This is a genomic window from Pseudomonas sp. C9-3 (assembly GCF_032392015.1).
Classification (GTDB): Bacteria; Pseudomonadota; Gammaproteobacteria; order Pseudomonadales; family Pseudomonadaceae; genus Pseudomonas; species Pseudomonas nitroreducens.
The window spans coordinates 972988-1201771 of record NZ_CP135919.1 but is presented as its reverse complement, the minus strand read 5'-3'; the positions used below and the strand labels follow the sequence as shown (position 1 = coordinate 1201771).

The 228784-nt window shown below is 62.9% G+C and carries 198 protein-coding genes and 6 pseudogenes (2 of these 204 running past the window's edge); 90 read left to right on the top strand and 114 right to left on the bottom strand.

Translation table 11 applies throughout. The annotated features are described in order from the left end of the window. The 8 genes and pseudogenes from RS899_RS05350 to RS899_RS05315 all read right to left on the bottom strand — a co-directional run. Positions 1 to 298 carry the 5' end (the start) of an Ig-like domain-containing protein gene (locus tag RS899_RS05350; protein ID WP_315809274.1) on the bottom strand. The gene continues 16817 nt to the left of window position 1, outside the view, so only the first 298 of its 17115 coding nucleotides appear in the window; its start codon is at positions 296 to 298; the stop codon falls past the left edge of the window. A 1124-nt stretch (positions 299 to 1422) separates the two neighbouring features. Beyond that, on the bottom strand, positions 1423 to 2430 hold the full coding sequence (locus tag RS899_RS05345) for a LuxR C-terminal-related transcriptional regulator (protein WP_315809273.1): 1008 nt from the start codon (positions 2428 to 2430) through the stop codon (positions 1423 to 1425). A gap of 261 nt (positions 2431 to 2691) precedes the next feature. Further along, on the bottom strand, positions 2692 to 3153 hold the full coding sequence (locus RS899_RS05340) for a hypothetical protein (protein ID WP_315809272.1): 462 nt from the start codon (positions 3151 to 3153) through the stop codon (positions 2692 to 2694). Positions 3154 to 4081: 928 nt separating this feature from the next. Next, positions 4082 to 4852: a winged helix-turn-helix domain-containing protein gene (locus RS899_RS05335; RefSeq protein ID WP_315809271.1), complete on the bottom strand. Its 771-nt coding sequence runs from the start codon at positions 4850 to 4852 to the stop codon at positions 4082 to 4084. Between the two features lie 378 nt (positions 4853 to 5230). Then, complete coding sequence (locus RS899_RS05330) at positions 5231 to 9994, bottom strand: YadA-like family protein (RefSeq protein ID WP_315809270.1); 4764 nt, start codon at positions 9992 to 9994, stop codon at positions 5231 to 5233. A gap of 61 nt (positions 9995 to 10055) precedes the next feature. After that, positions 10056 to 10928: a hypothetical protein gene (locus tag RS899_RS05325; protein ID WP_315809269.1), complete on the bottom strand. Its 873-nt coding sequence runs from the start codon at positions 10926 to 10928 to the stop codon at positions 10056 to 10058. A gap of 150 nt (positions 10929 to 11078) precedes the next feature. Next, complete coding sequence (locus RS899_RS05320; RefSeq protein ID WP_315809268.1) at positions 11079 to 11339, bottom strand: hypothetical protein; 261 nt, start codon at positions 11337 to 11339, stop codon at positions 11079 to 11081. 370 nt (positions 11340 to 11709) lie between these two features. Next, positions 11710 to 12844 (bottom strand): annotated as a pseudogene (locus RS899_RS05315) (IS3 family transposase). A 254-nt stretch (positions 12845 to 13098) separates the two neighbouring features. Here RS899_RS05315 and RS899_RS05310 point away from each other — a divergent pair. Next, a complete protein-coding gene (locus tag RS899_RS05310; protein WP_315809267.1) occupies positions 13099 to 13722 on the top strand; it encodes a hypothetical protein in 624 nt (207 codons plus the stop codon). 201 nt (positions 13723 to 13923) lie between these two features. Here the strand turns inward: RS899_RS05310 and RS899_RS05305 are convergent, their stop codons facing one another. Continuing rightward, complete coding sequence (locus RS899_RS05305) at positions 13924 to 14235, bottom strand: hypothetical protein (protein ID WP_315809266.1); 312 nt, start codon at positions 14233 to 14235, stop codon at positions 13924 to 13926. Between the two features lie 63 nt (positions 14236 to 14298). Between RS899_RS05305 and RS899_RS05300 the strand changes: the two genes are divergently transcribed. Genes RS899_RS05300 through RS899_RS30760 form a run of 3 tightly spaced genes read left to right on the top strand, consistent with a single transcriptional unit; the run spans position 14299 to position 15454 of the window. Further along, positions 14299 to 14592, top strand: a complete 294-nt coding sequence (locus RS899_RS05300) for a transposase (RefSeq protein ID WP_315809265.1) — start codon at positions 14299 to 14301, stop codon at positions 14590 to 14592. After that, positions 14589 to 15293 carry an IS3 family transposase gene (locus tag RS899_RS05295; protein WP_315809264.1) on the top strand — a complete coding sequence of 235 codons (705 nt, stop codon included), beginning with the start codon at positions 14589 to 14591 and terminating at the stop codon, positions 15291 to 15293. Before RS899_RS05300 ends, RS899_RS05295 begins: the two co-directional genes overlap by 4 nt. An 11-nt stretch (positions 15294 to 15304) precedes the next feature. Then, a complete protein-coding gene (locus tag RS899_RS30760; RefSeq protein WP_409978045.1) occupies positions 15305 to 15454 on the top strand; it encodes an IS3 family transposase in 150 nt (49 codons plus the stop codon). A 151-nt stretch (positions 15455 to 15605) separates the two neighbouring features. On the opposite strand, the gene RS899_RS30755 is transcribed toward RS899_RS30760, so the two are convergent. The 6 genes from RS899_RS30755 to RS899_RS05270 all read right to left on the bottom strand — a co-directional run bounded on the left by RS899_RS30755 (position 15606) and on the right by RS899_RS05270 (position 20382). After that, on the bottom strand, positions 15606 to 15848 hold the full coding sequence (locus RS899_RS30755) for a DUF805 domain-containing protein (protein WP_409978072.1): 243 nt from the start codon (positions 15846 to 15848) through the stop codon (positions 15606 to 15608). A 262-nt stretch (positions 15849 to 16110) separates the two neighbouring features. Next, complete coding sequence (locus RS899_RS05290) at positions 16111 to 16371, bottom strand: hypothetical protein (protein ID WP_315809263.1); 261 nt, start codon at positions 16369 to 16371, stop codon at positions 16111 to 16113. Positions 16372 to 16479: 108 nt separating this feature from the next. Then, positions 16480 to 16923, bottom strand: a complete 444-nt coding sequence (locus RS899_RS05285) for a hypothetical protein (protein WP_315809262.1) — start codon at positions 16921 to 16923, stop codon at positions 16480 to 16482. Positions 16924 to 17329: 406 nt separating this feature from the next. Continuing rightward, a protein-coding gene (locus tag RS899_RS05280) for an IS3 family transposase (protein WP_409978044.1) occupies positions 17330 to 18411 on the bottom strand; the annotation gives its coding sequence in 2 pieces (ribosomal slippage) (positions 17330 to 18213 and positions 18213 to 18411; 1083 coding nt in all). 318 nt (positions 18412 to 18729) lie between these two features. Further along, positions 18730 to 19419, bottom strand: coding sequence for a hypothetical protein (locus RS899_RS05275; RefSeq protein ID WP_315809261.1), 690 nt, complete (start codon positions 19417 to 19419; stop codon positions 18730 to 18732). 615 nt (positions 19420 to 20034) lie between these two features. Then, complete coding sequence (locus tag RS899_RS05270) at positions 20035 to 20382, bottom strand: DUF805 domain-containing protein (protein WP_315809260.1); 348 nt, start codon at positions 20380 to 20382, stop codon at positions 20035 to 20037. A 2472-nt stretch (positions 20383 to 22854) separates the two neighbouring features. On the opposite strand from RS899_RS05270, the pseudogene RS899_RS05265 reads away from it, so the two are divergent. The 4 genes and pseudogenes from RS899_RS05265 to RS899_RS30740 all read left to right on the top strand — a co-directional run. Next, positions 22855 to 23713: pseudogene (locus tag RS899_RS05265) on the top strand (radical SAM protein); the annotation flags it as partial. A gap of 116 nt (positions 23714 to 23829) precedes the next feature. Then, on the top strand, positions 23830 to 24171 hold the full coding sequence (locus tag RS899_RS30750; protein ID WP_409978071.1) for a DUF6216 family protein: 342 nt from the start codon (positions 23830 to 23832) through the stop codon (positions 24169 to 24171). Continuing rightward, positions 24150 to 24509: pseudogene (locus RS899_RS30745) on the top strand (DUF6216 family protein); the annotation flags it as partial. The gene RS899_RS30750 and the pseudogene RS899_RS30745, both read left to right, overlap by 22 nt. Positions 24510 to 24878: 369 nt before the next feature. Further along, complete coding sequence (locus tag RS899_RS30740; protein WP_409978043.1) at positions 24879 to 25469, top strand: DUF6088 family protein; 591 nt, start codon at positions 24879 to 24881, stop codon at positions 25467 to 25469. A gap of 174 nt (positions 25470 to 25643) precedes the next feature. Here the strand turns inward: RS899_RS30740 and RS899_RS05260 are convergent, their stop codons facing one another. Further along, on the bottom strand, positions 25644 to 26015 hold the full coding sequence (locus RS899_RS05260) for a histone-like nucleoid-structuring protein, MvaT/MvaU family (RefSeq protein ID WP_315809259.1): 372 nt from the start codon (positions 26013 to 26015) through the stop codon (positions 25644 to 25646). 444 nt (positions 26016 to 26459) lie between these two features. Then, on the bottom strand, positions 26460 to 27371 hold the full coding sequence (locus RS899_RS05255) for a site-specific integrase (RefSeq protein ID WP_315809258.1): 912 nt from the start codon (positions 27369 to 27371) through the stop codon (positions 26460 to 26462). 172 nt (positions 27372 to 27543) lie between these two features. On the opposite strand from RS899_RS05255, the gene RS899_RS05250 reads away from it, so the two are divergent. Together RS899_RS05250 and RS899_RS05245 are read left to right on the top strand one after the other, a co-directional pair. After that, the gene (locus RS899_RS05250; RefSeq protein WP_315809257.1) at positions 27544 to 28536 is read left to right on the top strand and encodes a DNA-binding protein; all 993 of its coding nucleotides are present in this window, start codon (positions 27544 to 27546) and stop codon (positions 28534 to 28536) included. Between the two features lie 54 nt (positions 28537 to 28590). Continuing rightward, the gene (locus RS899_RS05245) at positions 28591 to 28857 is read left to right on the top strand and encodes a BPSL0761 family protein (RefSeq protein ID WP_315809256.1); all 267 of its coding nucleotides are present in this window, start codon (positions 28591 to 28593) and stop codon (positions 28855 to 28857) included. Here the strand turns inward: RS899_RS05245 and RS899_RS05240 are convergent. Then, on the bottom strand, positions 28854 to 29795 hold the full coding sequence (locus tag RS899_RS05240) for a hypothetical protein (protein WP_315809255.1): 942 nt from the start codon (positions 29793 to 29795) through the stop codon (positions 28854 to 28856). The two genes, RS899_RS05245 and RS899_RS05240, sit on opposite strands and share 4 nt — an antisense overlap. Positions 29796 to 29986: 191 nt before the next feature. Here RS899_RS05240 and RS899_RS05235 point away from each other — a divergent pair, with 191 nt between their 5' ends. The 7 genes from RS899_RS05235 (at position 29987) to RS899_RS05205 (ending at position 38832) form a co-directional block, all read left to right on the top strand. Continuing rightward, the gene (locus tag RS899_RS05235; RefSeq protein ID WP_315809254.1) at positions 29987 to 30325 is read left to right on the top strand and encodes a hypothetical protein; all 339 of its coding nucleotides are present in this window, start codon (positions 29987 to 29989) and stop codon (positions 30323 to 30325) included. Positions 30326 to 30557: 232 nt separating this feature from the next. Continuing rightward, on the top strand, positions 30558 to 31229 hold the full coding sequence (locus tag RS899_RS05230; RefSeq protein ID WP_315809253.1) for a TnsA endonuclease N-terminal domain-containing protein: 672 nt from the start codon (positions 30558 to 30560) through the stop codon (positions 31227 to 31229). Positions 31230 to 32041: 812 nt separating this feature from the next. Next, positions 32042 to 33136: a transposase family protein gene (locus tag RS899_RS05225; RefSeq protein ID WP_315809252.1), complete on the top strand. Its 1095-nt coding sequence runs from the start codon at positions 32042 to 32044 to the stop codon at positions 33134 to 33136. After that, complete coding sequence (locus tag RS899_RS05220) at positions 33126 to 34103, top strand: TniB family NTP-binding protein (RefSeq protein WP_315809251.1); 978 nt, start codon at positions 33126 to 33128, stop codon at positions 34101 to 34103. The genes RS899_RS05225 and RS899_RS05220 overlap by 11 nt, the downstream gene beginning before the upstream one ends. Next, positions 34100 to 36364 carry a hypothetical protein gene (locus tag RS899_RS05215; protein ID WP_315809250.1) on the top strand — a complete coding sequence of 755 codons (2265 nt, stop codon included), beginning with the start codon at positions 34100 to 34102 and terminating at the stop codon, positions 36362 to 36364. The genes RS899_RS05220 and RS899_RS05215 overlap by 4 nt, the downstream gene beginning before the upstream one ends. 238 nt (positions 36365 to 36602) lie before the next feature. Continuing rightward, entirely contained in the window at positions 36603 to 38003 is a 1401-nt protein-coding gene (locus tag RS899_RS05210; RefSeq protein ID WP_315809249.1) for a KAP family P-loop NTPase fold protein, read from the top strand. A gap of 358 nt (positions 38004 to 38361) precedes the next feature. Then, positions 38362 to 38832 (top strand): Bro-N domain-containing protein, encoded by a 471-nt coding sequence (locus tag RS899_RS05205; protein WP_315809248.1) that lies wholly within the window; start codon positions 38362 to 38364, stop codon positions 38830 to 38832. A 1116-nt stretch (positions 38833 to 39948) separates the two neighbouring features. Here RS899_RS05205 and ycaC read toward each other — a convergent pair. Next, positions 39949 to 40578 carry an isochorismate family cysteine hydrolase YcaC gene (ycaC, locus tag RS899_RS05200; protein WP_045214256.1) on the bottom strand — a complete coding sequence of 210 codons (630 nt, stop codon included), beginning with the start codon at positions 40576 to 40578 and terminating at the stop codon, positions 39949 to 39951. Between the two features lie 357 nt (positions 40579 to 40935). On the opposite strand from ycaC, the gene RS899_RS05195 reads away from it, so the two are divergent. Both RS899_RS05195 and RS899_RS05190 read left to right on the top strand, forming a co-directional pair. Then, positions 40936 to 41157, top strand: a complete 222-nt coding sequence (locus RS899_RS05195; protein WP_024763117.1) for a DUF1654 domain-containing protein — start codon at positions 40936 to 40938, stop codon at positions 41155 to 41157. A 369-nt stretch (positions 41158 to 41526) separates the two neighbouring features. After that, entirely contained in the window at positions 41527 to 41877 is a 351-nt protein-coding gene (locus tag RS899_RS05190; protein WP_054909348.1) for a hypothetical protein, read from the top strand. Between the two features lie 142 nt (positions 41878 to 42019). On the opposite strand, the gene RS899_RS05185 is transcribed toward RS899_RS05190, so the two are convergent. Continuing rightward, complete coding sequence (locus RS899_RS05185) at positions 42020 to 42343, bottom strand: hypothetical protein (RefSeq protein ID WP_037014990.1); 324 nt, start codon at positions 42341 to 42343, stop codon at positions 42020 to 42022. A 148-nt stretch (positions 42344 to 42491) separates the two neighbouring features. On the opposite strand from RS899_RS05185, the gene RS899_RS05180 reads away from it, so the two are divergent. From RS899_RS05180 to RS899_RS05165, 4 genes are all read left to right on the top strand, one after another. Beyond that, positions 42492 to 43535 carry a hypothetical protein gene (locus RS899_RS05180; RefSeq protein WP_315809247.1) on the top strand — a complete coding sequence of 348 codons (1044 nt, stop codon included), beginning with the start codon at positions 42492 to 42494 and terminating at the stop codon, positions 43533 to 43535. Positions 43536 to 43612: 77 nt separating this feature from the next. After that, on the top strand, positions 43613 to 44497 hold the full coding sequence (locus RS899_RS05175) for a LysR family transcriptional regulator (protein ID WP_233298026.1): 885 nt from the start codon (positions 43613 to 43615) through the stop codon (positions 44495 to 44497). Positions 44498 to 44674: 177 nt separating this feature from the next. Then, a complete protein-coding gene (locus RS899_RS05170; protein ID WP_024763113.1) occupies positions 44675 to 45511 on the top strand; it encodes a bifunctional allantoicase/(S)-ureidoglycine aminohydrolase in 837 nt (278 codons plus the stop codon). A gap of 183 nt (positions 45512 to 45694) precedes the next feature. Beyond that, positions 45695 to 46216 (top strand): hypothetical protein, encoded by a 522-nt coding sequence (locus tag RS899_RS05165; RefSeq protein ID WP_315809246.1) that lies wholly within the window; start codon positions 45695 to 45697, stop codon positions 46214 to 46216. 4 nt (positions 46217 to 46220) lie between these two features. On the opposite strand, the gene RS899_RS05160 is transcribed toward RS899_RS05165, so the two are convergent. Further along, complete coding sequence (locus tag RS899_RS05160) at positions 46221 to 47069, bottom strand: CAP domain-containing protein (RefSeq protein ID WP_024763111.1); 849 nt, start codon at positions 47067 to 47069, stop codon at positions 46221 to 46223. Between the two features lie 241 nt (positions 47070 to 47310). On the opposite strand from RS899_RS05160, the gene RS899_RS05155 reads away from it, so the two are divergent. Next, complete coding sequence (locus RS899_RS05155) at positions 47311 to 48753, top strand: diguanylate cyclase (protein ID WP_315809245.1); 1443 nt, start codon at positions 47311 to 47313, stop codon at positions 48751 to 48753. A gap of 7 nt (positions 48754 to 48760) precedes the next feature. On the opposite strand, the gene RS899_RS05150 is transcribed toward RS899_RS05155, so the two are convergent. Further along, positions 48761 to 49054: a putative quinol monooxygenase gene (locus tag RS899_RS05150; RefSeq protein WP_024763109.1), complete on the bottom strand. Its 294-nt coding sequence runs from the start codon at positions 49052 to 49054 to the stop codon at positions 48761 to 48763. Positions 49055 to 49223: 169 nt separating this feature from the next. Between RS899_RS05150 and RS899_RS05145 the strand changes: the two genes are divergently transcribed. After that, positions 49224 to 49808 carry an NAD(P)H-dependent oxidoreductase gene (locus RS899_RS05145; protein WP_054909354.1) on the top strand — a complete coding sequence of 195 codons (585 nt, stop codon included), beginning with the start codon at positions 49224 to 49226 and terminating at the stop codon, positions 49806 to 49808. Positions 49809 to 50108: 300 nt separating this feature from the next. Beyond that, positions 50109 to 50390 carry a peptidylprolyl isomerase gene (locus RS899_RS05140; RefSeq protein WP_024763107.1) on the top strand — a complete coding sequence of 94 codons (282 nt, stop codon included), beginning with the start codon at positions 50109 to 50111 and terminating at the stop codon, positions 50388 to 50390. Positions 50391 to 50448: 58 nt separating this feature from the next. Here RS899_RS05140 and RS899_RS05135 read toward each other — a convergent pair whose 3' ends face one another. Further along, positions 50449 to 51075 (bottom strand): LysE family translocator, encoded by a 627-nt coding sequence (locus RS899_RS05135; RefSeq protein WP_054909355.1) that lies wholly within the window; start codon positions 51073 to 51075, stop codon positions 50449 to 50451. A gap of 203 nt (positions 51076 to 51278) precedes the next feature. Further along, complete coding sequence (locus tag RS899_RS05130; protein ID WP_315809244.1) at positions 51279 to 51938, bottom strand: response regulator transcription factor; 660 nt, start codon at positions 51936 to 51938, stop codon at positions 51279 to 51281. A gap of 27 nt (positions 51939 to 51965) precedes the next feature. On the opposite strand from RS899_RS05130, the gene RS899_RS05125 reads away from it, so the two are divergent. The 4 genes and pseudogenes from RS899_RS05125 (at position 51966) to RS899_RS05115 (ending at position 56403) form a co-directional block, all read left to right on the top strand. Then, positions 51966 to 53720, top strand: coding sequence for a hybrid sensor histidine kinase/response regulator (locus RS899_RS05125; protein WP_315809243.1), 1755 nt, complete (start codon positions 51966 to 51968; stop codon positions 53718 to 53720). Positions 53721 to 53799: 79 nt separating this feature from the next. Beyond that, a pseudogene (locus RS899_RS30735) lies at positions 53800 to 54585 on the top strand (PAS domain-containing protein); the annotation flags it as partial. 9 nt (positions 54586 to 54594) lie between these two features. Further along, positions 54595 to 55173: a methyl-accepting chemotaxis protein gene (locus RS899_RS30730; protein WP_409978070.1), complete on the top strand. Its 579-nt coding sequence runs from the start codon at positions 54595 to 54597 to the stop codon at positions 55171 to 55173. Between the two features lie 114 nt (positions 55174 to 55287). Continuing rightward, a complete protein-coding gene (locus RS899_RS05115; protein ID WP_054909358.1) occupies positions 55288 to 56403 on the top strand; it encodes a PilT/PilU family type 4a pilus ATPase in 1116 nt (371 codons plus the stop codon). A 219-nt stretch (positions 56404 to 56622) separates the two neighbouring features. On the opposite strand, the gene RS899_RS05110 is transcribed toward RS899_RS05115, so the two are convergent. After that, positions 56623 to 57855, bottom strand: coding sequence for an SGNH/GDSL hydrolase family protein (locus RS899_RS05110; RefSeq protein WP_315809241.1), 1233 nt, complete (start codon positions 57853 to 57855; stop codon positions 56623 to 56625). A 106-nt stretch (positions 57856 to 57961) separates the two neighbouring features. Here RS899_RS05110 and RS899_RS05105 point away from each other — a divergent pair, with 106 nt between their 5' ends. Both RS899_RS05105 and RS899_RS05100 read left to right on the top strand, forming a co-directional pair. Then, a complete protein-coding gene (locus tag RS899_RS05105) occupies positions 57962 to 58870 on the top strand; it encodes a LysR family transcriptional regulator (RefSeq protein ID WP_315809240.1) in 909 nt (302 codons plus the stop codon). 111 nt (positions 58871 to 58981) lie between these two features. Then, a complete protein-coding gene (locus RS899_RS05100) occupies positions 58982 to 59533 on the top strand; it encodes a hypothetical protein (RefSeq protein WP_315809239.1) in 552 nt (183 codons plus the stop codon). Here the strand turns inward: RS899_RS05100 and RS899_RS05095 are convergent. Continuing rightward, positions 59530 to 60435, bottom strand: coding sequence for a YihY/virulence factor BrkB family protein (locus RS899_RS05095; protein ID WP_024766407.1), 906 nt, complete (start codon positions 60433 to 60435; stop codon positions 59530 to 59532). The two genes, RS899_RS05100 and RS899_RS05095, sit on opposite strands and share 4 nt — an antisense overlap. 154 nt (positions 60436 to 60589) lie before the next feature. After that, positions 60590 to 61024: a PGDYG domain-containing protein gene (locus RS899_RS05090; RefSeq protein WP_024766408.1), complete on the bottom strand. Its 435-nt coding sequence runs from the start codon at positions 61022 to 61024 to the stop codon at positions 60590 to 60592. A gap of 216 nt (positions 61025 to 61240) precedes the next feature. On the opposite strand from RS899_RS05090, the gene RS899_RS05085 reads away from it, so the two are divergent. The 3 genes from RS899_RS05085 to RS899_RS05075 all read left to right on the top strand — a co-directional run bounded on the left by RS899_RS05085 (position 61241) and on the right by RS899_RS05075 (position 62090). Further along, positions 61241 to 61678: a hypothetical protein gene (locus RS899_RS05085; protein WP_037014703.1), complete on the top strand. Its 438-nt coding sequence runs from the start codon at positions 61241 to 61243 to the stop codon at positions 61676 to 61678. Positions 61679 to 61699: 21 nt separating this feature from the next. After that, entirely contained in the window at positions 61700 to 61888 is a 189-nt protein-coding gene (locus tag RS899_RS05080; RefSeq protein ID WP_024766409.1) for a hypothetical protein, read from the top strand. 73 nt (positions 61889 to 61961) lie between these two features. Further along, entirely contained in the window at positions 61962 to 62090 is a 129-nt protein-coding gene (locus RS899_RS05075; RefSeq protein ID WP_017516671.1) for a hypothetical protein, read from the top strand. Between the two features lie 109 nt (positions 62091 to 62199). Here the strand turns inward: RS899_RS05075 and RS899_RS05070 are convergent, their stop codons facing one another. From RS899_RS05070 to edd, 11 genes are all read right to left on the bottom strand, one after another. After that, positions 62200 to 63036, bottom strand: a complete 837-nt coding sequence (locus RS899_RS05070; protein ID WP_315809238.1) for a D-hexose-6-phosphate mutarotase — start codon at positions 63034 to 63036, stop codon at positions 62200 to 62202. 454 nt (positions 63037 to 63490) lie between these two features. Further along, entirely contained in the window at positions 63491 to 64852 is a 1362-nt protein-coding gene (locus RS899_RS05065; RefSeq protein ID WP_315809237.1) for a carbohydrate porin, read from the bottom strand. A gap of 71 nt (positions 64853 to 64923) precedes the next feature. After that, positions 64924 to 66084 (bottom strand): ABC transporter ATP-binding protein, encoded by a 1161-nt coding sequence (locus RS899_RS05060; protein WP_315809236.1) that lies wholly within the window; start codon positions 66082 to 66084, stop codon positions 64924 to 64926. A gap of 12 nt (positions 66085 to 66096) precedes the next feature. Continuing rightward, entirely contained in the window at positions 66097 to 66942 is an 846-nt protein-coding gene (locus tag RS899_RS05055; RefSeq protein ID WP_315809235.1) for a carbohydrate ABC transporter permease, read from the bottom strand. Beyond that, positions 66935 to 67861, bottom strand: a complete 927-nt coding sequence (locus RS899_RS05050) for a carbohydrate ABC transporter permease (RefSeq protein WP_169940642.1) — start codon at positions 67859 to 67861, stop codon at positions 66935 to 66937. Before RS899_RS05050 ends, RS899_RS05055 begins: the two co-directional genes overlap by 8 nt. 102 nt (positions 67862 to 67963) lie before the next feature. Then, positions 67964 to 69226 (bottom strand): ABC transporter substrate-binding protein, encoded by a 1263-nt coding sequence (locus RS899_RS05045; RefSeq protein ID WP_315809234.1) that lies wholly within the window; start codon positions 69224 to 69226, stop codon positions 67964 to 67966. Positions 69227 to 69603: 377 nt separating this feature from the next. Continuing rightward, positions 69604 to 69939, bottom strand: a complete 336-nt coding sequence (locus RS899_RS05040) for an endonuclease domain-containing protein (RefSeq protein ID WP_233298040.1) — start codon at positions 69937 to 69939, stop codon at positions 69604 to 69606. A gap of 261 nt (positions 69940 to 70200) precedes the next feature. Then, a complete protein-coding gene (locus tag RS899_RS05035) occupies positions 70201 to 71649 on the bottom strand; it encodes an ATP-binding protein (RefSeq protein ID WP_233298041.1) in 1449 nt (482 codons plus the stop codon). Further along, a complete protein-coding gene (locus RS899_RS05030) occupies positions 71642 to 72376 on the bottom strand; it encodes a response regulator (RefSeq protein WP_054909369.1) in 735 nt (244 codons plus the stop codon). The genes RS899_RS05035 and RS899_RS05030 overlap by 8 nt, the downstream gene beginning before the upstream one ends. Before the next feature lie 43 nt (positions 72377 to 72419). Beyond that, positions 72420 to 73418 carry a glucokinase gene (locus tag RS899_RS05025; protein ID WP_315809233.1) on the bottom strand — a complete coding sequence of 333 codons (999 nt, stop codon included), beginning with the start codon at positions 73416 to 73418 and terminating at the stop codon, positions 72420 to 72422. 122 nt (positions 73419 to 73540) lie between these two features. Continuing rightward, positions 73541 to 75367, bottom strand: coding sequence for a phosphogluconate dehydratase (gene edd / locus RS899_RS05020; protein ID WP_315809232.1), 1827 nt, complete (start codon positions 75365 to 75367; stop codon positions 73541 to 73543). A gap of 128 nt (positions 75368 to 75495) precedes the next feature. Here edd and gap point away from each other — a divergent pair, with 128 nt between their 5' ends. Beyond that, entirely contained in the window at positions 75496 to 76500 is a 1005-nt protein-coding gene (gene gap, locus RS899_RS05015; protein WP_315809231.1) for a type I glyceraldehyde-3-phosphate dehydrogenase, read from the top strand. A gap of 174 nt (positions 76501 to 76674) precedes the next feature. Here the strand turns inward: gap and RS899_RS05010 are convergent, their stop codons facing one another. Then, positions 76675 to 76857: a DUF1289 domain-containing protein gene (locus RS899_RS05010; RefSeq protein ID WP_054909373.1), complete on the bottom strand. Its 183-nt coding sequence runs from the start codon at positions 76855 to 76857 to the stop codon at positions 76675 to 76677. Positions 76858 to 77023: 166 nt separating this feature from the next. On the opposite strand from RS899_RS05010, the gene RS899_RS05005 reads away from it, so the two are divergent. Further along, positions 77024 to 77803, top strand: coding sequence for a hypothetical protein (locus RS899_RS05005; protein ID WP_054909374.1), 780 nt, complete (start codon positions 77024 to 77026; stop codon positions 77801 to 77803). Positions 77804 to 77864: 61 nt separating this feature from the next. Here the strand turns inward: RS899_RS05005 and bglX are convergent, their stop codons facing one another. From bglX to RS899_RS04975, 6 genes are all read right to left on the bottom strand, one after another. Continuing rightward, on the bottom strand, positions 77865 to 80162 hold the full coding sequence (gene bglX / locus RS899_RS05000) for a beta-glucosidase BglX (protein ID WP_256233945.1): 2298 nt from the start codon (positions 80160 to 80162) through the stop codon (positions 77865 to 77867). Between the two features lie 205 nt (positions 80163 to 80367). Further along, positions 80368 to 81408, bottom strand: a complete 1041-nt coding sequence (gene scpB, locus RS899_RS04995; RefSeq protein WP_315809230.1) for an SMC-Scp complex subunit ScpB — start codon at positions 81406 to 81408, stop codon at positions 80368 to 80370. 82 nt (positions 81409 to 81490) lie between these two features. Continuing rightward, complete coding sequence (locus tag RS899_RS04990) at positions 81491 to 82345, bottom strand: segregation and condensation protein A (RefSeq protein WP_233298355.1); 855 nt, start codon at positions 82343 to 82345, stop codon at positions 81491 to 81493. A gap of 380 nt (positions 82346 to 82725) precedes the next feature. Beyond that, a complete protein-coding gene (locus RS899_RS04985; RefSeq protein ID WP_315810401.1) occupies positions 82726 to 83901 on the bottom strand; it encodes a tryptophan--tRNA ligase in 1176 nt (391 codons plus the stop codon). Between the two features lie 100 nt (positions 83902 to 84001). Then, complete coding sequence (locus RS899_RS04980; protein WP_024766423.1) at positions 84002 to 84631, bottom strand: L-threonylcarbamoyladenylate synthase; 630 nt, start codon at positions 84629 to 84631, stop codon at positions 84002 to 84004. Then, complete coding sequence (locus RS899_RS04975) at positions 84628 to 85503, bottom strand: PHP domain-containing protein (RefSeq protein WP_054909377.1); 876 nt, start codon at positions 85501 to 85503, stop codon at positions 84628 to 84630. The genes RS899_RS04980 and RS899_RS04975 overlap by 4 nt, the downstream gene beginning before the upstream one ends. Before the next feature lie 166 nt (positions 85504 to 85669). Here RS899_RS04975 and RS899_RS04970 point away from each other — a divergent pair, with 166 nt between their 5' ends. The 7 genes from RS899_RS04970 (at position 85670) to RS899_RS04940 (ending at position 90388) form a co-directional block, all read left to right on the top strand. Further along, a complete protein-coding gene (locus RS899_RS04970; RefSeq protein WP_315809229.1) occupies positions 85670 to 86263 on the top strand; it encodes a septation protein A in 594 nt (197 codons plus the stop codon). Between the two features lies 1 nt (position 86264). Continuing rightward, positions 86265 to 86564 (top strand): YciI family protein, encoded by a 300-nt coding sequence (locus tag RS899_RS04965; RefSeq protein ID WP_315809228.1) that lies wholly within the window; start codon positions 86265 to 86267, stop codon positions 86562 to 86564. Positions 86565 to 86666: 102 nt separating this feature from the next. Beyond that, positions 86667 to 87137: a translation initiation factor 2 (IF-2, GTPase) gene (locus RS899_RS04960; protein WP_315809227.1), complete on the top strand. Its 471-nt coding sequence runs from the start codon at positions 86667 to 86669 to the stop codon at positions 87135 to 87137. Between the two features lie 13 nt (positions 87138 to 87150). Further along, positions 87151 to 87828, top strand: coding sequence for a response regulator transcription factor (locus tag RS899_RS04955; protein WP_054909380.1), 678 nt, complete (start codon positions 87151 to 87153; stop codon positions 87826 to 87828). A gap of 169 nt (positions 87829 to 87997) precedes the next feature. Then, the gene (locus RS899_RS04950) at positions 87998 to 88453 is read left to right on the top strand and encodes a Spy/CpxP family protein refolding chaperone (RefSeq protein ID WP_024766429.1); all 456 of its coding nucleotides are present in this window, start codon (positions 87998 to 88000) and stop codon (positions 88451 to 88453) included. A 91-nt stretch (positions 88454 to 88544) separates the two neighbouring features. Continuing rightward, positions 88545 to 89882: a sensor histidine kinase gene (locus RS899_RS04945; protein WP_054909400.1), complete on the top strand. Its 1338-nt coding sequence runs from the start codon at positions 88545 to 88547 to the stop codon at positions 89880 to 89882. Positions 89883 to 89908: 26 nt separating this feature from the next. Continuing rightward, on the top strand, positions 89909 to 90388 hold the full coding sequence (locus RS899_RS04940; RefSeq protein ID WP_315809226.1) for a hypothetical protein: 480 nt from the start codon (positions 89909 to 89911) through the stop codon (positions 90386 to 90388). Here RS899_RS04940 and RS899_RS04935 read toward each other — a convergent pair. Further along, positions 90369 to 90929 (bottom strand): NAD(P)H nitroreductase, encoded by a 561-nt coding sequence (locus RS899_RS04935; protein WP_054909382.1) that lies wholly within the window; start codon positions 90927 to 90929, stop codon positions 90369 to 90371. The two genes, RS899_RS04940 and RS899_RS04935, sit on opposite strands and share 20 nt — an antisense overlap. 179 nt (positions 90930 to 91108) lie before the next feature. Here RS899_RS04935 and RS899_RS04930 point away from each other — a divergent pair, with 179 nt between their 5' ends. Beyond that, positions 91109 to 92563, top strand: coding sequence for a TrkH family potassium uptake protein (locus tag RS899_RS04930; protein ID WP_054909383.1), 1455 nt, complete (start codon positions 91109 to 91111; stop codon positions 92561 to 92563). A gap of 206 nt (positions 92564 to 92769) precedes the next feature. Here RS899_RS04930 and RS899_RS04925 read toward each other — a convergent pair whose 3' ends face one another. Next, positions 92770 to 93768: an AraC family transcriptional regulator gene (locus RS899_RS04925; RefSeq protein ID WP_315809225.1), complete on the bottom strand. Its 999-nt coding sequence runs from the start codon at positions 93766 to 93768 to the stop codon at positions 92770 to 92772. A gap of 144 nt (positions 93769 to 93912) precedes the next feature. Here RS899_RS04925 and RS899_RS04920 point away from each other — a divergent pair, with 144 nt between their 5' ends. Next, complete coding sequence (locus RS899_RS04920; protein ID WP_045210136.1) at positions 93913 to 94230, top strand: Mpo1-like protein; 318 nt, start codon at positions 93913 to 93915, stop codon at positions 94228 to 94230. A 22-nt stretch (positions 94231 to 94252) separates the two neighbouring features. On the opposite strand, the gene RS899_RS04915 is transcribed toward RS899_RS04920, so the two are convergent. Then, entirely contained in the window at positions 94253 to 95773 is a 1521-nt protein-coding gene (locus tag RS899_RS04915; protein WP_315809224.1) for a glycosyltransferase family 39 protein, read from the bottom strand. A 57-nt stretch (positions 95774 to 95830) separates the two neighbouring features. Further along, positions 95831 to 100147: a DEAD/DEAH box helicase gene (locus RS899_RS04910; RefSeq protein ID WP_315809223.1), complete on the bottom strand. Its 4317-nt coding sequence runs from the start codon at positions 100145 to 100147 to the stop codon at positions 95831 to 95833. Positions 100148 to 100259: 112 nt separating this feature from the next. Between RS899_RS04910 and RS899_RS04905 the strand changes: the two genes are divergently transcribed. After that, positions 100260 to 100628 (top strand): hypothetical protein, encoded by a 369-nt coding sequence (locus RS899_RS04905; protein ID WP_233298050.1) that lies wholly within the window; start codon positions 100260 to 100262, stop codon positions 100626 to 100628. A gap of 77 nt (positions 100629 to 100705) precedes the next feature. On the opposite strand, the gene cheR is transcribed toward RS899_RS04905, so the two are convergent. Beyond that, positions 100706 to 101527: a protein-glutamate O-methyltransferase CheR gene (gene cheR / locus RS899_RS04900; protein WP_024764333.1), complete on the bottom strand. Its 822-nt coding sequence runs from the start codon at positions 101525 to 101527 to the stop codon at positions 100706 to 100708. A gap of 121 nt (positions 101528 to 101648) precedes the next feature. After that, the gene (locus RS899_RS04895) at positions 101649 to 102587 is read right to left on the bottom strand and encodes a chemotaxis protein CheV (RefSeq protein ID WP_037011045.1); all 939 of its coding nucleotides are present in this window, start codon (positions 102585 to 102587) and stop codon (positions 101649 to 101651) included. A gap of 67 nt (positions 102588 to 102654) precedes the next feature. On the opposite strand from RS899_RS04895, the gene flgA reads away from it, so the two are divergent. From flgA to RS899_RS04875, 4 genes are all read left to right on the top strand, one after another. Beyond that, on the top strand, positions 102655 to 103413 hold the full coding sequence (flgA, locus tag RS899_RS04890; protein ID WP_052239092.1) for a flagellar basal body P-ring formation chaperone FlgA: 759 nt from the start codon (positions 102655 to 102657) through the stop codon (positions 103411 to 103413). A 141-nt stretch (positions 103414 to 103554) separates the two neighbouring features. Further along, the gene (gene flgM, locus RS899_RS04885) at positions 103555 to 103869 is read left to right on the top strand and encodes a flagellar biosynthesis anti-sigma factor FlgM (protein WP_024764336.1); all 315 of its coding nucleotides are present in this window, start codon (positions 103555 to 103557) and stop codon (positions 103867 to 103869) included. Positions 103870 to 103912: 43 nt separating this feature from the next. After that, positions 103913 to 104374: a flagella synthesis protein FlgN gene (locus tag RS899_RS04880; protein ID WP_054909388.1), complete on the top strand. Its 462-nt coding sequence runs from the start codon at positions 103913 to 103915 to the stop codon at positions 104372 to 104374. Between the two features lie 105 nt (positions 104375 to 104479). After that, a complete protein-coding gene (locus RS899_RS04875) occupies positions 104480 to 105229 on the top strand; it encodes a flagellar brake protein (RefSeq protein WP_054909389.1) in 750 nt (249 codons plus the stop codon). Between the two features lie 43 nt (positions 105230 to 105272). Here the strand turns inward: RS899_RS04875 and RS899_RS04870 are convergent, their stop codons facing one another. The 6 genes from RS899_RS04870 to RS899_RS04845 form a co-directional block, all read right to left on the bottom strand. Continuing rightward, entirely contained in the window at positions 105273 to 106613 is a 1341-nt protein-coding gene (locus tag RS899_RS04870; RefSeq protein ID WP_054909390.1) for an MFS transporter, read from the bottom strand. 287 nt (positions 106614 to 106900) lie between these two features. Continuing rightward, a complete protein-coding gene (locus RS899_RS04865; protein ID WP_175405539.1) occupies positions 106901 to 108139 on the bottom strand; it encodes a glutamine synthetase family protein in 1239 nt (412 codons plus the stop codon). 432 nt (positions 108140 to 108571) lie between these two features. After that, positions 108572 to 110185 carry an inorganic phosphate transporter gene (locus RS899_RS04860; RefSeq protein WP_315809222.1) on the bottom strand — a complete coding sequence of 538 codons (1614 nt, stop codon included), beginning with the start codon at positions 110183 to 110185 and terminating at the stop codon, positions 108572 to 108574. A gap of 180 nt (positions 110186 to 110365) precedes the next feature. Beyond that, positions 110366 to 111283: a polyphosphate kinase 2 gene (ppk2, locus tag RS899_RS04855; RefSeq protein ID WP_315809221.1), complete on the bottom strand. Its 918-nt coding sequence runs from the start codon at positions 111281 to 111283 to the stop codon at positions 110366 to 110368. 186 nt (positions 111284 to 111469) lie between these two features. Then, entirely contained in the window at positions 111470 to 113749 is a 2280-nt protein-coding gene (locus RS899_RS04850; protein WP_315809220.1) for an acylase, read from the bottom strand. A gap of 345 nt (positions 113750 to 114094) precedes the next feature. After that, complete coding sequence (locus tag RS899_RS04845) at positions 114095 to 115126, bottom strand: AraC family transcriptional regulator (RefSeq protein ID WP_315809219.1); 1032 nt, start codon at positions 115124 to 115126, stop codon at positions 114095 to 114097. Between the two features lie 123 nt (positions 115127 to 115249). Here RS899_RS04845 and RS899_RS04840 point away from each other — a divergent pair, with 123 nt between their 5' ends. After that, complete coding sequence (locus RS899_RS04840) at positions 115250 to 116143, top strand: TauD/TfdA dioxygenase family protein (RefSeq protein WP_054909395.1); 894 nt, start codon at positions 115250 to 115252, stop codon at positions 116141 to 116143. An 11-nt stretch (positions 116144 to 116154) separates the two neighbouring features. Next, positions 116155 to 116937, top strand: a complete 783-nt coding sequence (locus RS899_RS04835; protein ID WP_315809218.1) for a 2-keto-4-pentenoate hydratase — start codon at positions 116155 to 116157, stop codon at positions 116935 to 116937. A gap of 290 nt (positions 116938 to 117227) precedes the next feature. On the opposite strand, the gene RS899_RS04830 is transcribed toward RS899_RS04835, so the two are convergent. Then, positions 117228 to 118130: a LysR family transcriptional regulator gene (locus tag RS899_RS04830; protein WP_064979649.1), complete on the bottom strand. Its 903-nt coding sequence runs from the start codon at positions 118128 to 118130 to the stop codon at positions 117228 to 117230. A gap of 106 nt (positions 118131 to 118236) precedes the next feature. Here RS899_RS04830 and RS899_RS04825 point away from each other — a divergent pair, with 106 nt between their 5' ends. Beyond that, positions 118237 to 119307 (top strand): AbrB family transcriptional regulator, encoded by a 1071-nt coding sequence (locus RS899_RS04825; RefSeq protein ID WP_024764345.1) that lies wholly within the window; start codon positions 118237 to 118239, stop codon positions 119305 to 119307. Positions 119308 to 119500: 193 nt separating this feature from the next. After that, positions 119501 to 120745 (top strand): flavin monoamine oxidase family protein, encoded by a 1245-nt coding sequence (locus tag RS899_RS04820; protein WP_315809217.1) that lies wholly within the window; start codon positions 119501 to 119503, stop codon positions 120743 to 120745. A gap of 125 nt (positions 120746 to 120870) precedes the next feature. On the opposite strand, the gene RS899_RS04815 is transcribed toward RS899_RS04820, so the two are convergent. Then, positions 120871 to 121425, bottom strand: a complete 555-nt coding sequence (locus tag RS899_RS04815; RefSeq protein WP_315809216.1) for a TetR/AcrR family transcriptional regulator — start codon at positions 121423 to 121425, stop codon at positions 120871 to 120873. 88 nt (positions 121426 to 121513) lie between these two features. Here RS899_RS04815 and RS899_RS04810 point away from each other — a divergent pair, with 88 nt between their 5' ends. Beyond that, positions 121514 to 122710, top strand: a complete 1197-nt coding sequence (locus RS899_RS04810; protein WP_315809215.1) for an MFS transporter — start codon at positions 121514 to 121516, stop codon at positions 122708 to 122710. A gap of 1 nt (position 122711) precedes the next feature. Here the strand turns inward: RS899_RS04810 and RS899_RS04805 are convergent, their stop codons facing one another. After that, on the bottom strand, positions 122712 to 123506 hold the full coding sequence (locus RS899_RS04805) for a LysR family transcriptional regulator (protein ID WP_233298057.1): 795 nt from the start codon (positions 123504 to 123506) through the stop codon (positions 122712 to 122714). Between the two features lie 112 nt (positions 123507 to 123618). Here RS899_RS04805 and RS899_RS04800 point away from each other — a divergent pair, with 112 nt between their 5' ends. Beyond that, positions 123619 to 124344: an SDR family oxidoreductase gene (locus tag RS899_RS04800; protein ID WP_024764350.1), complete on the top strand. Its 726-nt coding sequence runs from the start codon at positions 123619 to 123621 to the stop codon at positions 124342 to 124344. Between the two features lie 169 nt (positions 124345 to 124513). Here RS899_RS04800 and RS899_RS04795 read toward each other — a convergent pair whose 3' ends face one another. Then, complete coding sequence (locus RS899_RS04795) at positions 124514 to 125746, bottom strand: NADH:flavin oxidoreductase/NADH oxidase family protein (protein WP_315809214.1); 1233 nt, start codon at positions 125744 to 125746, stop codon at positions 124514 to 124516. Between the two features lie 92 nt (positions 125747 to 125838). On the opposite strand from RS899_RS04795, the gene RS899_RS04790 reads away from it, so the two are divergent. Continuing rightward, the gene (locus RS899_RS04790) at positions 125839 to 126258 is read left to right on the top strand and encodes a MerR family transcriptional regulator (RefSeq protein WP_233298060.1); all 420 of its coding nucleotides are present in this window, start codon (positions 125839 to 125841) and stop codon (positions 126256 to 126258) included. Positions 126259 to 126467: 209 nt separating this feature from the next. Here the strand turns inward: RS899_RS04790 and glcC are convergent, their stop codons facing one another. After that, positions 126468 to 127238, bottom strand: a complete 771-nt coding sequence (glcC, locus tag RS899_RS04785) for a transcriptional regulator GlcC (RefSeq protein WP_315809213.1) — start codon at positions 127236 to 127238, stop codon at positions 126468 to 126470. Positions 127239 to 127466: 228 nt separating this feature from the next. On the opposite strand from glcC, the gene glcD reads away from it, so the two are divergent. The 5 genes from glcD to RS899_RS04760 all read left to right on the top strand — a co-directional run bounded on the left by glcD (position 127467) and on the right by RS899_RS04760 (position 133599). Next, positions 127467 to 128966: a glycolate oxidase subunit GlcD gene (glcD, locus tag RS899_RS04780; protein ID WP_315809212.1), complete on the top strand. Its 1500-nt coding sequence runs from the start codon at positions 127467 to 127469 to the stop codon at positions 128964 to 128966. Beyond that, entirely contained in the window at positions 128966 to 130006 is a 1041-nt protein-coding gene (glcE, locus tag RS899_RS04775; protein ID WP_315809211.1) for a glycolate oxidase subunit GlcE, read from the top strand. Before glcD ends, glcE begins: the two co-directional genes overlap by 1 nt. Next, a complete protein-coding gene (glcF, locus tag RS899_RS04770) occupies positions 130006 to 131280 on the top strand; it encodes a glycolate oxidase subunit GlcF (RefSeq protein WP_315809210.1) in 1275 nt (424 codons plus the stop codon). The genes glcE and glcF overlap by 1 nt, the downstream gene beginning before the upstream one ends. Then, positions 131259 to 131657, top strand: coding sequence for a heme-binding protein (locus RS899_RS04765; protein WP_024764357.1), 399 nt, complete (start codon positions 131259 to 131261; stop codon positions 131655 to 131657). Before glcF ends, RS899_RS04765 begins: the two co-directional genes overlap by 22 nt. A gap of 253 nt (positions 131658 to 131910) precedes the next feature. Then, positions 131911 to 133599, top strand: coding sequence for a lactate permease LctP family transporter (locus RS899_RS04760; RefSeq protein ID WP_315809209.1), 1689 nt, complete (start codon positions 131911 to 131913; stop codon positions 133597 to 133599). Positions 133600 to 133883: 284 nt separating this feature from the next. On the opposite strand, the gene arfB is transcribed toward RS899_RS04760, so the two are convergent. Next, entirely contained in the window at positions 133884 to 134297 is a 414-nt protein-coding gene (arfB, locus tag RS899_RS04755) for an alternative ribosome rescue aminoacyl-tRNA hydrolase ArfB (protein ID WP_315809208.1), read from the bottom strand. A gap of 369 nt (positions 134298 to 134666) precedes the next feature. Between arfB and RS899_RS04750 the strand changes: the two genes are divergently transcribed. Continuing rightward, positions 134667 to 135461, top strand: a complete 795-nt coding sequence (locus RS899_RS04750; protein ID WP_226046570.1) for a nucleoside-binding protein — start codon at positions 134667 to 134669, stop codon at positions 135459 to 135461. A gap of 170 nt (positions 135462 to 135631) precedes the next feature. Here RS899_RS04750 and RS899_RS04745 read toward each other — a convergent pair whose 3' ends face one another. The 4 genes from RS899_RS04745 to hppD form a co-directional block, all read right to left on the bottom strand. Then, positions 135632 to 136009 carry an MliC family protein gene (locus RS899_RS04745; RefSeq protein WP_024764361.1) on the bottom strand — a complete coding sequence of 126 codons (378 nt, stop codon included), beginning with the start codon at positions 136007 to 136009 and terminating at the stop codon, positions 135632 to 135634. A 105-nt stretch (positions 136010 to 136114) separates the two neighbouring features. Continuing rightward, positions 136115 to 137530 (bottom strand): amino acid permease, encoded by a 1416-nt coding sequence (locus RS899_RS04740; protein WP_315809207.1) that lies wholly within the window; start codon positions 137528 to 137530, stop codon positions 136115 to 136117. 112 nt (positions 137531 to 137642) lie between these two features. Beyond that, positions 137643 to 138284, bottom strand: coding sequence for a maleylacetoacetate isomerase (gene maiA / locus RS899_RS04735; protein WP_315809206.1), 642 nt, complete (start codon positions 138282 to 138284; stop codon positions 137643 to 137645). A 52-nt stretch (positions 138285 to 138336) separates the two neighbouring features. Beyond that, positions 138337 to 139419 carry a 4-hydroxyphenylpyruvate dioxygenase gene (gene hppD / locus RS899_RS04730; protein ID WP_315809205.1) on the bottom strand — a complete coding sequence of 361 codons (1083 nt, stop codon included), beginning with the start codon at positions 139417 to 139419 and terminating at the stop codon, positions 138337 to 138339. A 303-nt stretch (positions 139420 to 139722) separates the two neighbouring features. Between hppD and RS899_RS04725 the strand changes: the two genes are divergently transcribed. The 3 genes from RS899_RS04725 to RS899_RS04715 all read left to right on the top strand — a co-directional run bounded on the left by RS899_RS04725 (position 139723) and on the right by RS899_RS04715 (position 142317). Next, on the top strand, positions 139723 to 140490 hold the full coding sequence (locus tag RS899_RS04725) for a helix-turn-helix transcriptional regulator (RefSeq protein WP_315809204.1): 768 nt from the start codon (positions 139723 to 139725) through the stop codon (positions 140488 to 140490). A 674-nt stretch (positions 140491 to 141164) separates the two neighbouring features. Continuing rightward, entirely contained in the window at positions 141165 to 141326 is a 162-nt protein-coding gene (locus RS899_RS04720) for a DUF1427 family protein (protein WP_081754002.1), read from the top strand. 34 nt (positions 141327 to 141360) lie between these two features. After that, positions 141361 to 142317 (top strand): zinc-binding alcohol dehydrogenase family protein, encoded by a 957-nt coding sequence (locus RS899_RS04715; protein WP_315809203.1) that lies wholly within the window; start codon positions 141361 to 141363, stop codon positions 142315 to 142317. A 205-nt stretch (positions 142318 to 142522) separates the two neighbouring features. Here the strand turns inward: RS899_RS04715 and RS899_RS04710 are convergent, their stop codons facing one another. After that, positions 142523 to 143314, bottom strand: a complete 792-nt coding sequence (locus RS899_RS04710; protein WP_315809202.1) for a TenA family transcriptional regulator — start codon at positions 143312 to 143314, stop codon at positions 142523 to 142525. Between the two features lie 75 nt (positions 143315 to 143389). Then, positions 143390 to 145849: an EAL domain-containing protein gene (locus RS899_RS04705; protein WP_315809201.1), complete on the bottom strand. Its 2460-nt coding sequence runs from the start codon at positions 145847 to 145849 to the stop codon at positions 143390 to 143392. 342 nt (positions 145850 to 146191) lie between these two features. On the opposite strand from RS899_RS04705, the gene RS899_RS04700 reads away from it, so the two are divergent. Both RS899_RS04700 and RS899_RS04695 read left to right on the top strand, forming a co-directional pair. Next, positions 146192 to 147295, top strand: a complete 1104-nt coding sequence (locus tag RS899_RS04700; RefSeq protein ID WP_315809200.1) for a helix-turn-helix transcriptional regulator — start codon at positions 146192 to 146194, stop codon at positions 147293 to 147295. Between the two features lie 128 nt (positions 147296 to 147423). After that, a complete protein-coding gene (locus tag RS899_RS04695) occupies positions 147424 to 148311 on the top strand; it encodes a class I SAM-dependent methyltransferase (RefSeq protein ID WP_233298074.1) in 888 nt (295 codons plus the stop codon). On the opposite strand, the gene RS899_RS04690 is transcribed toward RS899_RS04695, so the two are convergent. From RS899_RS04690 to RS899_RS04670, 5 genes and pseudogenes are all read right to left on the bottom strand, one after another. Then, positions 148312 to 150105 (bottom strand): ABC transporter ATP-binding protein, encoded by a 1794-nt coding sequence (locus tag RS899_RS04690; protein ID WP_315809199.1) that lies wholly within the window; start codon positions 150103 to 150105, stop codon positions 148312 to 148314. Continuing rightward, a complete protein-coding gene (locus RS899_RS04685) occupies positions 150098 to 150733 on the bottom strand; it encodes a DsbA family protein (protein WP_315809198.1) in 636 nt (211 codons plus the stop codon). Before RS899_RS04685 ends, RS899_RS04690 begins: the two co-directional genes overlap by 8 nt. Before the next feature lie 3 nt (positions 150734 to 150736). Beyond that, entirely contained in the window at positions 150737 to 151672 is a 936-nt protein-coding gene (locus RS899_RS04680) for a rhodanese-related sulfurtransferase (RefSeq protein WP_054908230.1), read from the bottom strand. Positions 151673 to 151849: 177 nt separating this feature from the next. Next, the gene (locus tag RS899_RS04675; protein WP_054908229.1) at positions 151850 to 152161 is read right to left on the bottom strand and encodes a BolA family protein; all 312 of its coding nucleotides are present in this window, start codon (positions 152159 to 152161) and stop codon (positions 151850 to 151852) included. Between the two features lie 82 nt (positions 152162 to 152243). Further along, a pseudogene (locus RS899_RS04670) lies at positions 152244 to 152802 on the bottom strand (DUF2059 domain-containing protein). A gap of 121 nt (positions 152803 to 152923) precedes the next feature. Here RS899_RS04670 and RS899_RS04665 point away from each other — a divergent pair. The 4 genes from RS899_RS04665 (at position 152924) to aqpZ (ending at position 156879) form a co-directional block, all read left to right on the top strand. Then, complete coding sequence (locus RS899_RS04665; RefSeq protein WP_233298077.1) at positions 152924 to 153937, top strand: DUF2804 domain-containing protein; 1014 nt, start codon at positions 152924 to 152926, stop codon at positions 153935 to 153937. 106 nt (positions 153938 to 154043) lie between these two features. Further along, on the top strand, positions 154044 to 155438 hold the full coding sequence (locus tag RS899_RS04660; RefSeq protein WP_024764375.1) for a class II fumarate hydratase: 1395 nt from the start codon (positions 154044 to 154046) through the stop codon (positions 155436 to 155438). Then, complete coding sequence (locus RS899_RS04655; RefSeq protein ID WP_054908227.1) at positions 155431 to 156054, top strand: NAD(P)H-dependent oxidoreductase; 624 nt, start codon at positions 155431 to 155433, stop codon at positions 156052 to 156054. The genes RS899_RS04660 and RS899_RS04655 overlap by 8 nt, the downstream gene beginning before the upstream one ends. A 144-nt stretch (positions 156055 to 156198) precedes the next feature. Next, positions 156199 to 156879 (top strand): aquaporin Z, encoded by a 681-nt coding sequence (aqpZ, locus tag RS899_RS04650; protein ID WP_315809197.1) that lies wholly within the window; start codon positions 156199 to 156201, stop codon positions 156877 to 156879. Between the two features lie 259 nt (positions 156880 to 157138). Here aqpZ and RS899_RS04645 read toward each other — a convergent pair whose 3' ends face one another. The 15 genes from RS899_RS04645 to RS899_RS04575 form a co-directional block, all read right to left on the bottom strand. Next, a complete protein-coding gene (locus RS899_RS04645) occupies positions 157139 to 159697 on the bottom strand; it encodes a TonB-dependent receptor (protein ID WP_409978042.1) in 2559 nt (852 codons plus the stop codon). A gap of 242 nt (positions 159698 to 159939) precedes the next feature. Then, on the bottom strand, positions 159940 to 160890 hold the full coding sequence (locus RS899_RS04640; RefSeq protein WP_315809196.1) for a FecR family protein: 951 nt from the start codon (positions 160888 to 160890) through the stop codon (positions 159940 to 159942). Further along, entirely contained in the window at positions 160887 to 161408 is a 522-nt protein-coding gene (locus RS899_RS04635; RefSeq protein ID WP_045212275.1) for a sigma-70 family RNA polymerase sigma factor, read from the bottom strand. The genes RS899_RS04640 and RS899_RS04635 overlap by 4 nt, the downstream gene beginning before the upstream one ends. A 186-nt stretch (positions 161409 to 161594) precedes the next feature. Then, a complete protein-coding gene (locus RS899_RS04630) occupies positions 161595 to 162554 on the bottom strand; it encodes a DMT family transporter (protein WP_045212278.1) in 960 nt (319 codons plus the stop codon). A gap of 93 nt (positions 162555 to 162647) precedes the next feature. After that, positions 162648 to 163067, bottom strand: coding sequence for an MAPEG family protein (locus RS899_RS04625; RefSeq protein WP_315809195.1), 420 nt, complete (start codon positions 163065 to 163067; stop codon positions 162648 to 162650). Positions 163068 to 163328: 261 nt separating this feature from the next. Further along, positions 163329 to 163544, bottom strand: coding sequence for a TOBE domain-containing protein (locus tag RS899_RS04620; RefSeq protein ID WP_017517652.1), 216 nt, complete (start codon positions 163542 to 163544; stop codon positions 163329 to 163331). 44 nt (positions 163545 to 163588) lie between these two features. After that, on the bottom strand, positions 163589 to 164401 hold the full coding sequence (gene ssuB / locus RS899_RS04615) for an aliphatic sulfonates ABC transporter ATP-binding protein (RefSeq protein ID WP_054908222.1): 813 nt from the start codon (positions 164399 to 164401) through the stop codon (positions 163589 to 163591). After that, positions 164398 to 165186 carry an aliphatic sulfonate ABC transporter permease SsuC gene (gene ssuC, locus RS899_RS04610; protein ID WP_054908221.1) on the bottom strand — a complete coding sequence of 263 codons (789 nt, stop codon included), beginning with the start codon at positions 165184 to 165186 and terminating at the stop codon, positions 164398 to 164400. Before ssuC ends, ssuB begins: the two co-directional genes overlap by 4 nt. A 101-nt stretch (positions 165187 to 165287) precedes the next feature. Further along, positions 165288 to 166436, bottom strand: coding sequence for an FMNH2-dependent alkanesulfonate monooxygenase (ssuD, locus tag RS899_RS04605; protein WP_315809194.1), 1149 nt, complete (start codon positions 166434 to 166436; stop codon positions 165288 to 165290). Between the two features lie 178 nt (positions 166437 to 166614). Beyond that, positions 166615 to 167580 (bottom strand): sulfonate ABC transporter substrate-binding protein, encoded by a 966-nt coding sequence (locus RS899_RS04600; protein ID WP_038803409.1) that lies wholly within the window; start codon positions 167578 to 167580, stop codon positions 166615 to 166617. A 135-nt stretch (positions 167581 to 167715) separates the two neighbouring features. Then, positions 167716 to 168309, bottom strand: a complete 594-nt coding sequence (gene ssuE / locus RS899_RS04595; RefSeq protein WP_054908219.1) for an NADPH-dependent FMN reductase — start codon at positions 168307 to 168309, stop codon at positions 167716 to 167718. A gap of 223 nt (positions 168310 to 168532) precedes the next feature. Next, positions 168533 to 169285 (bottom strand): ABC transporter ATP-binding protein, encoded by a 753-nt coding sequence (locus RS899_RS04590; RefSeq protein ID WP_315809193.1) that lies wholly within the window; start codon positions 169283 to 169285, stop codon positions 168533 to 168535. Next, positions 169285 to 170106, bottom strand: a complete 822-nt coding sequence (locus RS899_RS04585) for an ABC transporter permease (RefSeq protein ID WP_233298082.1) — start codon at positions 170104 to 170106, stop codon at positions 169285 to 169287. Before RS899_RS04585 ends, RS899_RS04590 begins: the two co-directional genes overlap by 1 nt. Before the next feature lie 3 nt (positions 170107 to 170109). Next, a complete protein-coding gene (locus RS899_RS04580; RefSeq protein ID WP_315809192.1) occupies positions 170110 to 171126 on the bottom strand; it encodes an aliphatic sulfonate ABC transporter substrate-binding protein in 1017 nt (338 codons plus the stop codon). 285 nt (positions 171127 to 171411) lie between these two features. After that, positions 171412 to 172050 (bottom strand): peroxiredoxin, encoded by a 639-nt coding sequence (locus tag RS899_RS04575; protein ID WP_024764389.1) that lies wholly within the window; start codon positions 172048 to 172050, stop codon positions 171412 to 171414. 294 nt (positions 172051 to 172344) lie between these two features. Here RS899_RS04575 and RS899_RS04570 point away from each other — a divergent pair, with 294 nt between their 5' ends. Continuing rightward, positions 172345 to 172554: a DUF6316 family protein gene (locus RS899_RS04570; RefSeq protein WP_054908216.1), complete on the top strand. Its 210-nt coding sequence runs from the start codon at positions 172345 to 172347 to the stop codon at positions 172552 to 172554. Between the two features lie 86 nt (positions 172555 to 172640). Here the strand turns inward: RS899_RS04570 and RS899_RS04565 are convergent, their stop codons facing one another. Then, positions 172641 to 174203, bottom strand: coding sequence for a sigma-54-dependent transcriptional regulator (locus RS899_RS04565; protein WP_054908215.1), 1563 nt, complete (start codon positions 174201 to 174203; stop codon positions 172641 to 172643). A 271-nt stretch (positions 174204 to 174474) separates the two neighbouring features. Between RS899_RS04565 and phhA the strand changes: the two genes are divergently transcribed. The 3 genes from phhA (at position 174475) to RS899_RS04550 (ending at position 176918) form a co-directional block, all read left to right on the top strand. After that, positions 174475 to 175263: a phenylalanine 4-monooxygenase gene (gene phhA, locus RS899_RS04560; RefSeq protein ID WP_315809191.1), complete on the top strand. Its 789-nt coding sequence runs from the start codon at positions 174475 to 174477 to the stop codon at positions 175261 to 175263. Positions 175264 to 175368: 105 nt separating this feature from the next. Further along, a complete protein-coding gene (locus RS899_RS04555) occupies positions 175369 to 175725 on the top strand; it encodes a 4a-hydroxytetrahydrobiopterin dehydratase (protein ID WP_024764391.1) in 357 nt (118 codons plus the stop codon). Further along, positions 175722 to 176918 carry an amino acid aminotransferase gene (locus tag RS899_RS04550; RefSeq protein WP_315809190.1) on the top strand — a complete coding sequence of 399 codons (1197 nt, stop codon included), beginning with the start codon at positions 175722 to 175724 and terminating at the stop codon, positions 176916 to 176918. The genes RS899_RS04555 and RS899_RS04550 overlap by 4 nt, the downstream gene beginning before the upstream one ends. Positions 176919 to 177093: 175 nt before the next feature. Here the strand turns inward: RS899_RS04550 and RS899_RS04545 are convergent, their stop codons facing one another. The 7 genes from RS899_RS04545 to RS899_RS04515 all read right to left on the bottom strand — a co-directional run bounded on the left by RS899_RS04545 (position 177094) and on the right by RS899_RS04515 (position 194480). Beyond that, positions 177094 to 178116, bottom strand: coding sequence for a transporter (locus RS899_RS04545; protein WP_054908212.1), 1023 nt, complete (start codon positions 178114 to 178116; stop codon positions 177094 to 177096). A 156-nt stretch (positions 178117 to 178272) separates the two neighbouring features. Beyond that, the gene (locus tag RS899_RS04540; RefSeq protein ID WP_315809189.1) at positions 178273 to 179403 is read right to left on the bottom strand and encodes a TIGR03364 family FAD-dependent oxidoreductase; all 1131 of its coding nucleotides are present in this window, start codon (positions 179401 to 179403) and stop codon (positions 178273 to 178275) included. 205 nt (positions 179404 to 179608) lie between these two features. Further along, on the bottom strand, positions 179609 to 180634 hold the full coding sequence (locus RS899_RS04535; RefSeq protein WP_037012373.1) for a putative 2-aminoethylphosphonate ABC transporter substrate-binding protein: 1026 nt from the start codon (positions 180632 to 180634) through the stop codon (positions 179609 to 179611). A gap of 94 nt (positions 180635 to 180728) precedes the next feature. Beyond that, positions 180729 to 182444, bottom strand: a complete 1716-nt coding sequence (locus RS899_RS04530; protein WP_054908210.1) for a putative 2-aminoethylphosphonate ABC transporter permease subunit — start codon at positions 182442 to 182444, stop codon at positions 180729 to 180731. 1 nt (position 182445) lies between these two features. Next, complete coding sequence (locus RS899_RS04525) at positions 182446 to 183501, bottom strand: putative 2-aminoethylphosphonate ABC transporter ATP-binding protein (RefSeq protein ID WP_054908209.1); 1056 nt, start codon at positions 183499 to 183501, stop codon at positions 182446 to 182448. Between the two features lie 316 nt (positions 183502 to 183817). Beyond that, positions 183818 to 185002, bottom strand: coding sequence for a thiolase family protein (locus tag RS899_RS04520; RefSeq protein ID WP_054908208.1), 1185 nt, complete (start codon positions 185000 to 185002; stop codon positions 183818 to 183820). A 175-nt stretch (positions 185003 to 185177) separates the two neighbouring features. Beyond that, positions 185178 to 194480 (bottom strand): retention module-containing protein, encoded by a 9303-nt coding sequence (locus tag RS899_RS04515; protein WP_315809188.1) that lies wholly within the window; start codon positions 194478 to 194480, stop codon positions 185178 to 185180. A 548-nt stretch (positions 194481 to 195028) separates the two neighbouring features. Here RS899_RS04515 and RS899_RS04510 point away from each other — a divergent pair. The 3 genes from RS899_RS04510 to RS899_RS04500 all read left to right on the top strand — a co-directional run bounded on the left by RS899_RS04510 (position 195029) and on the right by RS899_RS04500 (position 200017). Next, complete coding sequence (locus RS899_RS04510) at positions 195029 to 196318, top strand: TolC family outer membrane protein (protein ID WP_371914044.1); 1290 nt, start codon at positions 195029 to 195031, stop codon at positions 196316 to 196318. Positions 196319 to 196496: 178 nt separating this feature from the next. Further along, positions 196497 to 198659: a type I secretion system permease/ATPase gene (locus tag RS899_RS04505; protein ID WP_054908205.1), complete on the top strand. Its 2163-nt coding sequence runs from the start codon at positions 196497 to 196499 to the stop codon at positions 198657 to 198659. Positions 198660 to 198664: 5 nt separating this feature from the next. After that, positions 198665 to 200017 carry an HlyD family type I secretion periplasmic adaptor subunit gene (locus tag RS899_RS04500; RefSeq protein WP_024765253.1) on the top strand — a complete coding sequence of 451 codons (1353 nt, stop codon included), beginning with the start codon at positions 198665 to 198667 and terminating at the stop codon, positions 200015 to 200017. Between the two features lie 203 nt (positions 200018 to 200220). On the opposite strand, the pseudogene soxR reads toward RS899_RS04500, so the two are convergent. Then, a pseudogene (soxR, locus tag RS899_RS04495) lies at positions 200221 to 200684 on the bottom strand (redox-sensitive transcriptional activator SoxR). A 74-nt stretch (positions 200685 to 200758) separates the two neighbouring features. Between soxR and RS899_RS04490 the strand changes: the two are divergent. After that, complete coding sequence (locus RS899_RS04490; RefSeq protein WP_233298090.1) at positions 200759 to 201121, top strand: antibiotic biosynthesis monooxygenase; 363 nt, start codon at positions 200759 to 200761, stop codon at positions 201119 to 201121. Positions 201122 to 201213: 92 nt separating this feature from the next. On the opposite strand, the gene RS899_RS04485 is transcribed toward RS899_RS04490, so the two are convergent. The 4 genes from RS899_RS04485 to RS899_RS04470 all read right to left on the bottom strand — a co-directional run bounded on the left by RS899_RS04485 (position 201214) and on the right by RS899_RS04470 (position 205289). Then, positions 201214 to 201657 (bottom strand): acetyltransferase, encoded by a 444-nt coding sequence (locus RS899_RS04485; RefSeq protein ID WP_170859926.1) that lies wholly within the window; start codon positions 201655 to 201657, stop codon positions 201214 to 201216. A gap of 178 nt (positions 201658 to 201835) precedes the next feature. Beyond that, positions 201836 to 203446, bottom strand: coding sequence for an ABC-F family ATP-binding cassette domain-containing protein (locus RS899_RS04480; protein ID WP_315809187.1), 1611 nt, complete (start codon positions 203444 to 203446; stop codon positions 201836 to 201838). A 356-nt stretch (positions 203447 to 203802) separates the two neighbouring features. Then, positions 203803 to 204396: a tRNA-uridine aminocarboxypropyltransferase gene (locus RS899_RS04475; RefSeq protein WP_315809186.1), complete on the bottom strand. Its 594-nt coding sequence runs from the start codon at positions 204394 to 204396 to the stop codon at positions 203803 to 203805. After that, a complete protein-coding gene (locus tag RS899_RS04470; RefSeq protein ID WP_024765259.1) occupies positions 204393 to 205289 on the bottom strand; it encodes a LysR family transcriptional regulator in 897 nt (298 codons plus the stop codon). The genes RS899_RS04475 and RS899_RS04470 overlap by 4 nt, the downstream gene beginning before the upstream one ends. A 287-nt stretch (positions 205290 to 205576) precedes the next feature. On the opposite strand from RS899_RS04470, the gene speB reads away from it, so the two are divergent. From speB to RS899_RS04440, 6 genes are all read left to right on the top strand, one after another. Continuing rightward, positions 205577 to 206536, top strand: a complete 960-nt coding sequence (gene speB / locus RS899_RS04465) for an agmatinase (protein ID WP_045212323.1) — start codon at positions 205577 to 205579, stop codon at positions 206534 to 206536. A 16-nt stretch (positions 206537 to 206552) separates the two neighbouring features. Next, entirely contained in the window at positions 206553 to 206963 is a 411-nt protein-coding gene (locus tag RS899_RS04460; protein ID WP_054908199.1) for a YybH family protein, read from the top strand. A gap of 25 nt (positions 206964 to 206988) precedes the next feature. Further along, entirely contained in the window at positions 206989 to 208503 is a 1515-nt protein-coding gene (locus tag RS899_RS04455; protein WP_054908198.1) for a purine-cytosine permease family protein, read from the top strand. A gap of 131 nt (positions 208504 to 208634) precedes the next feature. Further along, the gene (locus RS899_RS04450) at positions 208635 to 210014 is read left to right on the top strand and encodes a sodium:solute symporter (protein WP_233298093.1); all 1380 of its coding nucleotides are present in this window, start codon (positions 208635 to 208637) and stop codon (positions 210012 to 210014) included. A 97-nt stretch (positions 210015 to 210111) separates the two neighbouring features. After that, positions 210112 to 211713, top strand: a complete 1602-nt coding sequence (locus tag RS899_RS04445) for a 5-guanidino-2-oxopentanoate decarboxylase (RefSeq protein WP_315809185.1) — start codon at positions 210112 to 210114, stop codon at positions 211711 to 211713. A 331-nt stretch (positions 211714 to 212044) separates the two neighbouring features. Then, positions 212045 to 212770: an MBL fold metallo-hydrolase gene (locus RS899_RS04440; protein ID WP_054908195.1), complete on the top strand. Its 726-nt coding sequence runs from the start codon at positions 212045 to 212047 to the stop codon at positions 212768 to 212770. A gap of 58 nt (positions 212771 to 212828) precedes the next feature. On the opposite strand, the gene RS899_RS04435 is transcribed toward RS899_RS04440, so the two are convergent. The 4 genes from RS899_RS04435 to RS899_RS04420 all read right to left on the bottom strand — a co-directional run bounded on the left by RS899_RS04435 (position 212829) and on the right by RS899_RS04420 (position 216528). Next, positions 212829 to 212963, bottom strand: coding sequence for a PA1414 family protein (locus RS899_RS04435; RefSeq protein ID WP_255302825.1), 135 nt, complete (start codon positions 212961 to 212963; stop codon positions 212829 to 212831). 173 nt (positions 212964 to 213136) lie between these two features. After that, positions 213137 to 214075 (bottom strand): DMT family transporter, encoded by a 939-nt coding sequence (locus tag RS899_RS04430; protein ID WP_054908194.1) that lies wholly within the window; start codon positions 214073 to 214075, stop codon positions 213137 to 213139. 210 nt (positions 214076 to 214285) lie between these two features. Continuing rightward, positions 214286 to 215383, bottom strand: a complete 1098-nt coding sequence (locus tag RS899_RS04425) for an extracellular solute-binding protein (protein WP_038803404.1) — start codon at positions 215381 to 215383, stop codon at positions 214286 to 214288. Between the two features lie 104 nt (positions 215384 to 215487). Further along, entirely contained in the window at positions 215488 to 216528 is a 1041-nt protein-coding gene (locus RS899_RS04420) for a histone deacetylase family protein (RefSeq protein ID WP_054908192.1), read from the bottom strand. A gap of 252 nt (positions 216529 to 216780) precedes the next feature. Between RS899_RS04420 and RS899_RS04415 the strand changes: the two genes are divergently transcribed. Beyond that, positions 216781 to 219198 (top strand): DUF3772 domain-containing protein, encoded by a 2418-nt coding sequence (locus RS899_RS04415; protein ID WP_315809184.1) that lies wholly within the window; start codon positions 216781 to 216783, stop codon positions 219196 to 219198. A gap of 137 nt (positions 219199 to 219335) precedes the next feature. Here the strand turns inward: RS899_RS04415 and RS899_RS04410 are convergent, their stop codons facing one another. From RS899_RS04410 to RS899_RS04400, 4 genes are read right to left on the bottom strand one after another with little or no spacing between them, the layout of a single operon-like run. Further along, positions 219336 to 221018: a hypothetical protein gene (locus RS899_RS04410; protein WP_315809183.1), complete on the bottom strand. Its 1683-nt coding sequence runs from the start codon at positions 221016 to 221018 to the stop codon at positions 219336 to 219338. 46 nt (positions 221019 to 221064) lie between these two features. Then, positions 221065 to 221454, bottom strand: a complete 390-nt coding sequence (locus tag RS899_RS30725) for a GtrA family protein (RefSeq protein WP_409978041.1) — start codon at positions 221452 to 221454, stop codon at positions 221065 to 221067. Beyond that, a complete protein-coding gene (locus RS899_RS04405) occupies positions 221444 to 222388 on the bottom strand; it encodes a glycosyltransferase family 2 protein (protein ID WP_315809182.1) in 945 nt (314 codons plus the stop codon). The genes RS899_RS30725 and RS899_RS04405 overlap by 11 nt, the downstream gene beginning before the upstream one ends. Beyond that, entirely contained in the window at positions 222381 to 223232 is an 852-nt protein-coding gene (locus tag RS899_RS04400) for a class I SAM-dependent methyltransferase (protein ID WP_315809181.1), read from the bottom strand. Before RS899_RS04400 ends, RS899_RS04405 begins: the two co-directional genes overlap by 8 nt. A gap of 756 nt (positions 223233 to 223988) precedes the next feature. On the opposite strand from RS899_RS04400, the gene RS899_RS04395 reads away from it, so the two are divergent. Both RS899_RS04395 and RS899_RS04390 read left to right on the top strand, forming a co-directional pair. Continuing rightward, complete coding sequence (locus RS899_RS04395) at positions 223989 to 225035, top strand: class I SAM-dependent methyltransferase (protein ID WP_315809180.1); 1047 nt, start codon at positions 223989 to 223991, stop codon at positions 225033 to 225035. 133 nt (positions 225036 to 225168) lie between these two features. After that, positions 225169 to 225735, top strand: a complete 567-nt coding sequence (locus RS899_RS04390) for a hypothetical protein (protein WP_315809179.1) — start codon at positions 225169 to 225171, stop codon at positions 225733 to 225735. A gap of 75 nt (positions 225736 to 225810) precedes the next feature. On the opposite strand, the gene RS899_RS04385 is transcribed toward RS899_RS04390, so the two are convergent. The 4 genes from RS899_RS04385 to RS899_RS04370 form a co-directional block, all read right to left on the bottom strand. Then, positions 225811 to 226026, bottom strand: coding sequence for a DUF3079 domain-containing protein (locus tag RS899_RS04385; protein WP_024765270.1), 216 nt, complete (start codon positions 226024 to 226026; stop codon positions 225811 to 225813). Positions 226027 to 226174: 148 nt separating this feature from the next. Further along, positions 226175 to 227194 (bottom strand): AraC family transcriptional regulator, encoded by a 1020-nt coding sequence (locus tag RS899_RS04380; protein WP_054908189.1) that lies wholly within the window; start codon positions 227192 to 227194, stop codon positions 226175 to 226177. 224 nt (positions 227195 to 227418) lie between these two features. Continuing rightward, positions 227419 to 228600, bottom strand: a complete 1182-nt coding sequence (locus RS899_RS04375) for a vWA domain-containing protein (protein ID WP_015476361.1) — start codon at positions 228598 to 228600, stop codon at positions 227419 to 227421. Between the two features lie 144 nt (positions 228601 to 228744). Then, on the bottom strand, positions 228745 to 228784 hold the end of the coding sequence (locus RS899_RS04370) for an AAA family ATPase (protein WP_015476360.1). Its footprint extends 806 nt past the window's final position; the window shows 40 of its 846 coding nt (coding positions 807-846); its start codon lies off the right edge, out of view — the gene reads right to left on this strand; its stop codon occupies positions 228745 to 228747.

Genomic DNA, 228784 nt, shown 5'->3' with positions numbered 1-228784 from the left:
CATATGTCGTTCCACCCACTGCCGCGGCGCCTGCCAGCAGCGGCCACAGCAGAAAGCCGAAGGTATCTTCGGTCTCGCCATTAAGCACAGGGGCGGCGCCCAGCGAATCGCCACCTAGCGCAATGGGAGCCGACTCACCGTCAGCCAGTAGAAGTTTTCCATAAACGCCTTCGCCGTCAGTACGCACATAGGCGTACATCTGACCATCTTCGGCGACACCGTAGAGCTCGCTCTCCATGCCTTCTGCGAAGAAGTCCTGGATCGTCAGGTCGGGCTTGTCGCTACCCTCGAAAGACACCTGCAAATCGTTACCGACTCGATGAACAGTAACGTTCTCGGGTGCAACAGAGCTATTGTCGATTTGCAGCAGGTATTTGGTACCTGCATGCGCCTTGATCTTTCCGCCTTCCTTGACCACAACCTTTTTGGCTGTGTCTGCAGTGACAGCGATGAGACTGATTTTTTCAATTGCCATTAAACCCACCTCAGGAGGGACTCACTTGTTGGGAGGTGGGAGGGTATTTTGTGCACCGCCAGGAGGAGCATCAGAATATTCCGCCGCGCATCCATTGAATTGTCCGATCTACCCTGCGAAACTAGGCAATCTCCGCAGCCATCGCCAATATCAACTGGAGTAATGAGTGCACGCCATCCATCTCGACCTGAAACCCACTAGTGAGAAAAAGCAAAGTCCGGGAGTCGCGTAGCCAAAGCAACACATAAGCTCGGAAACATTGGCGGCATGACCACTGATGCTGTGGGATCCCGCTCAACGAACCAAGTCAAACGGCATCGCACTCAAGTTAGACCGGCAGCACTACACGCACTGCTTCGACAACTGTGCGAATTGCGCACAATGGCGTAGATGCATTGACCTCGCTCCTGGATGGCAGCGCGCAGGTTAAGAATGTTCCGGCAGGGCTGATCGAGCAGCATAACAGCGATTATCAAGCCCCGAACTTCCTATAGCCAATATACGAAATAAATCAGAGAACGGTGCGGCCATCCTGAAGTAGTAGTATCGACTCCGTAAATTTCGCTTTCCTACAAGAGACTTTGTCAACGTCGGATGCGCTTAAAAACGCGTACCCTCCTCATTAGCGCTACTTGTCAAGCAGCCGCGGCAGCGCCGCTTACTTAAAAATCAGCGGCATCGCATCATGCCGGACCACGTGTCGTGTGAATTTCCCCAGGCTCACTGAAGACGAATCATATGCACCTAACGAACGACTCCGGCACTAAATCCAAAAACTAATATGCAGCTACCTTTGCAATCCACATCCCCGCTATTCAGCACTAGGATCCGATGAAATTTACGCGCCGCTACAGCAAAGAGAACCCCTTATCCACTACTACAGAAAAACAACCCCGACAGATACTTCCAGTAGGCGCGCATAATAAATTAGAGAAGCCAGCGACTATTTACAGAATGTAGGGCGCCGTCGAAAAATGAGCCACCTCCTGGGCAAAACAGAGTGTATATTGCAATAACCCCTTCGCTCCAAGAGGAATGGCCCAATGAACCATCTTGAATCCTGAACTCATAGTAAACTCGACAAATGGAGATACCTGCCCCACTCGATTCACCATATCGATACTTTGCAGCAGCAATGGCACCTCATCATCACAAACTAATCCGACCTGACCAATCGTCATACCATATAGCTGTTTAGCACCGAGCCCAACCATCCTGCAGAAACAAGCATTAGCAAAGAGCACCCTTCCATCTCTCGCCAGCGCATAAATAATTAGACTCTCGCTTTCAGAAAAATCCTTCATTAATCTCTGAAGAAGCAACGATTGACCATCTTTCGAAGGGGGGATGATACCCTTGGCTTGTGCGAACTCAAGCAACTCTACCGTCGATGAAGCACCGAGCTTCTTCATTAAATTTATTTTGTGATTGCTAACAGTCTTAAAATTTATGGAAAGCTTTTTTGCTATATCAACATTCGAGTAACCTCCCGCTAAGAGATTCAGAACTGATAATTCTCTCCGGGAGGGAAGTGGAGATGTAGAAATTTCAAGCCTAAATATTTTCCCCAAAACGCTACTTGAGAATAACTTTCCGCCCGCAAGAACCTTATTAACACTACTGCGAATTTCCTGAGAAGGAGCAGTCTTTCTGATCCATCCGTCAGCGCCTCCTTGCGCGTAACGAATCTCCAACGCCTCACAAATATCCGAGACACACACTAAAATCATTACACCACTATTTATTGATTTCACCTCTTTTATAAACTGAATCCCTCGGATGCCTGGCGCAAATATATCAAATATAACCAAGTCAACATTACATTCCGCGACAACCTTTCGACCATCAAATTCATTATCTACACCCGAAACAAAAGTATGCCCGTCAACCACCAGACTTCCTTTTATAAAACTGTGTACCAATGGATTTCTATCAATCAGTAAAATATTTGCCATTACTCTAGAACCAACCTCTCAATAAATCATGACTTTGCGCTCCGTACCGATTTGACTTCTGCCACCACCATTTCCAAACCTGGCTTACTCTACGCTTCGAAATAGCAGCGAGACGCGGGACCTCTTCTAAATATCTTGAATCCCTTGTGCCTTGCAGCATCCATCCATACGACGGTGCATCTACAGACCAATTCTGGCAATTGCGTAAGACCTCCAGCACTCAGAAATTTTAGTTTTATGTGTCAGTTAATTCTGCCACTACTATTTAAACAGTCCAAGGCGAGCGCCTAGATCACTCTCAGCGAGAGCCACACTGACGGAAATTCGGCACGCACTATCCGGCAGCATTGCCGCAGTCGCCTCTTGCTCATTCTTCGAGAGAAAACGCATCATCAAACCTTCATACTCCCAATTATCTATACCGATGATTGTAATTTTTACATGGATACCGCCCTGTTCTTTGAAAAGATGCAGCCGATATTCATGCTGGTGCCGACGGCTCGTCTTGAAATGTCGAAATCTGAGCATATAGCGATCAGCGTACATCAGTAGAAAATCATTCTCGCCATAATAGTTTGGGATATCTATACGCTGTACGCCATCAAAGAAAATGTTGGCAACATCGAGATATTTTGGAAAGCTGGCGTCCATGGCTAACTTAACAAGACTTACCTGCAATGGATCTTGCGCCGTCACCACCACGCTGTTAGCGTTCCAAAACAATAGTGCATCCCGGTTCGCTCGAACAACGCTAAATATGGCACACCCAAGAAGGGCTATCGAGGTTATAAATTTTCTCATATGGGAGCACTGAAAAACCCCAACTCATTACATAATCATTTCACAGGAGAGTGCACATTCCATATATTTATAGCCACGCCAGCCCCATAACACCCAACGAAACGGACCACCTTGGACAATCAAAAAAACATCTCCCTAACATCAATCTTCATAGATGCAATATCTACGGCGCCATTCGGAGCTTAAAGTACTCGACAGCCTTTCCTGGAAATTAAGCAGATTTTACGCAAAAGGGCTTCCCAGCCAACTTATCTCAGCCGTACCAAACGATGTTGTTTTACCGCAACTTTAGCCCACATTGATCGTACTCATGCGAATGACTGGCAAGGTACAGAAGAAAAAAATCATCTCGATCAAGCCGTCACAGTTGGTATCTTAAAGCTACTGATCGCCTCAGCCCTTTCACTCTCGCGATATAGACCATAGCCAACTTAGAGCATCTGGCGCGATAGCTCTAGGCGATAATTATTTTGCCTGTTCTATATTCTAATTCCTAGGCGGTTAGCGCGAAGACATCCGCATTGGCGTCGCCACGGCGATTTCTACCGATAATAACTAGGCAAGACATCCCATATCATTTTTCAGAGTTGTGACTGCAGGTCGCTCAATTGCCGCCTTGATCTCTGACTGAGGCGGCGCGGGGACATTAGAATTAGCGGCTTGACCCGTGGATGGCTTGGAGAAATTGGTCTGCAGCAATATTATGCTCTGGATGAGCTCGTGAGTAACCAGCATCTACATTACAGATTTTTTACTGGAGTATCGCCACTTATAAAACCTTCCAAGCAACACACTAAAAAACCCTGCAAAGAGAAAAAACAATATGATAATTAGCTCTCCCCCCAGAAGATTAATCATTTAAATTCAGGCCAACGCATCTCGTGTACCCCCCGCTCAGATCACCATCACAGACAATGGATTGATGTCCTTCATCACCAGGAGCAATGTAAAGACTGGCATTCTCTCGTGAAACATTTAGAACTTCAAGGGAACGAGAGACAGCCTGCAAAGCTTTATCAAGCCCTTCTTTAGTAACTGCAACGGAATTAGAAATATAAACACTTATCCCATGGATTCTTTGCGGAGGACCAAAATCCATTGTAAAACCCTCCTTTTGCAAGCCCCTCAAACATGAACCCACCCAAAACATTCCAAAACACCAAGCAAACAAAATAAATACAACCCCAAGCTTTGTGAAGCTAGACTTTTCCCGCCAAATAGCTGCCTTATCAGGAAAAAACCCTACATCTTCCGTCGCCCTATAGCCAGAATGCCGTTGATCGATAGCAGGAAGACTTGAATAAACAGTGATCACTACTTCTTTTGACAGCCTATAACCAATTTTCGGCAAAATTTGGATATATTCATACCCAGGGTGTAGCCTATCCATACTTAATCTTAATTGACGAATCGACTGAGCCAGACTACTTTCGGTTACTTCGAGCCCAAAGCACTCCCAAGCCCCACCAATTAAATCATTACTGAGGACAACTTCACCTCCAGCCTCTACCAATTGAGCCAAGCAGCGACTGGAGATCGCATTCAATTGCACTTCCTCTCCGCCTGCAACAGGGAAAAGCTTAAAGCCTTCATCATCAAACACTATTAAATCATTGATCACTCTTATCGACATATGACCTCAGTCCTAGCCCAGCCCACTCAATTCCAAGCATCTCTCATTACAGAATAATCAGCACCGTCAGAACAGACGCCTTTAAAATTACTATTAGTTATGCGACCCACTAAAAAATCATACCGAACCATTCTTGGCGATAGATTGACCATCTTAAAATCAAAAGAAGAGTTACCACAATTCACTACTAAACTCCCAACCTGAGCACTAGAGTCTCGCCGGGACCTATCAATTGCCGAGGCGCCGCGTCCATTCGAATTATATGAGGTTAATTTTAATACACCATAGGCAGGCCAAAACCTCGGTGAACATGAATCGAAATTATGACCCGGTCTCCCGGGCCATAACTAATTTATCGACTCAGTCTCACCACTGGTATCCAACCCCAACAGACAAACCGGTGTTACCGCGCGAGTCCGCACTACCAGCAATTTTGCTGACCCAATGACCGTTGTCGGAAATACGCGACACACCGACTGCCACTGCATTCTGTCCGTTGTAGTAGCCGGTACCAACAGAGGCCATGCTCGCGCCCGGGCTATATGGCTGTGGCAAAGTCGAGGCTGCCATCGCCCCGGCGATGCCGGCGCTCAGGTCATCCTCCATTCTGCCCATGTCATGGCGCAAACCATTAATCTGGGTATCAGTGTAGGCATTCGCGCTCTGAGTAACACTTTTCAGCTGGCTCAGATTGACCGCATCAGTATCCTGGGTGCCCGCCGCCAAATTGGTAATCTGACGCTCAGCTCCACTACTGCCAACCGAGACTGTGTTAGCGCGGTCTGCCACAGAGTTCGCTCCCAGTGCCACTGAATTGTTAGCCTTCGCCGAAGCGTTGGCACCAATGGCGCTGCTGTTATCCGCTGAGGCCACTGCACCAGCGCCGCCAGCGATGGAGTCTTTGCCGCTAGCCTTAGGCTTTCCATGCTGGCTCGAATCGTTCACCTGGAACATTCCGTCCGTACCATTCTGGATTTTGGTGACGTCCTCGCCAACCTTGGTGACGCGGTTTTCAATATTGGTCACGCTATGGCCGACGTTGCTAACGGTGTCATTGAGGCCCTGGACCTTTCTGTCGGTGTAGCTTTTCGACTCGGCCACCGCGCCATCCAGCTGCCGCAGATTGACTGCATCGGTGGCATCCTTGCCATCGGCAACGTTACTGATGGTACGTGTCTCCCCCGTGGCAGCATTGCCTACCGAGATAGTGCCGACCGTATCGTTTTGTGCAGTGGAATACTTGCCGGTGTAGCTCTCGGCACCACGACCACCATCGCTGGCACCCTGACCAAGCGCCACGCTGCCACTGGCGGTAGCTACTGCGCCGTTGCCCAGAGCCACAGCGCCTGCTCCGCTGGCTTGAGCACCGCTGCCCGCGGCCATCGAGTTGGTGCCACTGGAGGTAGCGTTCGCCCCGATAGCGACTGAGTCCGTGCCGCTTGCCTGCGAATCCGGTTGCGTGGAATTGGCGTGGAAATATTTGATACCAGCGCCATTGTTGATGGTAGTGATCTGATCACCCAGGTTGGTCACACGGTTATCCAGGTTGGCGACATTCTGGTTTGTCTCGTTGAGCTGAGACATGTTCACAGCATCACTGTCATCTACACCACGAGCGACGTTGGTGATCTTGGTACCACCAGTCTTGGTCACGCTGTTATAGGTGTTGCCACTCAGTGTGATGTTGTTCTGGTTGATGGTGCCATCCGGGTTTTGGTCATATTTGACCCCCCCCGCTCCGGCTGCAGTCATATTGCTGGCTAGCGACTTCAACTGCGATACGTTCACAGCATCGGTGTCGTCCGCGCCTGCGGCCAGGTTGGTCAGGCGGCGCTCGCTGCCGGCCTTTCCAATGCTGACTTCGCCTACAGCGCTGGTGCCCGCCAGGATTCCCACGCCGGCGTTGTAAGCAGCGTTACCCAGCTTACTGCCGTCGGCCAGGCTGTCCCGGCCAATGGCCACGCTCTGGTCGTGGCTGGCGGTGGCGTTGTAGCCCAGGGCGGTAGCACCGGCCACGGTAGCGTGCGCATCGGCCGCAGCTAGGCCGGTTTCATTGGTGCGGGCGTATTTGATACCTGCGCCGCTGTTGGCGATGTAGGTGTCGGTTTGGTCACCGGCGAAGTTGTTCACCAGGTTACTAACGTTGGTCACGTTCTGGTTGGTCTCGAACAGCTGAGCACCATTCACCGCATCCGTGCTGGTGAACGAGACTTCGCCCTGGTGTACGTTGGTGATGGTAGTGCCGCCCGTTGCGCCGCCGTCGATAGAGACCGGGCCGCCGAGGGTTACGCTGCTGTAGTCGACCGTGCCGTCTGCGTTCGCGCCATATTTGACACTCCCTGCATCTGCAGCCGTCACACTACTGGCTAGAGTTTTCAACTGCGATACGTTCACGGCATCGGTGTCGTTCGCGCCTGCGGCCAGGTTGGTCAAGCGACGTTCGCTGCCGGCGTTGCCGATGCTGACTTCGCCTACAGCGTTGGTGCCCGCAAGGACTCCCGCACCGGCATTGTAAGCGGCGTTACCCAGCTCACTGCCGTCGGCCAGGCTGTCGCGGCCAATGGCTACGCTCTGCTGGTGGCTGGCGGTGGCGTTGTAGCCCAGGGCGGTAGCACCGGCCACGGTAGCGTGCGCATCGGCCGCAGCTAGGCCGGTTTCATTGGTGCGCGCGTATTTGATGCCTGCGCCGTTGTTGGCGATGTAGGTGTCAGTCTGGTCGCCGGCGAAGTTGTTGACCAGGTTGCTGACGCTGCTCACGTTCTGATTGGTATCGAACAGTTGAGCACCATTCACCGCATCCGTACTGGTGGACGACACTTCGCCCTGGTGTACATTGGTGATGGTAGTGCCGCCCGTTGCGCCGCCATCGATGGAGACCGGGCCGTTCAGAGTTACGCTGCTGTAGTCGACCGTGCCGTCTGCGTTCGCGCCATATTTGACGTTACCGGCATCAGCAACACCGAGGCTGTCGATCGCCTGATTGGTAGCATTCAGCTGCGAGCCGTTAATTGCATCAGTGCTGTCACTGGCGACTCGGCCGGCGGCCACGTTGATGATTTGGCGCTCCTGACCAACGGAACCCACGGAGGCCACGCCATTGGCTGCCGAAGCTGGACCGGCGAAGGTGTAGTTAGTGCCATTAAGCGTGATGCCGTCTTCAGTGGTGGCCTCACGGTCGGTGCTGGCGTTGCCCAGTACCACGCTGTTTGCCTGGCTTGTGGTCACACCATTGCCGACCACGAAGCTGTTGTCCTGGGCAATGCGGTTATTGTTGCCCACTGCGCTGGCGCTATAACCGGTGACGGTGTTACTGACGCCTAGCGCGGTCGACTGGTTTCCCGAGACCATGGAGTCAGAACCGATTGCTGTCGCCTCGGTACCTACTGCATTCGCGTAGATGCCCGCAGAAAGAGATCGGTAACCACTCGTCTTTGCCCACGGTCCAATAGCAGTGGAGTAGATACCTTTCGCCGTAGCGCCAAGACCAACAGCGGTATCAGCGTACTGAGTTGCAGAAGTTAGATAGCCAAGAGAAACGGATTTAAAGCCTGACGCCGTCGCCCCGGCACCAAATGCGGAACCGCCTTCGACTGCCGAAGATTGTTGACCAACGGTTGTGGCACCTCCCCCCGCTCCTGAGACATTTGCGCCAGAACCAATAGCAACGTCTCCCCAGCCTTGAGTCAGAGCGTCAGCCCCCAAGACCACGGATTGAAACCCTCGCGCCACGGCCCCAGCCCCAACAGCAGTTGCGTGCTCGCCTGTTGCGAGTGCGCCAACGCCTGCTGCGAGAGCGCCCTCTGCCGTTGCACCATCGTTGTTATAGTTTGAAGCTTGAGTACCGCCATCATTAAGACTGTAGTAGTGGGTAGATTTGTTACCAAGGTCTTGCACTGCCTGGCTGGTAGCAAATAGTTGAGAGCCGTTAATGGCATCAGTGCTATCGGCGCTAACCTTGCCGGCGGCTACGTTGATGATCTGCCGCTCACTGCCTACGCCGCCAACTGACACGACTCCATTGGCCGCCGAGCCCTGCCCCGCGAAGAGATAGGGGATGCCATTCCAAGTGATTCCAGTCTCAGCGGTGGCCGCACGGTCTGTGCTGGCATTACCCAGTACTACACTATTAGCCTGAGTCGTCGTTACTCCATTGCCAATAACGAAGGTGTTATCTTGAAGAACTTTGTTGTTATTGCCCAGCGAGTAGCTATTGTTTCCAGCAACAGTACTCGGATCACCAATAGCACCAGAGTTATTGCCACTCACATAATTTCCGGCACCGATGGAAATTGCATTAGTACCTGCAGCGACTGCGTTATTACCAATGGCAATTGCATTTGCTTGGGAGGCAGTCGCAGTACCAATCGCCACGGCCTGGTCAGCGACCGCATATGAGTCGGTACCAAAGGCGTTCGCATGCTCACCCGTCGCAGTGCTCCCTGCGCCAATGGCGGTGGTGTTCGCTCCAGTGGCCATGGACCCATCGCCGAATGCGGAAGCGCCGTCGCCCTTGGCTGTGGATACGTATCCGACTGCAGTCGTCCAATTCCCTTCAGCTTTGGAAAACCCGCCCAAAGCGGTCGTTTCGGATCCAGTTGCAATGCTCTGAGAGCCGATCGAAATAGCGCCTAAAGAGTTTCCAACCATGCCGGTGGCTTTAGCATTGTTACCAATCGCAATTGAATCAGCAGTTTGACTTCCAGTAGCTATTGCATTTGAGCCCAATGCTACTGCACCAGATTGATTTGCACTTGCGCCAGGTCCTATTGCGACGCTCTGATAGCCATTTGAACTAGCGCTAACCCCTATTGCTACGCTCTGATAGCCACTTGAATTAGCACCATTACCGACTGCCGCTGAACTTGTGCCGGTCGCGCTGGCTGCTGAACCCAGCGCCGTATTCAATGCACTTCCACCATCAGTAGCCGCAGTGCCGCCATTCAGAATTTGTGAGGGGTCGACCGTATAGGCCATCGCCTCACCACCGGAAAGCGACAACAGCATTAACGTGACCGCACTCAACTTATGTCCAGCGCGCCCCCCACCTTTGCGGTGCGAGGTGGCAAGTTCACTTGCCGCAACCCAGGCATTAAGAGTGCTATTCCAAACTAATCTATATACTTTATTCATGGCGAAAGCCTCTGACCGACCGATAAGGTCGGATTACTATGGAAAATTGGTAATTAGGAAATTAACGCGTAGCTAGGGAAATTGATATGAGTGCTTTTTTGATGAGCGGTCGTTCGATGGATGCTCCCGGTTCCGCCAACTCACGCTGGTACAAACGCATAGCAGCGGGGTAGTCGTTTAGGACGTATTGCAAGTAACCACCACAGAAGAACGCTGCTTCACTGCGCGCAGTGCGCTCTTGCAGCGAATCAGTGAAGTGCATGCTTTCGATCGCTGAAAAAACGGCGTCAACGCTGCCCTCACCGGCGTAAAGCTGGCGAATTGCGTTTTGCTGTGGGGAAGCCGGGCGGATACCAGAGGAGGCTTCGGCGAGCAGTTCCCGATGGTAGGCAGAGCCTCCCTTTTGCGCAGCGAGTAGCCAGAGCTCCCATAGCTGGGCATAACCCGCGACGTATGAGTCTTGGCTTATGCTCAGTTGCTTGAAAGCAGTAGCAGCTTGTTTGAATTGACCTACCGCTACCAAATTCACTGCTGAAGGGACTGCTACGCTGCTTGCCAGCGGCCCGAGTTGCAGCCGGTCATACCCTATGCGGGCATGCTCATGCAGACCTTCCGTATCGTCAAGAAGCGCCTTTTCAAAAATAACCGCCGGTGTATTACGATCCGTAATCGCGACTTGCTGCAGCGTCTCCCGGGCTGCGGTAACTTCACCGCGTTGAAGCTTCTGCTGGGCTTGCCATGCTAAGTCCGTCGGGCTGCTATCCGCATGAGCCATGCTGCTTAATGGCAAACATACAATTAGTGAATTGCTGACCGCCTTACACAACATAGAAGCAACAGGTATTATTTCAAATCTGCGACTCAAAAATAAAATAAATCCGTTCTTATATTTCGAAGAACGCTCCCGAAACCATTTAACATCGTATTTTTTCATGAAAAAACACCGACCGCTCAAGGGCCCCAATCTAGTTACAAATAATGAAGATCCAGTGAAAGCACAGAACATCAAGAAATAAATCAAACAACATCATCGCAATTAAACATTAGCCGGCAATTTTTTGCGCTCGTAATCAGTCGATGCAAATTACTGGAGGATGGACTTTCCATTATAAAGATCGACAGCAACAACCATACGGCCCAAGATTTCGCGCAACCTAACAACCAATGTTGGCTTTTCAATAATATCAAGGAGTCCAACTCGCCTTGACCATGCCCATTTGAAAAGCTGATCTTTTTCACTGACTGCATAGCTGCCCAAGAGCACAACTTTATCAAAGCCCCCAGATCGGCTCATATCTTCCAAGAGTCTAAGCTCAGCAACATTGGGTATAAACTCGTCAATCATGAAGAGATCGAAGGCAGTTTGCCTCGCGCAGACCTGTCGAAGCTCATTAGCATTCACACAAAAGGAAACTCGAGAAATGTCGACACAGTTCAGGATCGCGCCGATGTTTAACCGAAGCGTGGAGTTATCGCACAATACAAGCGCCGTAGCTGAACGACCAAACATAATGCAACCCACAAATTGACAACTAGCCATAAGCTTACTAGATGCTAGGTATCAATCTGCATCAGAGTTCTCCTGTAAAAAGGTAGGAATTCACTTACATCCACCTGCAAGGGTTACTAGCAGGTAACATGAGTCTCAGGGAGACTTTGGGTTCTTCCCTGCTACCTCTTTGGACTACCCCCGTTCCAATAGACATTTTCCGACCTCATAACGAGGCGCTTTCAAAGGCCTCGGGACTGACGCCACCCAGATGACTGTGACGGCGGGTTCGGTGTAGAAGACCTCGATATAGTCGAAAACATCGGCCCGAGCCATGTCTCGGGTTTTGTAGATACGTTTGCGGATACGCTCTTTCTTCAAACTACTGAAGAAGGATTCCGCCACGGCATTATCCCAACAATTGCCGCGCCGGCTCATGCTGGGCTCCAGGTTGTTGGCAGCACAGAAGCGCTTCCAGTCATCGCTGCCGTATTGGCTGCCCTGGTCGGAATGAACGATGACGCGTGCCTTGGGTTTACGCCGCCAAAGCGCCATCAGCAAGGCATCTAGAGCTAGCTCGCGGGCCAGGGTCGGCTTCATCGACCAACCAATCACCTTACGCGCATACAGATCCACCACTACTGCCAAGTACAACCAGCCTTGCCAGGTTCGGATGTAGGTAATGTCAGTCACCCAAGCTTTGTTGGGAGCATCGACGGTGAACTCTCGATTGAGATGATTGGGGGCGATGATCGAAGGCCGGCCAGCAATCGGGCGTGGCGCCTTGTAGCCGCGTAGCGCCTTGATCTTGTGGGCGCGCATCAAGCGAGCGACACGATGCTTGCCACAGGTTTCACCGGCCTCGCGCAGGTCACCAAAGACACGTCGCGTACCATAAACACCACGACTGGCCGCGTAGGAGCTGCGGATCAGCTGAAGTAGTCGATGGTTGTCCTGGTCGCGGTCGGAAACAGGCTTGTGCAGCCATTGATAGAACCCGGCCCGAGCAATCCGCAGCACTTTGCACATCGTGGTAATCGCATGCTGATGTCGGTGCTCGTTCATGAAGCGGTACTTCACTCGGGCTCCCTGGCAAAGTACCGCGCGGCTTTTTTTAAAATGTCCCGCTCTTCTTCAAGGCGGCGCATCTGGGCCCGCAGCCGCAGGATTTTGCTCTTGGCTTCCAGCAATTCGCTGGCCTGTTTCTCCGACTTGTCGGGGGTGACAGCCTTTACCCATTTGTAGAGGCTGAGAGTAGAGACGCCGAGGCGTGCGGTGATTTCCGCGACTGAATATCCGCGCTCGATAACCTGCCTGACGGCTTCGGCCTTGAATTCCGGGGTGAATCGTTGGGTGCTCATAGACTTCCTCCTATGCTCAAAGCGTAGGCCGGGAATGTCTATCGTACCGGGGGGTAGTCCACAAATACGCCCAACCTAAATTTTAAATTCACGATCCACAATCTCAAACCCACACCAGACACGACCACAAGATCAGAATTTTCTTACGATTACGAGACCCATCAGTGCGTATAATTTAGAAAACTCCAGAGATATAAACAATGGCTACACTCAGTTAACATCAGCGCCAAACCATCTAATTACAGTCTTACCTCATGACATCCAAAACTCTCAAGCCATCGATTGAAAACCATCTTCTGAAACTAACTACTGCAATTCAACAAGCGGCTCTTGTAGCCATAAATAATGCAGATTCTTCAGCTCAAAACGTCTGCCCTGTACGAGGAGGAGTAACAATTGCTGGAGTTGAGTTCAGAATGCAAACCTTAAACAACCTCATGAACATGCAACTAGTCAATTTAGTACGAACCAAATCGACAAGAGAGTTCAACACATACTTTAAATTGACCGAAAGAGGGAGAAGGCTCGTCCAACTACTACCTAGCAACTTAAAAAAACCCACCAAATCTATTCCTGATGGTTATTTGACTTTAACAGCCGCGCTCAGAGTCGCAGGGGCCACCGAACACTCTGCGAGAAAAATTATTGCCCTTATGAAAAAGCAACATCTGTTGAGAAGACATATTTGCGACGTATACATTCAAAAATACCACTACTCCTTAACACTTGAAGGAAAGAAGTATGGAAAAAATCTACCCAATCATTTGCGCACAAGGTCAAACCCTGTGTTTCATCCTACCAAGATTGAGTCATTATTATCACGTCTAGGTGTAAAATATAAAAATACCAATAACAGTGTGAATTTACGAAGCAGATGAACAGCACGGGAATTATAATTTGACGCTATAGACTGGAGCGAGTTCCAAAACTCAGTCCTATCTATCACCTGAACCCCCTCAACTTTAACCCCTTCGAAAGAACAATGAAAAACGACATGAAATTTATGCTTAAATCAAGCCTATCGAACACACTTTAAGAAACCAGCTCGTTTAATTCGACATAAGAAATTGAACAACCAGTCACCTACCATCTTCATTTGAAAACACGGACACATCCGCCTCATGAAATTTGAAAATCAAAATATCCAGAGGCTGAGAGGGCTGTCTACCACTATCAGCTTTACTATTATCCTTCTCCAACATTGTGTAGGTATATTCACCACTGGCGACGGCATAACTCTCAAACTGACTGAATACTGTTTCAAACTCCTTCGGTGGCTTTGCCTTTGCAGCCAAATCAGGGATGCATAAGCTCCGCCCCTTACTATTGACCGCCATTGGGAAAAACCTTTCTTGCAGCAATCCTATTACCGATATATTAAGCTCTGACATGGTCTGTCCCGGGCTGAGTGGACACTGACTTAAGGTGGATAATGCCCACCGCAAGGAGTGTTCATGACCCAGACCAGACGACGTTTTCCCGAATCCTTCAAACGCGAAGCGGTAGACCAGGTGCTTGCTGGTACTCCGCTTCGTCATGTAGCCGAGGCGCTCGGCATCGCTGAAAGCCTGCTGGGCAAATGGAAGCGCCAGTACGAGCAGCAAGGTGAAGATGCCTTTCCGGGCAACGGCAAGCAGCGTGGTGAGAGCGCGGAGCTGCGTCGCCTACGCCAGCAACTGGCTCAGGTCACCATGGAGCGCGATGTTTTAAAAAAGGCACTCGCCATGTTCTCGCAGCCCACGAAGTGAAGTTCCGCGCCATCGAGGCGTTGGCTGGTCGCTATCCCGTAGCGCCAATGTGCCGGCTGCTGTGGGTATCCCGCAGCAGCTTCTATGCCTGGCAGCAGCGGCCACCTTCGGCGAGAGAGATGGTGAATCGGCGTCTGAGCAAGGAGAACCGCACCATCCACCACGAGGTGAATGGGACCTATGGCCATCGCCGAATCAAAGCCGAGTTGGCGGCTATGGGGCATGCTTGTGGTCGACACCGGGTTGCTCGACTGATGTGCGAAGCCGGTCTGCGCGTTCGCTCGCGCAAGCGCTGGCGGCTGGTTTCCAGCAGTCGTCATGCTCTGCCGATTGCCCCGAACCACCTGGATCGCCAGTTCGCCTCGGATCGCGCCAATCGGCACTGGGTCTCGGACATCACTTACGTGCGGACGGCCCAAGGTTGGCTGTATCTGACAGTCGTGCTCGATCTCTATTTACGCGCCGTCGTCGGTTGGGCGATGCACCACCGCATGCAGCAGGCCTTGGTACACGCCGCGCTGGAGATGGCCATTGCACGCCGACAGCCGAAAGAAGAAGTGCTGCTGCACTCGGATCGTGGCAGCCAATACTGCGCGTACGACTACCAGGCCTTGCTTCGGCGACATCGAATCGTGTCCAGCCATTCACGTCCCGGGAACTGCTGGGACAACGCCGCGATGGAGAGTTTTTCCGTTCGCTGAAGGCTGAGCGGGTGTACCTGACGCGCTATGCCAGATACCACGAGGCGAAAACCGACCTGTTCGACTACATCCGCTTTTACAATCACCGTCGCCGCCACTCGACGCTGGGCTATCTCAGCCCGATGGAGTTTGAGCGGCGCTATGCGAGCAGTAACTCTTAACTACCTGTCCACCAGCTCCGGGACAGACCAAATTGAGCACTTAAACCATCAGTGAAGCACGACAGGGAGATCTTAGTTTGCCACACCACCTCGCCAACGAAGGCCATAGCTCTTTCAAAGCAACAGCCACAGCCGGTTTCATCTCTTAGCGTCAAATTTCTGCGGGATGACCTCGGTAGCAGCCATAGGCATTGACGTTATTCTTGCCTGCCATGGCCAGATAATAAATAACGCATAGAGGACCAACGAGTGGAATAATCCAAAGAAAAGTTAACCACCCAGATTTACCCACATCATGCAGCCTTCGAACTGTAAACCCTAGTGACGGCAGCAGCATAATAAAACTATAAGCAACTGCAAGGACGTGGACTTTTAACAAAAACAGCAATCCCATCAAAATAATGGAGAAAGACATAGTAACGAACACAAATATCCAAAATCTTTTCGCCCCAACCTTCCATTGACATCGAAATATTTAATATTAAGAACCAAGACATACCACTTCATTACCGAAACATACCGTTTCATGAGGCACCCCAGTAGCAAGTTCTATGCATCTACTGACGACCATCCCTGGCCACATATAGCTCCAAATCAATGCACTTTAATTAGAATCTCACACAATGAGCCTCTTACACATTAAAGCGAATTTCAATTTACAGCTGTTTCAAGACCTCGTCATAATATTTACAGGCCGCATCAGGTGTAGGAGCACTTGCAAGCTCCATGGCCTTGGATTGCATCTCAGCGGAGAGCTTTTGCAGTTTTTGTGGGTCTGTTGCTGCAAGCCCCTGAAGTTTATTCTGTATTTCCGCCACCTTATTCATAACATCTGTCGGCGTACAGGCGGCATTCGCCGTCGCACCAAAAGCCGAGAGCGCCGAAGCAAGAGTCACATACAATGCGATTTTTTTCATACCAGAAATCCAAATATTTATATTTTAGACAAGTTAGAGAGGAGACAAATATGCAACACAACGAGGCAGGCGCTTATAGATCAATAGCACCCACATTCATCATCTGGATTAATGAATGCTACGAATATTCCCCTTATTCCCCTTAACGGTAACTGACACTTTCTTGAAGATGAAATAATTCTCCTCACTAACTTCATATCGTGGAGCAACAATCAGATCAGCACCAGACGACTTAACAGCTTTGTAGGCGGCCGCAGATTTGACTGCACCCACCGGATCCAAGCCAAGGCCGCCTAAGCCACCACCGCTTTCACCACCATATGCAACACCGTCAGCAAATTTAGAATCGCCGCCGAACTGCAAGAATCCGAATAGAATATTCACCGAGGACTGACCAGAAATGGTATCACCCACGGCAACATCAGCCTTAAGATCGGCCTTGACTTGACTGTCAATCGGAGCGGAAGGCTGGCTAGAATTATAGCTGGCACATCCGCTAGCGGCTGCGATGATAGCCGCCAGGGAAAGAAGTTTCAGAAACACTTTACTCATAATAGCGAATCCTTATTAAATGATCATTTATGCATGTTTAGCTGGCGCATCAGCCAGTGCGTAGAGAAATTAACTAGAATACGTGATTTTAAGAATAGGAATACCCCCATAACTGTCGTAGGAATATTCTTTAACATCACGCCGACAGGTCTTCCGTCCTACATGCCTATCTCACGAAAGCACAACGCCAGCGGAAAGGTAATTTCCACAGGAATGCGGGCGTCCGCAGGGGCTGAACAACAACTCGCTTAACATCCACCAAAAATTTGTAGAATTGGCCAACCTAACCTGATGCTTAGACCAGCCTAACTAATAAAATTGTTTCAACTTTCTGGGCTCATGAGGTTCCTGATTCTCAATAAATAGCAAGTTGGACTACCCCCATTCCAATAGACATTTCCCGGCCTCATAACGAGGCGCTTTCAAAGGCCTCGGGACTGACACCGCCCAAGTGGCTGTGACGGCGGGTTCGGTTGTAGAAGACCTCGATGTAGTCAAAAACATCGGCCCGAGCCATGTCTCGGGTTTTGTAGATGCGTTTGCGGATACGCTCTTTCTTCAAACTACTGAAGAAGGATTCCGCCACGGCATTATCCCAACAATTGCCGCGCCGGCTCATGCTGGGCTCCAGGTTGTTGGCAACACAGAAGCGCTTCCAGTCGTCACTACCGTATTGACTGCCCTGATCGGAGTGCACAATGACGCGTGCTTTCGGTTTGCGCCGCCAGAGCGCCATCAGCAAGGCATCCAGCGCCAGCTCGCGGGCTAACGTCGGCTTCATCGACCAGCCAACTACCTTGCGTGCGTACAGGTCGACCACCACCGCCAGATACAGCCAGCCCTGCCAAGTGCGAATGTAGGTAATGTCAGTCACCCAAGCTTTGTTGGGAGCATCGACGGTGAACTCTCGATTGAGATGATTGGGGGCAATAATCGAAGGCCGACCGGCAATTGGACGGGGTGCCTTGTAGCCGCGTAAAGCCTTGATCCTGTTGGCGCGCATCAAGCGGGCAACACGGTGCTTGCCGCAGGTTTCACCCGCTTCCCGAAGATCGCCAAAGACACGACGCGCGCCATAAACACCACGACTGGCCGCGTAAGAGCTTCGAATCAACTGGAGCAGTCGGTGATTATCCTGGTCGCGGTCGGAAACGGGCTTGTGCAGCCATTGATAGAACCCGGCCTGAGCAATCCGCAGCACTTTGCACATCGTGGTGATCGCATGCTGATGGCGATGCTCGTTCATGAAGCGGTACTTCACTCGGGCTCCCTGGCAAAGTACCGCGCGGCTTTTTTTAAGATGTCCCGCTCTTCTTCAAGGCGACGCATCTGGGCCCTCAGCCGCAGGATTTCGCTCTTGGCTTCCAACAGTTCGCTGGCCTGCTTCTCCGACTTGTCGGGGGTGACAGCCTTTACCCATTCGCCTTCAAGCCGAAGCCACTGAGCAAGTCGCCAGCCACTTGCTGGGCACCTTGTAGCACCGAACAAGCTGCCAGACTAGCGCGAGGGAGGCGCAAAGACGGATAGCGTAGCAGCAACCCCAACAGGCCTGCCGCTAGAAAGACGATTGTCGCAATCGGTGCAATCCATTCGAATGCAGAAACGCGCATCACCCAATGGTCGGCGCGATCGCTGAGAAAGTCATTCAGTAGAATCCAGCCAAGCCAGCCCCCCGCCACACCGACCATGATTAGCACGAGTCGCAGCAGTAGTCTTTTGCCGTTCAAGAGTGTCCTCGCACGCAAAAACAAGGCAAGGGGTGCTCCATGAGATCCTCAGGCTTTGCAAATGCGTTCATGAGCTCGTTCAGTTCCATTGATCATAAGTTTCGCTAGGCACTCGGCGCTGGCGGCTAGCGCCAGTCCATTGATAATAGATAGCCAGTCCCCCGAATGCCCTAAAAGGCTTGTGGCTGATCAACGTATCGACCGATACCATGTTGTCGCAGAACTGGGCATTTATCCCGCTCAACTCGCCGCTAATAGCCAGCTCTAACTGCTCGGCAGACATCTCCGGGTTGATTAAATGGCCCATGTCATGCAGCTGGAAGTGCGGCACATAGTTATCTTCCGTTGACGAGAAGCCGTGCCACTCCTCTTCACCGCTAAAACCCGAAAACGCCTGCTCACCACTTGGAGAAACCTCATACAATACCGAAAGACCGTCATAGACATTCACCTGAAACGCGTAGGCTCCCAAAGCCTTTGCAACGGCAGTCAAACGCGAACTGTTGGTCGACGGCGCCGACTCCGCCAACAGCTCGAGCGGAGCGGTCTTTACGATCGTCCAACCATCGACTCCAGGGAATACGGCCAGTCCCCAAAGATCATTTTCCAGAGCGATGTCGTATTGCATAGGCTCTACCCTTTGCAGCGAACGCTGAGGCGGGGAGGGAACGCGCTTCATCTTCTCTTTGGCAAAAATCGTATTTAACGTCGCGACAACCTGTTCCACACTAGCCTGATGGATATAGGTAGTGTTCTCCCAATTCGCCATGATCTGTTTTCCTCGCTGCTAGAAAGCTAGAAGTATTATGTTCACCTGCGTACGAATCTCGCGGTAAACCCCTTGGCGACTTGCTATATCGCCACATTCAAAAACCAGTCCGCCGTCACTAGCCCGCTCGTTACACTAATGGTTTGCCCAATGAGGTACTTCACAACTCCCTCCACGCTCAATTCATACTCTATGGCCGTAAAAATGCTACTTCAATGCCTTCATTCTCACCTTCACCCATTCGCTGCGCCATGAACTGACGAACAAGAAGTTCCAAGTACAGGTTGTAATGCTGGGCGCGACCGCCACCGACCTTTGAGACCTTGCCGACACGCCACAGGAAAACCTCCCAGACACTACGGTGAAGGAGGTGGACGATATGATGAATGTAAGTCTGGCCGCGCTAACTGACCGAAGAAAAAATCGGATGGCCGTCTCATTCTGCTATCCCGGCGGAAACTCGATGGCGGCATATGGCGCCATCGAGCCAGAATTCGAGGTACTCCTAGCCACAGGTTGAGAGAGCTTCAGGTGATCCTAACACTACATAATCGCTGAGTCGTGCGTGACTTGACTACTTCGAACGTATGGAGAGTATGGGTACCTTCTCGTGGATTATGCCTTCGGGTTGGCACCATAGTAGTTTGATCTTTCATTGCTGTCCTGGCAGAGCAAGTAGATGAGGTAGAAGTTTACCAGCGGAATGAATGCCAGGAAAAACATCCAGCCGCTCTTGTTAATATCGTGCAGGCGGCGTACGGTTACGCCCAGCCCCGGAAGCATGACAGCCAGTGAATAGAGGTTGGCTAGCGGAATCAACCTCTGGCTAATCAGACTCAGCATCACGCAAAGAGCGATGGTAATCAACACGTTGAACAGAGTGAACATCCAGTACTCTTTACGCCGCGCACGACCGTTGAAATCGAAATAGTGCTGCTTGATACATTTCAAATACCATTCCATAGAAACACCTGGCTGAACTGCGGCCCGCGTTCCGCAACGTGAAGAATTATTGGCTCATGGGCGAGCCTGACGTAATTCGCGGTAATTCCGACGGCGCACATGGTATTGGTAGGAGAGAGGCGGAGATTATAGGATTCCACCTCAGACTGCGTAGGTTTCTACTGATCCTACGACGCATGAACCATCGGAGTCGCGGCGCGGGAAGCGGTATGGCGGAGCGCACACGGTGAGGCCCCGCACACCGCAGCAACTGCCCAGCACATGAGCAAAACGCAGCATTGCCTCTGTCTCGCGTTGGCGTCGAGACATTTCTACTTAACTGTCCGGCAGACGTTTCTGAGCAGACTTGACGCGGATCAGGCACTTATCCAACCATGTCATGCATTGAGGCAAGTTGGGCGTGCTCGCAGCCAAAGACATACATGATCTCCAGCTTCACGCCGTCGGAGCCTTCCCGAATCGACGCGCCGTAGATTTCTTTCAGTAAGTGGGCGTCGTGAAGCTCCACAAGTACTGCTCCTTTGATTGGCTGTGGAGAGGAGAGCACAGCCCAAAAATCCTAAAATGAAGTACGCACCTCTCCTCCACCCAACTCGCGCCTCTGTAAATATCCTGCAATTTTATTCTTAAAACTCATTACCCAGATCACACTTGCGAGAAACAAAAGCAACGAGATGGAACTATAAAAACCCCTTGAGGCTTATCCACCAAACATGCCAAAATCTGAAAATATAAAATTTTCTATTTTAGCAATATCATCTCCACCAGGAATATATAGTCATAGGAACATCCTGAACCCCACTCATAAACCACTCAGCATTGAGCGCTATTTTCTCGGCAACACCCTGATCGAGTTAATAGCATGACACGAAGCGATGTAAATGAACATCAGCCATTAACCTTTACTACCGGAGTACATCTAAGCTTATTAAAAACCTTCTAACACCATGCACGGAGCAGTAGTCGATGAGCAATTATTCTTCGACGGACTCCTCCTACATCATTATGTAAATATTCCTATACAAAAACTCTCACCTTCGAATTCAGTATAAATCGAACCTTCCTTGAAGCCTCTCCTTTCCTTCACATCCGCCCTGTTAGATTTATATCAAACTTAACACACTCCGAACAAAAATGAACTCAAAAAAACACGCGCATTATGTATAATACCTGAAAAAATCGGAGCAGATATTTTGCTGAATGAATTCTTAACAACATTAGCGAAATAAATCACACCCCAACCTACTACTACGAAAAACAATTCGTGAAGTGGAATTTCTCTTGGATCTATCACGGCGAACTGAAATAACTTAAAAAAGCTGACTCCAAAGCCTAGGACTCCCTTGTCTTGTTCATTGACAATAAGCTGGCGGATAGGTTTAATCAAAGAAACCCCAAAAATAGCTACCCAGCGAATGTTAAGACCACGCCGAAGGTTATTACAGGGGTTGCTGACGAATGATCCTACAGATTCTATATTTCAAGAGAAGAGCACAAAGCTTTTTACCTTGAAATAAACGCCAATTAGCCAATCAAAATGATGACGGGCGAAGCTCTTCGCTTCTTGCAAATTATTTGATCAGTCACCTATAACATCAACATAGTTGATCTTAATTAAATTCGACACGGACGACATCTCTAATTACATTTCGCGTGTAGCAAGATACTCTGTAAATTTCGGAGTACATCCTTGGCCAGGTGATTTTTTACGCACTTCATGGAAGCTGTAATAAAAAATATATAACCAGCAAGGGCAAACGTAGTTTTCGCTCCCCGCCCCTGTAGAGCATCCGTTACGCATTTAGATTCTCGGCTCGAAAGTCTTTAAGCTCATATTACTGCAATAGTTGACACCCCCCTCCACCACTGCACAAGATGCAATGTTATCACTCAAAACAATCCGACCACATCACAATGGACTAGTGGGGCAAGGAATTAGAGACCAATGTAGCGAGAGGGAATTGCGCGAGCATCTAGAAATTCTGGGGGGGGGGTAGAGGTGGAGACCGGACATTAAGCCCTGATTAGAAATAACATTAATGTTTCACACAGTAATTTTCAAATTAACCGAGTTTGGCTTCCGCTTTTGATCAGGGCGCTCCATCAGACCAAGGGTGGCCAATTGCTCTAAGGCAAGGCAAAATCTCTGGAATTCAAGGAGGAAAGCTCATGACATGGCAGATCATACTACCGCTCGATAAACGGGCATATTCGCCCAGTGTCATTCAGAGGTAGGCCTACAGTATCGCCAGGGATTTCACAGTCGAGGTTATGACGCAGCAGATGCAAACCACCCTTCTGCTCTCCCCCCACCCAAACTCTGCCACCACCGCGGCACTCTCATTTGAGCAGACGAAGGCTCTGCTGCTCCAACAGTTGAATGATTTTGCCCTGCGGGAACGAATCTAGCAGGAAACTGCTGGCATCAGAGAACTGCTGATCCGAACTGCACTAGCCGGGCGCAGCTATTGAATGGGCCCGATCAACTCGACGGACAGCACCTATCAACTACTGCCCCTCCGCTTCATTAGATTGGAAGGCAAAAGCCCGCGGAGTGTGCTGCTCACCGCAGATACAGGAGAACACCTGTTTATCTCCGAGTTGCAACTGCGTGAGCTGACGCAGAAACGGTTGCAGCAAGGTTCCCATCTGTATAAGGACCTGCTAGCACGTCACTTCATATACGAACCGGGCAAGCACGATCCTCTGCCCGAGATGGCCGCGCAATTTCGGAGTCGCAAGGATTTCCTGTTGCAGGGCCCCGCCCTGCATCTCTTCGTCGTCACCTTGCGCTGCAACCATACTTGCCAGTATTGCCAGGTCTCACGCGCTCCCCTTGCCGGTGATGGCCACGACATATCCGAACAAGACGCACTGGACGCAGTCGAACGGATGTTCGAGTTCACCTCCGCTATTCTCACTGTCGAGTTTCAGGGGGGGCGAGCCGCTGCTCGCCTTCGAACGCATACAGCTAATCATCGAGCGCATCGTCGAGCGGAACGAAGCTGAACAACGCGATATCCGGTTTGTGATCACCAGCACCTTGCATCACCTAACTGAGGAGATCCTGGCTTTTGCGCTCAAGCACTGTATCCAGTTTTCCATCTCATTGGAGGGGCCGGCGGAACTGCATAATGCAAACCGCCCTACACCCACTCGCGACTCCTACGAACGAACCCTCGCGGGCATTCAGCGTGTCCGAGCGACGTTGGGCCATGACGCGGTATCCGCACTCACCACCCTCACCGCCAAGAGCTTGGAGCAGCCGCGGGCAATCATCGACGAGTACGTAAAGCAGGGTTTCTCCAGTGTCTCACTCCGACCGCTTACCCACGGCGCGTTGTTCCATGGAAACACGCCCAAACGTAAAGGATCGACAAGCCGACGATGAATAATCAAGATTTTCAGTTGGTCGCAACCAAGGTAAAAGAGTTTTAGGAGTATGTTATTCCGCTCGCCGTTACGCTATTTTCTTTCGTTTACGTTCGCGCGCGAGCGGGCTCAGCGGTTTTTTTTCATGATCGACTCTGGCGCCTACTCGGCGGTAAGCGAGACTACCAATGCCCAGTCCTGCAAGCCGAAAGTGACAAGTTAAGCGATCATGAGAAATTCACTTACAACACAGGGATCAGTTTCCAAGACCGCTATAAGATAGAGGAAGCGCTTCACTGGATGGCGACACAAAAAATCGGTATTGAGGAGGCGTCAGGGCCAAAGCCTTTTTCGACCCACGAGATCTTTCTTTCCGCAAACCCAAGCTCAACCACTATCGCTATCTTCGAAATTTGAGCATTTGGTTCCCTGTCGCTTTTACCGTCATATTTGCGCTGTTCTCAGTTCCCTACGCGCTGCTCAGCATCAAACAAACCGGAGCCATCATCTGGGCTTCCGCTTCGACTGTGAAGAGCTGGAACGGAAATAGTTGGTAGGTCGCTGTCGCCGACTGCAAAGATGAAGCGATACCAGAGCTGACACTCGGCGCCTACGATGAAAAGATCATCTGCGAGACTCTAAGCAAACCGGAACTCTCGGCCTACCTGGACTCCGCCATTCAGACGCAGAAACCAACCGGCGTGTTGGTCTGGTTGCTGAGCGGTGTTTTTGCATTCTTCATGGCCCAGCTCTAGGTGATCACCAAACTGGCCGACGACCTTCACGAGAGGACGCAAAATCAGCTTCCGAGCCAGATGACCTTATTCTCAGAATAAGCGTCGGGGCCGGGGCCGGGGCCGCCCGCGATTGAAGGTCGCGTGACTCCCCTAGGCTGACTCAAGCGAAGATAAGCTGGCGCGACAACGTACGTGTCCACATACACACCGACGCGCAATTAATGCCGGAGAAGGCCACGACGTCTCCAATGAAATCCCTGCGGCCCTGCCAGCCTTCACAAACTGAAGATATCCAAACGCAGCAGTTGAAAGGGAGCGGGTACTAGCTACGTCAGCGAAAATAACTAGACTGTCTTCCTACAGACGTTCAATGCCGCCTGAAGGAGAATGCCGATGTCCGTCGCCGCCGCAGTGCGCCATAAGATCTCGCGCATCCCAAGAGGTCAGCCCTTTGTCCTGGATCGCGTAGTTGGTACCGACTCACGATCAGCAGTCAGCAAAGCACTGGCGGCCCTGGTTCAAAAAGGCACTCTCAGACGGGTATTACCAGGCGTTTTTGTACGACCGGAATTTAGCCGATTGCTAGGTGAGGCTCCGGCCAATCTGGAGACAGTTGTAAGGGTTGTAGCTCGCGCGCGCGGTGAGACGCTGCAGCTTCATGGCAGTGAGGCAGCCAGACACTTTCGGCTGAGCACTCAAATGCAGGTCGTCGCTACATATTACACTAACGGGCCAACACGGACATTTCAGGCGGGCCTCGCCAAAGTAAGACTGATCCATGCCCGCCCTGAAGTCCTACAACATGCCGGCACTCAGGTCGGTGCAGCAGTTTCGGTGCTCTACTATCTAACCGACGGAGAGACAAGCGAGGCGGTACTCAGGACCATCACATCGCGGCTCGATTCTACGGAATTGGACAGGCTACGATCCTGCAAGTTGCCCAAATGGGTCACAGCGATCCTACGCAAAGATGAGTGATCAAGGTGTGGACAGCGCTATATCCAGACTAGTCCATCCGACGATGCGATTCTAGACACAACGCGGCTTGTGATTAATCAGTCGCGCAAGACATGCAAGCACGTCACGACACCCAAAGCAGCTTGCCATGGAAAGGTGCGCATCGCCCGTCTGAGCGATGCAGCAAACTCCTGATCAAGCATTAAGCCAGGATTCAACAGTCTCATTGCCGTATTCGGCCTTCCATGCTTTGAGCACCTTGTGGTTGCCCCCTTTAGTTTCCACCACCTCACCGGTTTGCGGATTCTTGTAGACCTTGAGAGCACGCTCACGGCGGACAGATTGACCGGGGCGCGGACCACGACGCACAGCGTCCCGCTCCGAGGACGGATCCAGGATGGCAAGGACATCTCGCAGCGACTTGCCATACTGGCTCATCAACCCGCGCAGTTTCTCCTCGAACTCAATCTCTTTTTTCAGGCCGCCGTCATTTTTTAGCGACTCTAGATAGGCCAACTGTTCCGCCAGGGCTCTTTCTGCGGCACGAAACTCGGCAAGTTTTGACAATTTGGCATTCCTCAAAAGGAGATAATTAAAGTAACCATCATAGCTTACCTCGAACGATATAAATTTTCCAAGCGAATTAGATTAATTTATCCGTTCCTATTTTGGGATTAGCTAGGGCATCGCTCTTCCCAATCTCCACAGAGCTTGTTATTTCTGCAGTCTCTTCGGGAGTGCCCCGGCACATGCGAGGCCCCGATCTTGAGCGGGTCGACCAATTACTAATCCGGCACAACGCCTGCAGCACCTTGCACCACTACCATCACCGAATATCGCGACACCTATATGCCATATGACTAACTTGGGAATGTATATTCTCCCCCGAAACAGTAGTCGCCACTCGGCAACCCACTAAACTGGCTTGCGCCGCCAGCTCCACTGTTCACCAGCATCCTAGCTGTGCTTGTTGCCCAGTCATCAGTCGACAATCGATAACACTTGGGGCGTTTACCGCCGCAAGTCGCCAAAAGGCATTTCGGGTTCGATATATTTCAGGGCAGAACGAACATCTCGCCAGCCGACGTATTCCATGAGGGCTTTCTGACTCCACTGCTGAGCGGAAGCCCAGGTGGCAAACCCTCGACGTAGCGAATGGCTGCTGAAACGATCCGATAGCTGCCCGCTGCGCTCCAGGGCGTGGCGCAAAATGCGCGACACGCTGTTGGGGTGCAACCCCATCTCCGACAGATGTCCCCACCGATCCAATGCACGAAAGGCTGGCCCTGCAGATATCTTCGACACAGCCAACCACTCCTCGTAGGCCTGCACTGGACACAAGCGTTTTAGTGCCGGCACCGTGAACACCTGCCCGAGGTTATCGCGGTCGCTCTTGCTCTGAGGGACAAAGACGGTCAGCTTCTGTCCGGGGCTCATCTGGATGTGCTCGACCTTTAGCCGGCACAGTTCGTCACTGCGAAAGGCTCGCCAAAACCCAAGCAAGATCAGTGCACGGTCGCGATAACCTCGCAGCCGGAGCGCCGGATCCTCAGCCTGCGTCTCTACCTCCAAGGTCGACATGCACCTCCCCAGCTCTGTCAGCGCGAGAGGTTCGGCTTGACGCTCGATCCGTGGGTGTTCAGCACGGATGCCGCGGAATACCTCGCGCACCCGCGCGGACTTGGTCGGATCCACATAGCCATGTCGCTCATGCCACTTGGCCAATGCCGCTAGCCGTCCGCGCAAGGTACTGCTCGCCAGTTCCCCGGCGTAGTCGGCCAAGTAGGCGGCCACAGATTCGGCACTCGCCGGCAGGAAACCACCCCAGACCTCCTCAAAGTGCTTCAAGGCCTGACGATAACGGCGCTGCGTACTGTCGCGGGTGCCCACCTGAATGTAGTGCTCCACCCGGCCGGTCGCCATGCTTCACCTCCTGCGTACCAGCATTCCGCCTGATTCGCGGGTTTTGCCGTCTCACGTTAGAGAAATCCCAATTCTCTAACGTCAGTCCGTCAGCTCGAAAAAGACGCTGACGACATTTGTACACCTGTACTTCCATACTCCATGGCACACCACGAAATTATCGGAGACCACCATGGCCCGCGGCGGAATCAATCAAGTGCTGGTGCAGCGCGCTCGCGTTGCCCTCCTCGCCCGTGGCGTCAACCCGTCGATTGATGCGATCAGGGTTGAGCTGGGCAATACCGGCTCGAAGAGCACGATTCATCGCTACCTACGGGAGCTCAATGATCAGCCTAGTCCGCCACTCGCCCCCACGCTGTGCGATGAGCTTCACCACCTGATCCAGCCTTTGGCCGAACGTCTTCGGAATCTGGCCGAACTGTCCGTCACAACGGACAGGGAGGCACTAGCTGAAGAACGTCAAGAACAAGAAAACCAGTGGCGCTATCGCGCCGAGCAGCTCGAACAGCTGCGCGAGACCAATGGCGCGCTAACACAGCGACTGCAGGAACAGGGCGTGCTAGAAGATCAACTCCGGAGCACCCTGCACAGCACCGATAAGGAACGGCTTCGTCTCACCGAAATCGTGCGTGGACTGCAAGAGGTTTTGGCAGAGCGGGCCAGACAGTTGGAGTCGCTGGAGGAGAAACATCGCCACGCACGTGAGGCTCTTGAGCATTACCGCCAGCAACACCTCGCCCAGCGTGATCAGGACCTCCAACGCCAGGATCTGCAGACCCGACAATTGCAGCACGAGCTGCATTCGCTGCGAGACTGTCTGCTCGAAAAGCAGACTGAGCTCGCCACCTTGAACCGGGACAATGAGCGGCTGCTGGTCGAGTTGCGCAACCAGGCACAGCAAGTCTATGAACTGGAGCGGGCGCTCACCGAACGCCAACAGCAACAGGCGCTAACGAAGCAACTGCATCGGTCAGAGCTCGAGCATCTATCGAATGATCTAGCCCTAAGTCTCGAGCAAAATCTAAAGCTGCAAGAACGCTGGAAACGCCACCTGGCCGACTACCGACGCAGTCGCCGCCAAGTCAACGAGCAGAGGCAACAATTAATCACGCTGCAAACCGCCCTGGAGCAGCTCGGCGGGCTATCTATGACAAGCCAACCTTAGTCAGAACACACGAAAGCCAATCGACAGAACTCGAGAGCGCTAGCTCGAGTGCCGATGAGGAGGATGGAAATGACGATGCCACATGAGCGAACCCGGGCAGTAATACAAACACGGGAGTTCCTGGTCGAGCTCTCACGTGACAGTACGCTCCCCGAGCGCATCCGTAACGGCGCCCGCCATTTGTTGCGCCATTACCCTAGCGAGTATGACGTCAGGATGGCTGGCAAGATTGAGGAGAATGCCAAAGAGATGCCCTTCCCTCTTTGGACGGAAATATTCAGTTCCGAGATTGAATATCTCCCTCGAGAAACTAAGGGCTAACTACGTCCATCTGATGGTAGGTCAACCAGACCTGCACCGCGCGGCTGGCGAGGCTTACTGAACTTGACCGATTCCAGACCGCCAAGCGAAAGTCCGGCTTCCTTCAAATAGACGACTTCCCTATTAAGGGCCATGCGCAAAGCAGCCGGCATACGGTCTCCCCTGACATGCTGCGTATGCGCGCACAGGTAGCTCACGTACTTGTCGCTCAACAGCGCCATCCACAGCAGCAGAACGCCTCTGTCATCCATTTGCTTGGCCCATCCGTTAGTAAGTAACCTATCAGCGAGCAATGTTAAGTGGTCAACATAGCGCTGAAACTCCTCGACAGAACTCGGCCAGTCCATTACTCCCTCTCCGTCGATAGTGATCGGCCTGAGGACTCGATCAACTAACAGGTATGCGCCTAAGGCTACGTGACGAAAGGGTGACTGCAAGCAGGCTAGCGCGAAATAAGCTGTAAAATTTCGCGCCAGCCACACACGGTGTATGAAGTACCGTGATGAATGCGTCCGGAGCAGCAGCAACAACACACCCATTCGCTCCCATGACGGCACCCCACAGAGCCTCCTCATATTTTCCGATGAAATACCAGGGAATCGTGCCGAAGGGCCGACCCTTAAAGTTTCGACCACCGCCTCCAGAAAAACGAGATCGCCCTCATGTAGAGCAAGCCATAACGGATTATTCAATACTCTCTGAAGTTTCGGAAAGCGCAATACCAGGATGCTCAAAAGGGAACCTCGTATCGCAGTTCCGTCTAGGTTTCCATAAAATCGATTGTGCGGCCCGCAACCCTTAATGAGTCCTTGATCAAGCGCATATTTAGCCATCCCATGACCTGTATGCGGGCACCCCCAAATATCAGCCAGTTCATGCGCCAGGAGCTTGTTCCTTAGGCGAAAAACTTCCTTTTGAGCAGCCAAAGCAAAGTCCATACCAGCCTCCTCCGCGAACAAATGCGCGGAAAATTCATTGCTAGAAGTGCCGCGCTAGAGCGATATATAGAGAAAACTGATCGCTAAACACTGTGGCAGACTACTCCAGCAGAACCTGATAGTTTAGCTCCTGTACTGGTGCAGTACAGTTAGAACGCAGTGGGTAGAAAAATAGTCTATGAGGCTGCAGCATGAAAACTCAGTCGAAACTTTCAAACATAGCCATGCCGTATTATCTTCCCCCTCTGGCCAACCAAATGGGATCTAAGTTAGGGAAAAACGAAAAATCTCTCAGAAAGGTCGTCCCCCTAATCGCCAAGAGAACTTCCGCCACACAAGAACTCGCACATGCCAGTAGAGCACTCCATTCCCTTTATCGATTCGACCCTCCATTTCCAATAATTATTATTTCCGGCGCAATTACTGCGGCACTTGAAGAATCATTATTTTTTAGGGAAATACATATTTTTATAAAACATAAAAATATAATTTTTATGCACCATCATGGGCCACGCCTGCATTTATCTTAGTGAATGAAAAACTGTCGACCGGCGCAATACGTGTAATTTCTTTTGCGAAATATGTAAAAAGACTGGCCCCCCCTACCAATTACCTACTCTGCCCCTAAGCGGTTAGCCGTTTAACAGCTTTGAATCGGTGCTAACAAAAAAACGTCTGGCTTAAGCCAACTCAAGAAGAGACTCCTATTCACTATTGGGCCGACCAGGCTCCGGCATCATCTATTTACAAGGGTATCAAAATATGAACTTATTAAATCTTCAAGAACCCATAGACTGGAGTCGCATACTTTACGGCTCCGATGTGACCGTATCAACAACTAGAAGGCTTCGATACGGGCGGTACGGAAAACGCATCAATCAATTTCCATCTAGGAAAAATAACCAATCCCTAAAGTGTGAGTCGTTGCTTGAGGCGGAATTTTGTTTGGAATTGGAGCGATCCCCTACCATTGCATCCTATATCGCACAGCCTTGCACACTGTATGTAGAGGAAACTTCAAACTATTACACCCCAGACTTCTTCGCACTCACAGACACCGAAGAAGGAATTTTCTTCGAAATCAAGAGCGAACTCGCAGGTAGAGATGCTGAAAAAATGGCGAAGCTAGCCATTTATGAAGGCGTATTTACACGAAACGACATTAGTTTTGAAATCATCTTCCAGCATGATTTCTTTCACCCTATCAAAAGCACAAACCTAAAATACTTATACTTCCACTGCGAATATCCAGACCAAGGGCAGTTAGAAAAGATTCTAGACCAATTAAAGGCCAGGCCATTATCTGTACGTGACCTCATTGGCCTTGGCATACCCTCTGGGCAGATTGCGTATGCCGTATTCTTCCAAATCGTATACTTCGACATATTCTCACCCTTCACCTTAGACTCGATTTTGCGGGCAGATTCGTCATGACCTCAACCTGCGAAAAAATACTTCCTGGGGAAGTATATTGTTATCACGGAGAAATGTACGAAATTATCGAAGTGCGAGGAGACCGCGTACAACTACGAAGCACAAGCTCCAATAAAAACATACACTTCCAAAGACTGGATAAGCTTCTAAGAGATCAAGAAAGAGGAATATTCTCAAAACAGCGTGAAGCTCCATTATCCGGAGCTCCACATAGAATACTAGAAGGATTAACAGAGGGACAAAGATCCAGACTTGAGAGGAGACTAGTCTATGTCAAGGCTGTTCTCGATAAATTTCATGGTCACTTGCCGCCCTTGAAGACACTAGAGCTCATTCGCCAGGTAGCAGACGCGAATCACGACAAGAAGCCACCGAGTTACAACACTGTCTATAAGTGGCTAAGGAACTATCTCTTATCGAACTCAAACCCTCTTGCATTGGTAGGTGGCCGAGCTCGATTCAGAAAATACCGTATCCATAACCAACCCGAGGAAATCCAAGGGCTGATCCAATATAACATTGACTTACTGTACTTTCGACGTGAGAAATGCTCTAAGTCTGACGTAATTGATGCTATTCAACTAAGCATATAAGATCTCAACGAGAAACGAGCAATTCATCAGCGGGTAAAAGCACCCTCAGCATCTACCCTCTGGCGAATAATCCAAGATCTAGACACATATGAAGTTGAAAACCATCAACTCGGCCACGCAACCGCGGTAAAAAATCAGCATTGGAGCGAAAAAACGACCCATAGATATCGCTTACTAGAGCGAGTAGAAGCAGACACTAATGAGATCCACGTAATCGTAGTGGATTCTTACGGCGAGCCAATCGGGAGGCCATACCTAACTGCAATCATTGATGTGGCCTCTCGCTACATAATTGGCTACGACATTTCATTTAATTTCCCTAGCATCGAAAAAACTACGCGAGCGCTTAAAGCCTCTATTTTATCCTCCGGATTGAGAAACGGCCAAGCGGAGACTTATATCATGGACAACGGGTCAGAGTTCGCGGCCAAGCGGATGGAATATGTTATGGACATAATCGGCTCATCAGTAGTGTGGTGTCCACCGGGCGAACCTAACCAGAAACCTTTTATTGAGCGCTGGTTTGAAACCTTTAACAAGGGACTAGTACATAAGATTCAAGGAACCACATTCTCCAATACACGGCAACGAGGGGATTACAAATCTGACAAGAAGGCAATTTACACACTAGACGAGCTTATAACCAAATTCGAAAAATGGCTCAACATCTACCATACAAAATTCCATAGCAGCATAAGGATGTCACCTGAAGAGTATTGGAACTTGCACGAAAAAGATCAATTGCCACCCAAAAAATACTCTGAAGAAGATATTCATCGCTTATTTTTGAGCCGTACTACCTCTCGTGTTCACTCAGGCAGAGTTAGACACAACAATTTATACTGGACTGGCCCCAGCATACCCTATCTGTCCACCTTGGCAGGAAAAGAGTCTGAGCTTATTTTATATTACGACCATAGCGAGCTTGGTCATGCCTGGGTCTGCCACCCCAATTATCCAGACGACATACATCAAGTCGAGGCGGTAGACCCTGAGTACCAGGTAGGTCTCACAATGGATATGCACAATTTTTTGAAGAAGAAGCTCAGAGATCAAGAGAAGAATTTTGACTCGCGTACTGCCAAAAGGAAAATGACAGAGCTTCTCTATGAGCTGGCACTGACCAAAGGGAAGAGATCCAGAAGGCTAACTGCCATCCTACAGAGAAGCATCAGCAAGAAAGACGCCGCCCCCCAAGCAAACAATCATTACTCGGTTAAAAATCCTGACAGAAAATTACCAGAAAACTTTAAGAGTACCGAGAACAGCTCATCTCCTATGCTCGACGACATCGTGGAGATCGATGATGAATAATAGCCAAACTGCCGAAGATAACACTGCAGCACGTCTGCGGCTTGTCAAGAAATTCGAGAAACACATAGTTTTCTATGAGAGTTTTCGCTGGGCATACTCTTTATTAGAAAACTCCGTCGAATGTACTCAGTTAAGAGAGAAACCGTCTTCGGCATTGCTGATAGGTCCCTCAGGTAGCGGAAAGTCAACTCTCTGCGAGTACTTCAAGAGCTCTTACACCAAGCAATGTAAAATTATAAAACCTGAAGGCATATACAGAACTATTCCTGTTTTTCTCTGTACCTTACCTGCACAGTTGACGCTGAAGTCTTTTGCAAAGACGATTCTAACGGAACTGGGTTGCCCCGCAAAAGAACAGAGGGGGGACTCTGTTGACTTAACTAACCAAGTAATCCTGCTATTTAAAACGTGCCATATTGAAGTGGCTATCTTTGATGAATTTCAACGCATCACCAGGCCAGAAGCAGAAAAGTCAATAAATGTTGTCATTGACTGGCTAAACCACCTACTAAACGAAACTGGCATTCCTATTATCATAGTAGGGACGGATGAGTGCAAAGAGATCATATATAAGAAAGCCATTCTTGCCAGACGTTTCCCCTACTTAGCTCAGCTTTATCACCTCTCATACAGTGAGAGCTCTAGCTCGGAATATCTAGTACTTCTCGGCCGTCTAGATAGCAAGCTCTATGAGCTGGGCAACCTGGAATCTGGACCACATCTGACAGATCCCATCCTTGCAGCAGCGCTTTATATATCCACCAAAGGTAATTTGGAGTATTTGCGAATACTCATAAGCAATGCCTTTCGGTCCAGCATATTACAAAATCGGAGAAATTTGAAAATCAGTGACTTCTTCAGCAGCTATGCATCCATGCATATCCCCGGAAGCTTGATCAAAGGAAAAAACCCATTTGAACTAACTTTAGCTGAGTGTCGAAAAATAATTGAGAGCAACCTAGCATGAAAAAATTATTCTTTACCCCATTCCCCTATCCCGAAGAGAGCCCGACGAGTTTAGTTAAACGAGCAGCTTTACTTAACGGATATCCTAATTGTCAGAAGCTCTTCTACTACGGCATTCCTGGCTACTGCAAAACCAATCATCCACCACTCCTTTCTACGACCCAATGTGCAAAATTCTTGATGGAGCAACATCCAGAGCACTCGGATAAAGTACGATCTGGCTTTTATGCGCCCTCTAACACGAGATTAAGCAGACCCGATTACTTAATTAACGGCATATCCGTTCCAAAAAAATTAATCAATTACACCAGCGAGTCCCTTTGTAGTGAATGCGTCAAAGATGGCTTTGAAAAATACATAAAGGACATCCGCCTATCTCAATTTTGCCCATATCACAACCGGACCTATATAAAAGCGTGTCCCCACTGTCAGAAAAAACTGCACTGGAACAACCACAGCAACACAACTTGCTCATGCAAGAGACAGCTAATATCACCAAATTGCAGCAGTACCGATTCGCAACCTGAACAGTATCTTCTCCGTATTTTTCAAGAAAAATCACAAGAAAAATTTAATATATTTTATGACTCACTCAGATCGTTGAATCACTCCAACGAGAACCCAGACATTTACAACAGACTAATATTTACTTTTTCTGCCAGCATCGCGTGCAATGATCTAGACTCTGCTGCCGAGGCATTACAGGCAATGTTCCCAGAAACAATATTGAGCGATACAAAATTAATGAGGGCAATCTTCTCGACAAAAATCCCAGAGATAACAAAGACACAGATAATTAACAGAATAACGCCCAGCCTTTCGACAGCTCAAGAATCAACTTCAAAGCTGCTGCGGCTATCTCTTCGACAGGCCGCAAAATATCTGCAGCTGTCGCCATACTACTGGCGAACGGTACGGGTCAATCCTGACTTCCCCAAAAGAACATGGCGGGCTGAGAAGTTAAACTTGAGCGAATTAAAGGCACTTCAAAAACTCCAGCCTACGCCGCAAAATAGCATGCCCAAAAATGATACTACATCAAGATCTTGGGTTACCTTAAAGCGTGCCGCCTCCATACTTCAAGTAAACTTGGACACATTACGCGAACTATTGAATGCGGGACTATTGTACAAAAGGAAGAGACCAAACGATCGCAAAGACTATATCCCACTAAACACGATATACAAATTCAATAAGAGCTTTATTTGCCGTCAATGCTTGGCTTGGGGATTACAGGTAAAAACAGCCATGGTACTAAAGGCGATTGACGAACTCGGCATCTTGCCTCTTGCGCTGCCATCAGGAAAAAAATACACCACCGTTATAACGAGAAAAGACGCAAGAGTAGTATCCAGTCTACTATTAAAGGAAACCACACCCGCCTTACTGCCGCCAAACAAAAATCGTAATTACCCTAGAAATATTTCCATCGAGGAAGCTGGTAAAATTTTAGGCATAAGTTTAGTTGCAGTTACACTACTCCGAAATGAGAATTTTATCTGTTGCACTGCTGAAAAATCCAGAAATTCATTGAAACTCGACAGCGTAGAGCGATTCAAGAAACAATACATTTCCGCTTCAGAAATACAAAAGATAATAAAAATCCCACGCACAAAGGTTACCCGAATACTTTCAACTTTCGGGATTGCTCCGGCTATCTGCAGAGAGATGAGCACCCACCGCGCTGTATTTTACGAGAGAAGCGATATATCTTCAGAGCTCATCGAGAATATTTCTAAAAATCGCGAACTACTGAAAACTCTTACTTCATTTAAAAGCAGCATTAATTTTTCAGATGCTTGTACTCTACTCCGGCTATCGAGGACGAGCCTATCGAGGGTTATAAATATTCGTGGCCACTCGCTTTCCTCTAAAAAGAAGATCTCCCCAAATGATCTAGAGGATGTAGAAAAATTCCTTTCAACTTTAACTAACATTCGTGAAATTCAAAAGCTGTACAAAATATCACTACGAGACTTCAACAAGTTATTTTTCAAGAGTGGCTTTGTCCAAGGGATTCGTATCAATGGTGAAACGTTCCTGAACATTACAGATTATCGAAGTGTAAAACACATACTTGATAACTACACCACATGCAGTGGATCAGACAATTTCCTATCCGTTCCGAGCGGATTTACCGCCAACCAGATCAAGATTGGTAAATTATCTTCAATTAAGCCTTTCGCCGAGGCACCTGATTCGCCGCGACTACTCTCTATAGAGAAACTTCGTCAATTCCTCCTGGATATCCACACAGATTAATAACTATTACATTACGCGCATTCGCTCAAGATTGCATCCCCACCTGGATCTTCTGCTTTTTTAATAGAATCTGGAGTATTCTCGTCTTTTTTAAAAAAATTGAAAGAGAATTTATTTTATCTTGAAAAGATATCAGTCTAAGCCATTGAATTGCAAAGAGTGAATTTTATTTATCTGTGAAAAATGAAGGTAGTAGCACCACCGCAAGTCAAGACCATTAGAAACGCTGTAGACCGAAATGGATTTTTGGGGCAGTGATAAAGAAAGACGAAAAGCCCCGCCTTTGTGCGGGGCTTTTTCATTTAGGAGCATAGAAATGCTAATCAAAATTCCAGAGATAAAATCATCAGAAATAGATGGATTCTCACCTGAGATTGACATATTCAAAAGAAAACAACTCGGCGAAGAGCTCTCTAATTTACTTGAGAGCACCGACGAAAACCTTATCATTGGTATTGACGGCCAGTGGGGGGAAGGCAAGAGCATATTTTCAAGAATGCTTTCAGCCCATTTATCAAACACAAAAAGCATCCCAACTATTTATTTTGACGCCTTTGAGAATGACTACCAAAAAGACCCATTCATCGCCATAGCCAGCGAAATTCAAAAGCTAATAGCAGATGCATCCCCTGAACTAAAAAAAGAATTTAAAAAATCTGCGATAAAGGTTTCCAAAGCAATCACTAGAGGCGCTCTTCGTGTAGGGATAAAAACCCTTACTGCCGGAATACTAGATGACAGCATATTGAGTGATCTTGGTACGTCCGATGATGCATCTAGCGAAATATCTGAAGGAATAGATAAAGTTCTCGCTCAAAAATTAGAACAGGTTGAGGCAGATAAAGAATCTCTACTGTCATTCAGAAGTACGCTAGAAAGCCATGTCGTCTCGATAGGGGCCGGGAAACCTGTAGTTTTCATCATTGATGAATTGGACAGGTGCAGACCAGATTTTTGCTTGGAATTGATTGAACAAATAAAGCACCTATTCACCGTTAAAAACCTAAAATTCCTTCTCGTAACAAATAAAACCCAAGTTTGTGCCTCCATTCAAAAAAGATATGGATTAGGAATAAATTCTCACATTTATCTTCAAAAATTTGTCGATTTCTGGATTTCTCTTCCCCGAGTAGAATCCCAGTATGCAAGCCATACAAAAATCTTCCTAAACCACCTAATAAAGAAAACAACAACCCCTGATGAAAAAATAAAGAACCAATTATCGCTCGACATCCTTAACGATATATTCTGCTCCAACAAAACAAGCTATCGGGGCATGCAAAAGACTCTCAGTTATTTTGCTCTAGTCAACAACTCCTCTGACCGCGGATACATAGATCACTATCAAGCCCTACTTGCTATAGCTTGCTATAGCAAAGCTGAAGCACCAGCCATTTCAGAAATGATACTCAACAAGAAGAGCCTCCAAGGAATTAAAGAAATTCTATTTCCAACAGACACCCCAATTAACTTCCGCACACAAGATTTCACTTGCTCAATAATAAAGTACTCAGTATCAGACGAAGAAACTCAACATCAAATGATTAAAGACCAAGAAATCAGATCAGATTTTGGCAGAGTCATATCAGACGATGCTTTTCAATCCATTATCAACAAGCTGAATCTGTACTCAACTTAGGCCTAAATCTGAACTCAGACATTGACCATTTTTGCTTAGCAACTTACTCTCGCCCGGCGCCTAAGAAACGCCTGTCACACAGCGGCCTGACCGCTCCCGAAAGTTAAGCGGCTTTTTCGAGCACGCTGGATTCATTCGTCCTCGAAAAACCTCTGCGACGCCGGGAGTGGGCTAATACAAGACCCGAAAGGGGAATACGTCCGGCCCTCTGTGTGGGGTTTCTTAGCTCCCGGCACCCAGCCCTAAGAAAGCTGGCCACATCACACAGAGGTAATGGATATGCCTTTCACTTCCAATCTTCATCCCGAAGGCGCTTCGCTGTACCCGCCCTCTTCTCCCTCCATCCCGGAGGTGCGCCATGTCTGAAGAGTTCCTGATCCCCACCGAATTCATCCGCCACAAGCGCCTGCTGCGCGCCGTGCTGCTGGAAGACCAGTGCTGGTTCTGCGCCCACGACCTGGGCCGGCTGATCGGCTCGCCCTATCTGGCCGAGCGTGTGGAGCGCAACCTGGACGACGACCAGTTCCGCCGCGCCTGGGTGCGCGATGGCAATGGCGAATATGTCGATGATCTGCTGATCAGCGAATCGGGCACCTATGCCGCGTTGATCCACTACTTCCATCCGGAGAATCGCAGCGTGCGGCAGTGGTTGTCGCAACAGGTGATTCCGACGTTGCGCGACCAGCACCGCACCGACCTGGGCGAACCGCGCCGGGAAATGCTGCGCGGGCCGACGGAGTCGTTGTCGGTGTTGAAGTGGCAAGGCGTGTTGTGGGTGCCGTATCGGCAGTGGCCGGAGTTGAGTGCCCGGCTGGAGGGTGGTGCGTAGGATGGTGTGGAGCGGAGCGATACCCATCGCTCTGCTCGACCCTTCGCTGCGGTGGTCTCACGTGGGAGCGGACTTTGTCCGCGGTGTTCTTGCCTGTGGTCAGGTGTTCAGCGCCGCTTCGGCGTGCGCGTGGGCTTCTTGTTTCGCCCACTCGGGCGACCCACTTTGGCAAACGCCCCAAAGTGGGCAAAGGTCTCGCCCCTCCATCCGGCTTTTCGCTTCGCGAAAAGTACCCTCGGCTCTTCGGAGTTTCAGGGGCCCGCGGCGAAGGGCCGTCCCTGGCCCATCGCCGCTCTCGCGACATCCATGTCGCTCAACCCCTGAAACTCCGATCACCTTCGGCCTCCTGAAAGGGGCACTCGGCGCATGCGGATGTTTCTCTGGAAGACTCACAAAAGGCCAAGGCGAGAGCCGGACTCGGCAACTTTGTAGGAGCGAGCTTGCTCGCGAACCGCACTCTGCCGGCGCTCCGGCAATGGCTGATCGGGCGGCGCTCCGCGAGCTTGCGATGGCCATGCTGTCGGAGCGCGGGCATTGATGGGTATCGCTGCGCTCCACGCCATCCTACGTTCTTGTTACGCCGTGACTTCGAGGTGGATGGAAACTCTGGAGACAAAGGAAATCCGCTTCTACGGAGAACGTATCCGCACAGCTTTGGCTTTGGCTTTGGCTTTGGCTTGATAAGTCTTCCAGAGAAACACCCGCGCACTCCGAACGCCCCGTTCAGGAGGCCTCGTTGAATTGGAGTTTCAGGGGTTGAGCGACATGGATGTCGCGAGAGCGGCGATGGGCCAGGGATGGCCCTTCGCCGCGGGCCCCTGAAACTTCGATTCAACGAGGGTATTTTTCGCCTAAGCGAAAAACCGGATGTCCGGGGCAAGACCTTTGCCTCCTTTGGGGCGTTTGCCAAAGGAGGTCGCCCGAGGGGGCGAAACAAAAAGTCCAAGCGCACGCCGGTGCGACGCAGGAAACCAAGGCGCGAAGCAGACACATCGCGGACGGAGTCCGCTCCTACGAGTAGGCATCGTGCCACAGCAGGTTCGCGAGCAAGCTCGCTCCTACAAAAGAAAAAGCGGAGCCCCATGCGAGGCTCCGCTTTTCGTTGTGCCGGGAGAATTACTTGCCGGCAGTCAGCGCGTTATAGCTGGTCATCAGATTCCGATAATCCGGAATGTGATTCGAGCACAGCGCCGCCAGCCCTTCGATATCGTTACGCCAGTCGCGGTGCAGCTCACAGGCCACGCCGAACCAGGTCATCAGCTGCGCGCCGGCCGCTTCCATCCGGCGCCAGGCGGCGTCGCGGGTCATCTCGTTGAAGGTGCCGGACGCATCCGCCACCACGAACACGTCGAAGCCTTCGGCAAGGGCCGACAGCGCCGGGAACGCCACGCAGACCTCGGTCACTACGCCAGCGATGATCAGCTGCTTCTTGCCGGTGGCCTTCACCGCTTTCACGAAGTCCTCGTTGTCCCAGGCGTTGATCTGGCCAGGGCGGGCAATGTACGGCGCGTCCGGGAACTGCGCTTTCAGCTCGGGAACCAGCGGGCCGTTGGGGCCGGTTTCGAAGCTGGTGGTGAGGATGGTCGGCAGGTTGAAGAACTTCGCCAGGTCGCCCAGCGCCAGCACGTTGTTCTTGAACTTGTCCGGATCGATATCGCGAACCAGCGAGAGCAGACCGGCCTGGTGATCGACCAGCAGTACGGCGGCGTTGTCTTTGTCCAGGCGGTTGTAGGTGGCGTTGGTCATGGTGAAATCCTCGATTTGCTTTCAGTGGGTGCCGGCTTGGCCGGAAAGGGTTTGGACTCGTTTTGCAGTGCGTCACTGCATGGAACAAAGATTAATTTCGACACCCTTGATGCACCAGACGGCAAAAAATGTCTCTAGCGTTCCATTTTCGGAACGATAGCGACAGACCAACCCCCAACTCTACGGCTCCAGGCCTGAACTCCCAGGCAAGTGCCGCCCACCACTCAAGGCACCGTCCCAGAGCCTTCCGGTTTCAAACCATCCAGAAACCCACCTACCGATGGTCACGCAGGCCTTTACAAGAAATACTGTATTTACATACAGTATTTTCCATCCACCCCGACCTGGAGGCCTCCCATGCACGCCGCAACCTACAATCAGCTGTCCGCCCGCGTGAACGCCCTGCTGGCAGACCCGACCACCCTGAAGAACCTCGGCATCACCCTGCGCCGCGAACCCAGCGACGACTCCGCCGCCTGGAGCCAACTGGTCACCGATCTGCGCCAGGCGCCGAACCTCACACTGCTGCCCCTGCAGGACGGCGCGATTCGCCTGGCGTGGCATAGCTGGCTGGATTGAGCCGCCAGCCCGACCCACTGCAAGATTTGTGAATTGCGTAGTAGCCGCATGCCATCTCCCCAGGCAGAATCCCGGGCAACAACCGGGATTTCAGGGACGAAACTCCATGGCACAGCCAATCATGCAGCGGCTTCATGCGCAGGCCGGTTTGCCCGGCGCAGCGAAGCGATGGCCCTGCATCCCCGCCGATCCTCGCCACTCTCCTGAACTCCCCAAACGGCGCCCACTGCCGGCGCTGAACCCTGATCGATGAAGGAAGAACCTCGCCCTTGTGCGGGGCATTTTCGTTGGTGAATCCGACTTTGTTGCACCAGACGCGGCGCTGGATGAACGTCGCCATCCTCACACCTGTAGAACGGAATCTGCCCCATGCACCTGCGTACCACCCTGCTTGCCCTCGGCCTGGCCCTGACCGGCAGCGCCCACGCCCTCGAACTGAATGAAGCGCAATCCCGCTACCAGGGCGCCGTCACCTGCATCGATCGCCTGTTCTATGACGGCGGCTACGATGAAGGCGACGCCCAGCGCATCGCACTGATCAATGAATTCCTCAGCCATAACAAACTCCCTGCCTACGACCAGGCCGCCTACGACCAAGCTCAGCAGAAAGGCACACAGATCGACACCACGGCCTTCATGGCAGGCTACGAACTCTGTAATGAAGTGGACTACGTGACGGCGCTGGGCAAGCGCCACGGGCGGGAGCTGCCGGAGGAGTGACAGCGCCATTCGCCCCGCCACACAAGTCGGCGGGGCGAGCCCCAATCGCTCACGCAAACACCGACCTCTGCCCAGCCCGCATCTGAAGCGGAAAAGTCGTGGGGATAAAGGATGGACCACGAACCTCCCATCCCGGCGAGACCTACGGCGCCCCCATCCGCGCCGTATCGGCGATGGCGTTGCAGGTTTCCGGATTCAGGCAGTAGGTGATGTAGGTCACCTGCTTGTTGCAGCCACGCACACCGATGGTGTACTCGGTGCGCTCCATGGCCCGGCGCACACTGGTGACCTTGCTCGACAGCACGCTGCTGGTCACCGCCTCACAGTTCATCTCGAACTTCGCCCGCGACTCGGTCGCCTTGATCGCGGCCTGCTGGTTGGAGGCGAGGAACTCTTCGTTGCTCATGCAACCGGACAACGCGGCAACCGCAGCCAGCACCGGCAGGGATATCGGTAGACGGTTCATGGTGACGCTCTCCGTGTGGTTCCCCCGGATATGGTCAGCTTCTGGAGTCTAGATCGCGGCAGGAGAATTGGTGGAGGGCCTGATGCCCTACCCACTGACTGGAAACGCGCTTTAGTATTCGCGTTTTGTCGACAGGGATTTTGGCAACATGGACATGCAAGCGACTGATGTTCAGGAAGACGACGCATTCGACCGCTACGTGAACTTGGCTGGAACCTATTTCAGAAGGTATGTCCGCCACTTGATACGCTGGCTCCCTCCTGCAGTTGGCTTTCTGCTTTTCCTGGCGTACTTCGTCAGTAACCATTTCTATCCGAGCTTCGACTTATTCCAGTTTTCTTCGTTGTTGCTCTCTGCGGCTGCGATTGGGTTCATTTTTGTCGGAGCCTTGACGGTGGGCGTTGCAACACCAGGAGTGCTCTTGGTGCATTGGTTTGCCAAGGACAAGCGTTACCAGGGCTTGCTCCGACAGAGAGAGGGTACAGAGCAGCAAAAAGACAAAGATGCACTCTGGTTACTACTTCTATGCTTTGTCTTGCCATGCTCCCTGACCGCCGTTTCTGGCTCGCTGTTAATTCTGTCCGTAGGGGCCAATAGCATTCTTCTGCACTTCCTTCCGCCCACCCTGATTGCCCTTATTTTTGGTGTCGCCCTGCAAGTCTGGTTTGGTTTGCCTAAATGGTCGTTTCTGCATTTCCTTACGGCAGCAATTACGCCTCTGTTGGCTGTAACTGCTTTGGCGTTGGCGGTTCTGGCCTCTACATCCACGTTGAACTTCATTCCCGCGAATTACCAACCGATTGCGATCGTATCGATCATGCTGCTCGTTGGCGTTTTGGTGGGCTTCATCGCACCAACGTCCTTTGCGGGCATCACAGCCACATTGTCCTTCGCCGTTCCCCTCGCTCTAGCATTCGCGTTCTACAGTGGCGCATTGACCAGCATGCCTGAGCGCGTAATGAACTGGCTTGGCCTAGGTAACTACCAGGCCACCGAAATTGCTCTGGACCCCGCTTTCTGCGAACAGCACGCACCAGAGCTACTGAAGCTCGACAAGCTTTGCGCTATGAAGGATGTCCATGTGGTCTGGTCACTAGGAGAGACTTTCGTAATACGCATCCACGGCAGCAGAGAGATTCAGGCGCAAATCCCCACCCGCTACGTAAAAGCTGTCATCAGAACAGTCAATTAGGCTCCCATAGGAGAAATTGCCGCCGCCCCGACGAACTGCTAAAAGTCGGTGTCGACATTTGCAAAACCGATACCGCCATGAGCGACAGTGACAAACCAAATACCCGTCTCTTCGACCTCGATCTGCTGCGCGCCATCGTCACGGTGGCCGATTGCGGCAGTTTCACCACGGCGGCGGCGCGGCTGCATTCGACCCAGTCGACGGTGAGCCAGAAGATTCGCCGGCTGGAAGAGATGGCCGGGCATCGGCTGCTGGAGCGTGGCAACCGCGATGTGCTGCCCACCGATGCCGGCGATACGTTGTTGGGCTATGCGCGGCGGCTGCTAGCGTTGAATGACGAGATGGTCGAGGCGCTGTCCGGGGCGACGGTGGCGCTGACGGTACGCATCGGCGTGCCGGATGACTTCGCCACCGGGCGCACCACCGAGCAGTTGGCGGCCTTCAACCGGGCCTATCCGCAGGTGAAGCTGGAAGTCACCAGCGGGCTGAGCCGCGACCTGTCCGCCAGCTACGACCGCGGCGAGCTGGACCTGGTGCTGCTCAAGCAGCGGCAGAACGCCCGCGAGGCGGTGGCCTGCTGGCCGGAGAAGACGCGCTGGGTGGATAGCGCGAAGAACGCCTGCATCGAACTGGACCCGCTGCCCATCGTGACCTTCCCGCCGCGCGGGGTGTACCGCGACGAGATGATCGCTGCGCTGGAATCCATCGGCCGCCGCTGGCACATCAGCTTCACCAGTTCGAGCCTTTCTGGCATCCAGTCGGCCATCGCCGACGGCATGGGCATCGGCCTGCTGCCGCAGCGCGCGGTGACGGCGGAGCACGCGGTGCTGCCGAAGAATATCGGGCTACCCTCGGTGGACGTGTTCGAGGTGGCGATGCTGCACCGGCCGGCGGTGGACCCGATGGTGAAGGAGCTGGCGCGGGTGCTGTCGCGGGTGTTGGCACAGGATACGAAGGGCTGATCAGCATTCGAAAATCGAATACAGCGAATTCCAACATTTAATTTGTGCATGAACACACCACTGGATATCGTGGTCTCCAGCGACGGCCAGCGCACCGACAAGCGCGCCGCTCTGCACCCATTGCTCACCACGGCGCCGCACGCGCCGGGCAGCAAGACAACAATGAGGAATCACCCCATGGCCAAATCCACTTATTACGCGCCGCACGGCGGGCACCCGGCACAGACCGAGCTGCTCACCGACCGCGCCATGTTCACCGAAGCCTACGCCGTGATCCCCAAGGGCGTGATGCGTGACATCGTCACCAGCCACCTGCCCTTCTGGGACAACATGCGCATGTGGGTCATCGCCCGCCCGCTGTCGGGCTTCGCCGAGACCTTCTCGCAGTACATCGTCGAGCTGGCGCCCCAGGGCGGCAGCGACAAGCCCGAGCAGGACGTCAACGCCGAGGCGGTGCTGTTCATCGTCGAAGGCGAGCTGAGCCTGACCCTGCAGGGCGAAGTGCACACCATGAAGCCGGGCGGCTATGCGTTCATTCCGCCGGGCGCCGACTACAAGGTGCGCAACACCAGCGGCCAGCACACCCGCTTCCACTGGATCCGCAAGCACTACCAGAAAGTCGACGGCGTACCGCTGCCCGAAGCCTTCGTCACCAACGAGCAGGACATCGAGCCGAAGGTGATGCCGGATACCGAAGGCCGCTGGAGCACCACCCGCTTCGTCGACATGGCCGACATGCGCCATGACATGCACGTGAACATCGTCAACTTCGAGCCGGGCGGCGTGATTCCGTTCGCCGAAACCCACGTGATGGAACACGGCCTGTACGTGCTGGAAGGCAAGGCGGTCTACCGCCTGAACCAGGACTGGGTCGAGGTGGAAGCCGGCGACTTCATGTGGCTGCGCGCCTTCTGCCCGCAGGCCTGCTACTCCGGTGGCCCCGGCCGCTTCCGCTACCTGCTGTACAAGGATGTGAACCGCCAGATGCGCCTGACCCTGAACCAGGCTCACTGACAGGCAGGTTCAGCGGGAAAGTCTTTGCGACTCCCGCGCATCACACGAGAAACCGGCGCCCAGGCGCCGGTTTTTCTTTGGACGATTCGGTCGGTGTCGTGACCGGGCTCGCATGGCAGGCGCCGCCCAGTCTGCTAAAACGTCTGGCTGAAGGACGTTTCGCAGTCGCCCAGGAGAAAACACATGGATGTCCGGTTCTTGCCGCAACCCGAATTCGACATCGTCCATTTCTATCGCGTCATGACCCTGCTGATTCTGCTGGCGATGGCCGCCTTCACGCTGATCAAGATGTTCGGCGGCGGCGTCAGCCTGTTCTCCTTCGTGCCCCTCTGCCTGTCACTGTTCGGTTGGCGCTTCACTATCGAGTGGCTGCGAGTCTCGCGCGCCAAACCGGCCTTCATCGACAAGGGCGAGCTGGTGCTGTGCGGCAAGGAAAGCCACCGGCAGATCGCGCTGGAAAGAATCAGCTCGGTACGCAGCCGCCACAGCCTGTTCATGGTACGGCGCTATCGCTCCTGGTCGGAGCACCTGGGGTTCGTGGAATTCACCCTGAACGACGGCGAACGCGTGTCCACGCTCGCCGAAAGCAAGGTATTCGAACACCCGGCGGCATCAGACACGCTGGCGGCGATCGAGGCGGCCATCCTGGAGGCCAAGGTGAAGCGCCAGGCCAGCGAGCCCGGCGCTGTCAGCGGCGGTCGATAAGGACTCAGGGCGAACCGAACATCGCCGTCCAGTAGATGCCCGCGTCGCTCTTCGGGTCCGCCGCGTAGGCCGCACCCAGTTCGCTGTACTGCGGGTTCATCAGGTTGGCGCAATGGCCGGGGCTGGCCAGCCAGCTGTCCACTACCTTCTGCGCGTTGCCCTGCCCGGCGGCGATGTTCTCGCCGATGCGCTGGCCGGCATAGCCGTCCAGTTCCGCGCGGTCGCCCGGCGTGCTGCCGTCGCGGCCCTTGTGGTCGAAGTAGTTGTTGTTGGCCATGTCGCGGCTGTGGGCTTCGGCGGTGCCGCCCAAAGTGGCGTTCCAGCTCAGGGCGCCCGCCGGGCCAAAGGCCTGCCCGCCGCACTGGCGGCCTTTGCCGCGCGCGGCGTTGATCGCCTGCAGCAGCTGTTGCCCTTCCGCCTCCCAGGTACCCAGCTTGGCCTGTACCAGCTGCCGGCCGAGCAGCACGCGCCAGTCATCGCCCTCGCGGACGATGCCGACATCGACGAACTGCGGGTCCAGCAGCACCTGGCAGAAGCTCTCCTGCAGCGCCTTCATGGCGGCCGTCACATCGCGCGGGCCGGTGAGGCTGAGCATGCGCACGCTGCTCATCGGATAGCCGGCCTGGTTCAGTGCGGCCTTCCACTCACCCGCCGAGGCCGGTAGCGCCAGGCGCGAATCCGGCGACAGCGGCGGCAGCACCTGGGACGCCTGGCCGGCGCAGGACTGCACATCCCCGCGGTAGGCGTTGATGGCTTCGAGCAGCTGATCCTGATCGCTTGCGCTGGCGGAAGCGGCGGCGCACAGGCCGAGCGACAACAGCAGGCTGCGCAGAAGGAACGACTGGCTGGGCATGGACGGCTCCGATGATCGAAAAGGGCTCAATGATGCGTGATTTCTCGGCATTTGGCTGCGGCCGCCGCGTTCGAGTTCCGTTGGCGGAAAAACCCGGAAAAGGTTGCGGTGCGCCGCGCACGGAAAATTGCCAGGCGGCCTGACATGGGGCAAGGGGGCTTCGAACTGCCGTTGTATGCCGCCCGGCATATCGGACAATTGAGGTACCTGAACATCGACCGAGCCATGCAGGAGGTACGCCGTGCTCAAACCGATTCGCGTCTTCTGCCTTACCTTCCTGCTGGCGGTACTCGCCTCGCTGCTGGCCGGCTGGCACATGCTGCAGATGAAGCAGGATGCGCTGGCCTACGCCCACGCCAGCGGCAAGAACACCCTGCTGCTGGTGGAGCGCGAGTTCCACCGCGACCTGGACGTGCACGCGCAGACGCTGCTGACGCTCTCCAACGTCATCACCGGCCCGGCGACGCCGGACCTTTCCCAGCAAGTTCTACAAGAACTGGTCGAAGGCCACGCCGCCGGCTCGATACACGCGGGCACCCTGGTGGTGACCGACGCCCACGGCCAATTGCTGGTGGACTTGAACCACGCCGGCGAGTCGAACCGCGACCTGTCCATGCGCGACTACTTCACGATGGCGCGTGACAACCCCGGCCGGTTGTTCCTCAGCCATCCCTTCATGCCGTCCTATCCACGCTCCTCCAGCAGTACCGCGCTGAGCCGCGCGGTGATCAGCAAGGACGGCCAGTTCGTCGGCGTGGTCGCCGCGATCAAGGAGCTGCAACACCTGGAATCCTTCGTGCGCGGCCTCGATCTGGGCAAGCACGGGGTGGTCTCGATCCGCCTGCTCGACGGCACGGTGCTCGCCCAATGGCCGCCGGAACTGCCGCGTTCGAGCGAGGAAGAAATCGGCACCTTCCGCGAGTTCGTCGACAGCGGCCGCAACGACTACTTCCTCCAGCAGGGCAGCAGCTCAGACGCCTACTGGCGCGGCTACCGGCGCATCGGTGACTACCCGGCGGTGGTCTCGGTGGAGCTGTGCCGTGAAGTGATCCTGAACACCTGGACCGCACGCACCTGGATCACCAGCGGACTGCTGGTGGCGATCAACGCCGCGACGCTGTTCTTCGCCTATCGCCTGACCCGGCACCTGCGGCGACGCGACGCCAAGGAAAGCCGCCTGCGCGCCGAGGCCGGCACCGACCCGCTGACCGGCCTGCACAACCGTCGCTGGTTCGACGAGAAAGCCGAGCGCGAATGGCAGCGCCGGCGCGCCGGCGACGGCCACCTTGCGGTACTGATGATGGATATCGACCAGTTCAAGGCCTACAACGACCACTACGGCCACCCGCGCGGCGACCTGGCGCTGATCAACGTGGCGCACCTGGTCGGCCAGGGCTGCCAGCGCGAGGACGATGGGGCGGCCCGCTACGGCGGCGAGGAGTTCGTGATGATCCTCCCCGGTTGCGACAGTGCGGCTGCCGCACGCGTGGCCGAGTCGATCCGCCGCTCGGTGGAGGAAACCGCGCTGCCACACGAGAAGAGCACGCGCGGCATCGTGACCATCAGCGTCGGCGTGGCCAGCACCTCGGATACCGCGGCAGACAGCATCCAGGCGCTGATCGATGCGGCGGATGCCAACCTCTACAAGGCCAAGGAAGGTGGGCGCAACCGGGTGGTGGCCTGAGCGGCGGTCAGCGTGGCGCCATCACCTCGACTTCCTGGATGTGGAAATCACGACGCAGGTATTCCATGCGCCGCTCGTGGAACTCGCGCATGTGCGGCAGCGCGGTGTGAATGGCCAGGTGTTCGCGGCTCTGCCAGACCTCGAAGAAGGTGAACAGGGTCGGGTCGTTCACGTCGCGCAGCATGTGGTACTGCACGCAGCCGTCTTCGGCGCGGCTGGGCGTGAGGTAGGCACGGAACAGGTCCTCGAAATCCTGGGATCTTTCGGGGCGGGTGTGGGCCTGGAGGATGAAGGCGTACATCGGATCGGCGTTCCTGGTGAGTGGATGGATTGCCTAATCCTGACGCAAATCAATCAACTCCATTTTTGAATCTCACGCACGGATCATTTGTCCGGAAGCGGGTTTTTCCATCCTGCCGCGCTCGATATTCTGCCGCCATCGACTTTCCATCCCCTTGCGGAGCCCACTCATGAAAAAGATTCTGCTGATCAATGGCGGCAAACAGTTCGCCCACTCTGACGGCCGCTACAACGCCACCCTGCACGAAGCCGCCATCGCCCACCTGGACCACGCCGGTTTCGACGTGAAGGAAACCTTCATCGACGGCGGCTACGACATCCAGGAAGAAGTGCAGAAAATGCTCTGGGCCGATGTCATCGTCTACCAGATGCCCGGCTGGTGGATGGGCGCGCCCTGGACGGTGAAACAGTACATCGACGAAGTCTTCACCGCCGGCCACGGCAGCCTCTACGCCAACGACGGCCGCACCCGTTCCGACGCTTCGCAGAAGTACGGCAGCGGTGGCCTGCTGCACGGCAAGCAGTACATGATTTCCGCCACCTGGAACGCACCGCAGCAAGCCTTCGATGACCCAACCGATTTCTTCGAGGGCAAGGGCGTAGACGCGGTGTACTTCCCCTTCCACAAGGCCAACCAGTTCCTGGGTATGAGCCCGCTGCCGACCTTCCTCTGCGTGGACGTGATGAAGCGCCCGAACATCGAAGGCGACGTGCAGCGCTACCAGCAGCACCTGAGCGAAGTGTTCGGCGCCTGAAGCGGGGATTTGCGCAGGAGCGGACTCCGTCCGCGATGTCTTCCCGGCTGCTCCGGCGATGGGCGGTTCGCGAGCAAGCTCGCTCCTACAAGGAACACCGGCAAAGTGTTCGGCGTCTGAGGCAGACACTTGCGTAGGAGCGGACTTCGTCCGCGATGACTCCCCGGCTGCTCCGGCGTCGGGCGGTTCGCGAGCAAGCTCGCTCCTACGAAGGGCAAGCCACCCGCCGCCTGGCATTGGGTTCAGGCCCGGAATCGGCTAGGCTTCGCTTTTTCCTACTGCCTGTTCAGGAGTTATCCCATGGCCCGTGCATCCGCCCGTCACATCCTGGTTTCCAGCGAAGACAAGTGCAACGAACTCAAGACCCAGATCGAGAACGGCGCGGATTTCGCCGCCGTCGCCCGCGACAACTCGACCTGCCCGTCCGGCCGCAGCGGCGGTGACCTGGGCAGCTTCCGCCCGGGCCAGATGGTTCGCGAATTCGACCAGGTCGTGTTCAGCGCCCCGCTGAACGTCGTCCAGGGTCCGGTGAAGACCCAGTTCGGCTACCACCTGGTGGAAGTGACCAGCCGCGAGGACTGATCCGCTTCGCCCGCGCCGCACCCGACTCAGGGAGCGGCGCGCCCCTTCCCTCCCCGCTTCACACCGGCCCGCCGCGGGCCACCAGCATCACCCCCAGCCCCACCAGAATCGAACCGCACACCCGCGGCATTACCCGCTGCCCGCGCCCCTGCCCCAGCGCGCCCAGCAGCAGCGAGGCGAACAGCACGGCAAGCACGTCGGCGGTGGAGAACACCAGGTTGACGATCATCCCCAGGATGAAGAACTGCAGGCCCACCGGCAGGCTGGCGGCCGGGTCGACGAATTGCGGCAGGAAGGTAAGGAAGAACAGCGCCGTCTTGGGATTGAGTATCTCCACCACCATGCTGTCGCGCAGCACCTTCGGCCGGGTTTCGATGCCCTCGCCATGCTCGGAGCGGCGGCGGCCGAAGATCATCGAGCCGCCGAGCCAGATCAGGTAGGCGGCCCCCGCCAGCTTCAGCGCAAGGTAGAGATTGGGCGCGTGGTGCAGCAACGCGGCGAGCCCGGCGCTGGCAGCGAAGATGTGTACATAGCAGCCCAGGTGGATACCCAGCGCGGCGTGCAGTCCGGCACGGCGACCGTGGGCGAGGGTCTGCGAGGTCATGTAGAGGATGGCCGGGCCGGGCATGCAGGCGAAGGCCAGCGTCGCCACAGCGAACGAGGCCCAATAGGCAGGCAGTGTCATGGTGTGATCCTTCCCTTGATCGGGTATCGGCCGACGCGCATCGACGTGGCGCCTGGTCCGTTTCGCAAGGTTAGGGAGTGAGGCGGGGCCGGCACATACGGCAGTTGCCGTATTTTTCCCCGGCCTGCAGGACGCTAGTCTCTGCCGAACCCTCCACCGACAGGACGCGCAGCATGCGCATGCAGGCAAGGCACTGCTTCGACTCAGGCGCTGGGAATGCCCAGGCGCACCGCGTAGGCCGCGAGCTCGGCAGTGCTGTGCAGGTCGAGCTTGCGCATCAGGTTCTCGCGGTGCTTGCGCACGGTCAGCGGGCTGATGCTGAAGTGTTCGGCGATCTCCCGCGCGCTGCGGCCCTGGGCGGCCAGGGAGAGAATCTGCCGCTCGCGCCGGGTCAGCTCCACGGCCGAGAGCAGATCGGCATCACCCTGCGGGCGCGCGGCCGGACTTTCCAGCTGGAAGCGCAGGGCGCGCGCCAGGTAGTGCTGGCCGCTGCGCAGGGCGACTATGGCTTCGAGCAGCTCGGCGGTGTCCTCGCCCTTGCTCAGGTAGCCGTGGACGCCGGCATCGAGCACCGAACGCACGGTCGCCAGTTCGGTGTTGGCGGTGAGCACCAGGATTCTCAGCCGGGGATGGCGCTGGCGCAGTTCATGGATGAACTGCAGCCGGTTGAGGCCGGGCATGTTCAGGTCGAGCAGGAGGAGGTCCGCGCGCTGCTCCTCCAGCAAAGCCTGCAGGCGCAGGCCGTCCGCCGCCTCGCCGACGATGCAGATGTCGTCCAGGGTCGACAGCAGCAGGCGCAGGCCGTCCCGTACGATGCCGTGGTCATCGGCGATGAGCACCCGCAGTTCGCGCTTCCCTTCCATCACTCGTCTCCCTGAGGCACTACGGACATGCATAACAGCCTGCAACAGCGCGACCTGGTCGATCTCTTGTTCCGCCAGTCGTATGCCGTGCTCTTCGCCAACCTGGTGATCCCTCTGCCGGTGCTGTACATCTTCCGTAATGCCATGGCGCCGACGGCGATGGTCTTCTGGCTGGCCGCGCTCTACTCGCTCACGCTGGCGCGGATTGTCCTGGCACGTGCGTACTTCCGGCAAGCCCCTGCGCGCACGCTGGGCAAAAGTTGGCTGTGGAGCAATACGCTGCTGTCCTGGGCAAGCAGCCTGCTGTGGGGCTGGCTGGGCTGGGTCGGCTTCGTCCACGGCGACCCGCAGCTATTCGCCTTCACCTGCATCGTGCTCACCGGTCTGGTGTGCGGCGCGGTGCCGTCGCTGTCGGCCCATCCACCGGCCTATGTCGGCTCGCTGGTCGCGATGCTGCTGCCCGTGCTGGTGCTGTGCCTGAGCGTAGCCGACGAGCAGCACACCACTTACAGCTTCTTCATCCTGTGCCTGGCCGGCGTCAACCTGTACTACAGCCGGGTGACCTACCGCAGCCTGTGCGAAACCATCCGCCTGCGCCAGGAAAACTCCGACCTCGTGCAGGACCTGCGCGAACAGCGCGATCGCGCCCGCGCTGCCGACCAGGCCAAGTCGCGCTTCCTCGCCGCCGCCAGCCACGACCTGCGCCAGCCGATCCACGCCCTCGGGCTGTTCGTCGGCGCCCTCGCCGCCCTCGCCGAACGCGGCCCGGTCGACGCCCGCCAGGCCCGTGAAATTGCCGGGCGCCTGCGCGCCATGCTCGGCAACCTCGGCGGCCTGCTCAATGGCCTGCTGGACATCTCGCGCCTCGACGCCGGGGTGGTGCCGGTGGCACGCGAACCGATCTCGCTGCGCAAGCTGTTCAGCGACCTGCAGGGCGAGTTCGCCGGCACTGCCAGCGAGCGCAATCTTCGCTGGCGCGTGCGCGAGAGCCGATTGTGGGTGGACAGCGATCCCCTGCTGCTCAAGCGCGTGCTCGACAACCTGCTCAGCAACGCCTTCCGCTACACCCGCAGCGGCAGCGTGCTGCTAGGTTGCCGCCGGCGCGGCCGGGAGCTGGAGATCCAGGTGATCGACACCGGCGTGGGTATCCATTCCAGCCAGCAGGAAGTCATCTTCGACGAGTTCGTCCAACTGCATAACGCCGAGCGCGATCGCAAGCAGGGCCTCGGCCTGGGCCTGGCCATCGTGCGCCACACTGCGCGCCTGCTCGGCCATCGCCTACTACTGCACTCCCTGCCCGGCCGCGGCTCGATGTTCAGCCTGCGCGTACCGCTGGCCGAGGCACCGCTGCAGATCGCCCCGCCGCCGGAGCCGAGCGAACGCGGCCCCGGCCTGGGCATCATGGTGGTAGAGGATCAGTACGACGTGCTGCACGCGCTGTGCAACCTGCTGGAGGTCTGGGGGCATCGCGTCTACCCCGGCACCAGTGCCCTGCTCGCCTGCCAGCGGCACATCGAGGCCAGCCATCTTGGCCACGCGCCGGTGGACCTGATCCTCACCGACTACCGCCTGGGCGAAGGCCAGACCGGCGCCGATGCCATCCGGCGCATCCGCAGCTACCTGTCGCGCCGGGTACCGGCGTTGATCGTCACCGGCGACACCTCGCCCGAGCGCCTGCGTGAAGCCGCTGCCAGCGGCAGCCAGTTGCTGCACAAGCCACTGGACACCGACCAGTTGCGCGCCGCGATCGACGTCAGCCAGGAGCATTCGATGACCGTCTAAAAACTGGCGCCAGCCCTTGCTGCATGCGGGATGCGCCAAGTGATTCGGGGCTAAAGTCGCGGCGCGATCAGCCGATGCAATGGGTGAAACGAATCGGCAGCAGCCTTCGTGCCTCACCACTAGAGAAAGCCCACGAATGTTCAACTCGCGTCTGAAGCAGGAACTGGCCGCCCTGCGTGAAGAACTCGCCTCCGTCGAAGAGATCCGCGCCAGCCTCGACGAGGAAATGCTCGTGCTGTTCCTCGACCCGCGGGGCCGCATCGAGTCGGTGAACGCCAACTTCGAGAAGGAAATGCTCCACCGCGGCGACCAGCTCAAGGGCCGCCCGCTGCTGGACCTGATCCCCGACCACGTGCGCGGGCTGGACTTCCACCTCAAGGTGAAGCACGCCATCGAGCGCGGCGAGCACCTGGCCGGAGTGATCCGCCTGCTGCGCGGCAACGGCGAGGAGGCCTGGCTGCGTTCGATCCTGCAGCCGGTGCACGACGCCGCCGGGGTGATCCAGCATTTCTCGATCTACGCCAGCGACCTCACCCGCACCATCGAGAACTCCCGCGAGCACGAGAACCTGATCGAGGCGCTGCAGCGCTCTACCGCCGTGATCGAGTTCAACCTGCAGGGCGAGGTGCTCACCGCCAATAGCCGCTTCCTCAACGCCATGGGCTACAGCCTGGCGCAGATCCAGGGCAAGCATCACCGGATGTTCTGCGAACCCGCCGAATACAACTCCTCGCAGTACGAAGCCTTCTGGGCCAAGCTGCGCCGCGGCGAGTTCGTCGCCGACCGCTTCAAGCGCGTCGACAGCCGTGGCCACGAAGTGTGGCTGGAGGCCTCCTACAACCCGATCATCGACGCCCACGACCGCCTCTACAAGGTGGTCAAGTTCGCCACCGTGATCACCGAACAGGTACACCGCGAGCGGGCCGTGGCCGAGGCTGCGACCATCGCCTTCGACACCTCGCAGACCACCGACGACAGCGCCACCAAGGGTGCCTCCGTGGTGCAGCAGACCGTGGATGTGATGCGCGAACTGGCCCAGCGCATGCAGGAAGCCGCCGAGGGAATCGAGGCACTGGACCGCCAGTCCCAGGCCATCGGCGCGCTGGTGCAGAGCATCCGCAGCATCGCCGACCAGACCAACCTGCTGGCGCTCAACGCCGCCATCGAGGCCGCCCGCGCGGGCGACCAGGGGCGCGGCTTCGCGGTGGTCGCCGACGAAGTGCGCCAGCTCGCCTCGCGCACCAGCGCCGCCACCGAGGAAATCACCCGCGTGGTGGAGCAGAACCAGCACCTGGCCGGCCAGGCCGTGGCCATGATCGACCGCGGCAAGCAGCAGGCCGAACTGGGCCTGGAGCTGTCCGGCCAGGCCGGCACGGTGATCATCGAGATCCAGGACAGCGCCCAGCGCGTAGTCAACGCCGTGGGCCAGTTCGCCAACCAGCTGTCGACCTGATGCGCTTGCCTGCGGCACGTCAACACGGCGTGCCGCAGCCTCCCCTAGTCTCCCGTCCGGCATTGCAGCTAGGCTCAATGCAGATGCGCCCCCTCGCCATCCAAGGACGAACCCATGAGCGACACTCCCCTCCCCGACGTCATCCAGTATCTGCGCCTGCTGCCCGAGCGCGGTGGCTCGGACATGTTCTTCAGCGTCGGCGCGCCGCCGCACCTGAAGGCCGAAGGCCACAGCCAGCCGGCGGACGATCGCGTGCTGCAATCCGGTGAAGTGAAGACCCTGGCCTGGCAGCTGATGTCGCCGGCCCAGGCGCAGGATTTCGAGCGCGACCTGGAGATGAACCTGGCGTTGAGCGTGCCGGACGTCGGGCGTTTCCGCGCGAACATCTACTACCAGCGCGGCGAAGTGGCGATGGTGGTGCGCCTGATCAAGCAGGTGATTCCCGACGTGACCGCCCTGGGCCTGCCGTCGATCCTCGACAAGCTGGCGATGCAGGATCGCGGATTGCTGCTGGTGATCGGCGCGGCGGGCGCGGGCAAGTCGACGACCCTGGCGAGCATGCTGGACTTCCGCAATCGCCACCGCTCCGGCCACATCGTCTGCATCGAAGACCCCATCGAGTTCCTCCACACGCACAAGAAGTCGATCATCGACCAGCGCGAGGTCGGCCTGGACACCCACAGTTACGAGGACGCCCTGCGCAACGTGCTGCGCGAGGCGCCGGACGTGATCATGCTCGGCGAGATCCGCGACGCGGCCACCATGCAGCACGCACTGCACTATGCCGAAACCGGCCACCTGTGCGTTGCCACGCTGCACGGCACCAGTTGCCGCCACGCCATCGAGCGCATCACCCGCTTCTTCCCTGACGAGGCGCGGCCGCAGGTGCTGGCCGACCTGTCGCAGAACATCCTGGCCCTGGTCGGCCAGCGCCTGGTGCCCGGCACGCACCAGCGCCGCGCCGTGGCGGTGGAGCTGGTGCTGGGCACGCCGCACATCCGCGGCATCATCCAGCGCGACGAGCTGCCCGAACTCAAGGGCGCGGTGGAACGCGCGCTGGAGAGCGGCATGCAGAGCTTCGACCAGAGCCTCTACAAGCTCCTGGAGGAAGGCCGCGTGAGCGTGGCCGATGCGCTGAAGTTTGCCGATTCGCGTACCGACCTGGCGTTGAAGATCAAGCTGGAGCGCGGGATGGATGCCGACAGCGTGGGGACGGTGTTTGGTAGTTGAGCGAGCCTGTTCGGTATGTGCCGGTGTCGAGCCAAACGCGGGCGGGGTCCTACATTAAATCTCGTGCCAGGCCTGCCCTCTCCCCCGCCCTCTCCCTGAAGGGAGAGGGAGCCGACCGTGCCGGCTGACGCTTTAGTTTCAACCTGCACCGAACGGTCCCCTCTCCCTTCAGGGAGAGAGAAATCCCAGGCACGAATTGTCCGAGACAGACAGTCGCTCCTACAACTGCCCCTCCAGTAACAGGCCCAGATCCACGCTCTCCGCCATCGCCTGGTTCCCCGCATCGCCGGGGTGCAGATGGTCGCCGCTGTCGTAAGCCGGCAGCAGGCGTTGCGGGTGGGCGGGGTCGCGCAGGTGCGCGTCCAGGTCCACCACCGCATCGAATTCCCCGCTCTGGCGAATCCACTGGTTTACCCGCTGGCGCAGCGCTTCCTTGTTGGCCGCGTGGTAGTTCTCTATCGGTGAGCCGCTGAGGGCGCGCTCGAACGGCAGGATGGTCGCGCCGACAATACGCACACCGCGCACATGGGCCTGGGCAATCAGCTGCCGGTATCCGGCGACCAGGTCCTCGTACTGCACCAGCGGGTTGTTCGGCGCGAAGGTACTGCCGGGCCAGGAGATATCGTTGATGCCCAGCAACACGATGGCCGCCTGCACGCCCGGCTTGCCCAGTGCGTCGCGCTGGAAGCGCGCCAGGGCGCTCTGCCCAATGCCGTCGGAGAGCAGCCGCCCGCCGGAAATGCCGGCATTGATCACTCCCACGCCGCGCGCTGCCAGCCGCTGCGCCAGCAGGTCCGGCCAGCGCTGGTTGCCGTCCAGGCTGGCGCCACGGCCGTCGGTGATCGAGTCTCCCAACACCGCCACCACCGGCCGCGGCGCGGGGTTTTCCACCAGCACATCGGCGAGGAACAGCCGCGCTTCCATCTTGCCGTCCACCGGCAGGAGCGTAGCGTCGAGTTGTTCGCCCGGTCCGCCATGGACGCGTTGCTTGCCGTCCCAATGGAAGGTTTCGATGGCGGTCGGCTGCGGCAGATAGATCGACACCGCCAGTTCGCCCAGCGCCGGGACGGCGAGGTCCAGCGGATCGCTCAGCAGCTCGGCACCTGGCGCGATATACGCCGTGGGCTGGCCGGCGAAAGTCAGCCGATGGCTGGGGCCGCCAAGCCGCCCGGCCGGTGCAGCCAGTGCCACGGCTGCACCGCCGATCGCCACCGGCTGGCTGCCATAGGCGTTGGACAGCGCAATGCGCACACGCTGGCCGCCGAGGCTGACCTTCACGGTCTGCCGCAGCGTCTGGTTACCGATCTGCATCGGTACGCTCAACGGCAGCGGCACCTCCTTGCCCCAGGTGCGTTGCGGGCTGGCGCTCCAGGTGGCCTGCCAATGTCCTTGATCCGCCTGCGCCAGCGGCAGGACAAGGGCAATCAGGGCGGCGAGCAACAATCTGTTCATGGCATTCCTCGAAATCGGTGAAGGGGTTGGCCACAGGCTCTGCCATTCCCATTCACGGCGGTAGACGGCATATTTGCAGACCCGTCATTCGATAAACGAATAGGACATGGATACTCTCAAGGCGTTGCACTGTTTCGTTCGCGCCGTGGAGCTGGGCAGCCTTTCCGCCGTCGCCCGCGAGTCCGGCAGCAGCCAGCCGACGGTGAGCAAGACCATGGCGGCGCTGGAGCGTCAGGTCGGTGCGCAGTTGCTGATCCGCAGCACCACCCGCGTACAGCCCACCGAGCAGGGCCGACGCTTCTACGAGCATGCGCGGCAGACACTGGAAAGCTACGCCGAGGGCGTCAGCCAGGCCCGTGGCGAGACCGAACAGGTGCGCGGCCGCCTGCGGGTCAGCGCGCCGGTGAGCCTGGGCGTGCTGCGGCTGAACGCGCTAATGCTGGAGTTCATGCAGCGGCACCCGGACGTAGAGGTGGAATTGCTGCTCAACGACCGCTTCGTCGACCTCACCGAAGAAGGCATCGACCTCGCCCTGCGCCTGGGCGGCGAACTGCCGGAGCAGATGATCGCCCGTCCGCTGGCCCGCTCGCCACGCTATCTGGTCGCGGCGCCGGCCTGGATTTCACGCGTGCCAGCACTGAACAGTCCCGAAGACCTGCCGCCTGCCGATTACCTGCGCTTCGCCTGGCTGGATGCCGGGCAGAACCTGCTGCTGCGCCATGCCGATGGCCGAGAGCTGAGCCTCGCCACGCGCAGCCGCTACACGGCGAACAGCTCCCTGGCGATCCGCGAGAGCTACTGCCTGGGCGCCGGCTTCGGCCTGACGCCGGCCTGGCTGGTGGCCGACCTGCTGGCCAACGGCAGCCTGCAGCGCCTCCTTGCGGATTGGCACGGGCCTGCCCAGGAGGCCAGTCTGCTGTATCCTTCGCGCCGTTTTCTGCCGGCCCGGACCCGCGCGCTGATCGACTTCCTCATCGAGCGCCTGCCGCACCTGCCCGGCTTCGAAGCCCTGTGAGCGCCCTGCGCGGTTCTCCGTGTAGCGCAGCGACTATGCTTTTCGCCATTGAGCCGAACCGGCGCGCCCGCCGGCCGGTCGAACCCTGACACTCGCCCCCGAGGGACTTGCATGGGCAAGCCACACACACCTTACCTGCTGGCCGCCCTGGCCCTGCCAGTGCTGCTGGCCGGCTGCTCCACGCCCGCCAGCAACCCTTGCGACGAGCCGCTGAGCGGCGAGGCCTGCCGCCAGGAACGCCTGCTCTACCAGAACGACATGCTGCAGGCGAAGCTGCTGATCGCCACCGGCGACCTGGCCAACTACGAGCTGGCCGAGGCCCTGCTGACGCGCTCCCTGGAGAAGGACGAGCGCGGCGAGGCGAGCTTCTACATGGCACTGCTGAAGATCAAGGAAGGCCCGCAAGTGGACGAAGTGCTGGCGCTGCTGGGCAAGGCCGCCGACGCCGGCCAACCGTACGCGGTGGCGCTGCTGTACAAGATCTGGTCCGAGCCCTTCCTGGTCGAGCAGGCCGACCCGCAGAAGGCCCAGCAGTACCTGGAGGACTACGCCAACCTGGACGTCGCCAAGAGCGGCTACCCGTCCTTCGAGAAGGCCAGCGCGCTGGTCGATGCCCTGCTCAGCGAACCGCCCGCCGTCGCCGGCCAGCCTGCCCAGCCCTAACCCTCGTCCGGCGCCGGCTCGGCCTGGTCGAAGGTGCGTTCGCCTTCACCCTTGCCGTGAGGCAGGTGGTGCTCGATCACCGCATTCAGCTCTGCTCCCAGCAGCAGCACCGCCGACGAGATGTAGAAGTACAGCAGCAGCACGATGATCGCGCCGACGCTGCCGTACATGGCGTTGTAGTCGGCGAAGTTCTTCACGTAGTAGCCGAACCCCAGTGACGCCGATATCCACAGCACCACGGCGAGCACCGACCCGGGCGTGATGAAGCGGAACTTCTGCTGCACGTTGGGCGTGACGTAGTAGATGATCGCCACCGCCATCATCATCAGCAGCACGATCACCGGCCAGCGCAGGATGCTCCAGAGGATCACCACGAAGTCCTCCAGGCCCACCTGGGCGGCAATCCAGCCCATCACCTGGGGCCCGAGGATCATCAGCGCGGCGATCAGCATCAGCATGGCCACCAGGCCGAAGGTGTAGAACAGCGACAGCGGGATGCGCTTCCACGCCGGGCGCGCTTCACGTACGTCGTAGGCGGCATTGAGCGCGATCATCAGCGAGCGCACCGCCGCCGAGGACGACCACAGCGCCACCACGATACCGATGGACAGCAGGCCGCCCTGGCGCTGCTGCAATTGGTCGATGACCGGGTTGACCTGGTCCAGCGCCTGGGCGGGCAGCACGTAGTTGGCCTGTTGGCGGAGGAAGTCGAAGAACTCGGGCAGGTGCAGGAAGCCCAGCAGCGCAATGAGGAACAGCAGGAAGGGAAACAGCGAGAACAGCCCCTGGTAAGCCAGCGCAGCGGCGTAGGTGGGCATCTCGTCTTCGAGGAATTCCTTCAGCGTCAGGCTGATCAGTTTCCAGGGCCCCAGACTGAGCCCACGCATGTCCATGAATCGCATCCCGCACCGTCCTCCCGATGAGCGCTCCACCTGCCGGCAACTGCAGGGTGGACCTGCGCAACGCCGGCAAAGTTGCAAGAAATGCGCGACGCAGAGCGCCCGCCAGCACAGACCATAGCCGCTGGCGGGGCCGGGATGCCAGAGCGGAAAGGTTTCAGTCAGCCAGCCGATAGACCTTGGCGAAACGCTCTGCCTTCACCACGCCGTAGTCGCCGGGCGCGTATTGCATGACCCAGTCGCCCGCGGCGCCGGTGAGGCGGTCGCCACCTGCCGAGCGCAGCAGGGTGAAGGGCTGGTCCATGCACCGGGCCAGCACCACGCTGGGACGGTTGCGGTAGGCACCGGGGTGCCCGTGCGTGAGTGCAGCGTCGGCGGGCAGGTATTTCGGGTCGAAACGCTCGCGGGAAACGACCCAACTCTCCCCCGTCGCGCTGCTGATGATCGCGTCACCGATAGCGTAGCGGTTCGGCCCTTCGAGGCTCATCAACTCGCCCGGCGCGACGGCGAATTCGACGGTGACGGTTTCATCCTTCACCACGCGTTGCGCGGCGGGATCGGTGCGGAGGTCGAGTTGGGTGAGTTCGATCATGGCGGGACTGCAGACCTGCGGAAATGGTGGGGAACGACCGGTCGCAAGCCTACCTGCAAAAGAATCGTCCCGCGAGCGGCCAGCGGCTGGCGGTGCTCTACACTCACAGGCCATGAGCGTGCAGCCACTGCACACTCGATCGAACCCGGCCATACCCTGGCTGTCGCACCTACTGAGCCTGCACCTCCGCCCCCATCAGCCGTACAGGAATCTCCCATGCCGTTTGCCCGTCTCGCCCTGCCCTTGCTGTTGCTCACCAGCCTTGCCGTCCACGCCGATGACTCTGCCGACGAGGCGAAATTCCTCAAGGAATCGGCAGACTATTTCGACCAGGTGACCAAGGCCAACCTGCCGCGCCAGGTGGACAAGGTGACCACCCTCAACAGCGTGCAGCTCGACCCGGCGAAGAAGATGCTGTATTACCGCTACGCCATCTCCAACCTGCGCCTGGACGCCATGGACCTGGGCGCCCGCGCCAAGTTCGAGAACGGCCTGAAGAAGCAGCTTGAAGGCACTACCTGCGAACAGCCGGACCTGCTGCAGCGCTTCCGCGAACATCACCTGAGCGTCACCCACGAATACGCCGGCAGCGACGCCAAGCCGCTGGCCAGCATCACCATCGACCCGCAGACCCTGAGCTGCGCGAAGACCTGACGCTGCACCCAAGAGCCACCGATGAGCCGTGCCGACTACCACCAGCAACACGCCCAACGCGCCGAGGCCGAAGCCCGGCGCCTGCTGGCCGAGCGCGACAACCTCGGCGCCCGCTGGCTGCCCTGGGTGGCCGGCGAGCTGTACCGCCTGAGCCCGGCGCCTTACGCCAACATGGTACGCCGCGAACTGGAACGCCTGACCGCCGGCTGAGCGGCCGTGCGCAGCGGGACTATGCTGAAGCTGTCAGCTCTCGGCCCGAGGGCGTCCCCTGGAGGACAGGCTCGTGAAAGGTCTCGACGCGAAGAAACAAGCGAAGAAGAAGCCACTGAAAACCGCGCATGAAAAACGCATGGCCAAGCGGCAGAAGAAAACCGGCAAGTCGCTGCTGGGTACTCCGCAACAACCGTCCTGAGGGTAATCCCCTCGTCTTGCGGATGGCCTCGGTGAGGGGCTGTCCGCTCACCTCGCCTGGCCGTTGCTTTTCGTAGGAGCGGGCTCAGCCAACCGTTGAAATCAGCCGGTCAGACCAGCCCGGCGCGCAGGTTCAGCAGCATGCGCTCGCCCTGGGCGAGGATCAGCCCGCCCGCACGATAGCCGGCAGCGCCAATGCACAGGAAGCGCTCCGCTTCGCCCGGCTCCACCTGTTCCACCGCGCGGCTGCCCGGATGCCAGATAACGCTGCCGGCGCTGGTGTTCTTGTCGATGCGCAGGCGGCGCTGCCAGCCGGCATCTTCCAGCACCAGGGAACCGGTGTTGTAGAGCACCTGCTTGACCGCGCCACGCGGCGCCCAGGTGTTTGGCAGGCCGCTGGCCTTGCCGTCCAGTTCCATGCCGTGGACCACCGAGCGACGCAGCGAACCCACGCGCCAGTATGGCTGCAGGGCGAAGCTGAACAGGCAGTCGCTGTCATCCTCGTGGTAGCTGGAAAGTTCGATGTCCAGGTCCTGGCCCAGGCGCGCTTCCAGTCGCACGTGCCAGTCCTCGATATCCAGTTGCCAGCTGACGACCGCCTTCTGGTCGTCGGCCCAGGCGTCGAGCATGCGCCACTCGCGCTGGCGCGCCCAGCCATGCTGGGGCCAGTCGGCCTCGGTGGGATGGCTGCCGAACCACGGCCAGCAGACCGGGATACCGCCACGGATCGGTGCCGTGCTCACGCTCGGCCACTGGCTGGAACACCACAGCAGCGGGCGTGCGCCGCGCGGCTGGAAGTGCAGCAGTTGCGCGCCCTGGCGGCTGAATACCGCCTGGCATTGCGGGTGATCGATGAGCAGCAGGTCGCGACGCTGGAAGCGCACCCAGTCGAAGGGCCGCTTGGCCCGCATGGAATGAAAAAAACGCTGCAGCGGATGCTCGAGCATTGTCCGGATGTCCTGATCCAATCCCTGCCCGGACATTCCGGGGCGTGAAATTCTCTGTAGTTTCACTACATCTTACAGAAAAGGCCGCGATTCTAACCGCAAAGCCTAGTCACGCGCAGCGCTTGCGCCAATGAAAAACGGTTCCTCACCCGCTCCGGGTCTGCCCGCTTCTGGCCTCTGTAGGAGCGAGCTTGCTCGCGAACCGCCTGACACCGGAGCCCCGGGGTATTCGCGAGCAAGCTCGCTCCTACAAAAAGCAGCACCGTAGGGCGCATAACCTGGAACAGGTTATCCGCCGGCCAGCGCGGCGGATAACGCTGGCGCGTTATGCGCCCTACGAAAGCTGACTGACGCCCTCTGGAGGCAGACAGAGAACCTGCTACCCAAAGCCGTCCACTCATCTGGCAAAAAAAGGCCCGTCACAAGGACGGGCCAGGTTCGCACCAGGGAGCAATCAGAAGCTGGACTGGATCTTCAGGCCGGCCACCACGGCGTTGTTCACCTCGTCCACACCGCCCGGATGGCGGATGTACTGCAGGTTCGGGCGCACGGTGAGCCAATTGGTCACATGCACGCCGTAGTACAGCTCGGCGTTGTACTCGGTGTCCTGGATGGGCTGGTACAGCGGGTTGTCGTAGTCGTCGATGCCGCTGACCTGGTTCACCAGGCGCTGGCGATCCTGCACGTCGTCGTTGACGTGGATGCGCGCCACGCCGAAGCCGATGTCGTCCTTGGGACGCGCGTCGAACGGGCCTTTGTAGACGACACCGAGCTGCTGGTAGTTGTCGACGGTATTGGTGGCCTTGTCGTGCACGGTGAAGTTGGCGAACAGGCTCAGGCCGCGGGAGGCGTCGCCGTTGTGCGCGGTGACCTGCTGCTGCGCCACCACCCACCAGCCGTGCTTGCCGCTGTGGGTCTTGGCCGGCTCGCCGGTGAGCGCCTGCGGGTTGCCGTTGACGTCGTCGTACACGTCGTCGGCCTCGGCAGTGCTGTAGTAGTAGCCCAGGCGGTACTCACCCGGCAGCTGAGCAGCACCGACTTTTGGCATCCACACCAGCTCCACCGGCAGGATGGTGCCCTTGGTGCCACTGCCGTTGAGCTTGAAGCCGTTGCCGGTTTCCAGGTTCGACGGGTTCTGGTTGTAGGCGCCGACCTGCGCGTACCACTCATCGTTGAAGTTCCACTTCACGCGGGCGGCCCACTGGCTGACCGGCCAGTTGTACCAGATGCCGCCCACCCAGTTGCCCACCTGCGAGCCACAGAAGGCCAGGTTCTGGAAGTCGCAGGGGAAGCTGTTGAAGTCCTCGCCCTCGCCGAAGCGGCCGACCTTCACGTCCAGTGCGCCGTCGAAGTACTGCTGTTTGATCCACATCTGCGTCAGGCGCCAGGTCTGGCCCCGGCCCCAGACTTCCTGCACGGAGCTGAACTGCCCGGCGCGCGGGTCGCTGATGCGGTCGTTGGAGAGGTTGCGACCGCTACGCTCGGTGACGGTCAGCTGGAACTCGGTAGCGTCCCAGCCGAGGATCTTCTGCAGGTCCAGGTGGGTGCCGAGGGCGAACTGGTCGGAGTAGCGCGCGGTGGTGTGCTGGTCGTAGCCACCGCCCAGGTTGCTGGCGACCTCGCCAACGTAGTCGAGCTTGAAGTCGTAGCCCTTCTCCAGCAGCTCGGTGCGCTTGCCGCCCCAGTCGCCCAGGCCCCACTGGGACTCGGATGAAAAGGCGTCAGCGGCCTGGGCGTGGCCCGCGCAGGCGCCACCCAGGGCGATCACGCAGCCCAGGGTACGGGCGATTGGCCGGGTATTCTTGTTCTTGTGCATCTCCAGCATCCTCGTTGTCTTGGTTTCTAGCGTAGTTACAGGCAGTGGATTTCAAGCAGTGGTCGTACCGTTCAGGAATGCTTCTGTCGGGCCAGCGGCGTCACCTTGCTCGCGCCGTCGCCGCGCGGCTCAGCGCGCAGGCGCTCGCCGCTCTGCGCGTCGAACAGCAGCGCACGGGAAGGATCGAAGCGCAGTTGCAGGGACGAGCCCGGTTGCGGCGACTGGTCCGGCGCGAGGCGGCAGCAGACCTTGGCACCGTTGAGCGTGACGAAGACCAGGGTGTCCGGACCGGTGGGTTCGACCACTTCGACCTCGGCGCGCAGGTCGCTCGGCCCGTTGGCGCCATCGGTGGCCAACTGCACCTGTTCCGGGCGCACGCCGAGGATCAGCTCGCGCCCCTCGGCCAGCCCGGCGTCCAGTTGCAGCGGCAGCTCGCAGCGGTCCTGGCCGCTGTCCAGCAGGCCGACCAGGCGGCCGCCCTGCTGCTGCACCTTGAGCGGAATGAAGTTCATCGGCGGCGAGCCGATGAAGCTGGCAACGAACAGGTTCGCCGGGTCGTTGTAGATCTGCTGCGGCGTGCCGAACTGCTGGACGATGCCGTCCTTCATCACCGCCACCTTGTCGCCCAGGGTCATGGCCTCGATCTGGTCGTGGGTCACGTAGACCGTGGTGGTCTTCAGGCGCTGGTGCATCAGCTTGATCTCGGTGCGCATCTCCACGCGCAGCTTGGCGTCGAGGTTCGACAGCGGTTCGTCGAACAGGTAGATCTTCGGCCGCCGCGCCAGCGCCCGGCCCATGGCCACGCGCTGCTGCTGGCCGCCGGAGAGCTGCGAGGGCTTGCGCTCGAGCAGGTGCTCGATCTGCAGCAGCTTGGAGACCCGTGCCACTTCGGCGTCGATCTCGGCCCTGGGCAGCTTGCGGATCTTCAGGCCGAAGGCGATGTTCTCGCGCACGCTCATGGTCGGGTACAGCGCATAGGACTGGAACACCATGGCAATGTCGCGATCCTTCGGGCTCATCCCGCTGATGTCCTGGCCATCGACCAGGATCGCACCGCCGGTGACGTTCTCCAGCCCTGCGATGCAGTTCATCAGGGTGGATTTGCCGCAGCCGGAGGGGCCGACCAGGATCAGGAATTCGCCCGAGTCGATCGACAGGTTGATCGACTTCAGCGTGTCGGCCAGGCCGCTGCCGTAGGACTTGTGCAGGTTGCGCAGTTCGAGTGTGGACATCTTGGGCTTACCTCAACCTTTGACCGCGCCGGCAGTCAGCCCGCGCACGAAGTACTTGCCGGCCAGTACGTAGACCACCAGCGTGGGCAGCGCCGCGATCATCGCGGCGGCCATGTCGACGTTGTATTCCTTGACCCCGGTGCTGATGTTCACCAGGTTGTTCAGCGCCACGGTGATGGGCTGCGCGTCGCCGCTGGCGAACACCACACCGAACAGGAAGTCGTTCCAGATCTGGGTGAACTGCCAGATCAGGCAGACCATCACGATGGGCGTGGACATGGGCATCAGGATGCGCAGGAAGATGGTGAAGAAGCCGGCGCCGTCCAGCCGCGCGGCCTTCACCAGGGCATCGGGAATCGCCACGAAGTAGTTGCGGAAGAACAGCGTGGTGAAGGCCAGACCATAGATGCAATGGACCATCACCAGGCCGGTGGTGGTGTTGGCCAGGCCGAGCTTGCCGAGGGTGAAGGACATCGGCAGGAGGATCACCTGGAACGGCAGGAAGCAGCCGAACAGCAGCGCGCCGAAGAACAGCTGCGAGCCACGGAAGCGCCACATCGACAGCACGTAGCCGTTCATGGCGCCGATGAAGGTGGAGATCAGCACGCCCGGCACGGTGATCTTCACCGAGTTCCAGAAGTAGTCGCCCACCGCGCCCCAGGCCTTCACCCAGCCAATTGTGGTGAATACCTCCGGCAGCGCCAGCAGGTTGCTGGTGCGGATGTCCTCGGGCGACTTGAAGCTGGTCAGCAGCATCACCAGCAGCGGGATCACATACAGCGCCACGGCGCCCCAGAGGGTCGCGTGCACCGCCAGGCGGCTCAGGCTGAACGACGGTTTCAGGGTCGAGTCATGCATGGCGCTTGCCCCGCAGTTCGGAGTACAGGTACGGCACGACGATGGCCAGCACGGCGCCCAGCATCAGCATCGCGCTGGCCGCGCCGAGGCCCATCTGGCCACGGGTGAAGGTGTGGGCATACATGAACATCGCAGGCAGGTCGGAGGAGTAGCCGGGGCCACCGGCGGTCATCGCGGCGACTAGGTCGAAGCTCTTGATGGCGATGTGCGCGAGGATCATCAGCGCGCTGAAGAACACCGGGCGCAGGCTCGGCAGGACGATGCGCAGGTAGATGGTCGGCAGGCTTGCACCATCCACCTGGGCGGCGCGCACAATGGCCGGGTCGACCCCGCGCAGGCCGGCGAGGAATAGCGCCATGACGAAGCCCGAGGCCTGCCAAACGGCGGCGATCACCAGGCAGTAGACGACCCGCTCCGGGTCCACCAGCCAGTCGAAGCGAAAGCCGGTCCAGCCCCAGTCGCGCAACAACTTATCCAGGCCCAGGCCGGGATTGAGCAGCCACTTCCAGGCGGTGCCGGTGACGATCATCGACAGTGCCATGGGGTACAGGTAGACAGTGCGGATGAAGCCTTCGCGGCGGATACGCTGGTCCAGCAGCACGGCGAGGAAGACGCCGAGCACCAGGCAGATACCGATGAACAGGCCGCCGAACAGCAGCAGGTTCTTGCTCGCCACCCACCAGCGGTCGTTGTCCCACAGGCGCAGGTACTGGCTCAGGCCCGCCCAGCTGTACGCCGGCATGAAGCGCGAATTGGTAAAGGACAGCAGCAGCGTCCAGCCGATGTAGCCGTACACGCAGACCAGCACCACGAGCATGCTCGGGGCCAGCACCAGCTTCGGCAGCCAGGCCTGCAGGCCGTCGAGCAGCGAAGCCCGAGGCGCGGCGGCGGGAGTGAAAGTCGGGGATCGGGTCGCCATCTGCTTTCTCGAGGATGAGTGAGCCCACCCGGGCTGCCGTGGCGGCCCGGAGTCGTTCTGGGGAATCAGAAAACCGGCTCCGTCACGGAGCCGGCGAGCGCGTTACTGCGCGGCGGCCTGGATGGCGGCGCCCAGTTGCTGCGCGGCCTTCTGCGGATCGGCGGCGGGGTCGTTGAAGAAGTTGGTGACCACGTCGAAGATCGCGCCCTGCACGTAGCTGGAGGCGGCCATGCTGTGGGCCATGCTCGGCACCAGATTGCCGTCGGCGGAGGCGGCCTTGAAGTCCTTCATGGACTGCTGGGCGCAGGCGTCGAAGGGCGTCATGTCGACGTCCAGGCGCACCGGGATCGAACCCTTGTTCAGGCTGAAGTCCTTCTGGAACGCCGGGTCGAGCACCGCGCGGGCCAGGTCTTCCTGGGCCTTGCGGTTCTCGGCGTTGCTCAGCTTGAACATCACCAGGGAATCGATGTTGTAGTCGAAAGCCTTCTGCGTGCCGGGGAACGGCAGGCACTGGTAGTCCTTGCCCGCCACCTTGCCGGCGGCAGTGAACTCGCTCTTGGCCCAGTCGCCCATGATCTGCATGCCGGCCTTGCCGTTGATCACCATGCCGGTAGCGACGTTCCATTCGCGGCCGGCAGCGTCGGCGTCGACGTAACTGTGCAGCTTCTTCAGCGCGGCGAAGACGTCGGCCATCGGCGCGCCGGTCAGCGTCGCCTTGTCCTGCTCGACGAAGGCCTTGCGGTAGCCTTCGGGGCCCATCTTGCTCAGCACCAGGTTCTCGAACAGCGTGCCGTCCTGCCAGGGCTGGCTACCGTGGGCGAGCGCCGTGAAGCCGGCAGCCTTGAGCTTGTCGGCGGCGGCGAAGAGCTCGTCCAGAGTGGTCGGCGGCGTGGCGCCGGCCTTCTTGAAGACTTCCGGGTTGATGTACAGCCAGTTGACCCGGTGCACGTTGACCGGCACGGCCACGTAGTCGCCCTTGTACTTCATGATCTGCGCCACCTGCGGCGGCAGCAGTTGGTCCCACTTGCCTTCGGCAGCGACATCGTTGAGGTCGGCGAGCAGACCGAGTTCGCCCCATTCCTGGATGTCCGGCCCCTTGATCTGCGCGGCGGCCGGCGGATTGCCGGAGACGGCGCGGGTCTTCAGCACAGTCATGGCGGCTTCACCACCGCCCCCGGCGACGGCAAAGTCCTTCCAGGTGTGGCCCTTGGCCTCGACGAGTTTCTTCAGGGTTTCGGCGGCGCGCTTCTCGCCAGGGGAAGTCCACCAGTGCAGCACTTCGACTTCACCGGCGTGGGCCAGCATCGGGGAGAGACAGAAAGAGGAAAGACAGATGGCGGCCGACAGGCGACGGATCGCATTCATGGGGAGCACCTTGTTCTTGTTATTGGAGGCAAGTCTGCGCTTGCGATGGTCCGAGTCTATCCAAGGCATTCCGCTCTCCGGGTAACGAAGCGATCTTCGATTGTCACGGGGTGGTGACATTTGGGCTTGCTGTGAAACGCTGTACTGAGGGAGTGTTTTCGAATGTGTCCTGGGGCACTGAATTCCGGCCCACTACCCTCTCCCCCGCCCCCTCCCAGAAGGGAGAGGGAGCTGTCCTCTGCCGTGCCAGGTATGCAGTTCGCCTGATGCGATCGCAGCTTTCAACTATCAATGGGGAGCCGACTGACGCTGAGGCCTCGCCTCGCTCCGAGCGGCCCCCTCTCCCTTCAGGGAGAGGGTTGGGGAGAGGGCAATGGCTAATCATCCAGCGCCAAGCGTATCGCCTCCAGCACCGAATCCACCTTCAACAGCACATCATGATTCCAGAAGCGCAGCACTTTGAAACCCTTGGTTTTGAGCCATGCGTCGCGCTCCCGGTCCCGACCAGAGTCCAGATGCTGCCCACCATCCAGTTCGATGATCAGCATGTGTTCGTGACAAATGAAATCGATGATGTACGGGCCGATGACTTTCTGTCGGCGGAATTTGAGGCCGAGGAAGCGGTGGGCGCGCAGATGGTGCCAGAGAGCGAGTTCGGCTTTGGTCTGGTCTGTGCGGAGTTGTTTCGAGAACTGGGTAAGTCGAGAGGTCATGCGACGGCTCCAGCGGAAGTACGTCTGGAGGCTAGTGCCTCGGCCCATCCCCTCTCCCCAGCCCTCTCCCTAAAGGGAGAGGGAGCTTTCCGAGCAGTCTGTAGGTTCTTGCGCCCATCCAAGCTGCTGCTTGAGGATGACTCCGATGGCACCGCTCACTCCGGACAGTCCCCTCTCCCTTCGGAGCGGGGCGCGTAGCCAGGGTTAGGGAGAGGGCGCGACAACCGAGCACTCCGGAGCGTCCCGGAGTAACCAACCGCCCTACTCCACCTCCAACCTCGGCAACCGCAACGTCACCCGCAACCCGCCCTCGCGGCGATTCTGCAGGCTGACCTCGCCGCCGTGGGTGTGGGCGATATTGCGCGCGATGCCCAACCCGAGGCCGTAGCCCTGGCCGCGTTCGGAGAGCCGGAAGCGCGGCTCGAAGACCTTCTCCAGGCGCTGTTCCGGTACGCCGGGGCCCTGGTCGTCGACGTGCAGCACCACGGCATCGGCATCGTCCTCGATGCTCAGTTGCGCGCGCTCGCCGTACTTCAACGCGTTGTCCAGCAGGTTGCCGATGCAGCGCTTGAGCGCCAGCGGCTTGCCGGGATAGGGCTCGCGCGCCGCGCCGATGACCTCGACCCGGCCATCGGCGAGGTAGGGCCCGGCGATGTACTGCAGCAGTTGGTTGAGGTCTACCGGCTCGATGTTCTCGTGGATGTCGGTGTCCTTCACGCATTGCAGCGCGCCCTTCACCAGCAGTTCCAGTTCGTCGAGGTCGTGGCTGAACTTGTCCCGCGCCTGCTCGTCGTCCAGCAACTCGGCACGCAGGCGCAGGCGGGTGATCGGCGTGCGCAGGTCGTGGGAGATACCGCTGAACAACTGGCCCCGCTCGTTGACGTAGCGGTCGATGCGCTCGCGCATGGTGTTGAAGGCCCGCGAGACTTCCACCAGCTCGCTCGCCCCGTTCTCCTCCAGCGGCTGGTCCTGGCCGCCTAGGGCAATGTCGCGGGCTGCGCGGGCGAGGCGCTTGAGCGGGCGGCTCTGCCAGTGCACCAGCAAGCCGGTGAACAGCAGCAACAGGAGGCTGGTGAAGGCGATGGAAATGATCTGCTGCGGCGGCAGGCCTTCGGGCTCCAGGGTGACGTAGGGCGCCGGCATCAGGCTGGCGATGTACAGCCATTCGCTCTCGCCGATGCGGATCTGCGTGACCAGCACCGGCGGGTTCACCGGTTCCAGGGTCAGTGCGTAGTGCGCCCAGGAACGCGGCAGTTCCTCCAGCTTCAGCTCGCCATTGAACAGCCGCAGGTCGTCGGGGCTGACGAACTCCACCTGCAGCTCCACGTCCTTGCCCAGCTTCTGGTGCAGCACGTCCTGCACGATGTCGATCACCGCCTGTTTGTTGGTGGTGTCGGGCAGCGCGCGCAGGTTCAGCGGGCGCTCGTTGAGCGAGACGAAGAAGCGCGTGCCGCCCATGCTGCGCAACTGGTCCAGCACCAGCGGGCGGTAGCCGATGGGCAGCGAGCGGAAGTAACTGACACTGGCGGCCATGGAATAGGCCAGGCTGCGCGAGCTGGTGAGCAGGCCGTCGCGCTGGCTGGAGCGCAGGTGGGATATCCAGAACAGGCTCGACAGCCCCTGGGCGAGCAGTACCGCCAGCAGGGTGAGCAGCAGCATGCGGCCGAGCAGCGAGCGCGGTACCAGGGCCCAGCGGCGGCGCTCACTCATGGCCGGCGAGGTGCGGGCGAACCTGGGCGGCCAGCAGGTAACCGCTGCCGCGCACGGTCTGGATCAGCCGCGCCGGCTTCTCGGTATCACGCAAACGCTGGCGCAGGCGTGACACGGCCATGTCGACGATGCGCTCCAGCGGCATCACCTCGCGGCCACGGGTGGCGCTGGCGATGGTGTCGCGATCGAGAATCTGCCGGGGATTGTCGAGGAACAGCTTGAGCAGGGCGAAGTCGGCGCCACTGAGGAAATGCTCCTCGCCGTCCTCGTGGAACAACCGGTGGCTGATGGTATCCAGCCGCCAATCGTCGAAAGCGATGACCTCGCCGCCGCGCACCTGGGTGAACTGCGCGCGACGCAGCAGCGCCTTGATCCGCGCCAGCAACTCGCGGGGGCTGAAGGGTTTGCCGAGGTAATCGTCGGCACCCAGCTCCAGGCCCACCACGCGGTCGGCCTCGTCGGAACTGGCGGTGAGCATGATCACCGGCATGCAGGCGTGGCGCTGGTGCGAGCGAATCCAGCGGCACAGGCTGAAGCCGTCCTCGTCGGGCAGCATCACGTCGAGGATCGCCAGGGCGGACTCCTCATCGCACAGCGCGCGGCGGAAGTCCTCGCCGTTGGCGACGGCGCGCACCTGGAAACCGGCGCGGCTCAGGTAGGTGTCCAGCAGCTCGCGGATTTCCTGGTCGTCGTCCACCAGCAGGATGGATTTGGCAGGCTGGTTCACTTCGGGCGTCCTTTCTTGTTGTTTTCAACGGTGGCGCGGTGAATCAGCCTTCGTTGCGCAGTGCCTGTTCCAGGGCCACGCCGGCGCCGAACAGCCCCGGATGATCCGCAGTCATGACCCACACCGGCACCGGGTCGAGATACGGCCCGCTGGTCTTGCCGCGGGTGCGGAACGCCTCGGCGAAGCCGCTGCGCTGGAAGCGTTCGAGGAAGCGCGGGACGATGCCGCCGGTGATGTACACGCCACCCAGCGCGCCGACCGTCAGCACGGCGTTGCCGGCGACCCGCGCCAGCCACAGGAAGAAGTGCTCCAGCACCGCGTCGGCGTAGGCGTCGCCGGCCATGGCGCGCTCGCCGATCTCGGCGGCAGTGGCGCATTTGGGCTCCACGCCATCGAGCTGGCAGCTCATGCGGTAGAGGTTTTCCAGGCCGCTGCCGGAGAGCACGCGCTCGGCCGAGACGTGGCCATATTTCTCGCGAAGCAGTTGCCAGAGGGCGAAGTCGCGCTCGGAGGTCACCGGCAGGTCGACGTGGCCACCTTCGCAGGGCAGCACTTCCCAGCCACCGTTCGGCAGCGGCATCAGGCTGCCGACGCCCAGGCCGGTGCCGGGGCCGATGATCAGTTTGGCGCGCCCGTCCAGCGCCTTGCCGGGACGCACCTGCACCAGATGCTCTTCCGACAGTCGCGAAGCTGCCCAGGCCATGGTGCTGAAGTCGTTCACCAGCAGCAGGTGGCTCAGCCCCAGTTCAGTACGGAAGGCATCGCGCTGGATGACCCAGTGGTTGTTGGTGAACTTGAAGTCGCCGGCGCCGACCGGCCCGGCACAGGCCAGGCAGACGTTCTCGACAGAAGAGAGCGGCTGGCCGATACGCTGCAGATAATCGCGCACGGCGTCTTCCGGGCGCGGATAGTCGGCACAGGCCAGGACCTCGATGGATTCGAGGACTTCACCACGCCACAGGGCGAAGCGAGCATTGGTGCCACCGATATCGCCGACCAGGGCGAAACCGTTCGAGGCGGAGTGAGCTTTGTTGAAGTTCATTGCGGGCTCGGGCCTGGAAGTTGGGTGAAAGGGTGCGGCGCGGAATCATGCCAGCATAGGCCAGCGCCGAAAACGCCCCGCGCGATGGACAGGCAGTCCCTTCGCGCGGGGCGCTGCGACAGTCAGCTCGGACCGTTCAGTTCAGCCGTGAAGCTGCAGGCGCCCTGCTCCGCCGGGCTGAAGGCATTGCGCATGAAAGCGAACAGCTCGCGGCCCATGCCCAGGTTATCAATGGCCGGAGTCTCGACGAGCGGACGCGCCTCCCATTCCGCCGCATCCACCAGCACACGCAGTTCGCCGGTGGTGCCGTCGACGCGTACCACGTCGCCGTCGCGCAGCTTGGCCAGCGGGCCGCCATTGAGCGCTTCCGGGGACACATGGATGGCCGCCGGCACCTTGCCGGACGCGCCGGACATGCGCCCGTCGGTGACTAGCGCGACCTTGAAGCCGCGGTCCTGTAGCACACCGAGGAATGGCGTGAGCTTGTGCAACTCCGGCATGCCATTGGCGCGCGGGCCCTGGAAACGCACCACGGCGACCAGATCACGCTCCAGCTCGCCGGCCTTGAAGGCGGCGGCGAGGCTCGACTGGTCATGGAAGATGCGCACCGGCGCCTCGACGATCTGGTGTTCCACCGCAACGGCAGAGACCTTCATCACGCCGCGGCCCAGGTTGCCCTCCATCAGGCGCAGGCCGCCCTCGGGCGAGAACGGCTTGTCGATGGGGCGCAGGATGTTCTCGTCCAGGCTCGCCGCCGGGCCTTCGCGCCAGACCAGCTTGCCGCCATCGAGGAAGGGCTCCTGGATATAACGACGCAGGCCCTTGCCGACCACGGTCTGCACGTCTTCGTGCAGCAGGCCGCCGCCGAGCAACTGGCGGATCAGGAAGGACATGCCGCCCGCCGCCTGGAAGTGGTTGATGTCGGCCTGGCCGTTGGGATAGATGCGCGCCAGGGTCGGCACGATCTCGGAGAGGTCGGCCATGTCCTGCCAGGTCAGCTGGATGCCGGCCGCCTGGGCGATGGCGAGCAGGTGCAGGGTGTGGTTGGTCGAGCCGCCGGTGGCCAGCAGCGCCACCACCGAGTTGACCATGGCCTTCTCGTCGACGATCTCCGCCATGGGCACAAACTGGCCGTTCTCCGGCGTCAGGCGCGCAGCCTGGCGAGCGGCTTCGCGGGTCAGCTCGTCGCGCAGCGGGGTGTTCGGGTTGACGAAGGAAGCGCCCGGCAGGTGCAGGCCCATCACTTCCACCAGCAACTGGTTGGTATTGGCGGTGCCATAGAAGGTGCAGGTGCCCGGCGCGTGGTAGGAGGCCATTTCCGAAGCCAGCAGCTCCTCGCGGGTGGCCTTGCCTTCGGCGAACAACTGGCGCACTGCGGCCTTCTCCTTGTTGGAGATACCGGTAGGCATGGGGCCGGCGGGCACGAACACCACCGGCAGGTGGCCGAAGCGCAGCGAGCCGATCAGCAGGCCGGGGACGATCTTGTCACACACGCCCAGGCACAGCGCGGCATCGAACATGTTGTGCGACAGCGCGATGGCGGTGCCCATGGCGATCACGTCGCGGCTGGCCAGGGACAGTTCCATGCCCGGCTCGCCCTGGGTCACGCCATCGCACATGGCCGGCACGCCGCCGGCGAACTGGCCGACCGAACCGATCTGTCGCAGGGCGTCCTTGATCAGCTCGGGGAAGCGCTCCAGCGGCTGGTGCGCGGAGAGCATGTCGTTGTAGGCGGAGACGATGGCGACGTTGGCCTGGTTCATCAGCCGCAGCGCCTGTTTGTCGGAATCACCACAGGCCGCAACGCCATGGGCGAGGTTGCCGCAGGGCAGCGTGCCGCGGTGCGGGCCCTTGGTGGCGGCAGCCTTGACCAGGTCGAGGTAGCGCTGTCGCGTGGCCGCGCTGCGGGCCTGGATACGCTGGGTGACTTCAAGCACACGGGGGTGCATGGCAGCATTCTCCTACAGACTATCAGTTGTTGTTTTTACAACATAATTGTTTATTCCAAGGCGTTTACTTTTCAACGGCGTGGAAATTTAATGGTTTTTACCACAACAAAAGAAAAGAGACGACCTCAATGACTATACGCCTGGCAATCAACGGATTTGGCCGCATCGGTCGGAACGTACTCCGCGCGCTCTACTCGGGCGGCTATCGCCAGCACCTGCAAGTGGTGGCGATCAACGACATCGGTGACGCCGCGATTAACGCTCATCTGCTGCAGTTCGACAGCGTGCATGGGCGTTTTCCCGGCCAGGTCGAGCATGACGCCGAAAGTCTCAGGGTAGAGGGCGACGTGATTGCCGTCACGGCCATCCGCGATCCGGCGCAGCTGCCGTGGAAGGCGCTGGCGGTGGATATCGTGCTCGAATGCACCGGCCACTTCACCTCCCGCGACAAGGCTGCCGCGCACCTGCAGGCCGGGGCGCGCCAGGTGCTGATCTCGGCGCCGGGCCAGGGCGTCGACGCCACGGTGGTCTTCGGCGTCAACGAAGGCATCCTGCGCGCCGAACACCAGATCGTCTCCAACGCCTCCTGCACGACCAACTGCCTGGCGCCGGTGGCCCAGGTGCTGCACCGCGAACTGGGCATCGAGCACGGGCTGATGACCACCATCCACGCCTACACCAACGACCAGAGCCTCTCCGACGTCTACCACAGCGACCCCTACCGGGCGCGCTCGGCGACCCAATCGATGATCCCGACCAGGACCGGCGCCGCCGAAGCGGTAGGCCTGGTGCTGCCGGAACTGGCCGGCAAGCTGACGGGGCTGGCGGTGCGGGTTCCCGTTATTAACGTCTCGCTGGTGGACCTCACGGTGCAGGTCGGCCGCGATACCAGCGCGCAGGAAGTCAACGAGCTGATGGAGCGTGCCAGCGAGCTTTCGCCGATCCTCGGCTTCAATCGCCTGCCGCTGGTCTCGGTGGACTTCAATCACGATCCTCGCTCGGCCATCTTCGATGCCAGCCATACGCGGGTGAATGCGCGGCTGGTGAAGGTGATGGCCTGGTACGACAACGAGTGGGGGTTTTCCAATCGGATGCTGGATACGGCGAGGGCGATGGTTTCGGCGCGGGGGTGAACGGCGCTCGGCTGCCCGCAAGAGCCCCTCACCCCTGCCCTCTCCCAGAGGGAGAGGGAGCCGATTGTGCCGGCTGGCGCCATTGGCTCTCCCTGCACAGAACGGTCCCCTCTCCCTCTGGGAGAGGGTTAGGGTGAGGGAAATACAGGGCACAGAGCTGCCAGGTTGGCCTGTTTAGCGATAGCGACGTCTTCCCTGCGCCTCCAGCACCAGCAGGCGCATGTCGGCCTCGGCCAGGATCGCTTCCTGGCCGAGATGATCGACGCGCTTCCACGCCTTGATTTCCTCGCGGCTGCGGCCACAGCCCAGGCAGATACCTTCTTCGAACTCGCAGACCTTGATGCACGGACTCTTCACGGACTTCCTCGTGGTTTCGGCTGGATGAATGTCAGTGGGTCTCTACTAATGGACACCCGCGCGGCGCCAAGGTCCAACTCGATTTCCCCATCGGCGCCATCGACCCTGGCAATCGAAGGGTGCGCGCCTTGCTAGAATCCGCCGTCCACGCTGCCCGACCTCGCCCATGCTCGCCCTCAAGCTCACCCTCGTTCCGCTGTTCCTGCTGCTGGTCTCGCTCTCCGGGCGCTGGTGGGGCCCGGCCGTGGCCGGCTGCCTGGCCGCCCTGCCCGCCATCGCGGGGCCGATCCTCTATCTGATCACCGTGGAGCATGGCCGCCAGTTCGGCGCTCACGCCGCGCTGCTCGCACTGGCCGCGATCTTTGCCGCTGAAGCGTTCAACTTCGCCTATGCCTGGATCTGTCGGCGCCACGGATGGCCGCTGGCACTGACCGGCGCGATGCTCGCCTGGCTGGTGGCCGGCTGGGCACTGACGCAACTGCCCGCCTCGCCCGTCTGGGCGTTGCTCGCTGCGGCCATGGGCGCGTTGACCAGTCAGCTGTTCATGCCCCGTGCCGAGTTGAGCGCCGCCATCGCTCCACTGGGCCGCTTCGAACTGAGCCTGCGCATGCTCGCCGGCGCGCTGCTGACGCTGGCCGTCACCGCGCTCGCCGGCTGGGCGGGCCCCAGCTGGAGTGGCTTGCTGGCGGTATTCCCGCTGCTCTCCATCGTGCTTTGCGTGTCGTCCCAGCGGCTGCACGGGCCGGGTTTCGTCATTGCCCTGCTGCGCGGCATGGTCACCGGGCGCCCGGCTTTCGCGGCTTTCTGCCTGTGTCTGGCGCTGCGTTTGCCTGGCAATGACATCCTGCCCAGCTTTGCCGAGGCGGCACTGCTGGCCGTTCTGCTACAGGGCACAGTGCGCTGGCTGATCGGCGTGCGATCGCGAAGGCTCGCCAAAGCCGCCTGACAAAGAAAAACGCCACGGCTGGACCAGCCGTGGCGTTTTCGTCTGCAGCAGCGGGTAACGCTTAGAGCAGCGTGAAGCTCTGCTCCTTCACGTTGTCCGAATCCAGGCCGACGTAGACCTTGAACTCGCCCGGCTCCGAGGCGTAGCGCAACTGGCTGTCGTAGAAGCGCAGGTCTTCCTCGCGGATCGGGAACTGCACCACTTTCGACTCGCCCGGCTGCAGCAGGATCTTCTCGAAGCCCTTGAGCTCCTTGACCGGACGGCTGATGGACGCGGCGACGTCGCGCAGGTAGAGCTGCACGGTGGTTTCGCCGGCGACCTTGCCGGTGTTCTTCACGGTGACGCTGGCGGTCAGCTGGTCGCCCTTCTTCAGCTTGGCCGCCGACAGCTTCACGTCGGAGACGCTGAAGTCGGTGTAGCTCAAGCCGTAGCCGAACGGGTACAGCGGGCCGTTCTCCGAGTCGAAGTAGCGCGAGGTGTACTTGTTCGGGTGCTCGTGGTCGAACGGGCGGCCGGTGTTCAGGTGGTTGTAGTAGATCGGCACCTGGCCCACGGAGCGCGGGAAGGTCATGGTCAGCTTGCCCGACGGGTTGTAGTCGCCGAACAGCACGTCGGCGATGGCATTGCCACCTTCGGTGCCGCTGAACCAGGTTTCCAGCACGGCGTCGGCGTTGGCGCTTTCCCAGCGCAGGTCCATCGGCCGGCCGTTCATCAGCACCAGCACCAGCGGTTTGCCGGTGGCCTTGAGGGCCTTGAGCAGCTCGATCTGGCTTTGCGCGATGTGCAGGTTGGTCTTGCTCGACGCCTCGTGGGCCATGCCCTGGGATTCGCCGACCACGGCCACCACCACGTCAGCCTGCTTCGCCTTCTCGACGGCTTCGTCGATCATGGCCTTCGGGCTGCGCGGGTCGACCTTCACGTCATCGCTGTACTCGTTGAGGTATTTGACGATCTCCGGATCGTCGGTGACGTTGGCGCCCTTGGCGTAGAGCAGCGCGGCGTGGCCACGGGTGGCGGTGCCCATGCCTTCGAGCACGGTCACGGCCTGGAAGGCCTTGCCGGCGGCGGACCAGCTACCCATCACGTCGCGCTTGCTGTCGGCCAGCGGGCCGATCAGGGCGATCACACCGTCGCGCTTGAGCGGCAGCACGCCACCCTCGTTTTTCAGCAGGACCATGCCCTTGCGCGCGATCTCGCGGGCGTCGGCGCGGTGCAGGCGTTCTTCGGCATCGGTATCCACCGGGTCCTTGCCCTGCAGGTAACGGTACGGGTCCTGGAACAGGCCCATGTCCCACTTGGCGGCGAGCACGTCGCGGCAGGCACGGTCGATCTCGTCCTGACTGATCAGCCCGGCCTTGAGCAGCTCGGGCATGTGCTTGCCGTAAAGGTCGTCGTTCATGTTCATTTCGACGCCGGCGTTGATCGCCGCCTGGGTGGCGTCGCGCTCGGTGGCCGCTACGCCGTGCTTGATCAGCTCCAGCACCGCACCGTGGTCGCTCAGGGTCAGGCCCTTGTAGCCCCACTGCTTGCGCAGCAGGTCCTGCAGCAGCCACTTGTTGGCGGTGGCGGGCACGCCGTTGATGCTGTTGAGCGAGACCATCACCGCACCAGCGCCGGCATCGATGGCCGCGCGGTACGGCGGCAGGTAGTCCTGGAACATGCGCTGCGGGCTCATGTCCACGGTGTTGTAGTCGCGGCCGCCTTCGCCGGCGCCGTACAGGGCGAAGTGCTTGACCCCGGCCATGATGGTTTCCGGCTGGTTCAGGCCCTTGCCCTGGTAGCCCTTGACCACTGCGGCGGCGACCTTGCTGGTCAGCCAGGCGTCTTCGCCGAAGCCTTCGGAAACACGGCCCCAGCGTGGATCGCGGGCGATGTCGACGGTGGGCGAATAGGTCAGGTTGAGGCCGTCGGCGCTGGCCTCGATGGCCGAGACGCGCGCGCTGCGCTCGATGGCCGCCAGGTCCCAGCTTGCCGCCAGCCCCAGGCCGATGGGGAATACGGTGCGGTGGCCGTGAACCACGTCGTAGGCAAAGAACAGCGGAATCTTCAGGCGGCTCTTCATGGCCGCGTCCTGCAGGTCACGGATGCCCGGACGGACCACGGTGTTGAATACCGCGCCGGTGGTGCCCTCGGCGATTTCCTTCAGCAGTACCGGCTTGGGATGGTCCGGCCCGACGCTGACCAGGCGCAGCTGGCCGATCTTCTCTTCCAGTGTCATACGCTGCATCAGGCTGTCGATGAAGGCGTCCTTCGACTGGCCGGCGAGCGGTACGGCAGGAGCATCGGCAGGCGCCTGGGCGGCGGAAAGCGAAGCGCTGGTCAGGCCCAGCAGGAGGCCGAGCCAGCAGATACGGCTGATTGGAGTTCTTTTCATATGGGTACTCAGCAGCCTGCGCGAAGCGCCGGGCCACTGTGGAATGTTGTTAGAGGGGCATCGAACAGGTGGGATTCCGGCGACTCCCCCGGGTGTAGTCGCCAGCGCCTTTCGAACGCGGCACATAAGGTCGTCGCGCCGAGGGCGGAAGTCAATCACCGAACGGCTGGAAAACGCCGGTGAATGGGTCTCAATGGTCGCGATTGAGCCGGTTGAATTCCATTTCCTCGCGCATGGCTTCGCGCAGGGCGCGTTCCTCGTCCCACTCTTCTTCCGGCGCGGGGGCCGGCGGCTGGGGCGCCGGTTCCGGCTGCGCAGCGGGCTCGGCCGGCGCATCAGGCTCGGCGGCGCCTGCAGCCTCGGCGTCGGACGCAACTTCGGGCAGGCCGTGGACGCCGCTGAAATCGGCATCCACGCCGCTGTCTTCGTCGTCACTCGGCGGGAGGTCGATGAGGTCGTCGAAGTCGGTCTTCAGGCCCTGTTCCATCTCGTCCAGCTCGGCAAGCAGGCTGCGGAAACTGGTTTCTTCCTTCGGTTCTTCCGGCGGCGCGGGCTCCGGCTCCTCGCCGGCATCGCGCACGGCCTGGTCGGCCAGCGCCTGCAGGGACGGCGGGATGTAGTCCTCGTCGTACTCCTCAGGGCCGGGCAGGCTGACGGTGGGCGCCATGTCCTCGAGGATCGGCTGCGGCTCGGGCTCCATCAGCTTCAGCTCGGCCAGCGGCGGCAACTCCTCCAGGCTCTTCAGGTTGAAGTAGTCGAGAAAGGTCCGGGTGGTGGCGAGCATGGCCGGGCGGCCGGGGACTTCACGGTAGCCGACGATGCGGATCCACTCGCGCTCCATCAGCGTCTTGACGATCTGGGTGTTCACCGCGACGCCGCGGATTTCCTCGATCTCGCCACGGGTGATGGGCTGGCGGTAGGCGATCAGCGCCAGGGTCTCCAGCAGCGCGCGGGAATAGCGCTGCGGGCGCTCCTCCCACAAACGGCCCACCCAGGAGGCGAACTTCTCGCGCACCTGCAGGCGGTAGCCGGTGGCAACTTCCTTCAGTTCATAAGCCCGCCCGGCACAGGACAGGCCCAGCACCGCCAGCGCGTCGCGGAACTGCTGCGGCTCGGGGCGCTCGGCTTCCTCGAACAGCTCGCCGAGGCGCTCCAGCGACATGGGCTTGCCGGCAGCCAGGAGGATGCCTTCGAGCAGGGTCGCCAGTTCTTGCGGGTCGGAGAGATTCATCGGGAAGCTCGGGTCAGGTCATAAGGTTGCGGTACAGGCGGGAAAACTACTCAAAGCGCGGCGCCAGGGCAACGCTATCGGATCACAGCGGCTCTTCGTCCGGCTCGCTGTCGGCCTCGGCGATCTCGTCGAAGTGGCCGTCCTCGAAGGTCAGGTCAGCCGGCACCTCCTCGCGGGGCTCGAAGACGTCCTCGTCGCCTTCCTCCAGCACCTCCTCGACAGGCGCAGCACCTTCCTGCACCTCGCTGCGGGCGCGGACATGGATCGGCGCGAAGGCCTCGTTCTGCACCAGCTCCACCAGTTGCTCCTTCACCAGTTCCAGCACCGCCATGAAGGTCACCACCACGCCCAGCTTGCCTTCCTCGACACGGAACAGCGTGATGAAGGGCACGAAACCCTCGCCCTTCAGGCGCTCGAGGATCTCGCTCATGCGCTCGCGGGTGGAGAGCATCTCGCGGGTGACCTGGTGGCTTTCGAACAGGTCGGCGCGGCGCAGCACCTCGGCCATGCACAGCATCAGCTCCTGCATGTCCACGTCCGGCAGCAGCCGGCGCGCCCGCGCATCCGGCGCGGCGATGGTCGGCACCACGTAGTCACGACCCAGGCGCGGCAGTTCGTCGAGGTCCTCGGCGGCCTTCTTGAAGCGCTCGTACTCCTGCAGGCGGCGGATCAGTTCGGCGCGCGGGTCGTCCTCTTCTTCCTCGGCCTCGGCCGAGCGCGGCAGCAGCATGCGCGACTTGATCTCGGCGAGCATGGCGGCCATTACCAGGTACTCGGCGGCCAGTTCCAGGCGCACCGACTTCATCAGCTCGACGTAGCCCATGTACTGGCGGGTGATCTCCGCCACGGGGATGTCGAGGATGTTGATGTTCTGCTTGCGGATCAGGTAGAGCAGCAGGTCGAGCGGGCCCTCGAAGGCTTCGAGGAAGACCTCCAGGGCATCCGGCGGGATGTACAGGTCCTGCGGCATCTCCGTCAGGGCCTCGCCGTAGACGAGCGCCAGCTGCACCGGCACCTGGTATTCAGGGGCGGCGGCAGGGGCTTCCGGCTCGGTCAGGTCACTCATCGGCCACTCGGTCAGGCTCAGGGTTCGAAGGCGGCATTATCCCTGCTTTTGCCGGCGGCGCGAGGGGCTTTTGGCGGATTCACATGGTGCGGCGGCAAGCCTGTGGGTAGCAGCGGACTTTGTTCCCGATCGGTTACCGGCTCGATGCGGCCCTGCCATTACTGTAGGAGCGAGCTTGCTCGCGAACCAACCGCTCGCGGCGGAGCCAGGTTCGCGAGCAAGCTGGCTCCTACGAAAAGCAAATGCGCTGCCTATCGGTACGACAGCCCCATGGCATGCCGCACCTCCACCAAGGTCTCCCGCGCCGCCTCACGGGCACGCTCGGCGCCTTCGGCGAGGATGCTGCGCACCAGTTCAGGGTTGTCTTCGTAATCCAGCGCGCGCTCCTGGATCGGCGCCAGTTCCTGGAGGATCGATTCGATCAGCGGCCGCTTGCAGTCCAGGCAGCCGATTCCGGCGCTGCGGCAACCTTCCTGCACCCACTGGCGGCAACCGTCGTCGGAATAGATCAGGTGCCACTGCCATACTGGGCAGCGTTCCGGGTCGCCCGGATCGCGCCGGTGCACGCGCGCAGGATCGGTGGGCATGCGCGCGATCTTCTCCTCTATGGCAGCCGGGCTGTCGCGCAGGGCGATGGTGTTGTGGTGCGACTTGGACATCTTCTGTCCGTCCAGCCCCGGCATCTTCGGCGCGTGGCTGGTCAGGGTATGCGGCTCGGGCAGCAGCATGCGGCTGGTGCCTTCGAGATAGCCGAACAGCCGGTCGCGGTCGCCCAGGGTCAGGCTCTGCTGCTCCATCAGCAGCGCGCGGGCGGTTTCCAGCGCTTCGGCGTCGCCCTGCTCCTGCCAGGCCCGGCGCAGGCTGACGTACAGCTTGCCGGTCTTCTTGCCCAGGCGGGCGATGGCAGTCTGCGCACGGTCCTCGAAGTCCACCTCGCCGCCGTACAGGTGGTTGAAGCGGCGGGCGATCTCGCGGGTGAATTCGACATGGGCGAACTGGTCGGAGCCCACCGGCACCAGGCCTGCGCGGTAGATCAGGATATCCGCGGCCTGCAGCAGCGGGTAGCCGAGGAAGCCGAAGGTGGAGAGGTCCTTGTGGACCAGTTTCTCCTGCAGCTCCTTGTAGGTCGGCACACGCTCCAGCCAGGACAGCGGGCAGATCATCGACAGCAGCAGGTGCAACTCGGCGTGCTCGGGGACCTGGGACTGGATGAACAGCGTCGCCGCGCTGGGGCTGACGCCCACCGCCAGCCAGTCGATGGCCATGTCGCGTACGTGCTGGCGGATGCTGGCGGTCTCGTCGTACTCGGTGGTCAATGCATGCCAGTCGACGATGGAGAAGTAACACTCGTACTCGTGCTGGAGTTTCACCCAGTTCTGCAGCACGCCGTGGTAATGCCCCAGGTGCAGGCGCCCGGTGGGGCGCATGCCGGACAGCACGCGGCGCAGGGATTCGACGCTGGTCAAGCGGTCAACCTCGCGGGTTCGGCGATGGAACGAGGGAGTATAGCCAGCACGCCGGGCGTGTTCAGGCGTTGACCATGAAGGGTTCCGGATCGCCGCAGCCGACGCGTACCACCACCGGGTCTTCGTCGGTGAGGGCGATCACGGTGGAGGCTTCGCCCCCGCCGAAACCACCATCGATGATCAGGTCGACCAGGTGCTCCAGCTGGTCGCGCATCTCGTAGGGGTCGTTCAGTGGCTCCGTCTCCCCCGGCAGGATCAGGCTGACGCTCATCAGCGGCTCACCCAGTTCCTCCAGCAGCGCCAGGGCGATCGGGCAGGCCGGCACGCGCAGGCCGATGGTGCGGCGCTTGGGGTGCAGCAACATGCGCGGCACTTCGCGGGTGGCATTGAGGATGAAGGTGTAGGGGCCGGGTGTATGCGCCTTGAGCAAGCGGAACAGGCGCGTGTCGACCTTGGCGTAGAGGCCGAGCTCGGACAGGTCACGGCAGACCAGGGTGAAGTTGTGCTTGTCGTCCAGCCGGCGGATGTGGCGGATGCGCTCCACCGCGGCCTTCTCACCGATGCGGCAACCCAGCGCATAGGACGAGTCGGTGGGATAGGCGATCACTCCCCCCTGGCGGACGATCTCCACGGCCTGCTTGATCAGGCGCGCCTGGGGATTTTCCGGGTGGATCTGAAAGAACTGGCTCATGGAGTCTCCTCGATCCCGATGGCGTTCTCGGCACTGGCGAAGCGCGGCCAGAGTGGCGGCAGGTCCTCCGGCACGCGGCGGTAAAGCCCCAGCTCCGACCAGTCGCTGGGGCCGTGGAAGTCGCTGCCGGCGGTGACCATCAGGCCGAACTCGCGGACCAGGATGCTCAGCACGCCAACCTGCTCGGCCGGCTGCGGGCCGTTGCAGACTTCCAGCGCATGGCCGCCGGCAGCGATGAAATCCGCCACCAGCTTGCGCCGCTTGGTGCGGGTGAAATCGTACTGGTAGGGATGCGCAAGGCTGATCCAGGCGCCGGCCTCGCGCAGGGTGCCGACGGCGTCGGCGAGGCTCGGCCAGTGCTGCTTGACGTCGCCCAGCTTGCCGGCGCCCAGCCATTTGCGGAAGGCTTCGGCGCGATCCTTGACATGGCCCTGGCGCAGCAGGAATTCGGCGAAATGCGGGCGCGCCGGGGCGTTTTCGCTGTCGCCCAGTTCCGCCTGGATCGCCCGCGCGCCCTCGAAGGCACCGGGCATGCCCTTGGCTTCCAGGCGCCGGCCGATCTCCTCGGCGCGGGTCCAGCGCGCGCGGTGCAGGTCGCCCAGCGCTTTCACCAGCGGCTCGGCCGTCACGTCGAAGCCATAGCCCAGCACATGAATGGTCGCCCCACCCCAGGTGCAGGAAACCTCGACGCCATCCACCAGTTCCATGCCCAGCGCCTCTGCAGCGCGGCGCGCCTCGGGCAGGCCGTCGAGGGTGTCGTGGTCGGTCAGCGCCAGCACGCGCACGCCGCGCCCGTGGGCACGCTCGACCAGGGCGGTCGGGCTGAGCTGTCCGTCGGACGCGGTGCTGTGGCAGTGCAGGTCGACTCGCATGCGGTTTCCTGGGACGAGGGGATAACTTTCTGTATAGACGCTTCTGTGCCAACGCTCCCGCGGCAACGGCTTGAAACCATGATCTGACGCAGCGTTGGGCGGATGGCCCTTTCAGTTCACCCGCAGGTTGGTATTATGCCGGCTCTACTGGGCTCTGGCTGCCGTAATGAAGCAATTCATCGATTTCATTCCCCTCATTCTCTTCTTCATCGTCTACAAGCTCGACCCGCGCAACGTCGAACTCGCCGGCCAGAGCTTCTCGGTCGGGGGAATCTACAGCGCCACGGCCGTGCTGATCGCCACCTCCGTGGTGGTTTACGGCGCCCTGCTGATCAAGCAGCGCAAGCTGGACAAGGGCCAATGGGTGACGCTCGCGGCATGCCTGGTGTTCGGCGGCATGACCCTGGCCTTCCACAGCGAAACCTTCCTCAAATGGAAGGCACCGGTGGTGAACTGGCTGTTCGCCCTGGCCTTCGCCGGCAGCCACTTCATCGGCGACCGCCCGCTGATCCAGCGCATCATGGGCCATGCAGTCAACCTGGCCGATTCCCTCTGGGCGAAGCTGAACATCGCCTGGGTGCTGTTCTTCCTGATCTGCGGCTGTGTCCAGTTGTTCGTCGCCTTCACCTTCCAGGACTACTGGGTGGACTTCAAGGTGTTCGGCAGCCTGGGCATGACCCTGCTGTTCCTGATCGGCCAGGGCGTGTTCCTGGCCCGCCACATGCACGATGAGCCTACCGGCGAAAAACCCAAGGACTGACATGCTCTACGCGATCATTGCCCGTGACATCACCGCCTCCCAAGAACGCCGCCTGGCCACCCGCCCCGCGCACATCGCCCGCCTGGAGCAACTGAAGGAAGAGTGCCGCCTGGTCCTGGCCGGCCCGCACCCGGCCATCGACAGCAACGACCCGGGCGCCGCCGGCTTCACCGGCAGCCTGATCGTCGCCGAATTCGACTCCCTGGCCGCCGCGCAAGCCTGGGCCGACGCCGACCCGTACCGCGCCGCGGGTGTCTACGCTGACGTCGTGGTCAAGCCGTTCAAGAAAGTCCTGCCGTAACGACCCCCATCGTTGCAGCCCCAGGGCAGGGACGCCGGGGATGCGCAGTCGTATCCGCCGGCCCGTCCGGGCTGGCGCCGTATCATCGAACAAGGAGTCCCGATGTATCGTCTGCCCTTGCTGCTGTGCCTCGCCCTGCCCGCCGCCGCCCTGGCCGAAGAGCCCGCCACGGAACCCCTGACGCCGGCGCTGTCCAATACCCGCCCCATCCCCCTGCCCGATAATGCCTTGAGCAATGCCTCGAGCAATGCAACGGACAGCGGACAGGAAAACGCCGACCGCATCGCCACGCTGGAAAGCCGCCTCGCCGAAAGCGAACAGCAGCGCCAGGCCTTGAGCGAGCAGTTGGCCAACCCCGACAACAGCCAGGACGAAGCCCAGATCACAGGTCTGCGCCAGGAAAACCAGCGTCTGAAGCTGCAGCTGCGTGAAGCCCAGGCCAACCAGCCGCCGCGCCTGCTCAGCGAACAGCAGACCTGGTACGTGACCGGCGCCGGCACGGCCCTGCTGGCCTTCATCCTCGGTGCACTGGCCCGCGGCAAGCGCCGCCAGCGCCGCGAATGGATCAACTGAAAGAAGCCTCTTCATGAGTGAACTGCTGCTGATCGACGACGATGTCGAACTCTGCGAGCTGCTGAGCACCTGGCTGACCCAGGAAGGCTTCAGCATCCGCGCCGCCCATGATGGCGCGCAGGCCCGAGCTGCCCTCGGCAGCCGAGCGCCGGACGCGGTCGTGCTCGATGTCATGCTGCCCGACGGCAGCGGCCTGGAACTGCTCAAGTCGCTGCGCAGCGACCACCCGGACCTGCCGGTGCTGATGCTCTCCGCCCGAGGTGAGCCGCTGGACCGTATCCTCGGCCTGGAGCTGGGCGCCGACGACTACCTGGCCAAGCCCTGCGACCCGCGCGAACTGACCGCCCGCCTGCGTGCCGTGCTACGCCGCAGCCACCCGGCGCAACCCAGCGCGCAACTGGAACTGGGCGACCTGGCGCTGAACCTGTCGCGCGGCGTGGTCACCATAGGCACCGAAGAGATCAGCCTGACCCTCTCCGAAAGCCGCATCCTCGAAGCCCTGCTGCGCCAACCGGGCGAGCCGCTGGACAAGCAGGCCCTGGCCCAGCTCGCGCTGGGTCGCAAGCTGACGCTGTACGACCGCAGCCTGGACATGCACGTCAGCAACCTGCGCAAGAAGCTCGGCGGCCACCCCGACGGCCGCCCGCGCATCCTCGCCCTGCGCGGGCGCGGCTACTTCTACGCGCCCTGACCTCTCCGCACTCCCAGCCCGGGCCGCTCTGGCCCGGGCTTTCGTAAAGATTCCAGCAGGGCCTCACCTAATCTTTACCGAAGCTTTACGTGGGCCTGACCGCCCTTGACCTTGCCGACCCTAGACTGGGCTCATCCGGTAACGACCGGCCCCTGAAAGGAGAAACACCATGCGCAAGACCCTGACCGCCCTGCTGATCGCCGCCGCCCTGCCGACCGTCGCGCTGGCGGCCACTCCCGCGCCGACCGACGCCCCGCCGCCGGCCCCGTTCATGAAAGACCATGGCCCCGGCAAGCACGGTGGCGAACGCGGCGGTGCGTTCCGCGAACTGAACCTGACCCAGGACCAGCGCCAGCAAGTCGGCAAGGTGATGGGCGACTCGATGAAGGATCGCCGCGCGATCACCGAGAAATACTGGAACAAACTGCCCGAAGCCGATCGCAAGGCCATGCAGGAAGAGCTCAAGGCCAACCACGACAAGGCCGACGCCAGCATTCGCGGCATCCTCACTCCCGAGCAGCAGAAGAAGTTCGACGAGCTGAAGAAGCAGCGTGAACAGCGCAAGGCCGAATGGGCGGAATTCCAGACATGGAAGGCCCAGAAGGACGGCGCCAAGACCAACTGATCGCTCCACGATGTGCAGGCGCCGGGTTCATTCCCGGCGTCTTGCCGTGAGCCCTGACAACGGATAGACCATGCGGCTGAACAGGAAGACCATGCGTTCACTCTTCTGGCGGATCCTCGCCGCCTTCTGGCTCGCCCTGTTGCTGGTGGCCGGACTGTCGATCCTGCTGGGCCGCGCGCTGAACCAGGACACCTGGGTCATCGCCCGCTATCCGGGGCTGCACGACATCGCCAAGCAATGGACCCTGCTTTACGAGACGAAAGGCCCCGACGCCGCACAGCAATTACTGGAAAGCCGCCGGCAGCAGTACGAGCTGTCAGTGCAGGTGCTCGACGAAACCGGCCAGCGCCTGGTCAACGGCACCTACCTGCCACGACCACCGCGCCCACGCGACAACAGCTTCGACCGTGAAAACCTGCCGCGCTTCCCCTGGCGCCAGCTCAGCCAGGAATACACCAGCAGCCGCACCGACCAGACCTACCTGTTCATCTACCGTATTCCACACCCGACGTTGCAGGCCTGGCACCGCAGCAGCCTGCTCTGGCCGCTCAGTGCGCTGGGCATCGCCCTGGTGGTGCTGACCGTATTCAGCCTGCTGCTGACGCTGTCCATCACCCGCCCGCTGAACCGCCTGCGCCGCGCCGTGCATGACCTCGGCCAGACCAGTTATCAACAGGACAGCCTCGCCCGCCTCTCCCGCCGTGGCGACGAACTGGGCGTGCTGGCCCGCGACTTCAACCGCATGGGCGCCCGCCTGCAAGGGCTGATCGGCAGCCAGCGCCAGCTGCTGCGCGATGTGTCCCACGAACTGCGTTCACCACTGGCGCGCCTGCGCATTGCCCTGGCCCTGGCCGAACGTGCCGGCCCCGAACAGCGCGCCGCCATGTGGCCACGCCTGGAACAGGAATGCGATCGCCTGGAAGCGCTGATCGGCGAAATCCTCGCCCTCGCCCGTCTCGACGCCGATCCCGGCCCCACCAGCCGCATCGACCTGCTGCCACTGTTCGAACGCCTGCGCAATGACGCGCAACTGCTCTACCCGGAACAGGACATCCAGCTCGACGTCGCTGCGCAACTGGCCCTGGACGGCTGGCCGGACATGCTCGAACGCGCCCTCGACAACCTGCTGCGCAATGCCCTGCGCTTCAACCCGCCCCAGCACCCGCTGGAAGTTCAGGCACGGATCGACGGCGAGCGCCTGCACATCAGCATTCGAGACCATGGCCCTGGCGCCAGCGAGGAACACCTGGCGCAACTGGGCGAACCTTTCTTCCGCGCTCCCAACCAGAGCAGCCCTGGCCACGGGCTGGGCCTGGCCATCGCCCGCCGCGCCATCGAGCGCCACCATGGGCGGTTACGCCTGAGCAACCATCCCGACGGCGGTTTCCTGGCCAGCATCGACCTGCCATTGCGTCGGCAAGCCGCCTGAACCGAGCGCATTTTCGGAGAGCCACCATGAGCCTTCCCGCCATCGCTACCCCGATCCCCGCCCTGCAACAGGCGCTGCCGCCGGCAGCCCTGCTGCGCAGCGAGCCCTGCGACGACCCGCAGTACCTGGTGCTGGCTGTAGAGCTGGCACGTCACGCCGCACAATGGCGCGCCCGCTGGCCCGGCGTGCGCCTGAGCCTGCCGCAGAGTGGCACCTGGCCACTGGAAAGCTGGCCGGACGCACTGGGCGAGGCCCTGGATTCGTTGCTGGAGGCGGCGCTGGCGCGGCAACCGCACGCAGCGCTGAAACTCTCGCTCAGCTCAGCCCACGGAGAACTGCGCCTGGACCTGCACGGCCACGACCCGCAAGCGCGGGCCTGGCTGCCGGATGCCCTGCCCCCGGCGCGGCGACTGGCCGGCTGGCAGGGTGGCCACCTGTTCTGGCGCGCGCGCGACGGCGGCTGGAAGGTTCGCCTGGAACTGCCGCTCAGCCCTGCCAGGCGCTGACGAAGCCGGCCGGGTCCAGCGGCGCCGGGCGGCGCAGCTCGCCGACCGGCGTGCCGAGGTAGATGAAGCCGACGATGCGCTCATTCTCGGTCAGGCCCAGGCCTTCACGCACCAGCGGATCGAACGCCATGGCGCCCGTCCGCCACATCGCCCCCAATCCCTCGACATAGGCTGCCTGGACGATACCGTGGGCGGCACAGCCTGCGGCCAGCCACTGTTCGATTTCCGGCACCTTGGGGTGCTCCTGCAGGCGTGCCACGGCCACCACCAGCAAGGGCGCGCGCAGTGGCATGGCGCGAGCCTTGTCCAGCGCCTCGGGCTTGCCGTCCGGCTCGTTCGCCGCCACAGCGCGGGCGAACAACTCGCCCAGTTCCTTGCGCGCCTCGCCTTCCACGGTGATGAAACGCCAGGGGCGCAGTTGCCCATGATCCGGCGCGCGCAACGCCGAGCGGAACAGCCGGTCCAGTTGCTCGGCGGACGGTGCCGGCTCGCTAAGGCGGGCGTGGGACACACGGTTGAGCAACGCGTCGAGAGCCTCCATGGGCTGCCTCCAGTCAATCTCGAAAGCCGCCATTGTAGACGCAAAGGGTTCGCATTTGCCCGCGAAAGACAGCGCCTTCATTCTCTGCACAACTTGTAAAGGAGACCGGCGTCACGCGGTTTACTCTCGGCAGACGGCAGGTAAAATGGCCGATTCCCACTGGATTCAGACCTCAGCGCATGGCCCTGCCGACACTACGCACCCTCGGATTCATCATCGGCATCTTCGTGATCACGCTGGCGGTCGCCATGCTGGTCCCCATGGCCACGCTGCTCTACTACGGCCGCGCGAACGAACTGCACCCGTTCATCTGGTCGGCGATCATCACCTTCACCTGCGGACTCGGCCTGGTCATCCCCGGCCGCCCGGAGCAGGTGCACCTGCGCCCGCGGGACATGTACATGCTCACCGTGTCGAGCTGGGTGATCGTCTGCTTCTTCTCCTCCCTGCCCTTCATGTTCGCCCGGCACATCAGCTTCACCGACGCGATCTTCGAGAGCATGTCCGGCATCACCGCCACCGGTTCCACCGTGCTGTCGGGGCTGGACAAGATGTCGCCCGGCATCCTCATCTGGCGCTCGCTGCTGCACTGGCTGGGCGGTATCGGCTTCATCGCCATGGCGGTGGCGATCCTGCCGATGCTGCGCATCGGTGGCATGCGCCTGTTCCAGACCGAATCCTCCGACCGCTCCGACAAGGTCATGCCGCGCTCGCACATGGTGGCCAAGTACATAGTCGGTGTTTACGTGGCGATCACCATCGCCGGCACGCTGGCCTTCTGGTGGGCCGGGATGGGCCTGTTCGACTCGCTCAACCACGCCATGTCGGCGATCTCCACCGGCGGTTTCTCCACCTCCGACCAGTCGCTGGCCAAGTGGCACCAACCGGCGGTGCACTGGGTCGCGGTGGTGGTGATGATCCTGGGCAGCATCCCCTTCGTGCTGTACGTATCCATGCTGCGCGGCAACCGCAAGGCGCTGATCCGTGACCACCAGGTCCACGGTTTCCTCGGCCTGCTGGTGGTCACCTGGCTGGTGATGGGCACCTGGTACTCGGTGACGTCCAGCCTGCCCTGGCTGGACGCCTTCCGCATCGTCGCGGTGAACGTGACCTCGGTGGTCACCACCACCGGCTTCGCCCTGGGCGACTACAGCCTGTGGGGCCACTTCTCGATCATGCTGTTCTTCTACCTGGGCTTCATCGGCGGCTGCTCCGGCTCCACTGCCGGCGGCATCAAGATCTTCCGCTTCCAGGTGGCCTTCACCCTGCTGCGTGCCAGCCTCTACCAACTGATCCACCCGCGCGCGGTGATCAAGCAAAGCTACAACGGCCACCGCCTGGACGAGGAGATCGTGCGTTCGATCCTGACCTTCTCGTTCTTCTTCGGCGCCACCGTCGGTGCCCTGGCGCTGGGCCTGTCGTTCCTCGGCCTGGACTGGATGACCTCGCTGACCGGCGCGGCCAGCACCGTGGCCGGCGTCGGCCCGGGCATGGGCCCGATCATCGGCCCTTCGGGCAACTTCGCCTCACTGCCGGACGCCGCCAAATGGCTGCTCTGCGGCGGCATGCTGGCGGGCCGCCTGGAGATCATCACGGTGCTGGTGCTGTTCACCCCGGCGTTCTGGCGGCACTGACCGTCCCTGCCAGCAAATTTGCAGGATGAACACGCAGTAGGATGGCGTGGAGCGCAGCGATACCCATCAATCCCAGGCGCCGACTGCGCTAGCCGGCTGCAGCAGGCTTCTGTAGGAGCGAGCTTGCTCGCGAACGGCTGGGCACCGCCATCAAGCGGTTCGCGAGCAAGCTCGCTCCTACAACCAAGCGATTGACGCCGGGGTGATCACAACTCCTCGCGGTACTCCCCCGGCGTCTTGCCGAACCAGCGGCGGAAGGCACGGAAGAAGTTGCTCGGCTCCGAGAACCCCAGCAGGTAGGCAATCTCCAGCAGCGTCATGCGCGGCGTGGCGAGGTACTGCTGGGCCAGCTCGCGGCGGGTGTCGTCGAGCAGTTGCTGGTAGCTGGTCCCCTCTTCCTGCAGGCGACGCTGCAGGGTGCGTTCGGACAGGTGCAGCGCCTGCGCCACGCTCTCGCGCTTGGGCTCGCCCTGGGGCAGCAGGCGGCACAGCACCTGGCGCGTCTGGTGGCTGAAGCGGCTGCTGACGAAACGCGCCAGGTACTCCCCGGCAAAGCGGTCGTGCAGGCGCGCCAGTTCCTCGTTGGCAGTGGGTAGCAGCGCGGCCATGTCCTCGTGGGAAAACAGCATCGCGCAGTCGGCGTGGCCGAAGCTCAGCGGCGCCTGGAACAGTTCCCGGTAGGGCTCGATGTCCTGCGGCGGCTCGCCTGCCAGGCGCACCTCCAGCGGCTTGATCGCCCGCCCGGTAATCCAGCGCAGCATGGCAGTCAGGCTGGCCAGCGAGCACTCCGCGCTCTGCCGCGGCACCGGCAGCCGGTCGCCGTGGACCACGATGCGGTAGAGGCAGCCTTCGGGGAGGCGGCGGAAGGTCAGGTCGGCGCCCTCGGCGATGATCCGCTGGTAGCGCTCGAGCCGCTCGAAGCCCTCGCCCAGGTTGCGGCTGGACATCAGCGCGTAGCCCACCACCGGGAACGCCGGAGTGTGCACGCGGGCAATGTTCAGGCCGATGGCCGGATTGCCGGACAGCTCCACGGCGCGGTTCCACAGACGGCTCATGGCGTCCTGCGGGAAGCGCGCATCAGGGTCGTCGAGGGCAGCGAAATCCAATCCCAGTTCGGCGAACAGCGCTCGGCTGTCCAGGCCTTCCAGTTCCAGGGACTGGACGATTCCCCGCACCCAACTGGACAGGGTCGTACGCTCAGGCATGCGTTTTCTTCTGGTTATGGTGGTCAACGGCGCCACCGCCAGACAGCTGGCGGCGCAGGGGGATACTAAACTGGTCCCCTATGCCATCCGCAAGTCCGACAGCTCCAGCCTACACTGGGCCACCACAACAACAGGAGGTGCGCCATGAGCACCCAGACCGCCGATCGATTCCAGAGCTTCGCCGAGTTCTACCCGTATTACCTGCAGGAGCACAGCAACGCCGTGTGCCGTCGCCTGCATTACGTGGGCAGCCTGCTGGTGCTGTCGATCCTCGCCTACGCCATCGTCAGCGGGCACTGGTTGTGGCTGCTGGCCATGCCATTGGCCGGCTACGGCTTCGCCTGGGTCGGCCACTTCGTGTTCGAGAAGAACCGCCCCGCCACCTTCAAGTACCCGCTGTGGTCGCTGATGGGCGACTGGGTGATGCTCAAGGACGCCTTTACCGGGCGCATCCGTTTCTAAGGCTGCAACGCAACGGTTGCCCTCAGCGCGCCGCGTTACGCTGCGCCGTGCGCTCGAAGAGAATCGCCTGCACCTCCCCGCCGGCATGCTGCGCCACCCGTTTCCAGGTGGCCGGCACGTCGGGAATCTCCTGGTCATTGTAGCGGCTCATTACCAGCCAGACGCGCCCCTGGTCCTGCGGCAGGTCCGCCAGGCGGTCGACAAAGGCATGCTGGCGGTCGTCGATCAGCGATCCAAAGCCATAACGCCCCGGCCGCCCCGTGCTGCCGTCCGCCGCTGGCGCGGTGTAGAGCATTGGTTCGTGGCCGGTCTGGTTGTAGTAGCGGAAGGTCAGGTACCAGAGGATGTCATCGACCACCACCCGGTCGCCGGCGCGGTAGTGTGCGTTGACGTAGGCCGCCATGCCGTCGAACTGCTCGTCCGGGTCGATGGCGATCGCGCGCCCCACCCCGATGCCCTGCACCCCCAGCAGGGTCACCAGCAGCACCGCTCCCAGCGCACGGCGCTTATCCAGCAGGCGATCCAGCGCCAGCGCCAGCAGCAGCGGCAAGCCCAGGGCAAAGGCCGTGAGATAGCGCTCGACGAACACCGGGGAAATGAACGAGATGCCATACAGCAGGAGCAAGGGCACGCCGCAATAGAGTGCCAGCAGCACCGCGCCACGCTGGGGACTGCGGTCGGCGCGCAGCACCAGTGCAGCCGCCGCGACCAGCAGCAGCGGCACGCCGAGCAGCACGGGCCAGGGCAACTCGTTGCCATCGGATTGCGCCAGCCACTGCCAGAGCATCGAGGGTAGCGAGCGCGCATCCACCGGCGGCTGCCAGCCCACGTCGCCACCCGCTTCCAGCACCGCCATGTGGCGCATCAGGTCGAACAACCCCGGCAACCAGGGCAGGAACAGCACGGCGATGGCCAGGTTCGCCAGCCACCAGTCGCGTCGGCGCAGCGGGCTGTTCGGCAGCGTCGCCAGCCACAGCCACTGCACTAGTGCGCCGAACAGGCTGAAGTAATGGGTGTAGAAGGCCGCGGTCATCAGCGCGACATACACCAGCAGATAGCGCCGCCGCTGCACCTGCAGCCAGTACAGCAACGCCAGCGTCGCCGCCAGCAACCAGCAGCCGAGCAGCGAATACATGCGCACTTCCTGGCTGTAACGTACCGCCGTGGGCAGCATTGCCAACAACAGCACGGCGATGAAAGCGGCCCGCGGCGAAGCCAGCCGCCACACCAGCCAACCACCGAGAAACACCGCAAGCGTGCCGAACACGGCGCTGAACGATCGCAGCGAAAGAACGCCCTCGCCCGCCACTCCAACCCAGGCATGCAGCAGGAAGAAGTACAGCGGCGGATGCACGTCGTGGGCGGCGTGCTGCCAGAGCTGGACCGGCGAATAGCGGGCGAGGAACAGGCTGGAGGTCTCGTCCCCCCACAGTGCCGAATCCGACAGACCATAAAGGCGTAGGCACAGGGCGAGCACCAGCAGCGGCAGGAACCACCGCTGGCGCAGCAGGACAGGCAGAGTCGGCGGCTCGCGGGACAGCATCACACCCTCGCAGGAAAGACGTGCGTGCCGCTGAGTGTAAGCCAGGCGAGGCCGGAATCAGCGACGGATCAGCAGTTCCCGCGCAAGTGTCTGGTCCGCGGGCGGCAGTTCGGCCAGCAACTCCACCTCACCCGCGATCAGCGCGCCCACCGGCACGCCATCGCGGTAGAGCAGCCGGTTGCCGCTGACAGCCGGCACCTTGCGCCCCGGCAGCAGCGTGCCGGCAAGGTTCAGCGGATCCACCGCGGAGACCACGACCCATTCCCCGTTCGCCTCCCGGCGACGGACTTCACGCAGCAGGCCGACCGCTTCAGGGAGGGCGAACTGCTCGCCGGTCAGCCCCGCGACGAAGCGCCCGCCGCGGATTTCCCCGCGCGCCTCCAGGCGGTGATAGACCCGCAACAGGTCACGCCACGGCGGCAGCCAGTCGGCCTCGCGGTCGAGCAGGCGCCAGCAGACCACGCCGTAGCGGCGCAGCAGGGTCATGGCGACGTGTTCGAGGGCTTCCGCCGGCAACCGTGCTCCGGGCTCCAGCGTGGAGCGCCGCAGCAACGCCCAGCGCCCGGCATCGGCCATGCCGAATAGCGGCGTACGCGAGCGGCGCTGCGGATGGCGACGCGCCGCCGGCATCAGCAGGGCGCGCAGGCCGGCGAAGCTGTCGGCATTCACCCGCCCAGCCGCCACCAGTTCGCCCAGCACGGTTTCCAGCTCGCTGCGCAGCAGGTGGCTGTCGCTGGCAAGTTCCTCGAAGAATGACGCGCCGTGCTCCTTGAGCACGGCGAGCACCTTGCCGGCCTTGGCCGACAGCTCGGCGTCCGCCTGCCCCACAGCCAGCACGCTCCACTGCGCCATCTGCGCGCGCGGCAAGAGCACGATAGGCGTGCTCTTCAGCGGGCCACCACGGCCCTTTGCGGCGCTGCGGCCCGGCAAGCGCGCCCAGACGATGCGACCGGCACGGCAGAGGTCGTCCAGCCAGTTGATGCCGTAGTCAGCCACGCGGCTGGGCAGGATGTCGCTCTCCCAGGCAGAGGCTGCAGCCTGGAAGCCTTCCAGCTGACTGAGCACGCCGGCCAGGGACTCCGCCCCGCGCACCCGCGTGCCGCTGGCGACGCGCTGCCAGTCGAAGAGGAAGCGCATGAAATCGGCACGTTGCACCGGTTCGATTTCCCGGCGCAGGCGCTTCACCGTGTAGCGATGGATACGCGCCAGCAAGTGACGCTCGCACCACTCCTCTTCCTGCGCGCCCGGCGTGAAGCGGCCGCGCAGTACGTAACCCTCGCGCTCCAGGCTGGCCAGGGCGAAGCCGGCATCGCTGGTGGATATCCCCAGGTCGTCGGCCAGCTCGCGCAACAGCCGCGGGCCGAAACCGGTCAGGCGCGCCCGTACCAGTTCGACCTGCGCCTCATCGGTCGTGCAGGGTTGAAGCAGTGACGGTGGCAGGTCCAGCAGGGGCGTCCGTGTGACCTGCGGATGCAGCGCCAGCCACTGGCTGAGCCGCTCCGCCGCCACCCAGACATCGCCCACCGGCAGCGCCAGGCGCGTCGCCCGGCCCGCCCTGGCCAGCGACTTGAGCAGGAAGGGCCAGCCCTCGTTGGCCTGTGCCTCGCTCTCGCGAATACCGCCCAGGCCTGTCAGAGCCTCGTGCATCTCGTCGGCGTCGCGGGCTTCCGGCCAGGCCTCGGCGCGCACCGCGTCGATGGCGTCGGCATCCAGCGCCCCGAGGTCGTCGGCGCTTTCCGGATCGGTCCAGCGACGGCTCTGCACGGCCTGGGTACGGCGCTCTTCCAGTGGCGCATCGTCGAGGAAGGCGTAGGGGCTGGCCGACAATACTTCCGCCGCCAATGGCGAAGGTGCTGGCAGATCGCGCGCCAGCAAGGTCACCTCGCCGCGCTCCATGCGCCGCAGCAATGCCAGCCAGCCTTCGCAGTCCATGGCTTCGTGCAGGCAGTCGTCGAGGGTCTGCGCCACCAGCGGGTGATCGGGAATCTCGCGCTCGCCAACGATGTTCTCCAGGCACGCCACCTGGTCGGGGAACACCGAGGCCAACAGGTCTTCGCTGCGCATGCGCTGCAACTGCGGGGCGACCTTGCGGCCGCCGCTGTAGCGCGGCAACGCCAGCGCCGTGGTGGCGTTCCAGCGCCAGCGCACGCCGAACAGCGGCGCGTCGAGCAGCGCCTGGATCAGCACGTGCTCGGCGCTGTTGGAATGCAGGTAGCGCCAGACCTCGTCCAGCGGGAAGCTGTGGCTGGTGGACAGCGACAGGATGATCGCGTCTTCGGTGGCGGCTGCCTGCAGTTCGAAGTTGAAGGTGCGACAGAAGCGCTTGCGCAGCGCCAGGCCCCAGGCACGGTTGAGGCGGCTGCCGTAGGGCGAATGGATGACCAGTTGCATGCCGCCGGATTCATCGAAGAAACGTTCGAGTATCAGGGTCTTCTGCGTCGGCAGTGCACCAAGGGCGTGGCGCGCACGGGCCAGGTACTCCACCAGTTGCCGCGCTGCCGCATCGTTCAGGCCGAGCTGTTCCTGCAGCCAGTCGATGGCCCGCGCCAGCGGTTCGGGATCGTTCTCGCCCTGGGCCAGCAACTCGTCCAGCTGGCCGCGCAGACGAGCGACACTGGTAGACAGCTCATCGCTGCGCCCCGGTGCCTCGCCGAGCCAGAAGGGAATGTTCGGCGGCTGGCCCTGGGCATCCTCGACGCGCACGCGGCCCGGTTCGACGCGCAGGATGCGGTAGGAAATGTTGCCGAGCTGGAACACGTCGCCCGCCAGGCTTTCCACGGCGAAATCCTCATTCACCGTGCCCACGGTCAGGCCTTGCGGCTCCAGCAGTACGGCGTAGTCGCCGGTATCGGGGATGGTGCCGCCGGAAGTCACGGCGGTCAGCTTGGCGCCGCGCCGGCCGCGCAGGCGCTGGTGGACCGCATCGCGGTGCAGGTAGGCGCCGCGCTGACCGTTGCGGCTGGTGTAGCCCTCGGCGAGGGTGCGCAACATGCCGTCGAAGTGCTCGCGGCTCAGTTCGGCGTAGGGCTGCGCGCCGGTGAACAGGTCGAACAGCGCGTCCTCGCGCCATTCCTGGCAAGCCACTTCAGCGACTATCTGCTGGGCCAGCACATCCAACGGCGCTTGCGGAATGCTCAGCGCGTCCAGCTCGTTCTGCCGCACACTATCGAGCAGCGCTACGCATTCGATCAGGTCATCCCGCGAGGTCGGGAATAGCCGCCCCTTGGGCGTGCCGCCAACACTGTGCCCGGAACGCCCCACACGCTGCAGGAAAGCGGCGATGGAACGCGGCGAGCCGAGCTGGCAGACCAGCTCCACGTCGCCGATATCGATACCCAGCTCCAGCGAGGCCGTGGCTACCAGCACCTTCAGCTGCCCTGCCTTGAGCCGCTGCTCGGCGCCCAGGCGCAGTTCCTTGGACAGGCTGCCATGGTGCGCCGCCACCCAGCCGGCGCCGATGCGCTCGGCGAGATGCCGGGTCACGCGCTCAGCCAACCGCCGGGTGTTGACGAACACCAGCGTGGTGCGGTGTTCGCCGGCCAGCTCGGCCAGCCGGTCGTAGACCTTGTCCCAGACGTCGTGGGACATCACCGCTTCCAAGGGCGCGGACGGCACCTCCAGGTTCAGGTCGCGCCGGCGGCTGTAGCCGATGTCGACGATACGGCAGGCCGGATGGCGGCCGACCAGGAAACGCGCCACCGCTTCGATGGGTTTCTGCGTGGCGGACAGGCCGATGCGCACCAGCGGCGCCTCGCACAACGCCTGCAAACGCTCCAGCGACAGCGCCAGGTGGCTGCCGCGCTTGCTCGCCGCCAGTGCATGGATTTCATCGACGATCACGCTGCGCGCCCCGGCCAGCATGGCGCGGCCGGAGTCCGAGCCGAGCAGCACGTAGAGCGATTCGGGCGTGGTCACCAGGATATGCGGCACCTGCTTGCGCATGGCCTCACGTTCCTTGGTCGTGGTGTCGCCGGTGCGCACGGCAGTGCGGATGTCCACTTCCGGCAGGCCCATCTCGCCCAGCGCGGCGCGGATACCGGCCAGCGGTTCCTCAAGGTTGATGCGAATGTCGTTGGACAGCGCCTTGAGCGGCGAGACGTAGACCACCGTGGTGCGGTCCGGCAGCACGCCGCCGTTATCCAGCCCCTCGCGGACCAATGCATCGATGGCCGAGAGGAAAGCCGTGAGCGTCTTGCCCGAACCGGTGGGTGCGGCGACCAGCGTCGATTCCCCTGCCTGGATCGCCGGCCAGGCCTGTACCTGCGCCTGGGTCGGCGCCTTGAAATGCGCACGGAACCAGCCGGCCACCGCCGGGTGGAAGGCGGACAGCACATCGGCGCGCTTGCCGCGGGTGGAGGTTCGAGGGGCAGTCATGCAGACCAATATGGTGGTGCGCGAAGCCCGTCACAAGGACCGCTGATCGCGCCTCGCCGCACGCTGCGCCAGCCGTTACGCTGCACCCATCCAGCCGGCGGAATGACACTCGATGAGCGACCGTGATCGCGACTACTACTGGGAACAGGTCAAACAACAGAACCGGCAGAAGCCGCCCGATGCGCCGAAGCGCAAGTGGCGAATGCTGGTGAAGGCGTTGCTGTGGTTCCTCATCCCCTTGCTGATCGTGGCGGCAGGCGCAGCCCTGTGGCGCAACCCCGCCAGCCAGCTCTGGCTCCAGGAACGCTGGGTGCTGCTGCAGACACGCCTGGGCATTTCCCCGAGCGGCCTGCAGGCCACTCCGCCAGCTTCGCCCTACAGCGACAGTCCGCGCAGGCTGTCGGACTGCATCAAGCCGGGCAACGTGATCGACGACGAAGTGCGAGCCTGCGTCAAAGGGTACCGGCCGAAGACCTGGTGACGGGCAGCCTGCGGATCATGGCCATGGCCCGCACAGCGCGACGAGAACCCCGCCCGCTTGGGCGGGGTATCGGCCGATCACTTGGCCTTGTAGATGATGCCCGGGCTGCACTGGACCATCTGGTAATGATCCGGCAGTGCGTTGAGCGCCTCGGAAGCGCCGAGGAACAGGTAGCCGCCGGGCTTGAGGGTGGCATGGATGCGCAGCAGGATGTCGCGCTTCACCTCGGCCGAGAAATAGATCAGTACGTTGCGGCAGAACACCATGTCGAACTTGCCCAGCGTCGCGTAGCTGTCCAGCAGGTTCAGCGCGCGGAACTCCACGCGGCTCTTGATCGCCGGCTTCACCGTCCAGCGCCCCGGAGTCTTCTGGTCGAAGTAGCGCGCCAGGCGCTCCTGCGACAGGCCGCGGCCAATCGCCAGGCTGTCGTACTCACCGGCCTTGCAGGCGCTGAGCATCGAGCCGGAGAGATCCGTGGCGACGATCTGCACGCCCGCCTTGAGCTGGCCGAGGTTGGTGCGCTCGAACTCGTCGATGGCCATCGACAGCGAATAAGGTTCCTGCCCCGAGGAACAGGCCGCCGACCAGATGCGCAGGCGCTGGCCGGGCGCCGCCTTGATCATCTCCGGCAGCACGCGGTTCTTCAGTACTTCGAAGGGGTAGGTATCGCGAAACCACAGGGTCTCGTTGGTGGTCATCGCGTCGACCACCTGCTCGCGCAGCTGGCTGCGCATCTGGATCTTCTGCACCAGCTCGCCCAGGGACTTGATGCCCTGCTGCTCCATCAACTTGTTCAAGCGGCTGGAGACCAGGTACTGCTTGTTGGCGCCCAGGAGGATGCCGCAGGTCTTCTCCAGGAAATCCCGGAACAGCTCGAATTCAGAATTGGTGGATGTCACAGATAAACCTCTTTGCTCGTGGACGGCTGCCGACGGTGCGGCGGCAACTGCCTGACCGGTGCTCAAAAAAACATAGACGATGCGGGCGGCACCGGCGCCACCCGCACCTCGTCACTACCCGTCAGGCCGACGCGCCATCCACGGCCTTGATCCGGTCCGACACGCGGGCCGCCAGGTCATCGGGACGGAACTTGGCGAGGAAGTCGTCAGCGCCGACCTTCTTCACCATGGCCTGGTTGAACACCCCGGACAACGAAGTATGCAGGAGAATGTGCAGATCCTGCATGCGCGGGTCGTGACGGATTTCCGCCGTGAGCGTGTAGCCGTCCATCTCCGGCATCTCGATATCCGAGATCACCATCAACAGATCGCTGCCCGGATGCCCGCCGGCCTCCACCATCTGGTGCAGGTAATCCAGCGCCTGGCGGCCATCGTTGAGCGCCAGCACCTCGACGCCGACGGTCTCCAGGCAACGCACCAGTTGCTTGCGCGCCACCGAGGAGTCGTCCACCACCAGCACGCGCTTGCTCACCGCGCGGGCCTGGGTGTCGGCATCCAGCACGCCTTCGGAGATGTCCTCCGAGGTCGGCGCCACTTCGGCGAGGATCTTCTCCACGTCGATGATTTCCACCAACTGGTTGTCCACCCGCGTCACTGCCGTCAGGTAGTGGTCGCGACCGGTCCCCTTGGGTGGCGGATGGATCGACTCCCAATTCATGTTGACGATGCGCTCCACCGAGTGCACCAGGAAGCCCTGCACCTTGGTGTTGTACTCGGTGATGATCACGAAACTGTTGGCGACATCCCGCAGGGCGTGACGCCCCGTGGCCAGCGCCAGATCGAGGATCGGGATGGTACCGCCGCGGATGTTCGCCACCCCGCGCACCACCTGGCTGGACTTGGGCATCACGGTCAGGCGGGGGCACTGCAGCACCTCCTTCACCTTGAACACGTTGATCCCGTACAGCTGGCTGCCGTTCAAACGGAACAGCAGCAGTTCGAGACGATTCTGGCCAACCAGCTGCGTACGCTGGTTGACCGAATCCATGACTCCGGCCATTGAGCCTCCTGTGCACGCAACGCCGCCCTGCTGGCAGAGACGGCATGACCATTGCTTAAACCGTTGCATGAAACAGGCAACGACATTTTTCCGACATCCGAGACCCGCGCGCGCCCTGGTGGCTGCGCTACTCGGAATGGCGGGTGCGCTGACCCTCTCCCCGGCTGGGGCGGAAGGCTTCACCGCGCCTGAGATCCTTATCGGCTCCACCCAGGGCTTTCTTGAGTTCAAGGTGGAAGATTATCTGCAGACTTCCGGCATAGACGCACGCTACGAGATCGAAGTCGCCCGCATCGACCCCCGGCTGCGCCTGGCGCAGTGCGACAAGGACCTGACGCAGAAGCTGGAAAGCCCGGCGCAACCCGTTGGTCGGGTCACCGTGCGGGTCATCTGCGAAGGCAGCTCTCCCTGGACGGTATTCGTTCCGGCGACGGTCAGGCTGTACCGTCAAGTTGTCGTCACCACCCTGCCCCTGCAGCGCAACCGGGTCATCGAGCCAGGCGATATCAGCGTCGTCGAGCGCGACGTCGGCCAACTGAACCAGGGCTACCTGACCGATCCACAGCAGGTGGTCGGCATGAAGCTCAAGCGCCCGACGGTCAACGACCAGGTACTGGCGCCGGTGTTCCTCGAACAGGCAGCGGCCGTGCGCAAGGGCGACCAGGTGGTGATTCGCGCCAAGACCAATGCGATCAACGTATTCATGCCCGGCGAAGCGCTCTCGGACGGGGTGCCCGGCGAGCAGATCCGCGTGCGCAACCTGCGCTCCCAGCGTATCGTCAGGGCTCGCGTGGTCGAGCCGGGGACCGTGGAAGTCAGCCTGTAGCGCTCGGCCCCGGCGATTTTCTGGCATGATGAACGCAGCCATCTGCAAAATGTGCTCGGGCGCACGAAAATTCGGCCTAAAGTTTCTCCCAGGACGGCCGAAAAGCTTGGCAAGCGTCCAATACCTCCAGAGGTTTCCACCATGGTCATCGACTTCAACCGGCTGAACCCAGCCTCTACGACAGCCAGCACTGGCCGTAGCAGTGCTGCCCAGAGCGGTCGCAGCGAAGCCGCCGCAGAGAATGCCTCCGTCAACGCCCCGGTCAAGAGCGGCGAGTCGGTACAGCTGAGCGATACCGCGCAGCAACTACAGAAAGTAAGCGATCAACTGAAGGACCAGCCCGTGGTCGACAACGAGAAAGTGGCTCGCATCAAAGCGGCCATCGCTGACGGCAGCTACCAGGTCGACAGCCAGAAAGTCGCCAGCAAGCTGCTCGATTTCGAATCCCAGCGCTGAGTTCACTCAGCGCCTGGTCAACCGCTAGAACGCCGAGCCCAAGATGTCCGACGCCCTGCTTTCCCTGATCAACGGCGACATCGAAGCAGCCAGCACCCTGCTGCAACTGATCGACGACGAGTACCAGGCGCTGCAAGCGCGGGATCTCGATCAGCTGCAGAAGCTGCTCGACGGCAAGCTGCCGCTTCTGCAGCAGCTTGAGCAGAATGGCCGCATCCGCGCCCAGGCACTGCTGCAGGCCGGCGTCAGCGTGGATCGCGAAGGGCTCGCGCAGATCGCCCAGGCCACCGGCAATCCTCTGCTCCCCGCACGCGCGGAGGAACTGGGTGCGCTGCTGGAACGCTGCCAGGAAGCCAACCAGCGCAACGGCCGAATCATCCGCTCCGGCCAGGCCAGCACCGAGCGCACGCTCGACATCCTGCGCGGCCAGGACACCCCACGCCTCTATGACCGCTACGGCGGTTCGACCCAGGGCAACCGCCAGCGTCCGCTGAGCCAGGCCTGAGCGTTCGTCGGAAAGCTGGCCTGGCAGCCAGCCTTTGGGCAAAATGCCACTATCGATCCTGCCCCGTGCCTTACTCATAACAAACACAATGGAGATTCGCGGACCGTGTCCAATCCGTTCGTCGAGGAAAATGGCCCTCAACCACCGAAGGTCCTGAAAGCTCCGGTGGAGATCCACGCCAGCCTGAAATTACTGATGGACAGTCACGATCCCCTGGTCATCACCTTCGAAGGGCGCGGCCAGCGCTTCCAGAGCTTTGTCGTCGAGGTCAACCGCGAGCGCAACATCGTCGCCCTGGACGAACTGATCCCCAACGATGGCGAGCGCTTCCTGCAGAACGGCGAGCAGTTCCGTATCGAGGCCTTCCATGAAGGCGTGCGCATTGCCTGGGAGAACACCCAGAACGCCTTCTTCTCCGAGATCGACGGTGCCCGCTGCTACTGGCTGCCGGTGCCGACCGAGATGCTCTATCACCAGCGCCGCAATGCCTTCCGCGCCCCCGTGGGGCAGGGCCAGCCGGTGGCCGTGGAAATTGCCGGCAGCAAGCTCAAGGCGCCGCTCAAGGGCAACCTGATCGATATCTCTGCCACCGGCTGCAAGATCCGCCTGGAAGGCAACGCCGCCGAGCGCCTGCAGCCCGGCCAGATCTACGAGGAATTCACCGCGCGCCTGCCCTTTGGCGCCCTGACCATGGAAGTCGAACTGCGCCACGTGCATTTCGAGGAAAAGGTCGGCTACAGCTTCGCTGGCGTACGCTTCCACCAGATGAGCGGCCTGGCCCAGCGCAACATCGAGCGCTTCGTCTACCAGCTGCAGCGCGAAGCCCGACGCTTCGAGAAGGACGAACTGTTCTAGTCCCTGCGGGGCGGCAAGCACCTGCCGCCCTTCCCTCTCGGCCTCACGCGGGCCGGCTTTCTTCCTCTGCTTCCGTGCCCTTCTCGGGTACCGGCGCGCTGTTGTCGTTGCCCTTCATCTGCTCTTCCACGGCGGCCTCGTCGACCCGCGGGTCGAGCGCGGCGGACAATGGCGAGGACGCCAGGCTGTCCGGCGTGGCGACGTGCTTGACCGGCGCCTCGTCGACCCGGTGTACGCCGCTGACTTTTTCCGGGTGCACGCGCCAGATCAGGATCAACGAACAGGCGCAGACGAACGCGTAGAGCATGTTGGCGCCAAAAGCTTTCATCAGCGCGCCGGCCGCCAGCGGGCCGATACAGGCGCCGACACCGAAGGTCACCAGCAACATGGCGGTGAGGGAGACGCGATGCTCGCCCTCGACGTGGTCGTTGGAGAACGCCACCGCCAGCGGGTAGAGGGTGAACTGCACCAGGCAGACCACGAAGCCCAGCGGCAACAGCCAGGCCAGCGTCATCGGCGGCAGCGGCAGCACCGGCAGCAGGGCCAGCGGCAGGGCAACCACCAGCAGCAGTATCGCGGCATTGCGGATCAGCGCCGCGCGGTCATAACGATCCGACAGCCAGCCCAGCGGCCACTGCACCACCAGGCCGGCGAAGATGCAGCCGCCCATGAACAGGCCGATTTCCTCGGTGCTCAAGCCCTGGCGCACCGCGTAGAGCGGCGCCAGGCCGTAGAACGAACCGATCACCAGCCCCGACACCAGCACCGTGGTCAGCGACTGCGGCACCCGCTGGATGAAGAAGCGCGGCTCCAGTGGCGCCGGGCGCAGCGGCGCGGGGTGGACCTTGTGGGTGATCGCCACCGGGATCAGCGACAGCGCAAAGCACAGCGCAATCAGCATCGGCAGCTCCGGGCCCAGGCCCGGATGCACCACCAGCACCAGTTGGCCAAGTACCAGCCCCAGGTACGACGCGACCATGTAGCCGGCGAACACCAGCCCGCGCTGGCGCGCCTCGGCCTGCTCGTTGAGCCAGCTCTCGATGACCATGTACTGGCACATCATCCCCAGGCCGATGGCGACCCGCAGCACCAGCCAGAAGCCGATCCACGGCAGCAGGCCGATGCCCAGCACCGCGGCGGTGACCAGCCCGCCACAGGCGACGTAGGCGCGGATATGGCCGACGCGGGCGATCAGCCGGTGGCCGATCTTGCCGCCGAGGACGAGGCCAAGATAGTAGGCGGCCATCATGGCGCCGATCCATAGCCCGTCGACCTTCTCGGCGCCCAGGCGCAGGGCGAGATAGGTACTGAGCAGACCGGAACCGGTCAGGAGCATGACGGCGGCGAAGTACAGAGCGCGGAAGGCAGTGACGATCCGAAGCATTGGACCTCCTGGTCCAGAACAACCCCGGCACAGTGTCCGGGCAGCGGAAAGCGGGACTTGCCGTGACACATTAGAGGCTGCCAATCGGCGCGTCGAGAGCCCTGCCGGGCCCGGAATAGCGAGTGTCGCGCCCGGTGATGCGGGCCAGTTCGAAGGATACCGGCGGGATGAACGAGGATGGCTTGAAGATCGCCTGGAGATAGACGCCGATCACAGCTGCATCAGACTTTCGCCGCAGCTGTGTCGGCGGGCACGCGACTCACGACTTTGACATCAGACTTTCGACATCAGGCCTGGGCTGCGAGTACGCGGCGCTCCCAGGGGCTGATCTCGTCGAAGAAGCTGGTCAGCTCCATTGACTTGGTCGCGCAGTAGCCGTCGATGAACTCGTTGCCGAATACCTCGCGGGCCAGTTCGCTGCGCTTGAGGCGCTGCATCGCGTCGTACATCGTGCACGGCAGCAGCAGCTCGTCCGGCACCTCGAACTCACCCTGGATCGGCGCGGTGGGCTCCAGCGCCTGCTCGATGCCGTGCAGGCCGGCCGCCAGGCTCGCGGCAATCGCCAGGTAGGGGTTGGCGTCAGCGCCGGCCAGGCGGTTTTCCACTCGCCGGGCGACCGGTGCGCTGGCCGGAATGCGCAGGCCGGCGGCACGGTTGTCGTGGGACCAGCAGGCGTTGTTCGGCGACGCGTAGGGGTGGCACAGGCGCTGGAAGGAGTTCACGTTCGGCGCGAACAGCAGGGTGAAGTCCGCCAGGCACGCCTGTTGGCCACCGATGAAATGGCGGAACGCCGGCGTGGCCTCGCCATGGGCATCGGTGAAGATGTTGCGGCCTTCACCATCGACCACGCTCTGGTGGATGTGCATCGAACTGCCCGGCGTGTGCGCCAGCGGCTTGGCCATGCACACCACGATCAGCCCGTGCTTGAGCGCGACTTCCTTGAGCAGGTGCTTGAAGAGGAAGGTCTGGTCGGCCAGCAGCACCGGGTCGCCGTGCAGGAAGTTGATCTCGAACTGGGTGGTGCCCATCTCGTGCATGAAGGTGTCGCGTTCCAGCCCCACCGCTTCCATGCAGCGGTAGACGTCCTGGAAGAACGGTCGCAGGCCGTTGTTGGAGGACACGCTGAAGGCCGAGTGGCCGATCTCGCGGCGACCATCGAGGCCGACCGGCGCCTGGAAGGCTTCGTTGGCGTCGGGGTTGGGCGCGAAGACGAAGAACTCCAGTTCGGTCGCCACCACCGGGCTCCAGCCGCGCTCGGCGTAGCGCGCCACGACCTGCTTGAGCAGGCCACGGGTGGACAGGCCGGACGGCTTGCCGTCGAGCTCCACCGCATCGCAGATGGCGAAGGCGCGGGGTTCGTCGCTCCAGGGCAGGCGGTGGATCTGGGTGGGCTCGGCGATCAGCGCGAGGTCACCGTCGTCGCTGCCGTAATACTTGGCCGGCGGGTAGCCGCCCATGATGCATTGCAGCAGGACGCCACGCGCCAGTTGCAGCCGGCGCCCGGTGAGGAAGCCCTCTCCGGTCATCACCTTGCCACGCGGCACCCCGTTGAGGTCGGGGGTGACGCACTCGATCTCTTCCACTCCAGCCAGGCGTTCGGCGAGCGGGATTCCTAGATCGTTACTCATGACTTCTTATCCTTGTTCTTCTTGTCCGTGTCACAGGACGCCGCGCGAGGTGCGCTAGCCCGTACAAAATACGCACCACGCGTTCGATATTTCAAGCGGGCCAGAATGGGGCCGTTGCTAAAGCCACCGAACGGAGTAACGGGATGAGCACGACGTAGGATGGCGTGGAGCGCAGCGATACCCATCAAATCGGCATACCGACAGCATGGGTATCGCTGCGCTCCACCCATCCTACAAAGGCCCACGCCGGGAAAATGGTGCGCACACGTGCGGATGCGCAGAATGAAAACGCCGCTCCGTGGAGCGGCGTTTTCACTGAGTCACCCGCCATCAGAACAGGTGGGTGAACAGCCAGTACAGCGAAGCGGAGAGCACGATGGCCGCCGGCAGGGTCAGCACCCAGGCCATCAGCAGGTTGCGGATAGTGCGCATCTGCAGGCCGGAGCCGTTGGCGGCCATGGTGCCGGCCACCCCGGAAGACAGCACGTGGGTCGTCGATACCGGCAACCCGTACATGTCCGCCGCGCCAATGGTCATCATCGCCACCAGCTCCGCCGAAGCTCCCTGGGCGTAGGTCAGGTGGGTCTTGCCGATCTTCTCGCCGACGGTGACCACGATGCGCTTCCAGCCGACCATGGTGCCCAGGCCGAGGGCGATGGCCACGGCGACCTTCACCCACAGCGGGATGAAGCGGGTCGACTCGTCGATCTTGCCCTTGAACGCCGCCAGCTTGCTGGTGGTGTCGGCGTCGAAGTTGCCGACCTTGTCCTTGTCCATCAGGCGGATCGCTTCGCTGGTCAGGTACATGTCGTTGCGTACGTTGCCCATGGCTTCGGCCGGCACGCGAGCGAGGCTGCCGTAGCCCTTCACTTCCGCGCCGATGGCGCCGGTCAGCGCCGCCAGCGACGGGATCAGCTCCGGCTTGGCTTCCTTGGTGCGCACGTATTCCGAGAGCACCGCGCGCGGGTCGGCCGGGGCCGGCTGCGGCGCGGCGCGGACCAACGCCTGCTGGGTGACCTCGGCGATGGCGACGAACTGCACGGTCTGGTCCGCCGGCATGGTGCGGTTCAGCGCGTAGGCCATCGGCAGGGTGCCGACCAGGATCAGCATGATCAGGCCCATGCCCTTCTGCCCGTCGTTGGAGCCGTGGGCGAAGGAGACGCCGGTGCAGGTGAGAATCAGCAGGCCACGAATCCACCACGGCGGCGGCGTCTTGCCCTTGGGCGCCTTGTACAGCGCGCGGTTCCTTACCAGCAGGCGCAACGCCAGCAGCAGGAGCGCGGCGCAGACGAAGCCGATCAGCGGCGAGAGCAGCAGCGAGTAGCCGACCTTGGTCGCCTGCGCCCAGTCGACGCCACTGGTGCCGTCGCGGCCGTGCATCAGCGCATTGGCGATGCCCACGCCGATGATCGAGCCGATCAGGGTGTGCGAGGACGACGCCGGCAAGCCCAGCCACCAGGTGCCGAGGTTCCACAGGATGGCGGCGATCAGCAGTGCGAAGACCATGGCGAAACCGGCCGAGGAACCGACCTGCAGGATCAGCTCCACCGGCAGCAGGGCGATGATGCCGAAGGCCACCGCGCCGCTGGAGAGCAGCACGCCAAGGAAGTTGAAGCAGCCCGACCAGACCACCGCGAAGTGCGGCGGCAGCGAGTGCGTATAGATGACGGTGGCCACTGCGTTGGCGGTGTCGTGGAAGCCGTTGACGAACTCGAAGCCCAGGGCGATAAACAGGGCGACCCCGAGCAGCAGGAACGGCGTCCAGGTGGTGACCGCAGTGGTGACGTCGTCGACGTCACGCACCAGGCTCCAGGCCGAGAACAGCAGGCCGACGGCGAGCACGGCGAAGAAGATGAAGGCGGTAATGCGGCCGGGCTTGCGATCCAGATGGGGCCGTGCTTCGGAGACGGGAAGGTCGCCGGCGGCCAGGGTGTCGGTGGTCATGCTGGGAGTCCGCGTGGGGGATGTCCCGGTCATGATCGGCGGGGAATGTTACAAGTTATGTCTCAACGCCAGGCACTGGACGCTGTAGGAGCGAGCTTGCTCGCGAACCGCCTGACACTGCGGCAATCGGCCAGGTTCGCGAGCTTGCTCGCTCCTACGAAAAGCTCTGCCCAACCAGCTTCAGTAAACCTCTGGCACCACGATTTCCCGCGGGGTCGGTGTGCGCGAGTAATCCTCGTTGCGCTGCCGCGCGGGCAGGACCACTGAAGGATGCTCCACGTCCTCATAGGGAATCAGGTTCAGCAGATGGCTGATGCAGTTCAGCCGCGCGCGCTTCTTGTCGTCGGCCTGCACCACCCACCAGGGCGCCTCGGCAATATGGGTGCGGTCCAGCATGATTTCCTTGGCCTTGGTGTAGGCCTCCCAGCGCCGGCGTGACTCCAGGTCCATCGGGCTGAGCTTCCACTGCTTGAGCGGGTCGTGGATGCGGCTGAGGAAGCGCAGGTGCTGCTCGTCGTCGGAGATGGAGAACCAATACTTGATCAGCTGGATGCCCGAGCGCGCCAGCATGCGCTCGAACTCCGGCACGCTGCGGAAGAACTCCTCGTACTGCTCGTCGTTGCAGAACCCCATGACCCGTTCGACGCCAGCGCGGTTGTACCAGCTGCGGTCGAACAGGACGATCTCCCCCGCCGCCGGCAGGTGCGAGACGTAGCGCTGGAAGTACCACTGGGTCTGCTCGCGATCGTTCGGCGCGGGCAGCGCGGCGACCCGGCACACGCGCGGATTGAGGCGTTGGGTGATGCGCTTGATCACGCCACCCTTGCCCGCCGCGTCACGGCCCTCGAAGAGAATGACCACCTTGTGGCCGGTCTTCACCACCCAGCTCTGCAGTTTCACCAGCTCGCCCTGCAGGCGGAACAGCTCGCTGAAGTAGCGACGGCGGGCGAGCTTCTCCTCGTCGACGTCAGCGTGCTCGTCGAACAGTTCGTCGAGGTTGCGCACGTCTTCCAGCAGTTCCAGCTCCAGCTCTTCGTCGCTGTGGTCGAGCAGTTCGCGGTGGATGCGGCGGATCACGGATTCATTGGTCAGGGGCATGGCGGCGGCCTACGCGTCGGGGCTTTGCCGCCAGACTAGGCCCCGACGGTGTCAGGCTGGTGACAGCGGTCGCCGTGCCAGTGATCGGCCTGTAGGAGCGAGCTTGCTCGCGAACCGCACAGCTCCGAGCTGCCGGAGAGCACCGTTCGCGAGCAAGCTCGCTCCTACAAGATCCGTGAGCTCAGCTCACCGCTCGCGCAACTCCATCACCTTCAGCTCCGGATCGGCCTTGATCTGCTCGTCGGTAAACGGCAGCTCCGGCCATTGCTGCCGGGCGAACAGCTCCGTCTGGTCCCGATGGTGCGGCGAGCCCGGCTCGCTGGACTGCGAGAACGCCAGCAGCCCGCGCGCCTTCGGCCCGTCGGCGGTGAAGTCGACCAGCTGGATATAGCTGCTGCCGCTGAGCACGCGGTAATGGTCGCCCTGCCACTGCGAAGTGATGGCGTTGTACACGCCCTCGTTGCCGGTGCCGCCGGGGATGCCCAGGGGATTGGCCTGGTCGCCGGTCAGTTGCAGCTCGCCCCAGGTCTCATCTGCCTGGATCTTGCGGGCGTCGATTTCCTGCCCGGCGGCCACCAGGGCCTGCTGCGCCTGCTGGCGCACCTCCGGCTTGTCCAGGGCGATGCCCGAGGGCGTGGCCAGCGGCAGCTTGGGATCGAAGGGCAGGCGCCAGCCACCCTCGATCTTCAGGAAGCGCGCGACGAAGGCCTGGAAGTAGGCGAAGCCGGGATTGCTGTCGAGGTTGACGTGGCGGTCCCACGAGCCCAGCGCGGCGCAGGCCGTCTCCGCGCCCGCCGGGGCTGGCCTGCACAGTTGCAGCAGGTCGTCGAGGAGCAGGTCGGCCACGTAGACGCGGTTGTCGGTGACCAACTTCTGCAGGTCATCCGGGCCGATCTTGCCGTCGCCCTTCAGGCGCTCCAGGGCGAAGCGCGCACGGGCACTGACCGGGATCGAATCGCGGCTCACCAGCGGCGAGAAACCGGTCAGCGGCTGTGCCGGGTTGCTCAGCCAGGCGCTGTCGTTGGAGTTCTGCACGAAGTCCTGGCGCTCCAGCGCCGGCATCTGCTCCGGCGGCGTGAGGCCGGCATGACGCGCCCCCGGTGCGCTGGACCAGTTGCAGGCGCGACGTCCGCCCTGCAGAACCGGCAGGCCCTGCTTCTGGAACGCGGGGATCGCGCAGTCGGCCAATTGTTGCTGGCTCAGGTAAGGCACCACCGATTGATTGAGGTAGAGCACCTTGCCTTCAGCGTCAGTGGCCAGGGTGTTGACCCACGGAATCCCCTGTACCCGCTCCACGCTGTCGCGCAGCTCATCCAGGCTGCGCGCGTGATCGATGGCGTACCACTGCTGCAGCACGCGGTCGTTGCCCAGGTTGGCGTCGCGCACGGCGAAGGCTTCATTGGCGTTCCAGGGGAATTTGCCGGGCACGCTGAGCAGCGGGCCGTACTCGGACTCGTACAGTGTGTGGCTGCGCGTGCCCACGCGGCCGTCGGCCTCACGTACCCGCACGCGCAGGGTGACTTCCTTCAACGGCCGCGACTGGCCATCGACGCGGTAGCTGTGCGGGTCCTGCGGGTCGAGGTCCAGTCGATACAAGGTGAAGTGGCTAGAGGTGTCCACCGTATGGCTCCAGGCCAGGTCCTTGCTGAAGCCGATATTCACCAGCGGCATGCCCGGCAGCGAAGCGCCCATCACATCGAGCTGGCCGGGAATGGTCAGGTGCATCTGGTAGAAACGCAGCGCGCCGAACCAGGGGAAATGCGGGTTGGCCAGCAGCAGGCCGTTGCCGTCCACAGAACGCTCGCTGCCCACTGCGACGGCGTTGCTGCCGTGGTTCTGGTGGAAGTTCTCGCGCCGCTCCATCGCCGCCAGCACCTCGCCGTCGCTGACGATGGAGGACGTCGCCTGGCCCGGCGGCGCCGCTGCCATCATCGCCTCGGCGAACTGCCCGGCACCGGATTGCACCAGCAGCCGGCGGGTCAGGCGCAGCAGGTCATCGCTCTCCAGCGGGCGCAGCCAGGCCTTGCCCGCGCACTGCGTGCCGGCCGCCTGGGTATCCCACAGCCAGCGGTTGTAGCCGGCCGCGTAGCCATCGAGCAGGTCGCGGATCGGCTGCGGCTGGGCGCTGCGCAGGCGACGCAGGGATTCGTTGTCGTTGAGCCAGGTGTAGAAGAAGTCCGAGGGCAGGTTGCCGATGCCGGCGGAGGACTTGCCGTCCACGCCGAAGTAGCGCGAGCGTTCGCCCCGCGCGGTGAGGACTTCCTCGGCCAGCAGGCAGGCGTTGTCGCGGGCATAGGCGTAGCCGATGCCGTAGCCCAGGCCCAGTTCGTCCCTGGCCTGGATGTGCGGGATGCCGTAGCGGGTCCAGCGGATCTGCGCCTCGAGTTCGGCGCCATAGGCCAGCGCGGGTAGTCCGGAAGCCAGCAGGCTGCCGGCCACGGCGGCCAGTCGGAAGGTCTTGCTCATTGATTCCCTCAATGCTCGGATGACGGCCGGATGCCCGGCCAGGGGCACGCGGCCGCGCCGCTCGCGCGGTGCCGGTGCAAGGGTTGGAGGGCGGCTCACGCCGGCCAATGCAGTGCGCTGAAGGTCATCGCGCCGCGCCTTCCGAGGCACGCGCGCAGGCAGGTTGCTGAGGACATGGGTTCTCCTTTTTCTTGTCGGTCGCCTCGCGAAAAAAGCGACGCGCCTCTTCAGGGGAACGGATGGGCCACACGCGAAATTAACCCGCGACCGATGGCAATCGGCCACACAGCAAGGCTCTATCTCGCGGCTTTCGCCCGTTCCAGAGGCGTCGCGGGCGGTTCGACTTCAGGGCGCCGGGAGGGTTCCGGACTGACGCTTCCAACGACCGGGCGACTGCCCCGTCCAGCGCTGGAAAGCGCGGGAGAAACTCGCCGCCTCGGCGTAGCCCAGGCACTGCGCGATGCCATGCAGATCCATCCGCGATTCGCATAGCAGGCGCTCGGCCAGACGCCGTTTGATGCCGTCGTTCAGCCCCTGCAGGCTCTGCCCCTCCTCGGCCAGGCGCCGTTGCAGCGTGCGCTCGGAAAGACCCAGCCGCTCGGCCACTGCGGCAGCGCCGAGCAGGCTGGCGGAATCACGCAACAGCAGTTGCTGGACCTGCCGCGCGGTCGGTGTGGCGGCCAGGGTCAGCGCCAACTCTCCACAGAGGCGCTCGCAGAGCTGCTCGCCGCTGTCGCGCGCGCTGATCTGCGCTTGCGGCAGCGGCGCCTGCAGGTCTTCCAGGGCAAAGAGCATGGCGTTGCGTGGCGCCTCGAACAGCGGCTCGATGCCGAAGATGTCGCGGAACACACTGGCATCGGCTGGCGCCGGGCAGCGCAGTTCGATGGCCAGGGGCTGCAGCGGCCGCTGTAGCAATTCGCCGGACAATTGCCAGCAACCGGCGATGCCGCGCTCCACCACGAAGGCACGGGCATCCTCGGGCAGCACGCGATCGTCGTACACCAGCCACACCCCGCGCGCCTCCGCCTCGCTGCTTACGGGGCAAAGGGTCAGGGCCAGGCTCTGGTAGCGGCCGAAGGTTTCGAAGGCTTCCTGCAGGGTGCGGCTGGCGAGCATGGTGAAACCCAGCAACCCCAGCGACGTCAGGTGATAGCGCCGCCCGGTGGCCAAACCCAGGCCCGGCCTGTCCCGGCGCTGCAACAGGTTACGGATCACCGCCAGCTCCTGCCACGCCTGGATGCGCCCGGCGCGCGCCTGCAGGTCGGCTGGCGAGATGGCGCTGCCCACCAGGCAATCATCGGCGTCGATGCCTTCGTCGCGAGCGCTGTCGAGCAGGTACTGCACTCCGGTGATTTCGCGGGTCTGGCGCCAGTCCATCACGAATTCCTCGTTGTCCGCCGCATGGCGGGAAAAGTCAATTTTTGGCGGACTTGATCATGGAAGAAAGTGACGGCGCTGGCCATGCTTGAGGTGCCAATAACACTCACAAGAGGCTTCCCCATGTTCGAGTTCTTCTACGCGTTGCCCAGCCAGAACCGCGCCGCCGAGTACAAGCACTTCCGCATCGTCCCGGCCACCGGCGCCATCGGCGCGGACGTCAGCGACCTGGACCTGACCACCCTGGGCGACGACGGCTACGCCGAACTGCGCCAGGCACTGCTGGCGCACAAGGTGCTGTTCATCCGCGGGCAGGACCTGAGCGTGGAAAACCTCGAAGCCGTGACCCTGCGCTTCGGCGAATTCGGCCGTGAGCCCTATGTGGTCGGCATGGAAGATCACCCGCATGTGGTGCGGGTGGTGAAGGAAGCCAACGAGAAGACCCCGGTGGTGTTCGGCGGCGCCTGGCACAGTGACTGGTCGTTCCAGGAGCGCCCGCCGGCTTTCACCCTGCTCTACGGCCACGACATCCCGCCGTTCGGCGGCGACACCCTCTACGCCAACCTGGCGCTGGCCTACGAATGGCTGTCGCCGAAGCTGCGCGCACAACTGGAAACCCTCGACGCCATCCACAGCCCGGAGCGCGCCTACGGCGCCGAGGCCAAGCACAACGACCTGATGGAAAACATGGCGGTGCGCTACGGCAGCCACGATGGCGAAGTGCGCTCGCACCCGCTGGTGATCAAACACCCGGAGACCGGCAAGAAAGTCCTCTACATCAACCCGGCCTACACCAGCGGCATCAAGGGCATGCGCCCGGCCGAGTCGCAACCGCTGCTGGACTACCTGTTCGGCATCGCCACCCAGCCGGCCTTCACCTGCCGCATGCGCTGGACGGCCGGCACCCTGGCGATCTGGGACAACCGCAGCACCTGGCACTACCCGGTGTCGGACTACCACGGCATGCGCCGGGAGATGTATCGCACCACCGTAGTGGGCGAAGTGCCGAGCCGCTGAGGAGCCCCACGATGAACACGGACAAGCTCCACGCCGCCGCCCACACCCTGGCCGAGGCGCGGGCCAGCCGAACGCCCATCGCCGCGCCAGCGGCACACTTTGGCCTCACCGGGCTGGACGACGCCTATCGCGTGCAGGCGCTGGGCATCGACCTCGCGCTGGCCGGCGGCGAACGCCTGGCGGGCGCCAAGGCCGGGCTGATCTCGCCGGCAATGCAGGCGGCGCTCAAGGTCGGCGAACCGGTTCACGGCCGCTTGCTCGCCAGCCTGCGCTGTCGATCCGGCGCGCTTATCGCCCGCGAACGCCTGCTGCAACCGCGAATCGAGGCAGAACTCGCCCTGCTCATCGGCCGCGACCTGCCAACGGGAGAGCTCGATCTGGCCACTTTTCGCGCCTGCATCGAAGGTGCGGTCCCGGCCATCGAGATCAACGACACCGCCGTGGCCAACTGGCAGATCGGCCTGCTCGACTCGGTGGCCGACAACCTCTGCGCGGGCCTCTACCTGACCGGCGACCGGCCGGTGGCGCTGGAAAGACTGGACGACGCCGCGCTGGCAGTGCAACTGCTGCGCAATGGCGCGCCGGCCTTCCCGCCGACCCGGACGACCCTCGGGGCGATGCTCGACATCGGCCTCTGGCTGGCGCGGCGCATGGCACGCCTGGACGCGCCGCTCAAGGCGGGAGACGTCCTGCTGTGCGGAGCCCTGGCGCCGATGTCGCCGGTTGCGCCGGGAGACGCATTCGAGCTGGAAATCGAGGGGCTGGGACGCGTCGGCTGTAGCTTCGAGCAATGACGGAGTGGACGGGCCCGTTCTCTTGCAACTGCGCGGAGCGCGTCCCCCCAGCGGGGTAAGGCACATCACCTGGAACCGGTTATCCGCCAATAACTCGCGGCGGATAACACCAGGGCGTTATTCGCCCTACGGGTTCCGTGCCCGCGCGCCGCTACAACGCCACTGCGAACCATCCCGGATGCTCCCTCAGCAGCGTGGGGCGCATAACCTGGAACAGGTTATGCGCCGAAAACTCACGGCGGATAACGCCAGGGCGTTATTCGCGCTGCGGGCTCCATGCCCGCGCGCCGTCAGAGCTCCGCTCCAAACCGCCCCGCATGTTCGCGCAGCATCCCCCGCAGCAACTGTGCAGCCGGCGACAGGTAGGCGCCCTCGCGCACGGCAAGCCCGATGGTCCGTGTCAGCGTGGTCTCGGCCAGCTGCACCTCGCGCAACTGGTCCATCCCGTGGCCGCCCGCCAGCGCCTCGCGGGCGATGAAGCTGAGCAGGCGGGTGCGGGCGATCAGGTTGGGCAGCATGGGAATCGCGTTGGTCTCGATCTGCACCTGCGGCATTGGCAACTGGTGGGCCTGGAAGGTGGCGTCCATCCAGCGCCGCGACGACACCCCGGTGGCCGGCAGCACCCAGCGATAACGGCACAGGTCGGCCATGGCTACGGGTGCGTCGAAGATCGGATGGTCGCGGCTGGCGACTACCACCACCTGATCCTGCAGCAGCGGCTCACTGCTCAGCTGCGGGTCATCGACGATGCGCGAGCAGATCGCCATGTCCAGCCGCCCGCTGCGCAACGCTTCACGCAGCACGTCGTCCTGGCCCAGCACCAGGCTCATGGTGACCTCCGGCGCACGGGCCAGCAGGTCCTCGGTGAGGCGCGGCAACAGGTACTCGGCCATGGTCGCCGCACAGCCCAGGCGGATATTGCCTACGACACCACTGGCGAAATCGCGCACCTCGCGGCGGGTTTCCTCGATGTCCTGACGCAGTTGCCGGGCACGCTGGAGCATCAGTTCGCCGGCCGGCGTCAGGCGAATCCGTCGGCCATCGCGCTGGAACAGGCGCGCGCCAAGGGACTCCTCCAGGCGCTGGATGCTCTTGGTCAGCGCCGGCTGGCTGCGCCCCAGGCGCTCGGCGGCGCGCCCCAGGTGGCCGAGTTCGGCGATGGTTTCGAAGTAGGCGAGATCACGCAGGTCCATGGCGGCCAACCGATAAATTCCAGGAATGGATTCATGACTATTAGAAAATAGACTTGATCGATCCGGCTACCGATAATTCCTCCGTCTTCCCCGTCCGGAGCCGTCCGTGTCCAGTCGCCCTGCCCTCTTCGTCGCCCGTATCCCCGTCAGCCTGCAATGGCTGACCCTGGCGCTCGGGGCCGCAGGCGCCGGGCAACTGCTCACCTGGCTCGGCATCCCCGCCGCGCTGTTCCTCGGGCCCATGCTGGTGGCCATCGCCTTTGGTGTCAGCGGCGCGGAAATCCGCCTGCCGCGCAGCGCCTTCCGCCTCAGCCAGGGCTGCATCGGCCTGCTGGTCGCCCACGCCATGAGCTGGTCGGTGCTGCAGGCGATGGTCGCGTCCTGGCCATTGATGCTCAGCGCCACGGTGCTCACCGTGCTGCTGTCCGCTGCCGTCAGCTATGCCATGGTGCGCTTCGGCGGCATCCCCGGCAGCACGGCCGCCTGGGGCACCGCGCCGGGCGGCGCGGCGGCCATGGTGTCGATGGCCGAAGCCAACGGCGCCGACCCGCGCGTGGTCGCCACCATGCAGTACGTGCGGGTGGTCTGCGTGGTCATGGCCGGTGCGCTGGTCGGGCGCTTCCTCGGTATCGAGGGCGGCGGTTCAGTGGCGCACAGCACGCCGATCATCGACACCGCCACCCTGCCCGACCTGATCAACTGCCTGTTGCTGATCTTCGTCTGCACCACTGCCGGCGCGAAGCTGCCGGCCGGTCCACTGCTGGTGCCGCTGGTGGCCGGAGCGGTTCTTCAGCTCACCGGCGTGCTGCACATCACCCTGCCGCACTGGTTGCTGGCCAGCGCCTACGGCGTGATCGGCTGCTACATCGGCCTGCGCTTCGACCGCGAAAGCCTTGCCTACGTCGGCCGCCACCTGCCGGCCATGCTGGTCAGCGCGCTGGCGCTGATCGCCAGCTGCGCGCTGTTCGCCTGGGCGCTGGCGGCCATCACCGGCATGGACTTCCTCTCCCTCTACCTCGCCACCAGCCCCGGCGGCCTGGATGCCATGGCGATCATCGCGGTGGACACCCACTCCGACGTCGGCCTGGTCCTGGCGATGCAGACGCTGCGGCTGTTCGTGGTGCTGTTCACCGGGGTTTCCGTCGCCCGCACGGTGATTCGCCTGAGCCGCGCCTGAGGCCAGGTCTGGACCTGAACCTGTAGGAGCGAGGGGGGCGCCTAGCTCTTGCTCGCGAACAGGGTCAACCGGCAGCTCCAAGGCTGGGCGGTTCGCGAGCAAGCTCGCTCCCACACAATGCCCCCACCCGTGGCCTTGTGCCGGCGAACCCACCCCCGCTAAGGTCGTCGCTCCTTCACCGAGCGAGCCCGCCATGGATAGCCTTCGCCACCGCCCCACTGCCTTCCACGTCACCCACTGGAGCGTCGACCCGTTCAGCCGCGGCGCCTACAGCACCCTGCTGCCCGGCGGCACGCCGGAGCATCGGCGCCGGCTGGGTGAGGTCCTGGGCGGCAAGCTGGTGCTGGCCGGCGAAGCCTGCAATCCCGTTGCGCCGGCCATGACCCACGGTGCCTGGGACGATGGCCTGCGCGCCGCTGAAGCCGCCATCGAAAGTGGCGCCCGCCGGGTGCTGGTGATCGGCGCGGGCTTCGCTGGTCTCGCCGCAGCGCGCCGCCTGCGGGAGGCCGCTATCGAGTGCGTGGTGCTGGAAGCCCGTGATCGTCTCGGCGGCCGTGTGCACAGTATTTCGCTCGGCTCGATAAAGGCAGACGAAGGCGCCGCCTGGTTGCAGCAGTTCGACGACAACGCACTCGCCGCGCACGCACAGCAACTGGGCCTGCCGTTGCAGGCAACCGATTTCAGCCACCCCCTGGCCGCTGCGGCCGACGGCCCGCTGCCGAACATCGATGCCGCCTGGGAAGCCCTGCGCGCCGGGATCGACCGCCATCTGCCGCTGGCGGAAGGCGTCGCGCGCTACCTGCAGGATCGCGACGAAGAAACCCGTCGCGCCACCCGCTTCGCCCTGGACGCCAACCTGATCCTGGAAGCCTGCCTGCCCCTGGAATCACTGTCGGTGGATGCGCTCGACGAAGAAGGCGTCGGCGCCGGCGACCGCTTCCTGCCGCAAGGCTATTCACAGCTGGTCGCGCACCTCGCCCAAGGGCTGGATATCCGCCTGAACCAGCCAGTGGCAGACATCGACTGGTCGGGCGCAAAAGTGCGGGCAGGCGACGAAAGCTGGGACTTCTGCATCTGTACCGTGCCCATCGGCGTGCTGCGCGATATCCACTTCCATCCGCCTTTGCCACCCGTCCAACGGGATGCGCTGGCGCACCTTGGGATGGGGCAACTGGAGAAAGTCGTGCTGCAGTTCGAGGAACGCTGGTGGCCGGTGTCGCCGTCGGGATATCTGCGCTGGTACGACACGCCAGCCAGCTTCGGCGAATGGCTCGATCTCACCGACGCGGTGGGCACGCCCACGATCGCCGGGTTGATCGCCGCAGATGCACTGGAGCGCGTATTCGCGGGGCGCAGCGACGAAGAAATTGCCCTCGCGGCCTGCAGGACTCTGCAAGCGTGGGCGAATGCCATTCGAAACGCCGGCGCTCCGAGTTGAAACGTAGGATGGGTGGAGCCTAGGCGATACCCATGCTGCCGGTGCCAGGATCGATGGGTATCGCAGCGCTCCACACCATCCTACGAATGCGCCAATAGCAGGCAGGAAGCCTGTCCACGAATCCGCTACACCCCGTCCAGCGTCAGATCGACCAACCGCTCGACATAGCCCGTGTCCAGCTCCTCGCCGGAAAACAGGATGCGGTACACCAGCGGCGCCATCAGCCGGTCGACGATGCGGTCGACGTCCGGCAGCTTCTCGCCGCGCCCCTTGGCGCGTAGCAGGATGATGTCGAACTGGCCGCAGGCAATCGCCATGCAGCGCCCGGAGCAGCCGCCGCCGGCCGCCAGCAGGTCGAGTACCACCGCGCGGCCGGGCACCGAGGCGGTTTCCTCCATGTACTGCTCGCCCCACGCCAGCAGGTCGCCGCGCAGGCTGCCGGTGTCCGCCGGCTCGGCATCCGGGCGGATGCGCTCCAGCGCGACATCGCCTAGCAGTTCGCTGAGGTCGCCCCAGCGCCGGTAGATGGTCGAGGGCGTGACACCGGCGCGCGCCGCGATCAGCGGCACGGTCAGTTCCGCGCGGTCGCGCTCTTCCAGCAACTCCTGGACAGCCTTGTGCACCGACGCCTGCACCCGCGCGCTGCGGCCGCCTGGACGAACACCCTGATTAATTGCCATAAGCACCTTAACGCAAAGAATTTGCTTTTATCCGAAAACGGGTCCAGCATCTCGCAAAAGCAAAATCTTAGCCTTTGCGAGCTGAATCATGGCACAGACCTTACCCAAAAGCGCGCCCGGCTTTTTCCCGGCCCTGCTGCTGACCGCGATCCTCATGGCCTTCCTCGCCGCCGCTGCCGCGCCCACGCCGCTCTATGCGCTGTACCGCGAGTCCTGGCAGTTCTCCCCCGCCCTGCTGACGCTGGCATTCAGCATCTACGCCGGCGGGCTGATGCTGGCGCTGCTGGTATTCGGTTCGCTGTCGGACTACCTCGGCCGCCGCCCGCTGATCCGTGCGGCGCTGATCATCGAGTTGCTGGCGATGAGCGTGTTCCTCTACGCCAACTCGGTGGAACTGCTGATCGCCGCGCGCCTGCTGCAAGGCTTCGCCACCGGCATCGCGACCGCTGTACTGGGCGCCGCCATGCTCGACATCGACCGTGAGCGCGGCCCGTTGATCAACAGCGTCGCGCCCATGCTCGGCATGGCGCTGGGCGCACTGGGCAGCAGTGCACTGGTGCAGTTCGGCGGCGACCCGCTGCACCGCGTCTATGTCTGGCTGCTGGCGGTATTCGCGCTGGCCCTGGTGCTGTTGCGCTGGCTGCCGGAAAGCGTCAGCAGGCAGCCCGGCGCGCTGGCCTCGCTGAAGCCGCGCATTCGCATTCCCCCGCAGGCGCGCCGGGCGTTCTGGAGCGTGGCGCCGCTGAACGCCAGCCTCTGGGCGCTGGGCGGTTTCTACCTGTCGCTGGGCCCGACCCTGGCGCGCCAGGTGACCGGTCTGCAGGTTCCGATGATCGGCGGTGGGCTGGTCTCGCTGCTGTGTTTCTGCGGCGCCGTGGCGATCTTCGCGCTGCGCAACCGGCCGGCAGCGGTCATCCTGCGCCGCGGCGGACTGGCCCTGATCATCGGCCTGCTGATTACCCTGCTCGGCGTGGACTCCTCCAGCCTCTGGCTGTTCTTCCTCGGTACCGCGGTGGCGGGCCTTGGCTTTGGCGGCGCCTTCCTCGGCGCATTGCGCTCGGTGGTGCCGCTGGCCCACGCCCACGAGCGCGGTGCACTGATGGCGAGCTTCTACGTGCTCAGCTACCTGGCCTTCAGCGTGCCGGCGCTCCTCGCCGGGCTGGCGATCCAGCGTTATGGCCTGGTCGCCACCACCAACGGCTATGCCAGCCTGCAGATTCTCGCGGCGTCGCTGGTCCTGCTGCTGTCCTTGCGCGCACCCGCCGCGCAGAAGACGCCGGCCTGAATCAGGCCGCCTCGCGGGCGCGCAGGAAGTCGTAGAGCGCGCGCACCGCCGGCTGCTCCAGCGCCTGGGCGGCGTGGCAAAGACCGATGCGGCGCACGGGTAGCGGCAGGTTCAAGGTTCCGCTGCGCACGGCCGGGGCGCCGCCCAGCAACGAGGCAGGAAGGATAGCCGCGCCCAGGCCCGCACTGACCAGCCGCAGGGCAAGATTCAGGGTGCTGGCCTGCGCGACCACCGGTGCGCTGCCGTAGGCAGTCATCAAACGCTGGTGCGACGGGTGCGACGGACAGGTGATCCAGGCGTCGACTGGCACACTCTCGGCGCCGGGCGGCAGCGCCAATACGTACGGGTCGTCCCACACCGGAACGAACAGTTCGTCCTCGCAACAGAACTCCTCCGCTGCCAGCCGCGCCTCGCCCACACAGCCTTCTTCCAGGTGCAGTTGCAGGTTGGGGATCGCTTGCCGGGCCAGGCCGACGAAGCGCTCGATCTGCTCGGCGCTGATGTCCCCTTCCACGCCCAGGTGCAGCGGCTGCCGCTCCGACGACTGGCGGAACAGCTTGCGCAAACCCTCCGCCTCGGCCAGCAGGGCACGGGCTCGCGGGTACAGGGTGCGCGCCGCTTCGCTGACATCCACACCGCGCGGTTGGCGCACGAACAGCTCGGTGCCCAGGCTCTCCTCCAACTGGCGCACGGTGGCGGACAGCGTGGGTTGGCTGACGAACAGGCGCTGCGCGGCAGCGGTGATGTTGCGCTCTTCGAAGACCGCGACGAAGGCGGCAAGCTGTCGAATATCCATAGGAAATCCCGATACCAGGCACAGGAATAAGCCATTTTTCAGGCAGCAATGCGCTAAATATACTTCACTGCATCGTCCAGGCATCCAGATTTTCGATTGCAGGAGAACCACCATGAGCAAGCCCCTGATCATCGTTACCGGCGCCAGTTCCGGCATCGGCGAAGCCACCGCCCGCCTCTTTTCCCAGCAAGGTCACCCGCTGCTGCTGCTCGCCCGGCGCATCGAGCGCCTGGAAGCACTCAAGCTGCCGAACGCGCTGTGCCGTGCTGTCGATGTGACTGACCGCGAAGCCCTGCTGGCCGCCGTCGAGGAAGCCGAGAAGCGTTTCGGCCCGGCTGACGCGCTGGTGAACAACGCTGGCGTGATGCTGCTGGGCAACATGGTCGAGCAGGATCCGGCCGAGTGGGAGCGCATGCTCGACGTCAACGTGAAGGGCCTGCTCAACGGCGTGCACGCCGTACTCAAGGGCATGGTCGAGCGCAACCAGGGCAGCGTGATCAATGTCAGCTCGGTGGCCGGGCGCAAGACCTTCCCCAACCACGTCGCCTATGTCGGCACCAAGTTCGCCGTGCACGCGATCTCCGAGAACCTGCGCGAGGAAGTCGCGGCGCACAACGTCCGCGTGGTGACCATCGCTCCCGGCGCGGTGGAAACCGAGCTGCTCAGCCACACCACCGACGAGGCGATCAAGAGCGGCTATCAGGACTGGAAACGCGAGATGGGCGGCAAGGTGCTCAGTGCCGAGGACGTGGCCAACGCCATCGGCTACGCCTACAACCAGCCGCAGGGCGTGTGCATCCGCGAGATCGTCCTGGCGGCGACTCGGCAGCAGGCGTGATCGGCCTGGCCCGAGGGTTCTTGCAAGAGCGCATGCGCGCCCCCCCCCCCGGAAGAACACCACCGTAGGATGGGTGGAGCCTAGGCGATACCCATGCTGCCAATGCGGCAGGAGTCGATGGGTATCGCTTCGCTCCACGCCATCCTACGAAGGCGTCAGCCAGTGAAGATCATCCCGCCTGCCTAGCCGCCCAGCGGCGGTACTGCTTGGCCCGGCGCAGCGTGCGCCACTGCTCCATCACCAGCGTGCGCCACGGCGAAGCCTGCGGGTTGGGCGCACGGTGGGCGCCGATGCGGTGCAGCTGCAACTTGACCAGTGCCATGTAGGCCAGCGCCGCCAGTGGCTTGGAGCGCCAGCGGATCGGCGGCAGTTGCGGCTGGGTCTGGCTGCCACGCTGCCAGTGCAGTACCAGTTGCGGCTCCAGGGCCAGGGCGGTGCCGATGCCGACCATGTCCAGCCCGCTGTCCAGCACCTGTTCCGCCACCGGCAGGCGCCGAATACCGCCGGTGACCATCAGCGGCATGCGCGCCGCCTCGCGCATCTCACGGGCAAATTCGAGGAAGTAGGCCTCCCGCGCCAGGGTCCGGCCGTCACGGGCGTCGCCCTGCATCGCCGGCGCCTCGTAGCTGCCGCCGGACAGCTCGACCAGGTCGACCTTCTCGTCGTTCAGCCACTCGATCACCTGGCGCGCGTCGCTGGCGTCGAAGCCGCCGCGCTGGAAGTCGGCCGAGTTGATCTTCACTCCCACGCAGAACTCCGGCGACACTTCGGCGCGCACCGCACGCACGACCTCGAGCAACAGCCGCGCACGGTTTTCCAGCGAGCCGCCCCAGCGGTCCTGGCGCTTGTTCGCCAGCGGCGAGAGGAACTGGCTGAGCAGGTAGCCGTGGGCAGCATGGATCTGCACGCCGGTGAAGCCGGCCTGCTCGGACAGCTGCGCGGCGCGGACGAAACGACGGATCACCTCGGCTATATCGGCCTCGGTCATCTCGCGGGCGACGGCGAACAGCTTGGAGAACTTGCCCATCTCCAGCGGCACCACCGACGGCGCGATGGCGCCCTGGCCGAGGTTGGTCTGCACCTGGCGACCAGGATGGTTCAGCTGCAACCAGAACTGCGCACCATGGGAACGGCCGATGCGCGCCCATTCGCGGAAGCGCTCCAGCTGCCGATCGTTTTCCAGCACCACGCCGCCGGGGCCGGTCATGGCGCGGCCGTCGATCATCACGTTGCCGCTGAGGATCAGGCCGACGCCGCCGTCCGCCCAGGCCTGGTAAAGGCACAGCAAGGCAGCCGACGGCGCCTGGTCGGCGTCGGCCATGTTCTCTTCCATGGCGGCCTTGGCGATACGGTTGGGGACTTCGCCGCCGTTGGGCAGGCGCAGGGGCTGGAAGGGCGACATGGCTAGGCTCCGAGGTTGTCCTGATGGGTTGTGACGGCAGCGAGGTTAAGTTTAAAGTTCACTTCAAGGTCAAGCCCCTTTCGGAGCCCAGCATGAAAATCGGTGAACTGGCCAGCCTCAGCGGCCTCGCCCCCTCGCGCATCCGCTTCTACGAAGCCAGCGGGCTGATCGCCCCGGCCCGCCGCCTGGCCAACGGTTACCGCGAGTACCCGGCAGAAACCCTCGACCTGCTGGAAATCATCCGCAGCGCCCAGCAGACCGGTTTCACCCTGGAGGAAATCCGCAACCTGCTGCCGCACTCCAACCCCATCGAGAACGGCCACGGCGAACTGGTCGCCGGCCTGCGCCGCAAGGTCGCGGAGATCGAGGCGATGGAGCGGCAGTTGCGGCAGAACCGTTTACGTCTGCTGGAAGTGATCGAGGGTATCGAGAACAAGCCCGAAGGCATGGGTTGCGCAGCGAATGCCGAACGCATGCTGGCGGAGATGCGCGAGCGCAAGGCACGGCGCTGACACGGCCCCTGTAGGAGCGAGCTTGCTCGCGAACCGCTTCGCGCCGGAGCTGCCTGGAACACCGTTCGCGAGCAAGCTCGCTCCCACAAAAAGACTCCGCGCCAGTATGTAGGGCGCATAACCTGGAACAGGTTATCCGCCGCCAGTCCCGAAACGGCGGATAACGCTGGCGCGTTATTCGCCCTACGGTTGCGTCTCACGCTCCCCAGTTATTTCCAACCCTCCAGCCGCAAGGTCGCCCGCACCAGCCGCTGTTCTTCCTGCTCGATCTCCCGCAGGTTGTCGCGCACGCCGTGGATATGCTCGCGGGCAGCGCGCTGGGCCTGTTCCGGCTGGCGCTCGATAATGGCGCGATACAGCCGCGCATGCTGGCGATCGATCTGGCGCTTCTGCGGCGGGCGGTTGTAGAGGTTGTTCACCGAGGCGAAGACGGTGCTGAGCATCAGCTCGTTGAGCGACTGCAGCGTATGCACCAGCACCGGGTTGTGCGAGGCCTCGCTGATCGCCTGGTGGAAGGCGTGGTCGCGCCGGGCGTGTTCGCGCGGGTCCAGCGGTTGCGGCTCATCGAAAGCCGCATGCATCTCCTCGAAGCGCCGGCCGATCAGCAACAGGTCGACCTCCGTGGCGCGCAGGGCGGCCAGCCGGGCAGACTCGCCTTCCAGCAACGCACGCACCTCCAGCAGGTCGTAGAGCGTGCGCGGCTGCGAGCGGAACAGGTGCAGCAGAGGCGAGACATCCTCGGCGCCGGTCAGGTCGGCAACGAACGATCCCCGCCCCTGCTCGGTATCGACGATGCCGCGCCCGCGCAACGCTCGCAGCCCTTCGCGCAACGCCGAGCGCGAACAGCCGAGCTTCTCCACCAGGCGCCGTTCCGACGGCAACGCCTGGCCGACCTTGAGCACGCCATCGACGATCAGGCGCTCGATCTTTTCTGCCACCTGGTCGGCGACGCGCTGCTTGCCCTGCTGGATGCTGGTCATCGAATGGCTCCACAACTGGTAGGACCAGCAGGTAACCACCGGCCTCGTGCCCAACAACCCTAGCCGCCACGGCCGGGCCTTTCCAGCGCAGCGGCACGCAACAACTGGTCCGACCAGTGCGAAAGGCGATGGACGCCTGCGAAGCGGCGGCCGCATGTTCACGGCGCTGTGGCTCATGAAGCCCGCCTGACGGGCTCGTCCAATAACAAGATCAGAGCACCGTGGCCCATGAATATCCTCTACGACGAGCGCGTCGACGGCGCGCTGCCTGCCGTCGACAAGTCCGCCCTGCTCGCCGAGCTGCGCGCGACACTGCCCGACCTCGAACTGCTGCACAACGCCGAAGACTTGAAGCCCTACGAGTGCGACGGCCTCTCCGCCTACCGCACCGTGCCGATGCTGGTGGCGCTGCCCGAGCGCATCGAGCAGGTGCAGGCGCTGCTCAAGCTCTGCCACGCGCGCCAGGTACCGGTGGTGGCGCGTGGCGCAGGCACGGGCCTGTCTGGCGGTGCGCTGCCGCTGGAGAAAGGCATCCTGCTGGTGATGGCGCGCTTCAACCGCATCCTCGAAGTCAACACCGCCGGCCGCTTCGCCCGCGTGCAACCCGGCGTGCGCAACTTGGCGATCTCCCAGGCCGCCGCGCCGCACGGGCTTTACTACGCACCCGATCCGTCGTCGCAGATCGCCTGTTCCATCGGCGGTAACGTCGCCGAGAACGCCGGCGGTGTGCATTGCCTCAAGTACGGCCTGACCGTGCACAACCTGCTGAAGGTGGACATCCTCACCGTCGAGGGCGAGCACCTGACGTTGGGCAGCGACGCCCTCGACAGCCCCGGCTTCGACCTGCTGGCGCTGTTCACCGGCTCCGAAGGCATGCTTGGCATCGTCACCGAGGTCACCGTCAAGCTGCTGCCCCGGCCGCAGGTGGCGCGGGTGCTGCTGGCCAGTTTCGATTCGGTGGAAAAGGCCGGCCACGCGGTGGCCGACATCATCGCCGCCGGCATCATCCCTGGCGGGCTGGAGATGATGGACAACCTGTCGATCCGCGCCGCCGAGGACTTCATCCACGCCGGCTACCCGGTGGACGCGGCGGCCATCCTGCTGTGTGAACTGGACGGCGTGGAGGCTGACGTACAGGACGACTGCCAGCGCGTCGACGGCGTGCTGCGCGCGGCCGGCGCCACCGATGTGCGGCTGGCCTGCGACGAGGCCGAGCGCGTGCGCTTCTGGGCCGGGCGCAAGAACGCTTTCCCCGCGGTGGGGCGCATCTCCCCGGACTACTACTGCATGGACGGCACCATCCCGCGCCGCGAGCTGCCGCGCGTGCTGCACGGCATCGCCGAGTTGTCGAAGGAATTCGGCCTGCGCGTGGCCAACGTATTCCATGCCGGCGACGGCAACATGCACCCGCTGATCCTCTTCGACGCCAACGTACCCGGCGAGCTGGAGCGCGCCGAGGCCATCGGCGGCAAGATCCTCGAGCTCTGCGTGGCGGTGGGCGGCAGCATCACCGGCGAACACGGCGTGGGGCGCGAGAAGATCAACCAGATGTGCGCGCAGTTCAACAGCGACGAACTGACCCTGTTCCATGCGGTGAAAGCGGCCTTCGACCCGGACCGCCTGCTCAACCCCGGCAAGAACATCCCAACCCTGCACCGCTGCGCCGAATTCGGCGCCATGCACGTGCACCACGGCCAGTTGCCCTTCCCCGACCTGGAGCGTTTCTGATGGCCGATGCCAGTGCCGACCTGCTCGAACAGGTGAACCAAGCGCTCCACGCTCGAACGCCGCTGCGTCTTCGCGGCGGTGACAGCAAGGCCTTCCTAGGCCGCCCGGTGAACGGCATGGAGCTGGATACCCGCGCCCATTGCGGCATCGTCAGCTACGACCCGACCGAGCTGGTGCTCACCGCCCGCGCCGGCACGCCGCTGGCGGAGATCGAAGCGGCGCTGGAGGCCGCCGGGCAGATGCTGCCCTGCGAGCCACCAGACTTTTCCACAGCAACCTTCGGCGGCATGGTCGCGGCCGGGATATCCGGCCCGCGCCGGCCCTGGTCGGGCTCGGTGCGCGACTACGTGCTGGGCACACGGATGATCACCGGCCACGGCAAGCTGCTGCGCTTTGGCGGCGAGGTAATGAAGAACGTCGCCGGCTATGACCTCTCCCGCTTGCTCGCCGGCAGTTTCGGCTGCCTTGGGCTGATCACCGAAGTGTCGATGAAGGTGCTGCCCAAACCCCGGATGTGCGCCAGCCTGCGCCTGCAAATGGACGTTCACCAGGCGCTGGGAGAACTGGCGGAATGGGGCGCGCAACCGATCCCGATCACCGCCGCCTGCCACGACGGAGCGGCGCTGCATCTGCGCCTGGAGGGCGGCAAAGGCTCCGTGTGTTCCGCACGCCTGCGCCTGGGTGGCGAGGAGATCGGCAGCGATTACTGGCAGGACTTGCGCGAGCAGCGCCTCGGCTTCTTCACCGGCCCCGGCACGCTGTGGCGGCTGTCACTGCCCAACGCGACCCCGGCGATAGCCCTGCCGGGTGAACAACTGATCGACTGGGGCGGCGCGCAACGCTGGCTGAAGTCCGACGCGGACGCCGAGCTGATCCGCCACAGCGTCGCCGAGTTCGGCGGCCACGCCACTCGCTACGCGCCGGGTGACGATGCGTTCCATCCACTGCCTGCCGCCCTGCTGCGCTATCACCGCAGCCTCAAGCAGCAGTTGGACCCGCAAGGCATCTTCAACCCCGGCCGGATGTACAGGGAGCTCTGATGCAAACCAACCTGAGCGAACAGGCCAGGCATCTGCCGCGCGCCGAGGAAGCCGAGCGCATCCTGCGCTCCTGCGTGCACTGCGGCTTCTGCACCGCCACCTGCCCGACCTACCAGTTGCTGGGCGACGAACTGGACGGCCCGCGCGGGCGTATCTACCTGATCAAGCAGGTGCTCGAAGGCGTTGATCCCAGCGCGAGCACCCGCGAACACCTGGACCGCTGCCTGAGCTGCCGCAATTGTGAAAGCACATGCCCTTCCGGCGTGGACTACCACAACCTGCTGGACATCGGCCGCGCGGTGGTCGAGGAGCAGGTGCCGCGAACCTTCGGCGAGCGCGCGATGCGTCGCGGCCTGCGCGCCGTGGTGCCGAATGCCGCTCTGTTCGGCGCGCTGGCCAAGGCCGGGCGGGCCTTCTACCCACTGCTGCCGGAGAGCCTGCAAAGCAAACTGCCGCGCCATCCGCACCCACCCGTGGAACGCCCGAAACCACACCACACCCGGCGCATGCTGATGCTCGAGGGCTGCGTGCAACCGGCACTTTCCCCCAACACCAATGCCGCCACCGCGCGGGTGCTGGATCGTCTGGGCATCAGCGTGATCCCGGCGGCGGACGCCGGTTGCTGCGGCGCCGTGGACTATCACCTGAACGCCCAGGAAGACGGGCTGGACCGCGCCCGGCGCAACATCGACGCCTGGTGGCCTTCCATCGAAGCCGGCGCCGAGGCCATCGTGCAGACCGCCAGCGGCTGTGGTGCCTTCGTCCGCGATTACGGTCACCTGCTGGAACGCGACGCCGCCTACGCCGCCAAGGCAAAGCGGATCAGCGAGCTGTCCCGCGACCTCTCCGAAGTGCTGCGCGACGAGCCGCTGGAAGAACTCCACCTGCAGGGCGACCGCCGCCTGGCCTTCCACTGCCCCTGCACGCTGCAGCACGCGCTGAAGCTGGGCGGCGCGGTGGAAAGCGTGCTCACGCGCCTGGGCTTCAGCCTTACCGACGTACCGGACAGCCACCTGTGCTGCGGCTCCGCCGGCACCTATTCGCTCACCCAGCCGGCGCTGTCCAGGCGGCTGCGCGACAACCGGATGCAGGCACTGGAAAGCGGCAACCCGGAGGTCATCGTCACCGCCAATATCGGCTGCCAGACACACCTGGGCGGCGCGGGACGCACACCGGTTCGGCACTGGATCGAACTGGTGGAGGAAGCGCTGGCCGACGCGCCGCAACCCCACTCTCAAGGCGAGGTGCAAGCATGCTCAACAAAGCCGTTCTGACCCAGCAGGAGGTCGGCCGCATCCTTGCCGCCGCCCGCGATGAGGCGCAGCGCAATCACTGGGCGGTGTCCATCGTGGTAGTGGACGACGGCGGCCACCCGCTGGCCCTGGAACGCCTCGACGGCTGTGCCCCGGCCAGTGCCTACATCGCCACCGAAAAGGCCCGCAGCGCGGCGCTGGGCCGGCGCGAAACCAAGGGCTACGAGGACATGGTCAACAACGGCCGCGTAGCCTTCGTCAGTGCGCCGTTGATCACTTCGCTGGAAGGCGGCGTGCCGGTCGTCGTCGAAGGCCAGGTGATCGGCGCGGTCGGCGTCTCCGGCGTGAAAGCCGGGGAAGATGCGCAGGTTGCCAGCGCAGGCGTGGCGGCGCTGTGATGGCGCCCACGCGACTCCGGCGACAGGTGCCCAGCGGCCGGGTTGCGGTCGCCGTCGGCTTCGAGCGAGCCGGCGGCGACGCCCGCGAAAGCGTGCCTGCAGCGTTATTCAAAAGCCCCGTTACGCGACGCGTGCCGGGGCTTTTTCCATGGGCGCCGGCACATCGCCGGCCGCCGTCCAACGCACCACCGACGAAAGTTATCCACCGCTGACGCTTTGCCGTGTGCATCCACAACAACAAGGGACAATCCCCATGCAAACCTGGCAACAGCTCTACACCCCGCTCGGCAGCCTCGGGCTGTCGGCACTGGCGGCCCTCGTGCCGATCATCTTCTTCTTCCTCGCGCTGGCGGTGTTCCGCCTGAAGGGGCATGTCGCCGGCGCGATCACCCTGGTGCTGTCATTGCTGGTCGCGGTATTCGTCTACCACATGCCGGTGGACAAGGCCCTGGCGTCGGCGGTCTACGGCTTCTTCTACGGGCTCTGGCCAATCGCCTGGATCATCGTCGCGGCGGTGTTCCTCTACAAGCTGACGGTGAAGAGCGGGCAGTTCGAGATCATCCGCAGCTCGGTGCTGTCGATCACCACCGACCAGCGTTTGCAGGTGGTGCTGATCGGCTTCTCCTTCGGCGCGTTTCTCGAAGGTGCGGCGGGCTTCGGCGCACCAGTGGCGATCACCGCGGCGCTGCTGGTCGGCCTGGGCTTCAACCCGCTGTATGCGGCAGGGCTGTGCCTGATCGCCAACACCGCGCCGGTAGCCTTCGGTGCGCTGGGCATCCCGATCATCGTCGCCGGGCAGGTGTCGGGGGTGGATGCCTTCAAGATCGGCGCCATGGCCGGGCGACAGTTGCCGATCCTGTCGGTGATCGTGCCGTTCTGGCTGGTGGCGATGATGGACGGCTGGCGCGGCATTCGCGAAACCTGGCCGGCGCTGCTGGTGGCCGGCGGCACCTTCGCGGTCAGCCAGTTCCTCACCTCCAACTTCATCGGCCCGGAACTGCCGGACATCACCTCCGCGCTGCTGAGCATGGTCTGCCTGACGTTGTTCCTGCGGGTGTGGCAGCCGGTAAACCTGCGCGAAACGGAGTTCTCCAGCATCAATGCCGACGGCAGCGCGACACTGGGCAACTTCGGCGGCGGCGGCCCGCGCCAGGAGTTGCAGTACAGCCTGGGGCAGATCATCAAGGCCTGGTCGCCGTTCCTGATCCTGACGGTGCTGGTGACGATCTGGACGATGAAGCCGTTCAAGGCGCTGTTCCTGCCCGGCGGCGCGCTGGAGAGCTGGGTGGCGGTGATTGCTGTGCCCTACCTCGACCAGCTTGTCCTGAAGGCCGCCCCTATCGTCGCCAACCCGACACCCATGCCCGCGATCTACAAGTTCGACCTGGTGTCGGCCAGCGGCACGGCGATCTTCATTTCGGCACTGATTTCGATGGCCATCCTGCGCATCGACTTCAAGAGCGGCGCGGTGACCTTCCGCGATACGCTGCTGGAGCTGAAATGGCCGGTGCTGACCATCGGCATGGTGCTGGCCTTCGCGTTCGTCACCAACTACTCGGGCATGTCCACCACGCTGGCGCTGGTGCTGGCTGGAACCGGCGCGGCCTTCCCGTTCTTCTCGCCGTTCCTCGGCTGGCTGGGGGTGTTCCTCACCGGGTCGGACACGTCATCCAATGCCCTGTTCGGCTCGCTGCAGGCGACCACCGCGCACCAACTCGGCGTGAGCGACACGCTGCTGGTGGCGGCCAACACCACCGGCGGAGTCACCGGCAAGATGATCTCGCCACAGTCCATCGCCGTGGCCTGCGCAGCCACCGGGATGGTCGGCCGGGAGTCGGACCTGTTCCGCTTCACGGTCAAGCACAGCCTGATCTTCGCGGCATTCATCGGCTTGATCACGCTGGCGCAGGCGTATGTGTTCACGGGGATGCTGGTGCACTGACAACATTCCCGCCTGGCGCCGGGGTATTTGTAGGAGCGAGGGGGACGCCATCGTTATTGCTCGCGAACCGATTTCGCAGCGGGCGCTGGTTCGAGAGCAAGCTCGCTCCTACGAAAGCCAAGGGCCCCTCACCCTAACCCTCTCCCGCAAGCGGGAGAGGGGACTGTTCGGAGCAGGATGAAACCATGCTGTCAGCCGGCACAATCGGCCCCCTCTCCCCCTGGGAGAGGGCTGGGGTGAGGGAATGGCCCGAGCGCCGATTTTCCCAACTGCCCTGACCGTGCTCAGTAATCCACCTTCCCTCGCCCCGCCTTGATGTTGCCCCGCTTGCTCTTACCCTCCAGCCGGCGCGTCTTCGAGCCGAGCGTCGGCTTGGTCGGACGGCGCTTCTTCTCCACTTTCGTGGCGCTGCGGATCAGCTCCGCCAGGCGGTTGAGCGCGTCCTCGCGATTCTGTTCCTGGGTCCGGAACTGCTGCGCCTTGATCACCACCACGCCGTCGCTGGTGATGCGCTGGTCGCTGAGCGCGAGCAGGCGTTCCTTGTAGAACTCCGGCAGGGACGAGGCGCGCACATCGAAGCGCAGGTGCACCGCGCTGGACACTTTGTTGACGTTCTGCCCGCCGGCGCCCTGGGCGCGGATGGCAGTCAGCTCGATCTCCGCGTCGGGGATCTGCACGGTGTTGGAAATCTGCAGCATGGGAAGCATTCAAAGTGGAAATGAATGTCAGGATACCGCGCAGCGCCGCTGGTGTCCCGAAGCCATCTAGCCCGCCGTGGAGCGCCCGTTCCTGACTTCCGCGTCAATTTTTGTATACGAATTTGTGTACAAGTTTTTCTTGCAATGTCATCAATTCACCATTAGAACCCAGCCTGTCACCGACCGCAGTTCCTCCTGCGGGACGCCGGCCCCCAAGCCACAAAAACAAGAAAAAGACAGAGGTGCAGCATGGTTTCATCCGCGACGACGGCCGTTGGCGCCGCCCGCCCCCAACCGCGTTCCAGCCGCCGCCTGAGCAACGGCCGCCGGTTCGCCCTCGGTACCGCGCTGGTCCTCGCCCCGCTGGGCATGGCGCAGGCCGAAGACGATCGCTTCTTCGAGTGGACCAGCAACACCCTGGGCTTCCGCTACGGCAAGGGCTTCACCAACCCGAACAACCCGCACGACATCAGCAAGCGCATCTTCAGCTTCAGCCACGCCGATGGTTACCGCTACGGCAGCAACTTCTTCCACCTCGATGTGCTGCAGTCCGACAGCGATGACCCGCGCAAGGGCACCGACCACGGCAGCAGCGAGGTCTACGGGGTATTCCGCAGCCAGCTGTTCGCCTCGCGGGTGTTCGACCTGCCGCAGGGCAAGGGCCTGGTGAAGGACCACGCCTTCACCTTCGGCTTCGACGCCAGCCGCAACAACAACCTCGGCTCGGCGAAGAAGCGCGCACTGGTGTTCGGCCCGACCATCAAGTTCAACGGCCCCGGCGTGCTGGACCTCTCGCTGTTCTACTACCGCGAGAAGAACCACTCCGGCATCCCCAACGCGAAACACCCGGACCACACCTTCGACACCACCTACATGCTCAACCTGACCTGGCTGCGGCCGTTCCAGCTGGGTGATCACGGTGCGAAGTTCCAGGGCTTCCTGAACTACACCGGGGAGAAGGGCGAGGACTACAACGACAACGACACCGCGCCGGAAACGCTGGTCCGTACCTCGCTGATGTTCGCCACCCTGCCCGGCACCAAGCGCCAGCCGAACCTGTGGCTGGGCGTGGGCTACGAGTACTGGCACAACAAGTTCGGCGTGGATGGCGGGCGCGGCACCCGTACCTCGACGCCGACGGTGAACCTGGAGTTTACCTTCTAGGGTCGGAAGTGGCGGTGGCTCGCGAGCAAGCTCGCTCCTACAAAAAGCAATGCCGGACGCGAGCCGGTTCCTGTAGGAGCGAGCTTGCTCGCGAACCCGCCTGACTCTGCCCCTACCATGAAAAAGCCCGGCCAATGCCGGGCTTTTTCGTCAGCGCAGTACAGAAAGCATCAACGCTCCTTGCAGGCCACGCCATCGGCGGGCTCGCCGCCTTTCCAATCCTTGTACAGGGTCGCGTCTTCGCCCTTGGTCCACCAGACGTACTGCCCGGCGGCATAGCGCGCGCCGGAGGCAGAGATGACATTGGCGAAGACCAGGCTGGAGGCGTCCGTCACCGGCACCACGGCCAGGCTGTTGTCGCCCTTGTTCAGGTACTGCACGCTGATCTTGCGGCCGTCCTCGCACTTGTACGAGACGCTGCGCGAATCCAGCTTGGCGTCGCCGGGCAGGACCAGCGCGTCGACCTGGGGTGCTTTCTTCTCTTCACCGCCGCAAGCGACGAGGATGACCGGCACGGCCGCCGCGAGCAGCCAAAGTGCTTTTTTCATGAGTATCCCTCTGACGAAAAATGGCCCGATCACTCTAGGAAGGATCGGGCCACGCGGTCAATCGCGCGCGGCTCGACCCAACGTAGGATCAGGCCGCCAGGTCAGTCAGTCAGCCAGCGCCGCGCTGGCGCTGCTGCGCGCAGCCGGCTGGCGCTTGAGGCGATAGCAACCGTACATCACCAGCAACCACACCGGGATCGCGTAGACCGAGACCTGGATGCCCGGCGTGAGCAGCATGACGCCGAGGATGAACACCACGAAGCCCAGGCACAGCCAGTTGGCCGCCGGATAGGCGACGGCCCGGAAGGCGCTGCGCTTGCCCTCGGCATCCATGTGCGCGCGAAACTTCAGGTGCGCCAGGCTGATCATCGCCCAGTTGATCACCAGCGCGGCGACCACCAGGGACATCAGCAGCTCCAGCGCGCGGGCCGGCACCAGGTAGTTCACCAGCACGGCGAGGAAGGTCACCGCCGCGGAGACCATCAGCGAGCGCACCGGCACGCCACGGCTGTCCACCTTGGCCAGCGCGCGCGGGGCATCGCCCTGCTCCGCCAGGCCCACCAGCATGCGGCCGTTGCAGTAGGTGCCGCTGTTGTAGACCGACAGCGCGGCAGTGAGCACCACGAAGTTGAGAACATGCGCCGCGGTGCCGCTGCCGATCATCGAGAAGATCTGCACGAAGGGGCTGCCGCTGTAGGAGTCGCCGGATGCGTTGAGGGTCTGCAGCAGGCTGTCCCACGGGGTCAGCGAGAGCAGCACGGTGAGCGCGCCGATGTAGAAGATCAGGATGCGGTAGATCACCTGGTTGATCGCCTTGGGGATCACCTTTTTCGGCTGGTCGGCCTCGGCGGCGGTGAAGCCGAGCATCTCCAGCCCGCCGAAGGAGAACATGATGATCGCCATGGCCATCACCAGCCCGCTGATGCCATTGGGGAAGAAGCCGCCGTGGGCCCACAGGTTGCTCACGGTTGCCTGCTCGCCCCCGGTGCCGCTGGCCAGCAGGTAGCAGCCCAGGGCGATCATGCCGACGATGGCGGCGACCTTGATGATGGCGAACCAGAACTCCGCCTCGCCGAAGGCCTTCACGTTGAACAGGTTGATCGCGTTGACCACCACGAAGAAGACTGCCGCCGTGGCCCAGGTCGGCACGTCCGGCCACCAGTAGTGGATGTACTTGCCCACCGCGGTGAGCTCCGACATGCCCACCAGGATGTACAGCACCCAGCAGTTCCAGCCCGAGAGGAAGCCGGCGAAACCGCCCCAGTACTTGTGCGCGAAGTGGCTGAAGGAGCCGGCCACGGGCTCCTCGACGATCATTTCGCCGAGCTGGCGCATGATCAGGAAGGCAATGCAGCCGGCGATGGCATAACCGAGGATCATCGACGGCCCGGCAGACTTGAGCACCCCGGCCGAGCCGAGGAACAGCCCGGTACCGATGGCGCCGCCGAGGGCGATCAGCTGGATATGGCGATTCTTCAGGCCGCGCTGGAGCTGGCCTGCGTGTTGAGTTTCACGCGTCATGCGTCACCTGTTGTTTTTATCTGTGACGGGATTCGGCCGCCCGGCTTGTGGCCAGGCGGTGCGGGCAAGGCAAGGCTAAAGAGCGGTGGAGCGGGCAGGCTGGTTTACAGGGTTACTGGGCGTCGGGCTGCACCTCCGGAGCGGCCTGCTGGAAGGCTTCGAGGAGCTCGCAGCGCGCGGCGATGGCGAGCAGGCGCGGGCAGCCGGAGAGGTCGCAGTCAAAGCGACGGGCGTTGTACAGCTGGGGAATCAGGCAAGCCTCGAAGTAGCCGGGGCGCTCGCCGAGGGACTGCGGGCCGCTCCAGCTGGAAACGCCCTCCTCTACCGCCTGCAGGCCGGTTTCGACCCAGTGGCGAATCCACGCCGTCTTCGCCTCGTCCGCCACCGCCAGCGGGCCGCTGAGGTACTGCAGCACACGCAGGTTGTTCAGCGGGTGAATGTCGCAGGCGATATGCAGGGACAGTGCACGAACCTGCGCACGCTGCAGCGCATCGCGCGGCAGCAGGCCGGGTTGCGGATGGGTTTCGTCGAGGTATTCGAGGATGGCCAGGGACTGGGCAATGCGGGCATCGCCGTCCACCAGCAGCGGCACCAGTTCCTGGGGATTGAGCGCCTTGTAATCGGTGGCGTGCTGCTGGCCGCCGTCCTTCACCAGGTGCACGGGCACCTGGCGGTAGGCCAGGCCCTTGAGGCCGAGCGCGATGCGCACACGGTAGGCGGCGCTGGAGCGCCAGTAGGAGTACAGGGTGAGCATGGCGTTTCTCCGAGGGTGGCCACGCTACGCGCGCGGCCACCCTGCTAGCGATTTACTGATCGGAGATCACGCCACGGCGAATCTGGTCTTCCTCGATGGATTCGAACAGGGCCTTGAAGTTGCCCTCGCCGAAGCCCTGGTTGCCCTTGCGCTGGATGATCTCGAAGAAGATCGGGCCGATCACCGTGTTGGTGAAGATCTGCAGCAGGATGCCGTCGTCGCCCGGTGCGCCGTCGATCAGGATGCTCAGCTCGCGCAGGTCCTGCAGCGATTCGCCGTGGCCGGCGACGCGGGTGTCGACCTTCTCGTAGTAGGTGTCCGGAGTGGTCATGAAGTCCACGCCGTTGGCGCGCAGCTTGCGCACGGTTTCGTAGATGTTCTCGGTGGTCAGGGCGATGTGCTGGATGCCTTCGCCGTGGTACTCGCGGATGAATTCCTCGATCTGCGACTTGTCGTCGGCCGACTCGTTGATCGGGATGCGGATTTTGCCGCAGGGCGCGGTCATGGCGCGGGACAGCAGGCCGGTGAGCTTGCCTTCGATGTCGAAGTAGCGGATCTCGCGGAAGTTGGCGATGCGCTCGTAGAAGCCGGACCAGACGTCCATCTGGCCGCGCTTGACGTTGTGGGTCAGGTGGTCGATGCACAGCAGGCCGACGGCGTTGTCGGTGGCGCTGCGGCCTTCGATGAACTCGAAGTCGACGTCATAGATGCTCTTGTCGCCATAACGGTCGACGAGATACAGCAGCGAACCGCCAATGCCTTCGACGCAGGGGATGTTCAGCTCGCCGAAGTTGGCGTGGCTGCCCACCAGCTTGGCGCCCTGGGATTCGACGTAGGCGGCGGCCTGGGCGGCATTCTTCACCCGGAAGGCCATGGCGCAGGCGCTCGGCCCGTGCTTCCTGGCGAACTCGTGGACGTGGCCGGTGGGGCTGCCGTTGAGCACGATGTTGATGTCGTTCTGCTGGAACAGGAAGACTTCCTTGGAACGGTGCTTGGCGGTCTCGGTGAAGCCCATGCCCGTGAACAGCTGGCGCAGTTGCTCGATGCCCTGGGCGTCGGGGGCGGTGAATTCGACGAACTCGAAGCCGTCGGTGCCGATGGGGTTGTGTTGCTCGATCTTGGTCACGGCGTTCATCCGGCCTCCTCGTTGTCGTTATCGGCTGGTTCGGCGCAGGGGCCGTCCAGGCGTTTGGAATACCTTCATCACAACCGTCGCGGAGCTTTGGAACAAGCCACCGGCGGGGCGTTACCGGGGCCAAAGGCGCCGCGGCGCGGCAAGAAATCCTTACGTCGCCCAAAGCCCCGTGCGGCATGCCGTCGCACCGTAAAGAATTCGTGACAATGTGGTGCGCCGGCGTGCCAGTGCGAGTGCCGCGCACTCGTCAGGCCGTCGCGTGGCGGCTACCATGCGGCCCATCTCCCCTGCCCGAATCGTCCCATGGCCCGCGCCGCTCCCCCCGATTTCGACGCCACGCCCGCTCCACTGCGCGCCCTCGCCCGCAGCTATCCGCGCGGCCTGCACATCGAGCCGCACTCCCATGACTGGGGGCAGGTGCTCTATGCGATGTCCGGCGTGATGTGGCTGGAGACGCCCTCCGAAGCGCTGCTGGTGCCGCCCAATCGCGCCGTCTGGCTACCGCCCCAGGTGCTTCATGGCATCCGCGTGGTCAGCGAGCTGCAGATGCGCAACATCTACCTGCGGCCGGGCACGGCGGATTCGCTGGGCGAGCAGGTGCAGGCGTTCGAGGTCGGCGGGCTGCTGCGCGAGCTGATCGTCACGCTGGTGCAGCACGAGCGCGAGCCGGACACCGACTACTACCAGGCGCTGTCGCAACTGGCGGTGCTGGAGCTGCAACGCGCCCGCAGCCTGCTGCTGCGCGTGCCGCTGCCGGAGGATTCCGACCGCCGCCTGCTGAACCTGTGCCTGACGGTGATGGCCGAGCCGAGCCAGGAGATTTCCTTCGAGCAGCACGCCGCCGACGCTGGCGCCAGCGTGCGCACCCTCGCCCGCCTGTTCCAGCGCAGCCTGGGCATGGGCTTCGCCCAGTGGCGCCGGCAGGTGCAGCTGGCCACGGCGGTGGCGCAGCTCAACGAGGGTATGCCGGTGAGCCAGATCGCCCATGGGCTGGGGTACCAGCCGGGGAGCTTCAGCGAGATGTTCCGACGCGAGCTGGGCGTGGCGCCTTCGGAGTATTGCGCCCGATAGGCCGGGCCTTTCGTAGGAGCGAGCTTGCTCACGAACGGCATTGCACCGTGCCTTGCGGGTTCGCGAGCAAGCTCGCTCCTACAGGAAAAGCGTGCATCACGCTCTGGTTCTGGTTCTGGTTCTGGCTTCTAGAAGACTTCCAGAGAAACATCCAAGCGCTCCGGAATACCCCGTTCAGGAGGCCTCGTTGAATTGGAGTTTCAGGGGTTGAGCGACATGGATGTCGCGAGAGCGGCGATGGGCCAGGGATGGCCCTTCGCCGCGTGCCCCTGAAACTTCAATTCAACGAGGGTATTTTTCGCCCCAAGCGAAAAACCGGATGTCCGGGGCAAGACCTTTGCCTTCTTTGGGTCGTTTGCCAAAGAAGGTCGCCCGACGGGGCGAAACACAGAGTTTGCGCGTATGCCGTCGCGACGCTGAAAACCTCAAGCCAACGCAGCACCGTAGGCCGCATAACCCGAAACGGGTTATCCGCCGAATACCTCGCGGCGGATAACGCTGGCGCGTTATCCGCCCTACGAAGTGGCCCAGCCTTCTCCCGTGCCCGGCACGCCCATCCAATACACCCACCAACATCTGTCCGATATTCCGAAGCCAATGACCGGCGGCGCCAAGGCGCGGCCCCTAGACTGCCCCCATCCCACCCAGCCGCCGGAGCGATCCACGGAGGACACATGAGCTACCTGATCTCCCTGGCCATCGGCATCGCCGTCGGCCTGGCCTACCACTTCCTCGACTTCCGTTCGCCAGCGCCGCCGCTGGTGGCGCTGGTCGGCCTGCTGGGCATGCAGATCGGCGAGAACGCCCTGCCGCTGCTGACCCGCTGGTTCCACTGATCCCATCTCCCACTGCTTGCCAAGGACCCGTGCCATGAAAGCCCTGCAATTCGACCGCACCGGCGACCTCGCCGCCCTGAGCTTCACCGAGATCGCCGACCCGGTGCCCACCACCGACGAGGTGCTGGTGGAAGTCCACGCCGCCGGCCTCAACCCCAGCGACGTGAAGAACGTCCTCGGCCGCTTCCCCTACACCACCCTGCCCCGCGTGCCCGGCCGCGATTTCGCCGGCACCGTGGTGAAGGGCCCGACCGAGTTGCTGGGCAAATCCGTCTGGGGTACGGGCCGGGGCCTGGGCTTCAGCCGCGATGGCAGCCACGCCGGGTTGATGAGCGTGCCGACCGGTGGCGTGGCGCTGATGCCCGAGCGCATGAGCTTCGCCCAGGCCGCCAGCTGCGGCGTGCCCTTTACCACCGCCTGGGACGCCCTGGAGCGCAGCCAGGTCGGCAAGGGTACGCGCCTGCTGGTGATCGGCTCCGGCGCAGTCGGTGCGGCAGCCATTTCCCTGGCCAAGGCCCGTGGTGCGCAGGTGCTGGGCGCGGTACGGCGCGCCGAGTCGCAGGTGGAACTGCAGGCCCAGGGCGTCCCGAGCCTTCTGCTGGGCTCGGCGGAAACGCTGGCGGCGCAGGTGGAAGAACATTTCCCCGGCGGCGCCGAGGTGATCTTCGATACCACTGGCTTCTGGCTGCCGGCCGCCGTTTCCGCCCTGGCCACCTTCGGCCGCATCGCCATCATCGCCGCGCCGGTGGACGGCCATGTGCAATTGCCGGCCCTGGCGCTGTACCGCCGCGGCGGTTCGGTGGTGGGGGTGAATTCGCTGCTGTACGACACAGTGGCCTGCGCGGCGATGCTGCGCCAGTTCGGCCAGTGGTTCGACAACGGCAGGCTGCCGCTGCCCACCGGCCTGCGCGAAGTGCCGTTGAGCGAGGGTGTGCAGCGCTACCACGAGATCAACGAGGGCAGCAGCGAGAAGATCATTCTCGTGCCGTGAGGCTGAACTTGAGGTCGATGGAGAGCCCCTCTCCCTGAAGGGAGAGGGAGCCGTCCGAGCGGGCCGAACAAGACGTCTTTATCCTGCAACCTCAGACTGTGCACGCCAGTCAGCGACGATATCAATCCGCTCCCCCTTTCCCTCTGGAGCGGGGCGCGCAGCCAGGGTTGGGGTGAGGGCAAAGCCCTGTCGAGTAGCGGTGGCCCTATCCCGCCGCCTTCATCGAAGAGTCCCGCCGCACCCCACCCTGCGCCTGCTCCAGCGCCAGGCAGTGGTCGAGGAACATGCGCATGTAGCCGTAGCTCTTGCAGATCGCCTCGCGCAGGGCCAGGCAGCGCGGCATGGCGAGCTGCGGGCCGCAGAGGGTGCAGATGATCTCCAGGGCTTCCCACGGATGATCATCGTCGTAGCGGGCATGCATCTTCAGCCAGCGCATGGCGTCCTTGCGGGTGCCGGCCGGCAGGGTACGTTCGTAGGTGTCGGTGGAGCAGACCAGCGCCGACCAGTCTCCCGTCGCGCCTTCGATGGCATAGTTGGTGGCCGCCATGGCCAGCGCCAGCTCCTCGGTGGCGCAACTGTGCCAGCACCAGTGGCCGAGGGCGTGGAGCTCCGCGGGCACCAGTTGCGCCTTGAGTTCGGCCAGGGTCACGCCATAGGCCTCGGCCCAGCGCACCCAGTAGTCGGCGTGATTGAGTTCGACGCGGATATTGCGCATCAGCCAGCGCCGCGCCATGTCCTCGCCGGGGCTGCGGCCGAAGCGGGTCTTGAGCAGGTTGTGGGACATGTACAGGGGGAACTGCTCGACCACCTGCCAGCCGCCGATGAGGAAGGCGCGCAGGGTATGGCGGCTCAGCTGGCCGTCGCGCATTCGCGCATAGAGGGGATGCCCGACCACCGCCAGGCGGCTGGTCTCGCACTCCTGCACCAGGCGTTGCGCCCAGTGCGGGTAACTGGAAAGTTCCTTGAGCGGCCCACTGCGAACAAAGGTGTCGTTCATCCAAGGCTCCGTGCTGGTCGATCCATGCAAGCACCGGTAGATCAGGCCTCAGGTTAGTCCTCTCCGGGCGGCGCGTCACCGTCCGGAGGTTGTGTCGGTTGCTACGGCTGCGACGTGCGTCTCACGCAGGAAGCTGCGATTGAAGGGTTGCGGCCGAGCCAGGCCGTACCCCTGGGCGTAGTCGATGCCTATTTCGCGCAGGACTTCGAGGATTTCCTGCGTCTCGACGAACTCCGCCACGGTGCGTTTGCCCATCACATGGCCGATCTGATTGATCACCTGGACCATGGCGCGGTCGATCGGGTCCTCCAGCATGTCCTTGATGAAGCTGCCATCGATCTTCAGGTAATCCACCGGCAGGTGCTTGAGGTAGACGAAGGAGGACATGCCAGCACAGAAGTCGTCCAGCGAGAAACGGTACCCGAGGGCCTTGAGTTCCTGGATGAACCGCGTGGCGTTGACCAGGTTGGCAATGGCGCTGGTCTCGGTGATCTCGAAGCACACGCTGGACGGTTCGATGCCGTAGCGCGGCTGAACCTCGCGGAGAAAGTCGAGGAAGGTATCGTCGCCGATGGTCGCGCCGGAGAGGTTGATGGCGCAGGTGTGGATCGGTTCGTAACCGCCCTCGGCGATGCGCTCGGCCAGGATCTTGAAGGCGTTCTCGACCACCCAGCGGTCGATGTCCGGCATCAGGCCGTAGCGTTCCGCGGCGGGGATGAAGTTGATCGGCGCGACCAGCCGGCCGCACTCGTCATTCAGGCGCAGCAGCAGCTCGACATGGGCGCCTTCCATCGCGCGGTCGTCGACCGGGAAGATCGACTGGGCGTAGAGACAGAAGCGCTCCTCCTCCAGCCCCAGGCGGATGCGCTGCACCCAGGCCATTTCGCCGACGCGGTTGGACAGTTCGGTGTCGTCCGGGCGGAATACCTGGGCGCGGTTGCGGCCCTTTTCCTTGGCCATGTAGCAGGCCATGTCGGCGCAGCGCAGCGCCTCCTCCACCGACACCAGCATGGCGGAGATATGCACCACGCCGATGCTCACGGTGATGTTGAAGCCGCGGCCCTCCCACATGAAGTGCAGGGCCTGCACGGTCAGGCGGATGCGCTCGGCGATCTGCACCGCCATGTCCGGCGGGCAATGCTCCAGCAGGATGCCGAACTCGTCGCCACCCAGGCGCGCCAGGGTGTCGCCTTCGCGCAGGCACTGCTGCAACACCGAGCAGACCTGGCGCAGCAGTTCGTCGCCGGCGGCGTGGCCGCAGGTGTCGTTGACCAGTTTGAACTGGTCCAGGTCCAGGTACATCAGCGAGTGCTGGTCGTGGGAGTCCGCCGAGCTTTCCAGGGCCTGCTTGAGGCGGAACTCGAACTCCCGGCGGTTGGTCAGGCCGGTCAGCGCGTCGTGGGTCGCCTGCCAGGACAGGCTGGCCATGTACTGGCGCTCGCGGGTCATGTCGTGCAGCACCAGTACTACGCCGACCACTCGCCCTTCGGCATGGATCGGCGTGGCCACCAGGGTCACCGCCACGCTGGTGCCGTCCAGGCGCTGGATCAGCTTGCTGGTCTCGCTGCCGCCGTCCACCTCGCCACGCAGGATCTGCCCAACCAGCGGCAGGCCCTCGACCTGGGAGCTCTCGTCGAGCACCTGCAGCAGCGAGCGCAGCGGCAGGCCGACGGCCATGGAGTTGTCCCAGCCGATCAGGCGCTCCGCCGCGGGGTTGAAGTAGGCGATGCACTCATGTTCGTCGAGGGTGACCACGCCGTCGCCGATGGCCGCCAGGGTGGTCTGCGCGCGCTCCCGCTCGGTGTCCAGGGCACTTTCGAAGGCGCGTTGCTGGTGCAGCAGCTTGCGCGTGCGCCAGACCGCCAGGAGGATCAGCGCCAGGCCGGTCAGGCAGTTGGTGACCAGCAGCACCCACATGATCATCCGCGAGCCCTGCCCCAGGGCGGCGGAGAAGGCCATGGCGGCCGGCGTGACACCGTCATTGATCGCCTGGATGCGGCTGTTCCAGTAGCTCAGGTCGCCGGGGCGGACGTCATTGGCGCGAATCTTCGCGCTCATCTCGTCAGCCAGCTGCTCCAGCTGGTCGAGATAGGCGTCGCCGATGATCCACATCTTCACTGCCTGGTCGAAGTAGCTGTACTCGTGGAAGTAGCAGTACAGCCACACCAGCGCGCCGACATCGTCAGGATGGATGCCGCCCTGCAAGGCACCGGCACGGGCGAGTTCCAGGTCGGGCTGACTGAGGTCGAGTGCAGCACGGAAGGTCCGATCGCCCTGGGGAATGGCAATGGCGGTGCGATAGCGCTCGTAATCCTCCGGATCACGGCTCTGGCCGTAGAGCTGCAGGTAGTGGATGGCGTCCTTCTGGCCCTTGGACCAGAGGCTCTCGCCGCCGACGTAGGCGCGCACGCCAGAGAGGATAAAGAAGCTGCCGCTGCCAATCATCGTCTGCAGCAGGACCACGACCATGAACGGCCAGACCAGCTTGAGCAGACGCGTCGTACGGCGGGTCGGCAACAGTCCCAATGCATCCATAGCCAGTTTCGACTTCCTTCTTTCAATGCCTGGCAGGCCAAGGGGTGCAGTCAGGCAACACCCGGGACTTTTCTGTCAGGCCGCCCCTTCCTTAACTTCTAGCCGATCACGGGAAATCCACAAACCAGGCACCATGACGCTTGGTCGGCTGGTGGCCGGCCTCCCGCCGGAAAAACACTGCCGAAGGCTCTGGAGCGGGCCTGTACAGGCAACGCGAAAAGCAGCCGATTAGTGGCCTTGCGACAGCTAAGGCCATGTGCCATACCTCAGTCGATCGTGCATTCTGCAAAGTGCAATCTGCAAGGTGATCCGTGCAATCCGCGAGCAACCGATGGAGCGCCCATGCCACAGCGGGATATGGACATGCAGTACGACCGGCTGGTGGGCCTGACCTACGAGTGCGTGCTCGACGAGGCCAACTGGCTGCCGCTGCTCACCGAGCTGATCTGCGCCAGCGGCCGCCAGCAGGGTGCCCTGCTGTTCTGGGACCAGACCGAGAGCGGCGCGCTGGCGAGCGAGATCAACCTCTGCGATCCCGGCGCCATCGAGACCTATAACCGCGAGTTCTGCACCATCGACCCGTCCAAGGGATTCATGCTCCATCGCCCGGTAGGCCACTGGTACCACGACCGCGAGGAGTACGGCCCGCAGCGCATCGCCCGCGATCCGTACTACCAGGAATTCCAGCGCCCCAATGGCATGCACAACGTGTCCTGCCTCAAGCTCAACGAACAGGCCAACTCCGGCGTCTACCTGTCGGTGCTGACCAGCCTCGGCGCGCGCTATCCCGATACACAGGAACAAACCCTGCTGACCCGCCTGAGCGAGCATCTGACCCGCGCGGCACGGATGTTCGGACGCATCGATGAGATGCGCCAGCAACTGGCCCATCGCGACCTGCTGCTGGACCAGCACCCCACCTCGCTGTGGCTGCTGGAGGGCAATGCCCGCGTGCTCTACGCCAACCAGGCGGCGCGACAACGGCTCGGGCAGCGCACCGGGCTGTTCCATGAAGTCTTCGGCCGCCTGCACTGCCGCCAGCACGACACGAGGCTTCAGGCGCTGGTGCGCCAGGCCGCGCCGCGCGCCGGCAAGGCAAAGGCCGGTTGGCTGCCGCTGGACGATGGCAGCGGGCAGGAGCTACTGGTCACCCCGGTGTCAGCCGAGGCGAAGTTCAACCAGCCCTTCCAGCGCCCGCTGGTACTGCTGGCGCTGCTCGATGCGCACCGCCAGAGCGGTCTGCTGGGCGACCTGTTCGGCCTCACCCCGGCCGAACAGCGCCTGGGCGCCCTGCTGGTACGCGGCCTGACGCCCGAACACTGCGCCGACCAGCTCGGCACCTCGATCAATACGGTACGCAGCCAATTGCGCGCGCTGTTCCGCAAGACCAGCACCAGCCGCCAGGCCGAACTGGTCAGCCTGCTGGTGCGGCTGGGACAGCGCTGATTTTTCGCTGCCGTCATTCATTCAGATGATGGCCCGGGGCCAACCTGCCCCTAAGGTAGTGGACAGGTCAGCGGCCAAGTCGCCACTGGTGCACTTACTTCACTGAGCGTGGCCCCCAGGTGGATGGAATGGACAATCGCTTTCAGCAGCATCCGGGCTCGCTAAGCGAGGCCATCGAACAACTCGAACAACAGCTGCGCCACCTGCGCGATGGCGAGGCCGACCTGCTGGCGTTCGCCACGGACAGCCCATCGCCAGCGCAAGCACCGCGCGTCCTGCCGTTCCCCCGGCGGCGCGAACGGCCGATGGGCGAAGGCGCCGGCAATGCCGTACTGATGGATTACCTCTATGGCATCGACAGCACCCTGCACTCGCTGCTGCCCGACGGGCCGACCGAAGAGCTGTTCCGTTACGCCAGCTCCGCCCCCGCCTCCCGCGCGTTGCGCTCGCGCCGCCAATTGCTGGCGCGGGAGATCGACCGCTGCTGCGACCAGCTCAGTGGCCAGGCCCGCATCCTCTGCGTGGGCTGCGGGCACCTGCGCGAGGTCGAACTGGCGCGCTCGCTGCGCCATGGCCACTTCCGCGAATTCGTCGCCCTAGACGCCCAGGCACTGTCGCTGCAGACGGTGGAGGCCAGCTACGCCGCGCTCGGCGTACTGACGCAGCAATGCACCCTGGATGAGCTGTTCTACGGCCGCCAGGAGCTTTGCCACTTCGACCTGATCTACTCCCCCGGCCTCTACGAGGTGCTCGACGACCACGACGCTCGCGACCTGACCCGCAACCTGTTCGCCCGCCTGCTGCCCGGCGGGCGCCTGCTGATGGGCAACTTCCTGCCCGGCGTGCCCGACATCGCCTACCTCGAAGGGCTGCTGGACTGGCGCCCGCACTACCGCACCGATGCGTCGCTGCTCGACCTGCTGCTGGGCATTCCCTACAACGACATCGGCAGCGCGCGGGTCTTCCACGACCTGGGCAACTGCGTGGCCTTCCTCGAGGTCACGCGCTACGGCTGATCAGCCCTGCTGCAGGTGGCCGTAAAGGCGAGCGTAAAGCCCGCCTTCGGCGATCAGCTGCTGGTGATCGCCATCCTCGGCGATGCGCCCGCCATCGAACACCAGCACGCGGTCGGCCTGTTTCACCGCGGACAGGCGGTGGGCGATGATCAGCGTGGTGCGGCCTTCCAGGAAGCGCTCCAGCGCCTGGTGCAGGGCATATTCGGTGGCGGCATCCAGCGCCGAGGTAGCCTCGTCGAGGATCACCACCTTCGGCTCGGCGAGCACCATGCGGGCAATCGCCAGGCGCTGCCGCTGGCCGCCGGAGAGGCGCACGCCGGAACGCCCGACCACGCTGTCCAGCCCCTGTGGCAAGGCGCGGATGGTGTCCGCCAGCTGCGCCACTTCCAGCGCACGCCAGCACGCCTCGTCGTCACGCTCGCGGCCCATGGTCAGGTTGGCGCGCACCGTGTCGTTGAACAGCGCCGGATGCTGCAGGACCACGGCGATATGCTCGCGCACGCAGTCCAGGCCAATCTCCTCCAGTGCCGCGCCGCCATAGCGGATGGTCCCGAACTGCGGCTGGTAGAGGCCCAGCAGCAACTGCACCAGGGTGCTCTTGCCGCCGCCGCTGGCGCCGACGATGGCAACCTTTTCGCCGGGGGCAATATCCAGGTCGAGACCGTCCAGCACCAGCTCATCGCGGTAGGCAAAGCTCAGGTCGCGCACCTGGATGCCGACGCTGCTCTGCCCGGCGAACGGATCGCGGCGATGTTCGTAATGCGGCTCATCGGCACGGGCCAGCAGCTCGTTGATCCGCGCCAACGCACCGCCGGCGGCGTAATACGCGTATTGCAGGCTGAGCAGTTGCTCGACCGGGCCGATCATGAACCAGAGGTAGCTGAACACTGCCAGCATCTGGCCGATGGACAGGTCGGAGAACAGCACGGTGACCATCGCCGCGGCGCGGAACAGGTCGATGCCGAACTGGAACAGCAGGCCGCTGGCACGCCCGGCGGCATCGCTCTTCCATTGCGAGGCGACGGCATAGTCACGCACCTCGCGGGCGCGCACGCCGAGGCGGCCAAGGAAGAAGCCCTGGCGATTGCCGGCGCGTACTTCCTGAATGGCTTCAAGGGTTTCGGTCAGTGCCTGGGTGAAGCGCGAGGTGCTGTCGTTTTCCAGCTTCTTCAGGTGCTTCACGCGCTTGCCCAACTGCACCGTGGCGAAGATCACCAGCGGATTGAACAGCAGGATCAGCAGCGCGAGCTTCCAGTGCATCCAGATCAGGATGCCAGCGGTGCCGCAGAGGGTCAGCAGCGCCACCAGGAAGCGGCTCAGGGTGTCGCCGACGAACTTGTCGAGGGTGTCCAGGTCGGTCACCAGGTGCGTACTGACCGAGCCGCCGCCCAAGGTTTCGTACTCGCCCAGGGCGATGCGCTTGAGCCGTTCGATCAACCTCAGGCGAATGCGATAGACCACGTCCTTGGACAGCCGCGCGAACAACCGGGCCTGCAGCACGTTGAATACCAGCGCGCAGCTGCGCAGCACCAGGGTCACCAGCAGCATCAGGCCGATGTAGCCGGCGGGCTTGTGCCAGCCGGCGGGCAGCCAGTGGTTCATCACCTGCAGGGCGGCGTCGCCCTTGCCCAGCAGCACTTCGTCCACCAGCAGCGGCAGCAGCAGCGGGATCGGCACGCTGCAGGCGGTGGCCAGCACGGCGACCAGGTTGGCGAGGAGCAGGGCCTTGCGATGACGGAAAGCGAGCCGGCGAATCTCCGCCCAGCTCAGGCGGTCAGCGGACAGCTCAGGCATGCCGCCCACGCTCCAGCCAGCGCTCCAGCAGCGGCGCGAGCTCGCCCAGCGGCTGGTAGCCGTTGGTCAGCAGGGCCAGTTGGCCATCGCGCTCGGCCAGCAGCGTGGGGAAACCGGCGATGCCCAGGTCGCGGGCCCAGGAGAAGTCCGCCAGGGTCGCCAGGTGGTTGTCCTGGCTGTCGAAGGCCTCGGCGAACTCGATGCGCGGAAGGCCCACCTGTTCGGCCAGTTCGGTGAGCACGCTGACCTGGGTGACGTCGCGGCCTTCGGCGTAGAAAGCCCGCTGGATTTCGCCGACCAGCGCCCAGGCGCAGTCTTCGTCCAGGCGCCGTGCAGTGACCACGGCGCGGCAGGCCGGCTCGGTGTCGTAGACGAAGCCGTCGGGCAAGGCGTCCTCGAAGCGGAACGGCTGGCCGGTGGCGTCATGCACCGCGTGCCAGTGTTCGAGGATGTAGCGCTTGGTGGTCGGTTCCAGCGCCGCGCCCTGCCCCGTGCGCAGCCCGCCCATGACCAGCGCCAGCGGCACTCCCGCGGCGCGCGCCTGCTCCACCAGCTTCCCGGCCACCGGGGCGAAACCCCAGCACCAGGAGCACATCGGGTCCATCACGTAGAGCAGACGGCTGGTCATGGATCAGTTCTCCGCGCGGGGATCACGGCCAATGGGGTGCGGCTGGTTGCGCTGGCGCGCCAGTTCGATCTGCTTCTGCCGCTCGCGGGCACTGGCGCGCGTCTTCTCCGAGAGCGAGTCCCAGCAGTGCGGGCAACTGATGCCGGGGGCGTAGTGTTCGGAGGCGCGGTCTTCGACCGAGATCGGATTGCGGCAGGCATGGCACTGATCGTAATCGCCCTCGGAAAGGTCATGGCGCACGGTCACGCGGTTGTCGAACACGAAGCAGTCGCCGCGCCAGAGAGTATCGGCTTCGGGCACTTCCTCCAGGTACTTGAGGATGCCGCCCTTGAGGTGGAAGACCTCTTCGAAGCCTTCGCTGAGCATGTAGCTCGAAGCCTTCTCGCAGCGGATGCCGCCGGTGCAGAACATGGCGACCTTCTTGTGTTTCGCCGGGTCGTAATGCTCGCGGATGTACTCGGGGAACTCGCGGAACGACTTGGTCTTGGGATCGATGGCGCCTTCGAAGGTGCCGATGGCCACTTCGTAGTCATTGCGGGTGTCGATCAGCAGCACTTCCGGATCGGAAATCAGCGCGTTCCAGTCCTTGGGCTCGACATAGGTGCCGACCTTGGCGTTCGGGTCCACGCCCGGTACGCCGAGGGTGACGATTTCCTTCTTCAGCTTGACCTTGGTGCGGTAGAAGGGCTGCTCGTCGCAGTAGGACTCCTTGTGGTCCACATCAGCCAGGCGCGGATCGTTGCGCAGCCAGGCGAGCAGGCCGTCGATGCCGGCGCGGGTGCCGGACACGGTGCCGTTGATGCCCTCTTCGGCGAGCAGCAGGGTGCCCTTCACGCCGTTGTCCAGCAGGGCCTGCAGCAGGGGTTCGCGCAGGTCGACGTAGTCGGGCAGGGAGACGAACTTGTACAACGCCGCGACGACGATTCTTTCGGTGGTCATGCATCACTCCAGTGGTCACCCGCGTAAAGGGCGGACCGGGTTTCTTTGGAACAGAACGTTTGGAAACAAAAGCTGATCGACAGCCGAACCAGAGGCTGAAAATGACAGCGCCGGCAGAAGCCGGCGCTGGGAGTCGCATTCTACCGGAGCGGGACGCAGCCCGCATCCGGCAGCCGATCAATGCGGAAGATCGTGCTTGCTGCCGCCCCTGCAGGTCGGCGAATCCGGCGCTTGTCCCTGCTGCGCCCACTCCTCGGGGGTGTAGGTGTGCAGGGCCAGGGCATGGAACTGGCCCATCAGCTCGCCGAGCGTGGCATAGACCTTCTGGTGCCGCTTTACCGCGTTCAGCCCGGTGAACGCCGGGCTGACGATCACCGCCTTGTAGTGCGTTTCCTGCCCGCGGCTGTGCATGTGGCTCTCATCGAGCACCTCGAGGTGTTGCGGTTCGAGGGTGTCCAGGGCGGATTGAATACGGTCACGCATGCTCATGGCGGTTCTCTTTCAGGTACGGGCTTTCAGGTGCGGGCTTTCAGGTGCGGGCTTTCGGTTACTGGCTTTCAGTTACTGGAGATCAAGGCTTCTTGGCCGGAGCGGCCGGGGCTTTCACACCCAGTTCCTTGTCCATGTCGGCCATCAGCTTGTTCACCGGCTCTACTGCGGTCTGCAGCTTGGCCTGGGTCAGCTGGGCGGATTCGGCGGTCAGGCGCGGCATCTTCTCCAGCACCTTGCGGCCCAGGGGCGAGGCATAGAAGTCGTTCAGCTGCTTGAGCTCGGATTCGCTGAAGTTGCTGGTGTAGAGCTTGACCAGTTCGGGCTTGAGCTTGTCCCAACCCACGGCACGGTCCAGCTCGGCGTTGGCCTTGGCCTGGTAGCGGTCGAGCACGGCCTTCTTGCTGTCCGGCGCCTTGGCCTGGGCGAAGCGCTGGGCGAGCATCTGCTGGACTTGCGCGTAGACCGGCACGGTCAGCTTGTCGGCGTGCACCTGCTTGAGGAATTTCTCCGCCTCGGCGTTGGCATCAGCCAGTGCCACGGAACTGAAGCCAACCAGAAGTGCTGCGGTGCAGAGGGAACGAAGAACGGTCATGGGGCAGTCCTGTGAGTCTGAAGGGTGTCCGTGTGGGACCCGCCATTCTGCGCCTAAGTTCGGAATGCGCTCAAGTGAGTGCCAATTGAGCGGGAAGTGACCGGCTTCTCTTGTAGGACAGTTCATGAAACGGCATGCTGCGGCGCGTTGCCACATGGATGTGACCGATGAACACCCTCAGCCTCCCGCCGACTTCCGTCGCCGCACCGCCCCTGTGCGATGCGCGCGGCCGCCTGAACAGCGCGGCCGTGGGCTGGTCGTCGCGGCCACAGACGCTCTGCCAGCTCTCCGGCAACGCCGGCCGGCGCAAGCGCTGGAACCACTGGTGCATCAACGCACCGGGCTGGATGCTCTCGATCACCATCGCCGACCTCGATTACCTGGGCTACGGCGCCGTGTACTTCCTCGACCTGGAAACCGGCCAGTCGGTGCACCGCACCCAGTTCAGCCCGTTCGGCCTGGGCTGCCACCTGCCGGACATGCCGAACCAGAGCCACCGCTTCGCGCATGGCCAGCTCAGCCTGGGCTTCGACGAGCAGCCTGGCCAGTTGCGCATCACCGCCTGCGCGCCGAACCTGGGGGGCCAGCCGCTGAACCTCTCCCTGGAGGTACAGCGCCCGGCGCACCTGGAGTCGGTCAACCTGGTGGTGCCGATGAGCGGCAAGTGCTTCCACGCCTGCAGCCGGCAGATGGGCCTGCCGATCAGCGGCAGCCTCAGCCTCGGCCACAAGACCTACCGCTGCAGCGAGGGCCAGAGCTTCGCCGCGCTGGATTTCGGCCGGGGCGTCTGGCCCTTCCATACCCGCTGGACCCGCGCCGCCTTCGCTGCGCCCGGTGGCATCGCCGGCAACTTCGGCACCGGCTGGACGGAAAACAGCCACCTGACCGAGAACGCCTTGTGGTTCGGCGGCGAACTGCAGGCGCTGGCCGGCCCTGTGGATATCCGCCAGGTACCCCACGACCCGCTGTCGCCGTGGCAATTGCGAGATGCCGACGAGCGTGTCGACCTCACCTTCACTCCGCGCAAGCTGCATCGCGCCAGCCCGCGCCTGGGCCCGCTGTTCGCCGAGACCAGCCAGTGGTTCGGCCGCTTCGACGGCTCCCTGCGCGAAGCCGGCGGCGAACTGGTGCCGGTCAACGGCGCGCTCGGCTGGATCGGTGCCACTCACGCCCGCTGGTAACCCGGTGCGTCGTTGAAACCGCTCTATCACGGCCATTGAGCCAGAGTGGAACCCGGAAGCCCCGTGGCGGCCTAAACTGGCCGAGACCCTTTTCCGGAGAAGCACCATGAGCCGCACCGAAACCGACAGCCTCGGCCCCATCGAAGTCCCCGAAGACGCCTACTGGGGCGCCCAGACCCAGCGCTCGCTGGAGAACTTCGCCATCGGCGGACAGCGGATGCCCTTGGCCGTGGTGCACGCCCTGGCCCTGATCAAGAAGGCCGCCGCACGGGTGAACGCACAGCTCGGCGAGCTGCCAGAGAACATCACCAGCCTGATCGAGGAAGCCGCCGACGAAGTGCTGGCGGGCGAGCACGACGACCAGTTTCCCCTCGTCGTCTGGCAGACCGGCAGCGGCACCCAGAGCAACATGAACGTCAACGAGGTCATCGCCGGGCGCGCCAACGAGATCGCCGGCAACGGCCGCGGCGGCAAGAAACCGGTGCACCCCAATGACCACGTGAACCGCGCGCAAAGCTCCAACGACAGCTTCCCCACCGCCATGCACATCGCCGCCGCCCAGGCGGTGCAGAACGACCTGCTGCCGGCCATCGCCGAACTCAGCGGCGGCCTCGCCCAGCAGGCAGCACGCCACGCCAACCTGGTGAAAACCGGGCGCACCCACCTGATGGACGCAACGCCCGTCACCTTCGGCCAGGAACTTTCCGCCTTCGTCGCCCAACTCGACTATGCCGAGCGCGCCCTCCGCGCGGCGCTGCCGGCCGTCTACGAGCTGGCCCAGGGCGGCACCGCCGTCGGCACCGGGCTGAACGCGCCGAAGGAGTTCGCCGAGGCCATCGCCGCCGAACTGGCCGACCTTTCCGGCCTGCCTTTCGTTTCCGCACCGAACAAGTTCGCCGCCCTCGCCGGCCACGAACCGCTGGTGACCCTCGCCGGCGCCATGAAGACCCTGGCCGTGGCCCTGATGAAGATCGCCAACGACCTGCGCCTGCTCGGCTCCGGCCCCCGCGCAGGCTTCGCCGAGGTGAAGCTGCCGGCCAACGAACCGGGCTCCTCGATCATGCCTGGCAAGGTCAACCCGACCCAGTGCGAGGCTCTGTCGATGCTCGCCTGCCAGGTCTTCGGCAACGATGCCGCGATCACCTTCGCCGCCAGCCAGGGCCACCTGCAGCTCAACGTCTACAAGCCGGTGATCATCCACAACCTGCTGGAGTCCGCACGCCTGCTGGCCGACGGCTGCCGCAACTTCAACACCCACTGCATCGCCGGCATGGAACCGGACGCCGCGAAGATGCGCGAGCACCTCGACCGCGGCCTGATGCTGGTGACTGCGCTCAACCCGCACATCGGCTACGACAAGGCCGCCGAGATCGCCAAGAAGGCCTATGCCGAAGGCAAGACGCTGCGCGCCGCCGCACTGGAACTGGGCTACCTGAGCGACGCCGAGTTCGACCAGTGGGTGCGCCCGGAAACCATGCTGGAGGCCGGGCAGAATGGTTGAAGCCGTCAAGCATGGCGCCACGCCCCTTGAAGGCGACGGCAAGCGCGTGCTGCTGGTGCTGGGTTCGCCCAAGCCCGGCGGCTTCTGCCATGCGCTCGCCGAGGCCTACGCCCACGGCGCCCGGACCAAGGGTCATGTGGTGCACATGCTGAAGCTGGGCGAACTGAACTTCGACCCGGTACTGCGCGGCGGCTATGAACTGGGCCAATCCCTCGAACCGGACGTGCTCGAAGCGCAGCGGCAGATCCACTGGGCGCAACACATCGCCTTCGTCTACCCGGTCTGGTGGGGCGGCCTACCGGCGCTGCTGCAGGGCTTCTTCGACCGCGTGCTGCAACCCGGCTTCGCCTTCCGCTACCGCTCGGTGGAGTCTCGCGAGTTCGAACCCTTGCTGGGCGGGCGCAGCGCCGACCTGCTGGTCAGCCACGACCAGACCCACTGGCACTACCGCCTGCGCCAAGGCGCACCGGCCCATCGGCAGATGACCCGCTGCATCCTCGCGCCCTGCGGCATCGCCCTCCACCACCTGGAAGAGTTCAGCCCGGTACGCGGCTCGGGCGAGGAACAACGCCAGGGCTGGCTGCGGCGGGCGGAGCAGTTGGCCACGCAGATCTGAATATAAGGAGGGCACCTGCCCTCCCCATCAAATTCATCAGGCTTTTCCTGGCCGCAAACGGAAGGTACCTACACCCCGTCCGTCAGCCGCTTCCCTAGCATGCGCTCGCCCCAATTCGGGGTTCCACTTGCCTTTGGAGGCAGCATGCTTCGCAAACTTTCCGCCGAAATGATCGGCACCTTCTGGCTGGTGTTCGGTGGTTGCGGCAGCGCCATCTTCGCCGCCCACGCCATTGGCGTCCTGGGTGTCGCACTGGCTTTCGGCCTGACGGTCGTGACCATGGCCTACGCCATCGGCCCGATCTCCGGTTGCCACCTCAACCCTGCGGTCAGCCTCGGCCTGTGGGCCGGCGGCCGCTTCCGCACCGCTGAGCTGGTTCCGTACATCGTCGCCCAGGTGGTTGGCGGCATCCTCGCTGGTGCGGCGCTGTACTTCATCGCCAGCGGCAAACCGGGCTTCGACGCGCTGGCGGGCTTTGCCGCCAACGGCTTCGGCGAAGGCTCGCCGACCGGCTACAGCATGATCTCCGCGCTGGTGACCGAAGTGCTGCTGACGGCGTTCTTCCTGTTCGTGATCATGGGCGCCACCGACAGCAAGCTGGCCCCGGCGGGCTTTGCGCCGATCGCCATCGGCCTGACGCTGACGCTGATCCACCTGATCAGCATCCCGATCGACAACACCTCGGTGAACCCGGCGCGCAGCCTGGGCGTGGCGATCTTCGCCGACCCGCTGTTCATGAAGCAGCTGTGGCTGTTCTGGGTCGGCCCGCTGGTGGGCGGCGTGATTGGTGCGCTGGTCTACCGCGTGGTGCGCCCGGCTGCCTGAGCCTGATACCTGCAATAGCAAACGGGCGCCTTCGGGCGCCCGTTTTCGTTGGCACTTGGCGAAGGCCTTTTGGTAGGGCGCATAACGCCAACGGCGTTATCCGCCGTGAGCACCATCGGCGGATAAAGCGTCCCGCTTTATGCGCCCTACGGGCACGCCGGATCGTAGGGGCGAGCTTGCTCGCGAACCCGCCCTGCTCCGCTGCTGCCGGGAAATCCGTTCGCGAGCAAGCTCGCTCCTACAATCGACAGGGAGCGTCTCAGAAGTACTGGGTAAGGCTGAACTTGGCGTTGCGGCCCTGGCTGTAGACGCTGTCGCCGGCCAGCGCCGGGTGATAGTCGCGGTTGAACAGGTTGTCGACGGTGAAGTTCAGCTCGGTATTCTCGAAGCCCAGGCGGCGCGGCTTCCAGCTGGCGAAGACGCGCTGGGTGTCATAGCTGTCGTTGACCGTCTGGTCCCAGAAAATGTCGCCGACGCTGGTGCCCATGCCGCCCTTGTACTTGTCGCTGGGCAGGCGGTCGGTCTGGCGGACGAACTCGCCCTGCCAGCCGATCTGCGCATCCCACGCCGGAATCTTGGTGCCCAGGGTGGCGACCCACTTGGCCGGCGGCACGTCACGCGCCCACACGTTCGGCCCCCAGGGGTTGCTGTAGGCGCCGTCGTGCTTGCCGGTCACCCACGAGTACGACAGCCCGCCAAACAGCCAGGGGCTGTCGTAGAAGCTCTCGATCTCGAAGCCCTTGTAGGTCACGCCCGGCAGGTTGCGGTAGTTGGAGAGCGGCAGGTAGTCGCCGCAGCTGCCGGAGATGGTGCCGTTATCGATGGCCTGCTGCTCGCAGCCGACGCTGCGGGTGCGGAAGATCTCGTCCTTGATCTTGTTCTGGAACAGCGTGGTGCGCACCTGCAGGTTGTCGCCGTTGATGAACAGGTCCGGCAGGTTGACCAGCGAGCCGAAGCGCAGCGCATGAATGCGCTCGGGGTCGAGGTCGCGGCTGGTGGCGCTGACCGTGCTGCTGTTCTGCACCTCGTACATCTCGTCGATCACCGGCGCGCGCCAGGTGCGGCTGTAGTCGGCGAAGAAGCCCAGGCGCTCGGTGGCCGTCCAGAACAGCGAGAGGCGCGGCGACCAGCCGCTGTAGGTCTGCGAGCTGTAGTCGTGGCCTTGCGCGGCGTTGTTGTAGATCGGCGCGTCGTTGTCCTTGCCCTGGTTGCGCACATGGTCGAAGCGCAGCGACGGGGTGATGGTCACGCTGCCCAGGGTCAGCGCGTCCTGGATGTAGGCGCTGTTGGTGTTCTGCTTGCCGCTGGGCATGAAGGTCGGCTGGAAGTGACCATAGTTGTAGCGCGCGGTGTTGTAGGTGGAGCCGGGGATATACATGTCGGTGGTGCGGGTGTGCCGGTGGAACTCGGTACCCACGGTGAACGCATGCTGTACCGGGCCGGTGGCGAACAGGCTGGTGTTGCGCAATTCCAGCACCTTGTCCTTGTAGTCGGTATCCATCTTGCGGCCACCGGTGGAGACCTGGAAGAAGGCGTCCGGATTACGCTCGTCGGTCTGGTCGATGTGCGACTCGGAGTACTGCACCATCAGGTCGATCAACGGGTTATCGATCGGGTGGTATTCGTACTTGCCGGACCAGGTGGTGTCGGTGGTGTCGCGGTGCGCCAGCAGGCGCTTGAGCGCCGCTTCGTAGCCGTAGCGATCAATGCTCGACTGGGTCGGTGGCGTCGGGTAGGAGGCCGAGGAGAACGGCGTCCAGCGGGTGCTGTGGGAGCGGCTGTAGGCCAGGCTGATGTCGTTGTCGAGGTTGGGATGCAGGTTCAGCTTGAACAGCCCGGCGTCCAGGTCCTGGGCGCTGTTGGGCAGGCGGCTGGGGTTGATCGGGTAGTTGTTGTTCGGGTCGGGAATGTGCCCGGCGAGCTTGATGTCGCGGCCGTCGCGGGCGGTAACGTAGGCCAGCGCATCGACCTTGCGGTCCTCGGTGCGGCCATAGACGGCGCCGCTGTAGATCTTCTGCTGGTCGTTGGAGTGGTAGCCGTACTTGAGCATGGCGCCGACGTTCTGATCGTCGCGCAGCAGGTCCGGCGCGTCCTTGGTTTCCATGTGCACGGTGCCGCCGAAGCCGCCGTTGCCGTTGTAGACCGAGTGCGGGCCCTTCTCCACTTCGATGCGCTTGATCAGCTCCGGCTCGATGAACACGGTGCCCTGCTGGTAGCGCTCGAAGCCGCTCTTGGGTGCGCCGTCGAGGGTGAAGGGCACGTCCTCGGCATCGCCCAGGCCCCAGATGTTGACGGTCTGCCCGCCCGGCTTGGGCGAGCCGCCCATGGTCACGCCCGGCAGGGTCTGCAGCAGGGTGGGAATGTTGTCGGCCTGGATGCGCTCGATGTCCTTGCGGGTCAGGGTCGAACGGCCGACGTTGCTGGAATCCACCGACAGGCCGCTGCCGACGATGGTCTGCGAATCCAGCTCGATGGCGTTGTCGCTGAACTTATCGACCTTGCCGGAGCGCCGCACGACAAAGCCGTCGCCCGCCTCCACCAGTTCCAGCGATGAGCCCTTGAGCAGGTGCTCCAGGGCTTCGCGCATGCTGTAGCGGCCGGCTACCGCGGGCGCCTTGAGGCCTTCCAGCTGGGAGGCGTCATAGAGCACCTGCACGCCGGCCTGTTGCGACAGGCTGCCGATGGAGTCGCTCAGCGCCTGCGCCGGCAGGTCGATCTGCCAATCGGCAGCGCGGCTGTACTCGGCCATCATCAGGCTGCCGAGCAGCACGGCACAGCCCAGCGGGCGCGCGAACGGGAAATTGAAACGAGACTGCATGCAAGGCCCTCCCCAGGGACGAAAAGCGCTGCGCGTTTCGCAGCGAATGACGGGGAAGACCCTCATTCGAGAAAAACCCACACCTGCAAATAAAAATATTTCTCAAAAAGGATTCAGGGTACGTGGGAGCGGAAACGGGTACGGGATTTTCGTAGGAGCGAGCTTGCTCGCGAACCGACCCAGGTCCGGTGCTTCCGGGAAATACGTTCGCGAGCAAGCTCGCTCCTACAAGGGAGGGGCGATCAGCGCGGCAGGATGACCGCGCTGCCATCGGCCTTGCGCTGCACGCGCACGTCGAGCAGTACCGGCAGGGCCGCGAGGAAGTCGTCCGGGCGGGCCAGACGCACGTTGCCGGAGATGGGCCTCTGCGCCAGGCGCTCATCGCCCAGGCGGATGGGCGCAGCGCGGTACTGCGACAGCTCGTCCACCAGCGCCCCCAGGGGCTGATTGCGGAAGGCGAGCATGCCGTCGCGCCACGCAGCGATGGAGGCGACAGGCACGCGATCGATCTGCGCCTCCCCTGCCCCGGCGGCAAGCTGGGCGCGATCACCCGCGGTCAGGGTCTGCTCGTCCCGCGCATCGAGTTTTGCCTGCAAGGCCACCTTGCCGTGGCGTACAGCGACAGTCAGTCCAGCGTCTTCCCGGTGTACATCGAACCCAGTACCGAGGACACGTACACGGCTGTCACCGGAGGTCACCCGGAAGGGCCGGCCAACATCGTGGGTGACTTCGAAATAGGCCTCGCCGCGCAGCAATTGCACATCGCGGAACGCATCCGAGAAGTCCACGCGCAACGACGAATCCCCCGCGAGGAAAGCCCGCGTGCCGTCGGGCAACGTCACCTCGCGCTGCTCACCCGCAGCGGTGGTCTGCACCTGTTGCGGATCGGCCAGGCGGCCGCCGCTGAAGTCGTTGGCCAACAGCAACGCCGCGCAGAACACACTGGCAGCCGCGAGCCCGCGCCAGGGCAATGCCGGGCGACGGCCAGGCACGATGGCGGGTCGGCGGATGTGGTCGAGATCGCTCCACAACTGCTCGATCTCACGGTAGGCGGACTCATGCGCCGGGTCTTCCGCCAGCCAGTCGGCAAAGGCCTGGCGCTCGCGGGCATCCCAGGCGCCTGCGCGCTGGCGGCTGAACCACTTGGCGGCGAGTTCGTCGATCACCTGCTGGCGTTCTTCCTGTGGCGTCATGCTTCGCCCTCTCCCTGAACCTGACGCTTGCAATGCAGCAGCGCGCTGGCAACGTGCTTCTCCACCATGCTCAATGAAATCCCCATGCGCCTGGCCACCTCCGGCTGCGAAAGGCCATCGAACTTGTGCAGGATGAAGGCCTCGCGGCGCCGTGGCGGGAGGCTGTCGAGCGCCTTCGAAAGCTGGCGTAGATAACGTTGTCGCTCGAACTGCACCACGGGTTCGCCTCCTTCGGCGGCCGGTTGCTGGTCACTGTCGAGGGCCTCTTCCGGCTCGCTGGAGAAGCGCCGGGAGCGCTGCCAGTGGTCGCGCAGCAGGTTGCGCGCGACCTGGAAGAGAAATGCGCGCGGCTGTTCCACTTCATGCCGCGAGGAGGATTTGAGCCACTGGGCGAAGGCATCCTGGGCGAGGTCGGCGGCGTCCGCCGAACTGCCCAGCTGCTTGCGCAGGAAACGCAGCAGTTCGCCATGGAAGGAGCGATAGGCCTGGGACACTGAACGGGAGAAACGCTCATCCATCGACCCACGCCTCCCGGCATCGCCGCCCTGCCCCGCTGTTGCCCGCTACCACGTCGCCCCCGAACCGAGGCGCTGGGCCTCGACAACCATCGAATTGCACAAATGATAATACATATCATTTGCAAAAATGAAGCCGAACACGAGCGCTGGATAGCAGAAGGCCGCCTCGCGGCGGCCTTCGGGGATTCAGAGGTTGGCGATGCGCGCCCTTCGCGCCCGGTAACTGCGCAACAGTGAAGGCGCCAGCGCGGTCAGCGCGGAGCCGCTCACAACCAGCAGCGCGCCGACATAGGCCAGCCCGTTGAGGTCTTCGGGCAGCACGAACTCGGGCCACAGCGAGGCAGCCAGCGCCACCGACGCGAAGGTCACCAGCGGGGTGATCGCCAGGGTCGCGCTGACCCGCGAGGCCTCCCAGTGCGCCAGCGCTTCGGCGAAGGCGCCGTAGGCCACCAGGGTGTTCAGGCAGCAGGCCAGCAGCAGCCAGCCCTGCAACGGCGAGAGGTCCAGCGCTTCCAGCGGATGCGCCCAGGGCGTGAGCAACGCACCGCAGCCCAGGTAGATCACCATCATTACCTGCACCGAGGTCCACTGGGTCAGCAGTTGCTTCTGCGCCAGGCCGTAGAAGGTCCAGATGAAAGCGGCGAAGACCACGATCAGCACGCCGGTGGTGTACTCGCCCAGCGAGCTGAACAGTTCCGCCAGGCGCTGGTTGAAGAACAGCCCGAAACCGAAGATCAGCACGGCGAGCCCCAGCGCCTGGCCGATGCTGAAGCTCTCCTTGAAGACGAACAGGCTGCCCAGCAGGAGCAGGATCGGCGCGATCTGGATCACCAGTTGCGTGGTGCCCGGCGTGAGCATGCGCAGGCCGATCAGGTAGCACACGTAGTTGCCGGTCAGGCCGAGAATGGCCAGCAGCACCAATCCCTTGCCGCGCGCGCCAAGTGGCGAGAAGCGCGGCAGCTGGCGGGTGAAGGCCAGGTAGATCAGCAGCAGACCACCGGACACCACCAGGCGAAACCAGGTGACGGTGATCGGGTCCATGACCTTCAGGACCTCCTTGAGCTTGATCGGCAGGATGCCCCAGAGAACGGCGGTGACCAGGGCCAGGAACAGGCCGAATTGCCAGCGGCCGGATGAAACGTGCATGGAAGCCTCGACGCGTGTGCGGTCCGCCATGCTAAGTCATGGCGGTATCGCCCCATAGGAACAGTTGCGTTGCGCAACTGTTCCGGTCGCCGCTCAGATCAGGGTGGAAAGGCGCAGCAGCCACCAGATCAGGATGATCAGCTGGACGAAGAACGCGGCGAAACGGATCCACACCGCCAGTGCCGAGATACTGAACAGGTGCACGACGGATTGGACGATCCGCGCCACCAGCAGGGTCGGCGCCAAAGGGTCGGTGATCAGCACCTGGTCGGTGACCATCGCATAGAGCAGCACCGCGCAGAACAGCGGCACGTTCTCCACGCAGTTGGCGTGGGCACGCACCAGGCGCTGGCCGAAAGTGCCGGGGGTGTTGCTGCCGTCGGCGGCGAAGACGTTGACCTTCATGCGGCCGCTCATCACCAGCAGGCCACGCTGGTTGACCAGCAGCAGAACCAGCAGCACGGTCCAGGCGACCAGGCCGAGCAACGCGAAGGCAGAGGGACTCAGGGACATGCGGGACTCCTTTCTCTTGTTGGTTTGAGCGGGAGTCTAAGGGAAGTAGAGTAATTGCTCTAGCCGTTTGCCGCTGGCGCAAAGCCTGGCTATTCGTAGGATGGGTGGAGCTTGCGATACCCATCGGGCCGCGCGCCGACAGCATGGGTATCGCTGCGCTCCACCCATCCTACAAAATCGCCCGGCGCGTCCCGGAAGCCGTCGCGCAAAAGGAAACGGGCAGCCCGTTTCCGGACTGCCCGTTGTTTTCCAGCGCCGCATTCAGAGCTTGGCGATGGACACCTCGGTGGATTTCACGAAGGCGATCACTTCGCTGCCGATGGCCAGTTCCAGCTCTTTCACGGAACGGGTGGTGATCACCGAGGTGACGATGCCGGCAGCGGTCTGCACGTCGATTTCCGACAGTACATCGCCTTCGACGATTTCCTTGATGGTGCCTTTGAACTGGTTGCGGACGTTGATGGCTTTGATTGTCATGGCGTTTCTCCTTGGGGAATGGCGTTACACGTGTGAACGTTGGATCAGAGTGCCCAGCGCAATTGCGTGGGCAGTGGGGATACGGGTTCCGGCTCGGGCGGCTGTGCCGGCAGCGACAGCACGCGTTCGAGCACTTCGGCTTCCAGCGCGGCCAGGCGTGCCGAACCACGGGCGCGCGGGCGGTGCAGTTCGACATTGAGGTCCAGGCCGATCTCGCCGTCCTCGATGAGGATCACCCGGTCGGCGATGGCCACGGCCTCGGCGACGTCGTGGGTGACCAGCAGCACGGTGAAGCCATGCTGCTGCCAGAGGCCCTCGATCAGCTGCTGCATCTCGATGCGGGTCAGCGCATCCAGTGCACCCAGCGGCTCGTCGAGCAGCAGCAGGCGCGGCTGGTGGATCAGGGCGCGGGCCAGGGCCACGCGCTGCTTCTGGCCACCGGACAGGCTGGCCGGCCACTCGTTGGCGCGGTCGGACAGGCCCACGGCTTCCAGCGCTTCCAGCGCCTTGCCGCGCCAGTCACCCTTCAGGCCGAGGCCGACGTTGTCGATCACCCGCTTCCAGGGCAGCAGGCGCGAGTCCTGGAACATCAGGCGGGTTTCTTCGCGGGCGCTTTCCAGCGGCGCGGAGCCGGCCAGCAGTTGCCCATCGCTGGCTTCATCCAGCCCGGCCAGCAGGCGCAGCAGGGTGCTCTTGCCGCAACCGCTGCGACCGACGATAGCGACGAACTGGCCGGCGGGAATCCGCAGGTCGATGCCCTTGAGCACTTCACGCTCGCCGAAACGCTTGCGCACGTTTTCCAGCGCCAGCGGGATGCCTTTCTTGAGTTGTTGCGGCAACTGATTCACTGCGTTCATGCCGCACCTCCCTTCACCTGATAAGCCGGGTGCCAGCGCAGCCACACGCGTTCCAGACCACGGGCAGCGAGGTCCGCCAGCTTGCCGAGCACGGCATAGAGCAGGATCGCCAGGACCACTACGTCGGTCTGCAGGAACTCGCGGGCGTTCATCGCCAGGTAGCCGATGCCGGAGTTGGCGGAAATGGTCTCGGCGACGATCAGGGTCAGCCACATGAAGCCCAGGGCGAAGCGCACACCGACCAGGATCGAGGGCAGCGCGCCGGGCAGGATCACCTGGCGGAACAGCGCGAAGCCGGACAGCCCGTAGCTGCGCGACATTTCCAGCAGGCCCGGGTCGATGTTGCGGATGCCGTGGTAGGTATTGAGGTAGATCGGGAACAGCGTGCCGAGGGCGACCAGGAAGATCTTCGCCGACTCGTCGATGCCGAACCACAGGATCACCAGCGGGATCAGCGCCAGGTGCGGCACGTTGCGGATCATCTGCACCGAGCTGTCGAGGAAGCGCTCGCCCCATTTCGACAGGCCGGTGATCAGCCCCAGCACCAGGCCGATGCTGCCGCCGATGACGAAGCCGACGGCAGCGCGCCAGGTGCTGATCGCCAGGTGTTGCCACAGCTCGCCACTGACCACCAGGTGGTAGCCGGCCTCGGCCACCGCGCTGGGTGCCGGCAGGATGCGGCTGGACAGCCAGCCGAATTCCACCGCCAGTTGCCAGATCACCACCAGGCCCACCGGCAGGGCCCAGGGCGCGAGGCGCTGGGCAAGATTGTTGGAAACGCTCATCTCTTCTCTCCGGATTCGTCGGTCGCTACGTAGGGCGCATAACGCGCCAGCGTTATCCGCCACGGCGGATGAAGCGTTCCGCTTCATTCGCCCTACGGGTGTCAGCTCGCCGATGCCGCCTTGGGCAGGATGTCGTTGGCGACCATCTCGCCGAACGGGCTGACATAGCCGCGCTCCTGCGGTTGCTGCGGGCGGGCGAGGTCCAGGTGCGGGAAGAGCAATTCGGCGACCCGATACGACTCTTCCAGGTGCGGGTAACCGGAGAAGATGAAGGTGTCGATCCCCAGGTCCGCGTATTCCTTCACGCGCGCCGCCACGGTCGGGCCATCGCCCACCAGCGCAGTGCCGGCACCGCCGCGGACCAGGCCGACGCCGGCCCAGAGGTTGGGGCTGACTTCCAGCTTGTCCTTGTTGCCGCCATGCAGGGCGGCCATGCGTTGCTGGCCGACGGAATCGAAGCGCGCCAGGGACGCCTGGGCACGGTCGATGGTGTCCTGGTCCAGGTGGGAGATCAGGCGGTCGGCGGCCTGCCAGGCTTCCTCGTTGGTCTCGCGGACGATCACGTGCAGGCGGATGCCGAAGCGCACGCTGCGGCCCTGCTTGGCAGCCTTCTCGCGGACCTGGGCGATCTTCTCGGCGACGGCGGCCGGCGGCTCGCCCCAGGTCAGGTACAGCTCGACCTGCTCGGCGGCGAGGTCCTGCGCAGCATCGGAAGAACCACCGAAGTACAGCGGCGGACGCGGTTGCTGGATCGGCGGGTAGAGCAGCTTGGCGCCCTTCACTTGCAGGTGCTTGCCGTCGTAGTCGACGGTCTCGCCCTCCAGCACACGGCGCCAGATGCGGGTGAATTCGACCGAGGCTTCGTAGCGCTCGGCGTGACTCAGGTGCAGGCCGTCGCCGGCCAGTTCGTCCGGGTCACCGCCGGTCACCAGGTTGAACAGCGCGCGCCCACCGGAGAGCCGGTCGAGGGTTGCGGCCTGGCGGGCGGCCACGGTCGGGGAAATGATGCCCGGACGCAGGGCGACCAGGAACTTCAGGCGCTGGGTCACCGGGATCAGCGAGGCGGCAACCAGCCAGGAGTCCTCGCAGGAGCGGCCGGTGGGGATCAGCACGCCACCGAAACCGAGGCGGTCGGCGGCCTGGGCGACCTGTTGCAGATAACCGTGGTCCACGGCACGGGCGCCTTCGGCGGTGCCCAGGTAGTGGCCGTCGCCGTGGGTCGGCAGGAACCAGAAGATGTTGAGACTCATCGCTGTAACTCCAGATAAGCGCGCCGGCGTGGCGTAGCCGCGCGATGATGGGGTAGGTGTACGTGTTGCTGCTGTTCTTCGTAGGAGCGAGCTTGCTCGCGAACAGACTCCCGGCAGCTCTGGAGCTGGGAGGGTTCGCGAGCAAGGACTAGGCGTCCCCCTCGCTCCTACAAGCGGATCATTGGGCGGTGGCGACCTTGGCCGGAGCCGTCCACACCACGTCCTTGATGCTCAGCTTCTTGGGGATCAGCTTCAGGTCGGTGAAGGTGTCGGCGATCTTCTGCTGCGCGGCAGTAACGTCCGGGGTGATCGGCTGGGCGCCGTAGCCCTGGCGTTTCACCGCAGTGAAGGTGATGTCCGCCGGCAGGCCAAGCAGCGGCGCGACCTGGTCGGTCACCTGCTGTGGGTTCTGCTGCGACCACTCACCCACCGAACGCACTTCGTCGATCAGGGTGGTGATCACCTGCGGGTGCTGGTTCGCATACGGGCGGGTGGCGAGGTAGAACTGGTGGTTATCCACAAGGCCGGTGCCATCCACCAGGGTGCGGGCGGAGAGCTGTTTCTCGGCGGCGGCCTGGTACGGGTCCCAGATCACCCAGGCATCGACGCTGCCACGCTCGAAGGCGGCGCGGGCGTCGGCCGGCGGCAGGTAGACGGGCTGGATATCGGTGTATTTCAGGCCGGCTTTCTCCAGGGCGCGCACCAGCAGGTAGTGCACGTTGGAGCCTTTGTTCAGGGCGACTTTCTTGCCCTTCAGCTCGGCGACGGATTTGATCGGCGAATCCTTGGGCAGCAGGATCGCTTCGCTGGTCGGCGCCGGCGGTTCGTGGGCCACGTAGACCAGATCGGCGCCAGCGGCCTGGGCGAATACCGGCGGGGTTTCGCCGGTGACGCCGAAGTCGATGCTGCCAACGTTCAGGCCTTCGAGCAGCTGCGGGCCGCCGGGGAATTCGGTCCATTGCACCTTGACGCCCTGCTCGGCCAGGCGCTTCTCCAGCGTGCCACGGGCCTTGAGCAACACCAGGGTGCCGTATTTCTGATAGCCGATACGCAGGGTGCCGGGTTGTTCGTCCGCCTGGACGTTATAGGACAGGGCCGCGATCAGCAGGGCCGCCAGTCCACTACGCAAAGTGAGAGTCCGCATGGGAGTGATCCTTCGTCGAGTGTGATTGCCGGACCTGCGGTCCCGTTGACGGGACGGTGAGGGCCTTTTCTTGTTGGTGACGCAGTTGCCGCCTGCCGGGTTGGGGCTTGGCGCGCTCCTGCGTGGGGTTGTCTGTCAGATGCTCCAGCGGGCGTTGATCAGCCGTTCGTTGAGCAGGTTCGGGTCGATGGGTTTCGGCCGGCGCGCGAGGGCGCCATGGAACTGTTCCAGGGATTCCAGCAGTCGGTGTTCGAGGGTCGATTCCAGGCGCGCCGGGGTATTGCCCTCGGGGTATTGCACCTGGCTCTCTTCGGCGAACACGCCATGCAGGGTTTCCTGTGCCTTCAGCGCAGCGAGGACCGGCTTGAGCGCGTAGTCCACCGCCAGCATGTGGGCGTTGCTGCCGCCAGTAGCCAGGGGCAGCACCACCTTGTGCGCCAGCGCCCGCTCTGGCAGCAGGTCGAGAATGACCTTCAGCGCACCGGCGATGGATGCCTTGTACACCGGGGTGGAGATCACCAGGCCATCGGCGCGCAGGACCTGCTCGATCAGCTCGACCACCCGTGGGCTGTCGAAGCGTGCATACAGCAGGTCTTCCGCCGGAAAATCGTGCACGGAGTAGGAGCGCACCTCGGCACCGTGGGCGTGCAGCCAGTTCCGTGCGACGTCCAGGAGGACGCCGGAGCGGGAACGCTGGCTGGGGCTGCCGGCTAGGGTGACTACATACATCTGCACGTTTCCTTATAACGATCAGGACGATACAAATGCCGTCCTGCTAACCAATGTGCATAGACCTTAACAGCCCCTCACATATTCCAATAAATGTTATTTATTCATTTAGTTATGCGTTTTTGTTTTAAATGAGGGAGCGAGCTTGCTCGCGAACGCTTTCCGGGCAGCTCCGGCATCAAGCGGTTCGCGAGCAAGCTCGCTCCTACAGAACAGTGACGAGTCAGATGACGTGAGACTGGTGCAGCTCGGTCAGCGCTTCGCCACGCAGGAAGGCCAGCTCCACGGCGCGACGATCCCGCGGGCGCGGCAGCGGTACGGGGAATTCGCGGCGCAGGCGGCTGGGCGTGCCGCCCAGCAGCAAGACGCGGTCGCTGAGGTAGAAGGCTTCGTCGAGGTCGTGGGTGACCAGCAGGATGCTGATGTCGTACTCCAGCGCCAGTTGCTGGATCAGGTCCTGCAGGCGGATGCGGGTGAAGGCGTCCACCGCGCTGAAGGGTTCGTCCAGCAGCAACACCTGCGGACGACCGTAGAGACCACGGGCGATGGCCGCACGCTGGGCCATGCCGCCGGAAAGTTGTTTGGGCAGCAGGTCGCCCTTGCCTTCCAGGCCCACGTCGCGCAGCAGGTGGGCGATACGGTTGTCGTCGGCCAGCCAGCCGTCTGCGAAACCAATGTTCTGCGCCACGGTGAGCCAGGGCAGCAGGCGCGGCTCCTGGAACACCACGCCGACGCCACCGCCGCCACGACCGCTGTCGCCGTCCGGGCCGAAGCCCAGCAGCGGGTTGCGCTCCAGCGAGCCGGCGAACTCGTCGTCCAGCCCGGCGGCGATGCGCAGCAGGGTACTTTTTCCACAGCCGCTGGGGCCGAGCAGGCTGACCACTTCGCCCGGCGCCAGGCTCAGGCTGACGTCGTCCAGCACGCGCACGCCGGAGAAGCTCTTGCGGATATCACGCAGTTCCAGCAAGACGCTCATCAGCTCTCTCCATTGCCCAGGAAGGTATCGCGCCAGGCCAGCGCACGCTGCTCCAGCGCCTTGAGCAGGCTGTCGCTGAGCTTGCCGAGCACCGCCAGCACCAGGATGGCGGCGATGACGATGTCCGGCCGCGAGGTTTCCCGGCCGTCACTGAGCAGATAGCCCAGGCCACGGGTGGCCGCGATCAGCTCGGCAGCAACGAGGAACATCCAGCTCAGGCTCAGCGCGCCGCGCAGGCCGGTGAACAGGCTCGGCAGCGCGGCCGGCAGGAGGATGCGTCGCACCAGGGCAAACGGCGACAGGTGATACAAGCGGCCCAGTTCGACCCACTTGCGGTCGACGTTACGCACGCCGGCTACCAGCGAGAGATACACGGGGAAGAAAGCGCCGAGGGCGATCAGCACGATTTTCGGCGTCTCATCGATGCCCAGCCAGAGCAGCAGGAGCGGCACCCAGGCGAGGCTGGGAATGGCCCGCAGCGCCTGGAAAGTCGGTTCGAGATAAGCCTCGGCACGCTGGCTGAGGCCGACCCATGTGCCGATCAGGATGGCCAACGCCGCGCCGATGGAGAAGCCGGCAGCCACCCGCGCGAGGCTGGCCGCCACGTGTTTCCACAGCTCGCCCTGAGCCAGTTGCCAGAGCGTCAGCGCGACACTGCTGGGCGCGGGCATCTGGTGCTCGGGCAGCCAACCGATGCGTACCACCAGCTCCAGCACCGCGCACAGCAGCAGCGGCAACAGCCAGGCACGCCAGCTCAGTCGCGGCCAGCGCAGCCTTGGCAGGCGGCGCTGGCGAGCGAGGCGCAGGCTCTGGGTTGGCATGGACTACTGCTCCGCCTTGGCGACAGCGCCAGCCTTGCCGATCACCTCGCCGGCCAGTTGCGGGGCAATCAGCTGATCCACCACGGCGGTGACATCAGTACCCGGACGAACCAGTTGCTCATCGACCAGGATCGGCGCGGCGGCTTTCAACGCGGCGACCTGCTCGGCACCCGGCAACGGCTTGCTGAAATCGGTGCGCGAGAGCTGCAGCCTGGCCACTTCCAGCGGCAGCTTGGCCTCCTCGGCGAGCAGTTTCGCGGTTTCCTCCGGATGCGCTATCGCCCATTGGCGCGCCTCTTCGTAGGCGGCGATGACCTGCTTGATCAGCTCCGGCTGCTCCTGCTCGAATTTCTCGGTGACGCTGAGCACGCCGTAGCTGTTGAAGTCGACGTTGCGGTACAGCAGCCGCGAGCCGGCCTGCAGTTCGCTGGCGGCCATGTGCGGGTCCAGCCCCGCCCAGGCATCCACCCTGCCCTGCTCCAGTGCGGCACGGCCGTCCGGGTGCTGCAGGTGGACGATTTCCACGTCGTTCTTGTCCAACCCGGCCTTTTGCAGGCTGCGCAGGAGGAACAGATAGGGATCGGTGCCCTTGGTGGCGGCGATCTTCTTGCCCTTGAGGTCAGCGACGGACTTGAGCGGCGAATCCTTGGGCACCACCAGCGCGGTCCACTCCGGCCGGCTGGCGATGTAGACGGTCTTCAGCGGTGCGCCGTTGGCGCGGCTGAGTACGGCGGCCAGCCCCGCGGTGGAGGCGAAGTCGGTACTGCCGGCGTTGAGATATTCCAGGGAACGGTTGCTGCCCTGGCTGAACACCCAGCGCACTTCGGTGCCCTGCGGCTTGAGGGACTTCTCCAGCCAGCCGAAGTGCTTGAGCACCAGGCTGGTGGGAGCGTAGTAGGCGTAGTCCAGGCGCACCTCCTTCGGTGCGTCGGCGGCTTGGGCGGGGCTGTTGTAGGCGCCGATCGGCAGGCTCGCGAGAAGAGCGACGGCCAGGCTGCGGCGCCAGGTGGAATGACCCATGGTCGTTCTCCTTGGCGTGGGCTGGTGTCTTCTTCCCGTCTGGCGGGCAAGTCAGATCGTTGAGATGGAGCGAATAAAAAAGCGCGGCGTGGTCCGCGCATGAAGGATAAAAAAGGTGCCGGCGAACCGGCCCGATTTCCGCTCGAGGTTGAAACTTCGGCCTTCGAAGCGCGCGAGCTAGAGCCAGGCAAGGCGCCAACGGCAGTGGGAGCGGAGTGTGCTACAGCACATGAGCACCCCGCTGCCGCTGGCAACGCAGGCTGGCCGACGCGCAGCCGCTTCGAATCACTTGTTCGGCTGGGGCGTCAGGCGCAGGTACGGTTTGATCGCACGGTAGCCCTTGGGGAAACGCTGCTTGATCTCTTCCTCGTCCTTGAGCGAAGGCACGATCACCACGTCGTCGCCGTCCTGCCAGTTGCCCGGCGTGGCGACCTTGTGGTTGTCGGTAAGCTGCAGCGAGTCGATGACGCGCAGGATCTCGTTGAAGTTGCGCCCGGTGCTCGCCGGGTAGGTGATGGTCAGGCGCACCTTCTTGTTCGGGTCGATGACGAACAGCGAACGCACGGTGAGGGTGTCGTTGGCGTTCGGGTGGATCAGGTCATACAGCTCGGAGACCTTGCGGTCGGCGTCGGCGATGATCGGGAAGTTGACCACGGTGTTCTGGGTTTCGTTGATGTCGTCGATCCACTTCACGTGGGAGTCCACCGGGTCGACGGACAGGGCGATCACCTTGACGCCCTTGGCGGCGAACTGGTCCTTGAGCTTGGCGGTCAGGCCCAGCTCGGTGGTGCACACCGGGGTGAAGTCGGCCGGGTGGGAGAACAGAATGCCCCAGCTGTTGCCCAGCCATTCATGGAAACGGATGCGGCCTTCGCTGGATTCCTGTTCGAAGTCGGGGGCGATGTCGCCGAGTCGCAAGCTCATGGGTCTCTCCTTGTTCGTGTTGGTAGCCACTATGCACAAGGTCTTTACGCATTAAAAAGAATATATTTTGATTTTCTTATAACCAAAATTAAACACTCGTATCGACCCTGCCCTGGCGCCCTGGGCGCGCTGGACACTGAGCATAGCCAAGGCTGCGGGAAGCTCTGCCCGCCAAGTGTTTCACCGCTGAGACGAAACCCAACCGTTCGTCGCCATCCCCCTGCAGCCCCTGTACGGCGGGGCTTTGCGGCATACACTCGAATCAATTAATCCTTTTGTACGGGAGGTCAGCGTATGTTGGGGCAACGTGTCGACGACAGTCAGGCGGCCACCCATTACCGCAGCGATCGGATCAGCGCGGTCAATGGCCAGTACTTCTTCTCCACCCGCGAAGGGACTCTCGAAGGGCCCTACTTCACCCGCTTCGATGCCGAACGCGAGGTGGCGCAATACATCACCCGCATGCGCCAGGCGGCAGGGCTGATGGCGCGCGTGGCGCAGTGACGGCGAGCTGACTGAATACGAGTGCATAACCCCGGCCCGGTGCCGGGGTTTTGTTTTTCCGGCTGCGTTCAACCCCCGGCAGTCACTCAGGACTCCTCGCTTTGCCCCAACCCATGCAGGCGCAGCTTGTTGGCGATGGTGGTGTGCGACACCCCCAGGCGCTTGCCCAGTTGCCGGCTGCTCGGGTGCTCGCGGTAGAGCCGCTCCAGCACCGCTCTCTCGAACCGGCCGACGATGGCGTCCAATCCGCCTTCCAGGGAGAAGTCGCCCAGCGGATGCGGCGCGCCGTAGTCCGGCAGGCGGATGTGTTCGGGGCGAATGGTGCCGCCTTCGCACAGCGAGACCGCTTGGAACAGCGCATTTTCCAGTTGCCGCACGTTGCCCGGCCAGTGGTAGCGGCCGAGGCGGTCCAGCGCCTGGGGCGACAGCTTGGGCAGCGCGCAGCCGATCTGCCGGCTGGCCTGGTCGAGGAAGTGCTCCACCAGCGGTTCCAGGCCGTCCAGGCATTCGCGCAGCGGCGGGATGTGCAGCGACAGCACGTTGAGGCGGTGGTAGAGGTCCTGGCGGAACTCACCCTTGGTGCACAGCTCGGACAGGTCCACCTGGGTCGCGCAGATCACCCGCACATCCAGGTACACCTCCTCGTCGCTGCCCACTCGTCGGAAGCAACCGTCCTGTAGGAAGCGCAGCAGCTTGGCCTGCAGGCGCGGGCTCATCTCGCCGACGCCATCGAGGAACAGGGTGCCGCCCGCGGTGAGTTCCAGCAGGCCGAGCTTGCCTTCCGGGCGCGCGCCCTCGAAGGCGCCCGGGCCGTAGCCGAACAGCTCGGTCTCGGCCATGGATTCGGGCAGGCCGGCGCAGTTCAGCGCCATGAACGGCGACTGCCCGCGCGGGCTGGCCAGGTGGCAGGCGCGAGCCAGCAGTTCCTTGCCGGTGCCGGTCTCGCCCTCGATCAGCAGCGGCGCATCCAGCGGCGCCATGCGGCGCGCCTCGCGCACCACGGCGGCCATCACCCGCGAGCTCTGGAAGATGCTGTCAAAGCCGCGCAACTCCAGGCGCCGCACGTTGTAGATGCGCTCGCCGACGCGGTCGGCGCGGTGCAACGTCAGCACGGCGCCGGCCAGCGCCTCGCTCTCGTCGTGTTCGGATTGCAGCGGCGCGATGTCCGCGAGGAACACATCGCCCTTCACCTTCACCCGCAGGCCGTTGATGCGTGCCTTGTTGGCCCGCACCAACTCCGGCAGGTCGAGATCCTCGACGTAGCGCGACAGCGGAATCCCCGGCACTTCGTCGACCCGCGAGCCCAGCAGCTGCGCGGCGGCCCGGTTGGCCGCGACGATCTGCCCGGCCATGTCGATGGACAGCACCGGGAACTCCAGCGCCGCCAGCAATGCGTTCAACTCCAGGTGGCGCCGTTCGCTGGGCATCAGGCCGACACGCTTGACGCCGAACACGCCGGGCACCGCTTCGAGCTTGGGCTTGAGCGACTGGAACTGCAGGTTGATGAGGTTCGGGCAGAGCAGGTAGATGGCGTTGCCCTGCTCGCCGCCGACTTCGCCGCGGTTGACGTTGATGCCGTAGTCGACCAGCAGGTTGAGGATGTCGCGCAGGATGCCGACGCGGTTCTGACAGTGCACTTTGATGCGCATGGCGGGCCCGTGGTTGTCGTTGTGGTGGGCGCTCCGGCACGGATTTTCGCCAGTTGGCCGGAAATTACCGTCAAGAATATGTGACACCAAGCCGCACCTTCAAGCCATGGCCGGATGCCTGCGCCGCCTTGCGTAATCTTTTCTTTACGGATTACGGCCCTGGCAGCCTGAAAACACCGCGAACAGGGGGCTGTTCGGCGGCACGACTCGCGCTATCTGTTGGTCATCACAACAACAAGGCCTCGAAGCCACAGTACCTATGAGGGCACCCATGAAGACAACGCAGTACGTGGCCCGCCAACCTGATGAAGATGGCTTTATCCACTACCCGGAAGCCGAGCATCAGGTCTGGAACACCCTTATCACCCGCCAGCTGAAAGTGATCGAGGGCCGCGCGTGCCAGCAGTACCTGGACGGCATCGAGCAGCTCGGCCTGCCTCACGACCGCATCCCGCAACTGGGCGAAATCAACCAGGTGCTCCAGGCCACCACCGGCTGGCGCGTGGCGCGGGTGCCGGCACTGATTCCCTTCCAGACCTTCTTCGAGCTGCTGGCCAGCCAGCAATTCCCCGTCGCCACTTTCATCCGCACCCCGGAAGAACTGGACTACCTGCAGGAGCCGGACATCTTCCACGAGATCTTCGGCCACTGCCCGCTGCTGACCAACCCCTGGTTCGCCGAGTTCACCCACACCTATGGCAAGCTCGGCCTGGCCGCCAGCAAGGAAGAGCGCGTGTTCCTCGCCCGCCTCTACTGGATGACCATCGAGTTCGGCCTGCTCGACACCCCGCAAGGCCTGCGCATCTACGGCGGCGGCATCCTTTCGTCGCCCAGGGAGAGCGTCTACTGCCTCTCCGACGCGCCCGAGCACCAGGCTTTCGACCCGCTGGAATGCATGCGCACGCCGTACCGCATCGACATCCTGCAGCCCCTGTATTTCGTGCTCCCTGAGCTCAAGCGCCTGTTCGACCTGGCCCATGAGGACATCATGGCGCTGGTGCGCGAAGCCATGCACCTGGGCCTGCACGCGCCGAAGTTTCCGCCGAAACAGGCCGCCTGATCCGCTGCAATCGATCCCATCTGTGCCTAGGATGAGACGTGCTCGCGAGCCTAAGATGGTTCGCGAGCGCACTCCTATGCCACCCCACGACAAGGAGAACCTTTCATGACCGCACTTACCCAAGCCCATTGCGAAGCCTGCCGCGCCGACGCCCCGAAGGTGTCCGACGAAGAACTGGCGGTGCTGATCAAGCAGATCCCGGACTGGAACATCGAGGTCCGCGACGATCACATGGAGCTGGAACGGGTCTTCCTGTTCAAGAACTTCCGCCATGCCCTGGCCTTCACCAACGCGGTGGGCGCCATCGCCGAGGAAGAAGGCCACCACCCCGACCTGCTGACCCAGTGGGGCAAGGTCACCGTCACCTGGTGGAGCCACGAGCTGAAGGGCCTGCACCGCAACGATTTCATCATGGCCGCGCGCACCGACGAGCTGGCCGCGAAAGCAGAGGGACGCAAATGAGCCATTTCGCCAAGGTCACCCGCGTACCGGGCGACCCGATCCTGGGCCTGCTCGACGCCTATCGGGCTGACCCCAACCCCGCGCGGCTCGACCTTGGCGTGGGCGTCTACAAGGACGCCCAGGGCCTCACGCCGATTCCCCGTGCGGTGAAGCTGGCCGAGCAGCGCCTGGTGGATAGCGAGACCACCAAGAGCTACGTCGGCAGCCACGGCGACGCGCTGTTCGCCGCACGCCTGTGCGAGCAGGTACTGGGCGTCACCTCGCCGCTGCTGGCCGACTCGCGTGCCGATGCCACGCAGACGCCCGGCGGCACCGGCGCCCTGCGCCTGGCGGCGGAGTTCATCGCGCATTGCCTGCCGGGGAAAAATATCTGGCTGAGCGACCCGACCTGGCCGATCCACGAGACCCTGTTCGCCGCCGCCGGCGTGCCGATCAAGCACTACCCCTACGTCGGCGCGGACAACCGTCTCGACGCGGAGGCCATGTTCGCCATGCTGGAGAAAATCCCGCAGGGCGACGTGGTGCTGCTGCACGCCTGCTGCCACAACCCCACCGGCTTCGACCTGGATCACGCGCAGTGGCAGCGCGTGCTGGGGATCGTCCGTCGCCGCGAGTTGCTGCCGTTGCTGGACTTCGCCTACCAGGGCCTGGGCGATGGGCTGGAGGAGGACGCGTATTCCGTGCGCCTGCTGTCCGAGAGCCTGCCGGAAGTGCTGATCACCAGCTCCTGCTCGAAGAACTTCGGCCTCTACCGCGACCGTGTCGGCGCGCTGATCGTCTGCGCCGAGACCGCCGACAAGCTCACCGACATCCGCAGCCAACTGGCGCTGTTCGCCCGCAACCTGTGGTCCACCCCACCGGCCCACGGCGCCGAAGTGGTCGCCACCATCCTCGGCGACCCGGAACTGAAGAACCTGTGGCTGGCAGAACTGGACGCCATGCGCGGGCGCATCGCCGACCTGCGTATCGGCCTGGTGGAAGCCCTGCGCCCCCACGGGCTGGCGGAGCGCTTTGCGCACATCGCCATCCAGCGCGGCATGTTCTCCTATACCGGCCTGCACGCCGAGCAGGTGCGCATCCTGCGCGAGGAACACAGCATCTACCTGGTCAGCAGCGGCCGCGCCAACATCGCCGGGCTCGACGGCGAGCGCCTGGACCACCTGGCGGCGGCCATCGCCCGCGTCTGCCGCTGACGCCGTTTTCTTCCCCCTCGACCGGCCATTGGGCCGGTCTTTTTTTGCCCGGAAATCGGGGCCCTGCCTTACCTGTAGGAGCGAGCTTGCTCGCGAACGGTATCAACCGGCTGCTCTGGTGCCGGGGTTGTTCGCGAGCACGCTCGCTCCTGCAAAGTGCCCATGCCGACGTTGGTCAGTAATCGTCGCGCTTGCGAAACGCCCAGCGCCCGGCCAGGCCGGTGAAGCTGGCCACCAGCACGACCAGAATCCAGAACCCTTCCGGGTCGCTGGAGAAGGGAATGCCGCCGACGTTCATGCCGAAGAAGCCGGCGATGATGTTGATCGGCAGCGCCAGCACCGTGACCACGGTGAGGGTGAACAGCGTGCGGTTGCTCTGCTCGTTGATCTTTGCGGCGATCTCTTCCTGCAGCAGCTTGATGCGTTCGCCCAGCGCGGTGAGGTCGTTGATCACCAGGGAGAATTCCTCGGTGGCCTCGCGCAGCACACGCACGTCGTCTTCCTTCAGCCACAGCGGCGGGCGGTTGAGCAGGCGCATCAGCGAGCCCGGCTCCAGCGCCAGCAGGCGTTGCAGGCGCACCAGCACCCGGCGCATGCCGCCCAGGTCGGCGCGGCTGGCGGAGAGGCGCGATGACAGCAGCTGGTCTTCGATGCGGTCGACGCTGATGCTGGTCTCGCGGACGATATGGGTGAGGATTTCGCCCTGGTCGCGCAGCAGGTGGACCAGCAGCTCCAGCGGCGAGTTGAAGCTCTCGCCGTGCTTTACCGAGGAGCGCAGCGTATCCACCGAACGCAGCGGCTGCGCGCGGGCAGTCACCAGCAGGCGACCACGGGCGCAGACCCACAGCGTGGCGACGTCCGAGGACATGCGGCTGCTGAAGTCGAACACCACGTCGTTGACCACCGCCAGCAGTGCGCCGTCCACATGCTCGATGCGGGTGGAGCGCGAGCCTTCGCGCAGCGTCTCGAAGAAGTAGTCGGGCAGTTCCAGGTGCGACTTCATCCAGCGCTCGCAGGCCGCGTGCGCCAGGTTCAGGTGCAGCCAGAGGAACTCATCCGTCGCCCGCGGCTCCTGCAGGCGCTGCAGTGCGGTAGGCGAGTCGATTTCCAGGCCGGGCTGGCCGGGACGAAAGCTGAAGCCATAGAGGAGGCCGAACAGGTCGGAATCCTGATGGCTCTGAACGATGCTGTGGTTCATGTCTCTCCGCGCGCGCAGCCTGTGGGAGCGAGCTTGCTCGCGAACCGCCTGGCACCGTGCCGTGCAGGTTCGCGAGCAAGCTCGCTCCTACAAAAAAGCGAATCCGTGTGTGCCGGTAGTACCAGAACCCAGTGAACGGCAGATGACAGCTGCGTGTCAGCCAAACAATCCGGCCACGGTGCGCTCGCCCAGCGCCGGACCAATGCTCATGCCGACGCCGGTGTGCATCAGCACGGCAGTGATTCCGTCGGCGGCCTGCAGTACGGAGAACGGCCCCGGCCCGCGCGAACCGTAGACGCCCTGCCAGCGCTCGACCACCTCCACACGCATGCCCAGGGTGTCCTCGGCCAGCTCCAGCATGAGTCTGTCCACAGCCTCGGCATTGAACGGCGCGGCGTCGCTGCCGTAATGGTGGGAGTCGCCGATGATCAGCTCGCCATGGGGCGTTGGGCTGACCAGCAGGTGGATGCCCTGCTCTTCCAGTTCCGGCGTCTCACGGCGAATCTGCTCGCGCACCGCGTCGGCCTCGGGCAGGTCGGAGAAGGCACCGTAATGCACGCAACTCAGGCCAGTGAGGATCGAGTGGGCGAGGCCGAAATCGACCTGCGGGCGCGCGCGCAGCATCTGCAGGCGGCACACCTGCGGCTCCAGCGGCGCGATGACCTCGGCCAGCAGCGTCTGGTAGTCATGGCCGGAGCAGACGATCACCTGCCCGGCGGTGAAGCTGCCCGCCGTGGTGCGCAGCACGCCGCTGTCGACGTCACGCACGAGGGTGGAGAAATGGAACTGCACGCCGAGCTCACGGCGCAGGTAATCGATCAGGCTCGGCAGCGCTTCGCGGGAGTACAACTGCTGGTCGTCGAAGCCGAGCAGCGCGGCGCGGTGATGGCGGAAGTGCCCCTGGTAGAGGTCGTTCAGCTCGCTGCCGCGCAGCAGGCCCACGCGGTAGTCCAGCTCCTTCGCGCGGCCGGCGCAGAAGGCTTCCAGCAGATGCTCCTCGGCCTCGGTGCGAGCGAATAGCAACGAACCGTTGCGCCGCAGGGAGAACCCGGCGCCTTCCGCCCATTGCGCCCAGATCGGCCGGCTGGCCCGTGCCAGGTCGGACATCACGCCCGGCGGCTGGCCGGTGACCAGCGCCTGGCCGAAGTTGCGTATCGAGGCGCCCAGGGGTGTGGCGGTGCGTTCGAAGACACGCACGGAAAGCCCGCGACGGGCGGCGGCGTAGGCGTGGGAAAGGCCGAGGATACCGGCGCCGACGATGGCGACGTCGCAGTGGGTGTGGCTCATGGGGGTATTTCCTGCGTGGCGAAGAGCCCCTCTCCCCCGCCCTCTCCCTGAGGGGAGAGGGAGCTCTCCTCTGCGAAGAGAAACCCTGAGTTCATCCTGAAACCATCAAAGGCACAGGCAGACGCTGAAACCGAACCAACACACCGAACAGCCCCCTCTCCCTTCAGGGAGAGGGTTGGGGAGAGGGAGCCATCGGTGTCAAACCTTACTTCTGCGCAACCTTCTCCGACTTGCCGTCATAGCGCTTGCGCCACTCGGCGAGGATCTCGTCGCGGTTCTTCGAGGCCCAGGCGAAGTCGTTCTTGATCAGGCGCTGCTCGTAGTCAGCCGGCAGTTCGGTCTGCGGCTTGGCGATGCCCGGCTGGGCCAGCACGGCGAAGTTTTCCTTGTACAGCTCCATGGCTTTCGGGCTGGCGGAGAAGTCGGCGAGTTTCTTCGCGGCGGCTTCATGCTGGGTGCCTTTCACGATACCGGTGGCTTCGATTTCCCAGCCCAGGCCTTCCTTCGGCAGGACGATGTCCAGCGGCGCGCCCTGGCGCTTGAGCTGCACGGCTGGGTACTCGAAGGAGATGCCGATCGGGAATTCGCCGGCGGCGGCCAGCTTGCACGGCTTGGAGCCGGAGTGGACGTACTGGCCGATGTTCTCGTGCAGGGCGTCCATGTAGGCCCAGCCCTGCTTCTCGCCGAAGGTCTGCAGCCAGGCGGAAACGTCGAGGAAGCCGGTGCCGGAGGAGGCCGGGTTCGGCATGACGATCTTGCCCTTGTATTCCGGCTTGGTCAGGTCCTGCCAGCTCACCGGTTTCTCCAGGCCCAGTTTCTCGGCCTCGACGGTGTTGAAGCAGATGGTCGCGGCCCAGACATCCATGCCGACCCAGGCCGGCGGGTTGGCCGGGTCGCGGTAGTTCTTGCCGATGGCGTCCAGGTGCTTGGGCGCGTACTTCTCCAGCATGCCTTGCTGGTCGAGGATGGCCAGGCTGGAAGCCGCCAGGCCCCACACGGCGTCGGCCTGCGGGCGGTCCTTCTCGGCCAGCAGCTTGGCGGTGACGATGCCGGTGGAATCACGTACCCACTTGATCTTGATGTCCGGGTTCTCGGCTTCGAAGGCCTGCTTGTAGGCGGTCAGCTGTTCCGGTTCCAGGGCGGTGTAGACGGTCAGTTCGGTGTCGGCGGCGTGGACCTGTGCGGCGAAACCGGCAACCACGGCGGCGGCGAGGGCAAGACGTTTGAACATGTGGAGCTCCTTGGCAGTGTTTTTTCCCCGCGCGGGGCGGGTGTTGTCAGGGGTTGAGCCCTCGCCGAAACGGGGGCGACAGCGTCCAGCGGTGTTACGGGTTCGCGCCCCTCCTCCAGGCCTGGGAGCGGCGCAGCAGGCCGCGCGAGGCGCCGGCCAGCAGCAGCGACACGGCCGCGGAGGTGAGCAGGATCAGGGTGGACATGGCGGCGGCGCCGCCGACGTTGCCGGAGTCGTCCATGTTCAGCACGGCGACGGCGGCGAGGATGGTGTCCGGGTTGTAGAGGAAGATCGCCGCCGAGACCGTGGTCATCGCCGAGACGAACAGGTAGCGGGTGATATCCAGCAGCGCCGGCAGGCAGATCGGCACGGTGACGCGCAGGTAGTGGCGCCACAGCGGCATCTTCAGCGACAGCGCGGCCGCTTCGAACTCGCCGTCGAGCTGGCGCAGCGCGGCGGTGGCGGTCATCTGCGCGGTGGTCAGGTAGTGGGCGATAGTGCACACCACCAGCAGCGCCATGCTGCCGTAGAACACGTGCAGCGGGTTGCCCGGCAGGTTGAAGAAGAACACGTAGCCCAGGCCCAGAACGAGGCCCGGCACGGCCATCGGCACGAAGCAGAGCATGCGCAGCAGCTGGCTCAGCCAGCGCTGCTCGCGGGTCTTCTCGATCAGGTAGGCGCCGGTGAAGATCAGCGCGCTGCCGATGATCGCGGTGCACACGGCCATGGTCAGGCTGTTGCGGTAAGCCAGCCAGCCGCCGCCGGCGGTGGTGTTGAAGTCGTAGTGGTTCAGCGACAGCGAGAGGTTATAGGGCCAGAACTTCACCAGCGAGGAGTACACGGCCATGCCCAGCACGCCCAGCAATACCGTACTGATCAGCACGACGATGGCGAGGAAGGCGGCATCGCGGCGACGCGAGGGTTTCGGGTGATAGACCTGCGCGCGGCCGCTCATGGCGTCGCCCTGGCGACGGCGCAGCCAGGTATCCACCGCAAAGCTGAGCAGCGCCGGCAGCAGGAGGATCATGCCGATCTGCGCGCCACGGCCGAACTGCTGCTGGCCGACCACTGCCTTGTAGGCTTCCAGCGCCAGCACCTGGTAATCGCCGCCCACCACGACCGGCACGCCGAAGTCGGTGATGGTCAGGGTGAACACCAGGCAGAAGGCGGCGAACACCCCCTGCCGCGAGGCCGGCCAGGTGATGCTGCGGAAGGCTTTCCACGGGCCGGCGCCCATGCTGGAGGCGGCGTCGAACAGGCGCGCATCGGCCAGCGACAGTGCCGACAGCAGGATCATCAGCGCATGGGGGAAGGTGTAGATCGCCTCGCCGAGGACGATGCCCCAGAAGCCGTAGATGTTGTCCGGCAGCAGGTGGCGCAGCAGGCCCTGGTTGCCGAACAGGTAGATCAGCGCGATACCCGGCAGCATCGACGGCGCCAGCAGCGGCAGCAGGGAAATCCCGCGCCACAGACCCTTGGCCGGGATCAGCGTGCGTTGCAGCGCATAGGCGAACAGGTAGGCCGCCGGCACGACGATGCACGCCACGCTCACCGAGACCTTCAGGCTGTTGCCCAGCAGCCAGTGGAAGTTGTCGCTGCGCAGCAGCTCGCCCATGGCCGCCAGGCCACCGCCCTGCCCCGCCTCGCCGCTGAAGCCGCGCCAGAAGATGGCCAGCAGCGGCATCAGCACCGCGAGGGTCAGCAGGACCAGCAGCAGGTATTTGCCGCCACGAACGAACAGGCGATCACCCAGATCGCCGCGAATCTTGCCGACGGACAGCGTCGGGCTGTGCTTCACCACGGCTTCCATTTCAGGCGAACACCTGCAGGCTGCGCGGCGGGAGTGACACCCAGATATCCGGGGTGCCCAGGCGCGGCATGTCTTCCGGCGCCAGCTCGGCGAGCAGCGCATGGCCCGGCAGTTGTTCCAGCTCGAAGCTCATGCGGCAGCGGTTGCCGAGGAAGGTAATCTCGCGGATCTGCGCGCGGAACAGGTTTTCCTGGTGTACGGCAGGGTTCACGCTGATCGCTTCCGGGCGGCAGAACAGCCGGCCCGAGGCGCTTTGCGCCTGGCTGTGCAGGCGCAGGTTGAGGCTGCCGACGCGGGCGTGACCATCGCTGCCGCGCTCGAAGGGCAGCCAGTTGCCCTGGCCGACGAACTCGGCGACGAAGGGCGTGCTCGGGGTGCTGTAGATCTCCTGGGCGGTACCGTATTGCTCGATGCGCCCGTGGTTCATCACCGCGATGCGGTCGGCCATCAGCATGGCTTCGTCCTGGTTGTGGGTGACCATGACGGTGGTGATGCCCAGGCTCTTCTGCAACTGGCGCAGCTCGCCGCACAGGTGTTCGCGGACACGGGCGTCGAGCGCCGACATCGGCTCGTCGAGCAGCAGCAGCGACGGGCTCGGCGCCAGCGCGCGGGCCATGGCGACGCGTTGCTGCTGGCCGCCGGAGAGCTGGCCGGGGTACTTCTTCTCGCTGCCGGTCAGGCCGACCAGTTCGAGCATCTCGGCGACGCGGCGGCGGGCTTCTTCCTTGGATGCATTGGTCAGGCCGTAGGCAATGTTCTGTTCCACCGTGAGGTTGGGGAACAGCGCGTAGGACTGGAACAGGATGCCGTAGTCCCGCGCCTGCGGTGGCAGGTTCGACACGTCGCGCTCGCCCAGGTGCAGGCTGCCGTCATCCTGTTGCTCCAGGCCGGCGATGCAGCGCAGCAGCGTGGTCTTGCCGCAACCGGAGGGGCCGAGCAGGCAGACCAGCTCACCGGCCTTGACGTCCAGCGACACGCCGTCGAGAGCGACGAACTGGCCGAAACGCTTGCGGATGTGGCGCACGCTGAGCGGTGTGCCGGCGATGGTGGGATGCATGGCGGTACCTCGTTTTCTTGTGGTCCACGCTGCGTGTGCCGCGGCGTGAAGGAACGAGGTTCATGCTAGGGACGGATTGCGACGGCACTATTTCCAAAGGGCCAAGTGCGCCGATAGATCCATAGGCAGATTTTGGTATAGGGGCGAAAAAATTTTGGAAGTGGCGGCGTTGAGCGGCTCGTCCTTCGTCGTGCAGGAGCAGACATGAAAAACCCCCGGCGTCGCCGCCGGGGGTTCTCCTGGGCCTCGTCCCGCTTGCGTGGAGCGGTCGCTGCCGATCAGCCAGCGGCGCAGGCCGCTGGCCGTATTGCCTGGGTCAGCGTACCGCCTCGAACAGGCCGGTGGCGCCCATGCCGCCGCCCACGCACATGGTGACGATGCCGTAGCGCAGGTTGCGCCGCTGCAGTTCGCGCACCAGGTGGCCGACCTGGCGGGAGCCGGTCATGCCGAAGGGGTGGCCGATGGAGATGGAGCCGCCGTTGACGTTGTACTTCTCGTTGTCGATGCCCAGGCGATCGCGGGCATACAGGCACTGGGAAGCGAAGGCTTCGTTGAGCTCCCAGAGGTCGATGTCGGCGACCTGCAGGCCCTTGGCCTTGAGCAGTTTCGGTACCGAGAACACCGGGCCGATGCCCATCTCGTCCGGCTCGCAGCCGGCGACGGTAAAGCCACGGAAGAAGGCCTTGGGCTTGAGGCCCAGTTCCAGCGCCTTTTCCAGGGTCATGATCAGGGTCATCGAGGCGCCGTCGGAGAGTTGCGAGGCGTTGCCGGCGGTGACCGAGCCATCCTCGGCGAATACCGGCTTGAGGGAGTTCAGGCCCTCGAGGGTGGTTTCCGGGCGGTTGCAGTCGTCGCGATCCACCACGGCGTCGAGCACCTTCTTCTCGCCGGTGGCCTTGTCTTCCACCAGGTACTTCACGCTCATGGGCACGATTTCGTCGTCGAACAGGCCTTCGGCCTGGGCCCGTGCGGTGCGCTGCTGGCTCTGCAGCGAGTACAGGTCCTGCGCTTCGCGGGTGACGTTGTAGCGGCGGGCGACGATCTCGGCGGTCTGGCCCATGGGGTAGTAGATGCCGGGGAAGTCCGACTCCAGGCGCGGGTTGACGAAGTTGTCACGGTTCATCTTGCCCGCGGTCATGCTAATGGACTCGACGCCGCCGGCCACCAGGATGTCGCTGCAGCCGGAGGCCACCTGGTTGGCGGCAATGGCGATGGCCTGCAGGCCCGAGGAGCAGTAGCGGTTGAGGGTCATGCCGGCGACGTGGGTGCCCAGGCGCGACAGTACCGCGGCATTGCGGCCGATGTTGTGGCCCTGGGCGCCTTCGTTGGAGCCGGCGCCGACCACGCAGTCGTCCACCAGCAGCGGATCGAGGTTGTTGCGCGCCAGCAGCGCGTCGATGCAATGGGCGACCATGTCGTCCGGACGGGTCATGTTGAATTTGCCACGGAAGGACTTGGCCAGGCCGGTACGGACGCTGTCGACGATCACCACTTCGCGCATGGGAAACCTCGTTGCTTGTTGTTGGACTGAGGAAGGTGTGCGTGGAGCATAAGCGCCACTGACGGAGCACCGCGACGATCATTCACCAGCCGTATAGCCGTGCCCCCACCCTCGTTGGGCAGGCACAAACGAAACCGCCGCCCGGAGGCGGCGGTTTCGACCGGTATTGCGCCGGTCAGACGGTGTCGGTCTTGATCGCGTGGTCACCCAGCAGGCCGTTGAGCACGGTGTGGGTATCTCCCGCCGAGAGCACGCCGCTGCCGGCGTGGCCTGCGTACTTGGCGGAGAGATCGACGTTGGCCAGGTCGATGGTCTGGGTCGCGGCGCCGCCACTGGTGGGGCTGACAGCGATGCTGGTGGTGCCCGAGTTGACCGAGAAGGACAGGTAGTGAGACAGCGAATCGGCGGTGGGCAACGCGCCCTGCAGCAGGTCGGCGAGGTTCAGCGAATCCCCTTCGGCGATGCTGAAGTCCTTGATCACGTCGTGCCCGGTATCGCCCGACTTCCAGATGAACTCGTCCGCGCCGGTACCGCCGTACATGATGTCGTCGCCCGGGCCACCGATCAGCTTGTCGTTGCCACCCTGGCCGAACATCAGGTCATTGCCGGCGCCGCCCTCGAGGATGTCGTTGCCACCGCGGGTATCGCCGGCGACGTTGAACTGGTCCGCGTGCTGGACGATGTAGTTGGTGATCTGCGCGACCGTCGGCGCACTGCCGTTGGTGGCGGTCAGGTAATCCACCAGCCCCTGGTACCCCTGGCCGTTGTGACTGCCGGCGGGATGCCCGGCCCAGGCCAGCGCATCGGTGTTGATGACGTCACCGAAGATGATGTCATTGCCCGAGCCACCGACCAGGTGGTCGTTGCCCACGGTGACCGGCGTGCTGGTGCTGAAGCCTTCCTGCAGCGCCGCCTGCAATTGCTCGGCGGTGTTGATGATCTGCGGCTCGCCGACGCTGGCGGTGATGGTCTTGCCATCCAGGGTGACCGAGCCGGTGCCCGTGGTGTCGGTGTTGTCGAAGAACTTCAGGTAGTTGCTGTTGATGCCGTTGCCGATGCCGATGGCATTGACGTCCACCGCGTTGTCGCCGGTCAGGGCTCCTGCGTGGTGCAGCATGTCATTGCCGGAGGTCAGCGCATTGTTGATGTCGCCGTAGTTGGTGGTGTTGCCCGTACTGGAATCACTGTTGGAAACGGTCGGGTTGCCGTCGGTGAGGAAGAACGCCAGGTTGATGTAGCCATGGGCCGCATCGGCATGGTTGGTGGTCACCTGGGTGTTGAACCACTGCGAGGCCGCCTTCATCGCGTCATCGTAGTTGGTCGCCCCGTTGGCGCTCAGAGCGTTGATGGCCGCTATCAGCGCAGTCACGTTGGCGGCGCTCAGCCCATTGAAGGTGGTGACGTGGGAGCTGTCGCTGAACGACACCAGGCTCACGTTGATCACGCCGTCGTGGCCCTTGATGGTGTTCACCAGGTTGACCAGCGCGTTCTTCGCCAGGGCCATGCGCGACATGCCGCTACCGGAGGCATCGGTCATGCTGCCGGAGGTATCGACGATCAGCGAGATGTTGTAGTTCTTGCCCGGCTGGGTGTAGACCGAGACCCCGCCGGCATCGCCGATCAGCACGTCGTTGCCGCCGCTGCCGTTGATCTGCCCGGCCTTGTCCGCATCCAGCGGGCTGGGGACGGTGTGCAGGACGGTCGAGCCATCCACGTCGCCGCTGTTGCTGCCCACCACCAGGATCGGCTGGCCGTACTTCAGGCAGATGTTGAGGTTGGCCGACGCGGTGTCACCGTCGCCATCGACGATGGTGTACTTGAAGACCTCGCTGATCTGCCCGCTTTCCGGGAACGCCACGCCGGCCTTGGAGGCGTAGCTGTAGTCGCCGGCCTGGTGGCCGGTCACGTCCTTGAGGTAGACGGTCAGCGTGCCGTTGGCCGTCTGGATGGTCAGCAGGCCGCTGCTGGCGTTGTAGCTGCCGGTCGCGGTGGTGGCGTTGGGGTTCTCGTTGGTGAGGTTGCCCGCGGCATCCACCGCGAACTTCTCGCCGCCGAACTCGACCTGGGTGATGCGCACGGTGCCATCGGCGCTGACCGGCACGTCGTTGGCCAGCAGGTTGCCGCTCACCGAGTCGATGGTCACCAGGTTCTGCAGGGTGGCCGTCAGGTCGCTGGGCTTGGTGACGATGATCGGATCGCCCGTGTTGGTCACGCCCTTGAGGTCGGCATCGGTGATCGAGGCGCCCAGACCGACGGCGTAGGCATCCACATGGTTGGTGGCGTCATTGCCGTCGCCGTCCGGGTTGGCCAGGAAGGCCTTCCACTGGGTGATTGCCGAGTTGGTGTTGCCGGTGGTCGGCTCGCCATCGGAGATGAAGTACACCCGGTTGATCGCCGCCGGATCATGGCCGCTGACGGTGATGTCGGAGGTGACATTGGTCCTGGCCAGGTCCAGGGCAGCCTGGTAGTTGGTCTCGCCGTCTGCGCTGAGGCCGTTGATCTTGTTCACCAGCGCCGTGTACTGCGCGTCGGAAGTGCCGGTGAAGTTGAAGTCGCCCAGGTCCTTGGCAGTGGCCGCGAAGCTCAACAGCGACACATGGATGGCAATCCCCATGGCCGCATACTGCTGCACCAGGTTGACCAGGGCCGCCTTGGCATTGGTCAGCTTGTCGCCGGCCATGCTGCCGGAAACGTCGACCACCAGGGTCAGGTTCACCGCCGGCGGCGCCTGCTGCACCAGGCAGCGCGGCGAGTCGTCCACCGCGGTCGGGCCGTCGTCGAGGAAGCTGAGCTTGCTGCCCAGGTCGATGCTCGCTGATTTCGTGTCGCCGTCACCGTCTGTCACGGTGGCCACCAGGCCGATCTTGCCGCTGGCCAGGCTCAGCGAATCGTTTGGGTCGCTGGCGTTGGGGTGCTTGAGCGCCAGTTGCTGGTCGAGCTTGACCACACCGGTGCCGCTGTCGAGCGTCAGGGTGAAGGCGGTTGCGCCACTGGCATTGCCGACGTGGCCTTCCACCACGGTGGCGCTGACCTTGACCAGCACGATGTTCTGCCCGTCGGTGGTCTGCAGGCCGCTCTGGGTGCCCGTGGTCGCGCTCAGGCTGTAGGTCGTGCTGCCGCCGTCGGCGCCGGCATTGGCGGTGAACGCCGTGCTGAAGTTGGCGGTGGCATCGACGTTCAGGTGGGTTTCATCGACGATCAGGGTCGGCGCCGCAGTGGCATTGGCGGTGATGCTCGGGCCGTCGTCATGGAAGCTGAGCTTGCTGCCCAGGTCCAGGCTGGCGGACTTCGAATCGCCGTCGCCATCGGTGATGGTGGCGGTCAGGCTGATCTTGCCGTCGGCGATGCTCAGCGCATCATCGGGATCGCTGGCGTCGGCATGCTTGAGCGCCATCTGCTGGTCGAGGGTCACGCTGCCGTTGTTCAGCGTCAGCGTGAAGGCAACGGCGCCGTTGGCTCCGCCCACTCGACCGACGACACCATTGCCCTCGTTGTACAGGTAAATCTTGTCGCCGTTGGTGACGCGCAGCCCGCTATCGCTGCCGTCCTGCGCCGCGACCACCTTGTATACCAGCGAGCCCGCACCGTCGGCGCCATAGCTGCTGGTGAACAGACTGGTGATGTTGGCGCTGGCGTCGATACCCAGGTTGGTCTCGTCCACCACCAGGGCCGGTGCACCTTGCGCACTGGCAGTGATGCTCGGGCCGTCGTCATGGAAGCTCAGTTGGCTGCCCAGTTCGACACTGGCGCTGTGGGAGTCGCCATCGCCATCGGTGATGGTGGCCGTCAGGCTGATCTTGCCGCTGGCGATGCTCAGTGCATCATCCGGGTTGTTGCCATCGGGATGCTTGAGCGCCAGTTGCTGGTCGAGAGTGACAGTGCCGTTGTTCACCGTCAGCGTGAAGGCGACCGCCCCACTCTGCCCGCCGACCCGGCCGACCACGCCATTGCCTTCGTTGTACAGGTAGATCTTGTCGCCATTGGTGACGCGCAGGCCGCTGTCGCTGCCATCCTGCGCAGCGACCACCTTGTACACCAGCGAACCCGCGCCATCGGCGCCGTAGTGGCTGGTGAACAGGCTGCTGACGCTGGCGCTGGCATTGGCGCCCAGGTTGCTCTCGTCCACCACCAGGGCGGGGCCATCGGCCTGGTTGGCCACGATGCTCGGCCCGTCGTCGTGGAACACCAGCTTGCTGCCCAGATCGATGGAAGCGCTGTCGCTGTCGCCATCCTTGTCGGTGATGGTGGCGGTCAGGGTGATCTTGCCGCTGGCGATGCTCAGGGCTTCATCGTCGTTGTGGGCATCGGGATGGATGAAGGCCACACGCTGGTCCAGCGTGAGCGCACCGCCATCGGGACGCACCACGAAGGCGATGGCGCCAGTGCCCTCGACCTTGCCCACCACGCCATTGCCGTCGTTGAACAGCAGGATGCGCGCGCCGCCGGCGGTTTCACGCAGGCCGCTGTCGGTGCCGTCCACGGTGCTGACCTTGTACGTGACCGACCCGGCGCCGTCAGCGCCGAAGCTGGCGGTGAACAGTTCCGACACCAGCGGCGCTTCGACCCGCGCGTCACTGGCGAGGTTGCTTTCGTCCACTTCCAGGCGGATGTCGGCATCGGTGCACGGCTGGATGCTGGGACCATCGTCGAGGAAGGTCAGCTTGCCACCCAGGTCGATGCTGGCCGATGCATGATCGCCGTCGCCATCGGTGATGGTCGCGGTGAGGGTGATCTTGTCGGCGCCGATGCTCAGCGGATCATTGGCATCGGTGGCCACCGGGTGTACCAGTGCCCGTTGCTGGTCGAGGGTAATCACTCCGTTGTGCTGGCTCACGCTGAAGGCCACCAGGTTGGTGCCCTCCACGCGCCCTTCGACACCATTGGCGGTGTTGTAGAGGAAGATCTTCCCGCCCGTGGCGGTGTCCTTCAGGCCGCTGTCGGTGCCGTCGGTGGTGGTGACCTTGTAGGTAATTCCGCCGGCGCCATCGGCGCCGAAATGGCCGGTGAACAGTGCCGCGACATCACCCGCCGACGCCTGCGCGTCGACACCCAGTTTGGTCTCGTCCACGGTCAGCTGGATATCGGCGGTGGTGCACGGTTCGATGTGCGGGCCATCGTCGTAGAACACCATCTTGCTGCCCAGGTCGACATGGGCCGAAGCCTTGTCGCCGTCACCATCGGTGATGGTAGCGGTGAGGGTGATCTTGCCGCTTTCCAGGCGCAACGGGTCATCGGCGTCGTTGGTATCCGGATGCTTGAGCGCCAGGCGCTGGTCGAGCATGAGCGCGCCCTGGTCTTCGCTGACCACGAAGGCGATCGCGCCGCTGCCCTGGACCTTGCCGACCACGGTGCCGTCGACGTTGTACAGCAGGATGGATTCGCCCTGGGTGGTCTTCAGGCCACTGTCGGTGCCATCTACCGTGCTGACCTTGTAGGTGATGCTGCCCGGACCGTCGGCGCCGAAGTGCGTCTCGAACAGCAGCGAGACCAGGCTGGACTCGACGCGGGCGTCGTTGGAGAGGTCGGACTCGTCCACTTCCAGGCTGATGTCGTAGATGCTCGACGGGGCGATGCTCGGGCCGTCGTCGAGGAAGGTCAGCTTGCTGCCCAGGTCGACATGGGCACTGGCACTGTCGCCGTCCTTGTCGGTGATGGTCGCTGTCAGGGTGACCTGGCCGCTGAGGTTGAGCGCATCGTTGGCGTCACTGGTATTGGGGTGTGCCAGGGCGCGCAACTGCTCCAGGGTGACCTTGCCGTCGCCGTCGATGGACACGCGGAAGGCCACGGTACCGCTGCCCTCCAGGCGCCCCTCGATACCGTTGGCGGTGTTGTAGAGGAATACCCGGCTACCGGTCGCGGTGTCCTTCAGACCGGTATCGGTGTTGTCGGCCCCGGCCAGCTTATAGGTGATCTCGCCGGCGCCGTCCGCACCGAAGTGGGCGGTGAACAGATCGGCGACCGAGGCGCTGCTGGTGTCCGGCACGCCCAGGTGGGTTTCGTCCACGGTGAGCTTGATGTCGGCGTCCTGGCACGGCGTGATGCTCGGGCCGTCGTCGAGGAAGGTCAGTTTGCCGCTCAGGTCGATGTGGGCCTGGGCACTGTCGCCGTCCTTGTCGGTGATGGTCGCCGTCAGGGTGACGCTGTTCGCGTCGAGGCTGACGCCATCGTTCGCGTCGCTGGTGTTCGGATGAACCACCGCGCGCACCTGGTCCAGCGTGACCTTGCCGTCCGCGCCAAGGGTCACGCGGAAGGCCACGTCGGCACTGCTGCCGACTCGCCCTTCCACGCCATTGGCGGTGTTGTAGAGGAAGATCTTCTCGCCCGTGGCGGTATCGGTCAGGCCACTGTCCTTGCCGTCCTCTGTCGTCAGCTTGTAGGTGATAGCGCCTGCGCCGTCAGCGCCGAAGTGGGAGGTGAACAGGTCGGACACGGTGATCGAGCTGGTGTCGTTCACGCCCAGGTGGGTTTCGTCCACGGTCAGCTTGATATCGGCATCCTGGCACGGCGTGATGCTCGGACCATCGTCGAGGAAGGTCAGTTTGCCGCTCAGGTCAATGTGGGCCTGGGCACTGTCGCCGTCCTTGTCGGTGATGGTCGCCGTCAGGGTGACGCTGTTCGCGTCGAGGCTGACGCCATCGTTCGCGTCGCTGGTGTTCGGATGAACCACCGCGCGCACCTGGTCCAGCGTGACCTTGCCGTCCGCGCCAAGGGTCACGCGGAAGGCCACGTCGGCACTGCTGCCGACCCGCCCTTCCACGCCATTGGCGGTGTTGTAGAGGAAGATCTTCTCGCCCGTGGCGGTATCGGTCAGGCCGCTGTCCTTGCCGTCCTCGGTCGTCAGCTTGTAGGTGATGGTGCCTGCGCCATCGGCGCCGAAGTGGGAGGTGAACAGGTCGGACACGGTGATCGAGCTGGTGTCGCTTACGCCCAGGTGGGTTTCATCCACAGTGAACTTGATATCGGCGTCCTGGCACGGGGTGATGCTCGGGCCGTCGTCGAGGAAGGTCAGCTTGCCACCCAGGTCGATCTGCGCGGTGGCGCTGTCGCCATCCTTGTCGGTGATGGTGGCGGTGAGGGCGATCTTGCCGGCCAGGGTCAGCGCATCGTTGGGATCGCTGGCATCGGGATGGGCCAGGGCCCGCAGTTGCTCCAGGGTAACCTTGCCGTCACCGTCGATGGTGACGCGGAAGGCCACCGTGCTGGTGCCTTCAAGGCGCCCTTCCACACCATTGGCGGTGTTGTAGAGGAAGATCCGGTCACCGGTGGCGGTGTCTTTCAGGCCGCTATCGGTGTTGTCTGCGGCTTCGAGCTTGTAACTGATGGAGCCGGCGCCGTCCGCACCGTACTGGCCGTTGAACAGGTCGGCGACGGAGTTGCTGGTGGCAGCCTGACCGAGTTGGCTCTCATCCACGGTGAGGTGGATATCGCCGCCTTCGACCGGCGAGATGCGCGGACCATCGTCGAGGAAGGTGAGCTTGCTGCCCAGGTCCAGCCCGGCGCTCTGATGGTCGCCATCGGCGTCGGTCACGGTGGCGGTCAGGGTGATCTTGCCGGCGCCCAGGCTCAGCGGGTCGTTGGCATCGGTGGCGTCCGGGTGCACCAGTGCACGCACCTGGTCGAGGGTGATCTTGCCGTCCTCGCCCAGGGTCACGCGGAAGGCGACTTCGCCGTTCGCGCCGCCTACGCGGCCTTCGACACCGTTGGCGGTGTTGAACAGGAAGATCTTGTCGCCAGTGGCGGTGTCTTTCAGCCCGCTGTCGGTATTGTCGGTCGTACCGATCCTGTAGGTGATGGTGCCGGCGCCGTCAGCGCCGAACTGGGCGTCGAACAGATCACCCACCGCCACGCTGCTGGTGGCGTCCTGGCCGAGATTGGTCTCGTCCACGGTCAGATGCAGGCCTTCGGTATTGCCTACGGCGACGGTCGGGCCGTCATCGGTGAAGCTCACCCGGCCGCCGAGGTCGATGGAGCTGCTGGAGGAGGCACTGTCGCCGTCGCGGTCGGTGACCGTCAGGTTGCCCTGCAGTTGCACCAGGCCGGAATCGAGCACTGCGGTCTGGCTGGCATAACCGCTTTCACTGCCCGGCAAGGCATGGTCAATGGCACTGTACTGGGTCAGGGTAACCACGCCGCTGCCATTCACCGACAGCGAGAACACGGTGTTCTCGCCGGTAATGCCGGCGGCGCTGGCGGAGGTGGAGGCGACGATGGCGCCACCGACGCTGTACAGGTAGATAGTGGCGCCGCCACTGGTCAGGCCCGAGTTGGCGCCGTTGCCGCCGACCAGGTTCAGGCTGTAGGTCAGTTGGGTGCTGCCGGCGCCGTCGCCGCCGTAGTTGGCGGTCACCTGGAAGGCCGAGCTGTAGTCGGCGGTGGACGTGTCGAAGGCCGCACCAGCGGTGTTGGCGTCGTGGGTCTGCAGCAGCACGTCCACGCCATTGTCGGCGGACAGGCCGGCCTGCGGTGCATCGTCGACGATGCCCACGGTCAGGGTTCCGTTGGCCGGGGTGCCGTTGCCATCGGTGATGGTGTAGGGAATATCGAAGGTCAGGGTGTCTTCGCTGCCCTTGACCGGATGATCCACCGGCTGCAGCAAGGTCACTTCGAAGGCGCCGGTATTGATATCGGTGAGGGTCACGGTGAACACCGGCGCGCCGTTGGCGCTACCGGTCAGTACGTGGCCGTCGGGGCTGACGCTGTAGGTGATGGCGACACCGCCTGAGGTCAGGCTGGGCAGCCCTGCGGTTCCCCAGGCGAAGCTGCCGACTCCATCGCTACCGAAGTTGTAGCCGAGGCTGCCGGTGAAGGTCGCGCCTTCGCCTGCACCATCGGGAATCCCGCCGGGCAGACCGGCCTCGAATACGTTGGCGGTGCCAGGGCCGTTGGGGCCAGCGCTCGGCTGGCCATCCGGCGGCAGGACCTCCGGCGGCGTAACGGCCTCGGCTCGCGGCTGCGGAACGCCGTCGAACTCGCGCAGGGGCAGTGGCCCGGAGCCGATCGGCCCGGTGGGGAAGCCAATGGTCGGGTCGATATGCCCGCCGACTTCGGTCAGCAGAACAAAGGAGTGCCCGCCACCGGGTTTGCCATTGGCGGCGTTGCCCGCCTGGGGACCTGCGGCAGTGGCTTCGGCTTGCTGGGTCGGGTCGGCGCCCGCGCCGATGGCGGCCTGCAGGGCCTTGACGTCGGCGGTGTCTTTCGCGCTCGGCGGCGCAGGCTGTTGTGCCACCTGCTCGTCACCGTTCTGCGCCTGGTGCGCAGCAGCGAGCATCTGCGAGGTCAGCGGCAGGGAGCTGTCACGCCCCAGGGTGATCTCCCCCCCGCCAGCGACCTTCAGCGCCACCGCGCCGTTGGCGCCGGTGACCAGTTGCTCGCCTACAAAAACCTTGTCTCCCTGTTCCAAAGGACGACGCGATCCATCGGCGGCTACCGCAAACACTTCGCCGATTACCTTGCTGACGACACCCATCAAAGTAGCCATGAGTCCTTCCTCCACTGCACTGTCCGCGGCCGGTTCCACCGACACGCAAGTAACCTGAACAGGCCATGGCACGCTTGTATCCGGATGCCGCTACGAAAGCTGCGAAGGGTGCGAGAAGGACTGGTAGCGTTTGGGCATCAAAAAGCCAGCGACAATTTTCTGTCATGCTGGCCACGCGTTTTCTTGTCCTTCTGCGGTGGTCCCCGCCCTAACTGCTACAAACCGTACCTGGCTTCGTTTGCAAGCGCCTTTCCTGCCCATACCCAGGAAATACGAGGGCTTGCACGTTCAAACAATGTGCGGTTTTTCACATGACTCATAAGATTTTTTCCGAATAACCCATGTGAAAAATTCTTCTGAGGTTTTCGAAAAGTTGTTCTTAGCTCTGATGTTACAGGCGTGAAACGCTTGATAAGAGAAAAAAGCCAATAAATTGGCGATTCAAGAGCATCGAAGTACAGAACACCAGGAGCAAAGCCATGCGCAGTCGTAACGCGGCACTATGGAGCGGTGTATTTTTGGCGGTGTCAGGGGCCCATGGGCAGGCAATGACCCTGACTGAAGCTATACAAAGCACGCTGCAGTACCACCCGGAGATCAGTCAGAGCGTGAACAGTCGCCTGACCGCGGATGAAGAACTCAAGTTTGCCAGGGGAGGTTATCTGCCAACCGTCGATCTCGTGGCCGGATACGGCCGGGAGAACACCGACAGCCCGACCACTCGCGCGGCGGGCAATCACAACGATGAAACCCTGACCCGTGGTGATGCGGAAATCCGTTTGCGGCAAATGCTGTTCGACGGTTTCGGCACGCCCAACGAGGTCAAGCGCAACGAATCCAACGTCAACTCCAAGGCCTTCCGCATCCTCGGCACCTCCGAGACTGCTGCCCTGCGCACCGTCGAGGTCTACCTCGAAGTGCTCAAGCGCCGCGAGATGGTGACCCTGGCGAAGAACAACCTGCAGGCCCACGAACGCATCGGCGACCAGATTCGCCTGCGCAGCGAGCGGGGCGTCGGCAGTACCGCGGACAACGACCAGGCCATCGCCCGTCTGGCCCTGGCGCAGAACAACCTCTACACCGAGGAAGTGAACCTGGCCGACGCCGAGGCGAATTTCTACAGCGCCACCGGCAAGATGCCCGACCAGCTGGAAATGCCCACCACGATCAAGGCCGAAGTGCCGCCGGACCTGCTGAGCGCCCGCCAGGGCATGCTCAGCGACAACCCGCTGCTGAAATCGGCGCAGGCTGACGTCAATGCCGCCGAATCCCAGTACGAGGCGGCCAAGGCGCCCTTCTACCCGCGCTTCGACGCGGAGCTGGCCAAGGCGGCCAACAACAACGTCGACGGCGACGAAGGCCACTACAACAGCTGGGAAGCCCAGGTAGTGATGCGCTACAACCTGTTCAACGGGATGCGCGACAAGGCTCACCTGAATGCCACCTCGCACCAGATCGGCGAGGCCCAGGACATCCGCAACAACGCGCTGCGGCTGCTCAACGAGAACCTCTCGCTGGCCTGGGACGCGATGGAAAACTCGCGCAAGCAGACCCAACCGGCCCGTGAATACGCCGACTACACCCGCAAGGTGCGCGAGGCGTACCAGCAACAGTTCACCCTCGGCCAGCGCACCCTGCTCGACCTGCTGGACAGCGAGAACGAACTGTTCACCGCCAACCGCCGCTACACCGAAGTGCGCTACACCGAGGAATACTCGATGTACCGCGTGCTGGGCAGCATGGGTTCGCTGCTGCGCTCCCAGCATGTGGTAGCGCCTCACGAGTCGGTGGCGCTGTCGGACGTGAAGAACGAGGCACGCCTGCCTGACCTGAAATAAGAAAGTCGCACACATTCGCCGCCTCCCCCCACGCTGCCCAGCCTTGGGGAGGCGGCCGTGAAGCGATACGACGGGGCACGGAAAACCCGGCGTCCGGCGAGGGCCAGCGAGCACCTGCAAGTGCTCGCCGGCTGCTGCTGGCGTGGGCTGGCCCGGCCCGGGAGGAAGTAGCGTGACCATGATCATCCAGGAGCGCGGCGCACCCGCGCCGGGCGATCCGCGCCTGAGCCATGACGATCCCCTGCTCGACGGCCTGCTGATTCTCTGCCGCCTGCACGGTTGCGCGGTGAGTCGCAACAGCCTCGCCGCCGGACTGCCGCTGCCCAACCAGCGCCTGTCCGCCAGCCTGCTGCCGCGCGCCGCCGCACGTGCCGGGCTGCAGGGGCGACTGCTGCGCCGCGAGCTGAAGAGCATTTCCAGCCTGAACCTGCCGGTGCTGCTGCTGCTCAACGACGGCCGCAGCGCGGTGTTACGCCAATGGCGCGACGACGGCCAGGCACTGATCCTGCCCTGCGAAACCGAAGGCGGCGAGCAGGCCGTGAGCGCCGAGGAACTGGCCGCCCAGTACAGTGGCCAGGCCCTCTTCGCCCGCCCGCGCCACGAACTGGAGGCCGCCCGCAAACCGCTCGTGCCGCGGGTCGAAGCCTGGTTCCGCGACACCCTGCGACTCTCGCGCTGGCTTTATACCGATGCCCTGGTCGCCAGCCTGCTGATCAACCTGCTAGGCATGCTGGTGCCGCTGTTCGTCATGCAGACCTACGACCGCGTGGTGCCCAACCAGGCCATCTCGACCCTCTGGGTACTGGCGGCCGGCCTGCTGCTGGGAACGATGTTCGAACTGCTGCTGCGCGTGCTGCGCTCCAACCTGCTGGACATGGCCGGCAAGAAGACCGACGTGGTGCTGTCCGCCACCCTGTTCGAACGCATCACCGGCATGTCGCTCAAGGCCAAGCCCGAGACCATCGGCGGCTTCGCCCAGAGCATCCATGACTTCCAGGGCCTGCGCGAATTCCTCACCGCGCTGACCCTCACGAGCCTGATCGACCTGCCCTTCTCGATCCTGATGATCCTGGTCATCGGCCTGCTCGGCGGCTGGCTGATCGCGATCCCGCTGCTGGCCTTCCCGCTCACCATCGTCTTCGCCCTGATCATCCAGAGCCGCCTGCGCGACACGGTGCAGAAGAGCCTGACCCTGGGCGCCGAACGCCAGGCGCTGCTGATCGAAACCCTCGGCGGCCTGGAAACCCTCAAGGCCTGCGGCGCCGAGAGCGAGCGCCAGTACCGCTGGGAAGCCACCCATGGGGCGCTGGCACGGCTGGACAACCACGCGCGCTTCCTTTCCGCCCTGGCCACCAACGGCACCCTGTTCCTCCAGCAGTTCGCCGGCATGGCGATGATCTGCGCCGGGGTCTACAGCATCCTCGACGGCAACCTCAGCGTCGGCGCGCTGGTCGCCAGCTACATGCTCAACAGCCGCGTGCTCGCCCCGCTGGGGCAGATCGCCGGGCTGATCACCCGTTACCAGCAGGCGCGCCTGACCATGAAGAGCACCGACGCGCTGATGGAACTGCCGCAGGAGCGCCAGGCCCGCCAGCGTCCGCTGGAGCGCACCCAGTTGCACGGCGCACTGGAGGTCCGCCAACTGAGCTTCAGTTATCCGGAGCAGACCAGCCCGGCGCTGAACCACGTCAGCCTGCGCCTGGCCCCCGGCGAGAAGATCGGCATCATTGGCAAGAGCGGCTCGGGCAAGAGCACCTTCGGCCGCCTGCTGATGGGCTTCTATCACCCGGACGAAGGGCAGATCCTGCTGGACGGCCTGGACCTGCGCCAGCTCGACGTCGCCGACCTGCGCCAGCAGATCGGCTACGTCGCCCATGACCTGCCGCTGCTGGCCGGCAGCCTGCGCGACAACCTGACCTTGGGCGCGCGCTACGTCAGCGACGCGCGGATGCTCGAAGTGGCCGAACTGACCGGCGTCAGCGAACTGGCCCGGCAACACCCGGCCGGCTTCGACCGGCCGGTGGGCGAACGCGGCCAGCTGCTCTCCGGCGGCCAGCGCCAGGCGGTGCTGATGGCCCGCGCGCTGCTGCTCGACCCGCCGATCCTGCTGCTCGACGAGCCCACCAGCGCCATGGACAACAGCAGCGAGGAAATCCTCCGCAAGCGCCTGCACGAGGCCTGCCGCGACAAGACCCTGCTGCTGGTCACCCACCGCACCTCGATGCTCAGCCTGGTCGACCGCCTGCTGGTGCTCGACAACGGCCGCATCGTCGCCGACGGCCCGAAAGACGCGGTCATCGAAGCATTGCGCAAGGGCCACGTCGGCCCGGCAGCGGGGTAATGGCCATGCACTTTTCGCAATCGATCCGCGGCTACCTGGGCGGCAACGGCGCCCGCGACACCGAATTCATGCCCGAAGTGCAGGGCACCCTGCTGGAAGACTCGCCCAACGCCACGCGCATCACCCTCTGGGCAGCACTTGGGTTGCTGGTGGCGGCCATCACCTGGGCGTACTTCGCCGACATCGAGGAAGTCACCAAGGGCGAAGGCAAGGCTATCCCCTCCTCCAAGGTGCAGACCATCCAGAACCTGGAGGGCGGCATCGTCTCGGAAATCTTCGTCCGCGAGGGCCAGGTGGTGAACAAGGGCCAGCCGCTGCTGCGCCTGGACGACACGCGTTTCTCCTCCAACAAGGGCGAGTCCGAGGCCGACCGCAACTCGCTGGAAGCCCGCGTGGAGCGCCTGAAAGCGGAAGCGGACGGGCGTGCGCCGGACTTCACCGACGACCTGAAGAAAGCCGCGCCGCAGGTCGTGGAGGACCAGATGGCGCTCTACCAGACCCGCATGCAGCGGCAGAACAGCGAGCTGAACATTCTTCAGGAACAACTGCGGCAGAAGACCCAGGAGCTGCAGGAGTTCCGCGCCAAGACCCAGCAATACCGCTCCAGCCTCGGCCTGGTGCAGCAGGAGATCAACATGTCCGAGCCGCTGGTGAAGGCCGGTGCGGTCTCCCCCGTCGAGCTGCTGCGCCTGCGCCGCAGCGCGGTGGAGATCAGCGGCGACCTCAACGCCACCAACCTCGCCATCCCCCGCGCCGAGGCGGCGGTGAACGAGATCCAGCGCAAGGTCGAGGAATCGAAGCTGGGCTTTCGCAGCGATGCTTTGAAGGAACTCAACGACGTTCGCACCGACCTCAACAAGCTCACCGCCACCAGCCGCGCCATCGACGACAAGGTCAACCGCACGCTGGTGGTCGCGCCCCTGCGCGGCATCGTCAAGCAGCTCAAGGTCAACACCATTGGCGGCGTGGTGCAGCCGGGCAACGATATGGTGGAAATCGTCCCGCTGGAGGACAACCTGCTGGTGGAAGCGCGGGTGCGCCCGCAGGACATCGCCTTCCTCCACCCCGGCCAGCCGGCCACGGTGAAGTTCACCGCCTACGACTACACCATCTATGGCGGGCTCAAGGCCAAGCTGGAAATGATCAGCGCCGACACCATCACCGACGACAAGGGCAACAGCTTCTACCTGATCCAGGTGCGCACCGACAAGAACCACCTGGGCACCGACGCCAAGCCCCTGCTGATCATCCCCGGCATGGTGGCGACGGTGGACATCATCACCGGCGAGAAAAGCGTGCTGGATTACATCCTGAAGCCGGTGTTGAAGGCGCGGTGGGAGGCACTGCGGGAGCGGTGAGTTTTTTGGTCGGGCTTCGCAGCAGGGGTTTGCCCTCTCCCCAGCCCTCTCCCTGAAGGGAGAGGGAGCTATACGAGCGAGCTTTTACACTGGCGCTTCATTCATACAACCGCGTCCGGCCAGCTCAAAAGCTCCCCTCACTCGGGACAGTCCCCTCTCCCTTCAGGGAGAGGGTTAGGGAGGGGCTCTTCAGCTCTTCAGCCTCACTCCACCCCCTCCCGCCAATGCGCCCCCGGCCCCTCCTCCGCCAACTTGTCCCCGGATTGCGCGGCGGGCAGGCCTCCATCGACAAACAGCCACAACCGATGCAGCCGTCGAGTTGATCGCGCAGCAGCAATAGCTTCTCGATCCGCTCGTTCAGATCCTCCCGCCAGCGCGCCGACAATCGCGCCCAGTCCGCTGCCGACGGGTTGTGTCCGGTGGGCAGCGAGCCCAGTGCGTCGGCGATCTCCCCCAGGGGAATCCCTACCCGCTGCGCCACCTTGATCACCGCCACCCGGCGCAACGTGTCGCGCGAGTAGCGGCGCTGGTTGCCCGCGTTGCGGGTACTGCTGATCAGCCCCTTGGTCTCGTAGAAGTGCAGCGCCGAGACGGCCACGCCGGCGCGCTTGGCCAGTTCGCCGACACTCAGGTCGCGGTGCAGGGAGCAGGAAGAAGATTCTTTCATGGGCTATTGACCTCAAGTTATGTTGAGGTTTTACCCTCGCCTGGCATTCGGTTCAAGACAGGGAGCCCAGGAACATGACTCAACCCAGCCCGATCACCGCCCAGGCCTGCGTAGACAATCCGCACTTCGTGCTGCAGATCGAGATCGACGTGACACCCCAGCAACGCCCGCACATCGCCGCGCGCCTGTGCGATTACCTGGCGCACCTTCAAGAGCTGTTCTACCGGCGCCCCGGCTACCTCGCCAGCGAGCTGCATGCCGAAGGCCAACCGCAGCGGCTGGTCGGCCGCCTGCACTGGCGCCGCAAGGAAGACTGGGAAGCCGCCTGGGACTGCCGCAGCACGGCCAGCGACCTGTTCGCCGACAGCCTGCTCAGGCTCGGCGCGCGAAGCATCCGCTTCGGCAGCAGCGAGACCGAGCACAACAGCTTTTCGTAGGAGCGAGCTTGCTCGCGAACAAACCCCGCTGCGGAGTCCGTTCGCGAGCAAGAACCAGGCGTCCTCCTCGCTCCTGCAGGTCCTGCCTGCGCTTACTGACTGGCCGGCAGGCTCATATGCAGCAAGGGGAACGGCCGACCTTCGCCATCCAGCGGTGAGCGCCCGGTCTGGGCGAAGCCGTAGTGCAGATAGAACCCCACCGCTTGAGGATTCTGTTCATTGACGTCGACACCCAGCGTACCGCGCGTTTCGCGCACGAAATCCAGCAGCGCGCGGCCAAGGCCCCGCCCCCGGCAATCCGGGTCGATGAAAAGCATTTCCACATGGTTGTCGTTGAGGCCGATGAAGCCCTGAGGGCAGTCATCGGCATCGACCGCCACCCAGACCTCGACGGCGGGCAGGTAGACATCGCGAACCAGCGGCAGGAGCGCGTCGATGTCGGAGGGTTGCAGGAAGTCGTGGGTCGCGCGCACGGCGCCCAGCCAGATATCGAGCAGCCGCGGGTTGTCCGCAGCGATGCGTTGGCGAATGAGCATGAATTCATCCTGATTCAACAGATCACAAAGGGATAGCACGCCACGAGCGGTGACGGCCGTTGGAGCGTCGGCAGCATGAATGCCCGCTTCGCGAATCAACGCCTGGGCGGGGCACGGCAGAGGCAGCCGGAAAGAGAGGGACGCCGATCCTAACTGCCTCTCGCCGACCGGTAAAGGTTCAGCCTGCGCGCCAATGCCAGCCGTCTCGCGCGCACTCCAGGCGGCCCTCCAGAGCCAGCCGGGCAAGAAACGCTTCATCGTGGGATACCACCAGCAAGGCGCCCTGGTATTGCCGCAACAGCTCTTCCAGGGCCTCGCGGGATGGCAGGTCGAGGTGGTTTTCCGGCTCGTCCAGAAGCAGCAGCTGCGCCGGCGGCTCGGCGTAGATCTCGCAGGCCAGCGCCGCCTTCAGACGCTCGCCGCCGCTGAGCAGCGCACTGGGCAGATCGACCCGCGCGGCCGGCAGGTCGAGCTGCGCCAGGCGTGTGCGCAGCACGGACTTGTCCACAGCCCGGTTGCGCTCCAGCAACAGCTCCAGCACCGACCGCTCCGGCGACAACGCCGCCAGATGCTGGTCCAGGTAGGCGCTGCGCACCTTCACTTCGCAAAGCCCGGCGACAGGTTCGACGATGCCGGCCAGCACCTTGAGCAAGGTCGACTTGCCGCTGCCATTGCACCCGGTCACCGCCAGGCGGCGCGGCCCGTTCAGTTGCAAGTCCAGCGGAGCGGGATTGCCGAAGGGCAGGCGCAGCCCGGCCAGTTGCAATACCGCGCGTTGCTCGGGCAACTCACACGCCGGCGCATTCAATGCGACGGCGGCGTCATCACGCAGTTGGTCGAACGCTTCTCGCACGTCCTGCGTCAGTTGTTCGCGGCGTTCGCCATGCTGCGTGGCCAGGCGCGCAATGCTGGTCTGGCTGCGCTCCTTCTGCCGATCCACCAGGATCTTCGCCTGGTTGGCCTCCTGCGCATCCCTGCGTCCCTTCGCCTGCCGGTGCGCCTGGCGCTCGCGCTGCTCCTGCATCGCGCGCTGCTGGCGGTCCCGCTCCTGCTTGCGCCGCTGCAGTTCGCGCAGCGCATTGTCCTGCTCCTGCTGGCGCGCCTCCCGGTAAAAGGCATAGCCACCGGAGTAACTGCGCAGCCCGGCGGAAGACAGTTCGACGATGCGCTGCATGTCATCCAGCAGCAGGCGATCGTGGCTGATCAGGATCAGGCCGCCGCGCCAGCGCTGAAGCTGCTCGCGCAGCGCCTCGCGGCCGGCGCGATCCAGGTGATTGCTCGGTTCGTCGAGGAGCAGCCAGTCCGCCTCGCTCAGCCAGGCGCCGAGCAGCGCCACGCGCATGCACTCGCCGCCGCTCAGGCGTGCAGCGGGCGTATCGACGGTCAAATGTCCCATTCCTGCCGCCGACAGCATCGCCTCCAACTGCGCGCGGATGTCCCAGCGCCCGTCCAGCAACTCGAAGTCGGCGGAGTCGACGGCGCCGGCCTCGACCCGCGCCAGCGCATCCAGCAACGGCTGCACGCCGGCAAGCTCCGCCACGCTGCGAAACGCCTGCGGCTCGATGTGTTGGGGCAGGTAATGCACGAGCCCGGAGGCCAGGCAGCGCCCGGCGCTGGGCGCCAGGACTCCCGCCATGATCCGCGCCAGCACGGACTTGCCCGCACCATTGCGCCCGACCAGCGCGGTACGGCGCTGGTCGAAGGTTTCGTTGAGGTCGCGAAACAGCGGTTCGCCCGTGGGCAATTGAAACGTGACGCCATGCAGCGCCAGGGAGACAGGGTTCGTCATACGCAAATCCATCGGATGCCGGGTAACCCCCAGGAACGGAGCCTGGGACGGAAACGGGCCGTGAAACCACGGCGGCATCAATGGCGCATCGGACGAACACCTCGCGAAGGGGAATGAGGGGCGCAGTATACGCGCGTCCCCGAGCTCCTGCTCCTACTCCTGTAGGAGCAACTGTCTTCTCCGGATAGCCCGTCTCTGCGTCTTCCCCCTCACCCCAGCCCTCTCCCTCAGGGAGAGGGGGCAGTCCGAGCCGACTGACGCGAAGGTTTCATCCTGCACCGAACGGTCCCCTCTCCCCTTGGGAGAGGGCTAGGGTGAGGGATGGCCCAAGCGCAGAGGTATCTCGTAGGAGCGGATCAGCAGCGCGGCCCGTGGTTGCGCCGGAAGGTCTCCTCCCCCATGGCGGCAATCTGCCCTTCGATCAGCGCATCGAACGGACGCAGCAGGTCAGCGTGGGATTGCGGTGCGTCCAGCGCATCGAGGGCATGCGCCACGGCTTCGATGGTGGACAGAGCCCCTTCGGCCGGCGCCTTGCGCAGGCGGTAGCGCGAGGTGAGACCTTCCGGCAGCACAACGCGCGGCAACGCGGCGAGGTTCGGATTGAGGTGCAGCAGCTTGCGTGCCTTGCGCCAGGTGCCATCGGGGACGACCAGCAGGCGCGGTTTATCCACAGACCGTGCAGCCAGTTCACCCAGCACCAGGGCGGACTCGCCGGGAAACAGCAACCAGGCATCCCAGGCGGACAGGTCCAGGCCGCTGAAATCCTCTCCGACCATCAATTCGGCATTGATCAACCCAAGAGCTGCCAGTCGCGCGGTATTCAGCGCATGGCCGACCTCGCTCGGATGCTGCAACAACAGGACGCGGGTGCGGTTATCCACACGGGGAATCAGCGCACACAGGCAATGATCCAGCGGGCGCTCGCAGCGCGGGCAACGGGCGCGGCTCATGACTGGCTCGGCTGGGTGCGCAGCAGGTCGCGGAAGTTCTGGATCAGCGGCTCGCGGGAACGGCCGCGGCGCAGGATCAGCGAGAACGGCGCCTGATAGCCAAAGGTCGCTGGCAGCAGCGCGCGCAGGCGGCCCTGCTCCACCCACGGATGCGCGTAGTGCTCGGGCAGGTAGCCGATGTAGCCGCCGGAGAGGATCAGGATCAGCTGCGCTTCCATACTTTCCACGGTGCCGGCGCTGTGCTTGAAGCCGTGCCGCGCCAGTTCCGCCTGGCTCCAGTAGCCACGGCCGACCATGCGCTGCTGGGTGATCAGCTCGGCGGGAATGCGCCGCCCGTCGAACAGCGGGTGGCGGTCGCTGCAGTACAGCCAGTGCTGCTCTCTATAAAGAGGCTGGTAGACCAGGCCGTTCATCCGGCTGAAGAAGGAGCCGATGGCCAGGTCCAGGCGATTGTCCAGCACCGCCAGTTGCAGTTCGTAGGGGCTCTGCACCTGCAAGTGCAGGTGCACGGCAGGGTGCAGGCTGCTGAAGGAGCCGATCACATCCGCCAGCGGCAATGCCGGATCGCTCACGGTGGAGTCCAGCACGCCGAGGTTCAGCGTGCCGCGCAGTTCCCCTTTCAAGGTCGCCGCGTAGCGCTCGAAGCCTTCCAGTTCGCCGAGGATGCGCAGGGTTTCCTGGTGGAACAGCTCGCCCTTGCTGGTCAGGCCGAAGCCACCACGGCCGCGGTGGCAGAGCACGATGCCCAACTGGTTTTCCAGTTGGCTCATGTAGGTACTGATCGCCGAAGTCGACAGGTTCAGCTCCTGCTGGGCGGCAGCGAAGCCCTGGCTACGCACCACGCAGGCGAAAATCCGCAGCAGTTTGACGTCGGGCAATGCGCTCGCGCTCATGAAGACTCCGCAAAACCGCGGCCGGGCCGCTCTAGTTCAGTAGTTTCTATACCTGAAAAATGGATGATAGCAAGCCACCTATCTATTCAGGAACCGCAGGCCACAAGCCCGGCGAGCCGTCTGCTGCGGCAAGGTGGCGCAGTCTAGCGACCGTTATTAGTTTAGAAAACTCTGAAGTGATTATTTGTAGCCAGCGATTTTTTCCACTACCCGGCGTGGAGAGAATCCGGCCTCAGTATCAACAAGCCTGTTTCCACGAAGACAGCGATCAGCCTGAGGCCCTACCCATGGACAAGAAACTTCACCAGCCCCTGGGCGGTAACGAAATGCCGCGTTTCGGCGGCATTGCCACCATGATGCGCCTGCCGCATATCCAGTCCCCCGAAGAGCTCAACCAGCTCGATGCCGCCTTCGTCGGCGTGCCCCTGGACATCGGCACCTCCCTGCGCTCCGGCACTCGTTTCGGGCCGCGCGAAATCCGCGCCGAGTCGGTGATGATCCGTCCGTACAACATGGCTACTGGCGCTGCGCCGTTCGACTCGCTGAACATCGCCGACATCGGTGACGTGGCGATCAACACCTTCAACCTGATGGAAGCCGTACGCATCATCGAAGAGGCGTACGACAAGATCCTCGACCACGGCATCCTCCCGCTGACCCTGGGCGGCGACCACACCATCACCCTGCCGATCCTGCGTGCCATCCACAAGAAGCACGGCAAGGTCGGCCTGGTCCACATCGACGCCCATGCCGATGTGAACGACCACATGTTCGGCGAGAAGATCGCCCACGGCACCACCTTCCGCCGCGCGGTGGAAGAAGGCCTGCTGGACTGCGACCGCGTGGTGCAGATCGGCCTGCGTGCGCAGGGCTACACCGCCGAAGACTTCAACTGGAGCCGCAAGCAGGGCTTCCGCGTGGTGCAGGCCGAAGAGTGCTGGCACAAGTCGCTGGAACCGCTGATGGCCGAAGTCCGCGAGAAAGTCGGCGGCGGCCCGGTGTACCTGTCCTTCGACATCGACGGCATCGACCCGGCCTGGGCGCCCGGTACCGGCACCCCGGAAATCGGCGGCCTGACCACTATCCAGGCGATCGAGATCGTCCGTGGTTGCCAGGGTCTGGACATCATCGGCTGCGACCTGGTGGAAGTCTCCCCGCCGTACGACACCACCGGCAACACCTCGTTGCTCGGCGCCAACCTGCTCTACGAAATGCTCTGCATCCTCCCGGGCGTAGAGCGCCGCTGAGCGCACGAGCACACACATGAATAACGACGCCTGCGTAGCACAGGTGCTGGAGGCTGCCCGAGATCTCGTGGCAGCCTTCGCGCGCACCGACACCGAAGCCTACTTCGCCGCCTTCAGCGAAGACGCCTCCTTCATCTTCCACACCTGGCCGGTGCCGCTGCTGTCGCGCGCGGCTTATCGCGACGTGTGGGAAGGCTGGCTGCGTGACGATGGTTTCGAGGTCCTTGACTGCCTTTCGAGCAACACCTTTGTGAGCCTGCAAAGCGAAGACGTGGCCGTGTTCTGCCACGACGTCGCCACGCGGCTGCGCATCCAGGGAGAGGAAAGCCTGAACCACGAACGGGAGACCATCGTCTTCCGCCGTGATCCGAAACAGGGCCGCTGGCTGGCCACACACGAGCACCTGTCACCGTCTCCGACGCCATAAAGACAGGGCTCCCCGGGAGGAAGTCATGGATAACAAGAACAACGCACACGCAATCACAACGATCGAGACATTCGGGGTCGAACAGATCCCGGATCACGAACGCAACGCCACGCCCACCGACCTGTTCCGCATGATCTTCGGTGGCGCCAACACCTTCGCCACCGCCGTGCTGGGCAGCTTCCCGGTACTGTTCGGCCTGTCGTTCCAGGCCGGCGTCTGGGCCATCGTGCTCGGCGTGCTGGTCGGTTCGCTCATCCTCGCGCCGATGGGCCTGTTCGGCCCGCTCAACGGCACCAACAACGCGGTCTCCTCGGGCGCCCACTTCGGCGTACACGGGCGGATCGTCGGTTCGTTCCTGTCGCTGCTCACCGCGGTCGCTTTCTTCTCCCTCTCCGTGTGGAGCTCGGGCGATGCGCTGATCGGTGGCGCCAAGCGCCTGTTCGACCTGCCGGAAACCGACCTGACCCTGGGCCTGGCCTACGGCCTGTTCGCCGTGCTGGTGCTGATCGTCTGCATCTACGGCTTCCGCTTCATGCTGATGGTCAACAAGATCGCCGTGTGGGCCGCGAGCCTGTTGTTCCTGCTCGGCCTGTTCGCCTTCTCCGGCCCGTTCGACGCTGGCTACGCCGGCACCGTGCAGATGGGCAGCGAAGGTTTCTGGGCCGCCTTCATCGGCGCCGCCCTGCTGGCGATGAGCAACCCGGTGTCCTTCGGCGCCTTCCTCGGTGACTGGGCGCGCTATATCCCGCGCCAGACCTCGCAGAAGCGCATCATGCTGGCCGTGATCTGCGCCCAGCTGGCCACCCTGATCCCGTTCCTGTTTGGCCTGGCCACCGCCACCATCGTTGCCGTCAACGCTCCGGACTACATCGCGCAGAACAACTACGTCGGCGGCCTGCTGGCCGTTTCGCCGAGCTGGTTCTTCCTGCCGGTGTGCCTGATCGCGGTAATCGGCGGCATGTCCACCGGCACCACGTCGCTGTACGGCACCGGCCTGGACATGTCCAGCGTGTTCCCGCGCCTGCTCAACCGCGTACAGGCGACCCTGCTGATCGGTCTGCTGTCCATCGCCTTCATCTTCATCGGTCGCTTCGCCGCGAACCTGGTTCAGAGCGTGTCCACCTTCGCCGTGCTGATCATCACCTGCACCAGCCCGTGGATGATCATCATGATCCTCGGCCTGATCATCCGCCGTGGCTTCTACCACGCCGATGACCTCCAGGTGTTCACCCGTGGCCAGGAAGGCGGCGCCTACTGGTTCCACAACGGCTGGAACTGGCGCGGCATGGGTGCCTGGATCCCGAGCGCGGCCCTGGGCCTGTGCTTCGTCAACCTGCCGGGCCAGTTCGTCGGTCCGCTGGGCAACCTGGCCGGCGGTATCGACATCAGCCTGCCGGTCACCCTCGGTGTCGCCGCGCTGCTTTATATCGCCCTGCTGCGCACCTTCCCGGAACCCGCTGGCGTGTATGGACCGAAAGGCCCGCGCTGGGTTGGCAGCCATGACCGCCCGGTACGCAGCATCAGCGAGCCGGCAGCCTGATCCAGGCTTCGCGGCCTGACGCGAAGCCCATTACCCGAAAGTCCCATCGGGCCGGTTGCCGCCGGTCCGATGCCCTACCGCACGCCACAAGCGCGCGGCAACAATGACAATGCAAGTGTGAGGAGCCGACCATGGCGTTAGATCTGATCGTCGTACTGATATATGCCGCTGGCATGTTGTGGCTGGGCTGGTACGGCATGCGCCGCGCCAAGACCCACGAAGACTACCTCGTGGCCGGCCGCAACCTCGGCCCGGCGTTCTACATGGGCACCATGGCCGCCACCGTCCTGGGCGGCGCCTCCACCGTCGGCACCGTACGCCTGGGCTACGTCCACGGCATCTCCGGCTTCTGGCTGTGCGCCGCACTGGGCGCCGGCATCATCGCGCTGAACCTGTTCCTGGCCAAGCCGCTGCTCAAGCTGCGCATCTTCACCGTTACCCAGGTCCTGGAGCGTCGCTACAACCCCATGGCCCGCCAGGCTTCGGCGGTGATCATGTTCGCCTATGCACTGATGATCGGCGTGGTTTCCACCCTGGCCATCGGCACCGTGATGCAGGTCCTGTTCGGCCTGCCGTTCTGGGTGTCCGTGCTGCTGGGCGGCGGCGTCGTGGTGATCTACTCCACCATCGGCGGCATGTGGTCGCTGACCCTGACCGACATCGTGCAGTTCATCATCAAGACCGTCGGCCTGATGTTCATCCTGCTGCCGATCTGCCTGCATCGTGTCGGTGGCTGGGACGAGCTGGTAGCCAAGCTGCCGAGCACCGCCTTCAGCTTCCACACCATCGGCTACGACACGATCATCACCTACTTCCTGATCTACTTCTTCGGCATCCTGATCGGCCAGGACATCTGGCAGCGCGTGTTCACCGCCCGCGACGAGAAGGTCACCAAGTACGCCGGCACCGCCGCAGGCGTGTACTGCGTGATCTACGGCCTGGTCGGCGCACTGATCGGCATGTGCGCCAAGGTGCTGCTGCCCGACCTGGACAACGTCAACAACGCCTTCGCCGCCATCGTCCAGTCCGCCCTGCCGGACGGCATCCGGGGCCTGGTGATCGCCGCTGCACTGGCCGCGATGATGTCCACCGCCAGCGCCGGCCTGCTCGCCGCCTCCACCACCATCACCGAAGACCTGCTGCCGATCTTCACCGGCCAGCGCTCCACCCGCCTGAGCCTGAACCGCATCTGCACCCTGCTCACCGGTGTGGTGGTCCTGGCGATCGCCCTGGTGGTGAACGACGTGATCAGTGCGCTGACCCTGGCTTACAACCTGCTGGTGGGCGGCATGCTGATTCCGCTGATCGGTGCCATCTACTGGAAGCGCGCCACCACTGCCGGCGCTATCACCAGCATGGCCCTGGGCTTCATCACCGCGCTGGTGTTCATGCTCAAGGATGGCTTCGACGCCAACACCCCGATCTACTACAGCCTGGCCATCGGCCTGGTCAGCTTCATCGTCGTCAGCCTGCTGTCGCCCCGCCCGGCAGCTGTCGCCGATGCGGCCTGACAAGACATTGCGCTAGGCAAAAGGGCGCGGCGAGCTGATCTCCGCGCCCTTTTGCATGATTAACGACCACCTCACCCACGAACTCCAAGGAACTGCCATGACCACCTGCGGCGAATTCCTCGTCAAGCAACTCGAAGCCTGGGGCGTCGATACCGTCTTCGGCATCCCCGGCGTGCACACCGTCGAGCTTTACCGCGGCCTGCCGCACAGCGGCATCCGCCACATCACCCCGCGCCACGAACAGGGCGCCGGCTTCATGTCCGACGGCTATGCGCGCGTCACCGGCAAGCCGGGCGTGTGCTTCATCATCACCGGCCCGGGCATGACCAACATCCTCACCGCCATGGGCCAGGCCTACGCCGACTCCATCCCCATGCTGGTGATCAGCAGCGTCAACGAACGCTCGCGCCTGGCCCACGGCAACGGCTACCTGCACGAACTGCCGAACCAGCGCGCCATGGTCGCCGGCGTCAGCGCGTTCAGCCACACGCTGATGAGCGTCGAGGAACTCCCCGCCGTTCTGGCCCGCGCCTTCGCCGTGTTCGACAGCGAACGCCCGCGCCCGGTGCACATCGAGCTGCCGCTGGACATCATCACCGCCCCGGCCGACCACATGCAGGTGCGCCCGCGCGTCCAACTGGCCCGCCCTGCCCCGGCGCGCTCGCCGCTGCACGAGGCCGCCGCCAAGCTGGCCAAGGCGAAGAACCCGCTGCTGCTGCTCGGCGGCGGCTGCGTCGAAGCCCAGGCCGAAGCCCGCGCGCTGGCCCTCGCCCTTGACGCCCCGACCGCGCAGACCATCAACGCCAAGGGCCTGCTGCAACCGGAACACCCGCTGCTGATCGGCAGCAACCAGTCGCTGATCCCGGTACGCGAACTGGCCGAGCAGGCCGACGTGGTCCTGGCCATCGGCACCGAGCTGGGCGAAACCGACTACGACGTGGTGTTCGACGGCAACTTCAAGATCGGCGGCGAGCTGATTCGCATCGACATCGACCCGCAGCAGCTGATGCGCAACTACGCGCCGAGCATCGCCATCCACAGCGACGCCCGCACCGCCATGCGCGCCCTGCTCGAACTGCTGCCGGCCCGCCAGGCCGACGCCAACAGCCCCGGCGCCCAGCGCGCAGCCAAGGTACGCGCACAACTGGCCGAGGACTTCAGCGGCTGGGCGCACTACCGCGAGCTGTTCGGCAAGATCCTCGAAGTACTACCCGACGCGCGCTTCGTCGGCGACTCGACGCAGACTGTCTACAGCGGCAACCACCTGGTGGAACTGGACGGCGGTCGCCGCTGGTTCAACGCCTCCACCGGCTACGGCACCCTGGGCTACGGCCTGCCGGCCGCCATCGGCGCCAAGCTCGGCGAGCCGGGCCGCCCGGTGATCAGCCTGATGGGCGACGGCGGCCTGCAGTTCACCATGACCGAGCTGGCCAGCGCCGTGGAAGCCAAGGTGGGCATCATCGTCCTGCTGTGGAACAACCACGGCTACGGCGAGATCAAGCGCTACATGGAACGCCGCGACATCACCCCGCTGGGCGTGGACATCTACACCCCGGACTTCCTCGCCATCGCCAAGGGCTTTGGTTGCGCCGCCGAGCGCGCCCGCGACCACGCGCACCTGCAGGAACTGCTGCGCAACGCCCCGAGCGATCGCCCGCTGATCGTGGAAGTGATGGAAGCGGCGCCTTTCGCACCGTAACGCTTTCGTAGGAGGGGTGGAGCCTGCGATACCCATCGGCATGGGTATCGCTCCGCTCCACCCCTCCTACGTTCGAGCCATTTCATCTCCGCCCTGCCCTCTCCCAGGGGGAGCGGGAATCCGCCAGAGCCGAGCGGCGGCGCAGCTACCGGCGACGCCGCTCCAATCCCCCAAGGCTCCGAACGGTTCCTTCTCCCCCTGGGAGAGGTTAGGGTGAAGTCTCCTTGCAGGAGCGAGCTTGCTCGCGAACCCGGCTTCGTGGCGGGGTTTGTTCGCGAGCAATGACTAGGCGTCCCCCTCGCTCCCACACAAAACGCCCGGAACCCGACTCATGAAGATCGTCACCCGCGACCGCTGGTTCGAGGTCCGTCACTGCTACGACGGCGTCAGCCTGATCCACGAGCCCTACGTCCGCCCCTTCTACCGCTGCAACATGTGGCATATCCAGGGTCGCGACCGCGACGTGCTGGTGGACAGCGGCTCAGGCCTGGTCAGCCTGCGCGAACAACTTCCCTGGCTCACCGACCGCCCGCTGCTGGCCGTGGCCAGCCATACCCATTTCGATCATATCGCCGGCCACCACGAGTTCGACGAACGCCTGGTGCACCCGGCCGAAGCCGACATCCTCGCCAGCCCCGACGGCGAGCGCACCCTGGCCACCGCCTTCGTCGACGACGAGATGTTCGACGCGCACCCGGACTGCCCGCTGTGCTACGCCGAATACCGGGTGAAAGCCGCGCCGGCCACCCGCACCATCGACGAAGGCGACGTGCTCGACCTGGGCGACCGCACCCTGCAGGTCCTGCACACCCCCGGTCACTCGCCGGGCGGCATCAGCCTGTGGGAAGAGAAGACGCAGACGCTGTTCTCCGGCGACATCATCTACGACGGTCCGCTGATCGAGGACGCCTACCACTCCAATCTCGACGACTACGCCGCCAGCCTTTCGCGCCTGCGCGAGCTGCCGGTGCGCACCGTGCATGGCGGGCACTTCCCGAGTTTCTCCGGGGAAAGGCTGAAAGGGATGATCGACGACTGGTTCAAGGCCCACGAATGACGGACAAGAAAAAACCCGCCAGCTGGCGGGTTTTCCTTTTTTGCGGTAGCGGGCGCGATCAGTAGCGCCGACGCTGCTCCATCAGGCGACGTTGCTCGTCGCTGCGGACGGGGATGGGTTGCAGACGTGGAGGCTCGATCAGGCCGAGCGTGACACCGAGTTTCCACGCAATGCTTTGCAGCCAGACTTTCATGGATACCTCCTCGTGCGAATTCGGGTCGGGCGGCCCGTTACCACCATGGGCCGCCCTAGGAAGAATAGCCCGGCGTCCCACTCTCCGCCCGTGCCACTCACTCCTTGAAACAAAGACTATCGTCTTACCCCGCCGCGACGCCTGACCTGAATCAAGAGCGCGACAGTTCCCCCTCAGCGCGAAAGCATCCGGCGAATCCACTGCTCGCTGCTCACCAGGGTAATCCCCGCCAGCACCAGCGCGGCGCCCGCGACGAAGTTCAGGGTAAGCGGCTCACCGAGGATGAGCACACCGAAGGCGATGCCGAACATCGGCGTCATGAACGAGAACACCGCCAGGTTCGACGCGAGATAGCGGCGCAGCAGCCAGAACCAGGTGAAGTAGCTGAAGAACGACACCACCAGGCCCTGGAACAGCACACTGCCCACGCCAATCGGGGTGAAGCTCACATCCTGGGTCTTGCCCAGCGCCAGCGCGGCGAAAGGCAGCAGCAGGGCAGCGATCAGCAACTGGTAGAACAGCGTGAGGATCGGTTTGGCCTCGGACAGCCGCGTGGTGCGCACTGCTACCGTGGTCATGCCCCAGGCGAAGCCGGCCAGCACACCGAAGGCGTCGCCCAGCAGCATGCGGCCATCCATGTTCGCCAGGTCGAACCCGCCACCGAAACACATCGCGATACCCGCGAAGCACACACCGATCCCCAGCCACTGCAACGGCCGCAGGCGCTCGCTGGGCAGCAGGAAGTGCAGCGCCAGCGCCGAGAAGATCGGTGCCGTATAGATGAACACCGCCATGTGCGAGGCCGACGTATAGACCAGCCCCTGGGCGATGAAGAAGAACTCGGCGGCGAACAGCACGCCAGCCAGCAGCCCGCCCTTGACAGTGCCATGGCGCAGGAAGCCTTCCCAGCCGCCGCGCCAGCACATCAGCAACCCCACCACCACGGCGGCCACCAGGTTGCGGCCGAAGGCCTGCATGATCGGCGCGATGTCGTGAGCGGCCAGTTTCACCATCACCGCCTGGATACCCCAGATGATGCACAGGCCGGTCATGACCTGGATGGCGAAGGCATCGGCGCCCTTGCGTTCGACGATATTGGCTGGGGAATTCATGAACGCCTCCCTGAGAAGGCGTGTGCAGCAGTCCGGCAGGTCATGGCAAGGCTCGGCAGCAAAGCTCAGCACTCAAGGCTCAGCAAGTGAGGATTATCGGGAAGCCCAATGAGAATCGGCGGACCTCCTCGAAGAGGGTCCGCCGATCATGCCAGTTCGCGGCGCCCGGCCGCCAACGGAAATCCGCTGTTCAGAGCGCCGTGGGCGACATTATTTGCCGGATTTCACCTGGGTCCAGGTGCGCGTGCGGATACGCTCCAGCTTGGGCGGCAGCATCTCCACAGAGAACAGCTTGGCCTGCACGTCCGCCGGCGGGTAGACGTTGGGGTTGTCGTGCAGCTCCTTGGAGATCAGCCCGTCCGCCGCCTGGTTGGGGTTGGCGTAGGCGACATAGTCGGAGATCGGCGCGACCACTTCCGGGCGCAGCAGGTAGTTGAGGAAGGCGTGGGCCTGCTCGACGTTCTTCGAGTCCTTCGGAATCGCCAGCACGTCGAACCATGCTGCGGCGCCTTCCTTGGGAATGCGGTACTCGATGTGGATGCCGTTATTGGCTTCCTTGGCACGGTTGGCCGCCTGCATCGCGCCGCCGGACCAGGCCAGGGCCACGCAGACATCGCCGTTGGCGAGGTCGGTGACGAACTTCGAAGAACTGAAGTAGGTAATGTGCGGGCGCAGTTGCGCCAGCAGCGCCTCGGCCTTCTTGTAGTCGTCCGGGTTGTGGCTGTTCGGCGACAGGCCCAGGTAATGCAGGACCTGCGGGATGACTTCGGTGGGCGAATCGAGGAAGGCCACGCCGCAGGACTTCAGCTTGGCCAGGTTCTCCGGCTTGAACACCAGGTCCCAGGAGTCCACCGGCGCGTTGTCGCCGAGCACGGCCTTGACCTTGTCGACGTTGTAGGCGATGCCGTTGGTGCCCCACATGTAGGGCATCACGTACTGGTTGCCCGGGTCCTTGCTCTCCAGCACCTTCAGCAGGGCGGGATTGAGATTCTTCCAGTTCGGCAGCTTGCTCTTGTCCAACGGCTGGAACACGCCAGCCTTGAGGTAGTTGGGCAGGAAGCTGTCGCTGGGCACGACCACGTCATAGCCCGAGTGACCGGACAGCAGCTTGGCTTCCAGTACTTCGTTGCTGTCGTAGACGTCGTATTGCGGCTTGATGCCGGTCTCGCTCTGGAAGCCCTTGAGGGTGTCCGGGCCGATGTAGTCGAACCAGTTGTAGATGCGCACTTCCGGCGCGGCGCTGGCGGCACCGGCGGTGACGAGGGCGGCGGCGGCGAGCAGGCCGCGCAGCGCGGTATTCTTGTTCATGTCCTTCCCCAGTTGGATGCGCTCGCACTCTGACCATTACAAACGACGGGTCGCGAGCCATAAAAAGCAATCGGGCGGAAATTCATCCGCCCGATCTTCTCTACTTAGCGTGCAGCGCCTTCGTAGCCCTGCAGCACGTTCACCGCGTTGACGCCGATGGCCTCGACCGCGTACCCCCCTTCCATGATGAACAGGGTCGGGATACCCAGTGCGGCGATGCGCTCGCCCATCTTCAGGTAGTCCGGGCTGTCCAGCTTGAACTCGGAAATCGGGTCGTCCTTATACGTATCCACGCCCAGCGATACAACCACCGCGTCCGGCGCGTAGTCGGCGATCTTGCGGCACGCATCGTCCAGCGCGGCGAACCAGCCATCCCAACCGGTGCCGTGCGGCAGCGGGTAGTTGTGGTTGTAGCCTTCGCCGGCGCCCTCGCCGTGCTCGTTGGCGTGGCCGAGGAAGTACGGGTACTCCACCAGCGGGTCGCCGTGGATCGAGGCGAACAGCACATCGTTGCGGCGGTAGAAGATGTCCTGGGTGCCGTTGCCGTGGTGATAGTCGACGTCGAGGATGGCCACGCGCTTGGCACCCTGGTCGAGGAAGGCCTGGCTGACGATGGCAGCGTTGTTCAGGAAGCAGTAGCCGCCCATGAAGTCGCTGCCGGCGTGGTGGCCCGGCGGACGGCACAGAGCGAAAGCGGTGCTGGCACCCTGGCGCATGTGGTCCTGGGCGGTCAGCGCGACCTGGGCCGAGCTGTACACGGCCTGCCAGGTGCCGGCAGTGATCGGCGCCTCGGTGTCGAAGCTGTAGTGTCCCACTTCGCCCATCAGCGCAGTCGGGATCGGACCATCACGGAGCAGGCGGCGCCCCGGGAAGGTGGTGGAGACCAGGTCGCCGGTGTGGCCTTCGGCCGACCAGCGCGCCCAGGCACCCTTGAGGAATTCGACGTAGCGGGTGTTGTGCGCGCGCAGGATCGGCTCCAGGCCGAAGTCCTTGGGCTCGATGATCTCGCCCAGGTTCTGCGATTTCACGCGGGCCAGCACGGTGTCCGCGCGGCTGGGCATTTCGAAGCAGGGCTGGAGTTTGCCGTCGACCAGTTCGGACTGGCCGAAATGCAGGCGGTGATCATCGCTGTACACGGTAAGCATGGGAGTACCCTCTGAAGGATTCTTGTTGTCCGGTGGGGGAATTCTGCCCAGCGACCGCGCTGCACAAAACAGCGGAAGCGGCCAAAAGGGGATCGATGTGGCCAGAATTTCTGACCCTTAACCATCTGCATACCTTGATTATCCGCACCAGCCGGACAAGCACCAGCCACTACGGCGCTATGCTCCAGGGAATTGTCCCGGCTATTGTCCGGTCGAACACCCACATGCGTTTTGACCACAGGATGGGGGAAGATGCGGGAAACCTTAGTGCATGCCTGCAGCCGCGTGCTGCTGATGCTCACCTTGTCGCTGGCCGGAACAGGCGCCGTGCTGGCCGACGAGCCGACCGACGTCCAGGCAGGCGATTCCATCCAGTTGCCGGACCTGCCCGAAGATGCTGGCGTCGATCAACTGAGCGCCCGTCTCGAACTGATCCGCCAGCGCGTTTCGGCCGACAGTGACGATGGCCTGCTGTCAAACCTGCGGCAGTCCGCGCTGGCCGTGCAGGCCCGCGCGGAACAGAACGCCACCGACATCGGCACGGCACTCTCGCGCACCGAGGATCAACTCAAGGTGCTCGGCCCGGTCACGCCTAACGAGGCCGAGAGTCTGACCAGACAGCGCAGCGACCTGACGGATGCCCAGAAGGACCTGCAGAAACAGCTCGAACGCGCCAATCAGCTGGACAAGAACGCCCAGGACCTCGCCGCGCAGATCGTCAACCTGCGGCGCAGCCAGTTCAACTCGCAGATCGCCACGCGCTACCCGCCGCCGCTGAGCCCTCGCTTCTGGTCCAGCCTGATCCGCCCCACCGACGACGACTTGTCCCGCCTGCAAGCGATTCGCGGGCAGATCGGCGATGCCTTCGCACTGACCTGGCAACCGGAACACCGCTGGCCCTTCATCGCCTGCCTGATCGTCGGCGCGCTGCTGTGGATCCCCGGCCGGCGCCTGCTCGAACAGTTGCTGACCAAAGCGATGATCCGCTGGATTCCCGTGGGCCGCCTGCGCCGTAGCGCCCTTGCCGTGGCGGTCAGCCTTGCCACCATCGTCACCCTGGGCGGCGCCGCCGCGCTGATCCGCGAAGGGCTGGACTGGCACGAACAGCTCAATGGCACCATGACCAACCTGGGCGACCAGTTGCTGACCCTGGTGATTTTCTGCACCTTTACCGCCGGTCTGGGCCGCGCCCTGCTCGCCGTACAAAGACCGTCCTGGCGCCTGCCTGACCTCCCCGACCCGGTGGCCGACGCCCTCTCCCCCTTCCCCTGGCTGATGGCCTGGCTGCTGCTGGTGCTCGGCACCCAGGAGCGCCTGAACAGCGTCAGCGGCGCCAGCCTGGCTTTGACCGTTGCGGTGAACGCCATCACTGCCATCGCTACCGCCATGCTGTTCTCCATCGCGCTGTACCGTTACCGACGCGCGCGGCGTGAGGCCGAGGGCCACGAGACGTCGGCGCTGGCCGGAATCATTGTGCTGGCGATGATGATCATCGTCTTGCTGATCGTCCTGGCACTGGTCAGCGGCTACCTGTCGCTGGCCTACTTCCTCGCCGGCAAGCTGCTCTGGGCCAGCGTCGTCTGTGCCACGGGGTACCTGCTCACGACCCTGTTCGTCGACCTCTGCGAAGCGCTGCTCTCACCCAGGCAGAAGATCGGCGCGCGGCTGGCCGAGAACCTTGGCGTCGACCCGCGCCACCAGGCGCAGTTCGCCACCCTGCTGACCGGTGCCGGGCGCACGCTGCTGGTGTTGTCGACGATACTGATCGCCTTCTCCACCACCGGCACCAGCCCCGGCGAGTTGCTGCAGGGCCTGGTGCGGCTGGTGGAAAGCGGCCAGTCCCTGGGCCGGCTGAACATCGTCCCGCAGGACATCCTGCTGGCGCTGGGCACCCTGGCTGCCGGGCTGTTCGGCCTGCGCCTGCTCAAGCGCTGGCTGGCCGAGGAACTGCTGCCGGAAACCAGCATGGACGTAGGCATGCGCGCCTCGCTGGTGACCCTGGTGGGCTACATCGGCATGGTCATCCTGGTGCTGCTGGTGCTCTCGGCGCTGCGCATCAACCTCACCAGCCTGACCTGGGTGGTCAGCGCCCTGTCGGTAGGTATCGGTTTCGGCCTGCAGGCCATCGTGCAGAACTTCATCTCCGGCCTGATCCTGCTCACCGAGCGCCCGGTCAAGGTCGGCGACTGGGTCAGCCTGACCGGCGGCGTCGAGGGCGACATCCGCCGCATCAACGTGCGTGCCACGGAAATCCAGATGTCCGACCAGTCCACGGTCATCGTGCCCAACTCCCAGTTCATCTCGCAGAACGTGCGCAACGTGACCATGGGCAGCGCCCTGGGCGTGGTCGGCATCAACCTGACCCTGCCGCTGGATACTGACGTGCAGAAGGTCCGCGAGCTGATGCTCAAGGCCTACACCGAGCACGAGAACATCGTCGAGACGCCGGCGCCCTCGGTGACCTTCAAGGACCTCAGCGCCACCGGCCTGACCTTGGCCGCCTCCGGCAACGTCAGCAGCCCACGGGCGGTGTACGGCACCAAGAGCGATCTGCTGTTCACCATCTTCAGCGGGTTGCGCGAGGCGGGCATCAGTCTGACAACATCGCAGAGTATTCGGCTGCTGGGGGAGTCGAATCAATTTCCGCCAGAACAATCGACGCCTACATGAGGTTGGAGGGTAGTTGACTGCCTGGGCGATGGACATGCTGCGTCGGCACAACAGCCGCAACCCTCTTGGACCTGTCTCAGGCGAAATGCAATCGGACGCCTGCTGCAGATACGAACGAAGGCGACGCAGGTCCCAGCTCACCGGGTTGACGTGCCCCCCTCAATTCCATTGAGCTCGGTCTTCATTCGAAATACGCTGACAGCGTCGCCATAGCGACCTGGCAACGTGCTGCTCCGATACACGAGCACATAGTCCAAGCCAGTAACCTCTTTCAGGACACTTTCATTCATAGCGTAATTAGCTATGCCCTGATTCTTCGGATAGCTTTCATACATCGCCACGACCACATCGGGCGGCACTCGCAGAACGTTTCTCAGCATCCTCTTTTTAGTATCATCCGGCAGCCCTGTCATGATAAACGGCCAATTCATGTTTAGTGCATAGGAGCTAGGCGCTCCGTAAGCCACGAGGACATGGGGCAAACCACTCCAATTGAAGACACGATCACCCGGCTTGATAAAGCGAAGCACCTGTGCAGTGGAAATATTGATGGGCGCCAGTTCGCCCCTCAGCATATTAGACTCTTTCATATCGGCATAACTGCCGATCAAACCAAAAAACAAACCCAGCACTCCTGCAGATAGAGCTAACGCAGCCGGGCGACGAGCCATAGAAATTAAAACACCGGAGACCAATGCGACAGGGGCCAACGACGAAAGGAAATAATGAGGAAAGAAGGTTAGCGCGAGGACAGCCTGCAACCAAGCACCAAACATCCATAAAATCGACAACAGTAGAGCTAGGCGCGCTCCACTCCATGCACGTTCACGCGACCGATAAAGACAAGCCATTGCCACCGGAATTAAAATAACAAGAGCAATTGTGGTCCATATACGGTGTACCGACAGGAACTGCCCAAATGACAGCGACCAAATTGGAACCGAATAGGAGGCCAGGGCATTACTCCAGAATTCGGACATCAATGCAGGTGCAATTCCAGATCTATAGATGGTACTTCCCAGAAGATAATTATCCAAAGTCCCGGTCACCAACAAATGCAATGCAAAAGCAGCCACACCTCCGACGGCACCGAGGAAGCACCCTCCCCACCAGGAAAGCCGCAATTGGCCGCGCAGTACCACTGCGCAGCCTGCAATGACGAGGAATTCCGGTAGCAAAGATGTCTGTTTGACGAACCACGACAGGAAAATCACAACCCCAACAGCACCGCCGTGGATAAAGTGGTGCCGAGAAGGCAGACGCAGCAGCAAGACTATGAGCAGCAGCTCCGGCAATCCTTGATACAGCGCGATATTCAGACCATCATCAGTAACCCTGACATCAAGGGCCAGAACCAGATATAGAAGCGCGACGGACAGGCCTGACCATAGACCAACCGAGCCAAACAATGTGCGCCCTTTCGGTTTTTTTTCCAGGGATACGCAGAATATGGTCAGGAAGATCAAAGTCGCGGTACTGGCTATCCAGATAGTCTCAGCAATGCGGACGGACTCCAAAATCCCCTGCGATTTCGCAAGCACAAAAATAAACAGACTCCAGAATATCTCCACCAAGGGGTTCTTGGTTTCGAATGAAGCCCAGTAAGGAGGCAGTCCATGAGCAATATTGTTCGCCATGAAAACGAAATGAGCACCATCACGCTGCATGGGAGCAGAAATATTTGACAAAAGATAAAATGCTGCAACAAAAAATATCACAGGCAGCGCAAGCAACATCCCCTTTTTAATAGAAGAATCCCGGCCCTTGGCGCCCACCGAAGAATCTTCGCCTTCGACCGTCCTTATATCGCTACCTTTCACACCGCCTCCTCATAGCACAAGCCCCGCTCGAAAACTTACTTATACGCTAACGTCCTCGCTTACCCACACCAAAAGTCCAATAGCGATTAATTATGAAATTACACACCGGCACGACAGCCACAACATACAACTGAGATAGAAAGTAATTAACATGTGCGTACTTTATCAAAGCAGACATCATGCCAGCATTTAACAGCAACCCACCCAAGGAAACAACAATGTACCGCCAGACCCCCTCCATGTGAGAGCGCCGAGATTGAAAGGCCCAGTGATAATTGAGATTATATGAAACTAGCAACGCAGAAATAAAACCAGCGATTGAGGCAACCACTGGCTGCCAATTTAATACCTCTACGCAGACAGCGAGCACTGCGAGATGGGAAACAGTACCAAGCCCTCCAACGATAACGTACCGGAAAAACTGCTTAACGAGCATCCCCCACCCACTCAGCAATAATGTACCGAGGGCGCTTCTTCACTTCCTCGTAGATACGCGCGATGTAAATACCAATCAGCCCCAGGCCAAACATCATACCACTGCCAATAATCAACAACAGGAGAATGACCGTGGTAAATCCATCAATTGCATAACCGTCAATTTTTCTAATAAGTGTTTGCACACCAAGGACCAAAGCAAATACGGAAAAACCGAAGCCAGCAAAAATCAAGAAGTACAATGGTATGCTTGAAAACGAGGCGACGGCAGTTACCGCCAAGCGCACCAACTGAATGACCGACCAACCAGACTGCCCATCAACCCGATCGTCGACATTATATTGAACTTGCACGCGCTTGAACCCGAGCCAGGCGTTCATTCCGCGAAAGAATAGATTCCGTTCCCCCATCCGTCGCCAAGCATTAATAACCTTGCGATCCATCAACTTGAAATCTGATGCCCCGCGCAAATCGAAACCGGTCAATCTGGAGAAAACGCTGTAGAAAAGACGACTGGAAAGACGCCCCGCCAGGCTTTCCTTTGCGCGCTGTTGTTTGACTGCCTCAATGACTTCAGCACCCTCCTGCCAGTGCTTCAGCATCTCAACAATAAGGCTGGGGGGATGCTGCAGATCGCCATCCATGACCACAACAGCGTCTCCGCTCACATGCTCCAGGCCAGCCGCCAATGCTGCTTCCTTCCCGAAGTTCCGACTCAAACGAGCCGCCTTGACCTGCGGAAATTCAATACATTGCTGTTGAATGACAGACCAAGTCTCGTCAGGTGAGCCGTCATCAACAAGCACTATCTCAAAGTCAACAGGAATCGACTCAAGTACCGCAACGATCTCGCGAAGAGATGAGGCGAAATGAGAGGCTTCTCGATACAGCGGAATCACCAACGACAACAATGGCTTTTCACTCGGATTAGCCATTTTTCGTCCCCACATAAGCTACCGTCGTGGACGGCAGCCATAAATTGAACCGATCGAACACCGCAGGCAATTTCAATCCAAATTTCGATGCGATAAGCGGCAGCGGAAAAGCATGCGGATAAGGAATACCTTCCAGACCTTCAAGCCCACACTCCCCCATCAATCGAGACAATGTCTCCGAACTGAAGTACTGCACGTGCTCGGGGAATTTGAACGACGGCCATCGGTTACCCATCAACTTTCGCCAATAGCTTCCAAAGTCGGGGGCTGCCAGAATAAGGCTCCCCCCCGAATTCAGCTTTTCGAGCAAGGACTGCACAAATTTTCGAGGATCATACACATGCTCAACGACATGTATGGCGACAATACAGTCAAACTTTTCCTCATCGCCAACGTCATCAGCCCCTCCCTGTATAACAAAATCAGCAAATCGACGAGAATTGGCAACCGCCTCCGACGAGTAATCCGTCCCTACTCTTCGAGCGAAATAGGGCTTCGCTTCATCCAGAAAGTAGCCATACCCACATCCAATTTCGAGTAATCGACCGCCAGTCCTTCCACCCTTATCCATACACTCGAGCAAACGCCGAAAGGTACGCCGCAGAGGTACTTCCTGATTGGAGTAGTTCGAATAGCCCTCGTCCTCTCCCCCAGCAAAATACCGATCTCTTTGATAGAGCAACAACATCTCCCGCTCGGTGGCACGTGGCGATAGAAACGCCATGCCGCAAGCCACACAGGCACAAACGGCATACGGACCATCCCCTGGACCGTCATACAAAGGTCTGCGTTCGGGGCTTCCACACAGCGGGCAATCCGGCGTCTCGAGTTCTATACTAGTCATGCAGTTTTCATGGGCCAAACAAGTGGTCACAAGAAGTTGACGAGCAAGCCTTCGGTCAAAAAGTTCCGAGAAGATGGCCCGCATCCAGGGGTGGCGAAGGAAGTGAATATATAGGCCAGCCTAGGCAACTCCACTTCTCCGGGCGGCATGCTAACGTTTTTTGTCACAGACGAACCAGACCCCAAGGATATTTCCTGAAGCGACATCGGTGGCGCACAAAATATCTGCAAGCTGCTCCACTAGATTTGCAGATACACGCGAGCTGTTGCCCAATCATTGCAAGCCCCGTTTTGACGTCCTGCTGACTTGGTGGAGCATCTACGCCACTTGGCGGGGAGCAGTTGCGCAGCGTATCTGCCGATTTACGCCGTGAGGCGGGGGCTCGTGCCATCGCCGAAGATTTCGTGGTCGTACCGGCCTCCAAGACAACCGCCTGACCCGCTATCGTGAAAGTCGCGACCGCAGATCGGTCATTTCCCGCGTATAAACTGGCGAAACTAGACTTACCAACAGGGCCCTGCTCGGGCCATAGCTAGCTGAATTGACTACCCAAAGTGCAGTCGAAGGTAGAAACGTCCAATTTGGCTGGTTCGCACGCATGGCTCCACCACGAGCAGCCATTGCGTGACAAAATCCGGGCCATCACGGCTGGAGCCCAACCTGACGAAAGGTATCCAGCATTTCCTCGTGGCCCCTTCCTTCCCGACCGCCGTCGCGCGGACGCATACGCGGTGGTCCTGTGCAGGAGACCGCGCGATGGACGAAGCCAGACTCAACGAATTCATGGGCAAACTGGTCACCGACATGGGTGGCGCGGCCATGCTCGCCAACATCATTCTTGGCGAAGAACTCGGCCTGTACAAAGCCATGGCGGACGGCATGGCCGTGACTCCGGAACAATTGGCCGAACGCACCGGCTGCAATGCCCGCCTGCTGCGCGAATGGCTGAGCGCCCACGCCGCCTCCGGCTACATGGAGCATCGGGACGGCAATTTCCGCCTGCCGGAAGAACAGGCCATGGCCCTGGCCATCGAGGACTCGCCGGTCTATGTCGCCGGCGGCGCCTCCGTGGTCGCTGCGCTGTACCACGACAAGGACAAGCTGGTCGCCGCCATGCGCGGCGACGGCGCCCTGGCCTGGGGCGATCACCATCCCTGCATGTTCTCCGGGACCGAGAAGTTCTTCCGCCCCGGCTATCGCGCGCACCTGGTCGCCGAGTGGCTGCCGGCGCTGGAAGACGTGGTCGGCAAGCTCGGCAATGGCGCGAAGGTTGCCGACGTCGGCTGCGGCCACGGCGCCTCGACCATCGTCATGGCCCAGGCCTATCCCTCCTCGAACTTCGTCGGCTTCGACTACCACCAGCCGTCCGTCGAAGTCGCCAACCGGCGTGCCGAACAGGCGGCCGTCGCCGAGCGCGCCAGCTTCCAGCGTGCCAGCGCCAAGGACTACCCCGGCAACGACTACGACCTGATCTGCTTCTTTGACTGCCTGCACGACATGGGCGACCCGGTGGGCGCCGCACAGCACGCGCGCCAGGCACTCAAGCCCGACGGCACCGTGCTGCTCGTGGAGCCGTTCGCCAACGACCAACTGGACGACAACCAGAACCCGGTTGGTCGGTTGTTCTATGCCGCCTCCACCTTCATCTGCACGCCCAACTCGCTGTCCCAGGAAGTCGGCCTGGGGCTGGGAGCCCAGGCCGGCGAGGCACGTCTGCGCAAGGTGTTCGAGCAAGCCGGCTTCAGCCGCTTCCGCCGGGCGGCCGAAACGCCGTTCAACCTGATCCTCGAAGCACGCCCCTGAATCGCCGGGAGACTGCCTGCAACGCCCGTGATCCGGGCGCTGCAGCTTCGAAACAATTCGTCATTTGCCCGTCATCAATCCGTTATGTGGCCCATTGAAACTCGCAGGCTTTCAACCCAGGGAAGCCCCCGAGATGTCCAATAACAAAGCCAACAAAGCTGCATCCATCGCTCTGCTCGTCGCCGCCCTCGCTGGCTGCGCCGCCCAGGCTCCGGTAGCCAGCAAGGAAGCCACGCCCAACAACGACGACTGGTACCTGGTGCGTACCGACGAGACCCTGTACCTGTTCGATGACACCGCCGTCTACCGCGACTACATCGTGACCGGCAAGACCACCTACACCAAGGAAGTGGGCGAGAAGGACAAGTTCGGCCAGAACGTCGTCCTGGTCGTCCGCGCCGAGGACAAGGACAAGGACGCGAAGAAGATCGCCTCCTACCAGTTCTACAAGCAGAGCCTGCCGCCGGCCGCCGGCTTCTACGGCGAAATCCGCCAGGAAGGCGTGATCTATGTGGCCCAGCGCTACGGCGACATGGTCGACATGAACGGCCTGGGCGAGCCGATCTTCCGCCACACCGAAATCGCCAGCGGCCCCAACGGCGAGCGTGTGGTGTACCTGATGCAGAAGGAAGAGAAGAAGCCGGTCGGCCTGATCGCCCGCTTCCAGAAGATCTACGGCATCACGCCCGCCAAGGGCTGATGACGAAAAAGCGCGCATTCCGGGGAGGGAATGCGCGCTTTTTCATGGCCGGCGCCGCAACGGCGCGGGTGTGTGCTAGCTGGAAGGCTCCAGTTGCACGGCAGAAATCGTTTTCGGCGCCTCGATACCCCAATCACCGAATTGATACCAGTCGTCACCGAGCATCTCGGCTGGGTGCATGGTGCGGTCCGCACCGTTGCCACAGGCCAGGTTGGTGGCCGGGCAGTAGCGGTCGCAGCCCCAGCAGATGCGCTCGGGGTGCGGTGGATTGAGCGGGAATTTCTTGGCCATGGTCAGGCCCTCGGGAGTTTCCTTGTGGGATTCCAGAAGGCTATGCCTGTCGGGCCAGCCTGCACCTTGATCTGCGACAATTTCGCGCGGATCTCAGGCGCGGCTTTTTACGCACGACGCTTAGGCGCGGCCTTTTATGCACGGCCTTTTATGCACGGAAGTGGCTCGGCGGCTGGCCACTCCAGCGCTGGAAGGCGTGGCGCAGGCTGGCGGTTTCGCTGAAGCCGAGCTCCTCGGCGATGCGGTAGATCGGCATGTCGCCGTCCTGCAGCAGTTCCTTGGCACGGGCGAAGCGCAATTCGTCGAGCAATTGCTGGTAGCTGGTCTGCTGTTGCTGCAGGTGGCGGCGCAGGCTGCGCGAGGAGCAGTTGAGGCGGCGCGCCAGTTCTTCCAGGCCCGGCGGCTCCTGCAGGCGTTCGCCGAGGATCGCGCGGACCTTGTCCAGCCAGGCGCGGCGGGCCGCCAGGTCGATGTTCTGGCGTCGGCACTGCTCCAGCATCTCGCGGTGCGTCACGGCATCCGCCAGTGGCAGGCGCATGTCCAGCCAACTGGCGGGGAAACCGATGGCGCTGCGCGAGCAGTTGAAACTCAACTGGCAGCCAAACAACGTGGCGTAGGCCGCGCGGCGATCGACCGGACCTTCGTAGTCGAACTCCGCGCGCACCAGCGGCAGCGGCTGGCCCAGCAGGTCGGCGCAGGCCACCTTCAGCGAGCCCAGGCACAGCTCGGTGTTGAACGGGCGCATGTCCTCCTCTTCGCCGTAGCCGGTGGCGACCAGCCAGGCCATGTCGCCGTCCACTTCCAGCGCGAGGTGGAAGTAGGTGCCCAGCAATACCGGATAGCTCAGGCCGATGCGCAGCGCCTCGCCCAGGGTCGGCGCGGAGATCAGTGCGTAGCCGAGCAGGCCATAGGCGGTGATCCGCGTGCGCACGCCCAGGCGCAGGCCGAGTGCGGGCTCGCCAGCAAGATTCTGCACATTGCCGAAGACCTGCTGTTCCTGCCAGGGGCTGACCAGCCGACGCAAGTCGAGCAGGTCGTCGCCGGTGATGCCGCTGCCCTCGAGGATGGACTCGCGGCTGTGCCCCTCGGACTCCATCAGCGCGACGGTCAGCGACGTCATGTGCAGGGAGTTGAGCCAGGTGGAGCGGGAGAAGGTCAGAGGATTCATTCGATGCCCATCGTAGACGCTACGGCGCCCCCGTCAGTGTTACCAGCACGGGGGCAGGTCAGGAGCAGGCAAGTTGCGTGCCGGCCACCCAGCGTGGCCGGATCGATCCCCATCTTACGGGGTCTCGGACGCGATGCGGAAGTTTCGAGCCTCGCGGCAGGGTTACCTTTGCGGACATCAGAACGGTGCGGGCGCACCGTTCCGGAGCTCAACCGCGGCAGAACTCAACCACGGGAGAGGAAGCGCATGCCCTCTTCCAGACCGCTCAGGGTCAGCGGGAACATCTGCTCCTTCACCAACTCGCGCACGAGACCGGTGGAGGCGGTGTAGTTCCAGGTGTCCTTCGGGTACGGGTTGATCCAGATGAGCTTCTTGTACTTCTCCATGAAGCGCTGCATCCAGACGTAGCCAGCCTCCTCGTTCCAGTGCTCGACGCTGCCGCCGGCCTGGGTGATCTCGTAGGGCGCCATGGCGGCGTCGCCGACGAACACCACCTTGTAGTCCGGCCCGTACTTGTGCAGCAGGTCGAAGGTGGCGGTGCGCTCGCTGGAACGACGCAGGTTGTTCTTCCACACCGACTCGTAGATGAAGTTGTGGAAGTAGAAGTACTCGAGGTGCTTGAACTCGGTCTTGCAGGCCGAGAACAGTTCTTCGCAGACCTTCACGTGGGCATCCATCGAGCCGCCGATATCCAGCAGCAGCAGGAGCTTCACAGTGTTGCGGCGTTCGGGACGCATCTGGATGTTGAGCAGGCCGGCATCCTTCGCGGTGTGGTCGATGGTGCCATCGATATCCAGCTCTTCTGCCGCACCCTCACGGGCGAACTTGCGCAGGCGGCGCAGGGCGATCTTGATGTTGCGCGTGCCCAGCTCGACCTGATCGTCGAGGTTCTTGTACTCGCGCTGGTCCCAGACCTTGGCGGCCTTGCCCTGGCGCTTGCCGGCGTCGCCGACGCGGATGCCCTCGGGGTTGAAGCCACCGGAGCCGAACGGGCTGGTGCCGCCGGTACCGATCCACTTGTTGCCGCCGGCGTGGCGTTCCTTCTGCTCCTCGAGGCGCTTCTTGAATTCCTCGATGAGCTTGTCCAGGCCACCCAGGGACTGGATCTGCGCACGCTCCTCGTCGGTCAGCAGGCGCTCGAATTCCTTGCGCAGCCACTCTTCGGGGATCAGCGCCTTGAGGTGGTCGTCGAGCTTTTCCAGGCCCTTGAAGTAGGCGCCGAAGGCCCGGTCGAACTTATCGAAATGGCGCTCGTCCTTCACCATGATGGTGCGGGCGAGGTAGTAGAACTCGTCCATGTCGGCGAACACGACGCGGTGCTTGAGCGCATCGATCAGGTCGAGCAGCTCGCGCACCGACACCGGCACCTTGGCCGCGCGCATTTCGTTGAACAGGTTGAGCAGCATGGAGATGCCCTCGGAAATCGCAAGTAACGGTCCCCTCTCCCTTCGGAGCGGGGCGCGTAGCCAGGGTTAGGGAGAGGGCAAGCACGCCACGGGGCCATTTCCCTCTCCCCGGCCCTCTCCCTGAAGGGAGAGGGAGTAAGAGCCTCAGCGACTCGCGCGGCGGCTCATGAAGGCAAGACGCTCA

What these genes read in the sequence shown, in the direction of transcription:
- RS899_RS05345 (WP_315809273.1), bottom strand. Translation starts at nt 2,430, where the DNA reads ATGGCAAATATTTTACTGATTGATAGAAATCCATTGGTACACAGTTTT.
- RS899_RS05330 (WP_315809270.1), bottom strand. Translation starts at nt 9,994, where the DNA reads ATGAATAAAGTATATAGATTAGTTTGGAATAGCACTCTTAATGCCTGG.
- RS899_RS05325 (WP_315809269.1), bottom strand. Translation starts at nt 10,928, where the DNA reads ATGAAAAAATACGATGTTAAATGGTTTCGGGAGCGTTCTTCGAAATAT.
- RS899_RS05320 (WP_315809268.1), bottom strand. Translation starts at nt 11,339, where the DNA reads ATGATTGACGAGTTTATACCCAATGTTGCTGAGCTTAGACTCTTGGAA.
- RS899_RS05310 (WP_315809267.1), top strand. Translation starts at nt 13,099, where the DNA reads ATGACATCCAAAACTCTCAAGCCATCGATTGAAAACCATCTTCTGAAA.
- RS899_RS05305 (WP_315809266.1), bottom strand. Translation starts at nt 14,235, where the DNA reads ATGTCAGAGCTTAATATATCGGTAATAGGATTGCTGCAAGAAAGGTTT.
- RS899_RS05300 (WP_315809265.1), top strand. Translation starts at nt 14,299, where the DNA reads ATGACCCAGACCAGACGACGTTTTCCCGAATCCTTCAAACGCGAAGCG.
- RS899_RS30755 (WP_409978072.1), bottom strand. Translation starts at nt 15,848, where the DNA reads ATGGGATTGCTGTTTTTGTTAAAAGTCCACGTCCTTGCAGTTGCTTAT.
- RS899_RS05290 (WP_315809263.1), bottom strand. Translation starts at nt 16,371, where the DNA reads ATGAAAAAAATCGCATTGTATGTGACTCTTGCTTCGGCGCTCTCGGCT.
- RS899_RS05285 (WP_315809262.1), bottom strand. Translation starts at nt 16,923, where the DNA reads ATGAGTAAAGTGTTTCTGAAACTTCTTTCCCTGGCGGCTATCATCGCA.
- RS899_RS05275 (WP_315809261.1), bottom strand. Translation starts at nt 19,419, where the DNA reads ATGGCGAATTGGGAGAACACTACCTATATCCATCAGGCTAGTGTGGAA.
- RS899_RS05270 (WP_315809260.1), bottom strand. Translation starts at nt 20,382, where the DNA reads ATGGAATGGTATTTGAAATGTATCAAGCAGCACTATTTCGATTTCAAC.
- RS899_RS30740 (WP_409978043.1), top strand. Translation starts at nt 24,879, where the DNA reads ATGCCGATGTCCGTCGCCGCCGCAGTGCGCCATAAGATCTCGCGCATC.
- RS899_RS05255 (WP_315809258.1), bottom strand. Translation starts at nt 27,371, where the DNA reads ATGGCGACCGGCCGGGTGGAGCACTACATTCAGGTGGGCACCCGCGAC.
- RS899_RS05250 (WP_315809257.1), top strand. Translation starts at nt 27,544, where the DNA reads ATGGCCCGCGGCGGAATCAATCAAGTGCTGGTGCAGCGCGCTCGCGTT.
- RS899_RS05245 (WP_315809256.1), top strand. Translation starts at nt 28,591, where the DNA reads ATGAGGAGGATGGAAATGACGATGCCACATGAGCGAACCCGGGCAGTA.
- RS899_RS05240 (WP_315809255.1), bottom strand. Translation starts at nt 29,795, where the DNA reads ATGGACTTTGCTTTGGCTGCTCAAAAGGAAGTTTTTCGCCTAAGGAAC.
- RS899_RS05235 (WP_315809254.1), top strand. Translation starts at nt 29,987, where the DNA reads ATGAAAACTCAGTCGAAACTTTCAAACATAGCCATGCCGTATTATCTT.
- RS899_RS05230 (WP_315809253.1), top strand. Translation starts at nt 30,558, where the DNA reads ATGAACTTATTAAATCTTCAAGAACCCATAGACTGGAGTCGCATACTT.
- RS899_RS05220 (WP_315809251.1), top strand. Translation starts at nt 33,126, where the DNA reads ATGATGAATAATAGCCAAACTGCCGAAGATAACACTGCAGCACGTCTG.
- RS899_RS05215 (WP_315809250.1), top strand. Translation starts at nt 34,100, where the DNA reads ATGAAAAAATTATTCTTTACCCCATTCCCCTATCCCGAAGAGAGCCCG.
- RS899_RS05210 (WP_315809249.1), top strand. Translation starts at nt 36,603, where the DNA reads ATGGATTTTTGGGGCAGTGATAAAGAAAGACGAAAAGCCCCGCCTTTG.
- RS899_RS05205 (WP_315809248.1), top strand. Translation starts at nt 38,362, where the DNA reads ATGTCTGAAGAGTTCCTGATCCCCACCGAATTCATCCGCCACAAGCGC.
- ycaC (WP_045214256.1), bottom strand. Translation starts at nt 40,578, where the DNA reads ATGACCAACGCCACCTACAACCGCCTGGACAAAGACAACGCCGCCGTA.
- RS899_RS05195 (WP_024763117.1), top strand. Translation starts at nt 40,936, where the DNA reads ATGCACGCCGCAACCTACAATCAGCTGTCCGCCCGCGTGAACGCCCTG.
- RS899_RS05190 (WP_054909348.1), top strand. Translation starts at nt 41,527, where the DNA reads ATGCACCTGCGTACCACCCTGCTTGCCCTCGGCCTGGCCCTGACCGGC.
- RS899_RS05185 (WP_037014990.1), bottom strand. Translation starts at nt 42,343, where the DNA reads ATGAACCGTCTACCGATATCCCTGCCGGTGCTGGCTGCGGTTGCCGCG.
- RS899_RS05180 (WP_315809247.1), top strand. Translation starts at nt 42,492, where the DNA reads ATGGACATGCAAGCGACTGATGTTCAGGAAGACGACGCATTCGACCGC.
- RS899_RS05175 (WP_233298026.1), top strand. Translation starts at nt 43,613, where the DNA reads ATGAGCGACAGTGACAAACCAAATACCCGTCTCTTCGACCTCGATCTG.
- RS899_RS05170 (WP_024763113.1), top strand. Translation starts at nt 44,675, where the DNA reads ATGGCCAAATCCACTTATTACGCGCCGCACGGCGGGCACCCGGCACAG.
- RS899_RS05165 (WP_315809246.1), top strand. Translation starts at nt 45,695, where the DNA reads ATGGATGTCCGGTTCTTGCCGCAACCCGAATTCGACATCGTCCATTTC.
- RS899_RS05160 (WP_024763111.1), bottom strand. Translation starts at nt 47,069, where the DNA reads ATGCCCAGCCAGTCGTTCCTTCTGCGCAGCCTGCTGTTGTCGCTCGGC.
- RS899_RS05150 (WP_024763109.1), bottom strand. Translation starts at nt 49,054, where the DNA reads ATGTACGCCTTCATCCTCCAGGCCCACACCCGCCCCGAAAGATCCCAG.
- RS899_RS05145 (WP_054909354.1), top strand. Translation starts at nt 49,224, where the DNA reads ATGAAAAAGATTCTGCTGATCAATGGCGGCAAACAGTTCGCCCACTCT.
- RS899_RS05140 (WP_024763107.1), top strand. Translation starts at nt 50,109, where the DNA reads ATGGCCCGTGCATCCGCCCGTCACATCCTGGTTTCCAGCGAAGACAAG.
- RS899_RS05135 (WP_054909355.1), bottom strand. Translation starts at nt 51,075, where the DNA reads ATGACACTGCCTGCCTATTGGGCCTCGTTCGCTGTGGCGACGCTGGCC.
- RS899_RS05130 (WP_315809244.1), bottom strand. Translation starts at nt 51,938, where the DNA reads ATGGAAGGGAAGCGCGAACTGCGGGTGCTCATCGCCGATGACCACGGC.
- RS899_RS05125 (WP_315809243.1), top strand. Translation starts at nt 51,966, where the DNA reads ATGCATAACAGCCTGCAACAGCGCGACCTGGTCGATCTCTTGTTCCGC.
- RS899_RS05115 (WP_054909358.1), top strand. Translation starts at nt 55,288, where the DNA reads ATGAGCGACACTCCCCTCCCCGACGTCATCCAGTATCTGCGCCTGCTG.
- RS899_RS05110 (WP_315809241.1), bottom strand. Translation starts at nt 57,855, where the DNA reads ATGAACAGATTGTTGCTCGCCGCCCTGATTGCCCTTGTCCTGCCGCTG.
- RS899_RS05105 (WP_315809240.1), top strand. Translation starts at nt 57,962, where the DNA reads ATGGATACTCTCAAGGCGTTGCACTGTTTCGTTCGCGCCGTGGAGCTG.
- RS899_RS05100 (WP_315809239.1), top strand. Translation starts at nt 58,982, where the DNA reads ATGGGCAAGCCACACACACCTTACCTGCTGGCCGCCCTGGCCCTGCCA.
- RS899_RS05095 (WP_024766407.1), bottom strand. Translation starts at nt 60,435, where the DNA reads ATGCGATTCATGGACATGCGTGGGCTCAGTCTGGGGCCCTGGAAACTG.
- RS899_RS05090 (WP_024766408.1), bottom strand. Translation starts at nt 61,024, where the DNA reads ATGATCGAACTCACCCAACTCGACCTCCGCACCGATCCCGCCGCGCAA.
- RS899_RS05085 (WP_037014703.1), top strand. Translation starts at nt 61,241, where the DNA reads ATGCCGTTTGCCCGTCTCGCCCTGCCCTTGCTGTTGCTCACCAGCCTT.
- RS899_RS05080 (WP_024766409.1), top strand. Translation starts at nt 61,700, where the DNA reads ATGAGCCGTGCCGACTACCACCAGCAACACGCCCAACGCGCCGAGGCC.
- RS899_RS05070 (WP_315809238.1), bottom strand. Translation starts at nt 63,036, where the DNA reads ATGCTCGAGCATCCGCTGCAGCGTTTTTTTCATTCCATGCGGGCCAAG.
- RS899_RS05065 (WP_315809237.1), bottom strand. Translation starts at nt 64,852, where the DNA reads ATGCACAAGAACAAGAATACCCGGCCAATCGCCCGTACCCTGGGCTGC.
- RS899_RS05060 (WP_315809236.1), bottom strand. Translation starts at nt 66,084, where the DNA reads ATGTCCACACTCGAACTGCGCAACCTGCACAAGTCCTACGGCAGCGGC.
- RS899_RS05055 (WP_315809235.1), bottom strand. Translation starts at nt 66,942, where the DNA reads ATGCATGACTCGACCCTGAAACCGTCGTTCAGCCTGAGCCGCCTGGCG.
- RS899_RS05050 (WP_169940642.1), bottom strand. Translation starts at nt 67,861, where the DNA reads ATGGCGACCCGATCCCCGACTTTCACTCCCGCCGCCGCGCCTCGGGCT.
- RS899_RS05045 (WP_315809234.1), bottom strand. Translation starts at nt 69,226, where the DNA reads ATGAATGCGATCCGTCGCCTGTCGGCCGCCATCTGTCTTTCCTCTTTC.
- RS899_RS05040 (WP_233298040.1), bottom strand. Translation starts at nt 69,939, where the DNA reads ATGACCTCTCGACTTACCCAGTTCTCGAAACAACTCCGCACAGACCAG.
- RS899_RS05035 (WP_233298041.1), bottom strand. Translation starts at nt 71,649, where the DNA reads ATGAGTGAGCGCCGCCGCTGGGCCCTGGTACCGCGCTCGCTGCTCGGC.
- RS899_RS05025 (WP_315809233.1), bottom strand. Translation starts at nt 73,418, where the DNA reads ATGAACTTCAACAAAGCTCACTCCGCCTCGAACGGTTTCGCCCTGGTC.
- edd (WP_315809232.1), bottom strand. Translation starts at nt 75,367, where the DNA reads ATGCACCCCCGTGTGCTTGAAGTCACCCAGCGTATCCAGGCCCGCAGC.
- gap (WP_315809231.1), top strand. Translation starts at nt 75,496, where the DNA reads ATGACTATACGCCTGGCAATCAACGGATTTGGCCGCATCGGTCGGAAC.
- RS899_RS05005 (WP_054909374.1), top strand. Translation starts at nt 77,024, where the DNA reads ATGCTCGCCCTCAAGCTCACCCTCGTTCCGCTGTTCCTGCTGCTGGTC.
- scpB (WP_315809230.1), bottom strand. Translation starts at nt 81,408, where the DNA reads ATGAATCTCTCCGACCCGCAAGAACTGGCGACCCTGCTCGAAGGCATC.
- RS899_RS04985 (WP_315810401.1), bottom strand. Translation starts at nt 83,901, where the DNA reads ATGCGCCCCACCGGGCGCCTGCACCTGGGGCATTACCACGGCGTGCTG.
- RS899_RS04980 (WP_024766423.1), bottom strand. Translation starts at nt 84,631, where the DNA reads ATGAGCCAGTTCTTTCAGATCCACCCGGAAAATCCCCAGGCGCGCCTG.
- RS899_RS04975 (WP_054909377.1), bottom strand. Translation starts at nt 85,503, where the DNA reads ATGCGAGTCGACCTGCACTGCCACAGCACCGCGTCCGACGGACAGCTC.
- RS899_RS04970 (WP_315809229.1), top strand. Translation starts at nt 85,670, where the DNA reads ATGAAGCAATTCATCGATTTCATTCCCCTCATTCTCTTCTTCATCGTC.
- RS899_RS04965 (WP_315809228.1), top strand. Translation starts at nt 86,265, where the DNA reads ATGCTCTACGCGATCATTGCCCGTGACATCACCGCCTCCCAAGAACGC.
- RS899_RS04960 (WP_315809227.1), top strand. Translation starts at nt 86,667, where the DNA reads ATGTATCGTCTGCCCTTGCTGCTGTGCCTCGCCCTGCCCGCCGCCGCC.
- RS899_RS04955 (WP_054909380.1), top strand. Translation starts at nt 87,151, where the DNA reads ATGAGTGAACTGCTGCTGATCGACGACGATGTCGAACTCTGCGAGCTG.
- RS899_RS04950 (WP_024766429.1), top strand. Translation starts at nt 87,998, where the DNA reads ATGCGCAAGACCCTGACCGCCCTGCTGATCGCCGCCGCCCTGCCGACC.
- RS899_RS04945 (WP_054909400.1), top strand. Translation starts at nt 88,545, where the DNA reads ATGCGTTCACTCTTCTGGCGGATCCTCGCCGCCTTCTGGCTCGCCCTG.
- RS899_RS04940 (WP_315809226.1), top strand. Translation starts at nt 89,909, where the DNA reads ATGAGCCTTCCCGCCATCGCTACCCCGATCCCCGCCCTGCAACAGGCG.
- RS899_RS04935 (WP_054909382.1), bottom strand. Translation starts at nt 90,929, where the DNA reads ATGGAGGCTCTCGACGCGTTGCTCAACCGTGTGTCCCACGCCCGCCTT.
- RS899_RS04930 (WP_054909383.1), top strand. Translation starts at nt 91,109, where the DNA reads ATGGCCCTGCCGACACTACGCACCCTCGGATTCATCATCGGCATCTTC.
- RS899_RS04925 (WP_315809225.1), bottom strand. Translation starts at nt 93,768, where the DNA reads ATGCCTGAGCGTACGACCCTGTCCAGTTGGGTGCGGGGAATCGTCCAG.
- RS899_RS04920 (WP_045210136.1), top strand. Translation starts at nt 93,913, where the DNA reads ATGAGCACCCAGACCGCCGATCGATTCCAGAGCTTCGCCGAGTTCTAC.
- RS899_RS04915 (WP_315809224.1), bottom strand. Translation starts at nt 95,773, where the DNA reads ATGCTGTCCCGCGAGCCGCCGACTCTGCCTGTCCTGCTGCGCCAGCGG.
- RS899_RS04910 (WP_315809223.1), bottom strand. Translation starts at nt 100,147, where the DNA reads ATGACTGCCCCTCGAACCTCCACCCGCGGCAAGCGCGCCGATGTGCTG.
- RS899_RS04905 (WP_233298050.1), top strand. Translation starts at nt 100,260, where the DNA reads ATGAGCGACCGTGATCGCGACTACTACTGGGAACAGGTCAAACAACAG.
- RS899_RS04895 (WP_037011045.1), bottom strand. Translation starts at nt 102,587, where the DNA reads ATGGCCGGAGTCATGGATTCGGTCAACCAGCGTACGCAGCTGGTTGGC.
- flgA (WP_052239092.1), top strand. Translation starts at nt 102,655, where the DNA reads ATGAAACAGGCAACGACATTTTTCCGACATCCGAGACCCGCGCGCGCC.
- flgM (WP_024764336.1), top strand. Translation starts at nt 103,555, where the DNA reads ATGGTCATCGACTTCAACCGGCTGAACCCAGCCTCTACGACAGCCAGC.
- RS899_RS04880 (WP_054909388.1), top strand. Translation starts at nt 103,913, where the DNA reads ATGTCCGACGCCCTGCTTTCCCTGATCAACGGCGACATCGAAGCAGCC.
- RS899_RS04870 (WP_054909390.1), bottom strand. Translation starts at nt 106,613, where the DNA reads ATGCTTCGGATCGTCACTGCCTTCCGCGCTCTGTACTTCGCCGCCGTC.
- RS899_RS04865 (WP_175405539.1), bottom strand. Translation starts at nt 108,139, where the DNA reads ATGACCGGAGAGGGCTTCCTCACCGGGCGCCGGCTGCAACTGGCGCGT.
- RS899_RS04860 (WP_315809222.1), bottom strand. Translation starts at nt 110,185, where the DNA reads ATGACCACCGACACCCTGGCCGCCGGCGACCTTCCCGTCTCCGAAGCA.
- ppk2 (WP_315809221.1), bottom strand. Translation starts at nt 111,283, where the DNA reads ATGCCCCTGACCAATGAATCCGTGATCCGCCGCATCCACCGCGAACTG.
- RS899_RS04850 (WP_315809220.1), bottom strand. Translation starts at nt 113,749, where the DNA reads ATGAGCAAGACCTTCCGACTGGCCGCCGTGGCCGGCAGCCTGCTGGCT.
- RS899_RS04845 (WP_315809219.1), bottom strand. Translation starts at nt 115,126, where the DNA reads ATGGACTGGCGCCAGACCCGCGAAATCACCGGAGTGCAGTACCTGCTC.
- RS899_RS04840 (WP_054909395.1), top strand. Translation starts at nt 115,250, where the DNA reads ATGTTCGAGTTCTTCTACGCGTTGCCCAGCCAGAACCGCGCCGCCGAG.
- RS899_RS04835 (WP_315809218.1), top strand. Translation starts at nt 116,155, where the DNA reads ATGAACACGGACAAGCTCCACGCCGCCGCCCACACCCTGGCCGAGGCG.
- RS899_RS04830 (WP_064979649.1), bottom strand. Translation starts at nt 118,130, where the DNA reads ATGGACCTGCGTGATCTCGCCTACTTCGAAACCATCGCCGAACTCGGC.
- RS899_RS04820 (WP_315809217.1), top strand. Translation starts at nt 119,501, where the DNA reads ATGGATAGCCTTCGCCACCGCCCCACTGCCTTCCACGTCACCCACTGG.
- RS899_RS04815 (WP_315809216.1), bottom strand. Translation starts at nt 121,425, where the DNA reads ATGGCAATTAATCAGGGTGTTCGTCCAGGCGGCCGCAGCGCGCGGGTG.
- RS899_RS04810 (WP_315809215.1), top strand. Translation starts at nt 121,514, where the DNA reads ATGGCACAGACCTTACCCAAAAGCGCGCCCGGCTTTTTCCCGGCCCTG.
- RS899_RS04805 (WP_233298057.1), bottom strand. Translation starts at nt 123,506, where the DNA reads ATGGATATTCGACAGCTTGCCGCCTTCGTCGCGGTCTTCGAAGAGCGC.
- RS899_RS04800 (WP_024764350.1), top strand. Translation starts at nt 123,619, where the DNA reads ATGAGCAAGCCCCTGATCATCGTTACCGGCGCCAGTTCCGGCATCGGC.
- RS899_RS04795 (WP_315809214.1), bottom strand. Translation starts at nt 125,746, where the DNA reads ATGTCGCCCTTCCAGCCCCTGCGCCTGCCCAACGGCGGCGAAGTCCCC.
- RS899_RS04790 (WP_233298060.1), top strand. Translation starts at nt 125,839, where the DNA reads ATGAAAATCGGTGAACTGGCCAGCCTCAGCGGCCTCGCCCCCTCGCGC.
- glcC (WP_315809213.1), bottom strand. Translation starts at nt 127,238, where the DNA reads ATGACCAGCATCCAGCAGGGCAAGCAGCGCGTCGCCGACCAGGTGGCA.
- glcD (WP_315809212.1), top strand. Translation starts at nt 127,467, where the DNA reads ATGAATATCCTCTACGACGAGCGCGTCGACGGCGCGCTGCCTGCCGTC.
- glcE (WP_315809211.1), top strand. Translation starts at nt 128,966, where the DNA reads ATGGCCGATGCCAGTGCCGACCTGCTCGAACAGGTGAACCAAGCGCTC.
- glcF (WP_315809210.1), top strand. Translation starts at nt 130,006, where the DNA reads ATGCAAACCAACCTGAGCGAACAGGCCAGGCATCTGCCGCGCGCCGAG.
- RS899_RS04765 (WP_024764357.1), top strand. Translation starts at nt 131,259, where the DNA reads ATGCTCAACAAAGCCGTTCTGACCCAGCAGGAGGTCGGCCGCATCCTT.
- RS899_RS04760 (WP_315809209.1), top strand. Translation starts at nt 131,911, where the DNA reads ATGCAAACCTGGCAACAGCTCTACACCCCGCTCGGCAGCCTCGGGCTG.
- arfB (WP_315809208.1), bottom strand. Translation starts at nt 134,297, where the DNA reads ATGCTGCAGATTTCCAACACCGTGCAGATCCCCGACGCGGAGATCGAG.
- RS899_RS04750 (WP_226046570.1), top strand. Translation starts at nt 134,667, where the DNA reads ATGGCGCAGGCCGAAGACGATCGCTTCTTCGAGTGGACCAGCAACACC.
- RS899_RS04745 (WP_024764361.1), bottom strand. Translation starts at nt 136,009, where the DNA reads ATGAAAAAAGCACTTTGGCTGCTCGCGGCGGCCGTGCCGGTCATCCTC.
- RS899_RS04740 (WP_315809207.1), bottom strand. Translation starts at nt 137,530, where the DNA reads ATGACGCGTGAAACTCAACACGCAGGCCAGCTCCAGCGCGGCCTGAAG.
- maiA (WP_315809206.1), bottom strand. Translation starts at nt 138,284, where the DNA reads ATGCTCACCCTGTACTCCTACTGGCGCTCCAGCGCCGCCTACCGTGTG.
- hppD (WP_315809205.1), bottom strand. Translation starts at nt 139,419, where the DNA reads ATGAACGCCGTGACCAAGATCGAGCAACACAACCCCATCGGCACCGAC.
- RS899_RS04725 (WP_315809204.1), top strand. Translation starts at nt 139,723, where the DNA reads ATGGCCCGCGCCGCTCCCCCCGATTTCGACGCCACGCCCGCTCCACTG.
- RS899_RS04720 (WP_081754002.1), top strand. Translation starts at nt 141,165, where the DNA reads ATGAGCTACCTGATCTCCCTGGCCATCGGCATCGCCGTCGGCCTGGCC.
- RS899_RS04715 (WP_315809203.1), top strand. Translation starts at nt 141,361, where the DNA reads ATGAAAGCCCTGCAATTCGACCGCACCGGCGACCTCGCCGCCCTGAGC.
- RS899_RS04710 (WP_315809202.1), bottom strand. Translation starts at nt 143,314, where the DNA reads ATGAACGACACCTTTGTTCGCAGTGGGCCGCTCAAGGAACTTTCCAGT.
- RS899_RS04705 (WP_315809201.1), bottom strand. Translation starts at nt 145,849, where the DNA reads ATGGATGCATTGGGACTGTTGCCGACCCGCCGTACGACGCGTCTGCTC.
- RS899_RS04700 (WP_315809200.1), top strand. Translation starts at nt 146,192, where the DNA reads ATGCCACAGCGGGATATGGACATGCAGTACGACCGGCTGGTGGGCCTG.
- RS899_RS04695 (WP_233298074.1), top strand. Translation starts at nt 147,424, where the DNA reads ATGGACAATCGCTTTCAGCAGCATCCGGGCTCGCTAAGCGAGGCCATC.
- RS899_RS04690 (WP_315809199.1), bottom strand. Translation starts at nt 150,105, where the DNA reads ATGCCTGAGCTGTCCGCTGACCGCCTGAGCTGGGCGGAGATTCGCCGG.
- RS899_RS04685 (WP_315809198.1), bottom strand. Translation starts at nt 150,733, where the DNA reads ATGACCAGCCGTCTGCTCTACGTGATGGACCCGATGTGCTCCTGGTGC.
- RS899_RS04680 (WP_054908230.1), bottom strand. Translation starts at nt 151,672, where the DNA reads ATGACCACCGAAAGAATCGTCGTCGCGGCGTTGTACAAGTTCGTCTCC.
- RS899_RS04675 (WP_054908229.1), bottom strand. Translation starts at nt 152,161, where the DNA reads ATGAGCATGCGTGACCGTATTCAATCCGCCCTGGACACCCTCGAACCG.
- RS899_RS04665 (WP_233298077.1), top strand. Translation starts at nt 152,924, where the DNA reads ATGAACACCCTCAGCCTCCCGCCGACTTCCGTCGCCGCACCGCCCCTG.
- RS899_RS04660 (WP_024764375.1), top strand. Translation starts at nt 154,044, where the DNA reads ATGAGCCGCACCGAAACCGACAGCCTCGGCCCCATCGAAGTCCCCGAA.
- RS899_RS04655 (WP_054908227.1), top strand. Translation starts at nt 155,431, where the DNA reads ATGGTTGAAGCCGTCAAGCATGGCGCCACGCCCCTTGAAGGCGACGGC.
- aqpZ (WP_315809197.1), top strand. Translation starts at nt 156,199, where the DNA reads ATGCTTCGCAAACTTTCCGCCGAAATGATCGGCACCTTCTGGCTGGTG.
- RS899_RS04645 (WP_409978042.1), bottom strand. Translation starts at nt 159,697, where the DNA reads ATGCAGTCTCGTTTCAATTTCCCGTTCGCGCGCCCGCTGGGCTGTGCC.
- RS899_RS04640 (WP_315809196.1), bottom strand. Translation starts at nt 160,890, where the DNA reads ATGACGCCACAGGAAGAACGCCAGCAGGTGATCGACGAACTCGCCGCC.
- RS899_RS04635 (WP_045212275.1), bottom strand. Translation starts at nt 161,408, where the DNA reads ATGGATGAGCGTTTCTCCCGTTCAGTGTCCCAGGCCTATCGCTCCTTC.
- RS899_RS04630 (WP_045212278.1), bottom strand. Translation starts at nt 162,554, where the DNA reads ATGCACGTTTCATCCGGCCGCTGGCAATTCGGCCTGTTCCTGGCCCTG.
- RS899_RS04625 (WP_315809195.1), bottom strand. Translation starts at nt 163,067, where the DNA reads ATGTCCCTGAGTCCCTCTGCCTTCGCGTTGCTCGGCCTGGTCGCCTGG.
- RS899_RS04620 (WP_017517652.1), bottom strand. Translation starts at nt 163,544, where the DNA reads ATGACAATCAAAGCCATCAACGTCCGCAACCAGTTCAAAGGCACCATC.
- ssuB (WP_054908222.1), bottom strand. Translation starts at nt 164,401, where the DNA reads ATGAACGCAGTGAATCAGTTGCCGCAACAACTCAAGAAAGGCATCCCG.
- ssuC (WP_054908221.1), bottom strand. Translation starts at nt 165,186, where the DNA reads ATGAGCGTTTCCAACAATCTTGCCCAGCGCCTCGCGCCCTGGGCCCTG.
- ssuD (WP_315809194.1), bottom strand. Translation starts at nt 166,436, where the DNA reads ATGAGTCTCAACATCTTCTGGTTCCTGCCGACCCACGGCGACGGCCAC.
- RS899_RS04600 (WP_038803409.1), bottom strand. Translation starts at nt 167,580, where the DNA reads ATGCGGACTCTCACTTTGCGTAGTGGACTGGCGGCCCTGCTGATCGCG.
- ssuE (WP_054908219.1), bottom strand. Translation starts at nt 168,309, where the DNA reads ATGTATGTAGTCACCCTAGCCGGCAGCCCCAGCCAGCGTTCCCGCTCC.
- RS899_RS04590 (WP_315809193.1), bottom strand. Translation starts at nt 169,285, where the DNA reads ATGAGCGTCTTGCTGGAACTGCGTGATATCCGCAAGAGCTTCTCCGGC.
- RS899_RS04585 (WP_233298082.1), bottom strand. Translation starts at nt 170,106, where the DNA reads ATGCCAACCCAGAGCCTGCGCCTCGCTCGCCAGCGCCGCCTGCCAAGG.
- RS899_RS04580 (WP_315809192.1), bottom strand. Translation starts at nt 171,126, where the DNA reads ATGGGTCATTCCACCTGGCGCCGCAGCCTGGCCGTCGCTCTTCTCGCG.
- RS899_RS04575 (WP_024764389.1), bottom strand. Translation starts at nt 172,050, where the DNA reads ATGAGCTTGCGACTCGGCGACATCGCCCCCGACTTCGAACAGGAATCC.
- RS899_RS04570 (WP_054908216.1), top strand. Translation starts at nt 172,345, where the DNA reads ATGTTGGGGCAACGTGTCGACGACAGTCAGGCGGCCACCCATTACCGC.
- RS899_RS04565 (WP_054908215.1), bottom strand. Translation starts at nt 174,203, where the DNA reads ATGCGCATCAAAGTGCACTGTCAGAACCGCGTCGGCATCCTGCGCGAC.
- phhA (WP_315809191.1), top strand. Translation starts at nt 174,475, where the DNA reads ATGAAGACAACGCAGTACGTGGCCCGCCAACCTGATGAAGATGGCTTT.
- RS899_RS04555 (WP_024764391.1), top strand. Translation starts at nt 175,369, where the DNA reads ATGACCGCACTTACCCAAGCCCATTGCGAAGCCTGCCGCGCCGACGCC.
- RS899_RS04550 (WP_315809190.1), top strand. Translation starts at nt 175,722, where the DNA reads ATGAGCCATTTCGCCAAGGTCACCCGCGTACCGGGCGACCCGATCCTG.
- RS899_RS04545 (WP_054908212.1), bottom strand. Translation starts at nt 178,116, where the DNA reads ATGAACCACAGCATCGTTCAGAGCCATCAGGATTCCGACCTGTTCGGC.
- RS899_RS04540 (WP_315809189.1), bottom strand. Translation starts at nt 179,403, where the DNA reads ATGAGCCACACCCACTGCGACGTCGCCATCGTCGGCGCCGGTATCCTC.
- RS899_RS04535 (WP_037012373.1), bottom strand. Translation starts at nt 180,634, where the DNA reads ATGTTCAAACGTCTTGCCCTCGCCGCCGCCGTGGTTGCCGGTTTCGCC.
- RS899_RS04530 (WP_054908210.1), bottom strand. Translation starts at nt 182,444, where the DNA reads ATGGAAGCCGTGGTGAAGCACAGCCCGACGCTGTCCGTCGGCAAGATT.
- RS899_RS04525 (WP_054908209.1), bottom strand. Translation starts at nt 183,501, where the DNA reads ATGCATCCCACCATCGCCGGCACACCGCTCAGCGTGCGCCACATCCGC.
- RS899_RS04520 (WP_054908208.1), bottom strand. Translation starts at nt 185,002, where the DNA reads ATGCGCGAAGTGGTGATCGTCGACAGCGTCCGTACCGGCCTGGCCAAG.
- RS899_RS04515 (WP_315809188.1), bottom strand. Translation starts at nt 194,480, where the DNA reads ATGGCTACTTTGATGGGTGTCGTCAGCAAGGTAATCGGCGAAGTGTTT.
- RS899_RS04510 (WP_371914044.1), top strand. Translation starts at nt 195,029, where the DNA reads ATGACCCTGACTGAAGCTATACAAAGCACGCTGCAGTACCACCCGGAG.
- RS899_RS04505 (WP_054908205.1), top strand. Translation starts at nt 196,497, where the DNA reads ATGATCATCCAGGAGCGCGGCGCACCCGCGCCGGGCGATCCGCGCCTG.
- RS899_RS04500 (WP_024765253.1), top strand. Translation starts at nt 198,665, where the DNA reads ATGCACTTTTCGCAATCGATCCGCGGCTACCTGGGCGGCAACGGCGCC.
- RS899_RS04490 (WP_233298090.1), top strand. Translation starts at nt 200,759, where the DNA reads ATGACTCAACCCAGCCCGATCACCGCCCAGGCCTGCGTAGACAATCCG.
- RS899_RS04485 (WP_170859926.1), bottom strand. Translation starts at nt 201,657, where the DNA reads ATGCTCATTCGCCAACGCATCGCTGCGGACAACCCGCGGCTGCTCGAT.
- RS899_RS04480 (WP_315809187.1), bottom strand. Translation starts at nt 203,446, where the DNA reads ATGACGAACCCTGTCTCCCTGGCGCTGCATGGCGTCACGTTTCAATTG.
- RS899_RS04475 (WP_315809186.1), bottom strand. Translation starts at nt 204,396, where the DNA reads ATGAGCCGCGCCCGTTGCCCGCGCTGCGAGCGCCCGCTGGATCATTGC.
- RS899_RS04470 (WP_024765259.1), bottom strand. Translation starts at nt 205,289, where the DNA reads ATGAGCGCGAGCGCATTGCCCGACGTCAAACTGCTGCGGATTTTCGCC.
- speB (WP_045212323.1), top strand. Translation starts at nt 205,577, where the DNA reads ATGGACAAGAAACTTCACCAGCCCCTGGGCGGTAACGAAATGCCGCGT.
- RS899_RS04460 (WP_054908199.1), top strand. Translation starts at nt 206,553, where the DNA reads ATGAATAACGACGCCTGCGTAGCACAGGTGCTGGAGGCTGCCCGAGAT.
- RS899_RS04455 (WP_054908198.1), top strand. Translation starts at nt 206,989, where the DNA reads ATGGATAACAAGAACAACGCACACGCAATCACAACGATCGAGACATTC.
- RS899_RS04450 (WP_233298093.1), top strand. Translation starts at nt 208,635, where the DNA reads ATGGCGTTAGATCTGATCGTCGTACTGATATATGCCGCTGGCATGTTG.
- RS899_RS04445 (WP_315809185.1), top strand. Translation starts at nt 210,112, where the DNA reads ATGACCACCTGCGGCGAATTCCTCGTCAAGCAACTCGAAGCCTGGGGC.
- RS899_RS04440 (WP_054908195.1), top strand. Translation starts at nt 212,045, where the DNA reads ATGAAGATCGTCACCCGCGACCGCTGGTTCGAGGTCCGTCACTGCTAC.
- RS899_RS04435 (WP_255302825.1), bottom strand. Translation starts at nt 212,963, where the DNA reads ATGAAAGTCTGGCTGCAAAGCATTGCGTGGAAACTCGGTGTCACGCTC.
- RS899_RS04430 (WP_054908194.1), bottom strand. Translation starts at nt 214,075, where the DNA reads ATGAATTCCCCAGCCAATATCGTCGAACGCAAGGGCGCCGATGCCTTC.
- RS899_RS04425 (WP_038803404.1), bottom strand. Translation starts at nt 215,383, where the DNA reads ATGAACAAGAATACCGCGCTGCGCGGCCTGCTCGCCGCCGCCGCCCTC.
- RS899_RS04420 (WP_054908192.1), bottom strand. Translation starts at nt 216,528, where the DNA reads ATGCTTACCGTGTACAGCGATGATCACCGCCTGCATTTCGGCCAGTCC.
- RS899_RS04415 (WP_315809184.1), top strand. Translation starts at nt 216,781, where the DNA reads ATGCGGGAAACCTTAGTGCATGCCTGCAGCCGCGTGCTGCTGATGCTC.
- RS899_RS30725 (WP_409978041.1), bottom strand. Translation starts at nt 221,454, where the DNA reads ATGCTCGTTAAGCAGTTTTTCCGGTACGTTATCGTTGGAGGGCTTGGT.
- RS899_RS04405 (WP_315809182.1), bottom strand. Translation starts at nt 222,388, where the DNA reads ATGGCTAATCCGAGTGAAAAGCCATTGTTGTCGTTGGTGATTCCGCTG.
- RS899_RS04400 (WP_315809181.1), bottom strand. Translation starts at nt 223,232, where the DNA reads ATGACTAGTATAGAACTCGAGACGCCGGATTGCCCGCTGTGTGGAAGC.
- RS899_RS04395 (WP_315809180.1), top strand. Translation starts at nt 223,989, where the DNA reads ATGGACGAAGCCAGACTCAACGAATTCATGGGCAAACTGGTCACCGAC.
- RS899_RS04390 (WP_315809179.1), top strand. Translation starts at nt 225,169, where the DNA reads ATGTCCAATAACAAAGCCAACAAAGCTGCATCCATCGCTCTGCTCGTC.
- RS899_RS04385 (WP_024765270.1), bottom strand. Translation starts at nt 226,026, where the DNA reads ATGGCCAAGAAATTCCCGCTCAATCCACCGCACCCCGAGCGCATCTGC.
- RS899_RS04380 (WP_054908189.1), bottom strand. Translation starts at nt 227,194, where the DNA reads ATGAATCCTCTGACCTTCTCCCGCTCCACCTGGCTCAACTCCCTGCAC.
- RS899_RS04375 (WP_015476361.1), bottom strand. Translation starts at nt 228,600, where the DNA reads ATGCTGCTCAACCTGTTCAACGAAATGCGCGCGGCCAAGGTGCCGGTG.